Source organism: Streptomyces yongxingensis (assembly GCF_055597465.1).
Genome location: NZ_CM145717.1, coordinates 1594797 through 1825482, shown reverse-complemented (window position 1 = coordinate 1825482; position 230686 = coordinate 1594797). Strand labels below are relative to the sequence as shown.

The following is a 230686-nucleotide window of genomic DNA, read 5'->3' as shown; positions in this document are numbered from 1 at the left end:
GACTACGTCTTCACCGACCGGGCGTTGCTGGCGGCGGACCCGGTCCTGGGCCCGTGGCAGGACATGACGGAACTCGACCTCGTACAGACCGGGGCGTGGATCCTGCCGGACGAACGTCCGCTCCCCGATGAGCTGGAGGCGTTCCTGGACGCCGGTGAACCGCCGGTGTACGTGGGCTTCGGCAGCATGGCCATGCGCACCTCGACCGACCTCGCCCGGGTGGTCATCGAGGCGGTCCGCGCCCAGGGCCGCCGCGTGCTCCTCGCCCGCGGCTGGGCCGAACTGGCCCCGATCGACGACCGGGACGACTGCTTCGCCGTCGGCGAGGTCAACCATCAGGCGCTGTTCGGCCGGGTGGCCGCCGTCGTCCATCACGGTGGCGCGGGCACCACGACGACGGCCGCCCGGGCCGGCGCGCCTCAGGTGGTGGTGCCCCAGATCGCGGACCAGCCGCACTGGGCCGCCCGGGTGGCCGAGCTGGGCATCGGCGCGGCACACGACGGTCCGGCCCCGACCCTCGACTCCCTGTCGGCCGCGCTGAAGGTGGCCCTGACGCCCGGGACCCGGGCACGGGCGAGGGCCGTGGCGGGCACGATGCGCACCGACGGGACGACGGTGGCCGCCGAACTGCTCCTCGACGCCGGGGCATCGGGCGGTCAGGCGCGCAGGTAGGTGAGCACCGCGAGGACGCGCCGGTGTCCGTGGCCGTCCAGGCGGAGGTCGAGTTTCTGGAGGATGGAGCTGACATGCTTGTTGACCGCGGCCTCGGTGACATAGAGGTCGCGGGCGATCTCGGCGTTGGAGCGGCCCTCGGCCATGAGGGAGAGGACCTCGCGCTCCCGGGGCGTGAGCCGCCGCAGGGGGTCCTGCCGCCGCCGCAGGAGCTGGCGCACCACCTCGGGGTCCATGACCGTAGCCCCGGCGGCCACCTGCTCGACCGCGCTCGCGAAGTGGGTGACGGCGCTGACCCGGTCCTTGAGCAGATAGCCGATGCCGCTCTCGCTGCCCAGGTCGAGCAGGTGGGTGGCGTAGGACTGCTCGATGTACTGGCTGAGCACCAGAATGGGCAGATCGGCGCGGTGGTCGCGCAGCGCCACCGCGGCGCGGAGGCCGTCGTCGGCGTTGCCCGGGGGCATCCGCACATCGGTGATGACGATGTCGGGGTCGTGCTCATGGGCCGCGGCGATCAGGGCGTCGGCGTCGCCGACGGCCGCCGACACGTGGTGGCCGAAGCGGGTGAGCACGCTGACCAGGCCGTCCCGCAGCAGCGGTGAGTCTTCGGCGAGCACGATGTTCAGCGGCACGGGAGCTCCACGCGCAGCAGTGTAGGGCCGCCCGCCGGGCTGGATATCCGCAGTCTGCCGTCCGCCGCGGCGACACGGTCGGCCAGACCGACAAGACCGGTGCCCGCGGCCGGGTCCGCCCCGCCGACGCCGTTGTCCCGGACCGTCAGCGTCAGGACATCCGCGTCCAGCCGGGCGTGGACCTCGGCCCGGGTGGCCCGGCTGTGCTTGGTGGCGTTGGCCAGGGCCTCGGCGACGACGAAGTACCCCGTGCTCTCCACGGTCGCGGGCAGGCGGTACGGAAGCCGGATATCGACGGTGACCGGCAGGGCGGAGCGGGTGGTGAGGTTGTCCACGGCCGCGGCGAGGCCGTGGTCGGTGAGGGCCTTGGGGTGCACACCCCGGCTGAGCTCACGCAACTCGTTGACCGCGAGGGTGACTTCGCCCTGGGCCAGCGCGAGCTGCCGGGCCACCGGGGAGCCCGGTTCCGCGTCCAGACCGGCCAGGCCGAGCAGGACGTTGATGGAGACCAGCCGCTGCTGGGCGCCGTCGTGCAGGTCCCGCTCGATCCGTCGGCGCTCCGCGTCGAAGGCGTCCACCAGACGCGCCCGGGAGGCCCGGACCTCGGTGAGCTCCCGGCCCAGTTCGCCGTCGCGCGGCGCCAGGATCAGACGGGTCAGCGCGGCACGGGCACCGGCCCAGGCGGTGATGGTGTACGGCGCCGCGGGCAGCAGACACAGGCCGATGACCAGCCACGGCCAGGCGCCGGGGTCATCCATCGGCGACGTCATGAGCAGGACGGGCAGGGCGAGGGCGAAGGCCAGGACGAGCAGATCCATCCACCACAGGGCGGTCATCGACACCGCGGTGAAGCTCAGCTCCCGCCAGGTGGCGGGCTCCCGCAGCCGGGTGTCCAGCCACCCGCGCAGCCCGGGGCGCTCAGGGGCCCGGTGCGGATCCGGCGCCGGGTCCGGGTCCACCAGCCGCAGCCGCCGGCGTTCGATCCGGGTGACGACGATGCCGGACAGCGCCACGGCGAGGAGGAGAACGGCGCCCACCCCCACGATCAGCGACACCAGTCCGGCCAGGGCCAGGGTCAGCAGCGTGACCATGGCGATGGCGCCGAAGACGACCCCGGACAGCAGATAGGCCAACGCCCGCCAGGGCCAGGCCGAGGCCAGGAACCCCAACGGATGCTGAGCGAGAGCCTGCCAGGCTGTTCGAGAAGACACCCGCAGAAGATATGCGAGCCGTCCGTCCCCGGTCGGTAGTGCGCGCACTACCTCTGATCTCGTACGCACACCAATGCGGTGCCCGCCCCGCCCCCGGTGGGATGAGCGCCATGCCGATCCATGGATACAGACGTCTCTTCCGCCTGGCGATTGCCCTGCTCATCGCCACGACGGCGTTGGGTTGCCCGGCGACTGCGCACGCCACCGCCCCGACCCGCCCCACGCTGAACGCCGCCTCGATCGACGCCTACGTCAACGCCTATATGGAGCGGACCGATCTGCCGGGCGCCGTGGTGGCGGTCACCAGGGGCCACAAGGTCGTCCACGCGGCCGGATACGGGCACACCGCGGCCGGGAAGGCCATGACCGCGCGGACACCGGTGCCCGTGGCCTCGCTCTCCAAGTCCATGACCGCGCTGGCCGTCATGCGGCTGGTCGAGGAGGGCCGAGTCGACCTGGACACACCGGCCCATCGCTATCTGCCCGAGTTCACGATGGCCGACCGGAGGGCCGAGAAGATCACCGTACGGCAGCTGCTGAACCAGACATCGGGCATGGCCGACTCCGCCTACCCCGACCTCACCCGGCCCCAGGCACATACGCTTTCCGAGGCGGTCGCGGACATGCGCGGCGCCCGGCTCGCCGCGCGGCCGGGCACCGAGTGGAACTACCACAACCCCAACTACTTCGTCGCCGCCCGGCTGGTCGAGGTCGTCAGCGGGCGGCCCTTCGCGGACTACCTGGCCACCCAGGTGTTCCGGCCCCTGGGCATGACCCACACCGAGTCGGTCGACACCACCGATGAGATGCCCGATCACGCCCGGGGCTACGTCCGCGCCTACGGCATGCTGTTCCCGCGCTCCCACCCCCGCTGGTTCGCGGCCGGCGGCCACGGCGTCGTCACCACGGCGGACGACCTCTCCCAGTGGCTGATCGCCCAGAACAACCAGGGCGTGTCCGCGGCGGGGCGGCGCGTCGTCTCCGCACGGAGCGTCGACGTCATGCACACCCCGCCGAAGGGCCGCGAGTACGCCATGGGCTGGTCCGTGAGCCCCGCCGGGGAGGGCCCCCGGCAGATCCGGCACACCGGGGAACTCCTGACCCACAACGCCATCCAGACGCTGCTGCCCGACAGCCGGACCGGCATCGCGATCGTGGCCAACACCGGCATGATCTCCGGGGACGACGCCGCCGTCATGCTCGACGGACTGGTCGACCTGGCCCAGGGCAAGCCGCCGACGGTGCGCACTCCGTTCACGATGAAGGCCGACTACGTCCTCGCGGCGCTGACCCTGCTGGCGATCGCCCTGGGCGTGCTCGGTGCCGTTCGAGCGCGCCGCTGGGCACGGCGCACCGCGGACCGGCCGCTGTGGCGAGTGGGCTTGCGCACGCTGCCCTGCGCCGTCCCGATCGTCTTGTTCGCCCAACTCACCGCCGTGATCGGCCTGTTCATGAACCGTGAGGGAACCCTGGCCCAGCTTCTGTACATCTGGCCCGCCCTCGTCATCTGGTCGGCCGCGGCCGCCCTGGCCTCCACGGTGGTGATCAGCGCGCGGTCGCTCGCCGTGCTCCTGACCCGGAGGGCCCGTGTTCTGGCGGCGCCCGGTGCCCAGGACGAGCGGGTGGACGCAGAGCAGGTATTCGTCGGTGAGGCCCGCCGGGGAAAGTGACTGAATCAACGCGCCCGGACCTCTTTCCGGACGCACCGCTCTGGTTCCGATGCGGTTTCGGCTGGCCATCACCGCCTGACGGCTCGGTGGCGCTGCGAGGCGTGCAGCCGGGGGGTCGGGAACGGCGACGAAGTCGGGCGACCTACGCGGCCACCGGGGGGTCCTCGCCGTCTGCCGAGGGCGGCTGTTCGTCGGGCTGGGGCTTCTCCGGCACTTTGAAACGCCGCCACGCGTCGCGTGCGCGCCCGGCGGAGTCGATCACGTCCGGGACCTGGTCGAGCAACCCCTTCACGGAGAAGAGGAAGATCGCTGCCACGCCAGCGATGGCGAGAATAAGGAGGACTGCGCCGTCCACCGATCCCTACCTTCCCTGTCATGGGTCGGATCGGGCGCGCAGGCAACCTCGATCCAAACCCTTTCGGTTTGGGTCGAGACACCCGCGCTGACGCACAAAAGCGCAAATGTTCTCAGGCAGACTGACAAGCATCAGCCTGTTGGAGCGGGTAGAGCAGTGCTAACGTCGTCTCGTTTCAGGCTTGGCGTGCGTCTGGCCGTGAGCTGGCCCCGCAAGCACAACGAGTGCGTCAGCAGAGGGGCCAGCGTTGCGCAGGACATCCTCTGGGGATCCAACAGAGGTCTTTCCACCTCTGAATACGTCCACTTTAGCGCACCACGCTAAGGAGGGTGTCAAGGCACAACTGAGCCCCACCCCAATTGTGACCGGGGTGGGGCTCAGGCGCTGGTCAGGCGGAGTCCGGTTTTCCCAGGAGGAGTTCGTCACCGGCGGGGAAGCGCGCCGCGCCCCCTTCCTCCCAGATGACCACGACGGCTAACCCGCCCATCGGCCCCTGGGCGGTCGACGCCTCCTTGACCGTGCGCCACTCGCCGTCGTAGCCGATCACGTCACCCGGGCCGATCAGGGCAGCGCACTTGGTGGGCAGGCTTAACCGTTCTTGTCGGCGGGCCTGATGCGGTCCAAAGGGGCTTCCCACTCAAGGCCACCTCCCCTCGGCCGCATGTACGCCGTTTGGCTGAATAGCTTTCCGGTGCCCTTGACTCGCTCCTCGATCACGCCTCGCAGTTCGCCCGTCTGACCGGTCTCGGCGTCTTCGACGAGTGTGCCTTTTGGATACGGCAGATCGCCGTGGCTGAGCACCGTCGGCGGCTTCTGTTCTGTCTGTGTCATGATCCCTCGTCCCACTTGGGCATATGTAGCTCACACAAGAGAACTGCCGCTGTGCAAAGGGAACTTGCACACCTCTTGCACAAGGCGCAAGCGCGTGAGCGCTGAGAGTGAGACGATGGATCAGAGCTAACGCCAGTCGAGTGGGGAAGACGCACACCATGAGCGTGACCAAGATTCCCGGACCAGGTGCGAATGTGGCCGTTTGCCGCAAGGCGCGGGGCTTCAGTCAGGTTGCCCTTGCCCGACGTGCGGGCGTGTCGGTTTCGCTGCTCAGCAAGATTGAGGTGGGCGACCGCGCGCTGACCCAGGGCATTGCCGCCGCTCTCGCTCAGGCAATGGGGCTGACGCTGGATGAGCTGCTGGGCACGGCCCCCGTCGAGCGCACCGATGAGAACAGCCTTGCTGCCCTCAATTACGCCATTCGGCGGTTCGACATTCCCGATACGCCGCCGTCACACCCTGAGGACCTTCCGCGCGAGCTTGCCGAGCTGAACGAGCACCGGTACCGGACCGAGCTGTCGGCGGTGTTGCGGAAGCTCCCGGGCGTGCTGGCAGACGCGACGAACTACGCGCACGCCACCCAGTCGCCCGATGCCTGGACCCGTGTCGCCGACACGTACTCGGTGGTCTACTGGCTGGCCGCCCGACACCGCTGGATGCACCTCGCCGAGCTGGCCGTCATGAAGCAGCGGCTGGCCGCCGAGCGTGCGCACCCCATCGCGGCCACGGTGGCCTCCCGGGACGAGGCCGGAGCCTTCCTGAACTCCGGGGACTTCGCGGGCGGGTTGGCGATTGTGGACCGTGCCGTTGTTGAGGCCGAGTCGACCTTGCGAGGCCATGACCGCGCCTATGGCCTGGGCATCCTGCACCTGCGGGGGCTGACGCTGGCTGGTCGGATCAAGGACAAGGCAACCGCCCAACGGCATATCGCGGCGGCGTGGCAGGTGGCCGAGGAGTTCCCTGAGGACGTCGAGGACCATGGCATCCACTTCGGGCCCGAGAACACAGCTGTGCATGTCATTTCGACGGCCTCTGACATGGAGGACTACCGCGAGTCTCTCAACACGGCGGACGACCTGATCCGGGGCGGGGTGACGCTTCCGGCCACGCGCGTTGGCCCGCTGCACATGAACATAAGCCGGTCAAAGCTCGCCCTGGGGGACCGTGACGGGGCTCTCGAATCGCTCGAAGCGGCTTGGGACGTCGCCCCGGAGATGGCCCGTGTCCATCCGACCAGCCAAGAGCTGATGCGTGTGCTCACGTCGCTGCACCGACGCGGCAACCCGAGGCTTACGCGGCTGGCCAAGCGCGCTGGCGTGCCCTTCTGAGGTCAGCCGTCATCGAGAGCAGGGACCCACTCCGGTACTCCCGTTAAGCTGGCGTTGAGTTGGCTTTACGTCAGTTGCTGTGAACCCGGGGGGCTGAAGATGGCGGACACCACAGACGACGATGACGGCATCCCTGAGTCCGGGATCTCTGGTGGGATGGTGCACGGTTCGGTGGTGCAGTCGGGCGTCATCAGCAACATCCACATCAATGGAAGTGTCAATAGCGGGCGTGTTTATCAGGCTTCTCGCGGTCTAAGCCTTCCCGAACGGCGACAGAAGTTCCACTTCGACTTCCTGAACCACACGCTGAAGCAGGCAGAGTGGACGTTCCGCCTGAGCGTGTTGTTCATGACCGGCGGCTCCCTAATCATCCTTGCGGGGGGAGTGCTGGCGCTGGTTCACGCCGGTAACCCTGACCTCAGCTACCTGCCGTTGGTGACGAGCCTGACGGGTGCATTGATCACGATCGGCGGTGGTGCGCTGGCGCTCCACTCGAAGCGGACCATGGCCAATCTGACGAAGGCGGCCGAGGACAACGAGAAGAAGATCGACATCGATCACAAGCTCGAAATCGCGACGACGTTCATCGACCGGGTTGCAGACTCGAAGCAAAGGGACGATCTCAACTCTGCTGCCGCCATGAAAGCACTCGGCATGGACGCGGCCCCGGAAATGATGGTCAACCGGCTGCTTCCGGAGCAGCCGAAGAAGGAGATAGAGCCGGGCGGCTCGACGAGCTGAAGGCCCAGGACGGCGTCTTCGGGGGCTTGTGCTGGCGGGACCCGGGCCCAGGCCAGGGCCGTGGCGGGCAGGATGCGCACCGACGGGACGACGGTGGCAGCGAAGCTGCTGCTCGCCGCCGGGGCGTCGGATGGTCAGGCGTGGTCTCCGAGGGGCCGATAGGTGGCGATGATGACGCCGCTGTCCGTCGGGGTCGCGTCGGCGAGACGGAACGAGAGGGGGCCGAAGCCGTCGGCGAACAGGCGGTGCCCGGCGCCCAGGACGAGCGGGTGGACGCAGAGCAGGTATTCGTCGATGAGGCCCAGCGGGGCAAGTGACCGGATCAACGCGCCGCTGCCCATGATGTGCAGGTCGTCGCCCGGGGTCTTCTTGAGCTCGGCGACCGCCGCGGGGATGTCGCCGCTGAGTAGTGTGGAATGGGGCCACGGCAGGGGCTCGGCCAGGGTGTTGGACGCGACGTACTTGGGGGCGTTGTTGAGGGCGTCGCGGAACGGGCTGTCCTGGGTGTTCCAGTGGGCCAGAACGTCCTGGTAGGTGCGGCGCCCCAGGAGATACCCACTGCTCGCCGCCAGCCGCCGCCCCCACTCCCTCCCGACGGCCTCGTCCCCACCCCGCTCGGCGGCCCAGCCGCCGTGCGCGAACCCGCCGCGAGTGTCCTCATCGGCCCGGCCGGGCCCTTGCATGACACCGTCCAGGGTGACGTGGTTGATAACGACGATCCTCATGGCACTCCCGTCCCGCGGTCTCGCGATCTCGCTTCTTCGCTCGGTGCCTATGACTCCGGATCTCGGTGAAACTCATCGCCCGGCCCGCACCCCCCACCCTGGCGGGCCAGGGTCTCGCGGGCCGTGGCCGCCATCGCCTCGTCCACCATCCGGCCCTCGAAGCGCACCGCCCCCGCCCCCTCCGCCTGCGCCCGCTCCACCGCCGCGATCAGCCGACGGCAGCGGGCCAGCTCCTCCGCGTCCGGCGAGAACACCTCGTTGACCACCGGCACATGGGACGGGTGGATCACCGCCATCCCCTCGTACCCCAGCGCGCGGTTCTGCTCCGCGAAGCGCCGTAGCCCCGCGAGGTCCGCCACGTCCGCCCACAGCCCGGCCACCGGATGGGGGCGGTCCGCGGCGCGGGCGTCGAGCAGTACTCGGGCCCGCAGCTCGCGGGTCTCCTCGCCCTCGGGGCTCCAGCGGTAGCCCACCGCCCGTTCCACATCCCCGCCCGGGGCGGCCACCGCGCCCAGGTGGGCGATCCGGGCGGCGGCCCGGCCGATGGCGTACGCCTCGCGCAGCCCGCGCGCCGTCTCCAGCAGCGGCAGCAGGGCGAAATGGCCCTCGGGTAGGCCGTGTTCGCGCTCGCACCAGGCCAGCAGCCGGTCGGCGGTGGTCACGTCCTCGGGGCCGCTCACCTTGGGCAGCACGATGCCGTAGAGCCCGGGACGGGCCACCGCCCGCAGCTCGTCGGCGCCCTGCCAGCCCGTCGCGCGGTCCAGGGCGTTGATCCGTACGAGCAGTCGCATCGGACCGGGCGTTCCGGCGGCCCGGTCGACGGCCCCGGCCACGGCCTCCCGCGCCGCCGCCTTGCCGTCCTCGGGGACGGCGTCCTCCAGGTCGAGGATGGCCGCGTCGGCGCCCGCCGCCTCCGCCTTGGGCAGCCAGCCGGTGCGGCTGCCGGGCACGAAGAGCAGGGAGCGCAGGGGGACGCGGTGCGCGGTCACCCCGGCCGCGCCGGTCACGCCGTCAGATGACACCCTCGGCCTCCAGCTTCGCCAGCCGCCCGCCGTCGATGCCCAGCCACTCCCCGTAGACCAGCGCGTTGTCCGCGCCGAGCGCGGGACCGGTCCGCCACACCGCGCCGGGGGAGCGGTGGAAGCGCGGGATCACCGCCTGCATCCGCACCGGGCCGAGGTCGGGGTCGTCCACCGTGATGATGTCCTCGCGTTCGGCGTAGACCGGGTCGGCGACGATATCGGCGGCGGTGAACACCCGCGAGGCCACCACCTCGGCCCGCTCGAACGCCGCGAGGCACTCGGCCGCCGGACGCGCCGCCACCCACTCCCGCAGTGCCGTATCGAGCCGCTCGCGCCCCGCGTGCTGCTGCTCCACGGTGGCGAACTCCTCGTCGGGCAGGCCCAGCAGCCGCACCACATTGCGCACCGAGCGGGTGGTGGCGGAGGTGACGGTGAGCCAGTCGCCGTCGGCGCTGCGGTAGGTGTTGATGACGGCGGCCGGGGCGACGGCCAGCTGGTTGCCCGCCCGCTCGGGGGCCGTACCGAGCTGGTCGTACGCGATGATCTGCCACTCCACCAGGCGGTACAGCGGCTCGAACAGCGCCAGGTCGATCCACTCGCCGTCGAAGGAGTCCGGATCGGTGTCACGGCGGTGCAGGGCGGCCAGGACCGCGAACGCGCCCATCAGCCCGGTGACCGCGTCGCCGTGCGAGAAGCCGGTGTGCACGGGCGGGCCTTCGGGGAAGCCGGTCAGATGGACCACTCCGCTGCGGGCCTCGCCCATCTTCCCGAAGCCGGGGGCGTCGGCCCGCGAGGAAGTGGCGCCGAAACCGGAGATCTGCAGCAGGATCGCGGTGGGGTTGAGCGCGTGGACGGCCTCCCAGTCCAGGCCCCAGGCGCGCAGCCGGCCCGCCCGGAGTGTCACGATCACCACATCGGCCCAGGCGATCAGCTCCCGGGCGACCTCCCGGCCCTCCTCGTGGTGCAGATCCAGGGTCACCGAACGCTTGTTGCGGCCCGCCACCTTGAACCACAGCGGTACGCCGTCGCGCCGCGGGCCCATCGCCCGCGCCGCGTCACCGGAGCCCGGCGGCTCCACGTGGACGACGTCCGCGCCCTGGTCGGCGAGCATCCCCCCGGCGAGGGGGCCCGCCACCACGTGCGCGAACTCCACCACCTTCAGCCCTGTGAGCTGTCCCTGCCCTGTGCTGGTCTGGTCCTCCATGCGGCCAGGCTGCGGGGCGGGGCGTATGCGCGTCCAGCAATGAAGAGGGATCAATTCATGCGGATCTCGCAAGGATCGCCGGACCGGATCTCGCAAGGACCGCCGGACCCGGCAAAGGACGGCCGGACCAGACCCGGGCCGGGGGCGGGGCCCCCGGCCTCTCACCAGTCCTCGCCCGCCTCCTCCCACACCACCCCCGCCGGCAAGGCGTCCGCGGTGGAGCGGAACTCCTCCAACTGGTCCAGGAAGCGGCGCGCCCCCGGCGGAAGCGTGCGGCGCGTCGGCAGGACGACGTACAGCCGGCGCTCCACCACCGGCCCCACCAGCGGGCGCCGCACCAGCCGGCCCGGCACCATCAGCGGATGGACCAGGGCGGGCAGCGCGGAGACGCCGAGCCCGGCCGCCACAAGACCGCCCACCGTGGCCACGTTCGACGCCTCGGCCGTCGGGTTCGCCTCCATCCCGGCCTGGGCGAAGGCCGCGTCGGTCATCCGGCGCACGCTGGAGTCGGTGCCCACCGCGAGGAACGGCTCCCGACCCAGCTCCTCCCAGGTCACCTCCGCCCGCTCGGCCAGCGGATGGTGCTCCGGGAGCACCGCGTCGAAGCGGTCCCGCACCAGCGGCCGCAGCGTCACGCCCGGGGCGCGCCGGGCGACCGTGCTGACCGCGAAGTCGGCGTCCCCGTCGACCACCCGGTCCAGCACCGAGCGCTCCAGCCCGTCCAGCAGCCGTACGGTCATCTCCGGGCGGCGCGCGCGGAAGGCGGAGATCACCGGCGGCAGCAGCACGGCCGCGACCGAGGGCAGGGTCGCCAGGGCCACCGCACCGCGCTCACCGGCGCCGTACCGCCCCAGCTGGGCCAGGCCCGCGCGGTGCGCGGAGAGGATCTGGTCGGCGATGCGCAGCGCCTCGGCGCCCGCCGGGGTGAGCCGCACATTGCGGGTGTCCCGCTCCAGCAGCCGCATCCCCAGCGTCCGTTCCAGATCGGCGACCGCACGGCTCAGCGACGACTGGGACACATGCAGTTCGGCGGCGGCCGCGGTGAAGCTCACGGCACGCGCGACCGCCGCGTACGCGGTCAGCTGGCGCAGGGTGACGTCCATGGCCGTGAGCGTAGGCGCGGCGGCCGGACAGGGGAACTGTTGCGCGAAACGCATGGATAGATCTGTGTTCGATGCTGGACGCGGATCTTTCCCCGCTCGGAAACTCTTCGGCAGCACCCGACCGGACGAGGAAGCGAGCGACCATGCTGGCAGCACTGGGGTTCTGCACGATCGGCGGCTTCCTGCTGCTCACCATGACCAAACGGGTCTCGGTGCTGGTCGCCCTCGTCGTCACGCCCGTGGTCACCGCGGTCATCGGCGGATACGGCGACGAGCTGGGCCCGATGGCGCTCGACGGGCTGTCCAAGGTCGCCCCGACCGGCATCATGATCGCCTTCGCGGTGCTCTACTTCAGCCTGATGATCGACGCGGGCCTCTTCGAACCGCTGATCCGCGGCATTCTCCGCGCCACCAGGAACGACCCGGTACGGATCACGGTCGGCACCGCCGTTCTGACCGTGTGCGTCGGGCTCGACGGCGACGGCGCCTCCACCTTCCTCATCACCATCTCCGCGCTGCTCCCCGTCTATCAGCGGCTCGGGATGAGCCGGCTGGTGCTCGCCGGGGTGGTCGGCCTGGGCGCGGGCGTGATGAACATGATCCCGTGGGGCGGGCCGACGGCCCGCGCCGCCGCGGCCCTGAAGATCGACACCTCCGACATCATCACGCCACTGCTGCCCGCCCTCGCCGCCGGTATCGCCTGGGTGCTGCTCGCCGCGTACCTCATCGGGCGCCGTGAGCGGCGGCGGCTCGGCGCCCTCGAGTCGGCCCCGCGTGCCGAGGTGGCGGTCGGGGACGGCCCCGGCACCCCCCGGGTCGTCGCCCGCCCCGGTGTCGCGCTCACCGTCTTCAATCTGCTGCTCACCGTGGTCCTGCTGGTCTGCCTGGTGCTGGAGGCCATGCCGCTGCCCGTGCTCTTCGTGTTCGCCTTCGTCCTCGCGCTGCTGGTCAACCACCCCCGCTGGGAGGACCAGCAGGAGCTGCTGGAGAAGCACGGCAAGAGCGTGGTGCTCGTCATCACCATGATCTTCGCGGCCGGGGTGTTCACCGGCATCCTCGGCGGCACCGGGATGATCGGGAAGATGGCCGAGGCGCTGGTCGACATCATCCCCGACGGGCTCGGCGGACATCTGCCGGTGCTCGTGGCCGTCACCAGCATGCCGCTGAGCCTCGTCCTCACCCCGGACGCCTACTACTTCGGGGTGCTGCCGGTGCTCGCCGGGACCGCCGACGCCTTCGGCACCGACCACGCCGAGATCGCCCGCGCGGCCGTCCTCGGCCAGATGACCACCGGCTTCCCGCTGAGCCCGCTCACCGCCGCGACCTTCATCCTGCTGAGCATGAGCGGCGTACAGCTCGGGGAGCACCAGCGCTTCCTCTTCCGCTGGGCCTTCGGAACCACGCTGGTGATGACCGCCGCTGCCCTCGCGACGGGCGCCCTGCCGCTCTGACCCGCTCCGATCAGTGAGGACCCGTCCATGCCGTCCGCACCCCGGCTGTCCGCCCTGCCCCTGGCCATCGCCCTCACCGCGGCCCTCGCCACCCCGCTCGCACACGCCGCCGGCCCCGGGCCGTCCGCTCTCCCCTCCTTCATCAGCGAGCTGACGGCGCGGGCTTACGACGGGAGGAGCGACGATCTGCTCACCGCCGGACTCGGCTTCACCGGGCTGCGCGGTCCGATGCCGCGGGCCGCCGACCCCGACCGGCCCACCGCCGCCGAGCTGCGCCGCCAGGCCATCTGGGGTTCGGCCGGGCTGTCCGCGGGCTCCGGCGGCGGCCTCGGGCGGCTGTACGGGCCCGATGTCGACCGGGGCCGGCCGGTGCCCGGTGACGGCAAGGTCGCCGGCGTCGAGTACCGGGCCGTGGCGGGCACCGGCGCCCACAGCGTGAGCTTCGTCGTCCAGGTCCCGGACGACATCGACCGCGCCCGGCCGTGCGTCGTCGCCGCGCCCGCGACCGGGCTCGGCGGCGTCTACAGCATGGTCGGCACCGCCGGGGCCTGGGGTCTGCACCACCGCTGCGCGGTCGCCTACACCGACAAGGGGATGGGCCCGGCCTTCGACGACCTTCACTCGGGCACCGTCATGGCCTACGACGGAACCACCGGCCCACGCGCGGAACTGCGCGGCCGTACCGCCTTCGACGCCGGGCTGAGCGAGGCCGAGCGGGCCCGGTTCGACGCGGACCGCCCCTACCGCGTCGCCTACAAGATGGCCCACTCGGGGACGAATCCGCAGGCCACCTGGGGACGCGATGTGCTGCGCTCGGTGCGGCTGGCCCTCGCCGTCCTCAGCCGCGACTGGCGCGACGGAGCGCCCCCGGCGGGCTACACCCCCGCCTCCACCACGGTCCTGGCCACCGGGGTCTCCAACGGCGGCGGCGCGGCCGTCGCCGCGGGCGAGGCCGACCGCACCGGGCTCATCGACGCGGTCGTGGCCTCCGAACCGCAGATGAACCTCGCCCCACTGGACGGGATCCGGGTCCGCCAGGGCGGACGGGCCGTACCCGCCGCCGGACTGCCCCTGATCCGGTACAACGCGCTGGCCTCACTCCTCCAGCCGTGTGCCGCGCTCACCGAGCCCACCGCGCCCGGCTATACGGGCCTGGACGTGTCCGCCGCGCGGCGCCGCTGCGCCGCCCTCGTCGGCGACGACCCTCGGCTGATCCCGCGCCGGGACGCCGAGCGGGCGGGTCCGGACGGGCTGCCGCGCCTCGCCCAGGACGCCCTGGTACGCGCCGGATTCCAGCCCCAGTCGGGGTATCTCCAGGTCTCGCACTACGACCCGCAGACCCCCGCCTCCTATGCGATGAGCTTCGCCCGCGCCTCGGTCGACGACGCGCTGTGCGGTTACGGCTGGGCCCGCACCGACTCCTCCGGGACCCCGGTGCCGTACCGCCGGGCGGAGCTGGCCGGAGCCTTCGGCACCAGCTCCGGCCGGGCGCCCGCCCCGGGCGTACTGATCGACGAGAACTCGCCCGGCGGGCCCGTGGCCGACGCCCGCTCCGTCGGACCCGGCGGCGAGCACGACTACAACCTGCGGGGAGAGGCTTGCGTCTACCGGCTCGCCTTCCCACGGACCGGGGCGCCGCGCGCCGAGCGGGACTGGGCGGCACGGCTCGCCGAGGGGCTGGACGCGACCCGGCGCGACGGCGATCTGCACGGCAAGCCCGCGCTGATCGTGCAGGGCCGCGATGACACCAGGGTGCCGGTCAACCACAGCTCACGGCCGTACCTCGGGCTCAACTCCCGAACTCGGGGCGGGCAGGGCACCGTCAGCTATGTCGAGGTCACCCACGCCCACCACAGCGACTCCCTGGCGGCCGGCTTCGACAACCGGTACGTACCGCTCGGCTACTACTACCAGCAGGGCCTGGATCTGATGTGGGAACGGCTGCGGGGGCGGGCCGAGCTACCGCCCAGCCAGGTCGTGCGCACGGTGCCGCGCGGCGGTGAGCCGGGACACGCCCCCGAGCTGACCCAGGCCAACGTCCCGCACATCGCCTCCGATCCGGCGGCGGGGGACCGCATCCGGGTGACCGGCGGGACGGTGTGGGTGCCGTAGGAACCGCGCCGGGACGGTCCGTCAGCCCTCCCTGCCAGGGCCGGGACGGTTCGTCAGCCCCCGGCCAGGGGCGGGCGGTGCGGTTCGATGACCGTGACTCCGCCCCTGCCGCCGGAGGCCATCGTGGACAGCGCCTCCGGGACCGCGTCCAGCCCGATGACATCGGTGACCAGCAGATCCGGCCGGAGCGAACCGGCCTCGACCATCTCCATCATCGGGCCGTAGTCGTGGGCGGCCATGCCATGGCTGCCCAGCAGCCGCAGCTCCAGCGCGATGACCCGGTCCATCGGGATCATCGGGGTCCCGGCGGCCGGGGGCAGCAGTCCGACCTGGACATGGCGGCCGTGGCGGCGCAGGCTCTTGATGGACGCCGCGCAGGTCCGCGGGGAGCCCAGCGCGTCGAGCGAGACATGGGCGCCGCCGCCCGTCGCGTCCGCGACCGCCTCCGCCACCGAGCCCAGCGTGGACGCCACGTCCACGCACACCGCCGCGCCGAACCGGGCGGCGAGGGCGAGCGCCTGCGGCGAGATGTCCACCGCCACCACCCGGGCCCCGGCCGCGGCGGCGATCATCACCGCGGACAGCCCCACCCCACCGCAGCCGTGCACCGCGACCCACTCGCCCGGGGCCACCCGGCCCTGGGCCACGACGGCGCGGAAGGCGGTCGCGAAACGGCAGCCCAGACCGGCGGCGGTGGTGAACGACAGCTCGTTGCGTATCCCGACCAGGTTCACATCGGCGTGTCCGATCGCCACGTACTCGGCGAACGAGCCCCAGTGGGTGAACCCCGGCTGTGTCTGCCGCTCGCACACCTGCTGGGCGCCCTCCGCACAGGCGGCGCACCGCCCGCAGGCGCACACGAACGGCACGGTGACCCGCTGCCCCGGGCGCCAGTTGAGGACGTCGGGGCCGACCTCCTCTATCACCCCCGCCAGCTCATGGCCGGGGACGTGCGGCAGCCGGATGTCCGGATCGTGCCCCATCCAGCCGTGCCAGTCGCTGCGGCACAGTCCGGTGGCCTCGACGCGGATCACCGCGCCGCGCGGGGAGGGAGCGGGGTCCTCGACGCTCCGGACCTCGGGCCGGCGCCCGAACTCGTCGAACACCACAGCACGCATGGACACCGCTCCCTCGCTCGACCACATCCCCCATGGCCCGTGTGTCCAGGCGGGCCATAGAACCTACACCACAACCGGCCGGTATCAGCCCTCGCGGGTGGCGCCCACCGACGGCGGCTCCGCGCCCCGGCCGGTGCCCCAGGACGACGGCTCGGTGGACAGCCGGTGGGTCAGCTTTCCGCCGTGGGCCACCTGGTCCCAGTCCAGCCACGTCCGCGCCACGTTCCGGCCGTTCAGGGACACGCTCCGGACATACCGCTTGGCGTCGCTCGCGCCCGGCGCGGTGACCGTGAGCGTGCCGCCCTGCCGGGTGCCGTAGTGCCCGATACGGACCACCGCCGAGGAGAACTGCGGGCTGGACAGGGCGAGGAAGTCCCCGCCGCTCATCGTCGGGTACAGGCCCAGCGAGGAGAAGACGTACCAGGCCGACATGGTGCCGAGGTCGTCATTGCCGGTCATCCCGTCCGGCCCGGTGGTGAACAGGGTCATCGCCGCCCGCACCACCGTCGCCGCCTTCGCGGGCGCGCCCGCCCACAGATACATGTACGGGGCGTGCAGATCGGGCTCGTTGTTGGGGTTGTAGGTGGGCTTGCCGTAGTAGTCGTACGGGGCGGAGATCCAGTCCTTACGGGCGGTGCCCGCCGGGTCGGTGAGCAGCTTGCCGTAGGCGAAGAAGTCGTCCAGCCGCTTCTCGGTCGCGCTCCTGCCGCCCATCAGCCCCACGAGCCCGGCCGGGTCCTGCGGCACCAGCCACTGGTACTGGTAGGCACCGCCCTCGTGGAACTGCCGGCCCGCCTCCACCGGGTCGTACGGGGTCACCCACGCGCCGTCGGCCGTGCGCGGCCGGAACTGCCCGATCGAGGCGTCCCACAGCGTGCGGTACCTCTGGCCGCGCTCGGCGAACGTCCGGGCGTCGGCGCGGTGTCCGAGCCCGCGCGCCATCAGGGCGAGCGCGGCGTCCGCGGCGGAGTACTCCAGGGTGGCCGAGGCCGGGTGGACGCAGTCGTTGTCACCGCCCTTGTCGGCGCAGTCGGTGCCGAGTTTCAGCCCGGAGGGGACGTAGCCCAGCTCGCGGTAATAGTCCACTCCGGAGCGGCCGTTGTAGGGGGAGTCGGCGGGCGGGGTGCTGGTGGCGTTCTTCTTCAGCAGCGCGTACGCCTCGTCCTCGTGCCCGGCCAGCAGGCCCTTGGACCACGCCTCGACGAGGAAGGGGGTCACCGGGTCACCCGTCATGATGTTGGTCTCGCTGTTGGCCAGTGCCCAGCGCGGCAGCCAGCCGCCGTCCCGGCCGATGGCGACCACCGACAGCGCGACATCGCGGGCCACCCCCGGCTCCACCAACTCCAGCAGCTGGTTCTGCGGCCGGTAGGTGTCCCACAGCGAGAAGTTCTGGTACGGGGTGTAGCCGGAGGCGGTGTGGGTCGCGCCGTCGAAGCCGGTGTAGCGGCCGTCCACGTCGCCCGCCACATTGGGGTGCAACTGGGCGTGGTACAGCGCGGTGTAGAAGGCGCGCTGCCGCTCCTCGGTGCCGCCGCCGACCCGGATCGCGTCGAGCTTCTTCCGCCAGGTGTCGTGCAGTGCGGCGCGGGTGGCGTCGAAGTCGTAGGAGTCCCCGGTCTCCGCCGTGAGGTTCTTCCGGGCCCCCTCGGGACCGGTGTAGGACAGCCCGACCTTGACCACCACGTCCCGGTCCTGGGTCGCGTCGAAGGTGGCCCAGGCGCCGTTGCCGCCCTCGCCCGCCGCCTCGCGGGAGCCGGGGGTGGGGGTGGTGCCGCGCCAGGTGCCGTAGGAGGCGAAGGGGCGGTCGAAGGTGGCGGTGAAGTAGACGGTGTGCCGGTCCTTCCCGGCGCAGAAGTTCCCGGCCTCCACCCGGCCCTCGACGGTCCGGTCGCCGACCACGCGGATCTCGGAGCCGAAGACCTTCTGATTGGCCTTGCCGGTGTTGAACAGCACATTGGCCGCGCCGGTGGCCGGGAAGGTGTAGCGCTGCCAGCCGGTGCGCTGGGTCGCGGTCAGCTCGGCGTCGATGCCGTAGGACTTCAGGCCCACCCGGTAGTAGCCCGGGGTGGCCTCCTCGTCGTCGTGGCTGTAGGTGGAGCGGTAGTGGTCCGGGTCGACGTCGTTGACCGCGCCGGTCGTCGGCATGATGGGCAGCTCGCCCGCCACCCCGCAGCCGACCCCGGACAGATGGGTCTGGCTGAAGCCGTGGATCGCGTTCTGGTCGTAGTCGTAGCCGCCCTGGCCGCCGGTGTCCGGGCTGACCTGGACCATGCCGAACGGGGCGCTCGCCCCGGGGAAGGTGTTGCCGAAGTTCTCGGTGCCCACGAACGGATGGACCAGCGAGGTGGGGTCGGCCGGAGGGGACGCGGCCGAGGGGGCGGCCGCCGCGCCCGGCGGTCCCAGCAGACCGCCGCCCAGCAGCGCCGCCGTCATCACGCCCGCGACCGTGCCCGCAGCGCGCGCACGGATTCCACCGATCAGCGACCGCATGGGACGCACCTCCGTCTGACAACGTTGTCGACCAGGGTCGCGAAACTTTGGCACGGGGGCTGGGCGGTGTCAATGACCCGTGCGCGGGCGGGTCATTGACGGACAGGCCGATGACACCGCCCGCGCACCGGGCCGTGGCGTCCGGGCGTGCGGGGCGCTATCGCTTGTCGCGCTGCCCGTCGGCGAGCTGACGGGATGTCTCACCGGCGCCGGCGCCCCGCTGGGCCCGCTCGGCGATGCTCGGGAACAGCCCGCCGATGGCGCTGCCCAGGCGCAGCTCCAGCGGGGCCACGTTCACCTCGGCCCGGTTCCGCTCGATCGCCCGGATGGTCGCGGCCGCCACCCGCCGGGTGGAGATCGTGCGGACCCCGGGGGGCAGGGTCGTTCCCGCGTCGGCGAACATCCCGGCGTCGCCCACGAATCCGGGCTGCACCAGCGAGACCCCGACCCCCGTGCCGTGCAGGTCCTGCCGCAGCCCGAGGGTGAAGCCGCGCAGCCCGAACTTGGCCGCGTTGTAGAGCGCCGCGCCGGGGGAGGCCGTACGGCCCGACAGCGAGCCGATCATCACCAGGTGGCCGGAGCCCGCCTCCACCATGCGCGGGGCCATCAGCCGGGACAGCAGTATCGGCGCGCGCAGATTGACGTCGAGGGCGCGGTCCAGCTCCTCGGGCCGGTAGTCCAGGACCGGGCCGCTGGAGGGCAGCGCGGCGTTGGCGATCAGGATCCGGGCCTCCGCCGCCTCCTCGACGAGCCGCTCCACATCGGACCGTTCGGCCAGATCGGCGACGATCGCCCGGCCGCCCAGCCGCTCGGCCAGCGGCCGCAGCACCTCCTCGCGGCGCCCGGTGAGCAGCAGCTTGGCGCCCTTGGCCGCGAACGCGCGGGCCAGTGTCTGGCCGATGCCGCCGGTGGCCCCGGTGAGCAGGACGGTCGTGCCGGCGATCCGCATGCGATCTCCTCCGGTTACGGTCGAGTACGTTCCGGGCACGGTACTGCGTATGCGCTGCGCGCCGGGCATGGGCCCCGCCCCCGTGCGCGCGCGGCGGCCCGCGACGGCGTGTCCCCGGCCCTCCCATAGGCCCGTACGCGTCGGCCGCCGTGGGTCTCCGGGCCCCCGGGGGTGGGGCGTTCCGGTGAGGCGCCGCATCGGGGTGGCTGGGGTGCCGGACGGGTCTTTCCCCTCCCCGCCCCTTCCCGCTGCCAGGGGCTCCGCCCCTGGACCCCGGTGGCCGACGGGCCGACCGTCGCCGCGATCAGCTCACCGGCCGGGGCGCCGACCGCACCACCCGCGACGCGGTGATCGAGCGGCCGACCGGTGGGCGGGGGCCGGGGCGTCTGCGGGGCGGGCACTGTTCGCGGCGGACGGTGAGGGCGTGAATGCCCGCACCGGCGGGCTGATCGCGGTCGGCGCGCCGGCGCGGCGGATGACCGGGCGGACGTCCGCGCGTCTCCGGGTCCCCGGCCGGGGTCCGGGGCGGAGCCCTGCTACGCGGTGGGCCGCGTATCGATGCCGCGGGAAGGGGCGGGGAGGGGAACAGCCCGCCGCGGACGTCACGATCCGTCGGCCCCCTACCCCTCGCGGGGGGCCGGGGTGCCCAGGCCGTAGACGCGGCGGGCGTTGTCCGCGCCCAGCAGCGCCGCCACCCGGCGGGCGTCGCGGCGCGACCAGGCGCCCTCCGCCACCCAGTGGGTCAGCAGCCCGGTCAGCGCCTCCCGGAAGAGCCGCGCCCCCACCACATACAGTTCGGGCAGCCCATAGGCGTCGGTCGAGAAGAGCACCTTGCCGAACGGGGCGAGCTCCAGCATCTCGGCGAGCACGGCCCCGGCCCGCGCTCCGGTGTGCGACAGGGCCAGCCCCACATCGGCGTACACATGCGGGAAGACAGCGGCCAGATAGGCGGCGCCGCGGTGGTACGGATAGCCGTGCAGCAGGATCAGCGTGCAGCCCGTGGGGCGCACGGCGCGGATGAAGTCGGTGAGGGCGAGCGGATCGCAGCGGTCCAGCCGCAGATCGGGATCGCCGAACCCGGTGTGCAGTTGCAGCGGCAGCCCGGTGTACGCCGCCGACCACAGCAGATGGCGCAGCAGCACGGGGTCGGTGACCCGGGCGGCGGCGGTGCCGCCCTGGGCGCGCCGGGACAGCCAGTGCTCGGCGGCGGTGTGGACGGCGCCGGGGCCCGGCGGATCGGCCTCGAAGTCCAGGCCGTAGCGGTAGGCGGCCACCGACTTGAAACCGGCCGCCGTACGGGCCGCCTCCCGGATCCCGTCCGCCACCCCGGTCAGGAAGTCGTCGGCGGTCAGCGAGGTGTCGGCGATCCGCTCCGCCAGCAGCTCCAGCCGGACGATCTCGTGCGCGGTGGCACCCGCCGCGAGGGCCAGCTCCTGAGGGGTGGTCAGATTGCCCGGCAGCCCGGTGTCCACCAGGAACTCGCTGATCCCGGCGGCGCTCAGCAGCCGCCGGGTCACCTCCCGCGCGCCCAGCTCGCGCCGCCGGGCGAGGTACGGGGCGGGCGGGCAGTGCGGTTCGAGGTCCAGCAGCGGCGGACACCAGCGGCGCACCGCGAACCCCAGCTGGCTGTCGAAGAAGGTGGTGCCGAGCGCGGCGGGCGCGTCGGATTCGGTCAGGAACGCCTCGAATTCGGCCGAGCCCAGCTCGGAGCGGGCCACCCCATGGCAGTGGTGGTCCACCAGGGGCGGCAGCGGCGGCTCGGTCGGATCCGTCTGCTCGGCGGCCTCCATCGGTCAGTACCGCCTCCGGGTCGCGACGGCGATCTCGCGCGGGGACGACTTCTCGAACAGGGCGGACTCCGCCCGGCGCACCGCGGCGATGGACTCGAAGAGCGGATCGCCCAGCGCCTCGCGCAGCACGGTCGAGTCCTCGAAGTGCTCCAGCGCCGTCAGCAGCGAGGTGGGCAGCCGCCGCTCGCGTCCCTCGGCGGCCGGGTCCCCGGAGACGGGCGGGGGCAGGGAGAGCCCGGAGTCCATCCCGCCGAGGCCCGCGGCGATGACCGCGCCCGCCACCACGTAGGGGTTGGCCGCCGGGTCGAAGGACTTGATCTCGGCGTTGGAGGCGCCCGGGTCGTCCGGTGCGCCGGTGATGAAGCGCACCGCGGCCTCCCGGTTCTCCAGGCCCCAGCACTGGTACGCCCCGGCCCAGCGGGAGGGCTCGAGCCGGAGGTAGCTCGCGGGGGAGGGGGCGCCGATGGCGAGCAGGGCGGGCAGCTCGCGCAGCACCCCGGCGAGGAACGCCTCGGCCGTCGCGGTCATGCCGTGCGGCCCGTCGCCGTCCCGGCACAGATTGCGGTCCCCCTGCCACAGGCTCAGATGGAGATGGGCGCCGTTGCCGACCCCGCCCGGGTCCACCACCGGGCCGAACATCGGGTTGAGCCCGGCGCGTCCGGAGCACGCCCGGATCGTCTCCCGTACCAGTACGGCGAGATCGGCGGCGCCGACCGGATCGGTGGGCGCCAGGGACACCTCGAACTGCCCGGGGGAGTACTCGGGATGGAGCTGGTGCACCTCGGTGTGCTGCGCGTCCAGCGCGCCCAGCAGATCGGCGAGGTAGTCGGCGAGGTCGACCACCCGCGCCATGCCGTAGGCCGGACCGGCGGTGGGGTAGTGCGGCGGGTCCTGGTCCGGGTCGCCCGTGGTGACGACCCACTCGGTCTCGAACCCCATGCGCACGGTCAGCCCCCGCTCCCGCGCCCGCTCGGCCATCCGCCGGGCGAACAGCCGCTGGCAGACGGGGTGCGCCCGGCCCCGCTGGTCGTACCGGTCGACCGGGGCCCAGGCCCAGCCGGGCTGCGCGGCCAGTGGGGTGAGCCGGTCCAGATCGGGAAGGAGCCGCAGATCCCCGTCCGGGCCGCCGACATGGCGGCTGGTGGTCATGGAGTCGTCCACGAGATAGACGTCGAAGACGGGGGACATCCCGACCCCGCGCCGCGCGGCATGGGGCAGCCGCGCGGTGGGCACGGACTTCACCCGGGTCAGACCCGCGTTGTCCACCCAGGTCAGCGCGATGGCCTGGATGCCGTTCGCGGTGAGCCGCTCGGCCTCCTGCCGAGCCCGTGCGTATGCCTGCTCGCGATCCCCGGTCCCCATGGGCGCCTCCTCAGCCACGTCCTGTACGCCGAGACTATTGCCTGCGGACGGTCTTGTGGTGACGCATTGTCCCGATCGCATACGGGGTGTGACGGTGGCTTATGCCGGTCGGAGGTTGACACGACCGGCCGGGGCGTCGAGGGGGTCGGCCCGCCCGCCGAGGCGTCCGGTTTCGGCCACGTAACGGAGACCGCCTACGTCACCCGGCCCCCTCCCGGAGGATGTCGGCGAGGGAGGCGAGATACATCTCGATGGCCTGGCCGGGCTCGCGCACCCGGCGGCCCGACAACTTCCCGATCTTCTCCAGCCGGTACAGCAGGGTGTTCCGGTGGATGTGCAGCCGCTCGGCGACCCGGACCAGCGACAGGCCGCCCTCCGCCCAGCCGATCAGCGTCTCCCGCAGCGTCGGCCAGTCCGGCTGCTCGCGCAGCCGCCCCAGCACCGCCTCGGTGAACCGGGCCCGGTCGTGGGGCGGTATCGAGCCCAGCAGATGCGGCACCCGCAGCTCCGAGGCGAGGAAGACCCGCTCGCCGGGGAAGACCGCCGGCCCGGTGCGCAGTGCCGTCGCCGCGTCGCGGTAGGAGCCGTGCATCCCGGCCGCCCCGGCCCCCGGCTCGCCGACGGCCATCCGGCCGTCCAGGCCATGGCGCTCCGCGAGCAGCGCCAGCAGGTGCTCGCAGCGTTCGGGAAGCCGCTCCGGGGCCGCGCGCCCCTCGTACGCCGCGGCCAGCACCGCGTACCGCCCCGCGGTCTGCTCGCCCGCCACGTCCTGGCGGTCGCGGAACACCTCCCGCACCGTCCGCAGCACTGTCAGCCGGGACACCGCCGCGGGGTCCTCGTCCGCCCGGTCCGGCGCGCCCGCCGAGCGCACCTCCAGCAGCACCGAGCTCCGGGCCACCCCGGGCGCGAGCCCCAGCTCGACCGCGCGGGTGGCCACCGCCTCCGGGCCGACCACCTCGGGGTCGTAGAGCGCGATGTCCCGGACGAAGTCGTCGACCGCCCGCTCATGGAGCATCCGCGAGCGCAGCAGCGCCGCCTCCTCCAGCAGGATCTCGGTCTGCCGCCGCACCACCAGGCCGAAGCGGTGCACCTCCTCGGGCACCCCGGTCAGACAGACGGTGCCGATCACCTCCTCCCCGACGGTGATCGGCAGGCTCATCCCCGGCCGTACGCCCCGCATCCGGCCCGCCTGCTCGGCGGTGTGGGTGGCGGGGCGCCCGGTGCGCACCACCTCCAGGGACGCCTCGTGGACGGTGCCGACGCGCGCGAGGTCGCCACAGCCGATGACCACCGCCTCGGGGTCGGTGATCAGCACATTGAAACCGGTGATCCGCCCGATGTCGCGGGCGATCTCCTGCGCCAGCTCCGGCGTCAGTACGGGAGGGCCGCCGAGCGGGCCGCCAAGGGGATCCATGGGCGGATCGTACAGACGCACTCGCCCAGAGGTCGATGTCTTCATACGCTTCGAACGATGACCGGGGACCCGTCGCTGCCTACCGTCTTCCGTCAACACCACCGGGCGCCCCGCACCGCCCGGCCATCCGTCCCCTCCTCCCCAGGAGCCCTCCTCAGGAGACGGCCATGAGCACAGCATCCCTGGAGAAGTCCCGTCCCACCCGCACTCACTGGCTCATCACGCTGTACGCCGGCGGCGGCGAGTTCTGCGACGGCTACATTCTCAGCATCATCGGCGTCGCGCTTCCGCTCCTCACCGCCGACTACCACCTCAACTCCTTCGACGCCGGAGTGGTCGGCTCCGCCTCCCTGGTCGGCATGTTCGCCGGGGGGCTGGTCTTCGGCTATGTGACCGACCGGGTCGGGCGGCAGAAGGTCTATCTCTTCGACATCGCCGCCTTCATCCTGCTCTCCGCGGCCCAGTTCTTCGTCACCGATCCCTGGCAGCTCACCGTATTGCGCTTCCTCATGGGCATCGCCATCGGTGCCGACTTCGCGATCGCGGGCACCATCGCGTCCGAGTTCGCGCCGCGAAACTCCCGGGGACCGCTGCTGGTCATCATGGTCACCATGTGGTCGGTCGGCGCCGCCGTCGCGTACGTCGTCGGCTGGGCGATGTTGTCCTCCGGCCACGACGACTGGCGCTGGATGCTCGCGAGCAGTGCGATACCCGCCGTCCTCATCCTCCTGCTGCGCTTCGGCACCCCCGAGTCCCCGCGCTGGCTGCTCAGCAAGGGCCGCGGCAAGGAAGCGGAGGCCGTGCTCAAGCAGATGCTCGGCCCGGACGCGACCCTGGACGACCTGGAGGCCGACACCGCCTCGCGCACCCGCTACGGCGATATCTTCCGCGCGCCTATCTGCGGCGGACCGTTTTCGTCAGCGTCTTCTGGGCCTGTCAGCTGCTGCCGATCTACGCCATCACCACCTACGAACCCACCATCCTGTCCTCCTTCGGACTGGCCGACGGCAACGACTCCTACCTCGGCTCGGTCGTGGTGCAGATCTTCTTCGTGCTCGGCTCGCTCTCGGGGATCCTGGTCATCAACAAGGGGCGGCGCACCCTGCTCCTGTGGAGCTTCGGTCTCTCCGCGATCCCCCTGCTCTGCCTCGCCGCCCTCGCCCACCCCTCACCGGCCGTCGTGGTCGTCCTCTTCGCGGCCTTCGGCGTGGCGTGCTTCTCCAGCCAGTGTCTCCAGGCCATCTACCCCTCCGAGCTGTTCCCGACCGGGGTCCGGGCCACCGCCAACGGCTTCGCCACCGGCATCAGCCGTGTCGGCGCCGCCATCGGCACCTGGGGAGCGCCCGTCGTCCTCGACCACAGCACCCGGCTGGCCATGCTCCTCGGCGCGGTGATCTGCGCCATCGGCTGGGGAACGTCGTACGTCCTCGCCCCGGAGACCAGCGGGCTCACCCTCGCCGACGCCAGTGCGGCGGACGCGGACCACAGCCCCCGCGGGCGACCGCGTGCCGGCCGTGACACCTCTTCGACCACACCGTCCCCCGCGGTGAAGGAGCCCTCATGACCTTTCCGGACACCCCGCCCTCCACGGTCACCATCGTCGGCGGCGGAGTCGTCGGCCTGGCCTGTGCCCACTACCTCAGTGGCGCCGGGCTGCGGGTCACCGTCCTCGAACGCGACCGGCTGGGCAGCGGCGCGTCCCGCGGCAACGCCGGGGAGGTCTGCCCCGACCTGGTCGAACCGCTGGCCGCGCCCGGTGTCATCGGCACGGCGCTGCGCGGGCTGCACCGCCAGGACAGCGCACTGGCGATCCACCCCCCGGCCGGTGCCGAACTGCTGCGGTTCCTGGTCCGGTTCGGGATGCGGGCCACCTCGCGCCACTACGCGCGGGGGGCCGCCGCCCTCGGCGCGCTCGCGAGGGGCACCTTCGGGCTCTTCGAGGAGCTGGAGGCGGCCGGTGTGGACGGGGAGGCGCACAAGGACGGCTTCCTGTTCGCCTTCCCCTCCCGCGCGTACGCCGCCGAGGCGCTCGCCGCCTTCCGCCGCCTGGACGCCCCCATCGCGCCCGGGGGTGTGCTGGAGGGGGCCCGGCTGGCGGAGGCGGAGCCCTCGCTCACCGAGGGCGCGCGGGCGGGGTTCGTGGTGGAGCGTCAGTGGTCCCTGGATCCCTCGCTCTTCGTGGACCGGCTCGCCGAGCGGCTGCGGAGCGACGGGGTGGAGCTGGTCGAAGGGGCGCGTGTCTCATCGATCGTCGACCGGTCCGGCCGGACCGAGGTCCGGACCTCGGCGGGCACCTTCCGCGCCGACACGGTCGTCATCGCCGCGGGCATCGGATCGCGGGAGCTGGTGCGGGGGCTCGGCAAGGACATCGACCTGGTGGCGGGCAAGGGCTACAGCTTCTCGGTGGCGGCCGAGCCGCCGCCCTCCCGCCTGGTCCACCTCGGCGCGGCCAAGGTGGTGCTCACGCCGATGGGCAAGCGGGTCCGGGTCGCCGGGACGATGGAGTTCGAGCGCGACGCCGACCGGTTCCGGCAGCGGCGCGTCGAGGCCATCGTCGCGGCCGCGCGCCCGTATCTGCGCCATGCCGACTGGGACGACCGCCAGGAGGAGTGGGTGGGGCCGCGGCCGATGACCCCCGACGGGCTGCCGCTGATCGGCCCGGTGCCGGGCCATCCCCGGGTGCTGCTGGCCACCGGACACAACATGCTGGGGCTGATGCTCGCGCCCGCCACCGGCCGGCTGGTGGCCGGACTGCTGACGGGGGCGGCGGATTCCCGGCTTTCCTCCGCTTTTGATCCGGTACGGACCGTTCGCCGCTATCCTTGGCGTGTACATGGCGTCCAGTGAGGCGCCCTGACATCCAAGGAGACTCCAGTGGTCAGTCGCAGAACCCTGCTCGCGAGCACACTGGGCATCACCGGCGGCCTTCTCCTCCCGACCGCGGGCGCCGGAGCGGCGCCCGCCGACTGGTCCCGGGCGGTGGTGGACTCCACCATCGCCCGCTACCCCGACCCCGCGTCGCTCGGCGGCTGGGGCTACACCCGGGGGCTGTTCCTGCTCGGCGCCTACCGCGTCTACCAGCGGGTCAAGGAGCCCTCGTACCTGGCGTACATCAAGCGCTGGGTGGACGCCTTCGTCGACGCCGACGGCCATATGGACCGGACCTTCGACAACCTCGACGCGATGCAGTCCGGCAATCTGCTGCTGATCCTCCACCAGGAGACCGGCGACCCCCGCTATCGGACCGCCGCCGACCAGATCCGGGACCGGATCACCACCTATCCGCGCACCGCCGACGGCGGGATGTGGCACGCCACCGGCAAGACCAACGAACTGTGGGGCGACGGTGTCTTCATGGCCCAGCCCTTCCTGCTGCGCCACGGCATCGCCTACGGGGACCAGGCGTACGCGTTCGACGAGGTCACCAGGAACCTCTCGGTGTACTTCCGCCACCTCAAGGCGTCCAACGGGCTGATCTACCACGCCTACGACGCCGACGGCGACGCCCCCTGGAAGCCCGACCCCACCACCGGCACCTCCGCCCACTTCTGGGCACGGGCCATCGGCTGGACCGCGATGACCCACGTCGAGGTGCTGGAGCTGCTCCCCGCGGACCACCCGCGCCGCGCCGAACTGCTCGGCAACGTACGGCACCTGGCGAAGGGCTTCGTGCGCTACCAGGACCCGGCCACCGGCCGCTGGTTCCAGGTCGTCGACAAGGCGAGCGAGCCCGGCAACTGGACCGAGACCTCCGCCTCCAGCATGTACACCCTGATGCTGCACGCCGCCCTGGGACACGGCTGGATCAGCGGCGGCGGCTACGCCTCGGCAGCCCGCAGGGGCTATCAGGGCGTGCTGAAGAAGGTGTCGGTCGGCTCCGACGGGCTGACGAACATCACCGACATCAGCGAGGGCACCAACGTCGGGGACCTGGCCTACTACCTCGGCCGCAAGCGCAATACGAACGACCTCCACGGTCTGGGCGCCTTCCTGCTGATGAACGAGCGGCTCGCGCACTGACGCACGCGTACGGTCGCGCCCCTGGGGGCGCGACCGTACGCATGGCGGCCGCTACTTCAGTCCCACCTCGAAGACCTTGTCCGCGCCGTCCGGCTCCCCGCCGTTGTTGTCCGCGTTCGTCGTGGACAGCCACAGCGTGTTCTTGCCCGGCACGGTCTCCACGGTGCGCAGCCGCCCGTAGGAGCTGGTGTAGTACGCCTTCGGGGTGCCCGCGCTCGTCCCGTCCACCGGGATCCGCCACAGCCGCTCACCGCGCAGCGCCGCCATGTACATCGCGCCGTCGGCGTAGGTGACCCCGCTGGGCGAGGCGTCGCCGACCGACCACTGGCGCTTGGGGTTGGTCATCCCGGAGGTGGAGCAGTTGCCCTCGCAGGTCGGCCAGCCGTAGTTCTTGCCCGGTTCGATGAGGTTGAGCTCGTCGTACTTGCTGTTGCCGAGCTCGGCCTCCCACAGCCGGCCCTGCGGGTCCCAGGTGATGCCCTGCGGATTGCGGTGGCCCAAGGAGTAGACGAGGGTGCCGAACGGATTGCCCGGGGCGGGTTTGCCGTCCGTGGTCATCCGCAGGATCTTCCCGTTGAGGGAGTTCTTGTCCTGGGCGAGATCGGGTGTCTGCGCCTCCCCGGTGGTGGCGTAGAGATAGCCGTCCGGGCCGAACTTGAGGCGTCCGCCGTTGTGGTACTTGTTCTTCTTGATGCCGGTGACGAGCGCCTTGTAGCCGCCGAGCGAGGAGCCGTCGTAGGTCATCCGGGCGATCCGGTTGCCGTCGGACGCCGTGTGCATGAGGTAGATGTAGTGGTCGGTGCTCCAGTCCGGGGAGACGGCGAGGCCCATCAGCCCGCCCTCACCACCCGTGGTCACCACATTGGGCACCGTGCCGACCTGCGTCCTGGTGCCCGACTGGGTGAGTTTGTAGACCTTGAAGGAATCGCGTTCGGTGATCAGTGCCGAGCCGTCGGGCAGCCAGCTGAGCCCCCAGGGGATCGTCCAGCCGGACGAGACGGTCTTGATGTCCGACGGGGCGGAGTCGTCCCGCGCCGGTGCCGCGTTGCCCGCGCCCGTCTGGGTGAGCAGCAGGCCGGCCACGAGTGCGGTGGTCGCTGCCGCGGCCACGAGGGTGTTCCGGTGACTCTTCATCGCGTGCCCTCCTACTGGAGCTTGTACGCCTTGAAGTTTCGGGTGAGCAGATACGTGGTCTGGAGGCCGCCGCTGTTCAGGCTCCGGTAGATGCCCCACTTGGGCCGCAGGTAGTTCTTGCCGCGCCATAGGTCCAGGCCGGTGCGCTTGTACGAGGCGACTCGTCTGCCGTCGGTGGTCACCGACCAGTCGGCGTACGCACCCGAGTCGGCCGCCTTGACCTCGACCGACACATTGCTCCACTTGCCCTGGATCGGCGCCATGTCCGCAGCGCCGGCCTCGGTGAGATTGTCGTCGTCGTCCGACGTCCGTATCTCGACCTTCGGGCCGTCGCTGTGCTGGTGCAGCGACATCGTGAACAGCGGGGCGGCCACGTCCCCCACCTTGATCTGCATGATGTGGGTGAAGCCGGTGGTCGCGTCGAGGGTGTCCGGCACATACATCTGGTACTGGATCCGCCAGGTCTCGTTCTTGAGGATCTTGACGGCGGATCCGTCCTGCTTCATGCCCCTGACCTCTTGGCGCTGGCGGTCGGTACTGGTGTCGACGTCCTTGGGGTAATGGATGTCGGTGCGGAAACCGCCCTGGTACGGGTAGATGTGGGTGACGCCGGGATGGGAGTCGGCGCGGTCGTCCTCGGCGCCCTCGAACGCGGAAGCGACGCTCGCCCCCGACGTGGGGTTCCACTTGAGGCTCCAGGACGCGGCCGGCGCCTGCGGGGACCGCTCGGCGCCGTAGGCGACCGCGGCCGGGGCGATCAGCGCGGCCGTGGCCGCGAGGGCCAGGGCGGTGCGCGGTAAGAGCGGCGGGCGCTCCATCAAGGATTCTCCTGTCTGATCCTTGTTCACATCGAGGGACTGTAAGGAAGGGTTCCTAACGCGTCAACAGTTCAGCCGCGCGTCACCCGGAAGACGACCGTGCCATGTGCGGGCACCGAGGCGCTGATCGAGCCGCTCGTGGTGGAGGTGGCCTTCGACCACAGGTCCTTGAGGCGGTACGAGGAGGAGCCGCCGAGACCGATCGCGCTTGCCGTCGTCGAGATCGTCTTGCTGGACGAGTTCTCGTTGAGCAGTGCCACGGCGCGGTCGCCGTTCGCCAACTGCTTGGTGTACACGGTCTTTCCGCCACTGGAGGAAACGATGGTGGCCTGCTTGCCCAGGGTGTCCTGGTCGAGCGCGATGATGTCGGTGTTCTTCAGGATCGACTGGGTGGTCGCGGAGGCGTTGCGGATGTCGCTGCCGATCAGCAGCGGCGCCGCCATCATCGCCCACATGCTGAAGTGGGTGCGGTACTCGGTGGCCGTCATCCCACCGTTGCCGACCTCCAGCATGTCCGGGTCGTTCCAGTGGCCGGGGCCGGCGTACTGCGCCAGGTCGTCGTTGATGTGCAGCTTGTCGATCATGCTGGACCACTTGTCGCTGATGTCGCCGGTGGTCCGCCAGGAATTGCCGACCGGCTCGCCCCAGGTCCACACCTTGGGGGTGGTCTGGCCCCATTCGCAGAGCGAGTAGACGATCGGCCGGCCGGTGGCGGCGAGCGCGTCGCGCATGGCCTTGTAGCGCTGCTGGGCGTCGACGCCCTGGTTGTTGCAGTTGTCGTACTTGAGGTAGTCCACGCCCCAGGAGGCGAACAGCTTGGCGTCCTGCTTCTCGTGGTTCAGTCCGCCCGGGAAGCCGTTCGCCGCGTTGCAGGTCTTGGTGCCGGCGCTGGTGTAGATCCCGAACTTCAGCCCCTTGGCGTGCACATAGTCCGCCACGGCCTTGATGCCGTTCGGGAAGCGGGTGCGGTTGGGCACCAGATTGCCGCTCGCGTCCCGGCTGGGCTCGGCCCAGCAGTCGTCGATGTTGACGTAGGTGTAGCCGGCGTCCTTGAGGCCGAGTGAGATGAACGCGTCGGCGACGCCCTTGATCATGGATTCATTGAACGAGGCGTCGCAGTGCGTGGCGTTCCAGTTGTTGAAGCCCATCGGGGGCGTTCGGGCCACGCCGTTGTCCAGGGCCGCGGCCTTTGGCGCCGCGGTGGTGAGGCTGACGGTGAGGGCGCCGGCGGCGACCGTGGTGGCCGCGGTGACGGCCGCGAGACAGGAGCGAAGTCTGCGCGATCGGGTGGACCTCTGCATGATCATCTCCTTTGGGCGCGGACAGTGCATCGCGGAAGGTAGGAGGTATGGCGTGATGAGTCAAGGAATGGTGTGGACCAAGAAGGCGGCCTGTAAGCGACTTTCGGCCGATAACCGTCAACTACCTGCGTGTTGGGCGTGGTTCTCGCCACCCTGCATCGGGTATCCAGCCAAAGAGGTCGGAGGATTTTAGGCGCACGCTTATTGACCGGACATCACCAACCGGTGACGCTGCAACGGAACGGCACAGGACCGATACGCCCCGAGAAGGAGCCCCCCATGGGCCGCAGATCGTGCCGCCGACTCGGCGCCTGGCTGGCCGCCGTGCTGCTGGCCGTCGCCACTCTCGCCCTGACCAGTCCCACCCCGGCGCAGGCCGAGGTCACCAACCCCCGGCAGCAGTGGCTGCGCCAGTCCCAGGCGGGGCTCTTCCTGCACTGGGGCATGCGCACCTCGCCCGGCTACACCAGCTGCTCCGCCTGGGAGAAGGCGGTCACCGACGGCGGCTGGGACGCCGGCTACTGGGTCGCCGAGGCCAAGAAGCTGCACGCCTCCTACCTGGTGCTCGCCTCCTTCCACAGCCGTCTGGGCTATGCGCGGGCCTGGCCGTCCGCCATCCCCGGAAGCTGCTCCACCCAGCGGGACTTCCTCGGCGAGCTGATCGACGCGGCGAGCGCCCAGGGGCTGAAGGTCATGCTCTACATGACCGACGACCCGCAGTGGCACGCCGAGGGCGGCCACGAGTGGCTGGACTCGGCGGCCTACTCGGCTTACAAGGGCCATGACGTCGACCTGACCACGCGCGACGGCTTCGGCGAGTACTCCTACGACAACTTCGTGGAAGTGATGCGGAAGTACCCGAAGCTGTCCGGGTTCTGGATCGACAACGACAACGACTACTGGATCGACCACGGGCTCTACGAGAAGATCCGCGCCGACCGTCCCAACTGGCTGCTGAGCAACAACAACGAAGACACCCCGATCATGGACACGGTCAGCAATGAGCAGAAGACCGGGATGACCCCGGCCTATGACTACCCCCAGGCCATCTGGGCCCCGCAGCCCCGGCTCACCGAAGCCTGCTTCAAGCTGCCCAGCAGCGGGGCCTGGTGGTACAGCGGCACCGATTCGGCGGTGGACCAAGGACTCACCCTCGGCCGGCTGATCAGCGACTCCGGATCCTCCGTCAAATCCCTCATGGCCGAGACCGCCCAGGTCAACGGGCGCTTCCCGAGTAAACAGGAAGCGTTCAACAACTACGCCAAGACCTATCTCGACAAAATCTGGGGATCGCTGGGCGGCACCGAGGGCGGTGGCTACTCCTACGGCGGGCTCCAGCCCGGCGCCTGGAACGACGGCGCCCACGGGGTGACCACGGTGAGCACGGCCGACCCCGACCGCCACTTCGTCCACGTCCTCACCCGGCCCTCGGGCTCCACGCTGACGTTAAGGGACAACGGCTACACGGTGACCGGCGTCACCGACTACCGCACCGGGAAGAAGCTGACCTTCCGCCAGGGCGACGGCCGGATCACCATCTCGGGCATCACCGACTGGGATCCGTACGACACCGTCCTCGCCGTCCGCACCGACGGCCGCCAGGGCATCGTTCCGCCGGATTCCCTCACCGCGAGCGCCAGTGTCTCCGCGAGCGGCCACCCGGCCTCCGCCGTGCTCGACGGCGATCCGCGGACCTACTGGGACAACGACACCACCCTGCCCGCCTCGATCACCTTCGACCTGCGGTCCGCCAAGAGCATCCGCTACCTGGCCGTGAACCAGCGGGAGTGGTCGGTCTCCTACGCCCGCTCCGACACCGAGCAGTCCGCCCGCATCCGCGACTACCAGGTGCACGTCTCCGGCAACGGCCGTGACTGGGGCAGCCCGGTGGCGTCCGGAACGCTGCCCAGCGCCCGCGGTGTGCGGTTCATCGACATCCCCGCCACCACCAAGCGCTACGTCCGGCTCACGGTGAACAGCACCTGGGCCGCGTCCACCGATACCAAGCACTATCGCAAGCTGCTGCTGGACGAGGTGCGCATCGGATCCGCCTACCCCGGGAGCGGCCGCACCACCACCGACGGCGGGGCACCGCGGATCCGGACCGGTAGCTGACGGCCCGTCCGACCCGCCCCGTTGATGCATCCCCCACCCAGATGGAAGGCAGGTCGAAGCGATGAACGACACCACACCGCGCACGGCGCCCGAGGCGGCGGACCGCACCCTCAACGACGCCGGCGAGACCGCCTGGCAGACGCCCGACTACGTGGTCGTGGAGACCGCGCTGGAGGTCACCGCCTACTCGCTGAACGCCCGCTGAGCCCCCCGCCATGCGCGTGCGCGTGCTCGGCACGGCGGCGGGTGGCGGCGTACCCCAGTGGAACTGCGCGTGCCCCGGATGCTCCGGGGCACGCGCCCACCCGGGGTGGCGCCGCCGCCACGCCTCGCTCGCCGTCCAGGCCGACGAAGGCCGCTGGTACCTGGTCAACGCCACCCCCGACCTCGGCGACCAGGTCGAGGACTGCCCCGAACTGCACCCCGGGCCCGAACCGCGCCGGACCCCGCTGGCCGGGGTGATCCTCACCGACGCCGAACTCGACCACACCCTCGGCATCGCCCGGCTGCGCGAGGCGGACGGCATCGAGATCGTGGCCACCGCCCCGGTGCGGCACGCCCTGCTGACCGGGCTCCACCTGGGCGAGGTCCTCACCCCCTACGCCCGGCTGGACTGGCGCCCTCTCGGCCCCGGGGACCGGCCGCTCGCCGAGGGCTCGCCCCTCGCCGTCGGCGCCGTCCCCGTCTCCGCCAAACGCCCCCGCTACGCGGCCGGACTCGATGCCCCGGACGACGACGCCTGGGTGGTCGCCCTGCGGCTGACCGACCGCGCCACCGGCCGCTCCCTCCTCTACGCCCCCGCGCTCGCCGCCTGGCCCGACGCCTTCCAGCGCGCCGCGGAACAGGCCGACTGCGTGCTGGTCGACGGCACCTTCTGGTCCGATGACGAACCCCTCACCAGCGGCTTCGGCTCGCGTACCGCCACCGCCATGGGTCATCTGCCGATCGACGGACCCCACGGCACGGCGCACCGGCTGGCCGCACTCGGAGCACGCACCCTGTACACCCACCTCAACAACACCAACCCCCTCAACGACCCGGCCGCGCCCCAGCACTCGGGCTTGGCGAGGCTGGGCGTCGAGGTGGCCGCCGACGGGATGGTGATCGACCTGTGAGCACCCCACGGACCCGGCTCGAGGAGCGGTTGCGCGCGGTCGCGCAGGAGCGCTACCACGACCGCCACCCCTTCAACGTACGGATGCACGCGGGCGAACTCACCCCCGCCGAACTGCGCCGCTGGATCCTCAACCGCTTCCACTACCAGCGCCACATCCCGGTCAAGGACGCGCTGATCACCGCCAAGCTCGACACCCCACGGCTGCGCCGGATGTGGCTGCGGCGCATCCAGGACCACGACGGCGCCACCGACGGCGAGGGCGGTATCGAACGGTGGCTGCGGCTCGGCGAGGCCGCCGGCCTGGACCGGGACCGGCTGCTGTCGGGTGATGAGGTGGTGCCCGGGGTGCGGCTCGCGGTCGACGGCTACGTCAACTTCTGCCGGCTGCGCGACCCGCTGGAAGCCGTCGCGGCCTCGCTCACCGAGCTGTCCGCGCCCGGCATCATGCTCACCCGGATCGACGCCTTCGAGCGGTACTACCCCTGGATCGAGCGCGAGGGCCTGGCCTACTTCCGCAACCGGGTCGGCCAGGGACGCCGGGACAGCACCGAGGCGCTCGACCTCGTCCTGACCTGGGCGCGGACCCCCGAGGACGAGGACCGCGCGGTGGCGGCGCTCGCCTTCAAATGCGATGTGCTGTGGTCGCTGCTGGACGCGGTCGACCACGCCGACACCAAGGACGGCCCGGGGGAGGGCACATGACCGGCCCCGGCACCGGGCCCGCCCCGGCCGGATGGCGGCCCGCGCTGTCCCCGGCCGTGAGCCTGCGCCACGACCGGGTGCGGGACGCCGATCTGCTGGTGCTGCCCGAGCGGGTGGTGGTGCTGCGCGGCAGCGCCGCGAAGATCCTGCGGCTGTGCGACGGCGACCGCGACCTCGACGCCATCGTGGCGGAACTTCGCAGCCGCTTCCCCGGCGCGCCCGTCGCCGAGGACGTGCCCGCCTTCCTCGACCGGATGCGTGCGCAAGGCTGGGTCCGATGACGGCCGCGACGAGGCTGGGTCCGGTGACCGCCGCGCCCCGCCCCTGGGCCCTGCTCGCCGAGCTCACCCACGGCTGCCCGCTGCACTGCCCCTACTGCTCCAACCCGCTGGAGCTGGTCCGCCGCTCCCGTGAGCTGACCACCGCCGAGTGGGCGGAGGTGATGCGGCAGGCCGGGGAGCTGGGCGTAGTACACACCCATCTCTCCGGCGGGGAACCGCTGTTGCGCGGAGATCTCGCCGAGATCGTCACCGCCGCCGAATCCGCCGGAATCTACACCCAGCTCGTCACCAGCGGCGTGGGCCTGGACGGCGCCCGGCTGGCCACGCTGACCGCCGCCGGGCTGCGCAGTGTCCAGCTGTCCGTGCAGCACGCCGACCCGGCCGCCTCCGACCGCATCGCCGGCCACCGCTCGTACGCCGCCAAGGAACGGGCCGCCGCCCTGGTGCGCGCGGCCGGCCTGCCGCTCGGGATCAACGTCGTCCTGCACCGCGACAACCTCGACGCGCTCGACGCCATCATCCAGCGCGGCCTGGACTGGGGCGCCGACCGGATCGAGCTGGCCAACACCCAGTTCTACGGCTGGGCGCTGCGCAACCGCGACGCCCTGCTGCCCACCCGCGACCAGCTCGCCCGGGCGCGGGACACGGTCCAGCGGTGGCGGGAGCGACTGGGCGGGGCCACCGACCTGGTGTGGGTCGTGCCCGACTACTTCGACGGCGTGGCCAAGCCCTGTATGGGCGGCTGGGGCGCGGTCTCGCTGACCGTCGCCCCCGACGGCACCGTGCTGCCCTGCCCCGCCGCCGCGAGCCTGCCGGACCTGGACCCGCCCACCGTCCGCGACCATTCCCTGGAGTGGATCTGGGACCACTCGGGCGCCTTCAACCGCTACCGGGGCGAGGAGTGGATGCGCGAGCCGTGCCGCACCTGCTCCCGCCGCGCGGAGGACTTCGGCGGCTGCCGCTGCCAGGCGTACGCCCTGACCGGCGACGCCGCCCGCACCGACCCGGCCTGCGCGCTCTCCCCGGACCACGGTGTGATCCGCGCGCTGACAACGGACACCGGGCACCCGGCCGGAGCGGGCACTCCGGGGCCGACCGGCGGCTATGCGTACCGCAAGCCCGGAGGGTGAGGCCGGGCACGGTTTGGCGCATACGCCCCCGCTTCCGTAAAGTTTCGCCGTTGTCCAGGGGAACAGGCGATCCAAGAAAGCGGCAGCGGCGATGACGGTGACTGACGAAGGCCGGGCCGAGCGTGCCCCGGCCGAGGAGCCGGGCATCGACCCGGAGCGGCTGGCGACCTGTCTGAGCGTCCTCGCGGAACTCGACCGGCTGCCGGTCGACCACCCCGACGCGATCACGGTCCGCCGGGCCACCTCCGGGATCTACCGCAGCGTGAAGCAGCGCAGGCGCCAGGAGCGGCGGGCCGCGAAGACCGCGAACGACAAGGCCGTGACCGAGGCCACCGCCACCGGCGCCGCCGACCGGGTCGACGACGAGACACTGGGCCTCGCGCTCACCAGCTCGGTCACCACGGAGATCGCGGGCATCCTGGAGCGCCCCCGCTCCTGCTACGTCTGCAAGACCCGGTATGTCGAGGTCGACGCCTTCTACCACCAGCTGTGCCGCGACTGCGCCGCCGAGAACCGGGCCCGCCGCGACGCCCGCACCGATCTCACCGGGCGCCGTGCCCTGCTCACCGGCGGCCGGGCGAAGATCGGCATGTACATCGCGCTGCGGCTGCTGCGCGACGGCGCGCACACCACCATCACCACCCGCTTCCCGGTCGACGCCATCCGCCGCTTCAAGGCCATGCCGGACAGCGGGGAGTGGCTGCACCGGCTCAAGGTCGTCGGCATCGATCTGCGCGACCCGGCCCAGGTGATCGCGCTGGCCGACGCGGTGAGCGCCGCGGGCCCGCTGGACATACTGATCAACAACGCCGCCCAGACCGTCCGCCGCACCCCGCAGGCGTACGCGGAGCTGATAGCGGGCGAGTCGGCGCCGCTCCCCGCCGGGGAGCTCCCCGAGTCCGCGGTCCTCGGCGCCTTCGGCAGTGGCGCCCAGGCGGCCCTGCCGGCACCCCGCGCGCCCCGGGACGGCGCCCTCACCCCGCAGGACCTCACCGCCCTCGCCCTTCACCGCGGCTCGGCCTCACCGGCCCGGATCGAGGCCGGGACCGCGATCGACGCGGGCGGGCTGGTGCCGGACCTGGACCCGAGCAACACCTGGGTGCAGCGGGTCCACGAGGTGGACCCGGTCGAGATGCTCGAGGTCCAGCTGTGCAATGAGACGGCGCCGTTCATCCTGGTGAGCCGGTTGCGCCCGGCGATGGCGGCCTCGCCCGCCCGGCGCAAGTACGTGGTCAACGTCTCCGCGATGGAGGGCAAGTTCGGCCGGGGCTACAAGGGCGCGGGCCATCCGCACACCAATATGGCCAAGGCCGCGCTGAACATGCTGACCCGCACCAGCGCACGCGAGATGTTCGAGTCCGACGCCATCCTGATGACGAGCGTCGACACCGGATGGATCACCGACGAGCGCCCGCACCCGGACAAGATGCGGCTGGCGGCCGAGGGCTTCCACGCCCCCCTCGACCTGGTGGACGGCGCGGCGCGGGTCTACGACCCGATCGTCCGGGGCGAGCGCGGCGAGGACCTCTTCGGCTGCTTCCTGAAGGACTACGCCCCGACGTCCTGGTGACGACTACGCCCCGACGTCCTGGTGACGACGGGGCACCGCCGGACGGAGGGGCGCGCACACCCGCGCCCCGCTCGCCGCGGCCGGGCCTGGGGTCACGCGCTCGCCTTGCGGCCCGCCGCCGGGGTGCGGCGGCCGGGGGAGAGGCCGAAGCGCCGGGCCAGCCGCCGCAGGCGGGCGCGGGCGGCGGTCCGGTAGCGCTCCCAGAGGCGGGCGAACCGGCTCGCGCGCAGCTCCTCGAAGAGCTGGTCGTAGCGCCGGGCGATCGGCTCCGGGTCATAGACCCGGGAGCTCTCCAGGGCGGCCGCGCCCATCGCCCGCCGGGCCGGGGCGTCACCCATCAGCTCCATCAGGGCGCTCGCCAGCGCGTGCTTGTCCCCGGTGGGGACGAGCCGTCCGGTGACCCCGTCCTTGATGATCTCGGCGGGGCCGAGCGGGCAGTCGGTGCTCACCACCGGCACCCCGCAGCGCATGGCCTCCACGATCGTCATCCCGAACGACTCGGCGTCCGAGGCGACCGCGACCAGCGACGCCTTGGCGAACTCCGCCTCGATGGGGGAGCGGGACCCCATCAGCTCCGCGCTCCCGGACAGGCCCAGCCGCTCGATCCGCTCCGCGAGCCGTTCCTTCTCCGCGCCGCCGCCGTAGATCCGCAGCCGCCAGGCCGGGAACTTCGCCGAGATCTCCGCGAAGGCGTCGATCAGCAGGTCGAAGCGCTTGCCGCGGACCAGCCGCCCGGCCGCCGCGATCACCGGCTCGGTGCCCTCGGAGGGGGCGACATCGGGCTCCGGGACGCTGTTGGGTATCGCCAGGGTCCGTACCCCCGGCATCGGCATCTTCTTGCGGTAGACCGCGGCGTCCGCCTCCGTCGTGGTGACCACGGCGTCCAGCGTCCGGTAGAACGGGGCCAGCTCCGCCCGCAGCTTCTTGCTGTGCGCCTCGTACCGCAGGTGCTCCTGGGCGATGCGCAGCGCGCGGCGCGGGGCGAAGCGCGATACGTAGACGTTCACCCCCGGCCGGGTGCCGACGATCACATCGGCGTCGCAGCCGCGCAGATACTCCGCGGCCCGCGTGTCGATCAGGCGGTTGTACTGGTGGTTCCGCTTCTCGGCGGCCGGAAAGTCCCGGCTGGGCTCGAAGAACAGCGGGTCCTTGGCGTCCGCGCTCTCCGGACGCGAGTCCACCAGGGGGACCAGCCGCACCCGCGGGTCGAGGGCGAAACGCGGCGTCTCGCGGTGCCGCATCATCGAGACGATCTCGACCTCGTGGCGGTCGGCGAGCGCCGTCGCGAGGTTCATCGTCGTCCGGATCGTTCCGCCGATCCCGTAGGCGTTGTGCAGCAGGAATGCGATCTTCATGCGGTATTTTCTCCGGCCGGGTGCGTCCCCGGGGCGAGTTTCCCCCGGAAGCTGGTCGACACCTTGTCGAGGCCCGGTAAGTCCACCGCGTGAAGAAGGTGAGAGCGGGGTAAGAAGGCCCGCTCAGCACCCCCGCCACCCCGAGCACCGCTGTGGCCTTGGCAGACTCGGGGTGTGACCAACACCGTGCTGCTCGCCGAGGACGACCGTGCCATCCGCCAGGCCCTGGAACGCGCCCTGACCCTGGAGGGGTACCGCGTCACCGCCGTACCCGACGGGATAGAGGCGCTGGCGGCCATCCACCGCGAGCGCCCGGACGTGGTCGTGCTGGACGTGATGATGCCGGGCGTGGACGGGCTCCAGGTCTGCCGGGTGCTGCGCGCCGAGGGGGACCGCACCCCCGTTCTCATGCTCACCGCGCGGGTCGAGACCGCCGACCGGATCGAGGGGCTGGACGCCGGCGCGGACGACTATGTGGCCAAGCCCTTCGAGGTCGAGGAGGTCTTCGCGCGGCTGCGGGCGCTGCTGCGCCGCGCCGCCCCCGCCGAACCGGCCGCGCCGGAGGACACCGCCATCGACGGGGTGCTGGAGGTCGCCGATCTGCGCCTGGACTCCTCGGCCCGGCGGGTCTGGCGCGGCGGTACGGAGCTGGAGCTGACCCGCACCGAATTCGACCTGCTGGAGCTGCTGGCCCGCAACGCGGGCATCGTCCTGGACCACGCCACCATCTACGCCCGCATCTGGGGCTACGACTTCGGCCCCGGCTCGAAGAACCTCGCCGTCTACATCGGCTATCTGCGCCGCAAGGTCGATCCGGAGGGGCGCGCCCCACTGATCCACACGGTGCGCGGGGTCGGATACTCCCTGCGGGAGGAGTGATGGTGCGGCTCCCCCCGCTCCGGCGGCTCCCCGCGCTCCGCCGTGGCCGGCCCAGCCTGCGGACCACCTTCGCGCTGTCGTTCTCGGCGGTGGCCTCCGTGGTCACCCTCCTGGTCGGCGGGCTCAGCTATGACGCGGCGGCGGGGCTGGTGCGGGTGGACCAGCAGTCGGCGTTCGACGACGTCGTCCGCGATCTGCGCAGCCAGGTCCGCGGCGAGAAGGTGATCCTGCGGCAGTACCCCACCGAGTCCGCCGTGCCCGTTCCGTACGACCTGCGGGACGATCTGCGCCGGATCAGCCGGATGGACGTCCAGGTGATCAACGGCCGGGGCACGGTCTACGACGCGGGCAAGCCCCCGCTGCCGGTGGTCGACGACGACCGGATGGCCGCCGCCTCCCGCACCCCGGGCACCGTCGTACGGCGCGAGATCGACATCGGCGGGGAGCAGTACCGCATGGCCACGGTGGCCGTGGGCGACGCCACCGGCGCGGTCCAGGTGGCCCAGCAGATCAGCGACACCGAGGACCTGCTGCAAGAGCTCCAGAAGCGCACCGCGCTGTTCGTGATCGCCGTCATCATGGCCGCCGGGCTGGCCGGCTGGTGGCTGGCCGGGCGGATCACCCGGCGGCTGGTGCGGCTGACCCGGGTCGCCGAGAGCGTGGCGGCCACCGGCCGGATGGAGGTGGCGGTGCCGGTCGCCGGGGACGACGAGGTGGGCCGCCTCGGGCGGGCCTTCGACGGCATGCTCGGACAGCTCGCGCGCTCCAAGGACGACCAGCGGCGGCTGGTCCAGGACGCCGGGCACGAGCTGCGCACCCCGCTCACCTCGCTGCGCACCAACATCTCCCTGCTGCGCCGCTTCGAGGAGCTGCCGGGGCCCGCGCGCGAGGACCTGCTGGCGGATCTGGCGGGGGAGACCCGGGAGCTGACCGATCTCGTCAACGAGCTGGTGGACCTGGCGGCCGGGCAGCGGGACGACGAACCCCGTACCGAGGTCTCGCTGGAGGATGTGGCCACCACCGCCGTGACCCTCGCCCGGCGCCGGACCGGCCGGGAGATCACCGTACGGGCCGTGGGCGACACCCGGCTGACGGGCCACCCGGCCACCCTGCAGCGCGCGGTCTCCAATCTGGTGGAGAACGCCGCCAAGTTCGACCAGGGCGGTACCGAGCCCGTCGAGGTGGTGATCAGCGGCCGCCGGGTGGAGGTCCTCGACCGGGGCCCGGGCATCGCCGAGGAGGACCGCGAGCGGGTCTTCGACCGCTTCTACCGCGCGCCCGGCGCCCGCAGCCTGCCCGGTTCGGGGCTGGGCCTGGCCATCGTGCGCGAGGTCGCCCTCGCACACGGCGGCACCGTCTTCGCCCGGCCGCGCCCGGGCGGGGGCGCGATACTGGGCTTCACGGTCGGCGACGGCACCGGGGCATCGTGACACCGCGCCGCGAAGCCCCCGGCCATCCCGCGTGCCGATGCTACGGGGTGGTCCGCCGCAGGCGCCAAGACCCGCCGGACACTTCCTAGGGCTTGCGGGCCACTCCCGCCCACATGTTGATGTCCGCGCTGCGGATGTCCTCCGGACGGTCCTCGGGGTCCGGATTCCAGTGGTGGGGCTCCGACACACCCGGGTCGACCAGCTCCAGACCGTCGAAGAAGGCCCCGACCTCGCTCCGGGAGCGGGTGGTGAAGGAGATCCCGCTCTCCTTGTAGACCTGGATGACGTTCCGCCAGGTCTCCTCGGAGAAGTCGTGCGTGGAGTGGGTCAGCATCAGATAGCTGCCCGGGACCAGCGGCGCCATCAGCTCGCGGATGATCTCGTACGGCTTGTCCTCCTCCGGAATGAAGTGGAAGAGGGCGTTCACGGAGACCGCCACCGGCTGGTCCAGGTCCAGCGTCTCATGCAGCTCGGGGGCGCTCATGATCCGCTGGGGATCGCGCACATCCGACTGCACATAGGCCGTACGGCCCTCGGGGGTGCCGACGAGCAGCGCCTGGGCGTAGGCCAGCACGATGGGGTCGTAGTCGGTGTAGACCACCCGGGCCTCCGGGACGACGGCCTGCGCCACCTGGTGGAGGTTGGGCTCGGTGGGTATGCCGGTGCCTATGTCGAGGAACTGCCGGACCCCGGCCTCCCGGGCCAGCCAGCGGGTGGCGCGGTGGATGAAGGCCCGGTTGACGGTGGCGTTGAGCCGGACGGTGGGATAGACCTCCAGCACCCGCCCGGCGGCCTCCGCGTCGACCTCGTAGTGGTCCTTGCCGTTGAGGTAGAAGTCGTACATCCGAGCCGGGTGCGGCTTGGTGGTGTCGATCTGGTCGGGGGCGAGTCCGTAGTCGGTCACGCGGCCCTCCGTTCCGGTGCGGTACCCGCCGAGGTGGTCAGGTTTTCTGGACGTGTGAGCAGGAAGTCCGCGGCGCCGGCCTTGGCGCCCTGGATGAACTTCTCGATTTCGTGGTGGGTGTAGATCAGGGCGGGGCCGTCCGGATCGGTCGACTGACGCAGGGCCACCCGCCCGTCGTTCAGCCGCAAGACCTCCACGCACGCACCGCCGTTGGGGCCGCTCCAGGGCTTGGCCCAGCCCTCGGTTCCCAGATGTTTGGCGGGCATGCCGTTGTACACATGTACCTGATCCACAGTCAGAGCTCCTTGCGAATCCCACGGAGAAAGTTCTCCGTCCGCCGCGCCGGTGTGGCCTGGGTGCCCATGCGGTCCAGGGCCTCCAGATAGGCGACCACATCGGAACGTTGGTCGAGATAGCCGGCGCCGGTCAGGCCCTCGGCATAGACGATGTCCGGCAGTTCCGGGATCTGGAACCGGAAGAGCTGGAAGGGTCCGCCCATGCCCGGGTGAGGGCCGGCGGAGAACGGCACCACCTGAAGGGTGATGTTCGGTCTTTGCACCGCCTCGATCAGACGGTCGACCTGGGCGCGCATCACCGCGGGACCGCCGATGGACAGACGGAGCACCGTCTCGTCCATCACGACCCACAGATGGGGTGCGTCCGGGCGGGTGAGCAGCTCCTGGCGCTCCATCCGCAGCGCCACACGGCGCTCGAGCTCCCGGTCGGACCCGTGCGGGAAGCCGATGGAGAGCAGCGCGCGGGCGTAGTCCTCGGTCTGCAGCAGCCCGGGTATGAAGTGCGGCTCATAGGCGCGGATCCGGCTGGCCGCGCCCTCGAGGCTCACATAGAGGCTGAACCAGTCCGGCAGCACATCGCGGAACCGGTGCCACCAGCCGGGCCGGTTGGCCTCCTCGGCGAGTGCGAGGAAGGCGTCGATCTCCTGCTGCTCGGCGCCGTAGGTCTGCAGCAGCTTCTCGACGTAGGGGAGTTTCAGGCCGACTTCGGCCTTCTCCATCCTGCGCACCGTGGTCTGGTTGACGTGCAGCGCCCTGGCAGCCTGGTCGTAACTGACGCCGGCTTTTTCGCGAAGGTCCCGCAGCCGCATGCCGAGGACCATCTGCCCGACGGTCGGGGCAGACCGCGCTTCACCCACGTCGTACCTCCTGGGACGGTCTTGTCAGGATCAGTGTGCCATGAGCGAGGTGAGGGCAACAGAGTGCGCTAGCTATTCTGCATTTTGCAGATCGCGCCTTGCCAACTGATGCTCGCAGCAACGATAGTGACGGGTGTGACCGGTCCAACGTGACTGCTGTGTCGCGCACTTGCGGCATTCACGTACGGCATTCACGCCCCCACAGGTAGGACGGACGGAAGGCACATGGCCGTGGCATTGCGTCAGCGCTCGACGATGGCCCACCACCCGAGCTCCGGGAGCGTTGACTCCGCCCTCCGTCAGGAGAGGTTCCAGCTGCCCGCCAGAGGCGCCTCGGTCGCGGTCGCCCGGCACCGGGTGCGGTCCCGGGCGCCGGAGTGGGGCTTTGCGGAGGATCTCTGCGAGGCCGCCGAACTGGTGATGTCCGAGCTGTTCACCAATGCCCTGGTGCACACCGGGAGCGAGCAGATCCTCTGTGTACTGCGCGCCCATGAGCGGCGCATGCTCTATGTGGAGGTCGCCGACCAGGGCGGCGGACCGGCCGTCCCCACGCCGCGGGAGGCCGGTCTGGAGGACGAGTGCGGACGCGGACTCGCGCTGGTCCGCGCCCTGGCCGACGCGTGGGGGGACCGGCCGGGCGTGAACGGCGGACGGGTGGTCTGGGCGCAGATGAGCGTGACCGCCGGCCGCTGACGCCGGGACCGGCCCCTCAGCCCGTCACACCGCCGTCGTCCGCTGCTTCCCCGGGGCGGCCGGGTCGTCGGCGCGGCCCCGGGAGAGGGCGGCGTCGCGGGTCTCCCGCATGGTGAGGTAGACGACGAGCGAGACCGCGGCACACGCCGAGACGTACCAGTAGTACCCGGACTCCACACCGCCCTTCTTGAACCACAGCGCCACATACTCGGCCGTGCCGCCGAACAGTGCGTTGGCCAGCGCGTACGGCAGGGCCACCCCGAGCGCCCGGACGTGGGTGGGGAACAGCTCGGCCTTCACCACGGCGTTGATCGAGGTGTAGCCGGTGACGATGACCAGCGCCGCGAGCGAGAGCAGCAGCGCCCCGGCGAAACTGTCGGCGTGCGAGAGCGCGGTCATGATCGGGACGGTGCAGAGCATCGAGCCGATGCCGAAGGTGATCAGCAGCGGACGGCGCCCGATCCGGTCCGAGAGCGATCCGGCCAGCGGCTGCAACAGCATGAACAGGAACAGGGCACAGAAGCTCACCAGCGAGGCGTCGGACTTGCTCATCCCGGCCGTGTTCGACAGGTACTTGGTGAGATAGGTGGTGTACGTGTAGTACGCGACCGTGCCGCCCATGGTCAGCGCGATGACCAGTGCCGCCTCCTTGCGGTGGCGCAGCAGCTCGGCGATCGTCCCCCGCTCGTCCTGGTGGGCGTCCTCCTCGGTATAGACCTCGGTCTCCAGCAGATTGCGCCGGAGCCAGAAGACCACGGCCGCGGCCGCGGCGCCGACGACGAACGGAATGCGCCAGCCGTAGGAGTGCAGCGCGTCATCGGACATGGTGTGCTGCAGCAGGATCTGCAGACCGAGACCGATGAGCTGACCCATCGTCATCGACACGTACTGGAAGCTGGAGACGAAGCCGCGGCCGCCGGGCCGGGACGCCTCGGTGAGATAGGTGGCGCTGGCCGCGTACTCACCGCCCACCGACAGGCCCTGCAGCAGCCGCGCCACCAGCAGCACGACCGCGCCGAAGTAGCCGACCTGGTCATAGGTCGGGGCGATGGCGATGAGCAGCGCGCTGGCCGACATCAGCGTCACCGTCAGGGTGAGCGCCGCCTTGCGGCCGCGCCGGTCGGCGAACCGGCCCAGCAGCCAGCCGCCGACGGGACGCATGAAGAAGCCCACCGCGAAGATCCCGGCGGTGTTGAGGAGCTGCGCCGTGTCGTTGCCCTTGGGGAAGAAGGCTCCGGCGAAGTAGGTGGCGAAACTGGCGTAGACGAACCAGTCGTACCACTCGACGAGATTTCCGATCGAGCCGCCGAACACGGCTCGCCAGGGAGTGCGTGGTTGGCTCCGGGGAGCGCTGTCGGTCACGGGGCCTCCAAGTGAGCGGGGTGATCTCCACACCCCTACCCCGCGGAGGGCCGGTTGGAAAAGAGTTTCCGCGGTGGGGTCGCGACCCCGGCGGAGCCGCCGCCCCGGCCGGACGGCGTACGGCCCGTCGCCGGACGGCATACGGCCTGCCCAACCGGCCCGGAGGTCAGCCCTGCCCCGCCTCCTCCAGCGCCGCCATCCATCGCTTGCCCCACGCGCCCAGCGGGCCCAGCGCCGTGTTCAGCTCGTCGCCCAGCTCGGTCAGCGAATACTCCACCTTCGGCGGCTTCACGTCGTAGATCTCCCGGTGGACGATTCCGTCCGCCTCCAACTCCCTCAGCTGCTGCGTCAGCACCTTCTCGGTCACGCCCGGAACCAGCCGCCGCAACTCCCCGAAACGGCACCGCTGGTGATTGAGCGCCCAGATGATCAGGACTTTCCACTTCCCGTCGATCACGTCCACGGCCGCGTCCAGACCGCAGACATAAGGCTTCTCTCCCACTGGCCCCGCCCGCCCCCACTGACCCGAAGGTAAGTACGCACTATTTAGTGCGTACTTGCCCACACTACCGCCGGGGAACGAGCCTGTGATCGGCGCGCCCGACCCCTACGACCAAGCCGTATCGAAACCCCTGGAGCAACCGAAATGAGCGAAACCCCCGTGACGGTGCTGGGCCTCGGCGACATGGGCACCGCCCTGGCCCGCGCCCTTCTGCGGGCCGGGCACCGGACGACGGTGTGGAACCGTACGGCCGTCAAGGCCGAGGCGCTCGCCGCCGAGGGCGCGCCGACCGCCGCCACGGCCGGTGAGGCCGTCGCCGCGAGCCCCCTGGTGGTGGTCTGCCTGCTCGACTACGACTCCGTACGGCAGGTGCTGGCCCCCCTCGGGGACGCCCTGTCCGGCAAGGCCGTCGTCAACCTCACCAACGGCACTCCGCGGCAGGCCCGTGAGCTGGCCGCGTGGGCGGCCGGACACGGTGCCCAGTACCTCGACGGCGGCATCATGGCCGTCCCGCCGATGATCGCGACACCCGCCGCCTTCCTCCTCTACAGCGGCTCGCCCGCCGCCTTCGCGGACCACCGGCCCGTGCTGGACGTCTTCGGCGAGAGCCACCACCTCGGCGAGGACCCCGGCCGTGCCCCGCTGTACGACATCGCCCTGCTCAGCGCGATGTACGGGATGTTCTCCGGCGTGCTGCACGCCTACGCCCTCGTACGGTCGGACGGTGTGGCGGCGGCCGATGTCGCCCCGCTGATGGGGCGCTGGCTGACCGCCATGTCCGGGGCGGTGGACGGCTACGCGCGGCAGATCGACTCCGGTGACCACGCCACCGGGGTGGTCTCCAACCTGGCCATGCAGTCGGCCGCGTATGCCAACTTCACCGGTTCCGCACGGGACCAGGGCATCAGCCCCGAACTCATCGCCCCGATCGGCCACCTCATGGCCCGCCGGGTCGCCGACGGCCATGGCCACGAGGGCCTCTCGGGGCTGGTGGAGCTGCTGAATTCCGGTGCGGTTCGGGTGCGCCCCGAAGGGGCGCGGGGAACTGCGCGACCAGCCACGACGGTGCCGCAGCCGACCGACGACGCGTCGTGACACTTCCAGCGGAGCGCTCAGGCGTGGTGCTGAAGGACCGCCTCGCCACAGTCGGGTAGACGCGGGTCAGGCAGACGCGGGTGCGACAGGTGGGGGTCGGGCTCCTCGTCGCCGGTGGGCTGGCGGGGAATCGGGTGCGGGAGACGGAGCGAGGGGCCGGGCTCGGCGGGCACGTCGGGGCCGGCCGGCACCTCGTGCGGGCCGGGTCCGCCGGGCTCCTCGGGAACCTCCGGCCCGCCGGCTCCGCCGGCGGTGCCGCGCCCGTCGTGTCGGGGGGCGTCCGGCTCCTCGATGGCCGCGGCCTCGGCGTCCTTGGCAGCCGCTTCCGCTTCGGCCTCCGCCTCGGCGTTGTGCACCGTCAGCATCACCAGACCGGTGCTCGCGACGAGGGCCGCCACCAGCGCGAGCAGCGTGCCGGGCGCGCCGTGCCGGAAGTGCTCGCCCAGCGCGGCGAGGCCGACGGCGGTGGCGACCACGGGGTTGACCACGGTCGCCGTCGCCAGCGGCGAGGCCAGCCCGGCGCCCCGGTACGACGCCTGGGACAGCAGCACCCCGCCCGAGGCCAGCAGCCCGATCGTGACCAGGCCGGGCAGGGCGTCCTCCCACGCGTCCCAGGTCCACTCCACGGCCACGTTCTTGGTGACCACCGACGAGACGCCGAAGGCCGTGCCCGCGGCCGCCGCCAGCAGCACACCGCGGATCCCGGGCGACCGCATCAGACGAGCCGCCCCGGTCAGTACGGCGATGGCGGAGACCGTGATCACGATCAGCCAGAAGCCGTCCCGCTCGGCCAGCGCCTGGGCCCGCGAGGAGCCGGTCAGCGAGAGCAGCCCGGCGAGCCCCACGGTGGCCAGCAGCGCGCCCCGCCAGCCGGCCGCGCCGACCCGGCGGCGGACGAACAGGGCCGCCATCGGCAGGGCGAAGACGATCGTGAGAGCCCCTAGGGGTTGCACCACGCTCAGCGGCCCGTAGGCCAGGGCGATCACATGGAGGACCGCGCCCGCTCCGTTGAGGGTCACCGCGGTCCACCAACTCCCGCGCCGCAGCGGAGCGGACGCGAGGCGCGGCGTCGTGGCCGCGACGTGCTCCTGGAGTATGGCTCCGGCGGCGTAGCAGACCGCCGAGGCCAGGGCCAGCAGCACAGACAGCGCGAGGGAGGTCACGTCGCGGCCCCCTGGGCCGACCGGTCTTCGTCCATGCCCTCATCCTTGACGGTGAGGTGTGCCCCCGTCGTCGTCCTTGAGCACAGACTTGCGCGTACTACTTGCGTAGTAGGGCCCTCCACCGATGGGGTGCCTTCGCGGCCGCCGTACGGGCCCTTTGGAGCAGCTCGTTCTGCGGCTCGGCGGGGCGGTAGACGGTGAGCGCCCCCGGCCACTTGTCGATGAGCAGCTTCTCCGCGGGGTCGGCGGCCACCTCTCCGTCGTAGGCACGGCTGTCCACGTCGTGGAGGCCCGACAGGCGCAGTTGGCGCATGCGCCGCGTCGTATAGACGTGTGACCGCCCGAGCGTGCCGGTGAGCGCCGCGATCAGCAGCCGGGTGCGGGCCAGCCGCTCCTCGCCGTCGATCGCCCGCACATCGAGCAGCCCGTCGTCGAGCTGCTGACGGTAGGCGGGCGCGAAACCCTCCGGGGAGTAGACGCCGTTGCCGGCGAACAGCATCCACAGCCGCCGCGGCCGCCCGTTGACCTCGACCTCCATGGGGCTCGCGGTGCGCAGCACCCGGGTGAGCGCGACGGCGGCCGCGGGCCACTTGCCGAGCCGGCCCTGGAGGCTCTCCCGGATCCGCACCAGCTCCGGGTAGAAGCCGAGGGTGAAGGTGTTGACGAAGTGGCTGGTCTCGCCGCCTCCGGCGAGGGGCGTGGCGCGGCCGAGGTCCACGGCCACCGCGTCGCCCTCGGTCACGGCGTGCGCGGTGTCCTCGAAGGCCGGTACGCCGAGGTCCAGCGCGAAGTGGTCGAGGGTGCCGCCGGGGAACACGGCGAGCGGCAGCCCGCGTTCGGCCGCGATCGTGGCGGCCGCGTTGACGCTGCCGTCCCCGCCGCAGATGCCCAGCGCCCCGGCCCGCTCGGCGGCGCGCTGGGCGGCCCGCCGGAGCAGGCCCATGAAGTCGTCGTCGGGCCCGCACTCCACGATGTCCGCGGCGGGCAGCAGCACCCGCAGCTGCTCGGCGACCGTGAACCCGCCGGTGGGGGTTCCGGTACCGGCCCGCTGGTTGACCATGACCACCAGACCGTCGCCCTTGGGCAGGGCGGGCGCCGAGATCCGCGGCCGGGCCTGCGCCGGGACCTGGGGGCGCGGCGGCCAGTAGCGGCAGGTCAGCGCGGCGGCCCCGGCGCCGAGGGCGATACCGGCCAGCACATCGCTGGGGTAGTGGACGCCCACGTACACCCGGGAGGCGGCGACGGCGGCGGCGAGCGGGGCGACCAGCAGGCCGTACCGCGGGGACTCCAGGGCCACCCCGGTGGCGAAGGCGGCGGCGGAGGCCGAGTGCCCGGAGGGGAAAGAGCTGGTCCACGGCTGCCGGCGCAGCCGGCGCACCAGGGGCACCGCGTCCAGGACCGGACGCTTGCGTTCCACGGTCCACTTGACCACGACGTTCGACACGAGCGAGGCGGCGGCGAGCGAGCCCACCCCGCGCAGCGCGGCCCGCCGCGCGGTGCGGCCGCCGACCGTGGCGAGCACTCCGGCCGTGCCGAACCACAGCCGGCCGTGGTCGGCGGCCCGGCTGAGCCGGGGCAGCAGCGGATGGGCACCGCGGAGCCGGCTGTCCGCGACCCGCGCGAACAGCCGGCGGTCGAAGTCACTGATGCGTCTCATATCTGATGGGTATCCCGGAACGGCGGTCGCACGCGTCCTTCGAGCCCCTCGGCGGCCGGAGCGCACGGCGGGGCGCCGGAGACGGAATACGAAAGGCCGGGGAATTTCCGTGCCGAGCTCTTCAATTCGCCATGTTCGCACGGCTATTGTGAGGCGCTGGGGATTTCCCGACGAGTCGATCCGGGGGAGAATTTATGCCGCAGGTATCGGAAAATGGCACCGACCACGCTCGGACGGCGTTGCTCCACGCCTGCTTCGATGCGCTCAACCGGGGTGCCGTCGAGCCGTGGGTGGCCTGTTTCGCCGAGGACGCGTCCTCCGAGGACATGCCGCTCGGCACCGTGTGGAAGGGGCGTGACCAGTTGGAAGCGGGGTTTCGGCAGTGGGTCGCCGCGATCCCGGACACCCATATGGAGGTGGCGGGGATCTTCGCCCACGACCACTTCGCGGCGGCGCGCTGGACCCTGTCCGGCACACTCAAGGGTCCGCTGGACGGAATTCCTCCGGAACTCGCCGCGGCGGCGGAGGGAAAACGCTTTTCGGTGCGCGGGGCGACTCTCTATGAATTCTCGGCGGACGGCCTGATCCAGCGGGAGAGCCTTTACTGGAACCTGGCCGATGCTCTTTCCCAGTTCGGCCTGCTGTGAATGTATGAACGCGGACGATTCGAACGCGGACCGCTGTTGCGCCACGGCCGCTCGTGAACGCGGATCGCCGCGGAACGCGGCCCGGGGAGGGCGGGCTTCAGCGGCGGAAGGCGGAGGAGAGCGTACGGTCGAGGACATCGGGGGCGGACGCCGCCTTGAGGCGTCGGCCCTCGACCTCGGCCGCCGCCGAGTGCAGCAGGCTGTAGAAGGTGGTCACCAGCCAGGACAGCGGGAGATCGGTGCGGAAGACGCCCTCCTGCTGTCCGCGCGCCACCAGCCGCTCGACGCGCGCGAGGACCTTCTCGTGGTGCTTGCGGCGCCGGGCCGGGGTGATGACCCCCTCCGACGCGGTGAGCAGGAAGGCATGCCGGTCCAGAATCCGCCAGCAGGAGCGGACCAGCCGGGAGAACGCCTCGTCCGCGGGCCCCTCGTCGAGGTGCTGGGCCTGCAGTGCGGCGTCCGCCTGGTCGAGGGAGTGCGCCAGCACCGCGTCCAACAGGGCCTCGCGGGAGGGGAAGTGGGCGTACAGCGTGACCCGGCTGACCTTCGCCGCCTTGGCCACCGCCGTCATACTCACCCCGGGGTCCTGGCGGAAGCAGTCGAGTCCGGCGGTGACGATCGCGGTGATGCTGCGCTCGGCATCGGCGCGGCGCCGGGGCTCGGCGCGGTCGGTGGCCGGGGTGCGGCGGGCTCGTGAGGGCGTGGCCATGAGGGGAGCGTATGCCACCTGCTTCACCCATGCGGTATCCGGAGCCGACGCGGCGCGCGCCACCGGCCGGGGGGCCGGTGGCGCACCGGGCGCCGTGCGACGGCTGCGGGGGTCAGCGCCGGACACGGGACTGTGGCTCCTCGGCCGCGGTGTCCCCGGCGGGCTCCCGCCCGGCCCCGGGGGACCGCTGGACGCTGCCGCGCGGGAAGAACACCAGCGCCACGACGATGCCGACGGCGGCCACCGCCGCTCCGGTGAACATGGACGGCCCCATACCGGACACATACGCCGAGCGGGCCGCGGAGGCGAGGGCTCCGCCCGCCCGGACGGGCAGCTCCGCCGCGACGGCGAGGGCGGCCCCCACCGAGTCGTCCGCGTGGTGCATCACCGCGGGTGGCAGCCGTACCCCGTCCGCCGCCACACCGTCCCGGAGCTCGGCGCGGTAGGTGCTCGACAGCAGGCTGCCGAGGACGGCGACCCCGAGGGCGGCCCCGAGCTGGACGGCGGCGCTGTTGGTGGCCGACCCGACGCCCAGGTCGTCCTCGGGGAGCGAGCCGACGATGGCGTCGCTGGTGGGGCCGATGATGAACCCGGCGCCGAAGCCGAGGAAGAGCATGGCGGCCAGCAGCCGCCCGTAGCCGTCCCCGTCCTCGGTCGTCGCGAGCAGGATCAGGGAGACGGCGGCGAAGGTGAGGCCCATCGCGGCCAGCCAGCGGGTGCCCAGCCGCCCGCCGAGGAACGAGGCGAGCGGGGCGGCGATCAGGATGACCAGGGCGGTGGGGGCGATCCGCAGTCCGGTCTCACTCGCGTCGTAACCGAGGACGAACTGTAGATACTGGACGAGCACGAAGAGCGCTCCGAGCAGGGAGAACAGTCCGAGCAGCACCAGGACATTGCCGACGGCCAGGCGGCGGTGGGCGAAGATGGCAAGCGGCAGCATGGGTTCGCGCGCGGTGCGCTCCCGGGCGAGGAACGCCGACAGCAGCACGGCGGCCACCGCGAAGCCGGCCAGGACGGGGACGGACGACCACCCCTTGACGGGTCCTTCGATGATCGCCCACAGCAGTGTGCCGATGCCCAGCACGGACAACAGCGCCCCGGCGAGGTCGAGGGCGCGGGTGGTCGCGGCGCGCGGATTCGGCACGATCTTGAGCGCGATGAGCAGGGCGAGGCCACCGATCGGCACATTGATCAGGAAGATCGAGCCCCACCAGAACCGGCCCAGCATCCAGCCGCCGACGAGCGGGCCGATGGCCAGCCCCACGCCGATCATGGCGGACCACAGTCCGATGGCCTTCATCCGCTCGGCGGGGTCGGCGAAGACGCTGCCGATGATGGAGAGCGTGGCGGGCATGATGAGGGCTTCCCCGACGCCCATCACACCCCGGGCGGCCATCAGGCTCGTGGTGCTGTCGGCGTAGGCGGCGGTGGCGGAGGCGCCGGAGAAGAGCACCAGACCGGACAGGAAGACGAGCTTGCGGCCGAACCGGTCGGCGAGGCTGCCCGCGAAGAGCATCAGTCCTGCCGCCATCAGACTGTAGATGTCCACCAGCCACTGCAGTTCGCTGGTGGACGCGCCGAGCTCGCTCACCAGGGTGGGCAGGGCCACGTTCAGCACGGTGACGTCCAGCCCGACGATCAGCAGGCTCAGGCACAGCACCGCCAGGATCAGCCAGCGCAGTGGGTGCCCCGCCGCGTCGGACGGCGCCGCGCCGGCGGCGGGCGGGGGTGGGGAGGACGACGACGGCACGACGGACCACTCCTTAAGTTGAACAGTGGTGTTAGATTTTCAGGGTAGCCCGAAGCCTCGGTCAAGTCGAACAGGGCTGTTAGGAATAAAAGGCGGACCTGTCCGGTCGGTCCCCCGGCACGGCCGCGGGCACCAGCGACCGGGACACGCTGCGCAGCTTCTCGCAGGTCTCCTCGAACTCCCGCTCGGGCCGCGACTGCGCCACCACTCCGGCCCCCGCTCGCAGCCAGGTGCGGCCACGGCTGCGGAAGACCGTGCGCAGCACCAGCGCCGCGTCCATGGCCCCCTCGCTGTCGACGGTGAGCACCGCGCCGCTGTACAGGCCGCGCGGCTCCCGCTCCAGACGGCGGATCGCCCGGTACGCGGCCGCCTTCGGCACACCGGAGGCGGTCACGGCGGGGAAGACGGCGGCGAGCGCGGACCACGGACCGCCGGCGTCGCCGCGCAGCAGCCCGGTCACCCGGGAGGCGATGTGCTGGACGCTGCCGCGCTCCTTGACCGCCATGAACTCCTCGGCGCGCACCGAGCCGTCCTGGCAGACGGCCGTCATCTCCTCCCACGCGACCTGGACCGATATCGCGTGCTCATAGATCTCCTTCGCGTCGGTGAGCAGTTCGGCGCGGCGCTCGGCGTCGACGGCCGGATCGCCGGTGAGCGCCCGGGTGCCGGCCAGCGGCTGAGTGGACACCCGTCCGTCGGGGGTCACCTCCACGACGGTCTCCGGGCTGAAGCCCGCGGCCTCGATGCCCCCCAGCCGCAGCAGGAAGGAGCGCGCGGGGGAGTTGACGGCGCGTCCGGCGAGGTAGGTCGCCGCCAGGTCCACATCCAGGGGGACCGGGACGGTGCGCGAGAGGATCACCTTCTGCAGCCGACCGTCGCGGATGGCGGAGACGGCCCGTGCGATGGCGTCGTGATAGGCGCCGGGGGCGGTGTCGCCGAGGTCGAGCGCGAGCGCCGCCGGCGCCCCGTTCCCGGACGGCTCCGGGAACCCGGCCGGATCGGGCCCCGCGAGCGCGCCGCGGACGGTGTCCGCGTCCTCGGCGCCGGTACATCGCACCTCGGCACCGTCCCGGGAGAAACACACCTCGACCGCCGGGACGACAAGGTGCAGCAGCGGCTCATCGGCCGCCGCGGCGAGAGCCTCCTGTGGTGCGTCCGCCTCCCCGCCGAGCGCGTACGACAGCTCGAACGCGGCCCAGCCGTAGGCGCGCCAGCGGTCGAAGGGCAGGGCGGCGAGCAGTCGGGAAACGGCCGTGAGCGGCTCTGTGTCCCAGTGCTCGTGGAACAGCGTGTCCCCGTGGCGGAGTGTCACCCGGGAGCGGTCCACGGACAGCGTCGCCCGCGAACCGCCCGCGTACCACCAGGTGTTGTCGCGTTCGTAGACCACGTACTGGTCGTGGAGACCGGACCGGGCGAGCCGCGCCGCGGCGTGTGCGGGGCTTCCGGAGTAGGGGACGAGGCGCGCGGAGCGCGGGAGGCGGGGCCGGACGGCGTTCATGCGATCTCCTTCTGGGCGGGTCGTCGTCGGGATCGTCGGCGGGGTCAGGCGGGCGATGATGGGGCGGCGTCCGCCACGAGCCGGGCCAGGGCGCGTTTGTCGACCTTGCCGACCCCGGTCAGCGGCAGGGCGTCGACGAGGCGGACCAGATCGGGGTACTTGTACCGGGCGAGACCGCGCCGTTCGAGGAAGGCGGCGAGGCCGGGCTCGCCGACCTCGGAGCGCCCCTCGCGCAGCACCAGGCAGGCGCAGGTGCGCTCGCCGAGGAAACGGTCCGGTACGGGGACCACGGCCGCGTCGAGCACCGCCGGATGGGCGCGCAAATGGCCCTCGACCTCGTCCGCGGACACCTTGTCACCGCCACGGTTGACGAGGTCCTTGCTGCGCCCTTCCACGACGAGTGCGCCGTCGGGCAGCAGCCGTACCAGATCCCCGGTGCGGTAGAAGCCGTCCGCGGTGAAGGCCGTGCGGTTGTGCTCGGGCGCGCGGTAGTAGCCGCGCAGGGTGTACGGGCCGCGGGTGAGCAGTTCGCCGACCTCCCCCGGTGGCAGGTCGTGGCCGTCCGGGCCGACGACCCGGATCTCGTCGTCCGGGCAGAGCGGGCGGCCCTGGGTGGTCGCGATGTGCTCCTCGTCGTCACCGGGCCGGGTCATGCTCAGCAGCCCCTCGGCCATGCCGAACACCTGCTGCGGCGCACAGCCGAGCACCGGGCGGATGCGCCGGGCCACCTCCGGGGCGAGCCGGGCCCCGCCCACCTGGAGCAGCCTCAGGCTGCCGAGGTCGGCCGGGGTCCAGTCGACGGCCTGCAGCCACAGGGCGGCCAGCGGTGGCACGACGGCCGTGATGGTCACCCGGTGCCGCTCGATCAGCGGGAAGACGGTCTCCGGGCTGGGGGAGGGACTGAGCACCACGGTGCCTCCCGCCGCGAGGGTGCCGAGGGCGCCCGGACAGGCGAGAGCGAAGTTGTGGGCCACGGGGAGCGCGGCCAGATACACGCTGTCGCGTCCGAGTCCGCAGACCTCCGCGCTCGCCCGCACGTTGTAGGCGTAGTCGTCATGGGTCCGCGGGATGAGCTTGGGCAGTCCCGTGGTGCCGCCGGAGACCAGCAGCAGCGCGGGGCCGGCCGGGTCCGGCGCGGGAAACGGAGCGGCGGGGGACGCCCCGGCCCCGGCCCTCTCGACCTCGGCGAGTGCGGTATAGGGGCCGGGGGAGCCCGCGACCAGTACATGGCGCAAGGCGGGCGCCTCGGCCCGAACCTCCCGGGCCAGCGACCGGTAGTCGAAGCCGGTGCCCGTCGCGGTGCCGGTGCCGGGGGCGGTGCCCGGGTCGGGGTCGGTGTCCGGGATGACGTAGGCGACGGCACCGGTGTGCCGGCACAGGTGCACGGCCTCGCTCCGGCGGTAGGCGGGCAGGCCCAGCACCGGCACCGCGCCGATGCGCAGCGTGGCGAAGAGCAGGACGAAGAACTCCGGGGTGTTGGGCAGTTGGACCAGGATCCGGTCGCCGGTCCGGATGCCGATGCCCGCCAGGCCCGCGGCCAGATGCTCGGCGCGGCGGTCCAGCTCCGCGTAGGTCAGTCGCCGTTCGCCCGCCACCACGGCGGTGGCCTGCGGATCCGTACGGGCGTGCTCGGGCAGGAAGGCGCCCAGCGCCCGCCCCTCCCAATATCCGGCACGGCGATACCGCTCGGCGAACTCTTCGGGCCATCCAGCCAGGTCCACGGGAAATCGCACTCCTCGCGCACAAGGAAATCTGAGGGGTATTTGCGAACGCTTCAACAGGATTGACGACGCTGTAAAGGCTGACATATTCGACGCGTATTGTGTCAATAACGGAATGGTTAACTTCCGATAAATCAATGGCAACATTCGCTCGGGAGTTGGGGCGCTATATCCGTATTCAGTGGCGTTACTGGGACATGGGTCGGGCGGGTATTGGCCTTTCGGTTACCTCTCTTTGTTTCGGTGATGCGGTGTCGTAGGTTGGCGAAGCGTTCAAATCTCCGGATGGCCCCACTCGATGCCGCGGATAAATCGGGTGGGGCGGAATTTCGAAATGGCTTCGAAAGGAACTGCCATGACGCAGGACGCCCCGTCCGTCGACCACCGGGTGCGCGAAGCGGTGGCCGACGTTCTCGGTCTGCCGCCCGCCTCCCTCGCCGCCGGGGACAACCTGATCAGCCGCGGTCTGGACTCGATCCGCACCATGGCCCTGGTAGGACGCTGGCGGGCGGCCGGCGCGGAGGTGGACTTCGCCGCGCTGGCCCGCCGCCCCACCCTGGCCGCCTGGTCCAAGCTGCTCTCCGGGCAGCTCACAGCGGCCCCCGGGGACCGATGTACCACCCGGCGCCCGGCGCCCCGCGCCACCGTGGCCGAGGACGACGAGCCGTTCCCCCTCACCTCCGTGCAGCAGGCGTACTGGATCGGACGCCAGGACGGCCGGCCGCTGGGTGGCAACGGCTGCCACGCCTACATCGAGTTCGACGGGCGCGATGTGGACCCCGGGCGGCTCGAGGCCGCCGTCCGGGAACTGATCGTCCACCACGACATGCTCAGGGCCGTCTTTTTGGACGACGGCACCCAGCGGGTCCAGCCCGATTCACCGTGGCCCGGACTCACCGTCCTCGACCTCGGCGATCAGGCGCCCGAGCGGGTCGAGGAGGAGCTGCGCAGGGTGCGCGAGACCCTCTCGCACCGCCGCTTCGACGTCGCCGAGGGCCCCCTGTTCGACGTGCGGCTCTCCCGGCTCCCCGGCGGCGCCACCCGCATCCACTTCGACATCGACCTGCTCATCGCCGACGTCCTCAGCGTCCAGATCCTCCTCACCGACCTGGCCCGCGCCTACAACGACCCCGGCACGGTGGCGGACCGGCAGCGCGACTACTCCTTCCGGCGCTATCTCACCGACCTCGACGCCGACCGCGCCGCACGCCGCGACAAGGACCGCGCGTACTGGCGCGCCCGCCTCGAGGACCTGCCCGGCGGCCCTCGGCTTCCCCTCGCCGCCGACCCCGCCGAGGTCGAGGGCGGCCGTTTCACCCGGCGCGTCCACCGGCTCGGCCCCGCCGCGTGGCGGGCCTTCGCCGACCACGCCCGTGCCCACGGCGTGACCCCCGCGGTGGGGCTCGCCGCCGCGTACGCCGCCGTGCTGGGCGCCTGGAGCACCCGGCAGCGATTCGTGCTCAACCTCCCGCTCTTCGACCGCAGGTCGTTCCACCCCGACGCCGATCAGCTCGTCGCCGACTTCACCAATCTGGTGCTGGTCGAGGTCGACACCTCCGACCGGGCCCCCTTCGCACGCCTGGCCGAACGGGTCCAGAACCGGCTGGGCGAGGACGTCGCGCACGCCGGGTACTCCGCCGTCGAGGTGCTCCGCGACCTCGTCCGGGCCCGCCCGGACGAACCGGCCACCGCCCCCATCGTCTTCGCCTGCAACCTCGGCGGCCCGTTCGGCGGTGAGTTCGTCGGCGAGGAGTTCCGCACCACCCTGGGCCGATTCGGCTGGATGCTCTCGCAGACCCCGCAGGTGTGGCTCGACCACCAGGTCTACGAGGACGATGGCGGGCTGCTGCTGGCCTGGGACGCGGTCGACGAACTCTTTCCGGACGGGGTGCTCGACGCGATGTTCGAGGTCTACGGGACGCTGGTGCGGCGGCTCGCCGAGGACGCCGGCGCCTGGGACGGCCCCGTGCCGTCCCTCGTCCCCGGCCGTCAGCTGGAGGTCCACCGCCGCGTCAACGCCACCGCGGCCCCCGAGTCCGGCCGGCTTCTCCATCAGGCCGCCGTCGAGGCCGCCCTGCGGGACCCCGGACGGGAAGCGTTGCGCTGGGAGGAGGGCACCACCCCACGGAGCATGAGCCACGGCGAACTGCTGCGCCGGGCCACCGCCGTGGCCGACGCCCTGCGTGCGGACGGCTGCGCACCCGGCCGGCCCGTCGCCGTGGTCATGGACAAGGGATGGGAACAGATCGCCGCCGTCCTGGGCGTCCTGCTGGCGGGCTGCGCCTATCTGCCCGTCGACACCAACCAGCCCCCGGCACGGCGGGCGACCGTGTTCGAGGACGCCACGGTGCGCCATGTGCTCACCCAGTCCTGGCTGCTGTCCGGCGCATGGCCACCGGGGGTGCGCACCATCGCCGTGGACACCCTTGAGCCCGCGGCGCACCAGGGCCCGCCGCCACAGCCGCCCACCGGCCCCGAGGATCTGGCGTATGTCATCTACACCTCGGGCTCCACCGGCCGCCCCAAGGGCGTGATGATCAGCCACCGCGCCGCCGTGAACACCGTCGAGGACATCAACCGGCGCTATGAGGTGGGGTCCGGCGACCGCGTCCTGGCACTCGCCGCCCTGGGCTTCGATCTGTCCGTCTATGACATCTTCGGGATGCTCGGCGCGGGCGGCACTCTGGTGCTGCCCGCCGCCGCACGCCGCGGCGATCCGTCCCACTGGGCGGATCTGATCCGGCGCCACGAGATCACGCTGTGGAACTCGGTGCCCGCCCAGCTCCAGATGCTCCTGCACTACCTGGACGGCGATCCCTCGCTGCGGCTGCCGACGCTGCGGCTGGCACTGCTGTCGGGCGACTGGATTCCGGTCACCCTGCCCGACGCGGTCCGCGCCCGGGTGCCCGGCCTTCGGCTCATCGGTCTCGGCGGCGCGACCGAGGCCGCCATCTGGTCCATTCACCACCCCATCGAGCAGGTGCCGCCCCACTGGCGGAGCATCCCGTACGGCACCCCGCTCGCCAACCAGACCTTCCATGTGCTCGACGCCGCCATGCGCCCCCGCCCGGACCTCGTCCCCGGTGAGCTGTGGATCGGAGGCACCGGGCTGGCCCTGGGCTATCTCGGCGACCCCGAGCGCACGGCCGAGCGCTTCGTCCGCCACCCCGACACCGGTGAACGGCTCTACCGCACCGGCGATCTGGGCAGGCGGCTGCCCGACGGCGCCATCGAATTCCTCGGCCGCGAGGACTTCCAGGTCAAGGTGCGCGGTCATCGCATCGAACTCGCCGAGATCGAGACGGCGTTGCTCGCCCACCCCCAGGTGGGTGGGGCCGTGGCCACCGTCGTGGGCGAGCGGGCCGCGGACCGGCGCATCGCCGCCGTCGTCACCGGAACACCGGCCGAGCTCGGTGCCCGCTCCAGCTCCACCGCGGTGGAGCTGGAGCGGGCCGGGGCCGCCGCCGGGCGTCGCGTCGTACCACCGGGGCGCCGCGGCGAGCTGGACCGGTCCGGGCGGCTGCTGAGCCAGGCCGCGCTCACCGCGATGGCCGCCGCCCTGCACCGGCTCGGCGCCTTCACCCCCGGCGCCGCACCGCCCACCGCCGAGGAGGTGCTGCGCAGGACCGGCACCGTGCCCCGCCACCAGCGGGTGGTGCGCCGCTGGCTCACCGCGCTGGAAGCGGCGGGCATGGTCACCCGCGAACCCGGCACCGGCCGCCTCCTCGATCCGGCCCCGGCCGATCGAGAAGCACTCGACCGGGCCTGGGCGGCCATCGACGAGCACGAGCGGCACGGCGGCGGACTGTGGCCCGCACCGGTGCTCACCCTCTTCCGCACCAGCATGGAGCGGCTGCCTGAGCTGCTGCGCGGCGACCTCGACCAGGTGCGGCTGCTCTTCCCCGACGGACAGTTGGAGACGGCGCAGGCGGCCTTCGCCGACAACCTGATCGTGCGCTACCTCAACCGCGCCGCCGCGGCCGTCGCCGCTCGGCTCGCCGCCGGCACACCGCCCCACCGCCCGCTGCGGGTGCTGGAGATCGGCGCCGGGGTCGGGGCCACCACCCAGGAGCTGGTGCCCGCGCTGGCCGCCGCCGAACCCGACTACCTCTTCACCGATGTGTCCCGCTTCTTCCTCAACGCCGCCCAGGCGCGCTTCGGCGATCGACCGTGGATGCGCTACGGGCTGTTCGACATCAACGCCGACCACCGCGCGCAGGGATACCGCCCGCAGTCCTTCGACCTCATCGTCGCCGCCAACGTGCTGCACAACGCGCGGCACATCGGGCATACCCTGGACCGGCTGCGCGAACTGCTGACCCCCGGTGGCTGGCTCGTCTTCACCGAACTCACCGCGGACCGCCACGAGCTGATGACCTCGATGGAGTTCCTGGTCCGCCTCGACCAGGGCCAGGCGCACCCCGACGAGGGCGACTTCGAGGACCTGCGCCGGGGCCTCGACCAGACCTTCTTCGACCTCCCGCAGTGGCGGCAACTGCTCACCGCGGCCGGCGCCCAGGCGGTCTTCGCGCTCCCCGGCGACAGCGATGAGGCGCTGTCCGGACTCGGCCAGCACCTGATCGCCGCGACCTTCAAGGGCGACCGTGCGGAGGTCGTCACCGCCGACGTCCTGGACCACCTCGCCGAGCGCCTCCCGGACTACATGATCCCGGCCCACCTCGAAGCGGTCGACACCATCCCGCTCGGCGCCAACGGCAAGGTCGACCGGAAGACCGTGCGCTCCTGGCTCTCCGGCTCCGGCGAGGCCGCCCGGCGCACCGGGGAGGCACCCCGCGACGACCTGGAACGACGGCTCGCCGCCCAGTGGGAGGCCGTGCTGGGCGACGGCCCCGTCGCACGCGACGGCGACTTCTTCGCCCTCGGCGGCGACTCGCTGCTCGCCGCCCAACTCGTCGGCCGGCTCCGGCGGGAGCTGCCGGAGGCGCGGACCGTCCCCTTCGACGCTCTGCTGCGGGATCTGCTGCGCCGGCCCACGGTGGCCGGGATCGCGACCGCCCTGCGCGGAGGCGGGGAGGGGCGATGAGCGACGGCCACACCACCCGGGCCCCGCGGTCGCGGACCGCCTGGCTGCGCATACCGCAGCCGCGCCGCCGGCCCCGGCTGCGCCTGGTGTGCTTTCCGCACGCGGGAGGCGCCGCGCGCTTCTTCTACCCCTGGCTGCGCTCCCTGCCCCCGGACGTCGAACTCGTCGCGGCCCAGTACCCCGGCCGAGACGACCGCATCGACGAATCCCCGGTGGACCGCATGGACGAACTGGCGGAGCCGCTCGCCGAGGCGATGGCCGAGGCCGCGCGGGACGGCGCCGAGGAGGTGCCCACCGTGCTCTTCGGGCACAGCATGGGCGCCGCGGTGGCCTTCGAGACCGCCCGCAGGCTGACCGCACGCGACCCCGGCGCGGTACACGGCCTGTTCGTCTCCGCGCACCCCGCCCCCGCCGACACCCGCCGCGGCGACATCCACCGGCGCGAGGAGGCCGAACTCGTCGCCGAACTGCGCAGACTCGGCGGCACCGACCCCGCCCTCTTCGACGACGCCGCCACCCGCGATCTGCTCCTGCCCGCCGTCCGGGCCGACTTCCGCCTCATCGAGTGCTACCGCTACCGGCCGGGCCCGCCGCTCGACTGCCCGGTCACCGCCGTGGTGGGCACCGAGGACACCGGAGTCACCACACGGCACGCCGAGGGCTGGCGCTCGTACACCACCGGCCCGTTCACCCTGCGCGCCATGCGCGGTGACCACTTCTACCTCATACCGCGCCGCGGCGAACTGGTCGCCTACCTGCTCACCAGCCTCGGCGTGCGCGGAGGATCGGCCCCCGCCGGCGCCTGGCCCTCCACCCCCTGACCCGCCCACTCTCCCAGGAGGTCCGCATATGGCGGCTCCCGCCACGGAGCGCACATCCGGCCACCGGGTGCACTCCGACGTCCTGACCGAGATCCTCACCGAGGTCCCGTACAACAGCGCCGCCCAGTTCCACGCCCACTACGGCGCGGGGCCCGCGCCGGAGAGCTTCGGCACGGCCTGCGCCTGGCAGACCTTCGAGGCCGGCGACCGGGTGGCGAAGCGGACCGGCACCGAAGCGGAGTACCGCGTCGGCGGCCGGCACGTCTGCGCGCTGTACGACGACGGGGAGGCCCTCACCGTCCTCGACCCCTATCTGCTGCACCGCACCCCGCTGCGGCTGGTCCGGTCCGAGGCGGTGGACGGCACCGTACGCGCGGAATCGGACGCCTATCCGCTGCGCCACCGCCCCGACGGGACACCCGCGCCCTCCACCCTGCGGGCCCTGTGGCGGCCCGCCGACGGCACCCTGCGGCTGCGGTACCTGCGCTACAGCCCGCGCCTGGACGAGACCGTCACCCACCGGGCCTACACCATGCGTCCCGGACAGACCGTCACCGAACTCCCCGTCCCCGCACCGCTGGTGCGCCGGCTGCTGCTCCACCCCGAGCAGAACAATCTCTCCCTGCGCGCCGTACACCCCGGGGACGACGAGCTCACCGAGGTCGTTCTGCCCTTCTCCGGGCGGCCGCGCGGCTCCCTCGCCGACCGCACCGCACTGATCGCCCGGGACAACCAGGGCGTCATCAGCGCCTGGGGCAGCGCCGCCTTCGACCGCGAGGCCGAACGGGTGGCCGAGGCCGTGCGCACCGACCCCGGCGAGGTCATCAGCCACCTCCTCGAGGCCGCCGCCCTGTACGACACCCATGCCCCGGCCACCACCGTGGTCCCCCTCTACTCGCTGGAGGACGCATGACCGGCGCACGCCCGCCCGGGGCGCGCTCGTACTTCCTCGCCGGGCTCATGCAAGGCGGCCGCACCGGTGCCGGACTGGCCGACCAGAGCTACCGCGAGCGGCTTCGGACCCTCATCCTCGCCCACCACCCGGACGCCACCGTGCACGATCCGATCGTGCTGATGCGCCAGTGGCTGGGCGCCGAAGAGGACATCATCAGAAAGGCTCACGCGGCCCTCGCCGACACCCCCGAGGTGCACCGCGACCGGCTCGCCCCCGAACTCCTCCCGCTCATCGAGACCTTCCACCGCCTCACCTTCCTGGCCGCCGACAGCGATGTGTGCGTGGCCTGGCTGCCGGGCCACGAGCCGAGCATGGGCACCGCCGCCGAGATGCTCACCGCCCACCGCGCCGGCACCACCGTCGTCGCCATCACCCCCATGCGGCAGAACCTCGCGGTCCTGGCCTGCTCCACCGCGGTGCTGCCCGATCTCGCCTCGTTCGAGCGCTGGCTGGTGGCGGACGAGGACGGCGCGCCGTGAGCGACCCGGACGGAAAGCCCCGCGAGGCGTGCGGAGTCGCCGGGGCCTGGGGAGCGGAGGGCGACGCCGCGCCGCTGGTGCGCGCCCTGCTGACCGCGCTCCAGCACCGCGGTCAGCAGGGCGCGGGCATCGCCGGCTGCCGGGACGGACGGATCGTACGGCGCGCGGGGGCCGGCCGTGTCGCGGATGTCTTCCCCGATCCCCACGGGCTGCCCGCGGGGCCCGGAGCCGTGGGCCACGTCCGCTACGCCACCTCCGGCACCGGAGCGGACGACGCCACGCTCGCCCAGCCCGTCGTAGTGGGACCTTCCGGCCGCGGCGCCCTCGCCGTCGCGCACAACGGCACGCTCATCGGCATCGAGGAGACCGCCCGCGCCCACGAGGTCGTGGCCGAGCCCGGTGAGCAGGACACCGCGCTGCTCGCCCGGATGCTGCACACGACGATGACCCGGCGCGCCCTCACCCTGGCCGCTGCCCTGCACACGGTGCTGCCCGCCGTCACCGGCGCGTACTCGCTCGTCCTCAGCGACGGCCACCGGCTGTACGGCGTGCGCGATCCGCATGCCTTCCGGCCGCTGTGCCTGGGCCGGCGGGGCGGCACCTGGCTGCTGGCCTCGGAGTCCGCCGCGCTCACCGCCGTGGGGGCACGGCTGGTGCGCGAACTGGAGCCGGGCGAGGTGCTGGAGGCCGACGCCACGGGAATCCGCAGCAACCGGCTCACCGCCCCCGGGGCGCGGCGCGCCTCCTGCCTCTTCGAGTACGTGTACTTCGCCCGCCCCGACTCGCGTATCGGCGGCCGCAGCGTCCACACCACGCGCTACGCGGCCGGCCAGGCCCTCGCCGCGTACGCCCCGCCGCCGTCCGGTGCGGTGGACCCGGTGGTGGTCGCCGTTCCCGACACCGCACGGGTGGCGGCCGACGGCTACGCCTGGCGGGCCGGACTGCCCACCGTGCAGGGGCTGTTGCGCCACCACGGCGTCGGCAGGTCCTTCATCAGCGGCACCGGGAGGGAACGCGAGGCGGCGGTGCGCGCCAAGCTGTCCGCGGTCCCCGCAGCGGTGGCGGGCCGATCCGTGGTGCTGGTGGACGACTCGCTGGTCCGCGGCACCACCGTGTCCGTCGTCGCCGACCTGGTCCGGGAGGCCGGGGCGCGGGAGATCCACCTGCGGATCGCCTCGCCCCCGCACCGCTGGCCCTGCTTCTACGGCATCGACACCGGGCGTGGCGACACCCTGCTCGCCACGGGCGAGCCCGACGGGCGGCTCGCGGACCGGCTCGGCTGCGACAGCGCCGCGTTCCTGCCACTGGACGCGCTGCTGCGGGCGGTGGGCGCGGACGCCGCTCAGACCTGCACCGCCTGCCTGGACGGGCACTTCCCCACCCCCGTGCCCGCCGGAGCGCCGATCGACATCACGCACAGGAGGTTTCCGTCATGACCGCCACCGGCACCCCTCGGCAACTGGAGAGCCGCAGCGGGCGGCTCTTCGCCCGTGCCTACGACGCGATGACGCGGCGAGCCGAGGAGAAATGGGGCCGGCCGCTGCGCACCGCGATGTTCAGCGGGCTGACGGGCAGCGTCCTGGAAGTGGGCGCCGGGTCCGGGGCCAACCTCCCGTACTACACCAGCGCGGACGAAGTGGTCGCGGTGGAGCCCGCGAGCGAGATGCGCAGGCGGCTGGCCGAGCGGGCCCGGACCGCCCCGTCGGCCGTGGAGGTGGTGGACGCCTGGGCGGAGCGGCTGCCCCTGCCCGACGACACCTTCGACCACGTGGTGTGCACCCTCGTGCTGTGCACGGTCCTCGACCCGGACGCCGCGCTGGCGGAGATCCGGCGGGTCCTCAAACCCGGTGGGCGGCTGCTCTTCTTCGAGCACGTCAGATCGCCCGGCGCGGTCGGCCTGACCCAGGACCTCCTGGCCCCGCTGTGGCGCCGGGTCGCCGGGGGATGCCATGCCAACCGCCGCCTGCTGACCATCCTCGACAAGAACGGCTTCCAGGTGCGGGTCGAGCAGATCCTCCGGCCCTGGCCCCGCTACCCCACCAACACCCCTTATGTGCGGGGCACCGCCGTGCCGCGACCCCTCCCCGCCAACCGCCCCTGAACGGCGACCCGACCACCGAACACGGAGGAGACCGTGACCCCTGCCGCTCCGCCCGACTCCACCCCAGGACTGGCCGAGGCCGTGCGTGACGCCGCGCTGCGGCGACCGGACACCATGGTGATGACCTTTGTCGACTACGCGGCCGACCGCTCGGGCACCACCACCGAACTCACCTACGGCGGCCTCGACCGGCGCGCCCGCGCGATCGCCGCTGCGCTCGGCTCCCTCGCCGCGCCCGGCGAACGGGCCGCGATCCTGTGCCCGCACGGCGCGGACTACGTGGCGGCCCTGCTCGGCTGCCTGTACGCCGGGGTGCTGGCCGTACCGTTGTACGCGCCCGAGTCGCTGCGCCCGGACGAGCGGCCGCTGCTGGCCATGGCCGACTGCGCCCCACGCGTCGCGCTGACCACCCGCCCGTACCAGGAGTCCGTACGGGGGCTGCTGGCCGGTGACGCCGGGGCGGCGGCCGGGCGGCCCGAGGTGCTGTGCGTGGACGCGGTCGAGGCGTCCGGGGCCGACGGGGCGGCGCCGCCCCTCCCCGCGCGGCCGGACGACACCGCGTACCTCCAGTACACCTCCGGCTCGACCCGCGCCCCGGCCGGCGTCCGGGTGACCCACCGCAACCTGGCCGTCGGGGTCACCCAGCTCGCCCGCGGCCTGGACATCGGCGACGACGCGCGGATCGTGGGATGGCTGCCGTTCTTCCATGACATGGGGCTGCTGTTCACCGTCGCCGTGCCGCTGATCACCGGCACTCCGGCGGTGCTGATGGCCCCGTTCGCGTTCATCCAGCAGCCCGTCCGCTGGCTGCGCGCGCTGACCGCGCACCGGGCCACCCACACCGTCTCCCCGAACTTCGGGCTCGACCTGTGCGTCAACCGCGTCGCCGGGCGGCACCGCGAGGGGCTTGATCTGTCATCGCTGCGCTGCCTGGTCAACGGCTCGGAGCCGGTACGCGCCACCACTTTGGAGCGTTTCACCGAGGCGTTCGCCCCCTACGGCTTCCGGGCGCGCGCCCACAGCCCCGGCTATGGACTCGCCGAGGCGACTCTCGCGGTCACCCTCAGCGGGCCCGAATCGACCCGGGTCCTCACCGTGGACCGCGAGGAGCTGGCCGCCGACCGGGTGCGCCCGCTGCCCGAGGGGGACACCGGCGGATACCGCGTGGTGGGCTGCGGCACCCCGGCCGGCCAGGAGCTGAGGATCGTCGACCCCCGCACCGGCGAGCCCGTGGCGGAGGACGGGGTCGGCGAGGTGTGGGTGCGCGGCGCCAATGTGTGCGCCGGGTACTGGAACCGGCCCGAGCGCACCGCCGCGGTGTTCGGGGCCCGGCCGCACCCGGACGGGGACGACGGCCGGCCCTGGCTGCGCACCGGGGACCTGGGCTTCCTGCACGACGGCGAGCTGTATCCCACCGGCCGCCTGAAGGACCTGATCGTGGTGGACGGGCGCAATCACCACCCCGTGGACCTGGAGATGACCGTCGAGGAGGCGGCGCCCGCCGTCCGCCGCGGCCGTGTCGCGGCCTTTCCGGTCGGTCTGCTGGACGACGCGGGGGAGCGGGCCGTGGTCGTCGCCGAGCTGGACCGCGAACGGGAGGCGGGGGACCAGGAGGCGGTGCGCACGGCCATCCGGGCCGCCGTCCTCGCCCGGCACTCCCTGGAACTGGCGGACGTGGTGCTCATCCGCCGCGGCTGTCTTCCCAGGACCACCAGCGGCAAGGTGCGCCGCACCGCCTGCCGCGACCGGTACGAGGACGGGTCGCTCAAACGCGCCGGTACGCCCACCGCACCGGCCGCGCGGGCGGCGGCCGGGAAGGGGACGACGGCGCCGTGAGCGATGAGCTGCTCGACCTGATCGTCCGGCATATCGCGCTCCACAGCGGACTGCCCGAGGGGCGGATCGACCCGGACCTGCCCTTCGAGGCGTACGGCTACACCTCGCGTGACGCGGTCGCGCTCTCCGGCGAGCTGGAGGAGGAGCTCGGCCGGACGCTGTCGCCCACCGTGCTGTGGGAGCACCCCACCGCCCGGCGTCTCGCCCGCCACCTGGCCGGGGACACGGGGCCGGAGCACACCGCGGGGCCCGCGGCGGCCGCCCCCGGTGCGGAAGGGGACGTAGCGGACGTCGCCCTCGTCGGCCTCGGCTGCCGGCTGCCCGGCACGGTGGACTCCGCGGCACGGCTGTGGGCTCTGCTGTGCCGCGGCGGCGATGTGGTCGGCGAGATCCCCGAAGGGCGCTGGGACGGATACCGGGCACTGTCGCCCGGACACGCCGCCGCGGTCGACCGAGCCGTCCGGCACGGCGCGTTCCTCGACTCCGTGGACGGCTTCGACGCCGGATTCTTCTCCATCTCCCCGGCGGAGGCCGCCGAGATGGACCCGCAGCAGCGCCTGCTGCTGGAGGTCGCCTGGGAGGCGCTGGAACACGCCGGGCTGCCGCCCGGCCGGCTCGCCGGGAGCCGCACCGGTGTGTACGTCGGCGCCTGCGGCGACGACCACGGGCGGCACACTCTGGAGGATCTGCCGTCGATCACCGCGCGCACCGGCACCGGGGCCGCCCTGAGCGTGATCGCGGGCCGGCTGTCCTACGTCCTCGATCTGCGGGGACCGAGCCTGACCGTGGACACCGCCTGTTCCTCGTCCCTGGTCGCCCTGCACCTGGCCGTGCGCGGACTGCTCGCCGGGGACTGTGACACCGCGCTGGTCGGCGGAGTCAATCTGCTGCTGTCGCCCGGCGTGACGGTGAACTTCACCGAAGCGGGAGTGCTGTCGGCGGACGGCCGGTGCAAACCCTTCGCCGCCGCGGCCGACGGCTATGTGCGGGGCGAGGGGTGTGTGGTGGCGGTCCTCCGGCGCCTGGAGGACGCGCTGCGCGACGGCGACCGGGTGCTGGCGGTGGTGCGCGCCACCGGAGTCAACCAGGACGGCCGATCCAACGGCCTGATGGCGCCCAGCGCCGCCGCACAGGAAGCGCTGATCCGTGAGGTGTGGGAGCGCTCCGGAGTGGACCCCGCGGCGGCCGGATACGTGGAGGCACACGGAACCGGCACCCCGCTCGGCGACCCCATCGAGGCGGGCGCCCTCGGCGCCGCCCTCGGCCGGCACCGTACCGCCGGCGATCCGCTGCGGATCGGCTCGGTCAAGTCGAACCTGGGACATCTCGAGGCGGCGGCCGGGCTCGCCGGGCTCGCCAAATGCGCCCTGGCACTGCATCACCAGCGTATCCCGGCCACCCTCCACCACGCCCGGCCCAACCCCCGGATCCCCCTGGCGGACCTCGGGCTCACGGTGGTGGACCGGGGCGTGGCGTGGCCGCGTGGCGAGCGGCTGCGCACCGCCGGGGTGAGCTCCTTCGGATTCAGCGGGACCAACGCCCACGCGGTGCTCGTGGAGGCGCCCGCCACGGACACCGGCGGCACGGGCACCGCGGCCGGCCGATCAGCGGCTCCTCGCCGCGAGAGGGTGAGCGATCGATGACACACCGGGACCTGCTCTTCCCGCTCTCCGCGCGCTCCCCGGCGGCCCTGCGGCAGATGGCCGCCCGGCTCGCCGACTGGCTCACCGGCGACGGCGCCGACACACCGCTCACAGATGTCGCGCACACCCTCGCGCTGCGCCGCGAGCATCTCCCCGAGCGACTCGCGCTGCGTGCCGCGGACCGCGCGACGCTCACCGGGCTGCTGCGCGAGGCGGCGGAGGACCCCGGGCCCGGACCGCGTCGCGCCCGGGGCGTGGCGAGGGACGCCGAGGGGGAGCGGCCGGTCTTCGTCTACTCCGGGCACGGCTCGCAGTGGGACGGCATGGGCGCCCGGCTCCTGGCGGACGAGCCCGCGTTCGCCTCGGTGATCGATGCCCTCGAACCGGTCGTACGGGCCGAGAACGGCCGCTCGCTGCGCGCCCTGATCACCGAACCGGGCCTGGCGGAGGCGGGCATGGACCAGGTCCAGCCCGCCGTCTACGCCCTGCAGGTGGGCCTGACCGCACTCTGGCGCGCCCGGGGTGTCACCCCCGGCGCCGTCATCGGCCACTCCATGGGCGAGATCGCCGCGGCCGTGGCCGCCGGGGCGCTCACCGCGGAGGTGGGGGCCCGGGTGGTCTGCCGCCGCTCCCGGTTGATGGAGGAGCGGCTGGCCGGAGCCGGCGAGACCGCGCTGGTGGAACTGGACGCCGACGCGGTGCGCCGTCGGCTCGCCGGGCGTGCCGGCATCTCGGTCGCCGTGCACGCCTCGACCCGGGCCTGCGCGGTGGCCGGCGACCCGGCGGCGGTACGGGAGTTCGTGGCGGCCTGCCGGGAAGAGGGGCTGCTCGCCCGGCTCGTACCGGGCGTACGGATCGCCGCGCACAGCCCGCTCGTCGACCCGGTGCTGGGCGAGTTGACCCGACTGCTGGACGGATTGGCGCCCGGTGAGCCCCGGCTCCCCTTCTACGGCACCGCGTTGGACGACCCCAGGGCACGGCCCGGCCTGGACGCGGCGTACTGGGCCGTCAATCTGCGGCGTCCCGTGCAGCTGGTCGAGGCGGTGCGGGCGGCCGCGCAGGACGGACGGCGGATCTTCCTGGAGGTCTCCCCGCATCCGGTGGTCGCCCAGTCGCTGCTGGAGACGCTCGCCGACGACACGGACGGCGGGATCGTCGTGCACGGCACGCTCCGTCGCGACACACCGGAGCGGACCGCGCTGCTGGACGCCGCCGCGGCCCTGCACTGCGGCGGGGCCGGGCTGGACTGGGAAACCGTGCAGCCCCCCGGGCGGCCGGCCGAACTCCCCTCCTACCCCTGGCAGCACCAGACCTTCGCCCGCCCCCGCCGCGCACCGGTGGACTCCCCGGCGCATCCGCTGCTCGGCCCGCGCATCACCCTCCCGGGCACCCCCGTCCGCCATGTGTGGCAGAGCCGGATCGGGCCTGACCGGTTGCCGTGGCTCCTGGACCACCGCGTGCACGGCGCCGCGGTGCTGCCGGGGACCGGCTACGCGGAGATGGCGCTGGCCGCCGCCTGCGAGGCGTTCGACGCGCCGCCCGGGGCGGTTGAGGTGGCCGATCTGGTCTTCGCGCGGCTGCTGCCGCTTTCCGGGACGGCCACGGTCACCACCAGCCTTCAGGAGTGCGCCGACGGGCCCGCCGGCACCGTGGAGATCGTGACGGGCAGCGCGGGCACCGCCGTAACGCTGGCCACCGCCCGGGTGTCCGCCGCCAAGAGCCGGGACGGGGCGGGCGCCGCCCGGCGAGTGGCAAGCGGGAGCGATCCCGCCCGGTGGGCGATGGCCGGGCAGCCGCCCGGCCGTCCCCGCGTCACCCACACCCCCGAGGAGGTCTACGCGGGCCTGCGCGCCCTCGGCCAGTGGCACGGCCCGGCCTTCGCTTCCCTGGCGGACGTCCGTTCGGACGGCACCGAGGCGATCAGCGAGCTGCGGGCCGCCGCCGACCTGCCGTCCGACACACGGTTCCGCTTCCACCCCGCCGTACTCGACGCCTGCCTGCACGGGCTGGGCGCGCTGCTGCCGCCGGGGGCCGGGGGCACCGTCGTGCCCACCGGGATGGAGCGGCTGCGCGTCCTGGGAGACCCGCGGACGACGGGCGGCTCCCGGGTCCGGCTGCGGCCGGCCGGCCCGGCCGGGCCAGGACTGCTCGCCGACGTGGACGTCCTGGACCGGGACGGCGGGCCCGTCGCCGAGCTGAGGGGGGTGCGGCTGACCCCGGTGAGCGAGGAGGACCTCCCCGTCGATGTGGAGGCGCTGCTGCTGGCCCCGCGCTGGGAGCTCGCGCCACCGCCCGTGCCGGTGGAGAACACCGGGCGCTTGCTGCTCTTCGCCGACACCAACGTCCACGACCCCCGGCGTGAGGCCCTCGTCGCCGCCCTGGCCTCCGCCGGGGCGCCCTGTGATGTCGTCGACTGGGACGAACCCTGGACGGACGCGGCCGGGACCGGCGGACAGCCGCCGGCCGGGGTGCTGCTGGCCGCCTGGGGCGGCTCACTGGACCCGGAGGCCACCCCCGCGTCGGCCCGGGAACGGGCGGGGGTGCTGACCACTCTGGTTCGCGGTCTGCTGAGGGCCCATGAGGCGGCCGGGACGGCCCCGCCCCCGCTCACCGTCCTCACCGAGGAGGCGCTCCTGGTGGCGTCCGGCGACCGCCCCGACCCGGTCCAGGCGGCGCTGTGCGGGCTGGTCCGCACCCTGCGTCTGGAACGGGCCGAACTCCGGGCCCGCGTCGTCGACCTGGACGGCTCCGGGCTTCCGCCCGCCGCGGAGTTCCTGGCGCCGGCCGGCCCGGAGGAGGTGGCCTGGCGGCGCGGGGTCCGCCACGCCGCCAGGCTCGTCTCCCAGGCCCCGGCGGCTCCGGCCGGCCGGGCCCCGTCCCTCGTCCGCCCCGGCGGCGGCTATCTGATCAGCGGCGGGACCCGGGGCCTGGGCCTGGCCACCGCACGGCTGCTCGCCGAGCGCGGCGCCGGCCTGGTCGTGCTGGGCGGCCGCCGGGCACCGGCCCCCGACGCCGAGCGGGAGCTGGACCGGATCCGGGCGCTCGGCACCCGAGTGGTCGTCATCAACGGCGACGTGGCCGAGGCCGGGACCGCCGAGCGGATGACGGCGGCGGTGGCCGCCCACGGGGCGCGGCTGCGCGGTGTGGTGCACGCCGCGGCGGTGCTGGAGGACGCCATGGTGACCGACGCCGACGGCGCCCGGTCGCGCCGGGTCTGGGCGCCGAAGGCGGACGGGGCATGGTGGCTGCACCGGGCCACGGCCGACCTGGACCTGGACTGGTGGATCGGCTACTCCTCGCTCGCCTCGCTCACGGGTTCGCCCGGCCAGGCCGACTACGCGGCCGCCAACGCCTTCCTGGACGCCGTCGTCGCGCTGCGCCGCGCGGAGGGAAGGCCCGCCCTCGCCGTCAACTGGGGCCCGTGGGGCGGGATCGGCATGGTGCGCGACCGGGATGTGCCCGGGTTCGGCAAGCTCACCGCCCGCGAGGGGTTCGCCGCGCTGGAGGAACTGCTCGCACGCGGCGCCGGGCAGGCCGGGGTGGCCCGGTTCTCCTCCGGCGGATTCGCCGCGGCCCATCCGCGGGCGGCCCGGTCGTTCCTCCTCTCGGCGCTGACGACGCCGGAGGCCGCCGAGGGCGAGGCGTTCGACCGGACGGCCCTTGACACCATGTCCGCCGACGCGCGCCGGGAGGCCGTGCGTACCAGGGTGCTGCGCCGGATCGGCCAGGTCCTGGGCTTCACCGACCCGGAGCAGGTCGCGCACCGCCCGCTGGTGCGCCTGGGACTGGACTCGCTCGCCGCCGTGCGGATCAAGAACGCGCTGCGTGAGGACTTCGCCGTGGATCTCCCCGTCGCCCGGCTGTTGCAGGGCGCCGACGGGGCCGCGCTGGCGGACGCGGTGCGGGCGGCGCTCGACGACGAGGATCACGCCGACGAGGGCCGGGGGACCGGGGGAACCACCGGCCCCGTCCAGGAGGGAACCGGCCCTGTCAAGGAGATGGGGGACGCGGCACACCGTGGCCGCTCCCGCACCACCCGCACCATCCGCACCGCTCGTGGCAGAAGGCAGGACCGACGGGGAGGACGACATGACGACCGGAGCACCTGAAGACCTGGGAGCGGACCCGGAGGCGGTGGCAGTCATCGGGATGGCCGGACGGTTTCCCATGGCCCGTGACATCGCCGGCTTCTGGGACAACCTGTGCGCCGGACGCGACTGCCTGGAGGACCTCGACGAGGACGAGCTGTGGGCCGCCGGGGTGCCCGAGCCGGTGCTGGAGCAGCCCGGCTATGTGCGCCGGGCCGCGGTGCTCGACGGCTACGCCGAGTTCGACGCGGAGTACTTCGGACTGCCGCCCGGCACCGCGGCGGCCATGGACCCTCAGCAGCGGCTCTTCCTCGAGACATGCGTCCACGGCCTGGAGGACGCCGGATACGACCCGGCCCGGCTGGACGGCGCGGTGGGCGTCTTCGGCGCACCCTCGTTCAGCGGCTATCTCGCCTACCACCTGCTCTCCCACCGGGACCCGGCCGACTTCCTGGGCGCGGGCACCTCGACCGAGTTGATCCACGCCCTCACCCTCACCGACCCCAACTTCTTCGCCACCCGGGTCGCGCACGCCCTGGATCTGCACGGTCCCGCGCTGACCGTGCAGACCGCCTGTTCGGGTTCCCTGGTGGCAGTGCACCTGGCCTGCCAGAGCCTGTTGTGCGGGGAGAGCGATACGGCCCTGGCCGGCGGTATGGCGGTGAAGGTGCCGCACCGGGTGGGCTATCTCCACGAGCCCGGCTCGATGATGTCCGCGGACGGCTACTGCCGGCCCTTCGACGCGGCCGCCTCCGGCACGGTGTTCGGCAGCGGCGGGGGAGTGGTCGTGCTCAAACGGCTCTCCGACGCGCTCGCCGACCAGGACCGCGTCCGAGCCGTGATCCGCGGGACGGCCGTCAACAACGACGGCTCGCTGAAGATGGGTTTCACCGCCCCCAGCGTGACGATGCAGGCGGCCGTGGTCGCCGAGGCGCTCGCGGTGGCCGGAGCCGCCCCGGAACGGGTGGGCTATGTCGAGGCCCACGGCACCGGCACCCCGCTCGGCGATCCGGTGGAATTCGAGGCGCTGCGGCGGGCCCTGGACCCCGGCGGCGATCGCGACACGCCCTGCCTCATCGGATCCGTCAAGGGCAATATCGGGCATCTGGAGGCGGCGTCCGGGATCGTCGGTCTGATCAAGACCGTCCTCGCCCTGGAGACCCGCACCCTCCCCGGCACCGCGCACTTCCGTGAGCCCAACCCCGAACTCGCCCTGGGCCGGAGCCCCTTCGAGATCACCGCGAAGACGGGCGCCTGGTCCGGCGCCCTGCCGCCGCTGGCCGGGGTGAGCTCGCTCGGGGTCGGCGGCACCAACGCCCACGTGGTACTGGAGGCGGCACCGGTCCCGGTGCGGCCGCCCGAGGACGGGCGGCCGAGGGTGCTGCTGCTGAGCGCCCGTGCCCCCGAGGCGCTGCGTGATGCCCGCGAGGCACTGGCCGACGCCCTGGGGCCGGGGACAGACCTGGCGGACGCGGCGTACACCCTCGCCGAGGGGCGCGGGGTCTTCGCCCATCGGGCGGCGGTCGTCGCGGACCGTCCGGACCGCGCCGCCGAGGCGCTGCGCACCCACCGGGCGGGGGCCCGCGCACCGGAGGAGCCGCCCGCGGTCGCGCTGCTCTTCCCGGGGCAGGGTGCGCAGTACCCGGGGATGGGCGCGGGGCTCTACGCGGGTGGGGGAGCGTTCCGCCGCCATCTGGACCACTGCGCCGGGCTGTTCGCGGGCGAGGCGGAGCTGGATGTGCGGGAGGCGATGCTCGGCGGCGGTGGCCAGGAGCGGCTGCGCCGCACCGATGTGGCGCAGCCCGTGCTCTTCGCGGTGGAGTACGCGCTGGCGCGCACCCTGGAGGAGTTCGGCATCCGGCCTGCGGCGCTCGGTGGCCACAGCGTGGGGGAGTTCACCGCGGCGTGCCTCGCGGGGGTGATGGAACTCGGCGACGCGGTCCGGCTGGTGGCCGTCCGGGGCGGGCTGATGCGCTCCGCGCCGCCGGGCGCGATGCTCTCGGTGCGCCTGCCGGAGGATACGACGGCCGAGATGATCGACGGCACCGGGCTGGAGATCGTGGCGGTGAACGAGCCTCGGGCGACCGTGGTGGCCGGCCCGGAGCCGGCGGTGGCACGGCTGGCGGACCGGCTGCACGGGCGCGGTGTGGAGGTGACCGCGCTGCGCACCGCGCACGCGTTCCACTCCTCGGCCATGGACGAGGCGGCCGAGCGGTTCGCCGAACACGCGGCCCGCGTCCCGCTGCACGCCCCCTCGGTGCCCCTGGTGTCGAACCTCACCGGGGAGTGGATGACGGCCGCCGAGGCCATGGACCCGGGGCGGTGGGGGCGCCAACTGCGGTGCGCGGTGCGGTGGTCGGCATGCGCGGCCACCCTGCTCCACACCACGGGAGTGGTGGTGGAGACGGGGCCGGGGCGTGCGCTCGGCTCGGCGGCCCGGCAGTCGGCCGCGTGGACCGGCGGGCACCGGGCGGTGTGCGCGATGCGGCACGCTCGGGAGGAGACGGGGGACCAGGAGGCACTGCTGCGGGCCGTGGGCGCGCTGTGGGAGTCGGGGGCGGAGGTCGACTGGTCGGCGCTGCGCACCGGCCACGAGCGTCCCGTCTCGCTGCCGGGGTATCCCTTCCGCCGGGTGCGGCACTGGACGGAGTCGGCGTACCCGGACCGCCCGGCCGCGGCGGGACCGGGCGCCACGACGGCGGTCGCGGCCGGCCCGGAACCGCCGGCGGCGGCCGGTGCCGGGCGTGACGGCCTGGAGGGCGCGCTGGCCGAAATCTGGGCCGAGGTGCTCGGGGTCGATCCGATGGCGGCCGGGGGCGACTTCTTCGACCTCGGAGGCGATTCGGTGCTGGCCACCCGGATCGCCCGGCGGGCTCGGGCGCGCGGTATCGGCCTGCAGCCGAGCGACCTCTTCGAGAACCCGACGGTGGCGCGGCTGGCGGCCCGGCTCGGAACGCGCGAGAGCTGACGCGTGAACCGTCCGCGTCCGGCTCCGCGGACAAACACCTAACTCGAACAGCGGTGTTCAGGTTACGAGGCGTCGCGGCTATGGTAAGTCTGACAACACTGTTCGAGATGAGGAGTCGTCGGTGAACGACAGCCATGCGCCCACCGAGGCCCCCGAGGCGGGGCAGCACCACGGCGGGCATCCCCCGGGCCCTCCGCATCCGCGTCGATGGCTCATGCTGGCGCTGCTGTGCATGGCGCAGTTCATGCTGATCGTCGATGTGACCGTGATCAACGTGGCCCTCCCCGTCATCGAGGAGGAGCTCTCGTTGAGCCCGGCCGCCCTCACCTGGATCGTCACCGCGTACACCCTGTGCTTCGGCAGTCTGCTGCTGCTCGGCGGCCGCGTCGGCGATCTCCTCGGGCGGCGGCGCATGTTCCTGGTGGGCCTGGTGGTGTTCACGGCCGCCTCCCTGATGTCCGGGTTGGCCGGGAGTGGTGGCACGCTGATCGCCGCACGCGCCGCTCAGGGGGTCGGCGCCGCGCTGCTGTCGCCGGCCGCGATGGCCCTGGTCACCTCGCTGTTCCACGGACCGGAGCGCAATCGCGCGCTCGGAGTGTGGGCGGCGATCGGCGGCACCGGCGCGGCCTTCGGTGTGCTGCTCGGCGGGCTGCTGGTGTCCGGGCCCGGCTGGGAGTGGGTGTTCTTCATCAACGTTCCCATAGGGTCGGCGGTGCTCATCGCCGTCCCCCTGCTGCTGAAGGGGCACACCGCCGCGGACGGCCACGGGCGGGGTGCCGGCCACGGGGGAGCGTCCGCCGGTGTCGATCCGCTCGGCGCGCTGACCATGACCGCGGCCCCGGCGCTGCTCATCTACGGGCTCGTCCAGGCGCGGAGCCACGGCTTCGGCGCCCCCGCCGGCTGGATACCGCTGGCCGCCGCGCTGGTCTGCGCCGCGCTGTTCATCCTGGTGGAACGACGGGTGGCGGCGCCCCTGGTGAGGCTGTCGGTGCTCGCCCGGCGCCCTCTGATCGGTGGCAGTCTGGTGATGCTCGCCGCCTCCGGAGTGCTGATCTCCGGCTTCTTCCTGTGCTCGCTCTACCTCCAGCATGTGCTCGAGCTCAGTGCCCTGCGCACCGGGCTGGCCTTCCTGCCCGTGGCGCTGGCCACCGCCGTCGGCGCGCATCTGGGGTCGCAGGCGGTGGGGCGGCTCGGCTGGCGGGCCACGGCGGCGACCGGTTTCGTCGTGGCCGGTATCGGTGCGGTACTGCTCAGCGGAGTGCGGCGGGACGGCGACGTGTGGACCGACGTACTGCCCGGATTCTTCCTGCTGGCCCTCGGCTTGGGCGCGGGCTTCGTCTGCGCCACGACCAGCGCCATGAACGGCATCGGACACCAGGACGCGGGCCTGGCCTCGGGGCTGGTGAGCACCTTCCACGAGCTGGGTTCCGCCCTGGGCATCGCGGTGGTGGCCGCCATCGCGGGCGGAAGTCTGGAGGGCGAGGGCGGCGGTGCCACGCCCTCGGTGGACGGCTTCTCCCACGCGTTCACCGCATGCGCGGTCATCTCCGCGGCGGCGGCGCTGGTCGGCGTGACGCTGCTGCCGCGCGGACGCCCCGACCCCTCCCAAGGGCCCGTCCTCGCCCACTGAACGCCCCCGTGCGGCGGCCTCGGCGCGGGGGTGTCGCGGCCGCCCACAGGGCCCCGGGCACATGCCACAGGACCCTTGACATGGCAACTACGGTGATCAATAGTAGTTTCCGCTGACGCGGCCGGGGGTCGCCGCGCAGACGGGGAGGACATGTGCAAGGGCATCCTTGTAGTGAATTAACGGACAGTCGGCGGATCCTTCTGGTGGATCCCGAACCCGCCTCCCGGGCCCTGCTCAGACGGCTGCTGGAGGCCGACGGCCGCGCCGGTTCGGTCACCTCCACGGCATCCGTGGCCCATGTGCCCGCCGATCAGCTGACGCGGCCGCTCACGCTGGTTCTGTCCTCGGCGGTCGACCTGCCGGAGCTGTCCTTGCTGGCTCCGCTGCTGGCCGATCCGACGACCCATGTCGTCCTCGTGCTCAACTCCTTGGCGCAAGGGCGGCTCGGCGCGGTCGACGGTGTGCTCGCCGACGCGGTGGTCCGGGTCGAGGACCTGAGCGGCCCCGCGGCGCCCGAGGTGCTGACCGCGCGCGGGCGCGGCACGGTGGCCGTCTCCCCGGAGACCATGCGCCACATCCTCCACCTCGCCTCCGGCTCGACGGGCGGCGAGGTGCGCAGGCCCCGGCTCACCGAACGTGAGACGCAGACGCTGTGCGCCCTGGCCCAGGGGCTGAGCAACCGTCAGATCGCCCGCGACATGGGCATCACCGAGCATGGTGTCAAGCGCCATGTGGCCAGTATCCTGGCCAAGCTCAACTGCCAGAACCGCACCACGGCCGTCGCGATCGCCCTGCGCAGCGGACTGCTGCGCACCCAGGCCGTCCGGGCCGGCTGAGGGGCCCTATGAGCGCTGCCCGGCTTCGCGGGCCCGCGACGTCTGGCGCGGCGCCCCCGGCCACCGCTGAGGAGGCGCCCCCGCACCAGGCGCCGCGGGCCCCGCGGCGCGCCGGCCGCTGATGTCACCGGCGCGAGGAGCCACCTGATCGGGCCCGGGGACGTCCTCGGGCCCGCCCGGAGCGGGGCGCGGCGTCAGCAACACAGCGTCCAGAGACCGGCCGTGAGCGCCACGGGACCGATGGCCGTCATCGCGAGCCCGGCCGTCAGGGCCACCCACTGCCACGGGCCCGTGGCGGGGTGGCGGCCGCTCAGACGGTTGATCCGCAGCGCCACGTCCCGGGCCGCCGCCTGCAGCCGGACCGAGCGCACCGACGCCGCGACGAGGTTCGCCAGCCCCTGGGCCACCGCGCCCCGTCCATAGCGGCGCGCTGCGGCGTCGTCCGCGGCCATCTCCACCACACGCGCCACGGCAGGCCGCGCCGCCGCCAGCGGCACCCAGCGCGGCAGGCGCTCCAGAGCGGCCAACCCGACCAGCATCTGCTGGTGACGCGCGCGCAGATGCGAGAGTTCATGCTCGACCACGGCCGCGAGCGAGACCGCCGAGAGCACCCGCACCGCGCCGCTGGTCACCACAATCCGGCCGCCGCGCCCGGGCAGGCAGTACGCCGCCGGCCGCGGATCGTCCACCACAACGGTGCGCACCCGGCGCGCAGCGCCGCGCACCGGGGGCCTCGGCGGCGACTCACCGGCGGCCCGGTTCAGTTCGCCCAGGTGCACACGGCGGCCGTGCGCGTCCCGCACCAGCGCCAGCGCGACCGAGCAGACGGCGCCCGGCAGCGCCAACACCCCCACCACGGCCACGATCGCCATGGGCACGACGGCCCAGGACCCGGGCCGCCCCCACACCAGGGTCCAGCATTCGGGTCCCACCCCCAGGAAGGTGTCGTACCCCACCAGACGGGCCGCCGCGGTGAGACCGAGGGCCGTGACCCCGGACAGGGCCGTGCACACCAGGGCCAGCCAGGCCCCCACGGCCAGCCGGGGCCAGCGCTCGGGCCAGCGGGCGTCCCGCAGGGCCAGTGGCGCCAGGACCCCCGACACCAGGACGAACCCGGCGAACAGAGCGGCGCCGATCATTCCTCGGTGGCCAGTACCCTGCGCACGGCCGCCTGCAGCTCGGCCGAGCCGCTGGCCTCCAACTGCCCCACGAAATGCATCAGCACCGCCTCAGGGCTTCCGCTGTCGTTCAGGACACGGGTGATGATGCGGGCCGCGCACGCCTCACGGCTCGCGCTCGGCTCGTACACATAGCGGCGTCCGTCACGGGTACGGGTGAGCCACCGCTTGCGGTGCAGCTTGTCCATCGTGGTCATCACGGTGGTGTACGCGAGGGGCCGGGATCGCTGCCCGTTGAGCGCGCTCGCGATCTGGCGCACGGACACCGGCCCGTCCGCCGCCCATACGCTCTCCATCACCTCGGTCTCGAGGCTCCCCAGCTGCCACACGCCATCCTCCCCCGGCAGTTCGCCTTGATCGTACCGCCGGGGGCGATGGTGGTCAGGACGCGGGGAGTCCCCAGCGCGGCGCGGACTCGCCCGCTTCGACCGGGCGGACCGTCAGGTCCGGGCGGTCGCCGCGGGCGGTGATGATCGCCTCCTGGCCCCTGGTGAGCGCGATCCGGATCGCGCCCGCGCCCACGGCCTCGTACGGCAGCCGCCGCCCGCGCCCGTCCCGCACCTCGATGGGCCCGTCGAGGGAGTGCCGTACGACACAGGGCGCGCCCGCCTCGCTGCGCAGCCGCACCCAGCGGGTCCGGCCGCTCTCGCGGGCGGCGCTCAGCAGGAAGGCGCCCTGGGTGCGGAAGTCGTGGACCATCAGCTCGCCCCAGGCGGCGGGCAGCGCGGGGAAGACCCGGATCACCCCGCCCCAGCTCTGGCACACCATGTCGTGCAGCGACTGCGCGGCGGACAGCGGCGTCTCGATGACCGGGCCGGACTCCTTGTACATGGTGTTCGGCTGGATGAAGCGGCGCATCAGCTCACCGAGGTACTTGAGCGCGTCCTCACCACGCCCCATCTGCGCGGACATCGAGGCGGCGCCGGTGAAGGTGTAGCCCTGGAGCGCGCCCTCGAAGCCGACCCAGTGGTTGAGGGAGGTCTCGATCAGCTCGCGCTTGGCGGGGTCCTCCCAGGTGACCTCGTACAGCGGATAGACGGCGAGCATATGGGAGTAGTGGCGGTGGGACTTGGCGAAGGGCACGCCCGCGCCGATCATGAAGCCGTTCTCGTCGACGGGGTACGGGGTGAGCTTGGCCAGCACCTCCCGCCAGCGCGGCGCGGAGGGGTCCTTGATGCCGAGGATCCGGGCCGAGTCCAGGAGGGTGGCGCAGCCCCAGCGCAGCAGCATCAGGTCGTAGTTGCAGTCGGGCGCGTTGACGCCGTACTCGGGCGAGAAGGTGGCGGGCAGGTGCAGCTTGCCGTCGCTGCCGGGGGTGAGGAAGTGGAGGTAGTAGGCGACGGCTTTGCGCAGCAGCGGATGGACCACATCGCGCAGCACCGACTCGTCCATGGTGTGGCGGTAGGTCAGCCACACGTTGTGCAGCGCCCAGGTGAGGTTGCCGACCTCGGGGGTGGGCGGGTCCTGGCCGGGGATGCCGACCGCGTAGCCGCCACCTCCCACGGCGCCGCCGTTGACCAGGTGGATGTCGGTGGTGCGGGGGATGCCCGCCGAGTCCTTGCGGTACGGGGCGTCGAGCTGGTTGGAGAGGTTGTCGCGGAATTCGCTCAGCGCCCGGGTCACCGCGTCGAGTTCGAGGTGGTTGGAGCCGTGGATCAGCCAGTACTCCAGCTGCACATTGAGGTTCCACCAGGTGGCGGGCCACGGGGTGGACTCCAGCCAGGGCCCCGAGGTGGCCATCACGGGGGCGTCGGCGCGCGCGGCCGCGGCCACCTTGTAGAGCTGGATCCAGTAGAAGCGCTGCAGCCGGGCGTCGGGGAGGGAGAGGAAGCTCTTCCGGTAGTAGGCGTGCCACCAGGCGCGATGGGAGGGCGCGAGGGCGTCGTAGGAGAGCGCCGAGGCGGACCCGATGTCCTTCAGCGCGCGGTCGCGCGCGGTGCGCTTGGGGTGGGAGTGGGCCACGGTGACGTACAGCGTCCGCCGCCCGGCGCGGGTCCGCTCCCGCCAGGCCGTCACATGCTGTCCGCCGGCGAGCAGCGGCTGCACGGCGGCCTGGACGCCGTGGTGGTCCTCGACGACGGCCGGGGGGTTGCCGGTGTAGCCCTCGGGGACGGGTTTGAAGTCCACCCGCGGGCTGATGGCCTCGGCGGGGTGGAACACCCAGCGGAACGCGGCCTCACCGGAGGTCGGGGTCACCTCGATGGCCATGACGGAGCGTGCGTTGTGGACCAGGGCGCGGAGGGTGAGCGTGCCCTGGTCGGTGGTGATGGTCCCGGTCAGCTCGGCGTCGCGCAGCCGCAGCCGCCAGTCGACGGCGGTGATGGCACCGACCGGCTCCAGGGTGAAGTACCCGATGGGCAGCCGCGCGAGCCCGAAGAGGGAGCCGAACTCCGGCCGGTGGTCCTGGACCTCGCTGTGCTGCACATTGAAGCGCACCGCGTGTCCGTCGCCCGGCTCGGCGTAGATGCCCGAGCCGAGCAGGGCGTTCCCGAGGAAGGGGCCCTCGTACCAGGTCTGCGGCATCTTCTGCCACACCAGGTCGGCGTCGGCGAGGACCGTGGCCCAGGGGTCCCCCGCAGGGCGGACGGCCGCGGTGGGGGCCTGCGGCTCGGCGGCGTACGCGGTGGCCGGGCCGGCGAGTCCGGCGGCGGCGCCCGCGGCCATGGCGGTGCCGACGACGGTCCTTCTGGTGGGTGCGGATGACATGACGCTCCAGGGGTGTGAACCGGGGTGCGGGCGTTCTTCAGCGGGGGCGGCGGGGCGCGTGCGGCGGTCACGTACATGCCTGAGGTTCCTCGATCTGAACCCCTCGGGCATGATGCAGCCCTCATCGCGGAACCGGAACCCCTCGGGCGTCATAAACATCGGATGGACAGCAGGGGCGGCAGGCGGAAAAGGCGCCCACGCGAGGGTGGGCGCGGCAAGACCTCGGATCTCCTGACCCGGAAGCGGGCGGGTTACGCGCTCGCTTCCCTCCCCCCGACGATCAGCCCGACGCCATGCCGGAAGCGGTGCTCGAAGTCGCCGAAGTGTTCCGTGACCGCGGCGAGGGAGGGGAAGCGCTCGGCGGTGGCCGCCCGCAGCAGTGGCTCCATGCCGCGGATGCCCTGGGCGGCCTGCTCCTCCTGGGTCAGACCGAGGGTGAAGTACACCAGCGACCAGGTCCGCCAGCCCGCTTCCGCGGGGCCGTGGCCACCGCTGAGGAACGCGCCCGTCATGGCGTCCGCGAAGCGCAGGGTGTGCTCCTCGGCGACATACCTCCCGGCCACGACCCGGGCGCCGTCGCGGCGGGAGAGCAGCGCGGCGCGATAGCGGTGGGCGAGCGTCCGCGCCCGTTCGTCCCAGGGCTCCGGGAGAGGTGCGTCGGCGCATCCCTCGAGCATCGCGTCGGCCATCAGCTCCAGCAGCCGGGGCTTGCTGGAGGCGTGCCAGTAGACGGTGTTGAGCTGCACTCCGAGCCGCTCGGCGACCTTGCGCATCGTGAGCTTGTCCAGCCCCGCCTCGTCCAGCAGTTCCAGTGCCGCCGTCACCACGGCCGTGCGGTCCAGGCCCATGCCGTCGCTCTCCCTCCGCTTGCGTCTTGATCCAGGATCAACTCTACGTGGGGCTGCTGCTCGCCGCCGAGCTGCGGCTGGTGGGCGTGGACGTCACCGTGATCGAGCGCGCGGCCGCCCGCAGCCCGCGCTCCAAGGCGCTGACCCCGCATCCGCGCGGCCTGGAGGTACTGGCGATGCGCGGTCTCGCCGAGCCGTTCGTCCGCGAGGGCGTGCCCGTGCCCACCGGGCACTACGGCGGGCTGCCGGTCCGGCTGGACTTCTCCGTACTGGACACCCGCTTCCCGTACACGCTGGTCCTGCCGCAGCTCCGCACCGAGCAGCTGCTGGAGGAGCGGCTGCGGGCGCTGGGCGGGGAGATCCGCCGGCGGCACCGGGCGCTGGCGGTGCGCCAGGACGCGGACGGCGCCGAGGTGGACGTGGCGTTCCGCCCGGCAGGCCGCCCGCTACCGCGACGGCCGCGTCCTGCTCGCCGGGGACGCGGCGCATATGCACATGCCCATGGGTGGCCAGGGCCTCAATGTGGGGCTCCAGGACGCCTTCACCTCGGCGCGGACGGCGATACGGGACGAGGGCCGGGCGACGCCCGCGCCGCCGCCGAGGCGATCGCCGGGAGCCCGGACCGGATACGGGCCGTGACCGCGCGCCCGACCACCACCCATGACGGCTGGGCGGGGCGACGGACGGTCCTGGCGCGCCCCGACGGCCATGTCGCCCGGGATGCCGCGCTGTCCACCACGTGAGACGCGTTCGGTGGGACTCGTACGTACCAGCTCACCACGGATGGCTCCCCGCGGCCACCGGGTGCGGAACGCGGTCCCGACGGCGGCTCGTTGTCCACTCCCTGAGAATCGACGCGCGGAGCGTTCAGGCGCTGGTTAATCTGACGACAGATCCGGTTCGGCCGACACGAGGGAGTGTGCGGTGACCCCCGAACACACACAGAGCGACGACGCGCGCGCCGATAACAGCGGGCGGTTCGTGCAGGCCGCCGAGGTGGGCAGTCTGGAGGTATGGGCGCGTTCCGCGCCGATCCGACTCGCCGGTTACGAGGACGACCTCGCCGAGCCGCACATCCTCCAGAGCGTGGACTGATGGCCCGGCGCATGCGCTGAGAGCGAGGGAGGACACCGGTCCCCCGGCCGCGGCCGCTGGCAACAAGCGGACATCCCGGCCGTCGACCGGTCGCCTCCCTCGCCTGACGGATCACCCTTCTGGCTCAGCTACCAACTGGTAGTTAAGTCCTCCACCCCCGTGATGCGGGACCGGGCTGGTGTACCGCGCGTGGCACATGGCAGGATGCATCGCGCGGCGTCGTCCGCCTTAACCAACCGTGAGGGTGTGCGAGCCCGGGAGCAGCCGTGAGGGGGCGCAGATGGCAGCGGGTGCCGACAGGTCACCGGACGCCGACGGCAGCCCGCTGGCGGACCGGCTCAACTACCTGTTCACCACCATGCACCCGCCGGGCGCGCCGTACACCAACGCGCATGTCGCCGAGGAGATCAGCGGCGGCGAGGAGTACGGCGGGGTGAGCCTGACCGAGCAGTATCTGTCGATGCTGCGCAACGGCAGGCGCACCAACCCCAGCCCGGATGTGCTGCGGGCGCTGGCCAAGTTCTTCGCCGTGCCCGTCGGTTATCTGCTGGGCGATCTGTCGCCTTCGCAGGCGGAGCGGGTCGAGGAGGAGGTACGGTTCCTCGTCGCGATGCGCGACAAGCGGGTCCGAAGCATCGCGCTGCGCTCCGTGGGCCTCCCGCCAGAGGTCCAGGACAGTCTCACCACGATCATCTCCCAGTTCCGGCAGCAGATGAACCTTCCGCCCGAGCCGCCCGGTACGAACGGCGCCGGAGGGGCGGACGGTCCGGGCGGTCCGGACGGCGAGGCGACGAATGGCCGTCGATGACCCGGAACTGTTCTCCTCCTGGCGGCGCACCGGAAACGAGGGTGGTACAGGCATGCGAGTGGGCCGGATGCGGCGGCGGTGCAAGCAGCTCATCAAGGAGCTCGGGCTGCCCGCCTCGACCGACTTGCCCGGTCTGTGCGACCTCGTGGCCCGCCGCGTCGGACGCCCCGTCCATCTGGTGCCGATGAGCCTGGGCGGTGTGGTCTCGGGCATGACCGCCTCCACCGACGAGGGCTACTGGATCTTCTACGAGCTCCGGACGTCCCCCTGGCACCAGATCCATATCGTGCTGCATGAAATCGGCCATCTGCTGCTCGGACACGAGCAGGACCCGGCGGTCACCGAGGACGCGCTGCGGATGTGGACGCCGTCGGTCGACGTGACCACCGCGATGCGCCGGCTGGGGATGACCCCGGACTTCGCCCGCCACCACGCTTACGACAACCTCACCGAGCGCGAGACCGAGGTGCTGGGCACCCTCCTGATGGAGCGTGTGGTGCCGACCTCGCCGGACCCCGGGCTGCCGCTCCGGGGCCGGGCGGCCGAACTCGCCGCGGCGCTGGGCCCGGCGCTGCGCCATGTGCGCACCGACGGGGCTGACCGTACCGGTGGCGTACGCGGTGAACCGGGCGGTGACACCGGTGTTTGACCTCGTCTATCTGTGCTTCGGCGCCGCCGCCTGGGCGATGGCCGGCTACAAGGCCCGAGCCTGGTTCCGTGACCGGGCCAACGCCGATCTCGGCCTGGCGTGTGTGATGACCGCGGCCGTGGCGAATGTGTTCCTGCTCTCCGCGCCCAGCGTCTACCGCTGGTTCGACGGGCTGGTGGGCGTCGCCAATCTCGCCATGGTCTTCCTCTACTCCTCCGTCGTGGTGTTCGCCACCGGCGCCCTGGTGCTGCTGCTGCGCTGGACGGGCTCCGCGGTGCCGCCCCGCGCGGTGGTCGCCGCCGTGGCCGTGGCGTGGACCGTGGCCGTCGTCGGCTTCGCGGTGGGCCGTCCGGATGCCGTGGAGCACCCCCGCGACTTCAGCACCGCCTACGCCGACGCCCCCGGAGTGGTCCTCTTCCTGGTGCTGTATCTGGCCATTTTCGGGGCCGGTCTGGCGGGGCTCGGCATCCTGTGCCCGCGCTATGCCGCCAGCCTGCGCGGCTCATGGCTGGCCCGGGGGCTGCGGGTGCTGGCCGCCGGATGCTGGCTGGGACTGGCGTACTGTGCCTGCAAGCTGATCGGTTTCGTCTTCTCCTGGGCGGGCCATGAGCTGTACTGGCTCTCCAACGGAGTGGCCCCGCTGACCGCCTCGGTCGCGGCGCTCCTGGTGCTGGCCGGTTTCGCCATCCCCGCCGTGGGGCCGCGGGCCTCCGCGTGGCGTCGCTTCCGGAGGCTGCGGCCGCTGTGGCGGGAGGTCACCGCGCAGGCCCCCGAGGTGTCCATGGGGCACTCCCGCTGGACCGGCTGGTGGCCGTTCGCGGACCTGGAGTGGCGGGCCAACCGTCAGATGGCGGAGATCCGGGACGTCCAGCGCGGCGTACGGCGTCATGTGGAAGCCCGCGCGCTGGAGATCGCGCATGTCAAGGGCGGCGCGGCGCGACTCGACGATTGGCAACTTGCTGCCGTAGTGGAGGCAGCGGCGCTCAGACGCGGTTTGCTGAATCAAGCAGAAGGACATGTGCCGGCGTCCGCGGCGGACAGCGTGGTGGTGACGACAGGGGCCGAACTGGTGGAGGAGCACGAGCATCTGGCCCGCGTCGCCGACGTCTACCACCTGCCGCTGGTGGACGAGGTGCTCGAGGAACTGAGAGAGGAGACCGCCGCCCAGCGGCGGTGAACGGGGGGATCACAGACGAGGTGGCCCTGGACGGGGGTCGGGGCCGCCCGTGGCACAGGCGGCGCCGGGGAGATTCAGCCCCGGCGCCGCCTCCCGGCCACCACCATTCATCACCGGCGTGCACATCGCCTGGACGGGCTGGAATGGCCCACCCGTCCAGGCACCGGAGACGCCACGGCCTAGAGTCGGGATCCATGCAGAACACCGCGAACGCCGCCGGAACGGACGGCCCGGAGCTCGTTGACACCGCCCCGCTGATCGAGGACCTCTACCCGGCCCTGGCCAAGCTGCGCGAGGCCGGCCCGGTCCATCGGATCCCCGGCACCGACGGGCGCCCCGCCTGGCTGGTGACCCGTTACGAGGATGTGCGGCGGCTGTTCGCCGACCCGCGCCTCGCCCTGGACAAGCGCCATGCCGCGCCGGGCAGCTTCAGCGGCTTCTCCCTGCCGCCCGCCCTCGACGCCAATCTGCTCAACATGGACCCGCCGGACCACACCCGGGTGCGCCGGCTGGTGGTCAAGGCGTTCACCCCCGGCCGCGTGGAGAAGATGCGCGAACCGGTCCGGCGGGTCGCCGAGGAGCTGCTCGACGCCATCGAGCCCCACGGCCGCGCGGACCTCCTGGCCGCCTACGCCGGGCAGTTGCCCATCATCGTCATCTGCGATCTGCTCGGCGTCCCGCAGCGCGACCGGCGCGACTTCCGGGCCTGGAGCGACGCCCTGATCACCCCCGATCCGGCGCGGCCGCGGGCGGCGAAGGAAGCGGTCGGCAGCATGCTGCGCTTCTACACCGAGCTGATCGCGAAGAAGCGCGCCGAGCCCGCGGACGATCTGCTCTCGGATCTGATCCGGGTCCGTGACGACGAGGCCGGGGACGGGGGCGGCGACGGCAGGCTCAGCGAGGACGAACTGACCTCGCTCGCCTTCCTCATCCTCCTCGCGGGCTACGAGAACACCGTCCACCTCATCGCCAATGCGGTGCTCACCCTGCTCGACCACCCCACGGTCCTCCAGGAGCTGCGCGAGGATCCGAGCGGTCTCGCGGCCGCCTTCGACGAGCTGGCGCGGTACGAGGGCCCGGCGTCGCTGGGGATCCGCCGCTTCCCGCTGGAGGACATCGAGATCGGCGGAGTGACCATCCCCGCCGGGGAGACGGTGCTGCTGTCGGCGGCCTCGGCCCACCGTGACCCGGCCCACTTCAAGGATCCGGACGAGTTCAATCCACATCTTGGCCGGTCCGGTCACCTTGCGCTCGGCCATGGCATCCACTACTGCCTCGGCGCGCCGCTGGCCCGAATGGAGACGGAAACCGCTCTGGCCGCGCTCCTTCACCGTTTCCCAGGGCTGCGGCTGGACGTCCCGAGGGACCAGCTCCGGTGGCGGCCGTCGATCCGCGCACGTGGCCTGATCTCGCTGCCTGTCGCATGGTGATCGGGGGAAGCGAACAGGTTTTTGATGCATAACCCCCCGCCGATGCGGTAAAAAGGTCTTCGAGCCCGCCCGGTGTGCATCCCCCGTCGCACCGGGCGGGCCTCTGTGTGTCCGGGTCGGGTACGAGTCGTCATGCCCCAGTCGTCGGCAACGGACCGGGTACACGTCCCGCACCCCGGCCGTGGGCGGCCGCTACCCCTGAAATCCCTAGGGCTCACCCCTGAGATCACTAGAGAGTAAGCTCACAGCCCTCATCACTGCTCCGGCTTTAGCGGACCCCATTAGCCTCCTCCTATGACGGTCCTGCCCGACGGGCTTCCCCTAGCCGACGATTTCCCGGAAGTGACGCGAGACCAGTGGCGCCACCTCGTCGAAGGCGTGCTGCGTAAAACCGGCACCTCGGACGCCGTGGGCGCCGAGGCCGAAGAGGCCCTCGCGACCGCGCTCGAGGACGGAATCACCGTCCAGCCCCTCTACACCGCCGACGACGCCCCCGAGGACGCCGGATTCCCCGGCTTCGCGCCCTTCGTGCGCGGCGGCCGGGCCGAGGGCTCCGCCGTGTCCGGCTGGGACGTACGACAGCGCCACGCCCACCCCGATCCGGCGCGCACCAACCAGGCGATCCTCGCCGACCTGGAGAACGGCGCCGGTTCGGTGTGGCTCGCCGTCGGCGCGGCCGGGGTGCCCGTGGACGCCCTGCCCGAGGCGCTCAAGGGGGTCTATCTCGACCTCGCCACCGTCGCCCTCGACGCGGGCGCCGACTTCGAGGACGCCGCCCGCGCCCTGCTGCGGCTCTACGCCGGCCGCGAGGTGCCCCCCGGCGCCGCGCTCGGCAACCTCGGCGCGGACCCGCTGGGGCTCGCGGCCCGCACCGGGCGCGACGAGGGCCTCGCCGGGCAGCTGGCCGCCGCCGCCGACCTCGCGCTGACCTGCGACCGCGACCACCCGGGGGTGCGCGCCTTCGCCGTGGACGCGCTGCCGTACCACGAGGCGGGCGCCGGGGCCGCCCAGGAGCTCGGCTGCTCCCTCGCCGCCGCCGTGGCGTATCTGCGCACCCTCACCGCGGAGGGGCTGAGCATCGAAGCCGCCTGCGCGCAGCTGGAGTTCCGCTACGCGGCCACCGCCGACCAGTTCCTCACCATCGCCAAGTTCCGGGCCGCACGGCGCCTGTGGGCGCGCGTGGCGCAGGCGTGCGGCGCGCCCTCCCAGGCGCGCGCCCAGCGCCAGCACGCGGTGACCTCGACGGTGATGATGACCCGGCGCGACCCCTGGGTGAACATGCTGCGCACCACCGTGGCCGCCCTCGCCGCCGGCGTCGGCGGCGCGGACGCGGTCACCGTGCTGCCCTTCGACAGCGCCATCGGCCTCCCCGACGACTTCTCCCGGCGCATCGCCCGCAACACCTCCACGATCCTGCTGGAGGAGTCGCATCTGGCCCGGGTGATCGACCCGGCCGGCGGCTCCTGGTACGTCGAGAAGCTCACCGACGACGTCGCCCGCGCCGCCTGGGCCTGGTTCCAGGAGATCGAGCGCGCCGGGGGCATGGCCGCGGCCCTCGCCTCCGGGCTGGTGCGCGACCGGCTCGCCGAGACCTGGGCCCGCCGCGGCCGCGCCCTCGCCCGCCGCAAGGAGCCGATCACCGGCGTCAGCGAGTTCCCGAACCTCGCCGAGCGGCCCGTCGAGCGCGAGCCCGCGCCCGAGCCGCCCGGCGGCGGACTGCCGAGGGTGCGCCGCGACGAGGCGTACGAGGCGCTGCGCACCCGCTCCGACGCCCATCTGGCGGCCGAGGGCGGCCGGCCCCGGATCTTCCTGGCCGCGCTGGGCCCCGCCGCCGCGCACACCGCCCGCGCCTCCTTCGCCTCCAACCTCTTCCAGGCGGGCGGGATCGAGGCGGTCCACGAGCCGGTCACGGTGACCGCGGAGACGGTCGCCGAGGCGTTCACCGCCAGCGGCGCCCGCGTGGCCTGCCTGTGCTCCAGCGACAAGCTGTACGCGGAGGAGGCGGCCGCCGTGGCCGAGCGGCTGAAGGCGGCCGGGGCGACCCGGGTCTACCTGGCCGGACGGCCGGGGACACAACAAGAAGAGTACGAGCGGGCCGGAGTGGACGGATACGTCTTCGCGGGCTGCGACGCGGTCGAGGTGCTCTCCTCGGCTCTGGACACCATGGGGGTGGCGTGATGACGGGCTCTCCGGCCGAGCCCGGGAAGATCCCGGACTTCTCGGCGGTCGATCTGGACGGACCGGCCGAAGGCCCGGTGCCCAGCTCCGGTGACTGGGCCGCCGCGTTCCAGAACGGCGTGGGCAAGGGCGTGGAGGACCTGGTGTGGGACACCCCCGAGGGCATCGGGGTCAAACCGCTCTACACCGCCGAGGACCTCGAGGGCGTCGACTTCCTGGGCACCTACCCCGGCGCCGCGCCCTATCTGCGCGGCCCGTACCCGACGATGTACGTCAACCAGCCCTGGACCATCCGGCAGTACGCGGGCTTCTCCACCGCCGAGGAGTCCAACGCCTTCTACCGCCGCAACCTCGCGGCCGGCCAGAAGGGCCTGTCGGTCGCCTTCGACCTGCCCACCCACCGGGGCTACGACAGCGACCACCCCCGGGTCACCGGTGACGTCGGCATGGCGGGCGTGGCCATCGACTCCATCTACGACATGCGGCAGCTCTTCGACGGCATCCCGCTGGACCGGATGAGCGTGTCGATGACGATGAACGGCGCGGTGCTGCCCGTGCTCGCGCTCTACATCGTGGCCGCCGAGGAGCAGGGCGTACCGCCCGAGAAGCTGGCCGGGACCATTCAGAACGACATCCTCAAGGAGTTCATGGTCCGCAACACCTACATCTATCCGCCGCAGCCGTCGATGCGGATCATCTCCGACATCTTCGCCTTCACCTCGCAGCGGATGCCGCGCTACAACTCCATCTCCATCTCCGGCTACCACATCCAGGAGGCCGGAGCCACGGCCGATCTGGAGCTGGCGTACACCCTCGCCGACGGTGTGGAGTACCTGCGGGCCGGTCTGGACGCCGGGATGGACGTGGACGCCTTCGCGCCCCGGCTGTCGTTCTTCTGGGCCATCGGCATGAACTTCTTCATGGAGATCGCCAAGCTGCGGGCGGCGCGGCTGCTGTGGGCCAAGCTGGTCAAGCAGTTCGACCCGAAGAACCCCAAGTCGCTCAGCCTGCGCACCCATTCGCAGACCTCCGGCTGGTCGCTGACCGCCCAGGACGTCTACAACAACGTGGCGCGCACCTGTGTGGAGGCCATGGCCGCCACCCAGGGCCACACCCAGTCGCTGCACACCAACGCCCTGGACGAGGCGCTCGCGCTGCCCACCGACTTCTCCGCGCGCATCGCCCGCAACACCCAGATCCTGCTCCAGCAGGAGTCGGGCACCACCCGGGTCATCGACCCCTGGGGCGGCAGCGCGTACGTCGAGAAGCTGACGTACGACCTGGCGCGGCGGGCCTGGCAGCACATCGAGGAGGTCGAGGCGGCCGGCGGCATGGCCAAGGCCATCGACGCGGGCATCCCCAAGCTGCGCGTCGAGGAGGCCGCGGCCCGCACCCAGGCGCGGATCGACTCCGGGCGCCAGCCGGTGATCGGCGTCAACAAGTACCGGGTCGACAGCGATGAGGCGATCGAGGTCCGCGCGGTCGACAACTCCGTGGTGCGCGCCCAGCAGATCGAGAAGCTGCGGCGGCTGCGCGCCGAGCGCGACGAGGCCGTCTGCCAGGACGCGCTGCGCGCCCTGACCGCGGCCGCCGAGTCCGGCCCTGGCGCGGGCCTGGAGGGCAATCTGCTGGCGCTGGCCGTGGACGCCGCCCGCGCCAAGGCCACCGTCGGCGAGATCTCCGACGCGCTGGAGAAGGTCTATGGCCGCCACTCCGGCCAGATCCGTACGATCTCCGGTGTGTACCGAGACGAGGCCGGACCGTCGTCCGGCGTGGACCGCACCCGCACGCTGGTCGAGGCGTTCGAGCGCGAGGAGGGCCGCCGCCCCCGCATCCTGGTCGCCAAGATGGGCCAGGACGGACATGACCGCGGCCAGAAGGTGATCGCCACCGCCTTCGCCGACCTGGGCTTCGACGTCGACGTCGGCCCGCTGTTCCAGACCCCCGAGGAGGTCGCGCGGCAGGCGGTGGAGGCCGATGTGCACATCGTCGGCGTGTCGTCGCTCGCGGCCGGCCACCTCACCCTGGTGCCCGCGCTGCGCGAGCAGCTGGCCGAGGCGGGGCGCGAGGACATCACCATCGTGGTCGGCGGGGTCATCCCGCCGCAGGACGTCCAGACCCTGCACGAGGCGGGCGCCGCCGCCGTCTTCCTGCCGGGCACGGTCATCCCGGACGCCGCCCACGACCTGGTACGGAAGCTGGCCGCCGATCTCGGCCACGAGCTGTAATGCCGCGGACGATCGACATCGAGGAGTATGCCAAGGGCGTGCTCGACGGCAAGCGCGCGTACATCGCGCGTGCGATCACGCTCGTCGAGTCCACCCGCCCCGACCACCACGACCTCGCCCAGCGGCTGCTGGTGGAGCTGCTCCCGCACACCGGCGGGGCCCGGCGGATCGGCATCAGCGGGGTGCCAGGGGTGGGCAAGTCCACCTTCATCGACGCCCTGGGCACCATGCTCACCGGGGTCGGCCACAAGGTCGCGGTCCTGGCCGTCGACCCCTCGTCGACCCGCACCGGCGGCTCCATCCTGGGCGACAAGACCCGGATGGAGCGGCTGGCGGTCGACCCAGGCGCCTTCGTACGGCCCTCGCCCAGCGCCGGGACGCTGGGCGGGGTCGCCCGCGCCACCCGCGAGTCCATGGTCGTCATGGAGGCCGCGGGCTATGACGTGGTGCTGGTGGAGACCGTGGGCGTGGGCCAGTCCGAGACCGCGGTGGCCAATATGGTCGACTCCTTCCTGCTGCTCTCCCTGGCCCGCACTGGCGATCAGCTCCAGGGCATCAAGAAGGGCGTCCTGGAGCTGGCCGACGTGGTCACCATCAACAAGGCCGACGGACCGCACGCGCGGGACGCGAAGTCGGCGGCCCGTGAACTGGCGGGCGCGCTACGGCTGTTGCAGCCGCCGGACGCGCCCTGGAACCCGCCGGTGCTCACCTGCAGCGCCCGCGAGTCCACCGGGCTCGACGTGGTGTGGGAGCGCCTTGAGCAGCACCGCCGGGTGCTGGAGGCCACGGGCGCGCTGCGCACCAAGCGGCGCGACCAGCAGGTGGACTGGACCTGGTCGATGGTGCGCGACCAACTGCTCGCGCGGCTGCACGCCCACCCCGAGGTGCGGCGGCTCGGGCCCGAGCTGGAACAGCGGGTCCGCGAGGGCGCGCTGACGGCCACGCTGGCGGCGGACCGGCTGCTGGCGGCGTTCCAGGGCCCGGCGGACGGTGGAGTGTTCCAGGCCCCGGCCGACGGTGGATGAGGCGCCGCTGCCGGACGCGGCGCGGGTCGGGCCGTTCTTCGCGCTCCGCACCGGCGGCGGCGATCCCGGTGCGGAGGGGTACGCGCGGATCGGCGAGGCGTACCGGCTGACCGGCACGGGCGCCGCCGGGCCGGTGTTGCGCGCCCGTGTCGAGGCGGTCGCCGCTTCCTTGCGCACCGATGAGACGAGGGTCGCGGCCTCGCTGGTCTTCCAGGGGCTCGCCGCCCGGGTGTGGTCGCTCGCGCTCGGCCCGGCGGCCCTCTCCGGCGAGGTGTCCCTTCTCCGGCCCGACCGGCTGTGGTGGAACCCCGGGCGTGTCGCCCCCGACGATCTGTGGTGGCCCGGCGCGCCGTCGGTGATGGGCGAACCAGGAGGACTCGCCGGTCACGTGGGCACCGCGGCGTTCGCCCATCTGATGCCGCTGCACCACGCCGTCGAGCGGGCATACCGGGTCTCGGGGCGGCTGCTGTGGGGCAACGCGGCCTCGGCGCTGGCCGGTTCGCTGCGGGTGCTGCACGACTGGTGCCGGGCGCACGGCCGCGCCGGGGCGGCGGACCGGGCCGTCGAGCTGGCGCGCGCCCAGCTCGACCACCCGCCGCTGCGTGACGCCGGCACCCTGAGCACCGCGCCGCTCGGCTACCGGCGCCGCACCTGCTGCCTCTACTACCGGGTGCCGGGCGGCGGGTTGTGCGGCGACTGCGTCCTGCGCGAGGCGCCGGGGCGGGGGAGTGGGCCCGGGACGCCGAGGTGAGGCGGACGCTCTCCCGAGGGGACGGTCTCCGGTGGAGACGGTCTCCCGATGGGCCGATACGGTGGGCGAATGCCGAAGAACGAGAACGTGTTCTCATCCTGGCGGGGCTGGTGCGGACGTGTCACTTCCCGTCTGGTCCACCGTGGATGGCGCGCCGTGCAGCGGGCCGGCGCGGTGACCGCCGAGCGCCCCGGCCCGTACCGCTTCGGCCGCATCGGCGTCGGCACCCGGCTGGCGTTCCCCCAGGGCACCCTCTTCGGCGAACCGTGGATCGAGCTCGGAGAGCACTGCGTCATCGGCGAGCAGGTGACCCTCACCGCCGGCATGATGCCCGGTGTGGACCTCGGCCCCGAGCCGGTGCTGCGCATCGGCAACGGTGTGGTGCTGGGCCGGGGCAGCCATGTGATCGCCTCCGTGCGCGTGGAGTTCGGCGACGATGTCTTCTGCGGCCCGTACGTCTATGTGACCAGCGACAACCACTCCTACGACGATCCGGACCAGCCCATCGGCCGCCAGTGGCCACGCTCCGCGCCCGTCCACATCGGCCCCGGCAGCTGGCTGGGCGCGGGCGCGGTGATCCTTCCGGGGGCGCGGCTGGGCCGCAATGTGGTGGTCGCGGCGGGCGCGGTCGTACGGGGCGAGGTGCCCGACCACGCCGTGGTGGCCGGGGCGCCGGCCCGGATCATACGGCGCTGGGCCCCGGACGAGGGCTGGCAGCCGCCGCTGCGCACCCCGGCGCCGGTGCCGATCCCCGAGGACATGACCGTCGAGCAACTGCTCGCGCTGGCGGAGCTGGAGCGCGAGCGGGAGCGGGACGGCGTGGAGTTGGAGGGGGAACAGACGGGGGAGCGGGGCCGCGAGGTGGAGCGGCACGGGCTGGAGCGGGAGCCGGGGGCCGGGGCGTCGTAGCAGGTCAGTAGAGTTTCGTGGACCGTCCCCGACCCGCGAAGGTGACCACCGTGAGCCCGCCGCCTCCCCCCGTGACCGTCATCGGCATCGGCGCCGACGGCTGGGAGGGGCTCGGCCCCGCCGCCCGCGAGGCGCTGCGCACGGCCGAGGTGGTCGTCGGCGGACGGCGCCATCTGGGCCTGCTGCCGCCGGAGTGCCCCGGCGAACGGGTGCCCTGGCCGTCCCCGCTGCGCCCCGCCGTCCCCGGGCTGTTCGCCGCCCACACCGGGCGGCGGATCTCCGTGCTGGCCAGCGGCGACCCCATGTTCTTCGGCATCGGCCGCACCCTGGCCGAGCTGCTGGGCGCCGAGCGGCTGCGGGTGCTGCCCCATCCGTCGTCCGTCTCCCTGGCCTGTGCGCGGCTCGGCTGGGCGCTGGAGGAGACCGAGGTGGTCAGCCTCGTCGGCCGCCCCCTGGCCACGCTGAACCGTGAGCTGTACGCCGGCCGGCGGCTGCTCGTGCTCAGCGCGGGTGCCCACACCCCCGCCGAGGTGGCCGGGTTGCTCGGGGAGCGCGGTTTCGGCCCGAGCCGGATGCGGGTGCTGGAGCAACTGGGGAGCGCGGGGGAGCGGTGTGTGGCGGGCACGGCCGAGGAGTGGCCCCATCCGCCCGGCGACCCCCTCAACGTCATCGCCGTCGACTGCGCCCCGGCGGACGGCGTCCGGCCGCTGTCGCTCGTTCCGGGGCTGCCCGACGGGGCGTACGACCACGACGGCCAGCTGACCAAGCGCCATGTGCGGGCCGCCACCCTCGCCGCGCTCGCTCCGGCCCCCGGCGAGCTGCTGTGGGACGTCGGCGGTGGCTCGGGTTCGATCGCCGTGGAGTGGATGCGCGCCCACCGCACCTGCCGGGCGGTCTCGGTCGAACGCGATCCGGTGCGCGCCGAGCGCATCGGCCGCAACGCCGCCGCGCTCGGTGTGCCCGGGCTGACCGTCGTCACCGGCGCCGCCCCGGACGCGCTGGCCGGACTGCCCACCCCCGACGCGGTGTTCATCGGCGGCGGCCTGACCGCGCCCGGGGTGCTGGAGGCGTGCTGGGCGGCCCTGCCGCCGGGTGGCAGGATCGTGGCCAACACCGTGACCCTGGAGTCCGAGGCGCTGCTCGCCGACTGGTACCGCCGCCGCGGCGGCGACCTCCTCCGCCTCGCCGTCTCCCACGCCACCCCGGTCGGGGGGTTCACCGGCTGGCGGCAGGCGATGCCGGTCACCCAGTGGTCCGCCACCAAACCGCTCGCTTCCCGAGGCCCTGGCGGGGACGCCGCCGATCCCGGGGGATCCGTCGAAGCCGCTCAAGGAGAAACACGATGACGGTGTACTTCATCGGCGCGGGCCCCGGCGCCGCCGATCTGATCACGGTGCGCGGCGCCCGGACCCTGGCCCGCTGCCAGGTGTGCCTGTACGCGGGCAGCCTGGTGCCCCGGGAACTCCTCGCCGAATGCCCGCCGGACGCGCGCCTGGTCGACACCGCCCGGCTCGACCTGGACCAGATCACCGCCGAGCTGGTCGCCGCCCACGAGGCGGGCCACGACGTGGCCCGCCTCCACTCCGGCGATCCGTCGGTCTTCAGCGCCGTCGCCGAGCAGATGCGCCGCCTCGACGCGGTCGGCGTCCCGTACGACGTGGTCCCGGGCGTCCCCGCCTTCGCCGCCGCGGCCGCCGCGCTGAAGCGCGAACTGACGATCCCGACCGTCGGCCAGACCGTCATCCTCACCCGCATCGCCCAGCAGGCCACCCCCATGCCGGACGGCGAGGACCTGGCCACCCTGGGCCGCAGCGGAGCCCTGCTCGTCCTGCACCTGGCCGCCCGCTACGTGGACCGTGTCGTCGCCGAACTCCTCCCGCACTACGGCGCCGACTGCCCGGCCGCCGTGGTCGCCATGGCCGGCCGCCCCGACGAACTGGTCCTGCGCGGCACCCTGGACGACATCGCGCCCCAGGTGAAGGCGGCAGGCGTGGTGCGAACGGCGGTCATCATCGTCGGCCGCACCCTCGCCGCCCAGCAGTTCCCCGACAGCCACCTCTACTCCCCGACCCGCGAACGCCCCCACGTCCCGTGAGCGGAAAGTCGCCCGTGCGGGCCTTCAAGAGCCGTCACGGGGCGGGAGCGAGAGCGGGTCCCGGAACCGGTCCGGGCTCCGGCACCAGTACCACCTTCCCCATCGTCCTCCGTCCCTCGAGCGCCGCGTGCGCCGCACCGGCCTCCGCCAGCGCGAACCGCTGCACCGGCGGCACGACCCGGCCCGCGGCGGCCTCCGCCAGGGCCCGCGACTCCAGCGTCCGCACCGGATCGTCACCGAGGCCCAGCCGATCCAGCCATCCCGGCCCCAGCACCATCCGCGACGTGATGCCCCGCTCGACCAGCTCGGCCTCTTCGAAGGTCAGTGGTTCGTCCCCCGACCACCCGTACACCAGGTGCCGCCCACCCCTGCCGAGCAGCCCGGTCGCCGCCAGACCCGCCGCTCCGCCGACCGCGTCGAACACCACCGTGGCCGCGCGCCCACCCAGGGCCGTACGCACCCGCTCCACCCACTCACCGGTCTCGGCCGTGTAGTCGGCGGCGACGTCCGCGCCCAGCTCCCGCACCCGTGAGACCTTCGCCGCACCGCCCGCGAGCCCGACGACGAACGCGCCGAGGTTCTTCGCGTACTGGACGATCAGCGATCCGATGCCGCCCGCCGCCGCGGTGACCACCACCACGTCCTCGGCCCTTACTTGGGCGAGGTGCAGGATCGCCATCGTGGTCCGGCCGGTGCCGATCATCGCGACGGCCTGCGTCTCGTCGAGACCGTCCGGCACCTCGTGGAGCTTCTCCTGGCCGACGACGGCGAGTTCCGCGTACCCACCCGGCACCATCCCCAGGTGCGCCACCACCCGCTTTCCGCGCCACGCCGGGTCGACGCCCTCGCCGAGCGCGTCGACCGTGCCCGCCACCTCGCGGCCGGGGATCGTCGGCAGCTCGGGCTCCGGGTGGACCGGGGAGGACGCGCCCGCGCGCAGGGCCGTGTCGAGCAGATGGACTCCGGCCGCGGCGACGGCGACGCGCACCTGGCCGGGCCCCGGCAAGGGATCGTCGGTTCTCTCGTAGCGAAGGTTCTCGGCGGGGCCGAAGGCGTGCAGTCGGATGGCATACATGACGTTCTCCATGAAGGCCGGGCGGTCCGCGCGAGGAGCGAGCCGCGTGGTGCCCTCACCCTCCAACCTCAACCGAGGTTGAGGTCAAGCGAGTACCCTCCCGGTGCGTTCGCGCGCGGGCGACAACGACCGGCAGGCGCATCACGGACGTCAGGTCCGCAGTGGGCCGCGCGGCTCGGCGCGGCCCACGATCGTGCCGGCGCGGTCGACGCAGATCACGTCCACCGCCACCGGCGCCCCGCGCAGTACCCCCAGCGCCGTGTCGCGGGTCGCCGCCGCGACCAGGTCGCCGAGGGGGACGCCACGGGCGGAGCACAACTGCAGCGTCTCCAGCCCGGTGTTGGCCGTGGCCACCGCCTCCGCCAGTTCCTCGTCGGCCCCTCCCCGGCGGGCCAGTTCCGCGAGGAAGCCCTTGTCCACCTGGGACCGCGAGGAGTGCAGGTCCAGATGGCCCGCGGCCAGTTTGGAGAGCTTGGCGAAGCCGCCGGCGACCGTCAGCCGGTCCACCGGGTGGCGGCGCAGATACTTCAGGACCGCCCCCGCGAAGTCGCCCATGTCCAGCAGCGCGTCCTGCGGCAGCCCGTGCACGGCCACCGCCACCTTCTCGGACGTCGAGCCCGTACAGCCCGCGACATGCGTGCGCCCCGCCGCGCGGGCGACATCCACCCCGCGCCGGATGCTGTCGATCCAGGCCGAGCAGGAGTAGGGCACCACGATGCCCGTCGTGCCGAGGATGGACAGCCCGCCGAGGATGCCCAGACGCGGATTCCAGGTGGAGCGGGCGATCTCCTCGCCGTGGTCCACCGAGACCTCGATCTCGACGTCACCGGTTCCGCCGTACCGGGCCGCGACCGAGGCGATGTGGTCGCGCATCATCCGGCGCGGCACGGGGTTGATGGCCGGTTCGCCCACCGCGAGCGGCAGTCCGGGCCGGGTGACCGTGCCGACGCCCGGACCGGCCCGGAAGACCACTCCGCTGCCGGGCGGCAGAACCCGTACCGTGGCCCTGACCAGCGCGCCATGCGTCACATCCGGATCGTCCCCCGCGTCCTTGACGACCGCTGCCATGGCCCGGCCCGCCGTCAGCTCCTCGGCCGCGAGCGCGAACGCGGGCCGCTGCCCCTTGGGCAGTTCGATGGTCACCGGATCGGGGAACTCCGCGCCCAGCAGCGCGGTGTACGCGGCCGTGGTCGCGGCGGTGGCACACGCCCCGGTGGTCCAGCCGTGCCGCAGCCCCGACCGCTCCAGCTGCGCGTCCCGCCCCCCGGTCGCCTTGGCCGTCGTCTCCGCCTCAGCCATGGGCGGGCCGCCGCGCATACGATGACGGGCGCACGGACGACGAAAGGCACCCGATCCCGATGAACAGCGCACCGGCGCGCCATGTGCTCATCCTCGGCGGCACCACCGAGGCGCGCCGCCTCGCCGAGGAGCTCGCCGACGACCCCGCGCTGCGCGTCACCAGCTCCCTCGCGGGCCGGGTCGCCGCGCCGCGGCTGCCCGTGGGGCAGGTGCGGATCGGCGGGTTCGGCGGCGCCGAGGGCATGGCCCGCTGGCTCCGCGAGCACCAGGTGGACGCGCTCATCGACGCCACCCATCCTTTCGCCGACACGATCAGTTCCCATGCGGCCCGGGCGGCCGCAGACGTCCATGTTCCCCTGCTCGCCCTGCGCCGCCCCGGCTGGGTCCCCGGTCCGGGCGACCGCTGGCACTCGGCCGGCTCGCTGGCCGAGGCCGCGCGGCTGCTGCCGGACCTGGGGGAGCGGATCTTCCTCACCACGGGACGGATGGGCCTGGCCGCCTTCGCCCATCTCACCGGGCAGTGGTTCCTGGTCCGCTCGGTCGACGCGCCCGAGCCGCCGGTACCGCCCCGGATGGAGGTGATCCTCGACCGCGGCCCGTTCACCCTCGAGGGCGAGGCGGAGCTGCTGCGCCGCCATCGCGTCGAGGTCCTGGTCACCAAGGACAGCGGCGCCCACGCCACCGCCCCCAAGCTCGCCGCGGCCCGCGCCGCCGCCCTCCCGGTCGTCGTCATCCGCCGCCCACCCGCCCCCCAGGGCATCCAGGTGGCGGAAACCCCGGCCGAAGCCGCCGCCTGGCTGCGGACGACCGTGGCCTGAGCCCGGGCGCCGCACGCCAGGAGCCTTCCGGGCGCTACGCCTCCGGGTAGCGGCGCGGGGTCCAGACGATGTCGGTGCCGTCGCCCCGGCGGACCGTGCGGGTCTGGGAGGAGCCGACGAGGAGGACCGTGCGCATGTCGACCTGGGCCGGGTCGAGGTCGGCCAGGCGGACGATTCGTACCCGTTCCCCGGGGCCGCCGATGTCGCGGCCCAGCACCACGGGCGTGTCGGGGGCGCGGTGCTCCAGCAGGAGTTCGCGGGCCTTGCCCACCTGCCAGACGCGGCTGCGGGAGCCGGGGTTGTAGAGGGCGAGCACCAGGTCGGCAGCCGCGGCGGCGCGCAGTCGCCCGGCGATGACCTCCCAGGGCTTGAGCCGGTCGGAGAGGGAGATCACCGCGTAGTCGTGGCCGAGCGGGGCGCCGGCCCGGGCGGCGGCCGCGTGGGCCGCCGTCATACCGGGGACGATCCGCACCGGGACCTCGCGGTAGGGGTCCTCGCAGGCGGCCTCCAGGACGGCGGTGGCCATGGCGAACACGCCCGGGTCGCCCGAGGAGACCACGGCGACACGCCGGCCCCGCCGGGCCAGGTCGAGCGCGAACTCGGCGCGTACGGCCTCGACCTTGTTGTCGGAGGCGTGGCGCCGCTGGCCCGGCCGTACCGGCACCCGGTCCAGGTAGGTGGTGTAGCCGACGAGGTCCTCGGCGGCGGCCAGCTCGCCGCGCGCCTCGGGGGTGAGCCACAGCGGACCGGCCGGGCCGAGGCCGACGACCACGACCTCGCCGGGGCGGCCGGACGCACCGCCCGGCGCGTCCACGCGGTCGCCGTGCGGCGCGTCCACACTGACACCGTGCGGCGCGTCACCGCCGTCACCGCGGTCGCCGTGCGGCGCGTCCACGCGGCTGGGCAGCACCGCCATCGAGAAGTACGGCACCGACTCCGGGTCGACCTCCGCCAGCGGGGCGGTCCGCTCCGCGTCCATCGTGGCGCGCTCCACATAGCGCGCGTCCGCGAGCCGTCCCGACCGCTCCAGCGCCCGGCGCACCGTCGGGAAGGTCCGGCCGAGCTTCATCACGGCCGCCGCGTCCGCCGTGGCCAGCCGGGCCGTCAACTCCTCCTCCGGCAGGGTGCCGGGGAGGACCGTCAGTACCTCCTCGCCCTCCACCAGCGGTGTGCCGAGCCGGGCGGCCGCGGCGCTGACCGAGGTGACACCGGGGATGACCTCGGTGGGGTAGCGGTGGGCGAGCCGCTTGTGCATGTGCATGTACGAGCCGTAGAAGAGCGGATCGCCCTCCGCGAGCACCGCGACCGTGCGCCCCGCGTCCAGATGCGCGGCGAGCCGTGCGGCCGCGTCCGCGTAGAACTCCTCCATCGCGCCGCGATAGCCGCCCGGATGGTCGGTGGTCTCCGTGGTGACCGGGTAGACCAGCCGCTCCTCGATGTGGTCGGGCCGCAGGTGGCGCGCGGCGATGGAGCGCGCGATGCTGCGCCCGTGCCGGGCGCTGTGGTACGCGATGACATCGGCCGCGGCGATGACCTCCACGGCGCGTACGGTCATCAGGGAGGGGTCGCCGGGACCGAGCCCCACACCGTAGAGCCGGCCCGTCTGCTGCTCGCTCACTCTTCCTCGCTCGCTATCGCGTTGATCGCGGCCGCGGCGATGGCGCTGCCGCCGCGCCGGCCGTGCACCACCAGGTGGTCGAGCGCCGCCGGATGCCCGGCCAGCGCCTCCTTGGACTCGGCCGCGCCGATGAAGCCCACCGGCACGCCGATCACGGCGGCCGGGCGCGGCGCGCCCGCCCCTCCCTCTTCGATCATCTCCAGCAGCCGGAACAGCGCCGTGGGCGCGTTGCCGACCGCCACCACCGCCCCCTCGAGCCGGTCCCGCCACAGCTCCAGCGCGGCGGCGCTGCGCGTGGTGCCCATGCGCCGCGCCAGCTCCGGTACGGCCGGGTCCGAGAGGGTGCAGATCACCTCGTTGTCGGCGGGCAGCCGCTTGCGGGTGACCCCGCTGGCCACCATGCGCGCGTCGCAGAGCACGGGCGCGCCGGACCGCAGCGCGGCGCGGGCCCGGGAGACCACCTCGGGGGTGTACGCGAGGTCCTTGACCAGGTCGACCATGCCGCAGGCGTGGATCATCCGCACCGCCACCTGGCTGATGTCGGCGGGGAGCCCGCCGAGGTCGGCCTCGGCGCGGATGGTGGCAAAGGACGCGCGGTAGATGGCCGCCCCGTCCTTCTCGTAGTCGAACACGGTGTCCTCGATCATGTCGTTCCGCGGGCCGCCGCAACGGCGCCGGCCAACTGCTCTGCTGTCACTTCCACGCCGTCCTCCGCCTCTGGCGTGTCTCCCCTCGCGCCGCCCCGCACGGTGACCCGATAGCGCGTGTCGCCGGTCGCCAGCGCGTCCACCCAGCGGCCTCCGGGGTGACCGCAGCGCCGTTCACAGCCGGAGACGTACACCGGCAGCGGATCGGGCGCGCCCTGGCGGCCGCCGCCGGGCGCCGTGCCGCTCATCGGCCGCGGCTCCGAACCGCCCGCGACCCCTCGTCCGGTGTCCGTTACCACTTCCGCCGTGTCCGCGACCGTGCGCGTCGTGTCCGCGTCCGTGCGCGTCGTGCCCGCGACCATGCGCGTCGCGTGGGCCCGCACATCCGCCAGGGACTTGGCGCAGCCGGGCCGTCCCGTGCATGCGCCGACCCCGAGCCACGGCGAATCCGGCGTGGTCACCAGCCCCGCGTCGGACAGTTCCGACAGGGCGCCGCGCGCGTCGTCCGGGGTGAACCCGGGGAGCACCACGCCGCGCCAGGGTGTCATACGCAGCTCATCCGCCCCGCTCCGGGAGGCGAGCCCGCCGAGCAACCGCCACTGCGCGGCGCTCACCCGGCCCAGGGGAAGGGCGACGGACAGCGCGTGGCGCCCGTCCGGGCCGGGGACCAGCCCGGGGGCGGGGGGTGCGGCAGAGGCCGTTGGTCGGTGCTTCGTCCGTACGGCCTCGACGCCCGCGTCGGCGAGTCGCGCGGCCAAGCCGTCGGCTGTCACGGCGTGTTGTGCGGGCAGTTCGCGTACCCGCCACGCCCGGGTGCCGCTCTCGCGCGCCCTCGCCAGGAACTCCACTGCGGCCAGCGCGGCCGCCCGCGCCGCGTCCTCGCTCCGCACCCAGAGGTCGCCCCCTACGGCCGCCCCGCCCGCGGTGGCGCTCACCACGCCCGCACCCGCCCGCGGCTCCCCGGCCCGCAGCACCGCTCCACCGTCAGGCGTTGCGATCAATGTCACATCCGCACCCGACGCGGCCACATCGCCACGCCCATCGTCCAGGGCGAACAGAAACCTGCCCGACAAGCCCGACAATTCCCCGCGCCCCACCGATGTGTCGGCGCGCGTGTCGTCGCACAGCATGGCGTCCAACTCCCGCACCCACGCCACCACATCGGCGTGCCCGCCACGGTCCAGGCCGGACAGCGGCGACGCCACGATGTTGCGCACCCGGTCATGGTCGTCCGAGGGAAGCAGTCCGGCCGCCCGCAGCCGGGCCGCCAGCTCCGCGCCGCACCCCGCCGCCAGGCCGCGCACCTGCGCATTGCCCCGTGAGGTGATGTCCAGCCGCCCGTCGCCCAGCTCCTCGGCCACCCGCCCCAGCGCCTGCGCCTGACGGGCCGTCAACAGCCCGCCCGGCACCCGGATCCGGGCCAGCGAACCGTCGTCCGCCGGGTGCAGCCGCAGCGCGCCCGGACAGGCGTCATCGCGCCCGCGCACGGGGGTTTCATCCCCGGATGGGGTGGTTGTCGGGGGGAGGGGCATGGCGGCGAGCATACCGACGATCCGCTCCGGCCCACCGCCCCGGCCAGACCGGAACTCACCGCCCCGTGGCAGGTCAGCAACGCTTACTATGCTCAGCGGCGGGTCGGTCCCGGCCCGCGACACGCACAAGACGGCACTCACGGTAGGAAGCCGGTGGAAATCCGGCGCGGTCCCGCCACTGTGAGCGCGGCGGCTGCCGAACGGCAGCGGACGCGCGAGCCAGGAACTGCCGCCGTCTTCAACCCGCCCGGGGCGCGGACCCCGAGGAAGGCATGCCGTCGCATGATTCTGCTGCTGTCGACGTCCGACACCGACCTGCTCAGCGCCCGTGCCGCCACGGGCCCGGTGCCGTACCGCCTCGCCAACCCGGCCCGCCTCGCCCTCGAGGACCTCCCCGGCCTGCTCGACGGCGTCGAACTCGTCGTCGTACGGCTCCTCGGTGGCATCCGCGCCTGGCAGGAGGGGCTCGACACGCTGCTCGCGGGCGACCTGCCCGTCGTGGTGCTCAGCGGTGAACAGGCCCCGGACGCCCAGCTCATGGAGGCGTCCACGGTCCCGGTCGGCATCGCCGCCGAGGCCCACGCCTACCTCGCCCACGGCGGGCCCGCCAACCTGGGCCAACTGGCCCGGTTCCTCTCCGACACCGTGCTGCTCACCGGCCATGGCTTCGAACCGCCCGCGCCCGCGCCCACCTGGGGGCCGCTGGAGCGCACCGCCCGCGCGGCCGACACCGGCGACGCCACCGGCCCGACCGTCGCGGTGCTCTACTACCGCGCCCACCACATGAGCGGCAACACCGCCTTCGTGGAGGCCCTGTGCCGGGCCGTGGAGGACGCCGGGGGCCGCCCGCTGCCCCTGTTCGTCGCCTCGCTGCGCGCCCCCGAACCCGAGCTGATCGAGGCCCTCGGCGCGGCCGACGCCATCGTCACCACCGTCCTCGCGGCCGGTGGCACCCGCCCCGCCGAGGCGTCCGCGGGCGGCGACGACGAGGCGTGGGACGCGGGCGCGCTCGCCGCGCTCGACGTGCCCGTGCTCCAGGCGCTGTGCCTGACCTCGCCGCGCGCCGCGTGGGAGGCGAACGACGAGGGGCTCTCGCCGCTGGACGCCGCGACCCAGGTGGCCGTCCCCGAGTTCGACGGGCGGCTCATCACCGTGCCGTTCTCGTTCAAGGAGGTGGACGAGGACGGTCTGCCGGTCTATGTCGCCGACGCCGAGCGCGCCGCGCGTGTCGCCGGAATCGCGGTACGACACGCCCGGCTCCGCCACATCCCCGCCGCCGACAAGCGCCTCGCGCTCGTCCTCTCCGCCTACCCCACCAAGCACTCCCGGATCGGCAACGCCGTCGGCCTCGACACCCCCGCGAGCGCCGTCGCCCTGCTGCGCCGGCTGCGCGCCGACGGCTACGACCTCGGCCCCGAGGACGGGCCGGACGCGCTCCCGGGCCTGGTCTCCGGCGACGGCGACGAGCTGATCTACGCCCTCATCGAGGCGGGCGGCCATGATCAGGAGTGGCTCACCGAGGAGCAGCTCGCCCGCAACCCCGTCCGCATCCCGGCCGCCGACTACCGCCGCTGGTACGCCACGCTGCCGCAGGAGCTCCGGGACGCGGTCGAGGAGCACTGGGGCCCGCCGCCCGGTGAGATGTTCGTGGACACCAGCCGTGACCCCGAGGGCGAGATCGTGCTGGCCGCGCTGCGCCGCGGCAACCTCCTGGTCGTCATCCAGCCGCCGCGCGGCTTCGGCGAGAACCCCATCGCCATCTACCACGACCCCGATCTGCCGCCCTCGCACCACTACCTGGCCGCCTACCGCTGGATGGCCACCCCGCGGGCCGACGGCGGCTTCGGCGCCGACGCCATGGTCCACCTGGGCAAGCACGGCAACCTGGAGTGGCTGCCGGGCAAGAACGCCGGGCTGTCCGCCGCCTGCGGCCCCGACGCCGCGCTCGGCGATCTGCCGCTGATCTACCCCTTCCTGGTCAATGACCCGGGCGAGGGCACCCAGGCCAAGCGCCGCGTCCACGCCACCCTGGTCGACCACCTCGTGCCGCCGATGGCCCGCGCCGACTCCTACGGTGACATCGCGCGGCTGGAGCAGCTGCTGGACGAGTACGCGGCCATCTCCGCGATGGACCCGGCCAAGCTCCCCGCCATCCGCGCCCAGATCTGGACCCTCATCCAGGCCGCCCGGCTCGACCACGACCTGGGCCTGGAGGAGCGGCCGGACGACGACGGCTTCGACGACTTCCTGCTGCACGTCGACGGCTGGCTGTGCGAGGTCAAGGACGCCCAGATCCGCGACGGCCTGCATGTCCTGGGCGCGGCCCCGACCGGGCCCGAGCGCGTCAACCTCGTGCTGGCCATCCTCCGCGCCCGCCAGATCTGGGGCGGCACGTCCGCACTCCCCGGTCTGCGCGAGGCGCTCGGCCTGGACGAGTCGGCCGCCACCCGCACCGGCGCCGACGAGGCCGAGGAGCGGGCCCGTGCGCTGGTCCAGGCGATGGAGGACGCCGCATGGGCTCCGGAGGCCGTCGAGAAGACCGTCCTCGCCCTGCCCGACGAGCAGCGCCCCGCGGTCTCCGCGGTCCTCGACTTCGCCGCCCGCGAGGTCGTACCCCGGCTGGCCGCCACGACGGACGAGATCGACCACGCCGTGCACGCGCTGAACGGCGGCTTCGTTCCTGCCGGGCCGTCCGGCTCGCCGCTGCGCGGACTGGTCAACGTCCTGCCGACCGGCCGCAACTTCTACTCCGTCGACCCCAAGGCCGTGCCCAGCAGGCTGGCCTGGGAGACCGGCCAGGCCCTCGCCGATTCGCTCCTGGAACGCTACCGCGCCGACAACGACGGTCAGTGGCCGAAGTCCGTCGGCCTCTCGCTGTGGGGGACGAGCGCGATGCGCACCTCCGGCGACGATGTGGCCGAGGCGCTGGCGCTGCTGGGCGTCCGCCCGGTGTGGGACGACGCCTCGCGCCGGGTGACGGGGCTCGAACCCGTGCCCCTCGGCCAACTGGGCCGTCCGCGTGTCGATGTCACGCTGCGCATCAGCGGGTTCTTTCGGGACGCCTTCCCGCATGTCGTCGGGCTGCTGGACGACGCCGTACGGCTCGCCGCCTCCCTCGACGAGAGCGACGAGGACAACTACGTACGGGCGCACACCCGCGCCGACCTCGCCGCACACGGTGACGAGCGCCGCGCCACCACCCGGATCTTCGGCTCCCGCCCCGGCACCTACGGCGCCGGACTGCTCCAGCTCATCGACAGCCGCGACTGGCGCACCGACGCCGACCTCGCCGAGGTCTACACGGTCTGGGGCGGCTACGCCTACGGCCGCGGTCTCGAGGGGCGGCCGGCGCGTGAGGAGATGGAGAGTGCCTACCGCCGGATCGCGGTCGCGGCCAAGAACACCGACACGCGCGAGCACGACATCGCCGACTCCGACGACTACTTCCAGTACCACGGCGGCATGGTGGCCACCGTGCGCGCCCTGAAGGGCACCGCGCCCGCCGCGTACATCGGCGACTCCACCCGCCCCGAGACGGTCCGCACCCGCACCCTGCACGAGGAGACCTCACGGGTCTTCCGGGCCCGGGTGGTCAATCCGCGCTGGATCGAGGCGATGCGCCGGCACGGCTACAAGGGCGCCTTCGAGCTCGCCGCGACGGTCGACTACCTCTTCGGTTACGACGCGACCACGGGCGTGGTCGCCGACTGGATGTACGACAAGCTCGCCCAGACCTATCTGCTCGACCCGGAGAACCGCGCCTTCCTGGAGGAGGCCAACCCCTGGGCGCTGCACGGCATGGCCGAGCGGCTGCTGGAGGCCGAGAGCCGCGGGCTGTGGGACGAGCCCGACCCGGAGGTGCTGGAGCGGGTACGGGAGCTGTACCTGGAGACGGAGGGCGGCCTGGAGGGCGGGGACGAGGAGTAGGCGCGTCCGCCGCTTCCCCGGTCCGGCGGTGGCTCAGTCGGCGGACGACCGCGCCGCCGGGCGGGTCGCCGCCCGGATCCGGTCCGGCCAGGGGGGACAGTTGACCAGTTCGGTCCACTCGCGGTCGTAAGCCCCGGGCACCGCGCGCCCCGCGGAGGCCCAGCGCTCGACCAGCGCCGCGTAGATCGGTACGGATGTGGATGTGTGAACGGTCTGATGAACCGTTCCGTCGCCTTCGGTGCTCCGGTCCAGCGCTCTGCTCGGCTGCGAGAGAGAACGGCGTCGCATCGTCGTCGTCATATTCGGACAACGCGCCGTGCCCCGCCGGGTCACCTTCCGCACGCCGGTCTCACCCGCATCGGCGTGCTGTCGCACATGTCAGCGACTGCCTGGTGGCATGCCCCGGTGACCGGGCCCTTCCCCCTTTTCGCAGTGTGAAATGAAAAGCATTGCCGCATTCATAAAGCGCATTCGCCGCCGGGGCAAGAGTTTATTGATAACCGTGTCCATTGCAGCCTTTGGTGAATTCCCCTCGGGCCTGTTTCAATTGCGCTGTCCCGAAGACGATCCGAGGAGGAGCCGGTGGGAGCTCATGCGCACGGACCCGACGAGGGGCACGGCGGGCCTGGCCACGGCGGCCACACACACGGGGTGGCGGAGAACGCCGACCGCCGGTGGCTGACCCTCGCCCTCGCGCTGATCAGCGGCTTCATGGCGGTGGAGGTCATCGTCGGGATCGTCGCCCGCTCGGTGGCGCTGCTGTCCGACGCGGCCCATATGCTCACCGACGCCGCCTCGATCGTTCTCGCGCTCATCGCGATCCGGCTCTCGGCGCGCCCCGCACGTGGCGGATACACCTACGGCCTCAAGCGGTCGGAAATCCTTTCCGCCCAGGCCAATGGGCTTTCCCTGCTGCTGCTCGGCGCTTATCTCGGCTATGAGAGTGTGGGGCGGCTGATCGACCCGCCCGAGGTGACCGGCGGTCTGGTGCTGATCACCGCGCTGGCCGGTGTGGCGGTGAATCTCGCGGCCGCGTGGTGCATGTCGAAGGCGAACCGCTCCTCGCTCAATGTCGAGGGCGCCTTCCAGCATGTGCTCAACGATCTCTACGCCTTCATCGCCACCGCCGTCGCGGGACTGGTGGTGGTGACGACGGGCTTCGCCCGGGCCGACGCGATCGCCGGTCTGCTGGTGGTGCTCCTCATGATCAAGGCGGGCGTGGAGCTGCTGCGGGCCTCCGGCCGGGTGCTGCTGGAGGCCGCCCCCACCGGCGTCGAGCCCGATGAGGTGGGCGGCCGGCTGGTCGCCCATGGGCAGGTGGCCGAGGTGCACGATCTGCATGTCTGGCAGATCACCTCGGGCGAGGTCTCGCTCTCCGCCCATGTCCTGGTGGCGGCGGGCGGCGACTGCCACGCCGTCCGGGAGGACCTGGAAGCGGTGTTGAGCGGTGAGTACGGGATCACCCACACCACGCTGCAGGTGGACCATCTGGACGAGCCCGCCGCGCGGGGACGTTCGGGCGGGGAGCACTGTCCGACCGCCCACGGCCCGGTGCACCGGGCCGCGTCGTACGGCCACTGAGCCGTACGGCCACTGAGCAGGGGCCCGGGAGCGGCCGCCGCCCCGGCCGTGTCAGGCCGCGGCCGGGGCGGCGGTCGGCCTGAAGGCGGCGGTCAGAAGCGTCTTCGCGAGCTGGGCGACCAACGCCTCCAGCGCGATCCGGGCCAGCTTGACCAGGACGGTCGTGACAATGTCGGCCATGAGTACCTCACTGGATGGAACACGAGCGGAAGCGAGGCATCCGCTTCCAGTTCCATAGCCTGACCGGGGTCGGGAAGCGGGCGGCGTACATGGGGTGAGCGTCCGGTTAACGGACGGAAAGATCTGGGTGAGAAACGCCCGCGTTGCCGCCGACCAGGACTCCGTCCTGGTAATGCCCGATCGCGCCGGGCGTCGGCGCCGGCTACGCCGTGCTGCCGCCTCAGCCTCGTCCCGGCCTGGCGTCACGCCCGCGACGAGCCGTGATCCTCCAGCCTGACCGGCGGCAGGAACTCGCTCAGCAGGGTGCGGTGCCACCAGGCCCCGGTGGCCCGCCGTTCCGCCCGGGTGGTGAAGCGGTAGAGATACAGCCGCGCCCGCAGATGGGTGGGCGGCGTTCCCGGGAAGGGATTGGCCCGCAGCAGCTTCACCGTCGCCCGGTCGTTGACCAGCAGCTTGCCGATCAGCGGGGCGAACCAGGACCCGGCGTAGCCCGGCGAGAGCCCCGCGAACCACATCATCCAGTCCAGCCGCAGATGGTACGGGGCGTACTGGCGCGGCAACCGGCGCACATCGCCCGGCTTGCCCCGGAACTCGTAGTCCTGCCAGACCGTGTCCGGGGTGAGGACCGTGTCGGCGGTGCCCTGGATCACCACCTCCTGCCGGCTGCGGTTGACGCTGCCGAACGCCCCGTAGGTGTTGACCAGGTGCAGCGGATTGAACGAGAAGTTCATCAGCTGACGGCCCGACAGCAGATTGCGGGCCGGCCAGTAGCTGAGCACCAGCACCAGGGCGGTGGCGGCCAGCACCACCACCTCGTACCAGACCGGGGGAGCGGCGAGGTCCGGCGGCCCGGGCAGCCCCAGCACCTCTGCGGCCCGGCGACCGTCGACCGCGGGGAGCGCCAGCAGGATCGTCAGCCAGTTGAGCCAGGAGAAGTTCCCCGAGGCCACCAGCCACAACTGGGTGACCACCACGATCCCCGCGGCCACGCTCGCGACCGGCTGCGGGGTGAACAGCACCACGGGCACGATCAGCTGCGCCACATGGTTGGCCGCCACCTCCACCCGGTGCAGCGGCTTCGGCAGATGGTGGAAGTACCAGCTCAGCGGCCCCGGCATCGGCTGGGTCTCATGGTGGTAGTACAGACAGGTCAGATCCCGCCAGCAGCGGTCCCCACGGATCTTGATCAGCCCGGCGCCGAACTCCACCCGGAACAGCAGCCAGCGCGCCAGCCACAGGATGAGCACGGGCGGCGCGGTGCGCTCATTGCCCAGGAAGACGGCGAGGAACCCCGACTCCAGCAGCAGGGACTCCCAGCCGAAGCCGTACCACACCTGTCCCACGTTGACGATCGACAGATACAGCAGCCACAGCACCAGCCACGCCACCATCGCGACCGCCAGCGGTGCCCGGTCCGCCGCCCCCACCAGCAGCGCGGCCGACAGCGCGGCCCCCAGCCAGGAGCAGCAGGCGAAGAACCGGTCGGAGTAGTGCAGATGGAACAGGCTGGGCGAGCGGCGGAACGGCACCCGGTCCAGGAAGCGCGGCACCGGTGTCAGCCCCCGCTCGCCGAGCAGCGCCCGCCCCTGCCGGGCCGCCACCAGAAAGGCGATCAGGTAGACGGCCGCCAGCCCCCGTTGGAAGACCAGCCGGCTCAGCCAGTAGTCGGATGAGGTGAACCACTCCATGGGGACCGCTCCCTGGGCCGGTGTGCCTTCGGCCTGCATGTATCCGGTACCACCTCCGACGGGTGCCCGTCATGCGCCGGGTCATACGGCGGACCGGGTTCATCCGGTAGGGGGCCTAGGGGGGTGATGGGTTAGGGGTTATCCGTGCCGTGCCCGGTCCGTAGCGTCGAAGCCCGGCATGGATCCGGAGGGAACCACCCAATGCTTCTTCTCGAGCACCGCCGCACCCCGCGAACAGCGACCACAGCGATGGCACCGGCGACGGCGGCGGTGGCCGCGCGGGCCGGGAGACCCGGATGAACGGGCAGCCGGTCCGGACATCCGGCGGGCGGCCCATCGGGATCCTCGGCACCGGCTCGTATCTGCCCGCCGAGACCGTGTCCAACGAGCTGGTGGCCGAGCGCGCGGGGGTGACCCCGGAGTGGATCTCGGCGAAGACCGGGATCCACCGCCGCCGTTACGCGGCCGACCACGAGGCCACCTCCGATCTGGCCGTGGAGGCCGCCCGCGCCGCCCTCGCGGACGCCGGGATCGGGGCCGATGAGCTGGGCTGGATCGTGGTGGCCACCTCGACCCCCGATCACCCCCAGCCCGCCACCGCCTGTCTGGTGCAGCACCGGATCGGCGCGACCGGCGCCGCCGCCTTCGACCTCAACGCGGTCTGCAGCGGCTTCGTCTTCGCACTGGTGACGGCGGCCGGGCTGCTGTCCACAGGGTCCGGCGCCCCCGCCCGGTACGCCCTGGTGATCGGCGCCGATGTCTACTCGCGCATCATCGACCGCACCGACCGGCGCACCGCCGTGCTCTTCGGCGACGGAGCCGGGGCGGTGGTGCTGGGGCCCGTGCGCCCCGGCTACGGCCTCAGCGGATCGCTGCTCACCAGCGACGGCGCGCTCCACGAGCTGATCCAGGTGACGGCGGGCGGCAGCCGCGCCCCGGCGTCGGAGAAGACCCTCGCCGACGGGGGCCACTTCTTCCGGATGCGGGGCCGCGCGGTCAGCGAATACGTCCTGGCCGAGCTGCCGCGCGCGATAGGGCGCCTGCTGGCCGCGCACCGCACGGACCCCGCGAGCGTGGACCACTTCATTCCCCATCAGGCCAATGGCGTGCTGCTGGCCAAGGCGCTTGGCGACCTCGGGCTGCCGCGGGCGCGCACTCATCTGACGGTGGCCGAGCACGGCAACACCAGCGCCGCCTCCATCCCGCTGGCGCTCGACGACGCCCGGCGGCAGGGCGTGTTCGGCGACGGGGAGTTGCTGCTGCTGGCCGGTTTCGGCGGCGGGATGTCGCTCGGCGCCGCGCTGGTCACGTGGCAGGACGGCCACCGCGGTCCGTGACCAACCCAAGGTCCCAGCCAGCGAAAGGACTCATCGGCATGGCACAGCGCTTCCCCACCGTCGCGGTGTTCGGGCTCGGTACCACCGGCCGCCACCTCGTGGACGCCCTGGTCCGCGGTGGCCGGCGGGTGATCGCCGTGGAGCGGGACGAACCGGCCCTTCGGCGCGGCCGGGCGGGGGTGGCCGCGCCGGAATCCGCCGTCGCGTTCACCACCGACCCGGCGGCGGCCGCCCGGGCCGATCTGGTGGTCGAGGCGGTCCCCGAACGGCTGGAGACCAAGCGCCGGCTGCTCGCCCGCGCCCACGCCGACTGCCCGCCGGAGACGGTGTTCGCCACCACGACCACCGGCCTCCCGGTGACCGAGATCGCCGTAGGCTCCGGGCGGACCGACCGCACCGTGGGGCTGCACCTCTTCCCGCTGGGCCCCGACCGCGAGCAGCCGGCGGTGGAGGTGGTGGGCACCCCGCTCACCGCGGACGCGGTCCTGGCCGACGTCCGGGAGCTGGTCCGCGACCTGGGCCGGATCCCGGTGCGGGTGGCCGACCGGCCGGGCTTCGTCGGGGGCGCGCTCACCATGGCGTACCTCAACAACGCGGTGGCCATGTACGAGCGGCGCTACGCCTCGCGCGACAGCATCGACACCGCCATGACCCTGGGCTGCGGACTGCCGATGGGGCCGCTGGCCCAACTGGACGCCATGGGTCTGGACACCGCGCGGGACTCCCTGGAGGCGCTGTACGAGCGCACCGGCGACCCGCGGTACGCGCCCGCGCCCACCCTGGCCCATATGGTGACCGCCGGTCTGCTCGGGGTGAAGGCGGGCCGCGGCTTCTACGAGTACGGGGCGGGCGGCGCGGCGCGGGGCGGGACGGCGGACGGCCTCGGCGAGCCGGTACCGGCCCGTGCGGTGCGGCGGATCGGGGTGGTGGGCTCGGGCACGATGGCCGTCGGGATCGCGGAGGTGTGTGCGCGCTCCGGCTATCCGACGGTGCTGGTGGCCCGGAGCGGGATGCGCGCGAAGGAGGCCACGGCCGCCGTGGAGCGCTCGCTGGAGCGCGGGGTGCGGCGTGGCAAGCTGGCGCCCGAGCTGCTCACCGAGGCGATGGACCGGCTGACCGCGGGCTGTGCACTCCAGGCGCTCGGCGCCTGCGATCTGGTGGTCGAGGCGGTGGCGGAGGACATCGACGTCAAGCGGGCCGTCTTCGCCGATCTGGACCGGGTGTGCGCACCGGGCGCGGTGCTCGCCACCTCCACCTCCAGCCTGCCCGTCATCGAGTGCGCGATGGCGACGCGGCGGCCCGAGGACGTCATCGGGATGCACTTCTTCAACCCCGCCCCGGTGATGCGGCTGGTCGAGGTGGTGCACACCGTGCTGACCTCCAAGGAGGCGCTCGGCACGGCACACGCGGTGGCCGCGGCACTCGGCAAGCGGGCGGTGGACTGCCCGGACCGGGCCGGTTTCATCGTCAACGCCCTGCTCTTCCCCTACCTGAACAGCGCGGTGGCGATGCTCGAGGAGGGCTGGGCCACCGCCGATGACATCGACACGGTGATGGCGGCCGGGCAGGGCTATCCGATGGGCCCGCTGCGGTTGCTGGATGTGATCGGCCTGGATGTCTCGCTCGCCATCCAGCGCACCCTGCACGGCACCTTCCGGGATCCGGCCCTGACCCCGGCCCGCCATCTTCGGCGGCTGGTCGAGGCGGGTCACCTGGGCCGCAAGGGCGGAAGGGGGCTGCACCTCCACGAGCGATGACAATGGGTGTGCGGATGCAGATGCCGTTGGAATAGTCCAACGGCGGGTGGGTGGCTTCGGAATTCATCGGCGCGGGAATAGTTATGCCATCTCGCTGTCCGCTTTATGGCATGAGAATTCCTGGCGAATCGCTTGCGGTTACCAACGGCAACAGACATAAGAATCGCATTAGCGATCAAAACGGGCAAATAAATGTTCGAAACGGATCCCGGTGCGCCGCTATCGATGACCACTTGGTGTCGCGGGCAAGGATGTCACGGATTACCCCGGGTGCGGCAAGGGGGTCTCGTGTATGCTGGCCCTTCCGAACAAATGCCCACGTGAACGGGGGTGGCGCAGGGTTGTCAGGGTGTCGGTGCGCTTCGGCTTCACGGTCTTGTCCCACGTAGGGGCGTCCCGCTCGCATCGCTTTTGTTGATCGTCGGGAAGTCCGCTCAGAATTGGTAATTCGTTAACGATGATTTTACGTGCGGCGATGGTGGCGCGACCGGTGGGCGTATAGCTTACTCGGAGGCGTTCGGACTGCCGTGAGCAGTGCTTCGCGTCGCATTCGGGGGTGCGAGCAATGGTGTTTTCATCGGCCAGAGCCAGACAATTCGACGCGCAATTCGAGAGACTTCGGCGGACATTTTCCCGATGCCTGTCCGGGGAGGCGGGCATCGTGCTCGTCGAGGGCGCGGTCGGTTGCGGCAAGACCCATACGCTCGAAGCCGTCACGGCCCATGCGGCGAAGGCCGGAGCCCTCGTCCTCAAGGCATACGGAACCTCGGCCGACCGGGCTCCGCTCGGCACACTGCGCCAGCTCCTGGACTCGCCCCGGCTGCCCAAGGCGACCGCCGACCATCTGCGCCGGGCACTCGACCACGGCGCCCTCGACGCCGCACCGCCCCGGGAAGCCCCAGGTGGCGACCCCGCCGGCGCGAACCCCACCCATGTCCAGGGAGCCCGCGAGTTCCGCGCCGCGCTCCATGAACTCGCCTCCCGCGAACCGGTGGTGATCTGCGTCGACGAACTCCAGCTCGTCGACGCGGCGTCACTTCAGTACCTGCTGTACCTGGCGACCCGTTCGCGGTCCGCCAAGCTCCTCATGGTGTTCGCACAGGCGACGGACAGCGAACAGAAAGACGCCGTCTTCAATACCGAACTGCTGCGCCAGCCCAATTTCCAGCGGCTGCGGCTGGAGCGGCTGTCCTGGGAGGAGACGGCACATCTGCTCACCACTCGTCTGGGACTTCCGGATTCCACCGATGTGGCCTACACCTGGTATGAGGTCAGCGGCGGTAATCCGTTGTTGCTACGCGCGGTGATAGACGATTACCGCACCGCGGGGGCGCCCCCACGGCGCAGCCGCGCAGTGGAGCCCGTGGTGGGCGACATGTTTGTGCAGGCCGTACTCACCTGTGTCTACCGCAGCGGGCGCACCGTCTCCCGGCTGGCCGAGGGCATCGCGGTGCTCGGGGCGTCCGCCTCCCCCGAACTCCTCGGCCGGCTGCTGCGCATCGGCCCCGCCGGAACCCACCGCGGAGTCGCCGCGCTGGACGCGGCGGGCCTCGTCGACGGTCTCGCCTTCCGCCACCCGTATGTCGAGGCCGCGGTGCTGGAGGACATGGACCCCGAGGTCCGGCTGGACATGAACCGCCGCGCCGCCGTCCTGCTGCACCAGGGCGGTGGGGGGACCCTCGCCGTGGCCCGCCATCTGCTCGCCGCCCAAGCCGCCGACGAGCCCTGGGCGGTGCCGCTGCTGCGGGACGCCGCGCAGCAGGCGCTCGCCGAGGACGACGCCAAGCTGGCGGTGGCCTGCCTGGAGCTGGCGTACGCGGCCTGCGCGGACGAGGAGCTGCGGGCCGGGATCAGGATCGGCACCGCCGGGATCATGTGGCGGCTCAACCCCTCGGCGTCCGAGCGGATGCTGGAGGAGCCGCTGGCCGCGCTGTGTGCCGACCGGCTGCCCGCCTCCCACATCGGGCGGCTGATCGAGCTGTTGCTCGCCCACGGCCGGATCGAGGAGGCGCGCGGCGCCATCGGCCGGCTCAACGCCGTCATGAGCAACGCGGGACCCACCTCGATGTCCCAGTTCCGGCTGACCGCCCGCTGGGCCCAGGAGTCCGGTGCGCAGGACCGGCCCTCCGGGGCCGCGGCGCGCCAGGGCGAGGACGGCGGCGCCTCCCGCACGCAGCTCAGATCCCGCAGACCCTCCTCGCTGTCGACCATCACGGCGGCGTTCAGCGGCTTCTTCGGCCGCGGGGGGAGCGAGGAGTCGCCGGTCGCCGCGGCGGAGAAGGTGCTCGAGGTCTCGCCGCTCACCGACGCCACCTTCGAACCCATCGTCAACTCGGTGAACGCGCTGGTGTACGCGGGCCGCCCGGACAAGGCGGCGCCGTGGTGCGACGCGCTGATGGACGAGGCCGAGCGGCGCCGGGCGCCGGGCTGGCGGGCCATCTTCGCCTCGATCCGCGCCGAAATCGCCCTGCGGCAGGGCAATCTCGTGGAGTCGGCGGCCTATGCGACCACCGCCTTGGAGATCGTGCCCGGCCGTGATGGAAGCGTCTTCATCGGCGGCCCCCTGGCCAGCCAGATCCTGGCGTACACGGAGATGGGCAAGCACGACGCGGCGGCGCGGCATCTGAGCCGCCCGGTCCCCGAGGCGCTGTTCAAGAGCATCTACGGACTGGGCTACACCCGCGCCCGCGGCCGCTACTACCTGGCCACCAACCGCATCAACGCGGCGCTCGGCGAATTCCTCATGGCCGGCCGGCTCGCCCAGTTGTGGGAGCTCGACCAGCCGGCGCTGCTGCCCTGGCGGTCGGACGCCGCCGAGGCATGGCTGGAGCTCGGCGACCGGGAGAAGGCCGCCAACCTGGTCTCCGAGCAGCTCGCCAGGAACGGCGCCGGGGACTCCCGGGTCCGGGGCGTCTCCCTGCGGTTACTGGCCGCCGCGGGCGACGTCGAGAACCGGTCCCGGCTGCTCGGCCAGGCCGTGGAGGAGCTGCAGTGCTCCGGCGACCGGTTGGAGCTGGCCCGGGCGCTGGACGATCTGGGACGTACGCTGCGCGGATCCGGGGAGCTGGGGCGGGCCGACGCCATCATGGGCCGGGCCTGGCGGATGGCCAAGGAGTGCGGCGCCGAGGAGCTGTGCGCCCGGATCCGCCTCGACTCCGGTCTGGAGGCCCGGGATCCACGGCCGGTGGTGCGGCCGGTGTCCGGACCGCTCGGCCCGAAACCGGCGGTGCCGCCGTCCCTGGGCACCAAGCTCAGCGAATCCGAGGCGCGGGTCGCCGCCCTGGCGGTGGACGGTTATACGAACCGGGAAATAGCCGCCAGCCTGTTCATCACCATCAGCACGGTGGAACAGCATTTGACGCGGGTGTACCGCAAGTTGAATATCAGGAGTCGGCAGCAGCTGCCGACCGCGCTCCGGGCCCAGGTGGACGAAATCGCCTGAGCGATGACGGGGGCGATGTCCCGCGGAAGGGGTGGCCGCACGCAGCCACCCCTGTTCCATGCCCACCCCTGATTACCCCCCTATCGCCGCGGCAGACCTGGAGCGCGGGCCGACCGCGTTGATAGCTTCTGGCCGTATGAAGGGCATAGTCCTCGCCGGAGGAAGCGGTACCCGACTGCACCCTTTGACACATGCGGTGTCGAAGCAGATCCTTCCCGTCTACAACAAACCGATGATCTATTACCCGCTCTCGGTGCTCATGCTCGGCGGCGTCAGGGAAATCCAGATCATCTCGACCCCGCTCCATGTGGAGCTGTTCCGCGCGCTTCTCGGCGACGGCGGCCGGCTGGGTCTTTCGATCGAGTACGCCGAGCAGTCCGAGGCCAATGGAATCGCCGAGGCATTCATCATCGGAGCCGAGTTCATCGGCGATGACCAGGTGGCGCTGGTCCTCGGCGACAATATCTTCCACGGGCCCGGGTTTTCGAAGATGCTGCACCATGAGGCAAGCCATGTCGACGGCTGTGTGCTCTTCGGCTACGGAGTCAAGGACCCCGAGCGCTACGGCGTCGGGGAAATGGATGAGCAGGGCCGGCTGATCTCCCTCGAGGAGAAGCCGGCCGCCCCCAAATCCAATCTCGCGATCACCGGTCTGTATCTCTACGACAACGACGTCGTGGACATCGCCAAGAACGTACGGCCCTCCGCACGTGGCGAACTGGAGATCACGGACGTCAACCGCGTCTATCTGGAACGCGGAAAGGCCAGACTGGTGGGGCTCGGCCGCGGATTCGCCTGGCTGGACACCGGAACCCATGACTCGCTGCTCCAGGCGGGCCAGTATGTGCAGCTTCTGGAGCAGCGCCAGGGCGTGCGGATCGCCTGTCTCGAGGAGATAGCCTTCCGCATGGGGTTCATCGACGCCGCCGCCTGCTATGAGCTCGGTGCGGATCTCAGCAAGACGGACTACGGACAATATCTGATGGATATCGCGGCCAATAACCGCTGAAGGGTTGTCTCCAGTGCGCATAGTTGTGACCGGCGGCGCGGGCTTCATCGGCTCCCACTTCGTCCGGCAGACCTTGACAGGGGCGTACGCGGCCTGGGCGGACGCCCAGGTCGTGGTGGTCGACAAGCTCACCTACGCGGGCAACGAGGCCAACCTGGCCGAGGTCGCCGACAGCCCCCGGCTGCGCTTCGTCCGCGGTGACATCTGTGACGGCGAGCTCGTCGGCGAGCTGCTGCGCGACACCGATCTGGTGGTCCACTTCGCCGCCGAATCGCATGTCGACCGTTCGATATCCGGCGCCGAGGAATTCGTGCGCACCAATGTCCTGGGCACCCACACCCTCCTCAACGCGGCCGCGAACGCGGAGGTCGGAAAGTTCGTCCACATCTCCACGGACGAGGTCTACGGCTCCATCGAGAGCGGCTCCTGGAGCGAGGAGGAACCGCTCGAACCCAACTCGCCGTATTCCGCCTCCAAGGCGTCCTCCGATCTGCTGGCCCGGGCCTTCCACCGCACCCATGGACTGCCCGTCTGCGTGACCCGCTGCTCCAACAACTACGGCCCGTACCAGCACCCCGAGAAGGTCATTCCGCTCTTCGTCACCAACCTCATGGAGGGCACACCGGTGCCGCTCTACGGCGACGGCGGGAACGTCCGGGACTGGCTGCACGTGGACGACCACTGCCGCGGTATCGCGCTGGTCGCCGAGAACGGCCGCCCGGGAGAGGTCTACAACATCGGCGGCGGCACCGAGCTGACCAATCTGGAACTCACGGAACGGCTGCTCGAACTGCTCGGTGCCGACCGGTCCCTGATCGAGCGGGTGCCCGACCGCAAGGGCCATGACCGCCGTTACTCGGTGGACATCGCGAAAATCTCCGCCGAACTCGGCTACCGCCCCGAGATGTCGTTCGGACACGGCCTCGCGGAAACCGCCAAGTGGTACATGACACACCGCGGTTGGTGGGAACCGCTCAAGAAGGTGTGACCACCCCTACACCCAGGTTAGGGGTGGATGCGGTTAGGGGTGGTTGAGTCGACCCCCACCCCATACCGTCGACTTCCGGATCATGGTCATTCCAGTCGCGTCGTAATCTCAACTGAGAGAAGAGTCTGAGGTCGTGATGTCGGAGAACTCCCTGGTGCGTGACGGGCACATCGCGGTCGTCGGTATGGCATGTCGCGTGCCGGGCGCATCGACTCCGGATCAGTTCCGGCAGTTGCTGCGCAATGGAGAGAGCGCCATCACGGAGATCCCGGCGGACCGGTATGCCGATGAGCTCCGGGACGCCGGTATTCGATTCGGCGGGTTCGTCGAAACGGCAGCCGAGTTCGATCCGGAGTTCTTCGGGATTTCACCCCGAGAAGCACGGGCGATGGACCCCCAGCAGCGACTCGCGCTGGAACTGTGCTGGGAGGCCCTGGAAAACGCCGGACTCGTCCCCGCACAACTCGAGGGCAGCCGCACCGGCGTCTTCATCGGCGCCATCGCCGACGACTACGCGACCCTGGTCCACCGCCGCGAACCGGCCGCCATCACCCAGCACACCCTCACCGGCCTGAACCGCGGCATCATCGCCAACCGGGTCTCCTACGCCCTGGGGCTGCGCGGCCCGAGCGTGGCCGTGGACACCGGGCAGTCCTCGTCCCTGGCCGCCGTGCACCTGGCCTGCGAGAGCCTGCGGCGCGGCGAGACCGAGACCGCCGTCGCGGGCGGCGTCCAGCTCAACCTCGCCCCCGACGGCTTCATCGCCGCCTCCCGGTTCGGCGCGCTCTCCCCGGACGGCCGCTCCTTCACCTTCGACGCCCGCGCCAACGGCTATGTGCGCGGCGAGGGCGGCGGCCTCGTCGTACTCAAGCGGCTCCCGGACGCACTCCGCGACGGCGACCCCGTGCTGTGCGTGATCCGCGGCTCCGAGGCCAACAACGACGGCGGCGGCGACAGCCTCACCACCCCCGCGGCCCACGGGCAGGAGGCCATGCTGCGCGCCGCCTACGAGCGCGCCGGGGTCGACCCCGCCCGGGTCCAGTACGTCGAACTGCACGGCACCGGCACCAAGGTCGGCGACCCGGTCGAGGCCGCGGCGCTGGGCGCGGTGCTGGGCGCCGGCCGGGCGGACGGCGCGCCCCTGCGGGTCGGCTCCGCCAAGACGAACGTGGGCCACCTCGAGGGCGCGGCCGGCGTCACCGGCCTCATCAAGACGGTGCTCTCGCTCGCCCACCGCGAGCTGTTCCCGAGCCTCAACCACGAGACACCGAACCCCGCGATCCCCCTGGATGCCCTGGGCCTGACGGTCCAGACCGCCCTCGACGCCTGGGCCCCGGAGGCGGACACCCCACGGCTCGCGGGCGTCAGCTCGTTCGGCATGGGCGGCACCAATGTGCACATGGTGCTGGAGGAGGCACCCGCCGACGACCCGGCCGCGGAACGCCGGACGGGCCTCGACACGGTGCCGTGGGTGCTCTCGGCCCGCGGCGAGGCGGCGCTGCGGGCCCAGGCGAGGCGGCTGCGGTCGTATGTGGCGGCGCGGCCGGAGCTGGATCCGGTGGACGTGGGCTATGCGCTGGCGCTGACCCGGTCCGCCTTCGGCCACCGGGCGGCGGTCGTCGGCCGCGACCGTGAGGAACTGCTGAGCGGACTGGAGCAACTCGCCGCGGGCGTGGTCCCGGGCGCGGTGGCGGCCAGTGGCGGTACGGCGTTCCTGTTCACCGGTCAGGGCGCGCAACGGCTGGGCATGGGGCGGGAGTTGTGTGCCGCGTTCCCGGTGTTCGCGGCGGTGTTCGACGAGGTGTGCGCGGAGCTGGACCGTCATCTGGACGGTTCGGTGCGGGGGGTGGTGTTCGGCGAGGACGGCGAGGCGCTGGATCGGACGGTGTTCACTCAGACGGGGCTGTTCGCTTTGGAGGTGGCGCTGTTCCGGCTGGTGGAGTCCTGGGGTCTGGCGCCGGACTTCCTGGTGGGGCACTCGGTGGGGGAGCTGGCGGCCGCCCATGTGGCGGGGGTGTTCTCGCTGGAGGACGCCTGTGCGCTGGTGGCGGCCCGTGGTCGGCTGATGCAGGCGCTGCCCGGCGGCGGTGCGATGGTGTCGCTGAAGGTCCCGGAGGCCGAGGTGCTGCCGCATCTGGCCGGTTACGAGGACCGGGTGAGCGTTGCGGCGGTCAATGGCCCGGCGGCGACCGTCGTCTCCGGTGAGGAGTCCGCGGTGCTCGCTGTGGCGGAGGCGGTGGGGGGCAAGAGCAAGCGGCTGAGCGTCTCGCATGCGTTCCACTCGCCGTTGATGGAGGGGATGCTGGCCGAGTTCGCCGAGGTGGCGGGCCGGATCGGCTACTGCGCACCGCGTCTGGCGATCGTCTCCAACGTCACGGGTGAGTTGGCGGGTGAGGAGGTGTGCTCGCCGGAGTACTGGGTGCGCCATGTGCGGCAGGCGGTCCGCTTCGGGGACGGCATGCGGTTCCTCGAGACTCAGGGTGTCACCCGCTATGTGGAGCTCGGCCCGGCCGGTGTGCTCTCCGCCATGGGCCGCGAGTGCGTCTCCGGTGCGGCCGCCTTCGTACCGCTGCTGCGCAAGGACCGCGACGAGACCGAGGCGCTGCTGTCCGGGGTCGCCCAGGTGCACGCTCACGGTGGCGAGGTCGACTGGGAGGCGGTGTTCGCCGGGCGCGGTGCGCATCGGGTGGAGCTGCCCACGTACGCCTTCCAGCGGCAGCGCTACTGGCTGGACACCGACCTCCCCGGCACCGAGGACGCCGCCACCGATGAACCCCTCTCCTGGCGTGCGGAGTTCGCGGCCCTGACCGACGCCGCCGAGCGCGAGCGCGTGGCGCTGGAGCTGGTCCGTACGCACACCGCCTGGGTGCTCGGCTCCCCGGGGCCCGACGCCGTCGACCCCGAGAAGATCTTCAAGGACCTCGGCTTCGACTCGCTGATGTCCGTCGAGCTGTGCAACCTCCTCAGCACCGCGACCGGAACACGGCTCGCCGGGACCGTGCTCTTCGACCACCCCACCCCGCTGGCCCTCTCCCACCACCTCCAGGACGTGGTGGTGGGCTCCCCGGCGTCCGTGGCCCCGCGCCCGGCCGCCACTCGGACCGTCACCACCGACCACGACGACCCGGTCGCGATCGTGGCGATGAGCTGCCGCCTCCCCGGCGGGGTGCGCACCCCCGAGCAACTGTGGCAACTGGTCAGCGAGGGCCGCGACGCCATCGCGGGCTTCCCCGCCAACCGGGGCTGGGACCTGGAGGGGCTCTACGACCCGGACCCGGCCCGCCACGGCACCAGCTATGTGCGCGAGGGCGGATTCCTCTACGAGGCCGACCAGTTCGACCCGGCCTTCTTCGGCATCAGCCCGCGCGAGGCCCAGGCGATGGACCCCCAGCAGCGGCTGCTGATGGAGACCGCGTGGGAGGCGTTCGAGCGCGCCGGGATCGACCCCACCACGCTCAAGGGCAGCGACGCCGGTGTCTTCGTCGGCGCCATGCCGCAGGACTACGGGCCGCGGATGGACGAGGCGTCGGAAGGGTTCGAGGGCTATCTGCTGACCGGTGGCACCACCAGTGTCGCCTCCGGCCGGATCGCCTACACCTGGGGTCTCGAGGGCCCGGCGGTCACCGTCGACACGGCCTGCTCGTCCTCGCTGGTGGCCCTGCACATGGCCGTCCGGTCGCTGCGCCAGGGCGAGTGCTCGCTGGCGCTGGCCGGCGGCGCCACCGTGATGTCCAGCCCCGGGATCTTCGTGGAGCTGAGCCGCCAGAAGGCGCTGTCGCCCGACGGCCGTTGCAAGGCGTTCTCGTCCGACGCCGACGGCACCGGCTGGGGCGAGGGTGTGGGCATGGTGCTGCTTGAGCGGCTGTCGGACGCGCGGCGCAACGGCCACCAGGTGCTGGCGCTGGTCCGGGGCTCCGCCACCAACCAGGACGGCGCGAGCAACGGCCTCACCGCCCCGAGCGGCCCGGCCCAGCAGCGGGTCATCCGGCAGGCGCTGGCCGACGCCGGACTCACCGCGGCCGATGTGGACGCGGTCGAGGCACACGGCACCGGCACCTCGCTCGGAGATCCCATCGAGGCCGGGGCGCTGCTGGCCACCTACGGCCAGGGCCGCGCCGAGGACCGGCCGCTGTGGCTCGGCTCGCTGAAGTCCAACGTCGGCCACCCCCAGGCCGCCGCGGGCGTGGCCGGGGTCATCAAGATGGTGATGGCGCTGCGCCACGGCGTCCTGCCCCGGACCCTGCATGTACACGAGCCCTCGCCGCACGTCGACTGGTCGTCCGGGGCCGTGGAGCTGCTGACCGAGGCGAGGCCGTGGCCGGAGCCGGAAGCCCAGCGGCCGCGCCGCGCGGGCGTGTCGTCCTTCGGCATCAGCGGCACCAACGCACACGCCATCCTGGAGCAGGCGCCGGCCGAACCGGTCGAACCGGCCGCCGGCCACGACGAGCCGCGCCCGGCGGCCCCGGTGCTGCCCGTGCTGCCCTGGGTGCTGTCCGGACGCACCGAACAGGCCCTGCGCACCCGGGCCGAGCAGTTGCGGGACCACCTGGCCGACCACCCCGGCACCGACCTCGCCGCACTAGGCCACGCCCTCGCCACCACCCGTACGGCCTTCGGCCACCGTGCGGTGATCCTCGGCCGGGACCGGGAGCGGCTCCTGGACGGGCTCGGCGCGCTCGCACAGGGCGCCCCGGCGCCCCACGTGGTCCAGGGCGCGGCGGGCGGGCGGCGGAAGACCGTGTTCGTCTTCCCCGGGCAGGGCTCGCAGTGGATCGGGATGGCGCTCCCGCTGTGGGACGCCTCGCCCGTCTTCGCGGAGCGGCTTGAGGAGTGCGCCGACGCCCTGGAGCCGTTCCTGGACTGGTCGTTGCGCGATGTGCTGCGCGGTGAGCCGGGCGCGCCGTCGCTGTCCCGCATCGACGTGGTGCAGCCCGCGCTGTTCGCGGTGATGGTGTCGCTGGCGGCGCTGTGGCGCGGTCACGGCGTCGAACCGGCCGCGGTGGTCGGCCATTCGCAGGGCGAGATCGCCGCCGCGTACGTGGCCGGAGGGCTCTCGCTCCAGGACGCCGCCAAGGTGGTGGCCCGGCGCAGCCAGGCGTGGGCCGAGCTGAGCGGCAAGGGCGGCATGCTCTCGGTGCTCTCCTCGGCCGGGACGGTCGCCGAGCGGCTGCGGCCGTGGAGCGAACGGCTCGGCATCGCCGCCGTCAACGGCCCCGGCACGGTGACCGTCTCCGGCGACCCGGAGGCCCTGGACGCCTTCATGGCCGAGCTCGCCGCCGACGGGGTGAAGTCCCGCCGGGTGCCGGGCGTGGACACCGCCGGGCACTCCCCGCAGGTCGACGGGTTGCGCGAGCGGCTGCTGCGCGAGGTGGCGGGGGTGCGGCCACGCGCCTCACGGATCGCGTACTACTCCACGGTGACCGGCGGGCCGCTGGACACCACGGAACTGGACACCGACTACTGGTACCGGAACATGCGCGAGCCGGTGGACTTCGAGCGGGCCACCCGGGCGCTGCTGGCCGACGGTCACACGGCGTTCATCGAGTGCGCCCCGCACCCCATGCTCGCCATGTCGCTCCAGCAGACCGTCGAGGACGCGGGCGGAAACGCCGCCGTCGTCGTCGGCACGCTGCGCCGGGACGAGGGCGGCCCGGAGCGCTTCGCGGGCTCGTTCGCCGAGGCGTACGTCCAGGGTGTCGAGCCGTCGTGGGACGCCGTGTTCGGGGGCGCGCCGGGGCGCGGTGAGGTTGCCGTGGAGCTGCCGACGTATCCGTTCCAGCGGCAGCGGTACTGGCTGGACAAGCCGGTCGCGGCGAGCGATGTGGCGGCGGCCGGGCTCGACGCGGCCGGGCATCCGCTGCTCGGCGCTGCGGTCCCGCTGGCGGGCGCGGACGACCACCTGTTCACCGGCCGGATCTCCGCGCAGGACCACCCCTGGCTGACCGAGCGCACCGGCCCGGACGCGGCCGTGCTCCCCGGCAGCGCCCTCGCCGAACTGGCGGTCCGGGCGGGCGACCAGGTCGGCTGCGGCCGGATCGAGGAACTGTCCCTGGACGCGCCGCTGGTGCTGCCCGAGAAGGGCGCGGCGGTGATCCAGGTGCGTGTCGGCGTCCCGGACGGCGGGGGCTCGCGCGCCCTCAGCGTCCACGCGCGCGCCGAGGGGGCGGACTCCGACGAGCCGTGGACGCGGTACGCCACGGCGGTCCTGGGCACCGGTGCTCCGGCCGCCGATATCGGCCTGGCCGCGTGGCCTCCGGCCGATGCCGTCCCGGTGGAGGTGGCCGGAGGCGCCGTCGCCGCCTGGCGGCTCGGTGCGGACCTCTACGTCGAGGTCGGGCTGACCGAGGCCGAGGAGGCCGACGCCGGGCGCTACGGACTGCACCCGGTGCTGCTGGAGTCGGCGCTCGACGCGGTGGAAACCCCGGGCGACGGCGGCGGGTCGCGGCTGGCCGCCGCATGGAGCGGTGTCGCCCTGCACGCCACGGGCGCGACGGCGCTGCGGGTGCGGCTGACGCCGACGGGTCCCGATACGTACGCGGTCGTCGCGGCCGACCTGAGCGGCGCCCCGGTGGCCTCGGTGGACCGGCTCGTGCTGCGCGCGGTGGACACGCCCGAACCGATCGGCGGCCGCTCCGCCCTCCACCCGTCGCTGTTCCGCCTGGAGTGGCCCGTGGTGTCCGCCGCGGACACCCCCGCGACCGTGTCCCCGGCGAGCTGGGCGGTGCTCGGCGACGATCCGTTCGGGCTCTCCGCGGCCGTGGACGCGGTGCCCTACGACGAGATGGCGGACGTGCCGGACGCGGTCCTGGTGCCGTGCGTCGCCGAGGGCGACGGCGAGGGCGGTGTGGCGGAGGCGGCCCACGCGGCCACCCACCGAGCGCTGGCGCTGATCCAGCGCTGGATCTCCGATGAGCGCCTCGCCTCCTCCCGGCTGGTGTTCCTCACCCGCGGCGCGGTCGCGGCCGCCCCCGGCGAAGAGGTCCCGGATGTCGCCCACGGCGCCGTATGGGGCCTGGTGCGCTCGGCCCAGTCGGAACACCCCGGCCGCTTCCTCTTGGTGGACGTCGACGCCGAGCCGGATTCGCCGGCCGCCCTCCCGGGCGCGGTCGCCTCCGGCGAACCCCAGTGCGCGGTCCGCGAGGGCCGGGTGAGGGTGCCCCGGCTGGGGCGGGTGCCGAGGGGGACAGGGGCCGCCGAGTCCCCCGCCACCGGAGCTGATGGGGCCACCACCAGGATTGCCTCGGCTACCGAGACCACAGCCACCGGGTTTACCGGGGCCCCCGCCGCCGGGGTTGCCGGGGCCACTGGCCCCGGGGCTGCCGATACCCGGGCTGCCGGGGCTGCCGCCGCCAAGGGGGCCGGTGCCACGGGCACTGCGGCCACCGCCGGAGTTGCTGAGGTTGCCGCCAGCGGAGCTGCTGGGGCCACTGACCCCGGGGCTGCCGGGGCTGACGAGAACGCCGACACCCGGGCTGCCGCCACCAAGGGGGCGGGTGCCACCGGCACTGCGGCCGCCGCCACCGGGACCGCCGTGGCCGACACCGGGGCCACCAGGGTCGCCCCCAAGGCCGCCGGGGCCACCGCCACCCGGGCCACCGGGCCCGCCGACAGCCACCGACCGCTGGACCCCGAAGGCACCGTTCTCATCACCGGCGCCACCGGGACCCTGGGCGGGCTCGTCGCCCGCCATCTCGTGGGCGAGCACGGCGTACGGCATCTGCTGCTGGTCAGTCGGCGTGGGCCCGCGGCCGACGGCATGGACGAACTCCGCTCCGAGCTGGCCGGGTTGGGGGCCAGCGTCGCCGTCGCCGCCTGCGATGCGGCCGACCGGGAGGCGCTCACCGGGCTTCTCGGTGCGATACCCGCCGCGCATCCGCTGACCGCCGTGATCCACGCGGCGGGTGTGCTCGACGACGGCGTCGTGGACGCGCTGAACCCCGAGCGGCTCGACCGGGTGCTGCGGCCCAAGGTGGACGCCGCGTGGAATCTGCACGAGCTGACCGCGGACGGCGACCTGGCCGCGTTCGTGCTCTACTCCTCCGTCGTCGCCACCATCGGCAACGCCGGGCAGGCCAACTACGCCGCCGCCAACGCCTTCCTGGACTCCCTCGCCCAGCACCGCAGGGCCCGCGGCCTGGCCGCCCAGTCCCTCGCCTGGGGCCTGTGGGAGCAGCGCAGCGGCATGAGCGGGCATCTGGACGACGCCGACGTGCGGCGCATGGCGCGCTCCGGCATCCGTCCGCTGCCCAGCGCGGAGGGCATGGAACTCTTCGACGCCGCTCGGGCGGTGGGCGACGCCACGCTCGTGCCCGTCCGGCTCGACCTGGCCGACCTGCGCAAGCGCGCCGCGAGCGCCGCCACCCCCGGCCAGGACGCCGTACCCGCCTATCTGCGCGGCCTGGTCAGGACGCCGGTCCGCCGCGTCGTACGGGCCGGTGGCGGAGGCGGGGCCGCGGAGAGCGACGAGAGCTCCTTCGGGCGGCGGCTGGCCGCCCTGCCGGTGGCGGACCGGGACCCGTTCCTGCTGGACCTGGTGCGGGAACACGCGGCGGGCGTGCTGGGGCTCGCCGCCCCCGACGACATCGAGGCCACCCGCGCCTTCCGGGAGGTCGGCTTCGACTCCCTGACCGCCGTGGAGTTGCGCAACCGGCTGGGCGCCGCCACCGGGCTGCGGCTGCCGACCACCCTCCTCTTCGACTACCCGACCCCCGCCGTGCTGGTGGACCACTTGCGGCGCGAGGCACTGGGCGAGCGGGAGGAAGCGGCGGCCGTGGTCGCCGCCGGCCGCCCCGCCGACGACGATCCGATCGCCATCGTGGCCATGAGCTGCCGGCTGCCCGGCGGGGTCCGCGGCCCCGAGGACCTGTGGGAGCTGGTGGCGGACGGCCGCGATGTGATCTCGACGTTCCCGACCGACCGCGGCTGGAACGTCGAGGAGCTGTACGACCCCAACCCCGATGCGCCGGGCAGGAGTTACGCCAAGGAAGGCGGCTTCCTCTACGATGCCTACGACTTCGACCCCGAGTTCTTCGGGATCTCCCCGCGCGAGGCGCTCGCCATGGACCCGCAGCAGCGGCTGCTGCTGGAGACCTCCTGGGAGGCGCTGGAGCGCGCCGGGATCGACCCGCGGTCCACGAAGGGCAGCACGGCGGGTGTGTTCATCGGCTCCACCGGCCAGGACTACGCCTCGCGGCTGGGCGAGATCCCCGAGGACATGGAGGGGTATCTGCTGACCGGCAAGGCCGCCAGTGTGGTCTCCGGCCGCATCGCCTACTCCCTCGGCTGGGAGGGCCCGGCGCTCACCATCGACACCGCGTGCTCCTCGTCCCTGGTCGCCATCCATCAGGCGGCGCAGGCGCTGCGCCAGGGCGAATGCTCGATGGCACTGGCGGGCGGCACGACGATGATGTCGACGCCGAGTCTGTTCATCGAGTTCAGCCGGCAGCGCGGGCTCGCCCCCGACGGCAGGTCGAAGGCGTTCTCCTCCGACACCGACGGCACCAGCTGGGGCGAGGGCGTCAGCATGGTGCTCCTGGAGCGGCTGTCCGACGCGCGGAGATACGGCCACGAGGTGCTGGCGCTGGTGCGCGGCTCGGCCGTCAACCAGGACGGCGCCAGCAACGGCCTCACCGCCCCCAACGGCCCCTCCCAGCAGCGGGTGATCCGCCAGGCGCTGGCGAACGCCGGGCTGTCGGCCGCTGAGGTGGACGCCGTCGAGGCCCATGGCACCGGCACCACGCTCGGCGACCCGATCGAGGCCCAGGCCATCCTCGCCACCTACGGCCAGGGCCGGGAGGCCGAACGGCCGCTGAGGCTGGGCGCGTTGAAGTCCAACATCGGCCACACCCAGGGCGCGGCCGGTGGCGCCGGAGTCATCAAGATGGTCATGGCGATGCGGCACGGCCTGCTGCCCAGGACGCTCCACGTCAAGGAGCCCACCCCGCACGTGGACTGGACGGCCGGGGCCGTCGAGCTGCTGACCGAGGCCAGGGAGTGGCCCGCGGGCGAGCGGGTGCGGCGCGCCGGGGTGTCCGCCTTCGGCATCAGCGGCACCAACGCCCACCTCATCCTGGAGGAGCCGCCCGCCGACCCGGCCACCGAACCGGAGCCGGAGCCGTCGGTGCGCACCGACGTTGTCCCGTGGGTGGTGTCCGGCCGTACCGAGGGCGCGTTGCGCGCCCAGGCGGAGCGCCTGCGGTCGTATGTGGCGGCGCGGCCGGAGCTGGATCCGGTGGATGTGGGCTATGCGCTGGCGCTGACCCGGTCCGCCTTCGGCCACCGGGCGGCGGTCGTCGGCCGCGACCGTGAGGAACTGCTGAGCGGACTGGAGCAACTCGCCGCGGGCGTGGTCCCGGGCACGGTGGCCGACGACGAGGGCAGGACGGCGTTCTTGTTCACCGGTCAGGGCGCGCAACGGCTGGGCATGGGGCGGGAGTTGTGTGCCGCGTTCCCGGTGTTCGCGGCGGCGTTCGACGGGGTGTGCGCGGAGCTGGACCGTCATCTGGACGGTTCGGTGCGGGAGGTGGTGTTCGGCGAGGACGGCGAGGCGCTGGATCGGACGGTGTTCACTCAGACGGGGCTGTTCGCTTTGGAGGTGGCGCTGTTCCGGCTGGTGGAGTCCTGGGGTCTGGCGCCGGATTTCGTGGTGGGGCACTCGGTGGGGGAGCTGGCGGCCGCCCATGTGGCGGGGGTGTTCTCGCTGGAGGACGCGGCCGCTCTCGTCGCAGCGCGTGGTCGGCTGATGCAGGCGTTGCCCGGCGGCGGTGCGATGGTCTCCCTCCAGACCCCGGAGGCTGAGGTGCTGCCGCATCTGGCCGGTTACGAGGACCGGGTGAGCGTTGCGGCGGTCAATGGCCCGGCGGCGACCGTCGTCTCCGGTGAGGAGTCCGCGGTGCTCGCTGTGGCGGAGGCGGTGGGGGGCAAGAGCAAGCGGCTGAGCGTCTCGCATGCGTTTCACTCGCCGTTGATGGAGGGGATGCTGGCCGAGTTCGCCGAGGTGGCGGGCCGGATCGGCTACTGCGCACCGCGTCTGGCGATCGTCTCCAACGTCACGGGCGAGTTGGCGGGTGAGGAGGTGTGCTCGCCGGAGTACTGGGTGCGCCATGTGCGGCAGGCGGTCCGCTTCGGGGACGGCATGCGGTTCCTCGAGACTCAGGGTGTCATCCGCTATGTGGAGCTCGGCCCGGCCGGTGTGCTCTCCGCCATGGGCCGCGAGTGCGTCTCCGGTGCGGCCGCCTTCGTACCGCTGCTGCGCAAGGACCGCGACGAGACCGAGGCGCTGCTGTCCGGGGTCGCCCAGGTGCACGCTCACGGTGGCGAGGTCGACTGGGAGGCGGTGTTCGCCGGGCGCGGTGCGCATCGGGTGGAGCTGCCCACGTACGCCTTCCAGCGGCAGCGCTACTGGTTCGACCCCGCCACGCCGGGAACGCCGACCGCCGCCGCCACGGACGCGTCCTCCGTGGAGGCCCGCTTCTGGGAGGCGGTCGAGCGCGAGGACCTGGAGGCGCTGACCACCACCCTGGAGATCGACCGGCAGGCGCGGCTCGGCGAACTGCTGCCCGCGCTCTCCTCCTGGCGTCGGGGCCAGAGCGACCGCGCCACCGTGGACTCCTGGCGCTACCGGATCACCTGGTCCCCGGTGGCCGTGGAGGAGCGTACGGCGCCGCTGTCCGGCACCTGGTGGGTGGCCGTGCCCGACGGCCGGGCGGACGGCGCGCAGGTCGCCGCCGTGGCGGCCGCCCTCGACCGGCGCGGGGCGCGCGTCGTGCCCCTCACCGTGGCCACGAGCGGCCGTGACGCGCTCGCCGGGCGGCTGCGTCACGAGGCGGACACCGGTGGCACACCGGCCGGTGTGCTCTCGCTGCTCGCCCTCGACGACGGCCCGCACCCCGAACACACCGCGCTCAGCACCGGTCTGGCCCTCAACGTCGGGCTGATCCAGGCGCTGGGCGACGCGGGCATCGCCGCCCCGCTGTGGCTCGCCACCGCCGGCGCCGTGTCGGTGAGCGGATCCGATCCGCTCGGCAGCCCCGCACAGGCCGCCACCTGGGGCCTCGGCCGGGTCGTGGCCCTGGAGCACCCCCAGCGGTGGGGCGGTCTGGTCGACCTCCCCGGGCACCTCGACGAGCGGACGGCGGACCGGCTGTGCGCCGCGCTCTCCGGCATCGCCGGTGACAGCGGTCCGGAGGACCAACTCGCCCTCCGCGGCGCCGGGGCGTTCGTCCGGCGGCTGGTCCGGGCGCCGCTGCGCACACCGGGCCGGGAGAGCTGGAAGCCGCATGGCACCGTGCTGATCACCGGGGGCACCGGCGGGCTCGGCGCCCAGGTGGCCCGCTGGCTGGCCCGCTCCGGTGCCGAACACCTCGTGCTCACCAGCCGCCGTGGCATGGCGGCGCCCGGCGCCGCCGAACTGCGCGACGAGCTGATCGCGCTGGGCGAGGGCGGTGTCCGGGTGACGGTGGCGGCGTGCGACGTCCGCGACCGCGACGAGGTGGCGGCGCTGCTGCGCCGGATCACCACCGGGGGCGACCCGGTGCACGCCGTCTTCCACGCCGCGGGCGTCGTGGAGTTCTCCCAGCTCGCCGACAGTACGGTGGCCGACTTCGCGGAGATGGCCGACGGCAAGGTGCTGGGCGCCGCCCATCTGGACGCGTTGCTGGACCAGGACCACCTCAAGGCGTTCGTGCTCTTCTCGTCGATCGCCGCCACCTGGGGGAGCGGCGGACAGAGCGCTTACGCGGCCGCCAACGCCTGCCTGGACGCGCTCGCCGAGCACCGCGAGGCACGCGGTCTCCCGGCCACCTCGGTGGCCTGGGGCCCCTGGGCCGACCACGGCATGATCGAGCACGGCGAGGTGGCGGAACACCTCAGCCGCCGTGGCCTGCCCGCGATGGCACCGGAGCTGGCGGTGGCCGCGCTGAGCGAGGCGCTGCACACCGGCGAGACCTCCCTCGTCCTCGCCGATGTGCGCTGGGACCGCTTCGTCCCCGGATTCACCGCCGCACGCCCCCGGCCGCTGATCGGCGAGCTGCCGGAGGTGCGCGACGCCCTCGCCACCGCGGCGGCTCCCGACACCACCGGGCCGGACGACGTGGCGGACACCTTCCTGGCGAGCCTCGCGGGCCTGACGGGCGAGGACCTGGACCGCGCCCTGCGGGACCTGGTGCACGCCCAGGCGGCGGCCGTGCTCGGCCACTCCTCGTCCGACGCGGTCGCCGGCGGCCGCCCGTTCAAGGAGCTGGGCTTCGACTCGCTCACCGCCGTCGAGCTGCGCAACCGGCTGGCCGCGGTCACCGGACTCGACCTGCCCGCCACCCTCGTCTTCGACTACCCGGCGCCCGCGTCACTGGCCGAGTACCTCCGCGGCGAGCTGCCGTCGGCCCGCCCGGCGGACGCGCGCACCCTCTTCGACGACCTGGACCGGTGGGAGTCCGCGCTGCCCGAGCTGATGGCCGACGACGGGGTGCGGGAGCGGCTGACGGGGCGTCTGAACGACCTCATGGCGAAGTTGGGCGGCACGCCCGGGGACCACACCGGCGGGCCGTCCCCCGACACCGGCCTCCTCTCCGCTACCGCCGACGAGGTCTTCGACTTCATCGACAACGAATTCGGGGCTTCCTGATGGCGAACGAGAACGAAGAGAAACTCCTCACCTACCTCAAGCGGGTCTCCTCCGACCTCAAGCAGGCCCGTGACCGGCTGGAGCGGATCGAGGCCGACGAGCGGGAGCCGATCGCCATCGTCGCGATGGGCTGCCGCTTCCCCGGCGGCGTCCGCTCGCCGGAGGACCTGTGGCGGCTGGTGGCCGAGGGCCGGGACGCGATCTCGGAGTTCCCCGCCAACCGGGGCTGGGACGTCGAGGGACTCTACGACCCCGACCCGGGCCGGTCCGGCACCTGCAACACCCGCGAAGGCGGATTCGTCCACGACGCCGACCAGTTCGACCCGGCCTTCTTCGGCATCTCCCCTCGCGAGGCGCTGGCCATGGACCCGCAGCAGCGGCTGCTGCTGGAGGTGTCCTGGGAGGCGATCGAACGCGCGGGCATCGACCCGCTCTCGCTGAAGGGCACCAGGGCCGGAGTCTATGTGGGGCTCGCCTCGTTCCAGTACGGCGGAGACCCGCAGTACGCCCCGCGGAGCGTCGAGGGCCACCTGCTGATCGGCAACGTCTCCAGCGTGGCCTCCGGCCGGATCTCCTACACCCTCGGCCTCGAGGGACCGGCCATCACCCTGGACACCGCGTGCTCGTCCTCGCTGGTGACCATGCATCTGGCGGCCCAGGCGCTGCGCCGCGGCGAATGCTCGCTGGCGCTCGCCGGAGGGGTGGCGGTCATGGCCACCCCGGGTGTCTTCGTCGAGTTCAGCCATCAGCGCGGGCTGGCCGCCAACGGCCGCTGCAAGTCCTTCGCCGCGGGCGCCGACGGCACCGGCTGGGGCGAGGGCGCGGGCATGGTGCTGCTGGAACGGCTGTCCGACGCCCGCCGCAACGGCCACCCGGTCCTCGCCGTGCTGCGCTCCAGCGCCATGAACCAGGACGGCGCCAGCAACGGCCTCGCCGCGCCCAACGGCCCCGCCCAGCGCCGGGTCATCGAGGCGGCGCTGACCGCCGCCGGGCTCACGGTGGACGACGTCGACGCCGTCGAGGCCCACGGCACGGGCACCGCGCTCGGCGATCCCATCGAGGCGGGCGCGCTGCTCGCCACGTACGGCAAGGGCCGCACCTCCGGCCATCCGCTGTGGCTGGGCTCGCTCAAGTCCAACATCGGCCACACCCAGGCGGCGGCCGGGGTCGGCGGCGTCATCAAGACGGTGATGGCGCTGCGCCACGGGACGCTGCCCAAGACACTCCACGTCGAGCAGGCGTCCCCGGCCGTCAACTGGTCCTCCGGCGCGGTCGAGCTGCTGACCGAGGCCCGGGAGTGGCCCGAGCGTGGCCGTCCGCGCCGCGCCGGGGTGTCCGCGTTCGGCGTGAGCGGCACCAACGCCCATGTGATCCTCGAACAGGCCCCGCCGGTCGGGGAGGACCAGGGAGACGACGCGCCCGCGCTCGATGCCCCCGCCCTCGACGGGACCGCGCTCGGCGGCTCGGCCGTCCCCTGGGTGCTCTCCGGCAGGAGCGAAGCGGCCCTGCGGGCGCAGGCGGAGCGGCTGCTGGCGCATCTGAACGAGCGCCCCGAGGTGTCCCCGGCAGACGTCGGCCACTCGCTCGCCACCGGACGGTCGGCCTTCGAATACCGCGCCGCGGTGGTGGGCACGGACCGCTCCCGACTGCTGGGCCACCTGGAGGCGTTGGCCTCCGGAGCGGTGTCCGTAGGCGTGGTGCGTGGCGAGGGCGCGGCGGTGCCGGAGGCCCGTCCGGTGTTCGTGTTTTCGGGGCAGGGGTCGCAGTGGGTGGGGATGGCGGTGGGGTTGCTGGATGCTTCGCCGGTGTTCGCGGGTCGGTTGGCGGAGTGTGAGGTGGCGCTGTCGGGGTTTGTGGACTGGTCGTTGGCTGAGGTGTTGCGGGGTGGGGGTCCGGGGTTGGGGCGGGTGGATGTGGTGCAGCCGGCGTTGTGGGCGGTGATGGTGTCGTTGGCGGAGGTGTGGCGGGCGTGTGGTGTGGTGCCTGCCGCGGTGGTGGGGCATTCGCAGGGGGAGATCGCGGCGGCGGTGGTGGCGGGTGCGCTGTCGCTGGAGGACGGGGCCCGGGTGGTGGCGCTGCGCTCGCAGGCCATCGGGCGTGGGCTGGCCGGACACGGCGGAATGATGTCCGTGTCCCTGCCGGTCGAGGAGGTGCGGGAGCGGATCGCCGCCTGGGACGGCCGTATCTCCGTGGCGGCCGTCAACGGCCCCGGCGCGGTGGTGGTGTCCGGTGACCCGGAGGCGCTGCGTGAACTCCGGGCGGAGTGCGAGGCGGAGGAGGTCCGGGCGAAGCTGATCCCGGTGGACTATGCCTCGCACTCGGCCCAGGTGGAGAAGATCCACGGCGAGCTGCTGCGGATCCTCGCCCCCATCCGGCCGCGCACCTCACGGATCGTCTTCCACTCCACCGTCACCGGTGAACCCCTCGACACCGCCGGGCTCGACGCCGCCTACTGGGCGCGCAACCTGCGGGAGACCGTACAGCTCGAAGCGGCCACCCGGGCGCTGCTCAGCAGCGGTCACCGGCTGTTCGTGGAGGTGAGTCCGCACCCCGTGCTGGCCGCCGCCATGGAGGCCACCGTCGAGGCCGCCGAGGGCTCGGCCGCCGTCATCGGCACCCTGCGCCGCGAGGAGGGCGGCCCCGAGCGGATGCTGCTCTCGCTCGCCCAGGGCTATGTCCACGGCGCGGAGGTGGACTGGCGGGGGCTGTTCGCCGGGCGGGGAGCCAGGCGCGTCGACCTTCCCACGTACGCGTTCCAGCGCGCCCGTTACTGGGTCGAGCCCCGGACCGGGCCCGTCGCCGAGGCGGCCACCGGCCCGGCGGAGGCGGAGTTCTGGACCGCGGTCGAGAAGGCCGACCTGGACACGCTGACGGCCACACTGGGCGCGGACGCCGACGCGCCGCTCAGCGAGGTGCTTCCGCTGCTCTCGTCGTGGCGGTCCCGGCTGAGCAACCAGGCGGTGCTCGACTCCTGGCGCTACCGCATCGGCTGGCAACCGCTCGACAGCCAGCGGACCCCCGCACTCCCCGGCCGCCTGCTGGTGGCGGTGCCCGCCGAGGCTTGCGCCACTGATACCGAGGGTGCCGGGGCCGGGGCCACCACCACCGGGGCCGCCTACGCCGGGCCCGCCACCGCCGGAGCCGTCGACAACGGGGCTGCCGAGGCCAGGCCCGCCTCCGCCGGGCCCGCCTCCGCCGGGCCTACCGCCACCAAGACCGCCACCACCGGCCCCGCCGTCACCGGACCCACCAACACCAGCCCCGACACCACCGAGGCCATCACCGCCGGGCTCGCCGCGCTCGGCGTCGAGATCGTGCCCATACGCATCGGCCCGGACGACACCGACCGCGCCCGGCTCGCCGCCCGTATCACCGAAGCCCTGGGGGATGCCGGGGCGCCCGGCGGTGTGGTGTCCCTCCTCGCTCTCGACGAGACACCGCACCCGGAACACCCCGACGTCACCACCGGATTCGCCACCACGCTCGACCTGGTGCGGGCGCTGGGCGAGGCGGGCGTCGACGCGCCCCTGTGGTGTGTCACCCGTGGCGCGGTCTCCACCGGTGGCGCCGACCGGCTGGAAGCCCCCGCGCAAGCCCTGGTCTGGGGCCTGGGCGGTGCGGTCGCCCTGGAGCATCCGCAGCGCTGGGGCGGGCTGGTCGATCTGCCCGGGACGCTCGACGAGGGTTCCCTCCGGGCCCTCGCCCGCGCCCTGACCGGTCAGGACGGCGAGGACCAGCTGGCCATCCGCGCCTCGGGCACCCTCGCCCGGCGGCTCAGGCGGGCCGGGGCCAGCCGCTCCGGTGAGCGCTGGCAGCCCCGCGGCACCGTCCTGATCACCGGCGGCACCGGTGGCGTCGGCGCCCAGATCGCCCGCGGGCTGGTCGACGAGGGCGCCGACCACGTGGTGCTGGTCAGCCGCCGCGGGCCCCGGGCCCCGGGCGCGGCCGAGCTGGAGGCCGAACTGGCCGAGCGCGGCGCCCGGGTGACCGTCGCCGCGTGCGATGTGGCCGACCGCGAGGCGCTGGCACACCTGCTGGACCAGGTCATGGGCGACAGCGCGGACCACCCGCTCACCGCCGTGGTGCACGCCGCGGGCGCGCTGGACGACGCCACCGTGGACGCGCTCACTCCCGAGCGGATCGAGGCCGTACTGCGCCCCAAGGTGGCGGGCGCGCGCCATCTGCACGAGCTCACCCGGGACCGGGAGCTGGACCTCGACGCGTTCGTCCTGATCTCCTCGATCGCCGGCACCGTGGGCGCCGCAGGACAGGGCAACTACGCGGCGGCCAGCGCGTACCTCGACGCGCTCGGCCAGCTGCGCCGCGCGGGCGGCCTGCCCGCCACCTCGGTGGCCTGGAGCGCCTGGGCGGGCGGCGGAATGATCGACGGCGAAGTGGCGGACCAGTTGCGACGCCGTGGCGCGCCGCCCATCGACGGCGCACGGGCGCTGGAGCTGCTGCGGCAGACGGTCGCGCACGACGACGGTTTCCTCGTCGCGGCCGACATCGACTGGGGCCGTTTCGCACCCGCCCTGTCCGCCACCCGCCCGCTGCGGCTGCTCGCCGACCTCCCCGAGGCGGGCGGCACTGGGCAGGACCCGGCCGGAGCGGAGCGGGAGGAGGCCGGTGGCGCCGCCGTGCTGCGCACGCGGCTCGCGGAGCTCAGCCCGGCGGACCGCCACACCGCCCTGGTGGAGCTGGTGAGCGAGCAGGCGGCCGCGGCCCTCGGCTACGCCGACGCGGGCGCGGTCGAGACCGGACGGGCCTTCAAGGAGCTGGGCTTCGACTCGCTCACCGCCGTCGACTTGCGCAACCGGCTGAACGCCGCCACCGGGCTGCGGCTGCCGGTCACCCTCGTCTTCGACTACCCCACCGCCGACGACCTCGCCGTGCTGCTGCGGGAGGAACTCCTGCCGTCGGGCGGGGAGTCCGTGGACACCGCGGCGCTCGCCGAGCTCGACCGCGTCCAGTCCACCCTCGCCGCCCTGGAGCTGGACGACATCGAATCGGCCACGGACGACGAGATGTTCGAGCTGCTCGACGGAATGTTCGAGCTGCTGGGCCGGGATCTGACGGCCTCATGAACCGCCGCGCCACCGCCCCGGCCGCCACCGACGTTCCGGCCCTCTTGAGGAGCTGACGACCATGGACAACGAGAAGAAGCTGCGCGACTACCTCAAGCGGGCCACCGGCCACCTCCGCGCCGCACACCGCCGGATCCAGGAGCTGCAGGCCCCCGAGCCCATCGCCATCGTGGCGATGAACTGCCGCTACGCGGGCGACATCCGATCCCCCGAGGACCTGTGGCAGGCCGTGGCCGAAGGCCGGGACGGCATGGGCGACTTCCCGGCCGACCGGGGCTGGGACCTGCCGAACCTCTTCGACCCGGACCCCGACCGCGAGGGCCGCACCTACGCCCGCCAGGGCGGGTTCCTCCAGGACGTGGACCAGTTCGACCCGGCGTTCTTCGGTATCTCGCCGCGCGAGGCCCTCACCATGGACCCACAGCAGCGGCTGCTGCTGGAAGTGGTGTGGGAGACCTTCGAACGGGCCGGAATCGACCCGGGCACCCTGCGCGGCAGCGACACCGGCATCTTCATGGGCGCCACCGACTTCGACTACGCCCGCGATCTGACCGAGCTCCCCGAGGGGCTCGAAGGCCAGATGTCCATGGGCGCCTCCGGCGCCATCCTCTCGGGCCGGGTCGCCTACACCCTGGGCCTGGAGGGACCGGCCGTCACGGTCGACACCATGTGCTCGTCCTCGCTGGTGGCACTGCACATGGCCTGCCAGGCGCTGCGCCAGGGCGACTGCTCGATGGCGCTCACCGGCGGCACCACCGTGATGTCCACGCCGAGCGGCTTCATCGAGTTCAGCCGCCAGCGGGCGCTGTCCGCCTCCTCCCGCTGCCAGGCGTTCTCCTCGACGGCCGACGGCACCGCCTGGGGCGAGGGCGTCGGGGTGCTGCTGCTGGAGCGGCTCTCGGACGCCCGCCGCAACGGCCACACCGTGCTCGCGGTGGTCCGCGGCAGCGCCGTCAACCAGGACGGCGCCAGCAACGGCCTCACCGCGCCCAACGGCCGTGCCCAGCAGCGGGTGATCCGCCAGGCGCTGGCCAACGCCACCCTGTCCGGCACCGACGTGGACGTGGTCGAGGCACACGGCACGGGAACGTCGCTGGGCGACCCCATCGAGGCGAACGCCCTGCTGGCCACGTACGGCAGGAACCGCCCGGCCGACCGGCCGCTGTGGCTCGGCTCGCTGAAGTCCAACATCGGCCACACGGCCGCCGCCGCGGGAGTCGGCGGTGTGATCAAGATGGTGCAGGCGATCCGCCACGGCGTGCTGCCCAGGACCCTGCACATCCAGGAGCCGTCGCCCAATGTGGACTGGTCCTCGGGCGCCGTCGAACTGCTCACCGAGGCCCGGCCGTGGCCGGAGACCGGGCGGGTCCGCCGCGCCGGGGTGTCCGCCTTCGGCGCCAGCGGCACCAATGCCCACGCCATCATCGAGCAGGCCCCCGAGGCCACCGGGCCCGCGGACACGTCAACCGAGGGCGTGCCACCGGTGGGCGACGCGGCGGTGCCGTGGGTGCTGTCGGCCAAGACCGAGTCCGGTCTGCGCGGGCAGGCGGAGCGGCTGCTGGCACGCCTCGCGGAGGGTCCGGAGCCGTCCCCGGCGGATGTGGGCTTCTCGCTGGCCACCACCCGCGCCCGCTTCGACCACCGCGCGGTGGTGGTCGGTGGCGGCGTCGAGGACTTCCGCGCCGGGCTGACGGCGCTCACCCGGGCCGAGCCCGGTGGCCTCGTGGCCCAGGGCGTGGCGGGCCATGCCGGGAAGCCGGTGTTCGTGTTTCCGGGGCAGGGGTCGCAGTGGGTGGGGATGGCGGTGGGGTTGCTGGATGCTTCGCCGGTGTTCGCGGGTCGGTTGGCGGAGTGTGAGGTGGCGCTGTCGGGGTTTGTGGACTGGTCGTTGGCTGAGGTGTTGCGGGGTGGGGGTCCGGGGTTGGGGCGGGTGGATGTGGTGCAGCCGGCGTTGTGGGCGGTGATGGTGTCGTTGGCGGAGGTGTGGCGGGCGTGTGGTGTGGTGCCTGCCGCGGTGGTGGGGCATTCGCAGGGGGAGATCGCGGCGGCGGTGGTGGCGGGTGCGCTGTCGCTGGAGGACGGCGCGCGGGTGGTGGCGCTGCGGTCGCAGGCCATCGGGCGTGGGCTGGCGGGGCGTGGCGGGATGATGTCCGTCTCGGAGAGCGCTGAACGGGTGCGGGAGCGGATTACCGCCTGGGACGGTCGGATATCGGTGGCGGCGGTCAATGGCCCCGGCTCGATCGTGGTGTCCGGTGACCCGGAGGCGCTGCGTGAACTCCAGGCGGAGTGCGAGGCCGAGGAGGTACGGGCGAAGCTGATCCCGGTGGACTACGCGTCCCACTCGGCCCAGGTGGAAGCGCTCCGCGAGGAACTGCTCGACCTGCTCGCCCCGATCCGCCCACGCACCTCGGACATCACCTTCCACTCCACCGTCACGGGCACACCCCTGGACACCGCGGGTCTGGACGCCGGGTACTGGTACAGCAATCTGCGGGAGACGGTCGAGCTGGAGTCTGCGGTGCGGGCCCTGTCCGCCGCCGGGTTCGGCACGTTCCTCGAGATGTCCCCGCATCCGGTGCTGACCATGCCGCTCCAGGCGACCGCCGAGGACGCCGTGGTGGTGGGGTCGCTGCGCCGCGACGAGGGCGGTCCGGAGCGGTTCCTGGCCTCGCTGGGCGAGGCGTTCGTGCGGGGCGTGGCCGTCGACTGGGCCGCGGTGTTCGCCGGGCTGGGGGCGTCCGTGGTGGAACTGCCCACCTACGCCTTCCAGCGGCAGCGCTACTGGCTGGAGCGGCCCCCGGCGCAGGCGGCCGCCACCGGGGGCGACCCGGTGGACGCCGAGTTCTGGGACGCCGTGGAGCGCGAGGACCTGGCCGCGCTGACCGCCGCGCTGGAGGTGGACGCCGACGAGGAGCGGTCGTCGCTGCGGACCGTGCTCCCGGCGCTGTCCTCCTGGCGGCGCGGCCGCCGCGAGCGGTCCGTGCTCGACTCCTGGCGCTACCACGTCACCTGGAACCGGGTGCCGGACCCGGCCTCCGCGGCCCTGACCGGCACCTGGCTGCTCGCGGTCCCGGCCCGGCACCTCGTCGGAGACCCCGCCGGACACCCCGGCACCGCGCTCATCGACGCGGTACGCGGCGGCCTGGAGACCCACGGCGCCACGGTCGTCACCGTCGAGGTGGCCGAGGCGGACCGCGCCGCGGTCGCCGCGCGGCTCGCCGAGGCCACCGCCGGGGCCACCCCGGCCGGGGTGCTCTCACTGCTCGGGCTCCCCGACGCACCGCACCCCGCACACGCGGGCGTGCCCATGGGACTCGCGCTCACCCTCGCCCTCGTCCAGGCCCTCGGCGACACCGGGGTGGACGCTCCGCTGTGGCTGGCCACCCGTGGCGGCGTGTCCGTCGGCGGCACCGATGCCCTCGACAGCCCCGCCCAGGCGGCCGTATGGGGACTGGGCCGCGTCGCCGCCCTCGAACACCCCCAGCGCTGGGGCGGCATGGTCGACCTGCCGGACACCGTGGACGGCCGGGTGACCACGCGGCTGTGCGGCGCGCTCGCGGGCCGCCTCGACGACGAGGACCAGCTGGCCCTGCGACCCTCCGGGGTGTTCGTCCGGCGACTGGTACGGGCGGCGGAGCACCGGGGGAGCGGCCCGGCGTGGGCCCCCGAAGGCACCGTGCTGCTCACCGGCGGCACCGGTGGCGTCGGAGCCCAGATCGCCCGCCGGCTGGCCCAGGCCGGTGCCGAACACCTGGTGCTCACCAGCCGCCGTGGCCCCGAGGCGCCCGGCGCGGACAAGCTCAAGGCCGAACTGACCGAGCTCGGCGCCAAGGTCACCGTGGCCGCGTGCGATGTGGCCGACCGCACCGCGCTGGAGGCGCTCGTACGGCAGGTGGAGGCCGAGGGCCCGCCCATCCGTTCCGTACTGCACATCGCCGGTGCCGGTGTGCTCGTCCCGCTCGCCGACACCGATCTGGCCGAGTTCGCGGACACGGCGGAGGCCAAGGTCGCGGGCGCGGCGAACCTGGACGCCCTCTTCGACCGGGACACACTCGACTCCTTCGTGCTCTTCTCCTCCATCTCCGCCGTCTGGGGCAGTGGCGAACACGGCGCGTACGCCGCCGCCAACGCCTATCTCGACGGGCTGGCCGAGCACCGCCGGGCCCGCGGGCTCACCGCCACCTCGGTGGTGTGGGGCATCTGGAGCCCCGAGGAGGGCGGGATGGCCGCCAACCTCGCCGAGGAGCAACTGCGCGGCCGGGGCATCCCCTTCATGTCCCCCCGGCTCGCCATCGACGCCTTCTGGCAGGTGATGGAGCGGGACGAGACCGTGGTCGTGGTCGCCGACGTGGACTGGGAGCGGTTCGTCCCCGTCTTCACCTCGGCCCGGCCCAGCCCGCTCATCGGCCAGGTGCCCGACGTGGCGCGGATCCTCGCCGTCGACGCCGACACCCGGGCGGACGCGACCGGCGAGTCCTCCTCGCTGCGCGACCGGCTGGCCGGGATGGCACCGGCGGACCGGCAGGTGGCCGTGCTGTCGCTGGTGCGCTCGCAGATCGCCACCGTCCTCGGCTACTCCGGCCCCGAGGCCGTCGACGCCACGCGCGCCTTCCGCGAGCTGGGCTTCGACTCCCTGAGCGCCGTCGATCTGCGCAACCGCCTGGGCACCGCCACCGGGCTCCGCTTCCCCGTCACCGTCGTCTTCGACTACCCGAGCGCGGAGGAACTCGCCGGACACATCGGCGCCGAACTCTTCCCCGACGACACCGCCGCCACCGCCCTCGACCCCGAAGAGGCCGATGTCCGCCGGGCGTTGACCTCCATCCCCCTGCTCCGGCTCCGCGAATCCGGACTGCTGGACGAGCTGCTGCGGCTGGCCGGTTCCCACGACCCCGCCACCGCACCGGCGGACGAGGAGCCCACCGAGTCCATCGACGACCTGGACGTGGATGACCTCGTGCGCATGGCCTACGACAAGAACGACCTCTGACGAGACTCGACTGCGGAGCTGACAATGGCAAACCCAACCGACAAGATCGTTGGCGCGCTGCGGGAGTCTCTGAAGGAGACCGAACGGCTGCGCCGGGTCAATCAGCAACTCACCGCCGCCTCCCGGGAACCCATCGCCATCGTCGCGATGAGCTGCCGCTACCCCGGCGATGTGCGCGGCCCCGAGGACCTGTGGGAGCTGGTCACCGGCGGGCGCGACGCCATCTCCGGATTCCCCGGCAACCGCGGTTGGGACCTGGAGAACCTCTACGATCCGGACCCCGACCGGCAGGGCACCGTCTACGCCACCGAGGGTGGATTCCTCCACGACGCCGACCAGTTCGACCCCGCGTTCTTCGGTATCTCGCCCCGCGAGGCCACCGTGATGGACCCCCAGCAGCGGCTGCTGCTGGAGACCTCCTGGGAGGCGTTCGAGCGCGCCGGAATCGATCCGGCGGCGCTGCGCGGCAGCAAGACCGGCACCTTCGTGGGTGCCGCCTACCAGGGCTACGTCCCCGACTGGCCCCATATGCCCGAGGGTCTTGAGGGCCATCTGGTCACGGGCATCTCGGCGAGCATCATGTCCGGCCGCATCGCCTACACCCTGGGCCTGGAGGGCCCGGCCGTCACCATCGACACCGCCTGCTCGTCCTCGCTGGTCGCCCTCCACCTGGCCTGCCAGTCGCTGCGCCAGGGCGACTGCTCGCTCGCCCTCGCGGGCGGCGCCGCCGTGATGGGCGCCCCGATGGGGCTCATCGGCTTCGCCCGGCAGCGCGGGCTGGCGCAGGACGGCCGCTGCAAGGCGTTCGCCGAGGGGGCCGACGGCATGGGCCTCGGCGAGGGCGTCGGCATGCTGCTGCTGGAGCGCCTTTCGGACGCCCGGCGCAACGGCCACAAAGTGCTGGCCGTCGTGCGCGGCTCGGCCGTCAACCAGGACGGCGCCAGCAACGGCCTCACCGCCCCCAACGGCCGTTCCCAGCAGCGGGTGATCCACCAGGCGCTCGCCAACGCCGCGCTGACGGCGGAGCAGATCGACGCGGTCGAGGCCCATGGCACCGGCACCCCGCTGGGCGACCCGATCGAGGCGGGCGCGCTGCTCGCCACGTACGGGAAGGACCGCGCGGCGGACCGCCCCGTGCTGATCGGCTCGCTGAAGTCCAACATCGGCCACCCGCAGGCCGCCGGTGGTGTCGGCGGTGTGATCAAGATGGTGCAGGCCATGCGCCACGGCCTGCTGCCCAGAACACTCCACGCCGAGGAGCGCTCCTCGCGGATCGACTGGTCGGCGGGGGCGGTGGAGCTGCTGACCGAGGCCAGGGAGTGGCCGCGCGGCGAGGAGCCCCGCCGGGCCGCCATCTCGGCCTTCGGGGCCAGTGGCACCAATGTGCACACCATCCTCGAGGAGGCTCCCGAGGAGGAGCCTTCGGAGGCCGTGGCCGAGGGGGACGCCCCGGTGGGCGGGGGAGTGGTGCCGTGGGTGCTGTCGGCGAAGAGCGCGGCGGGCCTGCGGGCGCAGGCCGAGCGGCTGCTGACGCATGTGACCGCGCGCCCCGGGCTGTCGCCGGCCGACATCGGCCACTCGCTCGCCACCACTCGCGGCCGCTTCGACCACCGCGCGCTGGTCCTGGGCGGCGACCGCGACGAGCTGATCGACGCGCTGGGCGCACTGGCGTCGGGCGGCGAGTCCCCGCGCGTGGTGCGCGGTGAGGGAGTGACGGCGACCGACGCCCGTCCGGTGTTCGTGTTTCCGGGGCAGGGGTCGCAGTGGGTGGGGATGGCGGTGGGGTTGCTGGATGCTTCGCCGGTGTTCGCGGGTCGGTTGGCGGAGTGTGAGGTGGCGCTGTCGGAGTTTGTGGACTGGTCGTTGGCTGAGGTGTTGCGGGGTGGGGGTCCGGGGTTGGGGCGGGTGGATGTGGTGCAGCCGGCGTTGTGGGCGGTGATGGTGTCGTTGGCGGAGGTGTGGCGGGCGTGTGGTGTGGTGCCTGCCGCGGTGGTGGGGCATTCGCAGGGGGAGATCGCGGCGGCGGTGGTGGCGGGTGCGCTGTCGCTGGAGGACGGCGCCCGGGTGGTGGCGCTGCGCTCGCAGGCCATCGGGCGTGGGCTGGCGGGGCGTGGCGGGATGATGTCCGTCTCGGAGAGCGCTGAACGGGTGCGGGAGCGGATCGCCGCCTGGGACGGTCGGATATCGGTGGCGGCGGTCAATGGCCCCGGCTCGATCGTGGTGTCCGGTGACCCGGAGGCGCTGCGTGAACTCCGGGCGGAGTGCGAGGCCGAGGAGGTACGGGCGAAGCTGATCCCGGTGGACTACGCGTCCCACTCGGCCCATGTCGAGGAGTTGCGCGACGAACTCCTCGACGTCCTGGCCCCGATCGCCCCGCGCCGCGCCGAGGTGCCGTTCTGCTCGACGGTCACCGGCGACACCATCGACACCACCGGGCTCGACGCCGGGTACTGGTACACCAATCTGCGGGAGACGGTCGAGCTGGAGTCTGCGGTGCGGGCCCTGTCCGCCGCCGGGTTCGGCACGTTCCTCGAGATGTCCCCGCATCCGGTGCTGACCATGCCGCTCCAGGCGACCGCCGAGGACGCCGTGGTGGTGGGGTCGCTGCGCCGCGACGAGGGCGGTCCGGAGCGGTTCCTGGCCTCGCTGGGCGAGGCGTTCGTGCGGGGCGTGGCCGTCGACTGGGCGGCGGTGTTCGCCGGGGCCGCGGTCGTGGAACTGCCCACCTACGCCTTCCAGCGGCAGCGCTACTGGCTCGAAGGCTCCTCAGCACCCGCAGAAGGCGAGGCGGAGGACGCGGACTTCTGGAAAGCCGTGGAGCGCGAGGACCTGGCCGCGCTGGCCGCCGCGCTGGAGGTGGACGCCGAGGAGTCGTCCCTGGCCATGGTGGTTCCGGCGCTGGCCGCATGGCGCCGGGCGCGCCGCGAGCGGTCCGTGCTCGACTCCTGGCGCTACCACGTCACCTGGAAGCCCCTGGGCGACGCCCTCACCTCCGCACACGACCGGTCGTCGGCCGGTGCCACCTGGCTGATCGCCGCGCCCGCCGGAGCGCCGGAAGGCCCGCGCGTCGCGGAGGCGCTGCGGGAACGCGGCGCCCAGGTACGGCTGGTGGAGCTGACCGAGGCCGACGCCGTACGCGAGACGCTCGTCCGCAGGCTCGGCGAGGCCACGGCGGACGCGCCACCGACCGCGGCGCTCTCGCTCCTCGCGCTCGTCGAGGACCCGTACCGCGCGGGCACGGCGCAGCCGCTCGGCCTGGCCCTCAACCTCGCCCTGCTGCAGGCGCTCGGCGACACCGGTGCCGACATCCCGTTGTGGTACGCCACGCGCGGGGCGGTGTCCGTGGGCCGCGCGGACGCGCTGGACCATCCGCTCCAGGCGCTGAGCTGGGGCCTGGGCCGGATCGCGGCCGTGGAGTACCCGCGGCGCCGGGGCGGTCTGGTGGATCTGCCCGGCACCCTCGACGACCGCGCCGTCGCGCGGCTGTGCGGTGTGCTCGCGGGCCTGCTGACCGACGAGGACCAGGTCGCGGTGCGCGCCTCCGGCGTCCACGGGCGCAGGCTGGTCAGGGCCTCGGCGGCGCCGGCCGACGCCACCGCGCCGTGGCGGCCGCGCGGCACCGTACTGGTGACCGGCGGCACCGGCGGCCTGGGCGCCCATGTAGCGCGCTGGCTGGCCCGGGGCGGCGCCGAACACCTGGTGCTCACCAGCCGTCGGGGACCGGACGCCCCTGGAGCGGCCGAACTCGCAGCAGAGCTCCGGGAGTCGGGGGCCCGGGTGACCGTGGCCGCGTGCGACGCCGCCGACCGCGACGCGCTGGCCGGCCTCCTCGCCACGCTGGACGCGGACGAGGCCCCGCTCGACGCGGTCGTCCACACCGCGGGCGTCCTGGACGACGGGGTGCTCGACACCCTCACCCCCGAGCGCGCCGACGGGGTGCTGCGCCCGAAGGTGGACGCGGCGCTCCATCTGCACGAGCTCACCCGTGACCGCGAGCTGTCCGCCTTCGTGCTCTTCTCCTCCTTCGCGGGCACGCTCGGCGGCCCCGGCCAGGGCAGCTACGCGGCCGCCAACGCCTTCCTCGACGCGCTCGCACACGCCCGCCGCGCCCAGGGCCTCCCCGCCACCTCCGTGGCCTGGGGCGCGTGGTCCGGCGGCGGACTGGTGGACGAGGCGGTCGAGGCGCGGCTGCGCGCCACCGGCATGCCCGCGATGGCGCCCGACCTGGCGATCGCCGCCCTCCAGCGCGCCCTGGACGTGGCCGACACCCAGGTGGCGGTGGCCGATGTCGAGTGGGACCGGCTCATCGCCGCCACCCCCTCCCTGGACGGGGCCGCCGTGCTCGGCGAACTCCCCGACGCGCGGCGGGCGGAGGCGGCGGCCGCCACCACGGGCGAGGCGGACACCCCGCTGGCCCAGCGGCTGGCCGGGCTGTCGCCGCAGGAGGCCGAGGACGCGCTGGCCGACCTCGTCAGCACCGAAGCGGCCGCCGCCCTCGGCTACTCCGACACCGCGGCGGTCGAGGCCGGGCGCGCCTTCCGCGAGTTGGGCTTCGACTCGCTGACCGCCGTCGACCTGCGCAACCGGCTGAACGCGGCCACCGGACTGCGGCTGCCGGTCACCCTCGTCTTCGACTACCCGACCGTCACCGCGCTGGCCCGCTTCCTGCTGGCCGAGAGCGGCGCCGGTGAAACCGGGGCCACCGCCCCGGCGGGCCCGGTGCCCGCCGCCGTCGCGGTGGACGACGACCCGATCGCCATCGTGGCCATGAGCTGCCGCCTCCCGGGCGGGGTGACCACCCCCGAGGAGCTGTGGCGGCTGCTGATGGACGGCCGGGACGCGGTCTCGGACTTCCCCACCGACCGCGGCTGGGACATCGAGGGCCACTACGACCCGGACCCCGACAAGCCGGGCACCTTCTACGCCACCGGCGGTGGCTTCCTCCACCAGGCCGACCACTTCGACCCCGAGTTCTTCGGGATCTCACCGCGCGAGGCGCTCGCCATCGACCCGCAGCAGCGGCTGCTGCTGGAGACCAGCTGGGAGGCGTTCGAACGGGCCGGGATCGACCCGGCCTCGGTGAAGGGCACCCAGGCCGGAGTCTTCATCGGCGCCAGCTACAACGACTACGGATCGCGCTTCACCCGCGCGCCCGAGGAGTTCGAGGGCTATCTGGCCACCGGCAGCGCGAGCAGCGTGGCGTCCGGGCGCATCTCGTACACCTTCGGCCTCGAAGGGCCCGCGGTCACTGTGGACACCGCCTGCTCCTCCTCGCTGGTCGCCCTCCACCAGGCGGCCCAGGCGCTGCGTCAGGGGGAGTGCTCGCTGGCGCTCGCGGGCGGCGTCGTGGTGATGTCCACGCTGGACACCTTCATCGAGTTCAGCCGGCAGCGGGCCATGGCCCCCGACGGCCGCTGCAAGGCGTTCTCGGCGGACGCCGACGGCGCCGGGTGGGCCGAGGGCGTCGGCATGCTGCTGCTGGAGCGGCTGTCCGACGCGCGGAGACACGGCCACGAGGTGCTGGCGCTGGTGCGTGGCTCGGCCGTCAACCAGGACGGCGCCAGCAACGGCCTCACCGCCCCCAACGGCCCCTCCCAGCAGCGGGTGATCCGCCAGGCGCTGGCCGGTGCGGGCCTGTCGGCCGCCGATGTGGACGCGGTCGAGGCCCATGGCACCGGCACCCGGCTCGGCGACCCCATCGAGGCACAGGCCCTGATGGCCACCTACGGCCAGGGGCGGGACACCGGCCGGCCGCTGTGGCTGGGCGCGCTGAAGTCCAACATCGGCCACACCCAGGCGGCTTCGGGCGTCGCGGGGGTCATCAAGACGGTCCTGGCGCTGCGCCACGGCGTACTGCCGAAGACCCTCCACGCCGATGAGCTCTCGCCCGACGTGGACTGGTCGGCCGGTGCGGTGGAGCTGCTGACCGAGGCCCGCGAGTGGCCCGAGACGGGACGGCCGCGGCGCGCGGGCGTGTCCGCCTTCGGCGTCAGCGGCACGAACGTCCATGTGGTGCTGGAGCAGGGCCCCGAGCACCCCGCGCCGGTGGCCGAGCGGTCGGTCGACTCCGATGTGGTGCCGTGGGTGCTCTCCGCGCGCGGCGAGACGGCGCTGCGGGCGCAGGCCGGGCGGCTGCGGGCCCATCTGGAGGAGCGGCCGGAGCTGCGCCCGGTCGATGTCGGCTACGCGCTGGCGACGGGCCGCTCGGCCTTCGGCCACCGCGCCGTGGTCGTCGGCACCGAGCGGGAGGAACTGCTGCGGGGCCTGGCGGAACTGGCCTCGGGCACGGCGCGGGAGACGGTGGCAGACGCCGGGAAGACGGCCTTCCTGTTCACCGGGCAGGGCGCTCAACGGCTCGGCATGGGACGAGAGTTGTACGACGCCTATCCGGTGTTCGCGGCGGCGTTCGACGCCGTGTGCGCGGAGCTGGACCGCCATCTGGACGGTTCGGTGCGGGAGGTGGTGTTCGGCGAGGACGCGGAGCCGCTGAACCGGACCGTGTTCACCCAGACCGCGCTGTTCGCCCTCGAAGTGGCGCTGTACCGGCTGGTCGAGTCCTGGGGCTTGGCGCCGGACTTCCTGGTCGGCCACTCGGTGGGGGAGCTGGCGGCCGCCCATGTGGCCGGGGTGTTCTCGCTGCCGGACGCCTGTGCGCTGGTGGCGGCCCGGGGGCGGCTGATGCAGGCGCTGCCGGAGGGCGGTGCGATGGTGTCGCTCCAGGCGGCCGAGGCCGAGGTGGAGCCGCACCTCGAAGGCCACGAGGACCGGGTGAGCGTGGCGGCGGTCAACGGGCCGCGGGCGACCGTCATCTCCGGTGACGAGGACACCGTCCTGCGGATCGCGGAGGCGACCGGGGCCAAGAGCAAGCGGCTCACCGTGTCCCACGCCTTCCACTCGCCGCTGATGGACGCCATGCTCGCCGAGTTCGGCACGGTGGCCGCCGGAATCGGCTACTCCGCGCCGCGCATCGCGGTGGTGTCCAACGTCACGGGTGAGGCGGCGGGCGAGGAGCTGTGCTCGCCGGAGTACTGGGTGCGTCACGTGCGCCGGGCGGTGCGCTTCGGGGACGGCATCCGCTTCCTCGCCGAGCGGAATGTGACCCGCTTCGTCGAGATCGGCCCGGCCGGTGTGCTCTCCGCAATGGGCCAGGAGTGCCTGGCCGAGGCCGACGCCGAGACCGCGTTCGTCCCGCTGCTGCGCAAGGACCGTGGTGAGGCCGAGTCGCTGCTGGCGGGTGTGGGCCGGGTGCACGCCCACGGTGGCGCGGTGGACTGGGAGCAGGTGTTCGCGGGCCGTGGCGCCCGCCGGGTGGAGCTGCCCACGTACGCCTTCCAGCGGCAGCGCTACTGGCTCGACGCGCCCGCCACCGTGGGCGATGTGGGCTCGGCCGGTCTCGGCCCGGCCGGGCATCCGCTGCTGGGCGCCGCCGTCGAACTCGCCGACAGCGACGGCCTGGTGCTCACCGGGCGGCTGTCCACGCGCGGCCAGCCCTGGCTGGCCGACCACGCGGTCTCCGGCGTGGTCCTCTTCCCGGGCACCGCCTTCCTGGAGCTCGCGATCCAGGCCGGTGACCGGGTGGGCTGCGACCGGGTCGACGAGCTGACCCTCCAGGCGCCGCTCATCCTCCCCGAGCGCGGCGCCACCACCCTGCAACTGGTGGTGGACCCGCCCGAGGAGGACGGCCGGCGCGCCCTGAACGTCTACTCCCGCCCCGCGGACGCGGACCGTGAGGTGCCGTGGACCCGGCACGCCACGGGTGTGCTGGGGGCCGGCGCCGCCGAGGGCTCGTACGACCTGGGCGGGGCCTGGCCACCGCCGGGTGCCGAGCCGATCGAGGTCGAGGACCTGTACGAGCGGTTCGCCGCGGGCGGCTTCGGCTACGGACCGTCGTTCCAGGGGCTGCGCGCGGCCTGGCTGCGCGGTGACGAGGTGTTCGCCGAGGTGCGGCTGGCGCAGGAGCAGCAGTCCGCCGCCACCGCCTATGGCCTGCACCCCGCCCTGCTGGACGCCGCGCTGCACACCATCGCGCTCGGCCCGATGCTCCAGGCGGGCGAGGGCCGGTTGCCGTTCTCCTGGACCGGGGTGACGCTGCACGCCTCCGGGGCCGGTGAGGTACGGGTGCGGCTCACGCCGAGCGGCACCGACACGGTGGCCCTGACCGTGGCGGACACCATCGGACGGCCGGTGGCCACCGTCGAATCGCTCGTACTGCGCAAGCGGCCCGAACGGCTCGGCGACGCCGCCACCGGCGGCGACACGCTCTACCGGCTCGACTGGGTGGCCGCCGACACCTCCGCGGTGACGCCCGAACAACCCTCCGGGCACTGGGGCCTGCTCGGCGACGACGACTTCAAGCTGGTCGGACTCGATGTGCACACCTACCCGAACCTGGAGGCGCTGCCGGCCGACCCGGCCGCCGTGCCCGCCACCGTACTGGTGCCCTGCGCACCGGAGCCCCAGGGCGTGGCCGACGCGGTACGGGCCGCGACCCACCGGGCGCTGGCGCTGCTCCGGGCGTGGCTGACCGAGGAGCGGTTCGCCGACTCCCGCCTGGTCTTCATCACCCGGGGCGCGGTGGCCACCACGCCCGGCGTGGACGTACCCGATCTGGCGCACGCCGCCGTCTGGGGCCTGGTGCGCTCCGCGCAGTCGGAGAACCCCGACCGGTTCGTGCTCGTCGACCTCGACGAGCACGAGGAGTCGGCGCTCGCCCTGCCGACCGCGCTCGCCCTGGACGAGCCGCAACTCGCCGTCCGCCAGGGTGACATCGCGGTGGCCAGGCTCGCCACCGCCCCCGTCCCCGAGGCCACCCCGCCCGCCTGGGACCCCGAGGGCACGGTGCTGGTCACCGGGGCCACCGGCACCATCGGCGGCGTCATCGCCCGCCATCTGGTGGCCGAGGGCGGAGTGCGGCATCTGCTGCTCACGAGCCGCCGTGGCCCGGACGCCGAGGGCGCGGCCGAACTCCGTGCGGAATTGGCGGAGTTGGGCGCCCAGGTCGCCCTCGCCGCCTGCGATGTGGCCGACCGGGAGGCGCTGGCCGCGCTGCTGGCCACCGTCCCCGCCGCACATCCGCTGACCGCCGTCGTGCACACGGCGGGCGTCCTGGACGACGGTGTGGTCTCCTCGCTCACCCCCGAGCGGATCGACCGGGTGCTGCGGCCCAAGGTCGACGCCGCGCTCACCCTGCACGAGCTGACCCGCGACCTCGGCCTGTCCGCGCTCGTCCTGTTCTCCTCCATCGCCGGCACCTTCGGCGGGATGGGTCAGGGCAACTACGCGGCGGCCAACGCCTTCCTCGACGCCTTCGCCCAGCACTGCCGCGCCCAGGGCCGGCCCGTCCAGTCACACGCGTGGGGGCTGTGGGCCCAGCGCAGCGAGATGACCGGCAAGCTGGAGGGCGCCGATCTGGACCGGCTGGCGCGCGGTGGCATCGTGCCGTTCTCCTCGGAGGACGGCGCCGGGCTCTTCGACGCCGCACGCGCCGTGGACTCCGCCGTCGTGCTGCCGATGCGGCTCGACGCCGCGGCGCTCGGGGCGCGGTCCGGTGACGTACCGGCGCTGCTGCGCGGGCTGGTGAGGGCCGCGCCCGCCGCCAGGCCCGCCCGGCGGACAGCCGCCGGAGCCGGGGCCGCGTCCGCGCGGCCCGAGGGGCTCAAGCAGCATCTGACGAGCCTGCCGGAGGCCGAGCGCGGCCGGTTCCTGCTGGATCTGGTCCGCACCACCGTGGCCGGGGTGCTGGGCTTCGCATCGGTGGCGGCCGTCGAGGCGGAGCGCGGTCTGCTGGACCTCGGCTTCGACTCGCTCACCGCGGTGGAACTCCGCAACCAGCTCGGCAAGGCCACCGGCCGGCGCCTGCCGGTGACGCTGCTCTTCGACTACCCCACCTCCACGGCGATCGCCGCGTACCTGGAAGCGGAGATCGCCCCGGAGGCATTCACCACCGCGTCGATGACCTTCCCGGAACTCGACGCCCTGGAAAGCAACCTGGCCAGGGTCGCCGCCGACGACGAGGCGCGCACCACACTCGCCGCGCGCCTGCAGGACCTGCTGGTACGGCTCGGCCAGGGCCCGGAGGACGCGGAGGACGCGGTCGCCGGCCGCATCGACGTCGCCTCGGACGACGAGATCTTCGACTTCATCGAGAACGAACTCGGCCTGTAGTGCACGGAGTTGGAATTCACAGAGATGGGCGGTAAACGGTGAGCGAGGCAAAGCTCCGCGACTACCTCAAGCGAGTGACCACGGATCTGCACCGCACTCGCCAGCGCCTCCAGGAGGCCGAGGCAAAGGACCACGAGCCCATCGCCATCGTGGGGATGGCCTGCCGCTACCCCGGTGGCGTGGCCTCGCCGGAGGACCTGTGGGAGCTGGTGGCGAACGGCCGTGACGCGGTCACCGAGTTCCCCGCCGACCGGGGCTGGGACCTGGAGGCCCTCTACGACCCGGACCCGGACAAGCCGGGGACGAGCTATGCGCGCGAAGGCGGCTTCGTCACCGACGCCGACCACTTCGACCCCGCGTTCTTCGGCATCTCCCCGCGCGAGGCCCTCGCCATGGACCCACAGCAGCGGCTGCTGCTGGAGACCGCGTGGGAGGCCATGGAGCGCGCCGGGGTCGACCCGGCCACGCTGCGCGGCAGCCGCACCGGCGTCTTCGCGGGGGTGATGTACCAGGACTACGCGACCCGGCTGCGCCAGGTGCCCGACGATGTCGAGGGGTACGTGGGCAGCGGTGGCTCCGGCAGCATCGCCTCCGGCCGGATCGCCTACACCTTCGGCCTCGAAGGGCCCGCGGTCACCGTGGACACCGCCTGCTCGTCCTCGCTGGTGGCCCTGCACCTCGCCGCGCAGGCGCTGCGCCGGCGGGAGTGCTCCCTGGCCCTGGTCGGCGGGTCGATGGTGATGTCGACACCGGTGGCCTTCGTGGACTTCAGCCGCCAGCGCGGGCTCGCCTCCGACGGCCGCTGCAAGGCGTTCGCCGCGTCCGCCGACGGCACCGGCTGGGGCGAGGGCGTGGGCATGCTGCTCGTGGAGCGGCTGTCGGACGCGCGGCGCAACGGACACCAGGTACTCGCGGTCGTCACGGGCTCCGCCATCAACCAGGACGGCGCCAGCAGCGGGCTCACCGCTCCCAACGGCCCCTCCCAGCAGCGCGTCATCCGGCAGGCGCTGGCCGACGCCGGGCTGACCCCGGCCGATGTGGACGCGGTCGAGGCGCACGGCACCGGCACCCCGCTCGGCGACCCCATCGAGGCGGGCGCGCTGCTGGCCACCTACGGCCAGGACCGCCCCGAGGACCGGCCGCTGTGGCTCGGCTCGCTGAAGTCCAACATCGGCCACACCCAGGCCGCCGCGGGCGTCGGCGGAGTCATCAAGACGGTGCTGGCGCTGCGCCACGGCGTCCTGCCCAAGACCCTGCACGCCGAGGAGCCGACGCCCAACGTGGACTGGGAGTCGGGCGCGGTACGGCTGCTGGCCGAGGCCCGGCCGTGGCCCGAGCCGGAGGCGACACGGCCGCGCCGTGCCGCGGTGTCCGCCTTCGGCTTCAGCGGCACCAACGCCCATGTGATCCTGGAGCAGGCCCCCGCCGAGGAGACCGCGGAGGAGGCCGCCGACGAGACACCCGCCGACGAGCCAGCCGCGGACACCGCGCCCGCCGCCGTGTCGTCCGCCCTGGTGCCGTGGCCGCTGTCGGGGCGGACCGAGGAGGCCCTGCGGGCCCAGGCCGCGCGGCTGCGGTCCTACGTGGCGGGCGCGCCCGAGCCGTCCCCCGTGGACATCGGCTACTCGCTGGCGGTCACCCGCTCCGCCTTCGCCCACCGCGCGGTGGTCGTGGGCTCGAGCCGGGCCGAACTGCTCGGCGAGCTAGGCCAGTTGGCCTCCGGCGTCACCCCCGGCGCGGTGGCAGGTGCGGGCAGGACGGCGTTCCTGTTCACCGGGCAGGGCGCACAGCGGCTCGGCATGGGACGCGCCCTGCACACCGCCTTCCCGGTCTTCGCCGCCGCGTTCGACACCGTCTGTGCCGAGCTCGACCGCCACCTGGACGGCCATGTCGGGCACCCGGTGCGCGACGTGGTCTTCGGCGAGGACGCCGAGCTGCTCGACCGGACCCTCTACACCCAGACCGGCCTCTTCGCCGTCGAGGTGGCGCTGTACCGGCTGCTGGAGTCCTGGGGCGTGACCGCGGACTTCCTGGTCGGCCACTCGGTGGGCGAGCTGGCGGCCGCCCATGTGGCGGGCGTGTTCTCGCTGGAGGACGCGTGTGCGCTGGTCGCGGCCCGGGGCCGGCTGATGGACGCGCTGCCCGCCGGAGGCGCGATGGTCTCGCTGCAGACCGCCGAGGCCGAGGTACTGCCCCATCTGGAGGGCGAGGAAGACCAGGTGTCCTTGGGCGCGGTCAACGGCCCGGCGGCCACGGTGATCTCCGGCGAGGAGAAGGCCGTCCTGCGGATCGCGGACGCGGTCGGCGTCAAGAGCAAGCGGCTGCGGATCGGCGTCGCCTCCCACTCGCCGCTGATGGACCCCGTGCTGGAGGAGTTCGCCAAGGTCGCCGGTGAGCTGACCTACACCACCCCCCGGATCGCGGTGGTGTCCAATGTGACCGGCGAGGCGGTGGCCGAGGAGCTGTGCTCGCCCGAGTACTGGGTGCGCCATGTGCGGCAGCCGGTGCGGTTCCAGGACGGGATGCGGTTCCTCGAGGACCAGGGCGTGACCCGCTATGTGGAGGTCGGCCCGTCCGGTGTGCTGTCCGTGATGGGGCAGGAGTGCGTCGCCGACCCCGACGCCGCCGCGTTCGTCCCGCTGCTGCGCAAGGACCGCGACGAGGCCGAGTCGCTGCTGGCGGGTGTGGGCCGGGTGCACGCCCACGGTGGCGCGGTGGACTGGGAGCAGGTGTTCGCGGGCCGTGGCGCCCGCCGGGTGGAGCTGCCCACGTACGCCTTCCAGCGGCAGCGCTACTGGCTGGACGGCCCGGACCGGGCGGGCGATGTGACCTCGGCGGGGCTGGGCCCGGCCGGGCATCCGCTGCTGGGCGCCGCCGTCGAACTCGCCGACACCGACGGCCTGGTGCTCACCGGGCGGCTGTCTTTGGCCGCCCAGCCCTGGCTGGCCGACCACGCCGTCTCCGGCACGGTCCTCTTCCCCGGCACCGCGTTCCTCGAGCTCGCGATCCAGGCCGGTGACCAGGTCGGCTGCGACCAGGTCGAGGAGCTGACCCTCCAGGCGCCGCTGATCCTCCCCGCCCGTGGCGCGCTCACCCTCCGGGTGACCGTCGGCGAATCCGACGAGAGCGGACGGCGCCCGCTGAACGTCCACTCCCGCCCCGAGGGCGCCGGGTTCGGCGAGCCGTGGACCCCGCACGCCACCGGCACGCTCGCCACCGCCACTCCGGACGCCCCCGCGGAGCTGACCGCATGGCCCCCGGCGGACGCCACCGAACTCGACGTCAGCGACATGTACGAGCGGTACGCGGCGGGTGGCTTCGGCTACGGCCCGGCCTTCCGGGGCCTGCGCGCCGCCTGGCTGCGCGGTGACGAGGTGTTCGCCGAAGTGCGGCTGGCCCAGGAGCAGCGGTCGGCCGCCGCCGGGTACGGGATCCACCCGGCCCTGCTCGACGCCTCCCTGCACGGCATCGCGCTCGGCACCCTCTTCGCCGGGGAGAACCCCGAGACGGCCCAGGGACGGCTGCCGTTCTCCTGGACCGGGGTGTCGCTGCACGCCGCGGGGGCCGACGAGGTGCGGGTGCGGATCTCCCCGGCCGGGGAGGACACCGTGGCCCTCGCGGTGGCCGACCCCACCGGCCGCCCGGTGGCCACCATCGAGGGCCTGCGCTTGCGCAAGATGACCGGCGATCAGCTCAGCGGCGCCCGCGCCGCGAGCAGCGAGTCGCTGTTCCAGCTCGACTGGCCCGCGCTCACCAGCCCCGATCAGCCCACCCCGCTGACCCGGGCCGCGCTGGTCGGCGACGACGGGCTGGAGGTCACCGAGAGCCTCTTCGCGGCCGGGGTCCACCTGGAGTCGTATGTGGACCTGGAGTCGCTGGGCGCGGCCGTCGACGCCGGTACGGCCGCCCCCGCGGCGGTCCTGGTGTCCTGCGCCACCGGGCCCGGCGCACCGGCCGACGCGGTACGGGACTCCCTGCGCACCGCCCTGGAGCTGGCCCAGAACTGGTCGGCCGATGAGCGGTTCGCCGACTCCCGGCTGGTGTTCGTCACCCGTGGCGCGGTGGCCACCGCGCCCGGCGCGGAGGTCACCGATCTGCCGGGCGCCGCCGTCTGGGGCCTGGTGCGCTCGGCGCAGTCGGAGAACCCCGACCGGTTCACCCTCGTCGACCTCGACGAGCACGAGGAGTCCGTACGGGCCCTCCCGGCGGTCCTCCCCTCCGGGGAGCCGCAGCTCGCGCTGCGCGCCGGACAGGCACACACCCCGCGGCTCGCCCGCGCCCAGGGCGCCACCGGCGCCGCACGTGCGCTGGACCCCGGGGGCACCGTGCTGATCACCGGCGCCACCGGTACGCTCGGCGGGCTGCTCGCCCGCCACTTGGTGACCCGCCACGGCGTCCGCCATCTGCTGCTGACCAGCCGCCGGGGACCGGCCGCCGAGGGGGCCGGGCGGCTGCGCGACGAACTGACCGCGCTCGGCGCGACCGTGACCGTGGCCGCGTGCGACACCGCCGACCGCGACGCCGTGACCGCCCTGGTGGCCCAGGTGCCCGCCGACCACCCGCTCACCGGGGTGTTCCACACCGCCGGGGTGCTGGACGACGGGGTGATCTCCTCGCTCACCCCCGAGCGGCTGGACACGGTGCTGCGGCCCAAGGTCGACGCCGCGCTCCACCTCCACGAGGCCACCCGGGAGCTGGACCTGGCCGCGTTCGTGCTGTTCTCCTCGGCCGCCGGTGTGCTCGGCGGCGCGGGCCAGGGCAACTACGCGGCCGCCAACGGCTTCCTCGACGCCTTCGCCCAGGCCCGCCGGGCCCAGGGGCTGCCCGCCCACTCCCTCGCCTGGGGGCTGTGGGCGCGGACCAGCGCGATGACCGGTACGGCGGACACGGCCGGGGCCGCCCGCTCGGGCGTGGCCGCGCTCTCCTCCGAACAGGGCATGGAACTGCTCGACACCGCCCTCGCCCTGGACACCCCGCTGCTGATCCCGATGCGGATCGACCTCGCGGCGCTGCGCGCGGGCGCCGGATCCGGCTCGGTGCCGCTGCTGCTGCGCGGGCTGGTGCGGACACCGGCGCGCCGGGCGGGCGCGACCACCCGCGGTGGCTCGCCGGGCGGCGGCTCCGCGCTGCGGGAACGGCTCGCCGCGCTGTCCGAGCCCGAACAGGACGCCGTGCTGGTGGAGTTGGTGTGCACGCAGGTGGCCACCGTGCTCGGCCACCCGGACCCGTCCGCCATCGGCCCGGCCCATGAGTTCGTGGACTCCGGCTTCGACTCGCTCACCGCGGTCGAGCTGCGCAACCGGCTGAACGCGGCCACCGGGCTCAGGCTGCCCGCCACGCTCGTCTTCGACCACGAGACGCCCACCGATCTGGCCGCCCGGCTCCGCTCAGAACTGGCCGCGGCCCGGCAGTCGGGCCCGTCCGAGCGGACGCCTCAGGGCGCGGCGCCCGCCGCGGCGGGGGAGTCCACCACGCTGAGCACGCTGTACACCGAGGCGTTCGAGACCGGGAAGTGGAAGGAAATCTTCGATCTGCTGCACGCCACGGCGGCGCTGCGGCCCCGGTTCAGCGCCACCTCCGACCTGGAGAAGCTGCCGATGCCGGTCCGGCTCAGCAAGGGCCCGGCCGAGCAGCACATGTTCTGCTTCTCCTCGTGCCTGGCGGTCGCGGGCATCCACCAGTACGCGCGGTTCGCGGCCTCGCTGCGGGGCCGGCGCGATGTGTCGGCGCTCGCGCTGCCGGGCTTCGGCCGCGGTGAGCCCCTCCCGGAGACGGCGGACGCGGTGGTGGCCGCCCAGGCCGAGGCGGTGGCGAAGGCCGCCGACGGGCAGCCCATCGTGCTCCTGGGCTCCTCGGCGGGCGGCTGGTTCGCCCACGCGGCGGCGGGACACCTGGAGCGGATGGGCATCCGGCCGACCGCGGTGGTGCTGGTGGACACCTACGTGCCCAAGAGCAGCATCCTCAACCAGTTCGGGCTCTCGCTCATGGACGGGATGACCGAGCGCGAGGGCGTGTTCGTCACCATGGACGACGCCCGGCTGTCGGCCATGGGCTGGTATCTCAACCTCTTCGGCAGTTGGGACCCCGAGCCGATCGAGACCCCCACCCTCCTGGTGCGCGCGCTGGAACCGCTGTCCACCGGATCGTTGAAGCTGGAGGAACTGCCCGACTGGCGGTCCTTCTGGGAGCTGCCGCACGACATCGTCGATGTGCGCGGCAACCACTTCACCATGATGGAGGACCACTCCCTCCCCACCGCCCAGGCCATCGAGGACTGGCTGGAGCGACTGCCGCACGACGGCGCCTGACCTAAGCCCGGACACCCCGCTTCAGGCGCCCTCCCCGCATCAGATAAGGAACGACGACCATGCCGTTGCCCGTCACCGATGAGAGCCTGTGGTTCCGTAGGTTCCATCCGCGCCCGGAGGCCGAGGTCAGCCTGGTCTGCCTGCCGCACGCGGGAGGAGCCGCCAGCTTCTACTTCCCGATCTCCGAGCTGCTGCCGCCGACCGTGGAGGCGCTGGCCGTCCAGTACCCGGGGCGCCAGGACCGCCGCCATGACGCGCCCATCGAGGACATCCACGAGATGGCGCGCGAGATCTACGAGGCGCTGAAGCCGCTCACGGCACACCGGCCGATCGCGCTGTTCGGCCACAGCATGGGCGCGAGCGTCGGGTTCGAGCTGGCCAGACTGCTCGAAGGGGAGCTGGGGACCGTGCCCGTGGCGCTCTTCGCCTCGGGCCGACCCGCGCCCTCACACCACCGCAGCCTGGGCATCCACCGGCGCGACGACGCCGGGCTCATCGCCGAGCTCCAGCTCGTCAGCGGGACCGACTCCCGGATCCTCGGCGACACCGAACTGCTGCGGCTGGCCCTGCCCGCCATCCGCAGCGACTACAAGGCGGCCGAGACCTACGCATACCGGCCCGGCGCCCGGCTGGCCTGCGACATCGTGGGGCTCACCGGCGACAGCGACATCCGCGTCACCGCCCGGGACGTGGCGGGCTGGCGGGAGCACACCTCGGGCTCCTTCCGGCTGGAGGTCTTCTCCGGCGGCCACTTCTACCTGGGTGAGCAGAAGGCAGCGGTGGCCGGAGTCATCACGGACACCCTGCGGGCGGCCACCGCCCGCACCCGACGACCCATCGACTGAGAGAGAAACCGACGATGCGTATCCTTTTCGCGACGGTGTCCGAGAAATCGCACCTGTTCACCATGGTCCCGCTCGCCTGGTCGCTGGCCGCGGCCGGCCATGAGGTGCATGTCGCCAGCAACCCCGCGCTGACCGAGTCCATCAAGAGCACCGGTCTGACGGCCGTCTCCGTCGGCAAGGACCACAATCTCCACGAGATGCTGACGCAGAACCGCGAGTCGCTGGAGAACCCGCTCTCCGACTGGTCCACCCCCGAACTCGATCAGCACTCCTGGGAACAGGTGCTGATGAAGTTCAAGATCAGCGTGATGTTCGCGTACCAGACCTACAACGACTGCATGGTGCACGAGCTGGTGGACTACGCCCGCCACTTCCAGCCCGACCTGGTCATCTGGGACCCGGTCACCTACGCGGGCCCGGTGGCCGCCCGGGTGGTGGGCGCCGCCCACGCCCGGCTGCTGTGGTGCATCGACATCTACGCGAAGATGCGCGAGGTGTTCCTGGCCCGCCTCGCCGAGCAGCCCGAGGAGCGCCGCGAGGACCCGATGGCCGACTGGCTCGGTGGCATCCTCGCCCGCTACGACCGCACCTTCGACGAGGAGGTCGTGGTCGGCCAGTGGACCATCGACCAGATCCCCACCAGCCTCCAGCTCCCGCTGTCGGTCCAGCGGGTCCCGGTCCGCTATCTGCCCTACAACGGCCCGTCCGACATCCCGGACTGGCTGCGCGAGACCCCCCAGCGGCCGCGGGTCGTGCTGACCTCCGGGGTCTCCGCGCGGGCCGCCCTGGGCGGCACCTTCATGCCGGTGGCCGACATGATCGACACCCTGGGGAGCATGGACATCGACGTGGTGGCCGCACTGCCGCCCGAGGAGGTCGAGGCGCTGGAGGAGGTCCCCGCCAACACCCGCATCGTCGACTTCGTTCCGCTGCACGCCCTGCTGCCCGGCGCCTCGGTCCTCATCCACCACGGCGGATTCGGCTCCTGGGGCACCGCACTGGCGAGCGGCGTACCGCAGTTCATCCCCACCATCCGCTACGCCGACTGGTGGAACAAGGGGACCAGCCTGCACGAGGCCGGTGCCGGACTCGCCGTCCACGCTTCGGAGTTGACCGCCGAGGTGCTGCGGGAGAGCGTCGAACGGCTGCTGAAGGACGCGTCGTACAAGGAGGCCGCCGAGCGGCTGCGCGAGGAGAACCTGCGCACCCCCACCCCGCACGATGTGGTGCCGGTGCTGGAGAAGCTCACCGCGGAGCACGGCCGATGAAGGTGCGCGAGCTGGCGGTGTCCGGCGCCTACGAGTTCAGCCCGGACGTCCACCGCGACGAGCGCGGCGCGTTCGTCGCCCACTACACCGCATCGGCCTTCTCCGCGGCCGTCGGCCATCCGCTGCGCCTGGGCCAGAACCACCACAGCGTCTCCCGGCGCGGCACCGTCCGCGGGGTGCACTACGCGGACGTACCCCCGGGCCAGGCCAAGATGGTGACCTGCGTCAGCGGCGAACTCCTCGATGTGGTGGTGGACGTGCGGGTGGGCTCGCCCACCTTCGGCCGCTGGGACAGCGTGCGTCTTGACCCCGCCTCGTACCGGGCGGTGTATCTGGAGGAGGGCCTCGGCCACGCCTTCATCGCGCTGCGTGACGACACCGTGGCCGCCTACCTCAACTCGGAGGAGTACAACCCGGGCGCCGAACACGAGATCGACCCCTTCGACCGCGCGCTCGGCCTGCCCTGGCCCAAGGACCTGGAGTACCTGGTCTCCGAACGCGACCGGAACGCCCCCGGGCTGGCCGAGGCCGAACGGGCCGGTCTGCTGCCGTCCTACGAGGTCTGCCGGGCGCTGCACCCCCGGTGACCCGGCCCGGCGTACCCCCATCCACCGATCGGTTGATGCGGCCGATCGGCCGGTCGGTGGAGGGAGGATCAGCCCGGTGGGCAGCCGATGGGCCGATCCCCCGGGGATATCCGCTTCCTACGGTGGAAGAGTGAAGGAACAAAAGCGAGGAGGACCCGGGCCGATGCCGCTGATCGAGGTCAGTAACCTGCGCAAGGAATACCGCAATCACGTGGCGGTACAGGACGTGTCCTTCTCCGTGGAGGAGGGCGAGATCTTCGGCATCCTCGGCCCCAACGGCGCGGGCAAGACCACCGCCGTGGAGTGCATCGAAGGCATGCGCAAACGCGACGGCGGCGAGATCTCCGTGATGGGTCTTGACCCGTTGAAGGACAAGGACCTCGCCGAGCTGCGCGAGTCCATCGGCATCCAGCTCCAGCAGAGCGAACTGCCCCCCAAGATGAAGGTGTGGGAGGCGCTGGAGCTCTACAGCACCTTCTACCGCGACCCCGTCGACTGGCGCGAGCTCATCAAGGACTGGGGCCTGTCCGGCAAGGCCGACACGGCCTACGGATCGCTGTCCGGCGGCCAGCAGCAGCGGCTGTCCATCGCGCTCGCCCTCGTCGGCAAGCCCAGGATCGCCGTCTTCGACGAGCTGACCACCGCGCTCGACCCGCACGCCCGGCGCGAGACCTGGAAGCTGATCGAGAAGGTGCGGGAGCAGGACGTGACCGTGCTGCTGGTCACCCACTTCATGGAGGAGGCCGAGCGGCTCTGCGACCGGATCGCCATCATCGAATCCGGCCGGGTCGTCGCTCTCGACACCCCCTCCGGACTGGTGTCCCGGGTCGATGAGCAGCAGATCATCCGCTTCAAGCCGTCCGTCCCGATGGACGACGAACTGCTCACCTCGCTCCCCGAGGTGAGCAGTGTGACCCGGTCCAAGTCCCAGGTGACGGTGGTCGGCAAGGGCAATGTCGTCTACGCCGTGATCTCCGTCCTGGCCCGCAACCAGATCGTGGCGAACGAACTCCGCCTGGAGCAGGCGAGTCTCGATGACGCCTTCGTCGCCCTGACCGGCTCCAAGCCCGCCACCTAAAGCCGCCGAGGAGACTTCTGCCATGTCCGGGCGCACCAAGCTCACCTACGTCGAGAGCAAGCTGTTCCTGCGCGATCCCACCGCGGTGTTCTTCGTCATCGCGCTGCCGATCATGCTGCTGGCCATCTTCCACTTCGTCACCACCAAGTCCGACGACGACGCCGCCACCAAGGCGTCGATGGCCGCGTTCGTCCCCGCGATGGCCATGTCGCTGTGTCTGACGATGCTGGCCCTCAACCTGCTGCCCACGACCCTCGCGACCTACCGGGAGAAGGGCATCCTGCGGCGCATGGCCGCGAGCCCCATCCACCCGGGGAACCTGCTGCTCGCCCAGCTCTTCATCAACCTGGTCACCGCGGCGGTCTCCGCGGTGCTGGTGCTCATCGTCGGCAAGACCGCCTTCGACACCAAACTCCCCGGTGACGTCCCCGCCTTCCTGGTGAGCTTCGTCCTGGGCACCTGGGCGCTGTTCTCCATCGGCCTGGTGATCGCGGCCGTGGCGCCGAGCAGCAAGTCGGCCACCGCGATGGGCCTGTCCCTGCTCTTCCCCAGCCTCTTCTTCGGCGGCGCGTTCCTCCCCAAGGAGGACCTGCCGGAGACGGTGTCCACCATCGGCGACTACACCCCGCTGGGCGCCGCGCTCCAGGCGCTGCGCGACTCCTGGGAGAACCAGTGGCCGCAGACGCTGCACCTGACCGTCCTCGGAGTGATCGCGGTGGCCGCCACCGCGGCCGCGGCCAAGCTGTTCCGCTGGGAGTGAGGTGAGCGCGTCCAAGGACGACGGCGGACGGTGGGAGCGGCACTCCGACATCCTGTTCGGAGGGCTGCCCTACCTTCTGCTGTTTCTGTCCACGGCCCTGAGCGTGGTCCACGGCCCGCCACCGGCCCGGCGGCTGCTCACCACGCTCGGCCTCGCGGCCGTGGCCGCCGTCTGGATCCTGGGCACCTACACCCTCCCCACCGGCCGTCGCAGCAGACAGCCGTACGGCACGGCGCGCACGGCCGTCTACTTCGCCGGGCTGCTCGCCCTCTCCGCCGCGCTGATGGCGCGGGACCAGGTGTTCATGCTCTTCGCCGCCACCGGGTTCCTCCAGACGCTGGTGCTGCTGCCGACCGTCTGGGCGGTGGTGTCCGTGGCGGCCACCTCGTTCGTCGTCAACACCGTGCCGGACGGCTTCCCTCGGCCCGCGACCGGCGCGGTGGTCGGCTACATCGCCGCCATCGTCTTCCAGACCGTGGTGATCGGCTGGATCAACCTGCTGTCGAGCCGGCTCAACGAACAGCATCAGCGGCGCAAACGCACCGTGGCCGAACTCCGCTCCGCGCTCACCGAGAACGCCGGACTCCACGCACAGCTGATCACCCAGGCGCGCGAGGCCGGGGTGCTCGACGAGCGCCAGCGGATGGCGGGGGAGATCCACGACACCCTCGCCCAGGGACTGGCCGGCATCATCCGGCAGCTCGAAGCCGCCGAACACGCCGAAGGCGACCGCGAGGTGTGGCGCCGCCATCTCATGGCGGCCAAGGACCTGGCCCGGGACAGCCTGGCCGAGGCGCGCCGTTCGGTCCAGGCGCTCCGCCCCGAGCAACTGGAGTCCCGGACCCTGCCGGACGCCCTGGAGTCGCTGGTCGAGGGCTGGTCACAGGCGCGGGGGCCGAAGGTCGCGTTCGCGACGACCGGGACCGCCATCCCGCTCCACGCCGAACTGGAGGCCACGCTCTACCGGGTGGCGCAGGAGGCCCTCGCCAACATCGCCAAGCACGCCCGGGCGTCGAAGGTGGGCATCACCCTGTCGTACATGGAGGACGTGGTGGTCCTCGACGTCCTCGACGACGGCGTCGGATTCGACCCCGCGGCCGCGGACGCCGAGGCCGGGACCTCCGGCGGCCATGGCCTGGGGCTGTTGGCGATGCGGCGCCGACTGGGCCGGGTCGCCGGTACGTTGGACATCGAAAGCGCCCGTGGCGAGGGCACCGCCATCAGCGCGGCCGTCCCCGTGATCCCCCAGGAAGCCGGTGCATGAGCGGAAACACCCCCAGCGGAAACACCTCCGGCGGCGACACCCCCAGCCCCATCCGCATCCTCATCGTCGACGACCACCCGGTGGTCCGCGACGGGCTGCGCGGGGTGCTGGAGCGGGACCCCGACTTCACGGTGATCGGCGAGGCCGGTGACGGTGCCGAGGCCGTGGAGCTGTACGAGCGGCAGCCGGCCGATGTGGTCCTGATGGATCTGCGCATGCCCCGGATGGGCGGCGTCGAGGCCATCAAACGGCTGCTGCGCGGCGACCCGGAAGCCCGGATCCTGGTGCTGACCACCTATGACACCGACAGCGACGTCATGGGCGCCCTGGCCGCCGGGGCGACCGGCTATCTCCTCAAGGACACCCCGCGCGAGGAGCTGACGCGCGCCGTGCGGTCCGCCTCCTCGGGCCAGTCCGTCCTCTCCCCCGCGGTCACCGGACGCGTTCTCGGTCAGGTCCGCAAACCCACCCAGGGCCCGCTGAGCGACCGTGAACTCCAAGTGCTCCGGCTTATCGCGGACGGGGCCACGAATCGACAGGCCGCGACGGCATTGTTCATCAGCCAGGCGACCGTGAAGACGCATCTTCTGCATGTCTACGAGAAACTCGGGGTGAAGGATCGCGCGGCAGCGGTCAGCGAGGCTCATAAACGACATCTATTCGAATGACATCGCAGGTCGGGGCCGTGATAGGGGTGGCCGATAGGGGTGGACGAGGGTAGGGGTTGTTCCGCTCGAAGCGGCGCCAATACGGTGGCGATATGGGCCACATCCGAGATCGGCAGGCCGTTGTCATCGGCGGCACCGGATTCATCGGGCGACATATCTGCAGAGCTCTCGCCAAGCGCGGATATGAAGTCCTGGCAATGGCGAGAAAACCCGCAGAACCCATTCCCGGAGTCGCATTTCTGGCACGTGACGCGGTATCCGCGCCGGTCGAGGACATCGTCCGGGCCGCACAGTCCGCCGATCTCGTCGTCAACGCCGCGGGCGACAGCTGGGAGGGCGACGAGGCGAGCATGACGGCCTCGCACATCCCGCTCGTCGACCGGCTGGTGGACGCCGTGGCGGCCCTCCCCAGGCGGCCGCGCCTGGTCCATCTGGGCTCGGTGCACGAGTACGGCCCCGTCCCCGACGGCACGGCCATCGCCGAGGACCACCCCACCGCCCCCCGTACCCCCTACGCCCGCACCAAGCTCGTCGGCAGCCGGATCGTCCTGGGCGCCGCGGACGCGGGCCGCATCGACGGCTGCGTCCTGCGCGTCACCAACGTCTGCGGACCGGGCACCCCCCGGGGCAGCTTCCTCGGCGGGCTCGCCCACCGGCTGCGCCACACCACCGAGGACGCTCCGCTGGCCGTCACCCTCGTCGACGACCGGCGCGACTTCATCGACGTCCGCGATGTCGCCGAGGCCGTGGTGCTGGCCGCGAGCAGCCCGGTGACCGGCCGGGTGGTCAACATCGGGCAGGGCGACGCCTTCAGCATGCGCGAACTGGCCTGGCTGCTGATCTCCGCCTCCCAGGTCCCCGCCCATCTGGTGCGCGAGGAGAGCGGCACCGTGCACAGCAAGGGCGGCGGCTGGACCCAGGCCGACATCCGCCTCGCCGGGCGGCTCATGGGCTGGTCCCCGAAGGTGGCCCTCAAGGAATCCCTCCACGACCTGTGGGCCGCCTCCGCCACCCCGAGCCGACCGGCTGCCGTGTCGGCCCGTACCGAAGGACAGTGATGCAGTACACCTATCTCGGCCGCACCGCCCTCAAAGTGAGCAGACTGTGCCTGGGCACCTTGAACCTCGGGGTCAGGGCGAGCGACGAGGAGAGCCACGCGATCCTGGACACCGCCCTGGACCGCGGGGTCAACTTCATCGACACCGCCAACCAGTACGGCTGGCAGAAGCACAAGGGCTACACCGAGGAGTTCCTCGGCGGCTGGTTCGCGCGAGGCGGCGGCCGGCGCGAGAAGGTCGTGCTGGGCACCAAGGTCTGCAACCCGATGACCGACTGGCCCAATGACTCGGGGCTGTCCGCCCGGCACATCATCGCCTCCTGCGAGGACTCGCTGCGCCGGATGGGCACCGACTGGATCGACCTGTTCCAGATGCACCACATCGACCGCCACGCCCCCTGGGAGGAGGTGTGGCAGGCGATGGAGACGCTGACCCGGCAGGGCAAGGTGCGCTACGTCGGCTCGTCCAACTTCGCCGGCTGGCACATCGCCGAGGCCCAGGAGGCCGCGGCCCGCCGCCACTTCCTCGGCATCGTCTCCGAGCAGAGCGTGTACAACCTCGTCACCCGCCATGTCGAACTGGAGCTGATCCCCGCGGCCCAGCGGTACGGCGTCGGGGTGCTCGCCTGGTCGCCGCTGCACGGCGGGCTGCTCAGCGGGGCGCTGCGCAAGCTGGCCGAGGGCACCGCGATGAAGACCGCCCAGGGCCGGGCCGCCCAGGCGCTGGAGGTCCACCGGGACGCCGTCGCCGCGTACGAGAAGCTGTGCGACGGGCTCGGCGCCGACCCGGCCGAGGTGGGTCTTGCCTGGGTGATGGGACGCCCCGGCGTCACCGCGCCGGTCATCGGGCCGCGCAGCCTGGACCAGCTGACAGGCGCCTTCAAGGCCATGGAGCTGACGCTGTCCGACGAGGTGCTGGCCGAACTGGACCGGCTGTTCCCGCCGATCGGCAACGGCGGCCCCGGACCGGAGGCGTGGGCGTGGTGAGCACGCTCCAGGAGCGGCTGGTCCGCTCCGCAGCCACCGTCGACAGCTCGGTGACCCTGCTCGCCGACTTCCAGCGCTGGTTCCGCGAGCGCGTCGACGCCGACGAGTCCCGGATCGAGATCATCCCGTTCGAGGCGATGCGCGGCTGGGACTTCGCGCCGGACACCCACAACCTCGTCCATGAGACCGGCCGGTTCTTCACCGTCGAGGGCATCCGGGTGCGGATGCCCGGGGCGCCGGTGGAGGAGTGGCGCCAGCCGATCCTCCACCAGCCGGAGATCGGCATCCTCGGCATCCTGGTCAAGGACTTCGACGGCGTACCGCACTTCCTGATGCAGGCCAAGATGGAGCCGGGCAACCACGGCGGGCTCCAGCTGTCGCCCACCGTCCAGGCCACCCGCAGCAACTACACCCGGGTGCACAGGGGCCGGGCCGTGCCGTATCTGGAGTACTTCCAGCGGATGGAGCGGCACCGGGTGCTCGCCGACGTCCGCCAGTCGGAGCAGGGAAGCTGGTTCTTCCACAAGCGCAACCGCAACATGCTGGTCGAGGTGGCACCGGAGACGGACGTCGAGGTGCGCGACGGCTTCCGCTGGCTGACGCTGGGCCAGCTGCACCATCTGCTGGCCGTGGAGGACCTGGTGAACATGGACGCGCGCAGCGTCCTGGCCTGTCTGCCGTACTCCCCGCTGGACCCGGAGGAGACCTTCCCGGCCGCCGGATCACACGGGACCGCGGAGCCGGAACGGCAGGGGCGGCACCCCCTCCACCGCGACGCCGACATCCTGAGCTGGATCACCGGACTGCGCACCGAGCGCGAGGTGTTCACCGAGCGGATACCGCTGCGGGAGACCACCGGCTGGCACCGCAACGCCCACCGCATCTCCCATGAGAGCGGGCGCTTCTTCAGCGTGATGGCCGTGGACGTGACGGCGGGTGGCCGTGAGGTGGGCGGCTGGACCCAGCCCATGATCGAGCCCCATGGACCGGGCGTGGCGGCCTTTCTGCTGGCCTACGCCGACAAGGTGCCGCATGTGCTGGTGCAGGCCCGCGCCGAACCCGGCTACACGGACGTGGTGGAGCTGGCCCCCACCGTGCAGTGCACCCCGCGCAACTACACCCATCTGCCCGAGGGGGCCACCCCGCCGTTCCTCAAGGAGGTGGTGGAGGCACCGGCCGACCGGGTGCGGTTCGACACCGTGCTCTCCGAGGAGGGCGGCCGCTTCTTCCACGCCTTCAACCGCTATCTCGTCGTGGAGACGGAGCTGAGCGCCGTCCCCGAGGAGCCGCCGCACTACCGCTGGATGGCCGTGCGTCAGTTGCTCGACCTGATGCGCCACAGCCATTACGTCAACGTCGAGGCCCGCACGCTCATCGCCTGTCTGCACTCCCTGGCCGTATAGGGGGGCGCCTAGGGGGCGCGACCTGGGCGGAGCTAGGGGTTATTCGGATCGTGGCCGCTGCCATAGCCTCCGGGACACACAGGTGCCCGGAGCGGTACATCGGAGGACATGTCATGCAGGACATCATCAGCGCCGTGCTGGCAGAGGATGCGGTGGCCGCGGACTTCGCCGCCTTGGACCTCCCCGAGTCCTATCGGGGCGCGGTGATCCTCAAAGAGGAATCCGAGATGTTCGAGGGCATGGCCACCAAGGACAAGGACCCCCAGAAGTCGCTCCACATCCGCGAGGTGCCCACCCCCGAACCGGGACCGGGCGAGGCGGTGATCGCCGTCATGGCCAGCGCGATCAACTACAACACCGTCTGGAGCGCCATCTTCGAGCCACTGCCGACCTTCGGCTTCCTGGAGCGCTACGCACGCACCGACGACCCCGGAGCCGCCCGCCACGACCAGCCCTATCACGTGCTCGGCTCCGACCTGGCCGGTGTGGTGCTGCGCACCGGGCCGGGGGTACGCCACTGGAAGCCGGGTGACCGGGTGGTGGCCCACTGTCTGTCCATCGAACTGCGCTCACCGGACGGCCACGACGACTCCATGCTCGACCCCGAGCAGCGCATCTGGGGCTTCGAGACCAACTACGGTGGGCTCGCCGAGCTCTCGCTGGTCAAGGCCAACCAGCTGATGCCGATGCCCGCCCACCTCACCTGGGAGGAGGCCGCGTCCTCCGGCCTGGTCAACTCCACCGCGTACCGGCAGCTCGTCTCCCGCAACGGCGCCCAGATGAAACAGGGCGATGTGACCCTCGTCTGGGGCGCGGCCGGTGGCCTCGGCTCGTACGCGACCCAGCTGGCCGTCAACGGCGGGGCGATCCCGGTGTGCGTGGTCTCCGGGCGGCGCAAGGCCGAACTCGTCCGCTCCATGGGGGCCGAGCTGGTCATCGACCGGGCCGAGGAGGGCTATCGCTTCTGGAAGGACGCGACCACGCCCGACCCCAGGGAGTGGAAGCGCTTCGGGTCCCGGATCCGCGAACTGACCGGCGGCGACGACCCGGACATCGTCGTGGAGCACCCCGGCCGGGAGACCTTCGGCGCCAGTGTGTACGTGGCGCGGCGCGGCGGAACGGTCGTCACCTGCGCCTCGACGTCCGGCTACCGCCATGAGTACGACAACCGCTATCTGTGGATGGCGCTCAAGCGGATCATCGGCACCCACTTCGCCAACTACCGGGAGGCATGGGCGGCCAACCGGCTGATCGAGAAAGGGATGGTGCACCCCACGCTCTCCAAGGTCCATCCGCTCGAGGCGGTCGGCACGGCCACCCAGGACGTCCACCGCAACCGCCACTCCGGGAAGGTCGGCGTGCTGTGCCTGGCCCCGGAGGAGGGGCTGGGGGTGCGCGATCCGGAGCTGCGCGAGCGCCATCTGCCGGCCATCAACCGCTTCCGGCAGGGCTGAACCGGTTCAACGGCGCGGCACCCAGCCCGCGGTTCATGGCCGCGGCCAACGGGCGTGCGGCGCTCCGAAAGCTCGGGTGCGGCGGTCAGGACGGGGACGGCGCCACCGGCCGCCAGGGCGCGAACGGACTCGCCCCGCGCGGCAGCACCCCGGCCAGCTCCGGGCAGTGCCGCAGGATCACCGAGGTCATGCTGGACTTCGCCACCCAGTCCAGCCCCAGCCGGGTATACACCTCGGGCCGGAAGTCCACGGTCAGGAGGCGGTCGTCCTGGATCCGCCGGGTGGCCATGAGCAGCAGCACACGGAACGCCGTCTCACTGAAGCCCCACCCCTCGGGCGGGTTCTCCGCGTAGAGCCCCACCACGGTGTCGATCTGGTTGACCGAGCCGTAGACCGCTTCGAGCCGGGCGACCGTGTCCGGATCGGGGGACAGCTCCTCGAAGGAGCGGATCCGGGGGGTGCCCAGCCGGGCCCGGAAGTCGTTGTACCGCGGCACGCCCCGCCGCCGGGCCCGTGCCAGCTCCACCACCGGCAGATCCACGATCTCGCCGTCCCGCTCGAGATGCCGCAGTGCGCGCGGGTGGTTGTTGAGGGTGATCGCGCCCGGATGGGCGATGCCGAAGGAGTACAGGGTGTCGGCGAGCCCCGTCTTGCGCATCACCGCCTCGGCCGCGGGGCCCCGCACCTCGTCGAAGCCGAGCGCCCGCGTCCGCCGCCCGAAGCGGTGGTCGCACAGCTCGACGTCGTCCGGGACCAGCGGATGCGACCGGTAGACCGTCATGAACTCCTCGGCGAGCGCGAACGGCATCCCGGGATGGTCCGGTACGCCACGGGGGAGGCCCGTGGACGCGCTCGCCTCGAACAGCCACAGGCCGAGCCGCGACAGCCAATGGGCGGGCGGGCCCTGCCAGTTGGTCTTCGCGCCGATGTCGCTCATCTCGGTGGCGAGGATCGCCGGGATCCACTCCACCGTATGGATCTTGGCGATGAGCGCGGAGACCACCAGCCGGGCCGTGTGGCGCGCCGACTCCTCGCTCATCGACGGATGGGTACGGCGCAGCGCCTCGCGGACCGCGTCGTGCTCCCGGGCGAAGAGCGTGTGCATCGCGCTGGGCCCCAGCCACCAGGTGTCGGTGGGGCCGATCGGCGGCACCCCGCCCGGCCCCAGCGGCAGATGGCCGTCCTCCAGGCGCATACCGGCACCGCCGTACAGCCGCGAGCCGTCCCACCGGTGGCGGGCGCCGTCCACCCAGTCGGGGCACTGGAAGTGGAGCCAGGCGGCGGACAGGACATTGAGCGAGGTGGCGGGCTGGAAGCGCTCCCGGTGCAGGAGCTGTCCGGCGACCGTGGCGGGGTGGGGCACATGGATCAGATCGGGCCGGTGGAGCGGTGAGGGATGACGGCCGGCGGCGGACCCGGCCATGCCCCACCGCGCCGCCGATGGACGGGCGGGGGCAGGGCGCTGCGGTGCCTCGGGTGCGTCGTCCCCCTCGACGAGGCCGAGCCGGCGCAGCGTCCGGCCCAGCGCGGCCGGGTTGAGCAGCCCCAGCGGGGCCGGTAGCCGATGCCAGGGCACACAGCGGTCGACCAGGTCGACGGCCGCCCGCACCGGCAGGTCGAAGGCGGCGCGCACCGGGACGGGCAGCGGCGTGGTGGGCCGCTGCTCGGCGGTGGGGAAGCGCAGGCCGAGCCGGTGCGCCGCGGCGGCCTCGTACGCGGCCTTGCGGGCCCGGTTGAGATTGCCGAGCGGACGGAACTCCTCGGTGGTGTGCCAGGGGTTGAACGCCAGTTGCTCGACCCGGCGGGCCGCGGACCGGGCCCGGGCGCCGTCCAGGTCCTGGCACGGCACGGTGAGCACCGCGACCGGGACGACCGGCGCGTCGCTCTCCCGCCACTCCACCGAGCCGTCCTCGACCGGGGTGCGGCGGTCGTCCAGATAGCGCTGTACGCACAGCTCGAAGGCGATGTCGCCGGTGGACAGTCGCATCGCCAGCTCCCGGTGGAGATAGTCGGGGTCGCCGCCGTCGGGCGGGGGAGCGGGGGTGCCGCCGGGCGCCGGACGCAGTTGGTAGCGCACCGGACCGGCCGGGCCCCACAGGATCGCGCCCCGGCTCCAGAAGGTCTCGCGGGCCAGCGAGCCCACCGTGTGGCGGGTGGCGATCCGCACGTTGCGGCGCATTCGGTCGGCGGTGGTCCAGCCGACGGCCAGCGGCAGCCGGACGAAGAGCCCGAACGCCTTCTCCACGGTGCTCCCCGCCCCCGCCGTGGCCTTGGCGAAGGCGACGAACTCGTGCGCGGAGGCGGCATGGGACACCGGGAAGCCGGTGGCCAGCAGATCGTGGGTCTCCTCAGGACCGGCCTGGACCCGCACCGCCAGCCGGCGCAGATCGGGCGTGGCGGCGTACCCCTCGGAGCCGCTCGCGCTGGACAGCCGCACCACGGCCGGGTACTCGGCGCCCGGCCGGGCGTATCCCACGCACAGCTCCGGCGGAAGGTCGTCACGGAACCGCAGCCGGGCGTTCTCCACACCCAGCACCGCCTCGCCGCGGAAGGCGCGCAGCGGCCGCGGGGCGCCCGAGCCGTCCGTGCCGTCGGAGTACCGCTGCATCCGCATCAGCTCGTGCGTCAGCTTCTGGAAGCGCAGCCGCTCGGCCTCGGGGCTGCCGCCCTCGTACGCCTCATAGCCCTCGTACGCCTCATAGCCCTCGTACGCCGCGCCTGCCGTCCCGCCCGCCACCTCGTGCCGTGCCGCCTCGCCCCCGCGCGCCGCCTCGCTGCGTACGGACTGCTGTCCGGTGTCGACCATGGGGAACGCTCCGTACGGGGCAGGCAGGGACGATAGGAAACAAATGAGACGCTAAGGGAGGGTGTGCGGGGCCGCAGCCCGGAGCGGTGCGCCGGGGGGAATCGGTCACCCGGGCCGCCCCGGGTGGTTCCGCTCCGGCCTGCGGCACACTGGTGGCATGCCGGAGCTGCCCGAGGTGGAGGCCCTCACCGCGATCCTGGCCGAGCGCGCCGCCGGCCGGGAGATCGCCCGCGTCCTCCCCGTGGCGGTGAGCGTCCTGAAGACCTACGACCCGCCGCTGAGCGCGCTCGAAGGCCGGACCGTCACGGCGGCGGCCCGCCACGGCAAGTTCCTCGACCTGGCCACCGACGGCCCCCATCTGGTGGTCCACCTCGCCAAGGCGGGCTGGCTGCGCTGGCGGGATGGGCTCCCCGAGGCCCCGCCCCGGCCCGGCAAGGGCCCGCTCGCGCTGCGGCTGCTCCTGGCCGGTCCGGAGCGCTCCGGCTTCGACCTCACCGAGGCCGGGACGCGCAAGGGGCTCGCGGTGTACGTGGTCCGCGACCCGCGGGAAGTCCCGGGGATCGCCCGGCTGGGCCCGGACCCGCTGGACGACTCCTTCACCCTGGAGGCGTTCGCCGGGCTGCTGCGCGGCGTACGCCACCGGATCAAGGGGGTGCTGCGCGACCAGAGCGTCATCGCCGGGATCGGCAACGCCTACTCCGACGAGATCCTGCACGCCGCCCGGATGTCGCCGTACCGGCTCGCCTCGGACCTCACCGAAGCGGAGATCGCCGGGGTGTACGAGGCGATGGGCGCCACGCTGCGCTCCGCCGTCGAGCGCTCCCGCGGCCTGGCCGCCACCGACCTCAAGGGGGAGAAGCGCGGCGGCATGCGGGTGCACGGCCGCACCGGGCAGCCGTGCCCGGTGTGCGGGGACACCGTCCGCGAGGTGTCCTTCCGCGACTCCTCGCTGCAGTACTGCCCCACCTGCCAGACCGGCGGCAAGCCGCTCGCCGACCGGCGGCTGTCCCGGCTGCTCAAGTAGCGTACCCGCCGGGTTCCGCCCCAAATGCCGCCCGGCGCCCGTTAGTTGAAGTCCCGCTCTTGACCCGGGGAGCTCCGGGCCGCCATATGGTGCTGTCGCAATCCCACGACACGACACCCCACGCCACGTCACGGAGCACCATGACCACAGCCCTGATCATCGGTGGCGGCATCGCCGGCACGGTGACCGCGATGGCCCTGCGGAAAGCCGGCATCGACGCGGTCGTCTACGAGACGTACTCCACGGACGCCGTCGACGCCGGTGCGTTCCTCGTCGTCGCCGCCAACGGCCTGGAGGCACTGCGCACCATCGACGCCCATGAACCCGTGCTGAAGAACTCCTTCCCGGCCGGCCGCGTCGACTTCATCAGCAACACGGGCAAGCGGCTCGGCAACCGCCCCATGTCCGGATCGCAGGACGGTGGCCTCGGCTCCGTGACACTCAAGCGCGCCACTCTCGCCCGGGTGCTGCGCGAGGAGGCGGTGCGCCGCGGAGTGCGCGTCGAGGGCGGCAAGCGGCTGCTCGCCGCCCACACCAGCCCCGACGGCCGGATCGTCGGCTCCTTCGCCGACGGCGGCCGCGCCGTGGGCGATGTGCTGATCGGTGCCGACGGCATCCACTCGCTCGTCCGCAGGACCATCGACGCGGGCGCGCCCCGGCCCCGCTACACCGGACAGCACACCGTCTGCGGCTACACCCGCGACGCCGACTCGCCCCCGGCCCCCGACGCCTACACGATGATCTTCGGCAAGCAGGCGTTCTTCGGCTGCACCACCGCCCCGGACGGCGAGGTCTGGTGGTTCTGCAACGCCCCGGCCGAGGAGATGTCCAAGGCCGAGCTCGCCGCCGTCACCTCCGAGCAGTGGCGGGAGCGGCTGCTGACGCTCTTCGCCGAGGACAACACCCCCGCCGCCGACCTGGTCCGCGCCACCGGCGACACCATCGTGGCCACCGCCGCCTACGACATCGTCTCCACCCCCACCTGGTCCGAGGAGGCCATGGTCATCGTCGGCGACGCCGCGCACGCCTGCGCGCCCAACGCCGCACAGGGCGCCTCGATGGCCATCGAGGACGGTGTCGTGCTCGCCAAATGCCTACGCGATCTGCGCACGCCCCAGTCGGCCTTCGCCGCGTACGAGGCGCTGCGCCGGGAGCGGGTCGAGAAGGTCGCCGCGGCCAGCGCGGGCATGGCCCGCCGCACGGCACCGGGGCCCGTGGCACGCGCCCTCCGCGATGTCACCATGCCGCGCAAGCTGGACCGGGCGGGCGACGGCTCCTCGGACTGGCTGACCGGCTACCGCATCGACTGGGACGAGCGGATCGACGCGCAGACGGCCCGCCGACGCCGCTGACGTCCGCGCGCCTCTGGCGTCCGCGCGCCTCTGGCGTCCGCGCGCCGCTGACGCACCCGTGCCCCTGACGTACGCGAGCCCCCTGACGCGCCCCGGCCCCGCCCCCAGGACCGCGACCCGGGACCGCCCCCGGAGCACGGCCCCGGGGGCGGGGCCGACCGGGCCCCACGTTTGGTCCGGGCTCTCACGGGCACTTGGAGCTCCCTGGCCCCGTATGCCCGGGAGATTCGCGTGAGCCCAGTACGCATAGTGATCGTCGGTGCCGGATTCGCCGGTTATCAGGCCGCCCGCACGCTCTCCCGCCGTCTGCGCGGCGCGGCGGACATCGTCCTGATCAATCCCAACGACTACTTCCTGTATCTGCCCCTGCTGCCCCAAGTGTCGGCCGGGGTGCTGGAGCCCCGGCGTGTCTCGGTCTCCCTCACCGGCACCCTGCCGCACGTCCGGCTGGTGCTGGGCGAGGTCCACGGCGTCGACCTGGACGCCCGCAAGATCTCCTGGCGGGACCCGGACGGACGGCCCGGCGAGATGGACTACGACCGGCTCGTCCTCTCCGTGGGCAGCGTCAACAAGCTGCTGCCGATCCCCGGTGTGGCCGAGCACGCCCACGGCTTCCGCGGCATGCCCGAGGCGCTCTACCTGCGCGACCACATCACCCGGCAGATAGAGATGGCCGACACTGCCACCGACCCCCGGGAACGGGAGGCCCGCCGCACCTTCGTGGTGGTCGGCGCCGGCTACACCGGCACCGAGGTGGCCGCCCACGGGGTGCGCTTCACCGACTCGCTCGCGCGGAAGAACACCTCGCTGCGCGACGCGCCACGGCCCCGCTGGATGCTGCTCGACATCGCCCCCCGGGTCCTCCCCGAGCTGGACAAGAAGCTGTCCCGCACGGCCGACCGGGTACTGCGCAAACGGGGTGTCGAGGTCCGCACCGGCACCACGGTCAAGGAGGCCACCTCGGAGGGCGTGCTGCTGGACGACGGCGAGTGCGTCGACACCCGGTCGCTGATCTGGTGCGTCGGGGTGCGCCCCGACCCGCTGGTGGAGCAGCTCGGGCTGCCGACCGAACGCGGCCGGCTGCGGGTCGACCAGTATCTGGCCGTACCCGGCTATCCGGACGTGCTGGCCTGCGGGGACGCCGCCGCGGTGCCCGATCTGACCCGGCCGGGCCAGTTCACTCCGATGACCGCGCAGCACGCCCAGCGGCAGGGGAAGGTCGCGGGCCACAACGTGCTGGCCTCCCTCGGGCGCGGCACCGCCAAGCCGTACAAACACCACGACCTCGGGTTCACCGTCGACCTCGGCGGGGCGCAGGCCGCCGCGGACCCGCTGCACATCCCGCTGTCCGGGCCGATCGCCAACGCGGTCACCCGCGGCTACCACCTGATGGCGATGCCGGGGAACCGGGTCCGGGTCGCCGCCGACTGGCTGCTCGACGCGGTGCTGCCACGCCAGGGGGTGCAGCTCGGGATGATCCCGCCGTGGGCGGTGCCGCTGGACACCGAGTCGCCCGAGGTCGCGCAGACGGCGCGGGCGCGGCCGGGCGGCGGCTGACCGCCGGCGAAACCTGGAAGGAGAACAATGCGACACGAACAGCTCAGCGAGCTCGGGCAGCAGCTCCGTGTGGACTCGGTGCGTGCCGCCGCGGCCGCCGGGTCCGGCCATCCCACGTCGTCGATGTCGGCGGCGGACCTGATGGCCGTCCTGATGGGAAACCATCTGCGCTATGACTTCGAGCAGCCCGACCACCCGGGCAATGACCACCTGATCTTCTCCAAGGGCCATGCCTCCCCGCTGCTCTACTCGGTGTACAAGGCGGCCGGGGCCCTCCGCGACGAGGAGTTCATCACCTTCCGCAAGCGCGGCAGCAGGCTGGAGGGCCACCCCACCCCCCGGCTGCCGTGGGTGGACGTGGCCACCGGATCGCTCGGGCAGGGCCTGCCGTACGGCGTGGGCATGGCGCTGAGCGGCAAGCGGCTGGACCATGTGCCCTACCGCGTCTGGGTGCTGTGCGGCGACAGCGAGATGGCCGAGGGGTCGATGTGGGAGGCGTTCGAGCACGCGGGCTACGAGCGGCTGGACAACCTCACCGCCATCATCGATGTGAACCGGCTCGGCCAGCGCGGGCCCACCCGCCACGAATGGGACCTGGACGCCTACGCCCGGCGCATCCGCGCCTTCGACTGGCACACCGTCGAGATCGACGGCCATGACATCGAGGCCATCGACCGCGCCTACGGCGAGGCGCTGTCCACCGTGGGCCGCCCCACCGCCATCATCGCCCGCACCATGAAGGGACGTGGCGTGGCCTCGGTGGAGAACCGCGAGGGCATGCACGGCAAGCCGCTGAAGAACGCGGACGAGGCCATCGAAGAGCTCGGCGGCGTACGCAACATGGCCGTACCGGTGCTCGGTCCGCCCTCGGTGACCCCCACCCGGCCCCCGTCCGAGGGCCCGCCGACGCTGCCGCGCTACAACACCGGCGAATCGGTCCCCACGCGTGACGCGTTCGGCGAGGCGCTGGCCGCCGTGGGCACCGCCCGCGGCGATGTGGTGGCGCTCGACGGCGAGGTCGGCGACTCCACCCGCCTGGAGTACTTCCACAAGGAGCACCCCGAGCGGTACTTCGAGTTCTTCATCGCCGAGCAGCAGTTGGTGGCCGCGGCCGTCGGCATGCAGACCCGCGGCTGGAACCCGTACGTCTCCACCTTCGCGGCCTTCTTCACCCGGGCCTACGACTTCGTCCGGATGGCCTCCATCAGCGACGCCGACCTCAACCTCATCGGCTCCCACGCCGGGGTGGCCATCGGTGAGGACGGCCCCTCGCAGATGGGCCTGGAGGACCTGGCCGCCATGCGGGCGGTGCACGGCAGCACGGTGCTCTACCCGTGCGACGCCAACCAGACCGCCCAGCTGACGGCGGCCATGGCGGAGGAGTCCGGCATCCGCTATCTGCGCACCACCCGCGGCGGAACGCCGGTCATCTACCCGCCCACCGAGAGCTTCCCCATCGGCGGCTCCAAGGTCGTGCGCGCCACCGATGACGACCGGGTCACCCTGATCGGCGCGGGGGTCACCCTGCACGAGGCCGTCGAGGCCGCCGACCGGCTCGCCCAGGAGGGCATCCCGGCCCGCGTCATCGACCTGTACTCGCTCAAGCCGGTGGACGCCGAGACGCTGCGCACCGCCGCCGAGGTGACGGGACGGCTGATCACCGTGGAGGACCACCACCCCGAGGGCGGACTGGGCGACGCGGTGCTCGAGGCGTTCGGCGACGGCCGTCCGGTGCCCCGGATGATCCGGCTCGCGGTGCGCATGATGCCGGCCTCCTCGACCCCCGCCCAGCAGCTCGGCGACGCGGGAATCGACGCGGACGCGATCGTCACGGCCGCGCGGCAACTGGTCGGCAAGGGCTGAGACCAGGGCCGGAAACAGGGCTGGAACCAGGCCCGAGACCGGGACGGCTGAGGACAAGACGCTGCCGGAAGGAGCGGACACATGGGTGTCAAGCACGGAATGCGCGTGGTGGTGGTCGGGGCCACCGGCAACGCCGGAACGAGCGTCGTCCGCGCGCTCGGCGAGGCCCCGGACGTCGAGTCGATCGTGGGCGTCGCCCGCAGGGTGCCCAGCTGGTCGCCGCCGAAGACCACCTGGGTACGGGCGGACATCGGGCGGGACGCCGGTGAGGAGGCCGGCCTCGTACGGCACTTCGAGGGCGCCGACGCGGTCATCCACCTCGCCTGGCTGATCCAGCCCAGCCACCGGCCCGCCGTCACCTGGGCCACCAATGTCCTCGGCAGCAAGCGGGTCTTCCAGGCGGTGGCACGGGCCGAGGTGCCGGTGCTGGTGTACGCCTCCTCGGTGGGCGCCTACTCGCCCGGCCCCGAGGACGGCCGCCCGGTGGACGAGTCCTGGCCCACCGACGGCTGGCCGGAGGCCGCGTACTGCCGGGAGAAGGCATATGTGGAGCGGATGCTGGACGCCTTCGAACGGGAGCATCCGCAGGTCCGGGTGGTGCGGATGCGGCCCGGCTTCCTCTTCAAGGAGGAGGCGGCGGCCGAGCAGCGCCGGCTGTTCATGGGCCCGTTCCTGCCCCGGCGGCTGGTCCGCTCCACCTTCCTGCCCGCCGTCTTCGACCTGCCCGGACTGCGGCTCCAGATCCTGCACACCGACGACGCCGCCGAGGCGTACCGGCTGGCGCTCGGCCGGCAGGTGCGCGGCGCGTTCAACCTCGCGGCCGAACCGCCGGTGGACGGCGGGACGCTGGCCGGTCTGCTGGAGGCGCGGACGATGCGGATCCCGCGCTTCGCCGCCCGCTCGGCCATGGCCGCGGCCTGGCATCTGCATCTGCTGCCTCCCTCGCCGCACCTGTTCGACGCCGCCCTGCGGCTCCCGCTGATGGACACCACCCGCGCCCAGGAGGAACTGGGCTGGCGGCCCCGGCACACCGCCGTCGAGACGCTCCAGGAATTCCTCACCGGGCTGCGGCGCGGCACCGGGATGGACCAGACCGCGCCGCTGGCCCCCAAGCTGCCCGGCGGACGGGTGCGCGAGGCCGCGACGACCGGTGTGGGGGAGCGGCCCTGACGGGGGCCCGCCCCTGAACCACCCCCAGCCGTGTGAGACGCGGCACATGAGACGGGCTCAGCGGCAGTACGCCGCCGGGCCCGTACCGCTGTGACCCATGACCCCTCGTAACCCGTGACGCGACTCCCGTACCCTTCTGCCCAGTTGGTCGGGACATCGACGAGGGTGGGGACACATGGGCAGGGTGGGGAGTCCGGCGCGCGGTCATGCCCGGCGCACGGGAACGGTGGCGGTCGCCGCGGCGGCCGCCGCACTGTGTCTGACGGCACCGGCGGAGGCCCGGCCCGCCACCGCGGACGACCCGTCCTACTCCGCCACCACCTCGGTGGGGGTGCACAACGCCTACGAGAAGGCCAAGTACCCCTATTTCGCCGACGCGCTGGACTCCGGAGCCTCGCTCCTGGAACTCGATGTGTGGACCAACGCCTTCGGCGCCGGCTGGCGGGTCTCGCACGCCAACCCGCTCGGCAACGACAACAACTGCGAGAACGCCGCGAACCCGGGCGAGCTGCGCACCAAGCCCCGCGACCAGAGCCTGGCCGGCTGCCTCGCCGACATGCGGGCCTGGCACCAGGCCCATCCGGGGCACCGTCCCATCCTCGTCAAGGTGGAGATGAAGGACGGCTTCAACGGCAAGAAGGGACGCGGCCCGGCCGACCTCGACGCCCTCCTCGGCGCCACCCTGGGCGACGCGGTGCTGCGCCCGGCGGACGTGGTGGGCGGCCGTGCCACCCTCGACGAGGCGGTTCGGGCGGGCGGCTGGCCGTCCCGCTCGGCGCTCGCGGGCAAGTTCGTCGTCGAGCTGATACCGGGCACGGTCGAGGAGAACAACCCCCTGGACACGCTGTGGACCGACCGTGAGTACGCCACCCATCTGCGGGACCTGTCGGCGGCCGGGAAGCTCGGCCAGGCCGCCGCCTTCCCCGCCGTCCACGGCGCCGCCTCGGGCGACCCGCGCACCCGCTACACCGACGCCGCCCTCCGGCCGTGGTTCGTGCTCTTCGACGGGGACGCGTCCACGTATGTCACCAGCGGTATCGACACCGCCTGGTACGACGACCGCCACTACCTGCTGATCATGACGGACGCGCACAACGTGGCACCCCCGATCGACGGCACCAACCCCACCGAGACCCAGGCGCGGGACCGGGTGTCCGAACTCGCCGCCCGGCACGCCAGCTTCGCGACCGCCGACTGGTATCCGCTGCCGTCCGTGCTGTCCACCGTCGTGCCCCGTGGCTGAGCCGGAGTCAGCCGGCCCGGTCCCCGGAGCCGGCGTCGGGGTCCTCGAGCCGGAATCCGACCTTCAGCCCCACCTGGTAGTGCGCGATCCGGCCGTTCTCGATGTGCCCGCGCACTTGGCCGACCTCGAACCAATCAAGATTCCGGAGCGTCTTCGAGGCACGGCCGATGGCGGAGCGGATCGCGTCGTCGACGCTCTCGCTGGACGAGCCGACGATCTCGGTCACCCGGTAGGTGTGGGCCATGGCAGTCTCCCCGGTCGGTGGGGTGGTCCGGTCGCTTCTCCCACGGTGCCTCACCGTGCCGGGCTCCGCGAGCCGGACGGGCGGCCCCTACGGCACCACGGTGACCGGCCAGCGCCCGGCCTTGACCAGTCGTACGGCCACCGAGCCGATGAAGCGGTGCCCGGCCTGCTCGGACGCGCCCACCACCACGGCGTCGGCCTTCAGCTCATCGGCCGCCTGGGCCAGGCCGTTGTACGGATCGCCCCGGAAAGTGTGGAACTCCCAGCGCACCTCGAAGACCCCGCGCAGCCGCTCGGTGGCCTCCCGCATCTCCCGCATCAGCTCCTCGGCCACCTCACCCGTGGTGTCGGCCACCGAGGCACCGAGCGCCGCCCCCGCGGCCAGCACCGGCTGGATGTAGACCACGACCAGCAGCGCGTTCTGGCGTCTGGCCAGCCCGGCGGCGTAGGCCGTGGCGCGCCAGGAGGATTCGGAACCGTCCAGTCCGGCCACGATGACCTTCGGTCCGTCGGTTCCCCGTTCAAAAGACGGAGGGAGTTTGTCCACCACATCTGCGAGGCTAGCGCCAGGGACGGTCCGGTGATCACCCGGCCCGTACCGCGGTGCCCGCGCACCGCGACCGCGTCATGAGCGCCACCGTACGACAGGAGAGACAATGAGCGGCACCCACGGGGGCGAACTCCTCGCCATCAGCGACCTTCATGTGGCCTATCCGGAGAACCGGGCGATCGTGGAGCGGCTGCGCCCCGGCTCCGACGACGACTGGCTGATCGTCGCGGGGGACGTCGGCGAGGTGTTCTCCGAGATCGAGGAGGTCCTCGGCCTGCTGAGCGAGCGCTTCGCCAAGGTCATCTGGTCACCCGGGAACCACGAGCTGTGGACCCATCCCAAGGACCCCTTGGAAGTCCGGGGGGTGGCGCGCTACGAGGCGCTGGTGGAGATGTGCCGGGCGAAGGGCATCGTCACGCCCGAGGACCCCTACCCGCTCTGGGAGGGCATCGGCGGGCCGCTGGTCATCGCCCCGCTGTTCCTGCTCTACGACTACACCTTCCGCCTCGACGGCCTGGCCACCAAGGAGGCCGCGCTGGCCCACGCCCACGAGGCGGGGGTGGTCTGCACCGACGAGCACTTCCTGCACCCCGACCCCTACCCCACCCGCGACGCGTGGTGCCGGGCCCGGGTCGCCGAGACCGAGGCGCGGCTGGCGGCCGTCGACCCGGAGCTGCGGACCGTGCTCATCAACCACTGGCCGATGACCCGGCTGCCCACCAGGGTGCTGCGCTACCCCGACTTCGCGCTGTGGTGCGGCACCGAGCTGACCGCCGACTGGCATGTGCGGTTCCGGGCCGAGACGGTCGTCTACGGTCATCTGCACATCCCCCGGACCACGGTGGAGGACGGGGTGAAGTTCCAGGAGGTCTCGGTCGGCTACCCCCGGGAGTGGAAGGCCCACGGCCGGTTGCCGGAGGACCCGCTGCGCCGGATCCTGCCGGTGCCGGTGCCGTAGGGGGCCGCGCGGTGACCGGCGGGCTCGGGGGTCCGGTGGCTCGGGGTCCCGTGGCGAGCGGGGCTTCGTGACGAGCGGGGTGTCTGGACGGGCAGGGCCTTGTGACGAGTGGGGCCTCCTGACGGGCAGGGCGTCTTGACGGGCCCGGAGGGCGGCGCCGTACGGTCTCGGCTGTGAACCCTGTCGAGGCGTTCCTCCCCGAGACCTACGCCGCCGGTGTCCCGTACGCCCTGTTCGGCGAACTGCGGGCCACCCGCCCCGTCTGCCGGATCGACGAGCCCGCGGTCGGGGCCTGGCCGGCCGGCCCCGGCTTCTGGGCGGTGTTCCGGCACGCCGACGTCAAACACGTCCTGCGCACCCCCGAGGTCTTCTCCTCCCACCTCGGGGCCACCCAGATCCGCGACCCCGACACGCCCGCCGACCTGGAGTTCGTACGGGCGATGATGCTCAACCAGGACCCGCCCGACCACTCCCGCAGCCGCCGCATCGTCGCCGCGGCCTTCACCCCGCGCGCCGTACGGGAGCTGGAGGCGGTCATCGAGGAGCGCGCGGTGGCGCTCGTGGACTCCGTGGCCGGGCGCGGCGAGGCCGACTTCGTGGAGCTCGCCGCCGATCTGCCGGTCTGGACCCTCGCCCAGGTGATGGGCGTCCCCGAGGGCGACCGGCGGCTGCTGTTCGACTGGGCCGGCCGGGTCATCGGCTACCAGGACGCCGACTACGCCGGGCTGTCCACCGCGGCCCGCGAGGAGCTGAGCCCTATCGGGCGCGCCGCCCTCGCCCACCGGCCGGCCCCGGCGCCGCGCCGCCCCGACGGCAGGCCGATGAACCCGCGCTCCCGCGAGGCCCTGGCCGATATGTTCGCCTACGCCCACGCACTCGCCGAGCGGCCGCGGCCGGGCAGTGTGATGGCGCGGATGCGGGAGGGCGGGCTGAGCCGGGACGAGTTCGAGAACATGTTCTTCCTCTTCGCCGTGGCGGGCAACGAAACGCTGCGCAACGGCATCCCCGGTGGGCTGCTCACCCTGCTCGACCACCCCGAGAGCCTGGCCCTGCTGCGCGACCGGCCCGAGCTGACCGGCTCCGCGGTGGAGGAGATGCTGCGCTACTGGCCGCCCGTCATCGACTTCCGGCGCACCGCCACCCGCGATGTGGAGCTGGGCGGACAGCTCATCCGGCGCGGTGAGAAGGTCGTCGTCTTCCACGCCTCGGCCAACCGCGACGAGACGGTCTTCACCGACCCCGACCGGTTCGACATCACCCGCGCCCCCAACGACCATCTGAGCTTCGGCTTCGGACCGCACGTCTGCCTGGGCGCGCATCTGGCCCGGGTCCAGATGCGGGCCATGCTGCGCGCCGCCCTGGACCGGCTGCCGGGGCTGCGCCGGGCGGGTGAGCCGGTGCGCCTCACTTCCAACTTCCAGAACGGGCTCAAGACCCTCCCCGTGCGCTGGGGAACAGATCGGTGAAGGCCGCGGTCGAGTCGCCGACCGACCGTCCGAAGGGCTCGTCGAAGTCCCACACCAGGAAGAGCAGGAAGACGATGAGCGCGGTGAACATCACCGCGAGCATCAGCTCCCGGGGCGAGCGGCGGATCTGCAGGGTGAAGACCAGCCCGATCACCAGCGCCGCGCCCAGCACCAGGCCGAACCAGACCAGCGGGGGCATCGTGGACCCCGCGCTCTGCTGCCGGGCGTTGCGCGCGTCGTCCACGGCGGCCACCTGATCCACCATCGGCTGGTACGCCTGCGACTGGAGGTCGTTGTGCGGGGCCGCGCGGGTGACATCGCGGCGCAGGGTGGTCAGCAGCTCGGTGCCGCGGTCGGTGAGCTCGCCCTTGTCGAGCATCACCTTCCACTCGGTGTGCACCACATGGTCCACGTACGCGTCCACGTCGGCGCGGACGCGATCGCGCACCGGGCCGGGGTAGACGCTCGCCCGCTCGGTCACCTCGTGCAGCGCCTGCGCCTCCGTACGGACTCCGTCCTGCGCGGCGGAGCGCGCCTCCCAGACACCGGCGATGGCCAGGCCCAGCACGATCGCGTAGACCACGCCGATCATCATGATCATGTAGTCGAGGACATCGGGGGTCTCTTCCGGATCGTCATCCTCCCCGAGTCTGCGGGAGTTGAGGACCGCCCCGGTGACCACGACCGCGCAGGTCCCGGCCATCACCAGGGTCATAATCAGCCATTCGGGCATGGATGAACCTCCCAAGCGGTTCGGCGGTGGGCCGTCAGCCGCGCCGCCCGCCGCGCGCGCCGGAGCGCGAACGCGGACGCAGAGCGGCGGCCGCGAGGACCGCGGGCGCGGTGAGCAGCAGGGTGAAGGTGACCAAGGAGGTCCCGTTGTCGGGCTTCTTGTGCGCGGGTTTCTCGTACGCGTGCATCTCGACGGCACGGGTCCTGGTCGGTGCGGGAGCCGGCGCGGGGGGTGATGCCGGAGGCTGGGTGCGCGAGGGCGAGGGCGAGGGCGGCGGCAGCGGAAGCGCGGGCGCCCGTGTGGGCCAGGGCCCGGAGAGCCGCGGAGCGGGCGTGGGGGAGGGGGCCCGCGGCGTCGGGGTGGGGGTGGGTGTACGGCTCGGCGTGGCGGACGGGCTGGGGGTGGGCGTCGAGGACGGCGTCGGCGTCGGGGTGGGTGTAGGAGTCGGCGTGGGCGTGGGCGTGGGCGTGGGCGTCGGTGTCGGCGTGGGCGTAGGGGTCGGTGTCGGTTTAGGCGGTTTGGGCGGTTTGGGGCACCAGCCGTATCGGGCGACGAGGCCGACCGGGCCCGCCGAGACGGCGACGCACACACACAGGCCCGGGCCGATCCGGATGCGCACCGAGGCGAGCGGTCCGTCGTCCGGGCCCCCGGCCCAGGACCGGGTATCGGCCGTCGGCCGAGAGGTGGCGGACGCGGTCGCCGGGCCGTCACCGTCCTCCTCGGCCAGGGCTGTCGCCCCCGCCGAGGTGAGGACAAGGGCAGTGGCCAGGACCCCCGCACGCCATACGCGCTGCCATCGCTTCACGAGAAGATGTTCGGCCGAACGGGCGCCCGCCAGCCGTGTGACCACCGGAATTCCCCCGAATAGGGGAATGGGCAGTGCTGACATTGGCGCATCGAGGTTCAGCGGAGGATATTCCCCTCATGCGCGCTCGGCTGACCGGGGGCGGCCCGGCCCCTGGGCGATGTCCCTGGCCCCGCCCCCGGTCCCAGCCGGTCCGCCGGTCACGGCTCGCCGAAGCTCCCATGCCGTCCCGCGCCCGCCGCGAACCGCGCCGCGCCGTCCAGCCCCTCGGCCAGCGCCGCCTGACCGTGGCGCAGCTCCCGCGCCATGGCCTCGTCCTCCGGCAGCCCCTCCTGCTCCAGCAGCGAGGCCCGGTCCGAGCGCAGACACGTCTGCGGAAAGCGGGCGATCTCGGCCGCCAGCCGCTCGGCCTCGGCCCGCGCCCGCCCCGGCGGTACGACGCGGTTGGCGAGCCCGATGGCATACGCCTCGTCGGCCGGCACCGGCCGTCCCGTCAGCACCAGGTCCATCGCCCGGCTCGCGCCGATCAGCCGTGGCAGCCTCACCGTTCCGCCGTCGATCAGCGGGACGCCCCAGCGGCGGCAGAACACCCCGAAGACCGCGTCCTCCTCGGCGACGCGCAGATCGCACCAGAGCGCCAGCTCCAGCCCGCCCGCCACCGCGTGCCCGCTGACCGCCGCGATCACCGGCTTGGACAGCCGTAGCCGGGTGGGCCCCATGGGGCCGTCGCCGTCCTCGGCCACCCGGTTGCCGCGCGGTGTGCCGACCGCCTTCAGATCGGCGCCGGAGCAGAAGCTGCCGCCCTCGCCCCACAGCACCGCGACCCGTGCCTCGGGGTCGGCGTCGAAGGCGCGGAAGGCGTCGGCCAGCGCCGTGGCGGTCGCGCCGTCGACGGCGTTGCGCACCTCGGGGCGGGAGAGCACGACCGTGGTGACCGGGCCCTCCCGCTCCGTGCGAACCGTAAGGCGCGCACCGGCCGCGGCTTCCGCTGTTTCCCGTGGATCCGCCGGGCCGTCCGTGGGCGTCACCGCGCGTCCTTCGGGCGGGCCCGCTCCAGGATCGGGCCGGTGTCCGTACCGGGCGGCAGGGTGCCGAAGGCGTGCCCCCAGTCCCCGTCGAGCCGCGAGGCGCAGAACGCGTCGGCGACCGCCGGATGGCTGTACCGCACCAGCAGGCTGCCCTGGAGCACCAGCGTCATCTGCTCGGCCAGCCGGCGCGCCAGCAACTGCGCCCGCTCGGGGTCGGTGAGCCGCGGCAGCAGCCCGCGCAGCCGGTCCACGGCCGCGTCCAGCCGGGCGTCGGCCCCGGCCGCGGCGTCGACCTCGGCCAGGAACGCCTCCAGAGCGCCGTTCTCCCGGCCCAGCGCGCGCAGTACGTCGAGCGCGGCGACGTTCCCCGAGCCCTCCCAGATCGACAGCAGGGGAGCCTCGCGATACAGGCGAGGCATCCCGGACTCCTCCACATAGCCGTTGCCACCCAGGCACTCCAGGGCCTCGGCGGCGTGGGTGGCGCCGCGCTTGCACACCCAGTACTTGCTCACCGCGAGCCCCAGCCTGCGCAGCGCCGCCTCGCCCTCGTCCCCGGCCTCCGCGCGGTCCAGGGCGGACGCGAGCCGCATCGCGAGCGTGGTGGCCGCCTCCGACTCGACCGCCAGATCGGCGAGCACATTGCGCATCAGCGGCTGGTCGACCAGCTCGGCGCCGAACGCCCGGCGGTGCTCGGCGTGGTGCAGCGCCTGCCGCAGCCCGGCCCGCATGCCCGCCGCCGAGCCGATGACGCAGTCCAGCCGGGTGACGTTGACCATCTCCACGATGGTCCGCACCCCGCGGCCCGGTTCGCCGACCCGCCAGGCCAGGGCGGACTCGTACTCGATCTCGGCCGACGCGTTGGAGCGGTTGCCCAGCTTGTTCTTGAGCCGCATCAGCCGCAGTGGATTGCGGCTGCCGTCCGGCAGCACCCGGGGCACCAGGAAGCAGGTGACCCCCTCCTCCGTCTGGGCCAGCGTGAGGAAGACATCGCTCATCGGCGCGGAGGTGAACCACTTGTGGCCGGTGAGGACGTAGCGGCCCGCACCGTCCGGTACGGCCCGGGTGGTGTTGGCGCGGACGTCCGAGCCGCCCTGCTTCTCCGTCATCGACATGCCCGCGATCAGGCCCCGCTTGCCGAGCGGCGGCCGCAGCCCGAAGTCGTAGGTGCGGGCGGCCAGCAGCGGCTCGTACACGGCGGCGAGCTCCGGCTCGGCGCGCAGCGCCGGGACCGCGGCGTACGTCATGGAGATCGGGCAGCCATGGCCGGGCTCGGCCTGTGCGAAGGCGTAGAACTTGGCCGCGCGCACCAGGTGGGCGCCGGGGCGGGTCTCGCTCCACGCGGCCGCGTGCTGGCCGCTCTCCACGGCGACGCCCATCAGCTCGTGGTAGGCGGGGTGGTACTCGACTTCGTCGACGCGGTGGCCGTAGCGATCGTGGGTGTGCAGCACCGGGGGGTGCTCCTCGGCCATCCGCGCCCAGTCCTGCACCTCGGCGGAACCGGCCCGCGCGCCGAGGTCCCGCACCTCCTGTTCGCCCCAGCCGCCGCCGTGCCGCCGCAGGGCCTCCAGCAGGGCGGGGTCGTCCGCGGTGCTGAAGCCGATGAGCGGCGGGGCCTGGTTGAGGACCTCGTGCGTAGCGCTCATGGCAGACATCTCCTCGTTCGCGGTGGTCTCCCGGGTCCGGCCGGGTCTTACACTTCCAGTATGCGCGACGAAGAACTGTAATGGATAGGGTTTCGCGTAACCATGGACGACACCGGAACGCTCACCCTGCGGCCGCTGACCGCGCGCTCGGTCGTGCTCAGCACCCTGCTGGGCCTGCACCCGCCCCAGCTGCCCGCCCGCGCCCTGGTGCGCGTCGGCGCACTCTTCGGCACCGCCGAGGGCACCATCCGGGTCGCGCTCACCCGCATGGTCGCGGCCGGTGACCTGGAGCAGAGCGATGGCACCTACCGGCTCACCGACCGGCTGCTGGCCCGCCAGGCACGGCAGGACGAGAGCCGCGCCCCCCGCACCCGCCGCTGGGACGGCGACTGGGAGATCGCGATCGTCACCTCCGACCGGCGTGAGGCGGCCGAGCGCGCCGCCCTCCGCCAGGCCATGGCCACCCTGCGCCTGGCCGAACTGCGCGAGGGCACCTGGATGCGCCCCGCCAATCTCGTCCACCCACGCCCGGACGTCGCCGCCGAGCAGTGCGGCTGGTTCACCGGCGCGCCGGAGGGCGATCCGGCCGAGCTCGCCGCGCGCCTGTGGGACCTGGGCGGCTGGGCCCACCAGGCCCGGCTGCTCGGCGCGGCACTGGACGACGCGAAGGAACCGGCCGACCGCTTCACCGTCGCGGCCGCCGCCCTCCGCCACCTCCTCGCCGACCCCGTCCTCCCCGCCCGGCTCCTGCCGGAGGACTGGCCGGGCGCCGAGCTACGCCGCCGCTACGACGCGTTCGAACGCGACTTCCGGGCGTGGCTGCCGCGGTACGCGGGCGGCTGACCACGAGGGTGCCCCCGGCTACGCCGATTCGCGGATCACCAGTTCCGTGGGGAGGACCAGCGCCGGTTCGATGGTCTCTCCGGCGGTCAGGCGCAGCAGTTGGCGGGCCAGGCGGCGGCCGATGCCGCCTATCGGCTGGCGCACGGTGGTCAGCGGGGGCTCGGTGTAGCGCGCGGGCTCTATGTCGTCGAAGCCGACCACCGCCACGTCGTCCGGCACCCGCCGGCCCGCCCGGCGCAGCGCCCGCAGCACCCCGATCGCCATCAGGTCGGAGGCCACGAACACCCCGTCCAGTCGCGGCTCCCGGTCCAGCAGCTCCCGCATCGCGGCGGCCCCGGACTCCTGGGTGAAGTCCCCGACCGCGACATGCGCCGCCAGCCGCGCCCCGTCCAGCACCGCCCGGTAGCCCGAGAGCCGGTCCATCCCGGCCACCATGTCCTGCGGGCCCGCGACCGTGGCGACGCGGGTGCGCCCGGAGCGGATCAGATGCTCCACGGCCAGCGCCGCGCCCGCCGCGTTGTCCACCCCCACGTACGGCGGCGACGCCGGGCCCGGCACCCGCTCGTTGCAGACCACCGGGATGCCCATCCGGGCCAGCGCGGCCGGCAGCGGATCGGCGCCGTGCATCGACGCGACCATGACCCCGTCCACATGGCGGGCCAGCGCGAAGCGCTCGATGCGGTCGCGGCTGGCGGGGGAGCGGGCCATCATCAGCACCAGCTGCTTGTCCGCGCCCTCCAGCTCCTGGCTCACCCCGCGCACCACGCCCGGGAAGAACCGGTCGTCGGAGAAGACCCGGCCCGGCTCCTCGGGAAGCACCAGCGCGAAGGAGTCGGTGCGCTGGGTGACCAGGCTGCGGGCCGCCTGGTTGGGGATGTAGCCCAGCTCCTGGATGGCGCTCAGGACCGCCTCACGACTGTCCTCGCCGACCTTGGTCGAGCCGTTGACGACACGGGAGACGGTGGCGCGCGAGACACCCGCGCGCCGTGCCACGCTCTCGAGGGTGGGCCGGGGCCGGTGCATCCGCGCATACCTCGCTGTTCGCTCAACCATGGGTCGATACAGCATGGATCAAGACCGGTCAGGGCGCGAGGACGCGTGCGCGCCAAACCGACGGGGAGCCCAGGCGAGAATGAGAACGTGCCGAATTCCACCGGGAACCGCGCTTCCACCGGAAACAGCGCGAAGAACAGCGAGAAGAAGACGACCGTGACCCCGTCCCCCGAGCGTCGGCGGGAACTGCTCTCGACCGCGGCGGAGGTCTTCGCCGCCCAGGGCTACAACGCGACCACGGTCCGCCGGATCGCGGACGAGGCGGGGATGCTCGCGGGCAGCCTCTACTACCACTTCGACTCCAAGGAGTCGATGGTCGACGAGATCCTCTCCACCTTCCTGAACGAGCTCTGGGCCGGGTACGACGCGGTGCTCGGCGCCGGCCTCGGCCCCCGGGAGACCGTCGAGGCGCTCGTCACCGAGTCCTTCCGGGAGATCGACCGGCACCGCGCCGCCGTCGCGATCTACCAGAAGGAGTCCAAGCACCTGTCCACGCGGCCGCGCTTCCGCTACCTCACCGAATCGCAGGGGAGGTTCGAGCGGGCGTGGCTGGGCGCGCTGGAGCGCGGAGTGGCCGAGGGGGTCTTCCGCGCCGACCTCGACATCCGGCTGGCGTACCGCTTCCTGCGCGACACGGTGTGGGTCGCCGCCTCCTGGTACCGGCCGGGCGGCCGGCACAGCCCCGAGGAGATCGCCCGCCAGTATCTGTCGATGGTCCTGGACGGCATCACTCCGCGAGAAGAACGTCGAGAGCGGACACGTCGGGACCGGGCACGTCGAGACCGGGCACAACGACCGTAAGACCGTCATGACCCGAGGGACCTCAAGGAGCTGTCATGCCCGAGGCATACATCGTGGAAGCGGTGAGGACGCCGGTGGGGCGGAGGAAGGGCGGGTTCGCCTCCGTCCATCCCGCCGACCTCGGCGCCCACGTCCTGCGCACGCTGATGGAGCGCTCGGGCGCCGATCCGGCCGCCGTCGAGGACGTCGTCTTCGGCTGTCTGGACACCGTGGGCCCGCAGGCCGGGGACATCGCACGCACCTGCTGGCTGGCCGCCGGGCTCCCGGAGGAGGTCCCGGGCGTGACCGTCGACCGGCAGTGCGGCTCCTCGCAGCAGGCCCTGCACTTCGCCGCCCAGGCGGTGCTCTCCGGCACCCAGGACCTGGTGGTCGCGGGCGGGGTGCAGAACATGTCGATGGTGCCCATCGGCTTCGCCGGCGGCAGGGCCGGCGAGCCCCTGGGACTGACCGAAGGCCCCTTCGCGGGCTCGGAGGGGTGGCGGGCGCGCTACGGCGACCGGCCGGTCAGCCAGTTCTACGGAGCCGAGCTGATCGCCGAGAAGTGGGGCATCACCCGCGAGGCCATGGAGGAGTTCGCCCTCGGCTCGCACCAGCGGGCGCTGCGCGCCATCGACGAGGGCCGCTTCGACCGCGAGACCGTCCCGTTCCGGGACGTCTCGGTGGACGAGGGGCCGCGCCGGGACACCAGCCTGGAGAAGATGGCCGCCCTCGAGCCGCTCATCGAGGGCGGGCGGCTCACCGCGGCGCTCTCCTCCCAGGTCTCCGACGGCGCCGCGGCCCTGCTGCTCGCCTCCGAACGGGCCGTACGGGAGCACGGCTTGACCCCGCGCGCCCGGGTGCACCATCTGTCGGTGCGCGGCGAGGACCCGATCCGGATGCTGTCCGCGCCCATCCCGGCGACCGCGCACGCGCTGAAGAAGACCGGGCTGACCATCGGCGACATCGACCTGGTCGAGATCAACGAGGCGTTCGCCCCCGTCGTCCTGGCCTGGCTGGAGGAGACCGGCGCCGACCCCGAGCGGGTCAACGTCAACGGCGGCGCCATCGCCCTGGGCCACCCGCTCGGCGCCACCGGCGCCAAGCTGATGACGACCCTCCTGCACGAACTGGAGCGCACCGGCGGCCGCTACGGACTGCAGACGATGTGTGAGGGCGGCGGCCAGGCGAACGTGACGATCGTCGAGCGGTTGTGAGGACCGCGACCACCGACTCGACGGACGGAGTCCGGCGCATCGCCGAGTGGTTGTGAGGACTCCGACCGGACGCCTTCCCGTGGCGACCGCGCCCGGCCCCGCAGATGATGGTGCTGCTCCGAGGGCGGGACCGAGGCCGGGAGGACGGTGCCATGGCGTGCGGATCGACCAAGCTCTGGAACGGCGAGGCCACCTGGTTCTGTTGTGGCAGCGCCTGGGGTCCGTGCGCCTCCGCGGGCGGCGGGGCGTGCGGCACCTGCCGGTCCAGCGCGCTGCAGGCCGCATGGCCCCACGCCTCCAAGGCGTGCTGGGACATCACCCGGCCGGACCTGTGCGGCGAGGACATACCCCGGCGCGGCTGCGGCTCGGTGATGAAGGTGCGCCATGACTGCTCGGGCGCGAGCGTCTGTGTCACCGTCAGCGACTGCGGCCCGCGTACCCGCAGCTTCTGCTCCGAGTCCACCTGCTGCGACGGGGTCTGCCGCACCAACCGGGTCATCGACCTCACCCCCGCCGCCTTCTCCGCCATCGGCAGCCTGAGCTCCGGCACCCTGCCGGTCTCCATCTTCGAATGAGGCGGGCCCGGCCATGAGCGCGTACCGAACCGGCGACCCCCTCGATCGCCGTCGCTTCCTCACCACCGCCGCCCTCCACGGCGCCACCGTCATCGGGGCGACCGCCCTGGGCGCCGTGGACGCCGACGCCGCCTTCGCCGCCCCGATACACCCCCTGGACCCCGCGGTCGCCGAGAGCGCCTTCGCCGAGGGGCGGATCACCGCGATCAACGACGACGTCCTGGAGGTCGCGGGCTCCTACGGCGACCACTCCCGGGTGCGGGTCACGGGCGCCACCAGCGTCTGGAAGGCACGGGCCACCACCGCGGCCGACATCGAGACCGGCGACGGACTCTACGCCCGCGGCGTCCCGCTGCCCGACGGCACCATCGCGGCCGACGCGGTGTGGGTCAACATCGTGAACCTCCACGCCACCATCCGCGGCATCGAGAAGACCCGGCTGCACCTCGCCCACGGGCAGCACGAGATCGTCGGCAACCTCATGGCGGAGACCACCAGCGCCGCGTACGGCACCGCCTCGCCCACCGCCGATCTGTCCCGGCTCACCATCGGGCAGAGCGCCCAGGTCCTGGGCGCGTGGCGGCCGTCCGACGGCTCCGTGGACCTCGTCCGGGTCGCGGTCGCCCCCGGCGCGGGGAGGCGGCGGTGAGCACCCTGGTCCGCGACCTCGCCCCGCTGGTGCTCGCCGGGGTGCTCGGGCCGGCCGGTGCGGGCAAGCTGTTCGGCCGGGGCACCGCCCGGCAGGCGCCGCGTACCGCGCTCGCGCGGCTGCTGCGCGACGGCGGCCGGGCCGCGCTCGCCCTCCGCGTCCTCGGCGCGGTCGAACTCCTCCTCGCCGCCGCGCTGCTGGCACCGCCCGTCACCCCGCTCCCGGGAGCGGCGGCCGCCCTCCTCGGCGCGGGCTTCATCGGCTATCTCGGATACGCCCGCGCCGCCGCGCCCGGCTCCTCCTGCGGCTGTACGGCCCGGCCGGACACCCCCCTCACCTGGCGCGCCTTCGCCCGCGCCGCCACGGTTCTCGCGGGCGGGGTCGCGGCGGCCCTGGCCCAACAGCCCTGGTGGACCGCGGCGGGCCGCCGTCCGGCCGCGGCGCTGTGCCTGGTCCTGGCCGCGGCGACGGCCCTGACGGCCCTCTCCGCCGATCCGGAGCGCCGCTGGCGGATGCCGCTGCGCCGACTGCGGCTGCGGATCACCGGGCATCCGCTCGCCGCGACCGGAGCGCGGACGGCGGTCCCGGTCGCCGCGACCGTCGAACTGCTGGAGCGCTCGCGCGCCTGGCAGAGCGTCTCCCGCGTGGTGCGCTCCGCGCTGCTGGACCACTGGGACGACGGCGGCTGGCGCATCCTCCAGTTCGCCGGGGTGTACGGGGGCGGCCCGGCCGCGAGGCCCGTGCTGGTGCTCTTCGCGGTGGACGCCGGGGCCAGCCTGGACACGGTGCGCGAGCCCGCCGTCCGGGTCAGCGTCATCGACGCGGACAGCGGGGCCCCGGTCATGGCCACGGCGTGAGGCCCGCCGAGCGGGCACCGACGGCCGCCCGGACACCGCACGCGTGTTCCGGCGGCATGCACGGCGGAGCTCCCGGCGGAACGTCACCACCCCGCGTAGCCTGGACGGCACTGCCCAGGTCGAGCCGGTGGCGTGGGTAGGGGAGTGGCTATGTCCGAGAATCGGTCCGCGTTCGGCTCCCGGGGGCCCAGGTCCTGGTCCTGGTGGCGGCGGCTGGAGGACACGTTCCACCGGTCCGCGATGGGACGCGGATGGCGCCGGGGCAGCGAATTCGAGCTGCTGCACCGTGCGATGGGCTTCGCCGCCCTGGGCTTCCTCACCCTGGTGCCCCTGCTGATCGTGGTCGCCGCGGCCGATCCGGTGAACCGGCTCGGCTTCGCCCAGTGGCTGGCCGAGGGCCTCGGGCTCACCTCGACCTCGCGGGACGAGGTGCAGCGGCTGTTCGCCCCGCCCAAGCAGGCGCTGGAGTCCACCACCGCCTTCGGTCTCGCCATGCTGGCCATCTTCGGAGTGCGCTTCGGCACGGTGCTCCAGGTCGGCTACGAGAAGGTGTGGGAGCTGCCGGCCGGCCGCTGGCACACGGTCTGGCGCCATCTGGTGTGGCTCGTGGTGCTGATCTGCTATCTGCTGCTCTCCGCCCATCTGGCGCCCGGTGTCTCCCGGGTGCTGGTGGCGGTGGTGGGCACGGTGCTGTTCTTCTGGTGGTCGCAGCGGCTGCTGCTGGGCGGGCGGATCAGCTGGGGCGCCCTGCTGCCCGGCGCGCTGGCCACCAGCGTCGGGCTGCTGGGGCTGCGGGTCTTCTCCCAGCTGGTGTTCTCCCCGCTGATCGCCTCCAGCACGGTCTCCTACGGCCCGGTCGGCACCGTCCTGGTCGTCCAGTCCTGGCTGGTCGGCGTCGGCTACGTGGTCTTCGGCGGTGCGCTCGTCGGGCGGGTGCTGCACGAGGACTACCTGCGGATGGTGGCATGGCGCCGCAAGCGGCGCCGCGACCGGGCCAAGGCGGCCGCGCCGCCGGAGTGACGCCCCGGCCCGCTCGAAGTGGCCCGCGAACAGCGGCTGCTCCGGTCTGCGTAGCCGCCACGCGGGTGTACGTCCACGACGCGCGGGACGGCGGGCCTGCTCGAATACACGGACACGCGGGTGCTCTGGTCCCGAAACGCCGTCGCCCCGGGTCGGGGGCGCCTGGCATGCTGGCGGTGTGAATGGACCCGAGATCCACGTCAGCCTCGCCCCTGAGCTGCGCTTCTTCGCCGTTCCCGAGCGGCGCCGCCCCTGGACGGCCGTCGTCACCGACGGCGTCTCCACCCTCGGCCATGTGGTCGAGTCGCTCGGGGTCCCGCTCACCGAGGTCGGCGGGCTGCTGGTGAACGGCGAGGAGACCGCCGTCTCGCATGTGCCGGGCGCCGGGGAGACCGTGGAGGTCCACCCGGTCGTCCGCCCGCAGCGGGTGCCGGGCGCGCCGCTGCGCTTCCTGCTCGATGTGCACCTGGGCACGCTCGCGCGGCGGCTGCGGCTGCTGGGCGTGGACGCCGCGTACGAGAGCGAGGACATCGGCGACCCCGAGCTGGCCGCGCGCTCCGCCGCCCAGCGGCGGGTGCTGCTCTCCCGCGACCGGGGGCTGCTGCGCCGCCGCGAGCTGTGGGCCGGGGCCTATGTCTACAGCGACCGGCCCGATGAGCAACTGCGCGACGTCCTCGGACGGTTCACCCCGAGCCTGGCGCCCTGGACCCGCTGTACCGCCTGCAACGGGCCGCTGGAGGACGCCGACAAGGAGACGGTCCGGGAGCAGCTCCAGCACGGCACCCGGCGCACGTACGACGTCTTCGCGCGCTGCACGGTCTGTGAGCGGGTCTACTGGCGCGGTGCCCACCACGCCCGTCTGGAGGCCATCGTGGCCGGGGCGATGGGCGAGTTCGGCGACGCCCGGGCCGCGCTGTCCTGAGCGCCGGGCCGTTCGCCGCGACGCCGAGCGGCGCTGACGGACGCGGCGCGGGCACTGGAAGTCGTGTCCGCCCGCGGCGAGTCCCATGATCGACCCGCGCCGGCCTCTCAGGACACCTCGTCCTGGGCGGCCTCCGGAAGCGTGGTGTGGAAGGCCGGGTGGGCGTGCAGCCGCCGCACATAGGCGCGCAGATGCCCATGGCGGGAGACCCGGTCGGCCGCGTCGGCGTCCAGGAGAGGCCGGTGCTCGGTGTCCAACTGGACGAGGGCCACCCACAGGTCCACATCGGCGGCGGTCAGCTCCTCGCCCAGGGCGTACGGCGCGGCCGTCAGCCCGCGGTCGAGCCGGCCGAGGGCGGTCAGCAGCCGCTCCAGCGCCGCGTCCCGGCACTCCGCCTCGGATGCCGTCCCGGCCTGCCGGGCGGCGTGGGTGACGTCCGCGTCGAGAAGGTCCCGGAGGGCGTCGATGTCCGGGGCGAGGGCCGCCGGGCGCAGCCGGGGGCGTCCGGTTCCGCCGTCGTCGCTCAGATGGCCGGCGAGGTCACGCAGGATGTCGGGCGTGTGATTGCTGACGACACGTCCGGTCCAGCCGTCGCACAGCGCGGGCGCGTCCACCGGTCCGTTGTAGCGGTGCCAGGTGGCCTCGTACGCCCCGCGCAGTGCGGCGTACGCCTCGGGGGTGTCGTCCGGGAGCCCGACGAGGGTGGTGGCCACGGTGTCCCGCAGCCCGAGCAGATCGAGGGTGATGGAGACGCGCAGTGAGAGCGGACAGCTCGCGGAGAGATAGAGCCGATAGCGATGCGGCACCGGATAGAAACCACCGGCGAGGTCGACGCCGATGCGGCTGCGGAAGCGGTGCGGTGGCGCGGGCGGGGCGATCCGGGGGCGGGGTGAGCAGGGGTCGGGGTCGAGAAGAGCGGCAGGACCTGAACTGACCGGAAACGTCTCGGACATGGCTCTCCAAGGCAGTGACGAAAAGCCCCGGCCCCGCCGGTTGAGGGCGGCGCCGATGGCGCGACGGAAGGGAAGCCCGCGCGGGGCACCCGCCGGGACGGGGCCGGGACACACCCGACCCCCGGCGCGCGGGCCGCGCTCGGTGACCGTGTCGACTCGGGCCGACTCAGACGGCTGGACTGGAGGCGCTGCAGATGCGCAGCAGATCGATGTGCAGCCGCCTGGTCAGGAGGCGGAGCCGGCGGAGCGGGGACCACGGCCGGGGACGCCGACGGACGCCGTCCCCGTGGCTGTCGGTCCTGGGCATCTCCACCGATCCCATCATCCGGGGCTCGCGGGGCAGCGAGACCGCGCTTGTCCCGTCCACGCCGACGGAACCTGGTCGTCACCCGGGGGCACCCCGTCGCGGGAGAAGGGTTGCCTGTCAACGAGCCGGGGCCGATGACCCACCTGAGCGGGGAGTTCCGCACGGTGGGCGCTGACAATCGTGACCGTCCCTGACAGTGTCGTCGCGCTCCGCGAGGGCGTCAACCCATGCCGGAGTGGCCAACGTCGGCCGACGGTACGTACGGCGCCCTGGCACAACCGGCTCGGAGGGGGCGCGACCGGGTCAGCGGAACGGCCGGTCCGCGCCGTCGACGGCCCGCTCGACGAGGACCATGGCCGCGTCGTCCGTCAGCCGTCCCTCGGTGTGCCGGACCAGGGCGTGGCGCAGCCGGTCCAGGTACTCGGACGGGGTGGCGCAGTCCAGCGTCTCCATGGTCCGGTGCAGCGGAAAGAACTCGTCGCAGTTGTTGCGGGCCTCGACCACCCCGTCGGTGTGCAGCAACAGCCGGTCACCGGGCAGGAACGGAAAGGTCTCGACGCCGATCGCGGGAGGGCCGAGGAACTCCTCGAGGCCGAGCGGTGGCAGCGGGCGGGCCGGGTCCAGGGAGCGCACCTTGCGCTCGCGCATCACCAGGGGCGGCGGATGGCCGCGGTTGATCAGCTGGACCAGCGACTCGTCGGTCACCTGGGCGAGGAGCACGGTGACGAACTGCTCCTCCAGCTCCCGCGGATCCTGTAGCTGGGAGCGGTCCAGCAGCTCGTACTCGCGCGCCAGCGCGGCCGCACAGCGGTGCATCACCTCGGCGAGGTCCTGCTCGTAGTGCACCGCCTCCCGGAAGGCGCCCACGACGGCCGCGGCGGACCGCACCGCGGCCAGCCCCTTTCCCCGTACATCGCCGACGATCAGCCGCACTCCGTAGCGGGTGCACATCGCCTCGTAGAGGTCCCCGCCGATCTGCGCGCCGCGCTCGGCCGCCAGATAGACGCTGGCGGTGTTCACCACGCCCATCCGGGCGGGCAGCGGCCGCAGCACCACGTTCTGGGACACCTCGGCGATCCGGCGGATATGGGCCAGCTCGCGGTCCCGGCGCAGCCGCACCGCGCTGGTCGCCACGCTCGCCACCGCCACCACCAGCAGGGCCAGCAGATTCGTGTACACCTGCGGGGCGCCCCAGGCGTCGTTGTGGATGGCGGTGATCGCGCTGACCACGCCCGCCAGCACCGCCACCCCGACGGTGCCGACCGGCCCCATGGTCACCGCCGCCAGCGCCGGCGCCGGGGAGAGCAGGGGGCCGGTGTAGAGGGTGTGCGCGGGGGAGAGCTCGATGCCGAGCACCGCCGCCAGGACCAGGAACGGCAGACACCGTGTGATCGCGAACAGCGTCTGGCTGCGACCGCTCACCCCAGGGGCGGCGCGCATGAATCGCATAATTCGGACTTTATCCGATGAAGACCCACGAACGGGGGTGCTCTCCGCAACGCGCGACGGAAGCCCCGGGCGTAGCCTGACGCTATGCCCGAGCTTCCGGACGTCGAGGGGTTCCGGCGGACGCTGGCCTCCTGCGCCCAGGGCCGCCGCGTCGAGCGGGCGGAGGTGGCCGATCCGGGGGTGCTCCACGGGGTGACCGCGCAGCGGCTGAAGCGCGACCTCAAGGGCCGCCGCTTCGCGGCGCCGCGCCGCCACGGCAAGTGGCTGATCGCCCCCACCGACGGACCCACGGTCGTGCTGCACTTCGGCATGACCGGGCGGCTGGTCTGCGGGGCGGACTCCGAACCGGCCGGCCGGTTCCAGCGCGTCGCCTTCGACCTCGACGACGGCCACCGCCTCGGCTACGAGGACCAGCGCAAACTCCAGGGCATCTGGCTCGCGGCCACCGACGACGACATCGACCGGATCATCGGCGATCAGGGCCCGGACGCGCTCTCGCTGGGCCGGGTCGAGCTGGACCGGCTGCTGGAGGGGCGGCGCGGACGCGTCAAGGCCACGCTGACCGACCAGGCCGTGATCGCCGGACTCGGCAACCTGCTCGGCGACGAGATCCTGTGGCACGCCCGGATCCATCCGCGGCGGCCGGCGAACGCGCTGACCGACGACGAGCGCGATCGGCTCCACACCGCGCTGCGCGAGGTGCTGCGCGCCTCGGTACGGGCGGGGCGGGTGCCGGACGACCCGGACTGGCTCACCGGGCGGCGCGACGATCCGGATCCGCACTGCCCCCGCTGCGGCAATCCGCTGCGCCGCGGCCGGATCGCGGGGCGGACCAGCCTGTGGTGCCCCCACTGCCAGCGGGAGGACGCCTGACGGCCGACCGGGCCACCCGTACCCCCTCCGCGTCCCGCCCGCCTCTCCCGACGTGGCCGGTGGTCAGGAGATGTAGGCCGTGTAGGACATCACATCGCCCGCCTTCACCCGGTACTCGGGAGCGTCCTGGGTGAAGGTCTCCTCGATGTCCAGCACCCCGCCGTCGTCCGGGTCGAGGACGATCAGGTAACGGCTCCCGGGGGTGCCGGTGAACCGGAATCCCTGCCCCTCCCGGCCGAGCCGGTCGGTGACCTTGCCCGCCGGGCGAAGCCCCTCGAGTCCGGAGAGCAGCGTGACGATGTCCGCCCGCTGGCGCGGTCCCGGGGTCCACACCATGCGGAAGGACCCGATGGCCGAGAGCAGCTCCGCCGGGTCGCGGTCGGCGCCCGGGGACCAGACGGCGAGATACGCGCGCAGCGCCGAGGCACCGGCCGGGGGGTCCTCGAAGTAGCTCTGGTTGGCGCCGTAGATCCCGGGCGGATAGTGCTCCTCGCTCAGCACCTTGCCGTCGTGGACCGTGCGCGGCGGGGGACCGTCCTCGATCACCGGGCGGCCCGGATGGCGCGGATCGGTGGCCACCTCCAGCGTGGAACCGCTGCCGTCCGCGTTCCAGCGGGTCAGCGACTCCCGGGGCAGCATCACCGCGTCCTCGCCCGACTTCATGCTCAGCGCCCAGCTCTGGAAATGGCTGCCCCGCTCGCTCTTCCCCGGGGACTCCTCGGCCGCCGCCCGCGTCCGCCGGGCGATCTCGCCGAGCGATACGTCCGCCCGGGATGCGTGCGCCACCAGCGGCAGTGGCCTGGGCGCGGCCACGGCGGAGGGGGAGCCGGTGCCCGAGACGGTCAGCGCGAGGGCGAGGATCGTCGCGGCCGCCGCGGCCTCCAGGCTCCAGACCACGCGTCGGACGGTACGGCGCCCCCGGTCCCGGGACGGCAGCCGCCGCAGCAGCAGCTCGGCCCGCGCGTCCAGCGGCCGGTCCCGCCAGGGGCCGGTGTCGGCGGACACGGGGTTGGCCTCGCGGAGCAGATCCAGTTCGTCGGTCATGCCTGTCCATCCTTGTCGGCCCTGTCAGCCCTCTGGGCCCTGTCGCCCATGCCACTCGTGCACCCCAGCGAGACCCGGTCGTCCCGGCGCAGGGTCTCTATCTGCTCCCGCAGCCGCCGCCGCGCCCGGTGCAGCCGCATCGCCGCGGCGGACCGGCCGCACCCCAGCACGGTGCTGAGCTCCTCGACGGTCAGCTCCTCCCACGCCGTCAGCCGCAGCACCTCCTGGTCGGCCTCGGCGAGCCGGGACAGCGCCTCCAGCACCCAGGAGCCCGGCCGCTCCGCGTCCGGGCTCGCCACGGTGTGACCGCCGCGCGTCACCTCGTGGTGGCCCAGCTTGAGCAGCAGTCTGCGGTAACGGCCCTTGCCGCGCACCGTGTTGGCCAGACAGTGCCGGGCCACTCCGTACAGCCACGGCAGTGGTGACTCGGGCAGTTCGACCCGGCGCCGCCAGGCCACCGCGAAGACCTCGGCGACCACTTCCTCGACGTCCCATGCCTGGTCGTCCAGCCGCCGTGCCACGAAACGGCTGACCGCCCAGTAATGCTCACGGTAGGCGGCGTCGAAGGCGTCGTCGGTGCTCATGATCCGAAGGTGTCCGGCACACCGCGGATCATCACACCTCGCGGCGGGCAATTCCGGCCGGCCGTCGGAGTGACGGTCCACGGGGTGCCGGACACCTAGCGGTCATGAGGAACAACACCGTTGTCGCGGCGGCGCCGGCCGCCCCGCCGTCGCGCCGCCCCGGGCCGGGGGCCACGGCCGTGAAATGGCTGACCACCACCGATCACAAGACGATCGGCACGCTCTACCTGATCACCTCGTTCGCCTTCTTCTGCATCGGCGGGGTGATGGCGCTGCTGATGCGCGCCGAGCTGGCCCGTCCGGGTACCCAGATCATGTCGAACGAGCAGTTCAACCAGGCGTTCACCATGCACGGCACGATCATGCTGCTGATGTTCGCCACCCCGCTGTTCGCGGGCTTCGCCAACTGGATCATGCCGCTGCAGATCGGTGCGCCCGATGTGGCGTTCCCGCGGCTGAACATGCTGGCGTACTGGCTGTACCTCTTCGGCTCGCTGATCGCGGTGGGCGGGTTCCTGACCCCGCAGGGCGCGGCCGACTTCGGCTGGTTCGCCTACTCCCCGCTGTCGGACGCGGTGCGGTCGCCGGGTGTGGGCGCGGACATGTGGATCATGGGTCTGGCCCTCTCCGGCTTCGGCACCATCCTCGGCTCGGTCAACTTCATCACCACGATCATCTGCATGCGCGCCCCCGGCATGACGATGTTCCGCATGCCGATCTTCACCTGGAACGTGCTGCTGACCGGTGTGCTGGTGCTGCTGGCCTTTCCGGTGCTCGCGGCGGCGCTGTCCGCCCTGGAGGCGGACCGCCAATTCGGGGCGCACATCTTCGACGCGGCCAACGGCGGGGCGCTGCTCTGGCAGCATCTCTTCTGGTTCTTCGGCCATCCGGAGGTCTATATCATCGCGCTGCCGTTCTTCGGCATCATCTCCGAGGTCATTCCGGTGTTCTCCCGGAAGCCGATGTTCGGCTATATCTCGCTCATCGCGGCGACGATTTCCATCGCGGGCCTTTCGGTCACCGTCTGGGCGCACCACATGTATGTCACCGGCGGAGTGCTGCTGCCGTTCTTCTCCTTCATGACGTTCCTGATCGCCGTGCCCACCGGTATCAAGTTCTTCAACTGGATCGGCACGATGTGGAAGGGTTCGCTGAGCTTCGAGACCCCCATGCTCTGGGCGATCGGGTTCCTGATCACCTTTGTCTTCGGCGGTCTGACCGGCGTGATCCTGGCCTCGCCGCCCATGGACTTCCACGTCTCGGACACCTACTTCGTGGTCGCCCACTTCCACTACGTCATCTTCGGCACCGTGGTCTTCGCTATGTTCGCCGGATTCCACTTCTGGTGGCCCAAGTTCACCGGCAAGATGCTGGACGAGCGGCTGGGGAAGATCACCTTCTGGACCCTCTTCCTCGGCTTCCACGGCACGTTCCTGGTGCAGCACTGGCTCGGCGCCGAGGGAATGCTCCGCAGAATTCCCGACTACCTGGCGGCCGACGGCTTCACCACGCTGAACACCATCTCGACCATCAGCTCCTTCGTCCTCGGCCTGTCGTTCCTGCCGTTCCTCTACAACGTCTGGAAGACTGCCAAGTACGGCGAGAAGGTCGTCACCGACGATCCCTGGGGCTATGGACGTTCGCTGGAATGGGCGACCTCCTGCCCGCCGCCGCGCCATAACTTCGTCAGCCTGCCGAAGATCCGTTCCGAATCCCCCGCGTTCGATCTGCACCATCCCGATGTCGGCCAGAAGGAGAGTGTGGCGTGAGTATGGCCAGAGCCGCCGAGTCCCCCGGTGTCGCCGCCGGAATCAACCAGATCGAGGGCTATCTGCTGCTGCAGAGCGAGCGGGACGCGGCCCGGGAGCGGGCCCGCCGCCTCACCGGCCGGCTCGACTGGCTGACCTCCGTCCAGCGGGCGGAGGTCGAGCGGGTCTACGTCCAGGACCAGTTGGCCGTCACCGAGCAGACCCTGCGCACGGTGGTGCGGCGCTGCGAGGAGCTGCGGGCGGAGTACCAGGAGGTCTACCGCACGCTGCGCCGCCGGCTGCTGCTGGCCTGCCTGCTCGGGGCCGCGGCCCTCGCCGGCGGCCTCGCGGCCGGTCTCACCGTGCGGTAGGCCCCGTCTCGGCCGGGGCCTTCCCGGCGGGGGCCTTCCCGGCCGGGACCGTCTCGGTCGGAACCGGAACCACCCCCGGCCCGGAGCCGAAGTCGAACCAGGCCGGGGGCGCGTCGCGCAGCGCCTGGCCGGTGTAGGCGTTCCAGAGATCGGCGACCCGCTGAACACCGGCGTTCTTCAGGGGGATCTGCTTCCGCTTCTTGGCGTCCTCGCCGAAGAGGGTGACCGCGGTGACCAGGTCCGGGGTGTAACCGACGTACCAGGCCGCCCTCTTGTCGTCGGAGACCCCGCCCTTGCCCGCCGCGGGCCGTTTGACGGCGCTTACCGCGGTCGCTCCGCCGTCCTCGATGAGACTCCGGGTGATGAGCTGGGCGGCCGCGGGGGCGATCGCCTGGTCGCCCACCGCCTTCGGCGGCGCGGCCGTCTCGTCGCCGCGCCGCGCGGACTTCACGATGCTCGGGGTGACCCGCTTGCCCTGGTGGTCGAACGAGGCGTAGACACCGGCCATCCTCAGCGGGCTCGAGCCCATCAGCCCCAGCCCGACCGACTCCTTGGTGCCGAAGCCGCCGCCGTCGGTGTCCATGCCCAGCGCCCCTGCGGTGCGCTTGACCTCTGCCAGCCCGCCGGCGGTGGCCCCGTCGCGCATCTTGGCGTCCAGGGACGCGGCGACGGTGACCGGTTCGAAGGCGGGGCCCACCTGGTAGTCGCCGCGGGTCGCGTTGGACAGGTAGTGCTTGGTGTAGTCCCGGCCGCCGTAGAGCGCGACGATCCGCCCGTTCTTCGGGTCCACCGAGACCGCGCCGCCCTGGGTGGCGGCGGCGTCCGCGCGGGCCCGCTCGCCCTTGGCGGAGCCGTCGAGGCCCTGGTGCATCGTCTTCTCCAGCGCCCGCTGTTTGGCCGGATCGACGTTGAGGGTGATGGTCCAGCCGCCGGCGGCGAGTTCCTGCTCGCTGACGCCCGAGGCGATCAGCTCGTTGCGGGCCGCGTCCACGAGATAGCCGGCCTGGCCGCCGAGGCCGGGGGCGGGCTCGGGGGCCACCGGCACGGGGAAGCGCATCCCCTTCCGCTGCGCGGGGTCCAGCCAGCGCATGTCCACCATGTTGTCCAGTACGTAGTTCCAGCGCCGGGTGACCAGGCGCTTCGCCTTCGGGCTCGCGACGGCCCAGTCGTACTGGCTGGGGGCCTGCACCAGCGCCGCAAGGTACGCGCCCTGCTCGACGGTGAGGTCGTCCACGTCCTTGTCGTAGTACGCGCGGGCGGCGGCCTGGACGCCGTAGGCGACGCGCCCGAAGTAGCTGGTGTTCAGATACCCCGCGAGGATGTCCTCCTTGGAGTTGCGCTGGTCGACCTTGAGGGAGATCACCAGCTCCTTGATCTTGCGGGTGGCGGTCTGCTCCTGGCTCAGGTAGTAGTTCTTGACGTACTGCTGGGTGATGGTCGAGCCGCCTTGAGTGCCCTTGCCGGCCACGGTGTTGACCAGTCCGCGCAGGATGCCCATCGGGTCCACGCCGGAGTCCTTGTAGAAGGACTTGTTCTCGGCCGCCACGAACGCGTGCTGGACGCCCGTGGGCACCCGGTCGAGGGTGACCATCTCGCGGTTGATCTCACCGGTGCGGGCGAGGATGGTGCCGTCGCTGAACTTGTAGACGTTGCTCTGCGCCTTCGCCTGGGCGTTGGCCTTGGGGATGTCGATCGAGTAGTAGAGCACCGTGAACGCCCCGATCAGCAGCGCGCACAGGCCGGCCACATAGGCGAGCAGCTTCCGCCAGGTGAAGAACCGCCGGATGCCGGTGCGCTTCCGCTTGCCGCGCCCTCTCGCGCCGCGCCGGGGGCCCGGGGGTCTGGTGTCCCGCGGCGTCTGCTCCGAGTCCGGTGTGAACCGTACGCGTAGTGCCGTCAGGGGACCTGCCATGCCGATTGCTCCTCCGTCGATCCCGGCCGCGAGGTTTCGCGCGGGTCGGCGCCATCCTCCTCAGCGAAGATCTTCGGAACCGCAACGGGCGGTCTCGGCGGGGGCTCGGCCAGGTCTCGACTTCCGCTCGACGATGTATCAGCCGTGTATCGGTCCGGGCTCCGGCGATGCGGGCCGCTCGGGCAGGCGCAGCGTGGCGACCGCGCCGCCGTCCGGTGCGTTGCCGAACTCCAGCGTGGCGCCGATGACCTGAGCCTGGCCGACCGCGATGGTCAGCCCGAGGCCATGGCCCCGGCCGCGCTCCCGGACCCCGGTGCGGAACCGCTGCGGGCCCTTCTCCAGCAGATCGTCCGGAAAGCCGGTGCCGTGGTCGCGTACCGTCACGGTCCGGCCGTCCGCCGTCACCGTCACCTCGACCGGTTCGCGGCCGTGGCGATGGGCGTTGACCACGAGGTTGGCGACGATACGGGTCAGCCGGCGGGGATCCGTCCACACCTTCGGGCCGTCGGCGACGTCCCGCTGGCCGGTGTCCGCGACGTCCTGCTGCCCGGTGTTCTCGCCGTCCTGTTGCCCGGTGTCCTCCGCCGCGCCGGTCCGCAGCCGCGCCGACAGCCCGGTGCCCGCGATGGCCTCCTCGAGCACCGGCCCCAGGGGGCAGGGGGACAGATCGGCCTCCTCCGCCCCCGCGTCCAGCCGGGAGATCTCCAGCAGATCCTCGACCAGCGTGCTCAGCACCCGCACCCGGTCGCGCACATACCCGGCCGCCTCGCCCGGCGGGAGCAGCTCGGCGGCGGTGACCAGGCCCATCAGCGGAGTGCGCAGCTCATGCGCCACATCGGCGGTGAACCGCTGCTCGTCGAGCAGCCGCTCCTGCAGCGCGGCGGCCATCGAGTCCACGGCCCCGGAGATCTCGGCGATCTCGTCGTGCGGGCGGGTGGCGGGGGAGATCCGGGCGTCCAGGTCCCCGGCCGCGATCCGCCGCGCGGTGGCCGCCGCCAGCCGCAGCCGACGGCTCATCCGCTCGGCGGTCAGCACGCCCAGCGGCAGCACCACGGCCGTGGTCATCAGCCCGGCCAGGATGATGTTGGTGTCCAGCGCGCCGATGTCGCGCATCGTGGTGCTCATGTCGATGCGTACGGACAGGACTCGGTCATCGGCGGGCCGGGCCGCCCACATCGCGGGTCCGTCCGGGCCGGTGGTGAACTCGGTGCCCTGATGGCCCTTTTCCACCAGGCGCCGCAGATCCCGGGGGAGCCCGGGCGCGTCCAGCACCGCGCCGGAGCCCTGGACGCCGCCGGTGCGGGCGTAGCCGACCGCGGCGCGGTCGAGTGTGGTCCGCGCCCCGTCGCGCGCCTGGGACAGTTCGCGGTCGCGCGAGGCGTGGTGCACCAGGACGCCCACCGCGGCCGCGGCGGCACAGGTCGCCGCCGCCACCAGGGCGACGATCCGCCATCTCAGCGTCATCGTCAGCGCCGCAGCTTGTAGCCGAAGCCGCGGACCGTCTCGATCCGTTCGGCGCCTATCTTGGCCCGCAGCCGCTGCACATGGAGGTCGACCACACGGGTGTCGCCCTGCCACGCGTGGTCCCAGACCCGGCTGAGCAGCGTACGGCGCTCCAGCACCACACCGGGCGAGCCGGCGAACTCCAGCAGCATCCGCAGTTCGGTGGGGGTGAGGGCCAGCGGCTCTCCCGCGCGGCGCACCTCCATGCCGCGGGTGTCGATGGTCAGATCGCCGAAGGCGAGGGTGTCAGGACCGGCCACGCCGTCCGCCTCCGGAGCCCCGCCGCGCGGGGCGCGGGCCACGGGGGTGAAGGAGGCGCGGCGCAGCAGCGAGCGGATACGGGCCACCAGGACGGCGCTCTCGCACGGCTTGACCACGTAGTCGTCGGCGCCCGCCTCGAGACCGGAGACCACGTCCAGGGAGTCACCGCGCGCGGACATCATCAGGATCGGGGCCAGGCTGAACTCGCGGACGCGGCGGCACAGTCCGATGCCGTCCAGCTCGGGCAGCATCACATCCAGCAGCAGCAGATCGGGCTGTCTCTCCCGGAAGATCTCCAGCCCGGTGAGGCCGTCGCCCGCGGTGGACACGGTGAAGCCGTACCGCTCCAGGGCCATCCGCACCGTATTGCGGATCACCTCGTCGTCCTCGACGAGCAGCAGATGCGCCTCGGTCGGGGAGCCGGGGCCGGGCGGGGTGAAGGCGGTGGTCATCGCGTCGTCCTCGTCTCCGTACGGGTGCCCGTGTCCGCCGCTGTGCCGGTGCTGCTCGGCACGGCCTCCGGCACGACCTCCGGCACGGGGGCCTCCGGCACGACCTCCGGTGCGGCGGTCCGGGTGGCCGCGCCCTCCTCCGTGGCGGGTGGCCGGACGGCCGCGCCGTCCTCGGGTGTCACGGCCGCCATGACGGTGCCGTTCCAGCGGAAGCGGGTGGTGACCCGGCCGTCCTGGCCGATCGCGGAGATCAGCAGATCGCGGCCGAACGTTTCGCCGGTGAGCCCGGGCGGGCCCCAGTAGATCAGCACGGGGCGGACCGTGCGGCCCGAGGCCGTGTAGACCTGAAGCAGCGTCCGCTCGAACCCCGGCAGATCGGCCGCCACCACCAGTTCGTCCCGGCCGTCGCCGGTCAGATCGCGGTGGACGGTGTCCCGCAGCGGGCACTGGACGCCGTCCGGGCACAGCAAGACCTCCTTCTGCACCACCGCCGGCACATTGGGGTCGTGGAGCAGCAGGTTCTTCGCGGACAGGGCGGCCAGTCCGCCCGAGGGCACCTTGACCTTGTCCACCGGCAGATAGCGGGCGAAGTCGGGTTTCTCACGGGGCGGGGTCACGGCCGAGGGGGTGTACCGGGGCCACAGCGGAACCGCGCTGGCCGGGGCCGACAGCGAGGGCGCCGCGCCGTCGTCCCGCACTCCGGCCTGGGCCGCGCACCCCGCGGCGGTCACGGCGGCGCACGCGGCCGCCACGGCGGGCAGGAGGCCGCGGGGCAGCCTGGGGCGGGGACGTGGTCGCGCGGTGCGCGACGCGGTGGGGAGTGAACGCATGGCCGTCTCAGCCTACTGAGCGACGTCAGGCGTGCCACGCGGGACCCGTGACGTATCGGCCGGGCCGCGGGGCTCTGTGACGGATCGGGCGGACCGCGGAAGACGACAGGCCCGGGGCGCTGCCGCCCCGGGCCTGTTCCGTGTGACGCGACGTCACACAACGTGCGTCATTTGATGAATTCCGGGCGAACGCGGGCCGGCCAGGTGCCGACGGTCAGCATGCCCGCCGCGTAGGCACGCGAGACCAAGGCCGCCCGGTTCGGTGCCTTCATCTTCCGCAACATGGATCCCACGTGGTATTCGACGCCCTGTCTGCTGAGATAGAGCTTGGCGGCCATCTGCACGGTCGAGGCGCCGGTGGCCACGCCCTCGAGTATCCGGGCCTCCAGCGGCGACAGCAGCTTCTGGCTGGTGGGAGTCGGTTCCTCCACTGGTCGTTCGTCATCCGGTTTGACCATCACGACGATGGCCGCGAGCCGGTCGGACCGGCCCTGGATGGCCGTGCCGGTCAGTTTGCCCGAGAACACCCGGCCCCGTGAGTGGTAGCCGAGGACGCGCTCGGTGAAGCGGGTGCGCCGTCCGTCGTGCAGCCGCGAGAAGTGTTCCCGCAGGACGGAGGGGGCGCTGGGGTGCAGCAGGTCGAACAGGCTGCGGCCGCACAACTCGGCGGACGAGGCGCCGAAGTGTCGGAAGAAGTCCTCGTCCCCGGCCACCACATGGAGGTCGGGGGCGAGCGTGGCCATTCCGGTGGCGTGCCGCGAGGCGGCGGACACTGCCTGTCCGGGCACTCGAGGGGCACTCTGAGCGCTGTGGGGGAGGGCCAAGAGGAGTCACCGCTTTCGGTCGGTTCGTGACGGAGTGGTCAGTCCGTCTCGGGTGAACCCCCAGGTGACGGAGGGTCGGCGCATCGCGACCACGCAATGCGCCGGACCCCAGGGGGAATTCAGTGACGGGTGTTAGGTCCGCTTCCTGGTGTATACCAACGCTACGGCGACTGTGGCGTGCCCGTTTCCAACAGAGTTCTGCCCGTTTCGTGACCGCTTGGCGGACGAAATCGACGTGGCGCGAAGCCGCTGGTCGAAACGTTACGCCGCGGCCTTGGCGGACCTACGCGTTTGCGAACGGCTCCCGGAACGGGCGCTCCTCGAACTCGAGCGACCCGCGGTGCGGCCCTCGCCGCGGCCCGCGCCGCGCTCCTCGGACGGCTCGGCCATGATGCCGCCCTTGCGCAGCACCGCGTAACCGACCCCGATGCCGACGGCCACCGGCCATTCGATGACCTCCACGGCACCCAGCGCGCCGAGCCCCACGTACAGCGGGAGTCCGCCCTTGGCGGGCAGCACCCGGCGGGCCACCTCGAGCGGCTTCATCGCCACCCTCGCCGCACCACCGGTCGCACGGGTGGTCGCGTGGCCGACCGTCCCGAAGGTCTCCTTCGTGGCGTGGCCCATGGTGTCGAGGGTTTCCCTGGTGGCGTGGCCGACGGTGTCGAACCCCTCCTTCGTGGCGTGGCCCATGGCGTCGAGCGTGGGCACCGTGACGGTCAGACGGCGCCGGCCGTCGCTGCGCGATGTCTCCATGGGGCCCTTGGCGGCCTTCGCCGTCCGCTGCCGCTGTGTGGTCTTCGACGGCCTGGTGGCCTTCGTCGGCCTCTTCGCCTGCGAAGGCTTCGACGTGGCCGACGTGGTCTGGGACTTCGTCGTCGACTTGCCGCCGCGCGCCGGTGTTGCCGCCTTCTTCGCGGCGGTCGAGGAACTGCGCTTGCGTGAAGTAGCGGGAGTGGTCACTGGTCTCACGTCCACACGGTGATGGCGGATGGAATCTTCTTCCCTTTTCAGGGTAATAGGGATGAACCGGGCAGGCCGCCCGGAGAGCGGAGGTTCCCTCGATGTCACCGCTGTCAGCGCTGCGCCTGCCCCTGCCGCCCTCGCTGCTGCTCGCGCCCATCAAGAGCGGTGTGGCCGCGGGGGTGCGGGATGCCGCCGGAGCCGTCGGGTGGCTGGTCCGGCCCTCCCGGCGCGGGGTCTGGTCCTACCCGGGGCGGTACTACATCGAGGTCCGCGGGGTGCACGGCATCGGCGGCGAGCGGGTGGCCCGCCGGGTGGAACGTGCCCTCGAGGAGCATCCGCGGGTGCACTGGGCACGGGTGAACTCGCCCTCCGAACGGGTCGTGGTGGCCGTGGGCAAGCCGCCCCCGGCCGAGCAGGACCTGATCGCCCGCATCGAGCGCGCGGAGGTCCAGGAGCCCGTCGGGCCCACCGAGGAGTTCGACGAATGGGCCCCGGAGCCCCGCCACCCCTCCGGCGGTGGCAGGGAGGCCCAGTCGCTGACCGTCGTGGCCGCGGACGTCGTGGGCCTGAGCGTGGCCACCGCGCTGCGCCTGGTCCCCTGGCTCAAGCTGCCCGCCGAGGTGGCCGCGACCGTGTCCGTCATCCAGAACCACCCCCGCCTGCGGCGCCTCGCCCTGGCGATCACCCGCGGCCGGCCGACCGAGTCGACGCTGCCGGTGCTGAGCGCGCTGACCCAGGGCGTGGCCACCCGGGGCGGTGGGCTCGTGCTTGACCTCGTCCAGCGGATGTCCCTGTGGTGGGAGGCGGAGGCGGAGGGCCGGGCCTGGGCCGCGATGGAGCCGCAGCTGGTGCACGGCCCCCAGGACGTGGTGGCCGAGCCCATCGTGGTCGAGCGGCCCGGACCGTCCCCCAAGGACACCGTGGAGCGCTTCGCGGAGCGCTCCATGGCCGTCGGGGCGGCGGCCGGCGCCCTGGCCGTCCCCTTCGCCGGACCGCGCCGCGGGTTCGCCGTCGGGTTCTCCTCCGTGCCCAAGGCGCCGGGGGCCGGCCGGGAGGGGTTCGCGACCAGCCTCGGCCGGTTCCTTGCGCTGCGCGGCGTCCTGGCGATGGACCGCAGCTCGCTGCGGCGGCTGGGCCAGGTCGACACCGTGGTGCTGGACGAGGCGGCGCTGCGCGGCGACCGTTACGAGCCCATCGACCTGGAACTCCTCGGCGGCGCCCACCCCGAGCGGACCGCCGAGCGGCTCTTCGAGCTCTTCGACTCCGATGAGCCCCTGGAGACCCGCCGTGACAACGGATGGGTGCTCGGCGCCCTGGACACGCTGGAGCTGACGGGCCGCACCGGGCAGCAGACCGCGGCGAAGCTCCGCAGCAGGGGCAGCGAGCGGGTGCTCGGCCTGGCCCGGGGGCAGAAGCTCCAGGCGGTGGTGGGCCTCGCCCCGCAGACCGTGCCCGGCGCCGAGGCCGTGGCCGCCGCCGCCCGCCGGGCGGGGTCCCGCATCGTCCTGGCCACCGACCGGCCGCACCCCACGGCCATCACCTTCGCCGACGCGGTGGTGCCCTCCGGCGGCCGCCTCGTGGCCTCCGTACGCTCCCTCCAGGCCGACGGCGCCGTGGTGCTGCTGCTCTCCGGCAACCGCCGGGCCCTGGGAGCCGCCGACTGCGGCATCGGGGTGCACCGCGACGGCGAGCCCCCGGCCTGGGGCGCCCATCTGCTCGTCGGCGCCGACCTGGAGTCGGCCGGGCTCATCGTGGACGCCGTCGGCGTGGCCGCGCGGGTCGACCGCGAGAGCGCCCTGCTGTCCGCCGGCGGCAGCGCCATCGGCGCGGTGGCCGCCCTCCAGGCGCCCCCGGACCAGGCCACCGCGCGCGGCGCGGCGGCCGGTACCACCGCGGGGACCCTGGCCTTCGCCCTGGGCAACTGGCGGGCGCGCCAGCTCCTGGCCCGTCCCATGGACCCGCCGGTGACCACCACCCCCTGGTATCTGATGCCCGTCCCCCGGGTGCTGGAGCGGCTGCGGACCGGGCTCGACGGGCTGACCCCGGAGGAGGCGGCGTCCCGCACCGCGCAGGGGCCGCGCCGGGGCGAGCCCACCGGCACCAGCCTGCCCGCCGCGTTCATCGAGGAGCTCGCCAACCCGCTGACCCCGGTCCTGGCCGCCGGGGCCGCCCTGGCCGCCGCCGTGGGCTCGCGCACCGACGCCGCGCTGGTGGCCACCATCACCGGCATCTCCGCGCTCGTCGGCGGATTCCAGCGGGTCAGGACCGAGCGGGCGCTGTCCGAGCTGTTCGCCCGGTCGGCGATCGGCGCCCGGGTCCGCAGGGGCGGTACGGAACGCCTGGTGACCGCCGGGGACCTGGTCCCCGGCGACATCGTCGTGCTGGGCCCGGAGGACGTGGTGCCCGCCGACTGCCGGGTCCTGGAGGCCGAGGGGCTCGAGGTCGACGAGTCCTCGCTGACCGGCGAGTCCCTCCCCGTGCACAAGTCCCCGGCGCCGGTCGTCGGCGCCCACATCACCCAGCGGCGGTCGATGCTCTACGAGGGCACCACGGTCTCCGCGGGGCGGGCGGAGGCCGTCGTCGTGGCCACCGGACCGGCCACCGAGGTCGGCCGCAGCCTGGCCACCGCCCGCCAGGCCGCCCCGGTCACCGGTGTCGAGGCGCGGCTGACCGCGCTCACCCGGTCCAGCGTGCCCATCGCGGTCGGGTCCGCCGCCGCGGTCGCCGGCGCCGGACTGCTGCACGGCCTCCCGCTCACCGAGAACCTCGCCTCCGCCGTCAACCTCGCCGTGGCGTCCGTCCCCGAAGGGCTCCCGTTCCTGGTCAACGCCGCCCAGCTGGCCGCCGCCCGGCGGCTGGCCGACCTCGGCGCCCTGGTCCGCAACCCCCGCACCATCGAGGCACTCGGCCGCGCCGACGTGCTGTGCTTCGACAAGACAGGGACCCTTACCGAGGGCAACCTGCAGCTCGCCGCCGTCAGCGACGGCGGCGGTCCGCTCCCCGCCGACCGGCTTGACGCGCCCCGTAAGGCGGTGCTCGCCGCCGCCCTGCGCGCGACCCCGCCGGCCCGCCAGGCCGAGCCCATGGCGCACCAGACCGACCGCGCGGTGAGCGTCGGGGCGCGCCGGGCCGGGGTCGGGGTGCGGCGCGGAGCGCCCCGCTGGCGCCGTACCGACTCGCTGCCCTTCGAACCCTCCCGCGCCTACCACGCCACCGCCGGGCGCACCGCGCACGGTCCGCTGCTCAGCGTCAAGGGCGCGCCCGAGGGCGTCCTGGAGCGGGTCGCCCGGCGGCGCACACCGGGCACCGGACGGGCCACCCCACTGGACGCGGAGGACATCAAGAAGCTGGCCGACGCGGCCGAGGAGCTGGCCGGAGCGGGTCGGCGGGTGCTGGCGGTGGCCGAGCGGCGGATGGGGGAGGGCGAGGAGCTGACCGACGAGGCCGTACGGGACCTCGACTTCCTCGGCTTCATCGCCATCGCCGACCCCGTCCGCACCAGTGCCGCCCCCGCCCTCGCGCGGCTGCGCGAGTCGGGTGTGCAGACCATGATGCTCACCGGCGACCACCCCGCCACCGCGGACGCCATCGCGGCCCCCATCATGGACGTCGCCGAGCCGAAGGTGTGCACCGGTCCCGAGCTGGACGAGATGGACGACGAACGGCTGGACGAGCTGCTGCCCACGGTGGACGTGATCGCCCGGTGCAGCCCGCACCACAAGGTCCGTATCGTCCAGGCGTATCAGCGCCTGGGCCGGGTGGTGGCCATGACCGGAGACGGCGCCAACGACGCCCCCGCGATCCGGCTCGCGGACGTCGGGATCGCCCTGGGGCGGCGCGGCACCCCCGCCGCGACCGCCGCGGCGGACCTGGTCGTCACCGACGACCGCCTGGAGACCATCGTCTCGGCGCTGATGGAGGGGCGCGCCATGTGGGCCTCGGTCCGGGCCGCCCTCGCCATCCTCATCGGCGGCAACTTCGGCGAGGTCACCTTCAGCGTGGCGATCTCCGCCCTGACCGGTACCACGCCCCTGAGCGCGCGTCAGATCATGCTGGTCAACCTGCTGACCGACCTCGCGCCCGCGCTCGCCATCGCGGTGCGCGAGCCCACCGGGCACACCGGCGAACGGCTGCTCAAGGAGGGCCCCAGCCGCTCGCTGGGCGTGGCGCTCACCAAGGAGATGCTGCTACGGGGCGTCATCACGGCCGCCGGGGCAGGACTGGCGTGGGCCGGTGCCCGGGTCACCGGCCGGGGCCGCCGGGCCAGTACGGTGGCGCTCGCCGCCCTGGTCGGCACCCAGCTGGCGCAGACCCTGACGACGGGCGGCCTGGACCGGCACGTCCTGATCGCCGGCCTGGGATCCGCCGCGGTGCTCGCCGCCATCATCCAGACCCCGGGCGTCAGCCAGTTCTTCGGCTGCACCCCGCTCGGCCCGTTCGCCTGGGCCATCACCCTGGGCTCCATCACCGTGGCCACCCTGTTCGGCCCCGTCCTCGCGCCGGTGCTGCACCTCGAAGGGGCACCGATCGAGGAGGAGGCGGAGGAGCGCACGGACGCCGCGGACGGACCGGAGGCCGCCGCACCGCGGTGAGCGCCGAACCTCTTGCGCCGCCCGGCCCGAGCGATAGTGTTGAATGTCCCGGTTTGAGATGACGGGGGCGGGTCGGTGCGGAGGAGGGCGTGATGCGGAGCCAAGAGAGGTATGAGCTGGTCTTCGTGGATACGACCGCCCCGGACCCGGGGGCCGAGGACGTCGTGGTGGTGCACCGCACGGAGAGCAGCGGTCCGGGCGGCCACCCCGTGTACGCGGACGACACCGGCATCGTGCGGGCGGAGATCAGCGACCGTGCGGAGGTACGGATGATCGCAAGCGGCGGTCATCAGGTGCACGCCGCCGCGGTCAGCGCTCGCCCGGTGTCCTGAGTCACCCGTCCGGAGCCCCGAGCCGTCTGTCGTTTCCGCAGGTCGGCGCCGTTGTCAGTGGGGCCCGTTAGGTTTGGCCCCCATGGGAGTCCGAAGAGCGGTCGAAACGATCGAGGTGCGGCGATGAGTGATGTGGCGGCGGTGGACGGCGCGACCGGTGTCGAGCTCCAGTTGGAGCCGTACCGCACGCAGCTGACCGGTTACTGCTATCGGATGCTGGGCTCGGCCTTCGAGGCCGAGGACGCGGTGCAGGAGACGATGGTGCGCGCCTGGCGGGGGCTGGACCGCTTCGAGGGCCGGTCCGCGCTGCGGTCGTGGCTCTACCGCATCGCCACCAATGTGTGCCTGGACATGCTCAGCGGGAGCAAGCGGCGGGCCCGGCCCATGGATCTGACCTCCGCGGCCACCCCGTTCCCGGCCACGCTCGCCGAGCAGCCGGAGGCCACCTGGATCGGGCCGGTCCCGGACGGCCAGGTGCTGCCGGACGGGGGAGATCCCGCCGAGGTGGCGGCCCAGCGGGACGCGGTGCGGCTCGCGTTCATCGCCGCGCTCCAGCATCTGGCGCCCCGCCAGCGGGCGGTGCTGATCCTGCGCGAGGTGCTGGCGTGGAAGGCGAGCGAGGTCGCCGAGCTGCTGGGCACCACCGTCGCGTCGGTCAACAGCGCGCTGCAGCGCGCCCGGGCCACCCTCGCCGCGAGCCAGGTCAGCGACTCCGACCCGGTCAAGCCGCTGGACGAGGAGCAGCGCGCGCTGCTGGCCCGCTATGTGGACGCCTTCGAGCGCTACGACCTGGACTCCCTCACCGCCCTGCTGCACGAGGACGCCACGCTCTCCATGCCGCCGTACGAACTGTGGCTGCGCGGCCACGAGGACATCCGCCAGTGGCTACTGGGCCATGGCATCGGCTGCCGCGGCTCCCGTCTGGTCCCGACCGTGGCCAACGGCATGCCCGCCTTCGGCCAGTACCGCCCGGGCGGCGCCGACGGCCGCCATGAACCCTGGGCGCTTCAGGTCCTGGAGATATCAGGGGGCCGGATCACCGGGCTCAACTCCTTCCTGGACACCGAGCGCCTCTTCCCGCTGTTCGGCCTCCCCGCCTGGCTCGGGCCCGAGGGCGTGGCCTAACGCCGCGGGGGCCGTCAGGGCCTCGTCCAGCCCCGTCCAGGCGAGCAGCCGCCGCAGTTCGCCGCGGGCGTTGCGGAGCTGGATCCCGCGTCCCAGCCGGCCGGCGGTCAGCCGCAGCCGGGCCAGGGCCTCGACCACGGCCAGGTCCGGCCGACCCACCCCGCCCACATCCACGGTGACCGGCCCCGGACCGGCGCGGCGCGCCAGCGCGGACAGCCGTTCGCAGAGCCGTGCCACCTCGGCGCGGGTGACCGGCTGGGCCAGCACCAGCACGGCCGGGGCCGGCATGGGCGGGTTCTCGGGCTCGGGACCGGTCAACGTCCACCTCCTGTCGCGGCGTTCACCGGTGCAGACCGCCCGGCCCGGGAAAAGTCATCGGAGAACGTGCGACGGTGCCGCACGTTCTCCGATGATGGCGGGTCAGTTGTTCTGGACGAACTGCTTCGCCAGGCCGTCGCCGACCGACACGGCCTTGGCGTGGTTCTCGATGGGGGAGACGGAGGAGTTCTTGAAGAGGATGTACGTCACCCCGGACTCGGCGCCACCGGTCTCCGGGTCGGGGTCGATGCCGAGCGCGTTGGCCGTGGCGTAGGACGCCTCACCGATGATCTTGTTCGGCCCGGTGTCGCCCACCACCGCGTACTCGACCTTGTTGTTGTAGACGACCGCGACCACACCGCCGCCCTTGATGCCGGCCTGCCGGTAGTCCCAGGTGGAGCTCGGGCTCGGCACCACGACATACGGCAGCTTGTCGGCGATGAGGGGCTTGCCGTCCGACTGGTGGAAGGCGGTGTCGTCCTGGAACCACGGGTCGGTGTCCTCGTTGCACCGGGAGGTCACCTGGCCATCGCAGTCGACGTCCATGTCGGCCTTCCAGAAGACCGCCCCATTGGCACCGCAGACCGGGACGGTGGCCGATGTCTCCTCGTCGGTGCGGTACTTGCCACTGGATATCTGGGAACAGCTCTGCACCTTGGCGAGCAGCTGCGCCGCGGTGACCGTGCCCTCCTTGACGGACGCGGGGGCCGGCGCGGGGCCCCGGGTGTTGGCGTGGGCGCCGGCGGTGACGGAGCCGGCCAGCAGACCGGCCGTGGCGATCACGAACGCGAAACGCTTGCGCATAGGACACCCCTTTGTTAGGAACCTTTCCTAACCTCGACGGGGGCATCTTGGGCGAGTTGATAAGCTCATGTCAATACGGCGGGCGCCGCGGAAGCCGATGCGCATTGCCGCGTGTATCGGCGGCATTCGCAACAGCTTCCCGCAGGCCCCCCTCTCAGTGCATGGCTTACGGGTGCGTGCCCGCGTGGTCCTCAGTGCGTGGCCCGCACCAGCTTCAGCAGCCGTGTCACCTCGCGCGCCACCGCGTCCCGCGCGGCCGCGACATACCGGCGGGGGTCGACCACCTCGGGGTGGCCGGCCAGATGGTCGCGGATCGCCCGGGTGAAGGCCACGTTCAGATGGGTGGCGATGTTCACCTTCGTCAGCCCCGCCTCCACCGCCCGGGTCAGATCCGCCTCGGGCACCCCGGAGGAACCGTGCAGCACCAGCGGTACCGGCACGGCCGCGCGCAGCGCCGCCACCAGCGGCAGATCCACCACCGCGGCCTTGACGACCATGGCGTGCGAGGTGCCCACCGCGACCGCGAGCGCGTCCACATCCGTGGCCGCCACATAGGCGGCGGCCTCGGCCGGGTCGGTCCTGGCGCCCGGCGCGTGGACCCCGTCCTTGCCACCCACCTCGCCCAACTCGGCCTCCACCCACACCCCGTGGGCGTGGCAGTCGGCCGCCACCTCGGCGGTCGCCGCCACATTGCCGTCGTAGTCCAGGGCCGAGGCGTCGAACATCACCGAGCCGAAGCCGAGGTCCACCGCCTCCCGCACCAGCTCCGGCCCGGTGGCGTGGTCCAGATGCACGGCCACCGGCACCCGCGCCGCGCGGGCCACCTCCACGGTCGCCCGCCCGATGGCGGCGAGGGCACCGTGATACCGCACCGCGTTCTCGCTGATCTGGAGGATCACCGGCGCGCCCGCCGCCTCCGCCCCGGCCACGATGGCCTGGGCGTGCTCGATCTGAATGACATTGAACGCACCCGCGCCGAGCCCGGCCCGTGCGGCCGCCCCGACGATCTCTCCGGTGGCCACCAGCGGCATCTACCGGCTCCTTCCGCCCGTTCCCGTGTTCCGGCCCTGCCCGTATCCCGCGATCCGCCCGTACCCGCGCGGCCCCGCCGGTCCCCGCTCAGCTCTGCTCGGCCCCGCCAAGTCCCCGCCCACCTCCGCTCAGCCGAGGATCACCGAGCGGGTGAGATGGCGCGGCTCGTCGGGGTCGAGCCCGCGCGCCGCCGCGATCGCGACCGCGAGCCGCTGCACCACCACCAGTTCGGCCAACGGGTCGCGGCCGTAGCCGGCGACCCGGCCACCGGTACGGGTGATCTCCTCGTCCGCCACGTCCGACGTCCCCTCGCCCAGCCACCACACCACGCTCCGCGGGCCGGTCACGCTGATCGGGCCGTGCCGGTACTCCTTGGCCGGATACGCCTCGGTCCACGCCCCCGCCGCCTCGCGCATCTTGAGCGCGGCCTCCTGGGCGACCCCGTAGGTCCAGCCCCGTCCGAGGAAGGTGAACTGCCCGGCGTCCACGAGCGGCCCGGGCAGCGGCTCGGCGAGCGCCGCCTCCCCGTCCGCCTCCAGGTGGTCCAGGGGCGCGCCCAAGTGGGCACGGAGCAGGGCGAGTTCGGTGGTGGCCCAGCGGGTCTGCACCACCGACCGCTCATCGGCGAAGTCGAGCACCACCGCGGCGTCCGCGGCCCCCACTACGGGTGAGCCGGGGACCGCCGTGACGACGGTGGTGGGCACCCGGCCGCGCACCGCGCCGAGCAGCTCCAGCACCTCGGTCGTGGTGCCGGACCGGGACAGCGCGACCACCCGGTCGTAGGCGCGGCCGGACGGCATCTCCGACGCCGCGAACGCGTCCGTCTCGCCCTGACCCGCCGCCTCGCGCAGCGCCGCGTACGACTGGGCGATGAACCACGAGGTGCCGCAGCCGACGACGGCGACCCGCTCACCCGCCCGGGGCAGCGCCGCCCGTACGGGCCCTTCCGGCTCCCGGGCCAGGGCGATGGCACGCCGCCAGCAGTCGGGCTGGCTCGCGATCTCGGCCTCGGTGTGGCTCATGGGACTCCCCTCGTCGCACGGTGACCCGAGCAGTATGGATGCGCGGAGTTGTTTCGTATGGGCTGATAATGCGCAGATTCACGCACAGAAGTCCAGAGCCGATGTGTGCGGGGAGCGGGTAGGGTGATCGGCGTGAAACGGCCCGAGCGCTGGAACGCCCTGCTGGATCTGCTGGCCAGGGACGGCAGGATCGATGTCGAGGAGGCGGCCGCCGAGCTGGCGGTGTCCGCCGCGACCATCCGGCGCGACCTGGATGAACTCGCTGAGCAGCAGATGCTGACGCGCACCCGCGGCGGCGCGGTCGCGCACAACGTCTCCTACGACCTACCGCTGCGCTACAAGACCGCCCGGCGCGCCTCGGAGAAGCAGCGCATCGCCGCGGCTGCGGCCCGGATGGCCGAACCGGGCTCGATCGTGGGGCTCAACGGGGGGACGACCACCACCGAGGTCGCCCGCGCCATCTCCACGCGCGGCGACCTGTCCGCACCGAGCGGCGGCCCGGCCGTCACGGTCGTCACCAACGCCCTGAACATCGCCAATGAGCTGGCGGTGCGCCCCCAGGTGAAGATCGTGCTCACCGGTGGGGTCGCGCGTCCGCAGTCCTTCGAGCTGATGGGGCCGCTGGCCACCGGGGTGCTGGACCAGGTGTCGCTGGACCTGGCGATCCTCGGTGTGGACGCGCTGGACACGGTCCAGGGCGCGACCGCCCACCATGAGGGGGAGGCCAGCATCAACCACCTCATGGCCGGCCGGGCCGCCCGGGTGGTGGTCGTAGCCGACAGCTCCAAGCTGGGTCGCCGGGCGTTCGCCCGGATCTGCGCACTGGACGAGATCGATGTGCTGATCACGGACACCGGCGCCGATGAGGAGCTGGTCGCTCCGTACACCGAGGCCGGTGTCCGCGTGATCAGGGCCTGAGGTCTGATCGGGCCCTGAGGTGTCGCACGCCCACGCCTATGCCTTGGCGGCGGCCAGCAGGGCCGCCACCCGCTCGACGGCGAACGCGTAGCCCTGGACACCGCAACCGGCGATCACCCCGCTGGCCAGCGCGGAGACATAGGAGTGGTGCCGGAATGCCTCCCGCTGGTGGATGTTGGAGATGTGCACCTCCACGATCGGCAGACCGTCGCAGGTGGCCAGGGCGTCGCGCAGGGCGACGGAGGTGTGGGAGTACCCCGCAGGGTTGATGATGACCGCCGCGTGGCGCTCCCGGGCCTCATGGATCCAGTCGATCAGCTGGCCCTCGTGGTTGCTCTGCCGGCAGTCGGTCGTCAGACCGTGCGGCGCGGCCGTCTCGGAGACCAGCTTCTCGATGTCGGCCAGCGTGTCGGTGCCGTAGATCTCGGGTTGCCGGCGGCCCAGGAGGTTCAGGTTCGGTCCGTTGAGCACCATGATCGTGGAGCGGTCGCGCACGGGGGTGGTGGCCATGGCGTGGTGGTCCTTCCTGAGCGGTCGGCACTTCGAGGGGCGGTTCACCGGGGGCACCGACCCGCGAGGCATCGTAGATCAGGGATATGACACCACGGTGGACGGCACGGTGGAGGTGCCCGAGGTGGGAGATCCGGTGTCATTGATGACGCGCTCGTACTGGCCTTGGCCGCCGAGCGAGACGACCAGCAGATTGTGGAACTTCACCCCCGACGCGTTCGGCGCGGCGAAGCCGTGGTGCTGCACGATGCTCGGGTCGACGTTGTAGTAGCAGTAGCTGCCGAGCCCCCACCCCTCGTGCGTGGTCACCGAATCGGCCACCTTGTAGGCGGCGTACCCCTTGATGGAACCGTTCTGGATGGCCGCCTGGTTCGGGGCGTCGTACGCCTTCTCGTTCTGGAAGAAGATGGTCCGGCCGCGCTGCCCGGACCACTGCACGTCGTACTTGTTGAAGTGCTCCACGAACAGGCCCGTGGCCAGCACGTCGTCGCCGTTGACCCGGACGCCGTAGTCGGCGCGGTTGGTCTCCCAGCCGACCCCGTCGCCGTGGTCGGCGCGCCAGACCCAGGTGTGGTCGACGATGGTGTGCCGGCTGTTGATCACCATGCTGGTGGTGGCCTTGCCGGGGCCCGCGCCACCGATGCGGATGAACACGTCCTGGACGGTGGTGGGGTTGGCCGAGTGGTCGGCGGAGGCCCCTTGCGGGCCGACTTCCAGCAGCGTGGCGGAGTTGACCGGCCCGGCGTCGATGAGGAAACCGGCCAGCCGCACCCCGTCGACATCGGCGACCTTCAGCGCGGTGACGCCGTTGTCGGGGACGAGCGTGGCGTAGCCGAGCCCGAGGAGGACGGTGTTCGCGCGGTCCACCTGGACCGGCCGGTCGAGGTGGTAGATCCCCGGGGTGAGCAGCAGATGCAGCCCCTGGGTGAGCGCCTCGTTGAGGGTGGCCGCGGTGACGCCGGGCTTGGCCACGTAGAACTGCGACAGCGGCAGCGAGGTGCCTCTGGGAGTGCCGTTGCCCCAGGTGACACCGCGTGCGTTGGTGCGCTTCTCGGGCAGGAAGACCCGGTACTCGCTGCCGTTGAGGTACAGGAAGGGCTTCTCCCTGGAGATGGGGGTGGTGTCGAGCGTGGTGTACGGCGGGTTGGGGAAGCTCTGCCCGGGCGCGCCCTCCACACCGGAGAACACCATGTTCCACACGCCGTTGAGCCAGCCGCCGATCGCGCTGTCGCGGGTGTACCACTGCTGCTGGGAGTACGGCCCGACCTGGCCGTCGACGCGGCTGTCCGCGATGTACCCGCCGCTCGCCCAGCCGTAGCCGTTGGGGGCGAGGTTGAGCCCGCCGCGGACGTGCATCCGCCGGAAGGGGGCCGCCTGCGCCACGGCCCAGCGGTTGGTGCCGTTGACCGGTACGACCGCGAGGTTCTCCGCAGAGCGCCAGAAGTTCTGGGTGGCATTGCCGTTGAACCACCCGGCGTCCACCGTGATATCGCCGTTGATGGTCGTGTCGTCGGGGGACAGCCCCAGCCCGGCGATGGAGGTGTAGAAGCCGATCTGGGCGTTGAGCCCGTGATAGCTGCCGGGCTTGAACAGCAGGGCGTAGCGCCCGGTGCCGAACTGCGCCGACTCCTGTTTCTTGAACACCTCGTCCAGCTTGGCCTGGATGCCGGGCGTGGACGGGTCGAAAACGATCACGTTCGGGCCGAGGTCGCCGCCGCCCGGCAGGGCCTTGGGGCTCCTGCCCCGGCCCGAGGGGGCGGCGGCCGCGGGAGTGGCCAGGGCGCCGAGGGCGGGAGCCGATGCGACGGCGGCCGCGGCGCCGAGCACCGCCCGGCGGCCGACCGCCGAGCGGCCGGAGGAGGAAGACGTGGGGGAAGGCGTCATGGGGGCGTCTCTCCTGGTTCAGTAAATGAACGGGATGGGGGGTGAGGGAGCGCTCTCTTGCCGTCGAATGCTTCATCCATGTGAACGACTCGTCAAGAGTTGTGACCGCGGTCCTCATATGTTGTTGCTTTTGAACGTCAACTGCCCTGGTGGATCCGCTGGTGCGGGCGAACTTGGGGAGATGCGTGGGCGGTCGCGGCCCTTGGCGTTGTGTTCAAGAGGGAAAGGTGAGCCGGTGCCCGTGGCACCGGCGCGCGCGGCCGGCCGGGGCCGGACTGCCCGCCGTGCTGTTCGCCCGGCCCGTGCGGCCGGTGGTGCTCAGCCACGTCGACCTGGCGCACTGGGACGGTGGCCGTCTCGCCGCCGAGCGCCTGCCGGCCCGGGGGCGCCGGAAGGTGGCCACCGTGTCGGGGCCACCTACGCGGTGGAGTGGCCACCCACCGGGATGCGCTTCCTCGTCGACGACCGGGTGGCCGACCGGATCGCGGCCGGGGGAGTGCAGGCGGAGGGGGACTGGGTGCGCGTCGAACAGAGAGGGGTGAGCGCTGCATCATGGATCGTTGACCGGCGGCCGCCGTGGCCGCCCGGCGACGGAAGCAGTGGAAGAAGGAGGAGCGCCGATGCGGGTGGCGTTGCACTCGGTTCTCAAGGAGGGCCAGGAGTCCGGTTATGAGCAGGTGCACGCCACGGTCCCGGAGGACCTGCTGGCGGCGCTGCGCCGCGCAGGGATCACCAACTGGCGGATCTGGCGCAGCGGGCGCCATCTCTTCCACCTCGTGGACTGCGAGGACTTCGCGGCCGCGATGGCGGCCCTGGACGAGGACCCGGCCAACCAGCGCTGGCAGGAGTTCATCGGCGCGTACGTCGACCACTTCGAGGACACCGGCGGTTCCCCCGCCGAGGCGGAGCGGATGGCGCTCGGCGAGGTGTGGGAGCTGCGCGCCCAGGCCGAGGCCGCCGAGCGCGGCTAGGACCTGTCCGACGGACACCCCGTAGGCCGGGACGATCGGCCGAATCGGCGGAGCTTACCGATCCGGATCGTTCGGCGCAGCCATTCATCAGACCTTGAGTACGGGTGAGAACGGGGCGAACGCGTCCACGTACGTCGTGGTGGCCCCGCGCGGGGGCGTGGCGGAACGCGGCAAGCGCTCCGCGTACGCCTGCCGCGCATCCCCGACTGGAGGTCAGTGAGTTGAGCCACCGACGTGTGAACAAGCGGACCCTCGCCATTTCCGGAGCCGCCATCACCGCGCTCGGGGCAGCCGCCATTCTGCTGCCCAACGCGAACGCGAACCCGGACGAGACGTCGGGCGCCAAGACCTTCTCGTCCCCGGCCGCCGTGAAGCTCGCGAGGAGTCTCGCCTCGGACCTCGGTGACAACGGCGCGGGCTGGTACTACGACAACGGCAACCGCCAGTTGGTCATGAACGTGGTGGACGAGGACTCCGCCGAGTCCGTCCGGGCCAAGGGCGCCGTGGCGAAGGTCGTCCAGAACAGCATGGCCGATCTGAAAGCCGCCACCCAGACGCTGAGCAGCGATGCGTCGGTACCCGGCACCGCCTGGTCGATCGACCCGGTCACCAACAAGGTCCAGGTGACCGCCGACCGGACGGTGACCGGCACGAAGTGGGACACGCTGACCAAGGCCACGGACCAGATGGAGGGCACGGTCAGCGTCAAGCGCAGCAAGGGCGAGTTCAAGAAGTTCGACGGCGAGGAGGCGGCCCAGCCAGGCGACAACGGCGGCGCGGGCGCCGGGGACGCGGCAGGTGACGCGGGTGACGCGGGCGCCGGGGACGCCGCCGGTGCGGCGGGCGGTGCGGGTGACGCGGGTGCCGGTACCGCAGGTGGTGCGGGCGACGCGGGGACCGCCGGTGGTGCGGGTGACGCCGGTACCGGTGGCGCCGGAGACGCCGGGGGTGCCGGTGACGCCGGGGGTGCCGGTGACGCCGGGGGTGGTGGGGACGCCGGGGGTGGCGGGGACGCCGCGGCCGGTGGGCTCGACGGTGGCGATGCCATCTTCGGCGGTGGCGCCCGCTGTTCGCTGGGCTTCAACGTCAGCGTCGACGGCGCGCCGGGCTTCCTGACCGCGGGCCACTGCGGCAACGAATCCCAGACCTGGACCTCGGACGAGGCCGGCGCCCAGCAGGTGGGCACGGTGCAGGACTCCAAGTTCCCCGAGAACGACTTCGCGCTGGTGATGTACGACGACACCACCACCCAGCCGTCCAGCACGGTCGACCTCCAGGACGGCAGCACCCAGGAGATCGGGCGTGCCGTCGAGGCGAGCGTGGGCCTGAAGGTGCAGCGCTCCGGCTCCACGACCGGGGTCACCGACGGCACGGTCACCGGCCTCAACGCCACGGTGAACTACGGCAACGGCGACATCGTCAACGGCCTCATCCAGACCGATGTGTGCGCCGAGCCCGGCGACAGCGGTGGCGCGATGTTCGCCGAGGACGCGGCGGTCGGGCTGACGTCCGGCGGCAGCGGTGACTGCACCCAGGGCGGCGAGACGTTCTTCCAGCCGGTGACCGCCGCGCTGGAGGCCACCGGCGCGGTCATCGGCGCGGACGGCGGCGGCGCCGGTGGCGGTGACGCGGCCGGTGGCGCTGGTGATGCGGCGGGCGGCGCTGGTGACGCGGCCGGTGGCGCTGGTGATGCGGCCGGTGGTGCCGGTGACGCCGCAGGTGCGGGCAATGCCGGAGCCGGTGACGCGGGCGCCGGTGACGCGGGCTCTGGCGACGCGGGCGCGGCCGCCGGGGCCGGTGACACCGGCAGCGTCGCGGGCCAGGGTCTCAACTGACCCGGCCCACCCCATGAACGAGGTCCCGGGCGCCCTCCTGCCCCAGTGCCCGGGGCCTCCCCTTTCCCTACGACCTACGAGATCTACGAGATCTACGAGATCTACGACCCTCCGGCCCTAGCCGGAGACCGGAAGCCCCGCCGCCTCCGCCGCCGCGCCGAGCACCTCGCGCAGCATGGCCGGGGTGAGCCGCCCGGTGAAGGTGTTCTGCTGGCTCACGTGGTAGCAGCCGAAGAGCGTGAGCGGCGGCCCGTCGTCGGCCGCCCGCAGCGTGGCCCGCGCGCCGTGCCCGAACACCGGCCGGGGCCGGGGCACTGCCCATCCGGCCGCCTCCAGGGCGGGCATCACGGCCTGCCAGCCGAACGCGCCGAGCACCACCGCGGTCCGCAGTGTCGGCCGCAGCAGCCGCAGCTCCCGGGCCAGCCACGAGCGGCAGGTGTCCCGCTCCTCGGGGGTGGGGCGGTTGGCGGGCGGGGCACAGTGCACCGGCGAGGTGATCCTGACCCCGTACAGCTCCAGGCCGTCACCGCGGTGGGTGGCGGTCGGCCGGCTGGCCAGCCCCAGGTCGTACAGCGCGGCGTACAGGAAGTCGCCGGCGCGGTCGCCGGTGAACATCCGGCCCGTGCGGTTTCCACCGTGGGCGGCCGGTGCGAGCCCCACGATCGCCACCCCGGCGTCCGGCGGCCCGAAACCGGGCACCGGCCGCCCCCAGTACTCCCAGTCGGCGTAGGCCCGGCGCTTGGTGCGGGCGGCTTCCTCCCGCCACTGGACCAGCCGGGGGCAGGCACGGCAGTCGATGACCCGTGCGTCCAGCTCGGCGAGGGTTTCGGCGCCGGGGGCCTGACGGGCGGGGTACGAGCGGTCGGATTCGGAGGTGGTCATGTAGGGGGCTGGTGCCCCGTGTCCTTGCGAAGAAAACGCCGCAGCCGGGTGAGCGACCAGGTGTTGATGACATCGTCGGGGGTCAGCCAGCCCCGCTGGGCCATGCCCACCCCGTACCGCATGTTGTCCAGATCCCGGGTCGAGTGGGCGTCGCTGTCCAGGGCGAACACCACGCCGTGCGACTTGGCCCGCAGGATGTTCTCGTCCGACAGATCGAGCCGGTCCGGATGCGCGTTGATCTCCAGTGCGGTGCCGGTGCGGGCGCAGGCGGCGAACACCTCGTCCAAGTCGGCGTCGATACCGGGCCGTTTGCCGATCAGCCGGGTGGTCGGATGGCCGATGACATGCACGTGCGGGTTCTCGCAGGCCCTCACCAGCCGCCGGGTCATGGCCTTGCGGTCCAGGCCGAACTGGGTGTGCACCGAGGCCACGCACAGATCGAAGTCCTCGAGGAACTCGGGCGGCCAGTCCACGTCCCCGTCGACGTCGATGTTCAGCTCCACACCGTGCAGCAGCCGGGTGTCCCCGCGTCCGCGACCCCGGTCGAGTGCGCGCACCCGCTCCCGCTGGGCCAGCATCTTCTCCTCGGTCATCTGCTGCATGTACAGCTTGGGCGCGTGATCGGTGATGGCGTAGTACGCGTAGCCGCGCCGCTCCGCCTTGGTGATCATGTCCTCCAGCGACTCCAGCCCGTCGGTGAGGTTGGTGTGGGTGTGCAGATCGCCCCGCAGATCGGACTCCTTGACCAGCCGGGGGAGTTGACCTTCGAGGGCCGCCTTGACCTCGCCCCGGTCCTCGCGCAGCGTCGGCGGGATCCAGTCCATGCCGAGCCGGGCGTAGACGTCCTCCTCGCTCCGCGAGGCGATCGTCTTGCCGCTCTTGGTCTCGAAGAGGCCGTACTCGGAGAGCTTGAGGCCATGGCGCACCGCGATCGCGCGGACGCGGATGTTGTGGGCCTTCGAGCCGGTGAAGTAGAGCAGTCCCGCGCCCCAGGAGTCCAGCGGCAGGACCCGCAGATCCACCTGGAGTCCCTTCGTGGTGCGGATCGACGTCTTCTTCTGGCCGTGGGCGATCACCTCGGAGGTGAGCGGCAGCCGGGTGAACGCCTCCATGAACGGGCCGGATTCCTCCGCCGCCACCAGGATGTCCACATCGCCCACGGTCTCCCTCATCCGGCGCAGCGACCCGGCGTAGGCGCACCGCCGGCAGCCGGGCACCTTGGACAGGGCG

Annotated in this window: 163 protein-coding genes, 5 pseudogenes and 2 riboswitches (2 of these 170 only partly in view); of the genes and pseudogenes, 99 read left to right on the top strand and 69 right to left on the bottom strand. The window is 72.9% G+C overall.

Annotated elements, in window-relative coordinates:
* Positions 1 to 672: the 3' portion of a glycosyltransferase gene (locus ACZ6TD_RS07180; RefSeq protein WP_471351696.1), read on the top strand. The gene continues 561 nt to the left of window position 1, outside the view; the window shows 672 of its 1233 coding nt (coding positions 562-1233); the start codon falls outside the window, past its left edge; it ends in the stop codon at positions 670 to 672.
* Here ACZ6TD_RS07180 and ACZ6TD_RS07175 read toward each other — a convergent pair.
* Both ACZ6TD_RS07175 and ACZ6TD_RS07170 read right to left on the bottom strand, forming a co-directional pair.
* Positions 657 to 1304, bottom strand: a complete 648-nt coding sequence (locus ACZ6TD_RS07175) for a response regulator (RefSeq protein WP_471351695.1) — start codon at positions 1302 to 1304, stop codon at positions 657 to 659. The two genes, ACZ6TD_RS07180 and ACZ6TD_RS07175, sit on opposite strands and share 16 nt — an antisense overlap.
* On the bottom strand, positions 1295 to 2515 hold the full coding sequence (locus ACZ6TD_RS07170) for a sensor histidine kinase (protein ID WP_471351693.1): 1221 nt from the start codon (positions 2513 to 2515) through the stop codon (positions 1295 to 1297). The genes ACZ6TD_RS07175 and ACZ6TD_RS07170 overlap by 10 nt, the downstream gene beginning before the upstream one ends.
* 110 nt (positions 2516 to 2625) lie before the next feature.
* Between ACZ6TD_RS07170 and ACZ6TD_RS07165 the strand changes: the two genes are divergently transcribed.
* Entirely contained in the window at positions 2626 to 4185 is a 1560-nt protein-coding gene (locus ACZ6TD_RS07165) for a serine hydrolase domain-containing protein (protein ID WP_471351691.1), read from the top strand.
* Positions 4186 to 4327: 142 nt separating this feature from the next.
* On the opposite strand, the gene ACZ6TD_RS07160 is transcribed toward ACZ6TD_RS07165, so the two are convergent.
* The 3 genes from ACZ6TD_RS07160 to ACZ6TD_RS07150 form a co-directional block, all read right to left on the bottom strand.
* Positions 4328 to 4501 (bottom strand): hypothetical protein, encoded by a 174-nt coding sequence (locus ACZ6TD_RS07160; RefSeq protein ID WP_471351689.1) that lies wholly within the window; start codon positions 4499 to 4501, stop codon positions 4328 to 4330.
* A 427-nt stretch (positions 4502 to 4928) separates the two neighbouring features.
* Positions 4929 to 5087 carry a hypothetical protein gene (locus ACZ6TD_RS07155; RefSeq protein WP_020866399.1) on the bottom strand — a complete coding sequence of 53 codons (159 nt, stop codon included), beginning with the start codon at positions 5085 to 5087 and terminating at the stop codon, positions 4929 to 4931.
* A 41-nt stretch (positions 5088 to 5128) separates the two neighbouring features.
* Positions 5129 to 5371, bottom strand: coding sequence for a hypothetical protein (locus ACZ6TD_RS07150; protein WP_471351688.1), 243 nt, complete (start codon positions 5369 to 5371; stop codon positions 5129 to 5131).
* A gap of 158 nt (positions 5372 to 5529) precedes the next feature.
* Here ACZ6TD_RS07150 and ACZ6TD_RS07145 point away from each other — a divergent pair, with 158 nt between their 5' ends.
* A complete protein-coding gene (locus ACZ6TD_RS07145) occupies positions 5530 to 6699 on the top strand; it encodes a helix-turn-helix domain-containing protein (protein WP_471351686.1) in 1170 nt (389 codons plus the stop codon).
* Positions 6700 to 6798: 99 nt separating this feature from the next.
* Positions 6799 to 7440, top strand: a complete 642-nt coding sequence (locus ACZ6TD_RS07140) for a TRADD-N-associated membrane domain-containing protein (RefSeq protein WP_471351684.1) — start codon at positions 6799 to 6801, stop codon at positions 7438 to 7440.
* 134 nt (positions 7441 to 7574) lie between these two features.
* Here ACZ6TD_RS07140 and ACZ6TD_RS07135 read toward each other — a convergent pair whose 3' ends face one another.
* The 4 genes from ACZ6TD_RS07135 to ACZ6TD_RS07120 form a co-directional block, all read right to left on the bottom strand.
* Positions 7575 to 8165 (bottom strand): dihydrofolate reductase family protein, encoded by a 591-nt coding sequence (locus ACZ6TD_RS07135; protein ID WP_471351683.1) that lies wholly within the window; start codon positions 8163 to 8165, stop codon positions 7575 to 7577.
* A 47-nt stretch (positions 8166 to 8212) separates the two neighbouring features.
* The gene (locus tag ACZ6TD_RS07130; RefSeq protein WP_471351681.1) at positions 8213 to 9187 is read right to left on the bottom strand and encodes an HpcH/HpaI aldolase/citrate lyase family protein; all 975 of its coding nucleotides are present in this window, start codon (positions 9185 to 9187) and stop codon (positions 8213 to 8215) included.
* Positions 9177 to 10391 carry a CaiB/BaiF CoA transferase family protein gene (locus tag ACZ6TD_RS07125; RefSeq protein ID WP_471351679.1) on the bottom strand — a complete coding sequence of 405 codons (1215 nt, stop codon included), beginning with the start codon at positions 10389 to 10391 and terminating at the stop codon, positions 9177 to 9179. The genes ACZ6TD_RS07130 and ACZ6TD_RS07125 overlap by 11 nt, the downstream gene beginning before the upstream one ends.
* Positions 10392 to 10552: 161 nt before the next feature.
* On the bottom strand, positions 10553 to 11494 hold the full coding sequence (locus tag ACZ6TD_RS07120) for a LysR family transcriptional regulator (protein WP_471351678.1): 942 nt from the start codon (positions 11492 to 11494) through the stop codon (positions 10553 to 10555).
* A 143-nt stretch (positions 11495 to 11637) separates the two neighbouring features.
* Here ACZ6TD_RS07120 and ACZ6TD_RS07115 point away from each other — a divergent pair, with 143 nt between their 5' ends.
* Together ACZ6TD_RS07115 and ACZ6TD_RS07110 are read left to right on the top strand one after the other, a co-directional pair.
* Entirely contained in the window at positions 11638 to 12945 is a 1308-nt protein-coding gene (locus ACZ6TD_RS07115; RefSeq protein ID WP_471351676.1) for a CitMHS family transporter, read from the top strand.
* A 27-nt stretch (positions 12946 to 12972) separates the two neighbouring features.
* A complete protein-coding gene (locus tag ACZ6TD_RS07110) occupies positions 12973 to 15057 on the top strand; it encodes a 3-hydroxybutyrate oligomer hydrolase family protein (RefSeq protein ID WP_471351673.1) in 2085 nt (694 codons plus the stop codon).
* A 53-nt stretch (positions 15058 to 15110) separates the two neighbouring features.
* Here the strand turns inward: ACZ6TD_RS07110 and ACZ6TD_RS07105 are convergent, their stop codons facing one another.
* From ACZ6TD_RS07105 to ACZ6TD_RS07080, 6 genes are all read right to left on the bottom strand, one after another.
* A complete protein-coding gene (locus ACZ6TD_RS07105; protein ID WP_471351671.1) occupies positions 15111 to 16175 on the bottom strand; it encodes a zinc-dependent alcohol dehydrogenase family protein in 1065 nt (354 codons plus the stop codon).
* 84 nt (positions 16176 to 16259) lie between these two features.
* Positions 16260 to 18665: a GH92 family glycosyl hydrolase gene (locus ACZ6TD_RS07100; protein ID WP_471351670.1), complete on the bottom strand. Its 2406-nt coding sequence runs from the start codon at positions 18663 to 18665 to the stop codon at positions 16260 to 16262.
* A gap of 157 nt (positions 18666 to 18822) precedes the next feature.
* Positions 18823 to 19614, bottom strand: coding sequence for an SDR family NAD(P)-dependent oxidoreductase (locus ACZ6TD_RS07095; RefSeq protein ID WP_471351669.1), 792 nt, complete (start codon positions 19612 to 19614; stop codon positions 18823 to 18825).
* Positions 19615 to 20234: 620 nt separating this feature from the next.
* A complete protein-coding gene (locus ACZ6TD_RS07090; RefSeq protein WP_471351668.1) occupies positions 20235 to 21404 on the bottom strand; it encodes an amidohydrolase family protein in 1170 nt (389 codons plus the stop codon).
* A 3-nt stretch (positions 21405 to 21407) separates the two neighbouring features.
* Positions 21408 to 22766: a glutamine synthetase gene (locus tag ACZ6TD_RS07085; protein WP_471351667.1), complete on the bottom strand. Its 1359-nt coding sequence runs from the start codon at positions 22764 to 22766 to the stop codon at positions 21408 to 21410.
* Positions 22767 to 22965: 199 nt separating this feature from the next.
* A complete protein-coding gene (locus ACZ6TD_RS07080; protein WP_471351665.1) occupies positions 22966 to 24180 on the bottom strand; it encodes a CdaR family transcriptional regulator in 1215 nt (404 codons plus the stop codon).
* 35 nt (positions 24181 to 24215) lie between these two features.
* Here ACZ6TD_RS07080 and ACZ6TD_RS07075 point away from each other — a divergent pair.
* The 4 genes and pseudogenes from ACZ6TD_RS07075 to ACZ6TD_RS07060 all read left to right on the top strand — a co-directional run.
* A pseudogene (locus ACZ6TD_RS07075) lies at positions 24216 to 24947 on the top strand (MFS transporter); the annotation flags it as partial.
* Complete coding sequence (locus ACZ6TD_RS07070) at positions 24830 to 25744, top strand: MFS transporter (RefSeq protein WP_471357526.1); 915 nt, start codon at positions 24830 to 24832, stop codon at positions 25742 to 25744. The pseudogene ACZ6TD_RS07075 and the gene ACZ6TD_RS07070, both read left to right, overlap by 118 nt.
* Positions 25741 to 27027: an NAD(P)/FAD-dependent oxidoreductase gene (locus tag ACZ6TD_RS07065; protein ID WP_471351663.1), complete on the top strand. Its 1287-nt coding sequence runs from the start codon at positions 25741 to 25743 to the stop codon at positions 27025 to 27027. Before ACZ6TD_RS07070 ends, ACZ6TD_RS07065 begins: the two co-directional genes overlap by 4 nt.
* A 27-nt stretch (positions 27028 to 27054) precedes the next feature.
* Positions 27055 to 28200, top strand: coding sequence for a glycoside hydrolase family 88/105 protein (locus ACZ6TD_RS07060; protein WP_471351661.1), 1146 nt, complete (start codon positions 27055 to 27057; stop codon positions 28198 to 28200).
* Positions 28201 to 28251: 51 nt separating this feature from the next.
* Here ACZ6TD_RS07060 and ACZ6TD_RS07055 read toward each other — a convergent pair whose 3' ends face one another.
* From ACZ6TD_RS07055 to ACZ6TD_RS07045, 3 genes and pseudogenes are all read right to left on the bottom strand, one after another.
* Positions 28252 to 29334 carry a PQQ-dependent sugar dehydrogenase gene (locus ACZ6TD_RS07055; RefSeq protein ID WP_471351659.1) on the bottom strand — a complete coding sequence of 361 codons (1083 nt, stop codon included), beginning with the start codon at positions 29332 to 29334 and terminating at the stop codon, positions 28252 to 28254.
* Between the two features lie 11 nt (positions 29335 to 29345).
* Positions 29346 to 30152, bottom strand: a complete 807-nt coding sequence (locus ACZ6TD_RS07050) for a hypothetical protein (RefSeq protein WP_471351658.1) — start codon at positions 30150 to 30152, stop codon at positions 29346 to 29348.
* Positions 30153 to 30232: 80 nt separating this feature from the next.
* Positions 30233 to 31453 (bottom strand): annotated as a pseudogene (locus tag ACZ6TD_RS07045) (glycoside hydrolase family 27 protein); the annotation flags it as partial.
* Between the two features lie 279 nt (positions 31454 to 31732).
* Here ACZ6TD_RS07045 and ACZ6TD_RS07040 point away from each other — a divergent pair.
* The 7 genes from ACZ6TD_RS07040 (at position 31733) to ACZ6TD_RS07010 (ending at position 38368) form a co-directional block, all read left to right on the top strand.
* Complete coding sequence (locus ACZ6TD_RS07040) at positions 31733 to 33568, top strand: discoidin domain-containing protein (protein WP_471351656.1); 1836 nt, start codon at positions 31733 to 31735, stop codon at positions 33566 to 33568.
* Between the two features lie 61 nt (positions 33569 to 33629).
* Positions 33630 to 33773, top strand: coding sequence for a pyrroloquinoline quinone precursor peptide PqqA (pqqA, locus tag ACZ6TD_RS07035; protein WP_470007186.1), 144 nt, complete (start codon positions 33630 to 33632; stop codon positions 33771 to 33773).
* 10 nt (positions 33774 to 33783) lie between these two features.
* Positions 33784 to 34683 carry a pyrroloquinoline quinone biosynthesis protein PqqB gene (gene pqqB / locus ACZ6TD_RS07030; RefSeq protein WP_471351655.1) on the top strand — a complete coding sequence of 300 codons (900 nt, stop codon included), beginning with the start codon at positions 33784 to 33786 and terminating at the stop codon, positions 34681 to 34683.
* On the top strand, positions 34680 to 35387 hold the full coding sequence (gene pqqC / locus ACZ6TD_RS07025) for a pyrroloquinoline-quinone synthase PqqC (protein WP_471351654.1): 708 nt from the start codon (positions 34680 to 34682) through the stop codon (positions 35385 to 35387). The genes pqqB and pqqC overlap by 4 nt, the downstream gene beginning before the upstream one ends.
* Positions 35384 to 35668 (top strand): pyrroloquinoline quinone biosynthesis peptide chaperone PqqD, encoded by a 285-nt coding sequence (gene pqqD, locus ACZ6TD_RS07020; protein ID WP_471351653.1) that lies wholly within the window; start codon positions 35384 to 35386, stop codon positions 35666 to 35668. The genes pqqC and pqqD overlap by 4 nt, the downstream gene beginning before the upstream one ends.
* Complete coding sequence (gene pqqE, locus ACZ6TD_RS07015) at positions 35665 to 36798, top strand: pyrroloquinoline quinone biosynthesis protein PqqE (RefSeq protein ID WP_471351652.1); 1134 nt, start codon at positions 35665 to 35667, stop codon at positions 36796 to 36798. Before pqqD ends, pqqE begins: the two co-directional genes overlap by 4 nt.
* Before the next feature lie 91 nt (positions 36799 to 36889).
* Positions 36890 to 38368 (top strand): SDR family oxidoreductase, encoded by a 1479-nt coding sequence (locus ACZ6TD_RS07010; protein WP_471351650.1) that lies wholly within the window; start codon positions 36890 to 36892, stop codon positions 38366 to 38368.
* Between the two features lie 92 nt (positions 38369 to 38460).
* On the opposite strand, the gene ACZ6TD_RS07005 is transcribed toward ACZ6TD_RS07010, so the two are convergent.
* Positions 38461 to 39723, bottom strand: a complete 1263-nt coding sequence (locus tag ACZ6TD_RS07005) for a glycosyltransferase family 4 protein (protein ID WP_471351649.1) — start codon at positions 39721 to 39723, stop codon at positions 38461 to 38463.
* Positions 39724 to 39897: 174 nt separating this feature from the next.
* Between ACZ6TD_RS07005 and ACZ6TD_RS07000 the strand changes: the two genes are divergently transcribed.
* Positions 39898 to 40602: a response regulator transcription factor gene (locus tag ACZ6TD_RS07000; RefSeq protein WP_471351647.1), complete on the top strand. Its 705-nt coding sequence runs from the start codon at positions 39898 to 39900 to the stop codon at positions 40600 to 40602.
* Positions 40602 to 42032: a sensor histidine kinase gene (locus tag ACZ6TD_RS06995; protein WP_471351645.1), complete on the top strand. Its 1431-nt coding sequence runs from the start codon at positions 40602 to 40604 to the stop codon at positions 42030 to 42032. Before ACZ6TD_RS07000 ends, ACZ6TD_RS06995 begins: the two co-directional genes overlap by 1 nt.
* Before the next feature lie 85 nt (positions 42033 to 42117).
* Here the strand turns inward: ACZ6TD_RS06995 and ACZ6TD_RS06990 are convergent, their stop codons facing one another.
* From ACZ6TD_RS06990 to ACZ6TD_RS06980, 3 genes are read right to left on the bottom strand one after another with little or no spacing between them, the layout of a single operon-like run.
* Positions 42118 to 42936: an SAM-dependent methyltransferase gene (locus ACZ6TD_RS06990; RefSeq protein WP_471351644.1), complete on the bottom strand. Its 819-nt coding sequence runs from the start codon at positions 42934 to 42936 to the stop codon at positions 42118 to 42120.
* Positions 42933 to 43229 carry a DUF397 domain-containing protein gene (locus ACZ6TD_RS06985; protein ID WP_198268908.1) on the bottom strand — a complete coding sequence of 99 codons (297 nt, stop codon included), beginning with the start codon at positions 43227 to 43229 and terminating at the stop codon, positions 42933 to 42935. Before ACZ6TD_RS06985 ends, ACZ6TD_RS06990 begins: the two co-directional genes overlap by 4 nt.
* A 2-nt stretch (positions 43230 to 43231) precedes the next feature.
* Positions 43232 to 44089: a helix-turn-helix domain-containing protein gene (locus tag ACZ6TD_RS06980; protein WP_471351643.1), complete on the bottom strand. Its 858-nt coding sequence runs from the start codon at positions 44087 to 44089 to the stop codon at positions 43232 to 43234.
* A gap of 225 nt (positions 44090 to 44314) precedes the next feature.
* Between ACZ6TD_RS06980 and ACZ6TD_RS06975 the strand changes: the two genes are divergently transcribed.
* Positions 44315 to 44782, top strand: a complete 468-nt coding sequence (locus ACZ6TD_RS06975) for an ATP-binding protein (RefSeq protein ID WP_471351642.1) — start codon at positions 44315 to 44317, stop codon at positions 44780 to 44782.
* A 24-nt stretch (positions 44783 to 44806) separates the two neighbouring features.
* Here ACZ6TD_RS06975 and ACZ6TD_RS06970 read toward each other — a convergent pair whose 3' ends face one another.
* Complete coding sequence (locus ACZ6TD_RS06970; protein WP_471351641.1) at positions 44807 to 46144, bottom strand: MFS transporter; 1338 nt, start codon at positions 46142 to 46144, stop codon at positions 44807 to 44809.
* 166 nt (positions 46145 to 46310) lie between these two features.
* Positions 46311 to 46646: a winged helix-turn-helix transcriptional regulator gene (locus tag ACZ6TD_RS06965; RefSeq protein WP_471351640.1), complete on the bottom strand. Its 336-nt coding sequence runs from the start codon at positions 46644 to 46646 to the stop codon at positions 46311 to 46313.
* Positions 46647 to 46790: 144 nt separating this feature from the next.
* Here ACZ6TD_RS06965 and ACZ6TD_RS06960 point away from each other — a divergent pair, with 144 nt between their 5' ends.
* On the top strand, positions 46791 to 47741 hold the full coding sequence (locus tag ACZ6TD_RS06960; RefSeq protein ID WP_471351639.1) for an NAD(P)-dependent oxidoreductase: 951 nt from the start codon (positions 46791 to 46793) through the stop codon (positions 47739 to 47741).
* Between the two features lie 17 nt (positions 47742 to 47758).
* On the opposite strand, the gene ACZ6TD_RS06955 is transcribed toward ACZ6TD_RS06960, so the two are convergent.
* Entirely contained in the window at positions 47759 to 48904 is a 1146-nt protein-coding gene (locus tag ACZ6TD_RS06955; RefSeq protein ID WP_471351638.1) for a DMT family transporter, read from the bottom strand.
* Between the two features lie 97 nt (positions 48905 to 49001).
* On the bottom strand, positions 49002 to 50561 hold the full coding sequence (locus tag ACZ6TD_RS06950; protein WP_471351637.1) for a phosphatase PAP2 family protein: 1560 nt from the start codon (positions 50559 to 50561) through the stop codon (positions 49002 to 49004).
* Between the two features lie 194 nt (positions 50562 to 50755).
* Between ACZ6TD_RS06950 and ACZ6TD_RS06945 the strand changes: the two genes are divergently transcribed.
* Positions 50756 to 51208, top strand: coding sequence for a nuclear transport factor 2 family protein (locus tag ACZ6TD_RS06945; protein ID WP_471351635.1), 453 nt, complete (start codon positions 50756 to 50758; stop codon positions 51206 to 51208).
* 97 nt (positions 51209 to 51305) lie between these two features.
* On the opposite strand, the gene ACZ6TD_RS06940 is transcribed toward ACZ6TD_RS06945, so the two are convergent.
* The 4 genes from ACZ6TD_RS06940 to ACZ6TD_RS06925 all read right to left on the bottom strand — a co-directional run bounded on the left by ACZ6TD_RS06940 (position 51306) and on the right by ACZ6TD_RS06925 (position 56886).
* Positions 51306 to 51917, bottom strand: coding sequence for a TetR/AcrR family transcriptional regulator (locus tag ACZ6TD_RS06940; RefSeq protein WP_471351634.1), 612 nt, complete (start codon positions 51915 to 51917; stop codon positions 51306 to 51308).
* A 112-nt stretch (positions 51918 to 52029) separates the two neighbouring features.
* Entirely contained in the window at positions 52030 to 53667 is a 1638-nt protein-coding gene (locus tag ACZ6TD_RS06935) for a DHA2 family efflux MFS transporter permease subunit (RefSeq protein WP_471351633.1), read from the bottom strand.
* Between the two features lie 79 nt (positions 53668 to 53746).
* A complete protein-coding gene (locus ACZ6TD_RS06930) occupies positions 53747 to 55165 on the bottom strand; it encodes a salicylate synthase (protein ID WP_471351632.1) in 1419 nt (472 codons plus the stop codon).
* 44 nt (positions 55166 to 55209) lie between these two features.
* Complete coding sequence (locus ACZ6TD_RS06925) at positions 55210 to 56886, bottom strand: (2,3-dihydroxybenzoyl)adenylate synthase (protein ID WP_471351630.1); 1677 nt, start codon at positions 56884 to 56886, stop codon at positions 55210 to 55212.
* Between the two features lie 355 nt (positions 56887 to 57241).
* Here ACZ6TD_RS06925 and ACZ6TD_RS06920 point away from each other — a divergent pair, with 355 nt between their 5' ends.
* From ACZ6TD_RS06920 to ACZ6TD_RS06865, 12 genes are all read left to right on the top strand, one after another.
* Positions 57242 to 61930 carry a non-ribosomal peptide synthetase gene (locus ACZ6TD_RS06920; RefSeq protein WP_471351629.1) on the top strand — a complete coding sequence of 1563 codons (4689 nt, stop codon included), beginning with the start codon at positions 57242 to 57244 and terminating at the stop codon, positions 61928 to 61930.
* Complete coding sequence (locus ACZ6TD_RS06915) at positions 61927 to 62751, top strand: thioesterase II family protein (protein WP_471351628.1); 825 nt, start codon at positions 61927 to 61929, stop codon at positions 62749 to 62751. The genes ACZ6TD_RS06920 and ACZ6TD_RS06915 overlap by 4 nt, the downstream gene beginning before the upstream one ends.
* Before the next feature lie 28 nt (positions 62752 to 62779).
* On the top strand, positions 62780 to 63664 hold the full coding sequence (locus tag ACZ6TD_RS06910; RefSeq protein ID WP_471351626.1) for a hypothetical protein: 885 nt from the start codon (positions 62780 to 62782) through the stop codon (positions 63662 to 63664).
* The gene (locus ACZ6TD_RS06905) at positions 63661 to 64185 is read left to right on the top strand and encodes a hypothetical protein (RefSeq protein WP_471351624.1); all 525 of its coding nucleotides are present in this window, start codon (positions 63661 to 63663) and stop codon (positions 64183 to 64185) included. Before ACZ6TD_RS06910 ends, ACZ6TD_RS06905 begins: the two co-directional genes overlap by 4 nt.
* Positions 64182 to 65621, top strand: a complete 1440-nt coding sequence (gene purF, locus ACZ6TD_RS06900; protein WP_471351623.1) for an amidophosphoribosyltransferase — start codon at positions 64182 to 64184, stop codon at positions 65619 to 65621. The genes ACZ6TD_RS06905 and purF overlap by 4 nt, the downstream gene beginning before the upstream one ends.
* Entirely contained in the window at positions 65618 to 66286 is a 669-nt protein-coding gene (locus ACZ6TD_RS06895; protein ID WP_471351621.1) for a class I SAM-dependent methyltransferase, read from the top strand. The genes purF and ACZ6TD_RS06895 overlap by 4 nt, the downstream gene beginning before the upstream one ends.
* A gap of 33 nt (positions 66287 to 66319) precedes the next feature.
* The gene (locus tag ACZ6TD_RS06890; protein ID WP_471351620.1) at positions 66320 to 68122 is read left to right on the top strand and encodes a fatty acyl-AMP ligase; all 1803 of its coding nucleotides are present in this window, start codon (positions 66320 to 66322) and stop codon (positions 68120 to 68122) included.
* On the top strand, positions 68119 to 69765 hold the full coding sequence (locus ACZ6TD_RS06885) for a type I polyketide synthase (RefSeq protein ID WP_471351619.1): 1647 nt from the start codon (positions 68119 to 68121) through the stop codon (positions 69763 to 69765). Before ACZ6TD_RS06890 ends, ACZ6TD_RS06885 begins: the two co-directional genes overlap by 4 nt.
* Complete coding sequence (locus ACZ6TD_RS06880; protein WP_471351617.1) at positions 69762 to 73874, top strand: SDR family NAD(P)-dependent oxidoreductase; 4113 nt, start codon at positions 69762 to 69764, stop codon at positions 73872 to 73874. The genes ACZ6TD_RS06885 and ACZ6TD_RS06880 overlap by 4 nt, the downstream gene beginning before the upstream one ends.
* Positions 73855 to 76821, top strand: a complete 2967-nt coding sequence (locus ACZ6TD_RS06875) for a type I polyketide synthase (RefSeq protein ID WP_471351616.1) — start codon at positions 73855 to 73857, stop codon at positions 76819 to 76821. Before ACZ6TD_RS06880 ends, ACZ6TD_RS06875 begins: the two co-directional genes overlap by 20 nt.
* Before the next feature lie 121 nt (positions 76822 to 76942).
* Positions 76943 to 78451: an MFS transporter gene (locus tag ACZ6TD_RS06870; protein WP_471351615.1), complete on the top strand. Its 1509-nt coding sequence runs from the start codon at positions 76943 to 76945 to the stop codon at positions 78449 to 78451.
* A 203-nt stretch (positions 78452 to 78654) separates the two neighbouring features.
* Positions 78655 to 79287 carry a helix-turn-helix transcriptional regulator gene (locus tag ACZ6TD_RS06865; RefSeq protein WP_471351613.1) on the top strand — a complete coding sequence of 211 codons (633 nt, stop codon included), beginning with the start codon at positions 78655 to 78657 and terminating at the stop codon, positions 79285 to 79287.
* Positions 79288 to 79481: 194 nt separating this feature from the next.
* Here ACZ6TD_RS06865 and ACZ6TD_RS06860 read toward each other — a convergent pair whose 3' ends face one another.
* The 4 genes from ACZ6TD_RS06860 to ACZ6TD_RS06845 form a co-directional block, all read right to left on the bottom strand.
* Entirely contained in the window at positions 79482 to 80426 is a 945-nt protein-coding gene (locus tag ACZ6TD_RS06860) for a M48 family metalloprotease (RefSeq protein WP_471351612.1), read from the bottom strand.
* Positions 80423 to 80794 (bottom strand): BlaI/MecI/CopY family transcriptional regulator, encoded by a 372-nt coding sequence (locus ACZ6TD_RS06855; protein WP_471351610.1) that lies wholly within the window; start codon positions 80792 to 80794, stop codon positions 80423 to 80425. The genes ACZ6TD_RS06860 and ACZ6TD_RS06855 overlap by 4 nt, the downstream gene beginning before the upstream one ends.
* A 52-nt stretch (positions 80795 to 80846) precedes the next feature.
* A complete protein-coding gene (locus ACZ6TD_RS06850; RefSeq protein WP_471351609.1) occupies positions 80847 to 83171 on the bottom strand; it encodes a glycosyl hydrolase family 95 catalytic domain-containing protein in 2325 nt (774 codons plus the stop codon).
* A gap of 251 nt (positions 83172 to 83422) precedes the next feature.
* Entirely contained in the window at positions 83423 to 84019 is a 597-nt protein-coding gene (locus tag ACZ6TD_RS06845; RefSeq protein WP_471351608.1) for a TetR/AcrR family transcriptional regulator C-terminal domain-containing protein, read from the bottom strand.
* Here ACZ6TD_RS06845 and ACZ6TD_RS06840 point away from each other — a divergent pair.
* The 14 genes and pseudogenes from ACZ6TD_RS06840 to cobM form a co-directional block, all read left to right on the top strand.
* Positions 83983 to 84399: pseudogene (locus ACZ6TD_RS06840) on the top strand (FAD-dependent monooxygenase); the annotation flags it as partial. The gene ACZ6TD_RS06845 and the pseudogene ACZ6TD_RS06840 overlap by 37 nt on opposite strands.
* A 28-nt stretch (positions 84400 to 84427) precedes the next feature.
* A pseudogene (locus ACZ6TD_RS06835) lies at positions 84428 to 84562 on the top strand (FAD-dependent monooxygenase); the annotation flags it as partial.
* Between the two features lie 381 nt (positions 84563 to 84943).
* Entirely contained in the window at positions 84944 to 85114 is a 171-nt protein-coding gene (locus tag ACZ6TD_RS06830) for a hypothetical protein (protein ID WP_191066641.1), read from the top strand.
* A 280-nt stretch (positions 85115 to 85394) separates the two neighbouring features.
* Positions 85395 to 85922, top strand: coding sequence for a helix-turn-helix domain-containing protein (locus ACZ6TD_RS06825; RefSeq protein WP_471351605.1), 528 nt, complete (start codon positions 85395 to 85397; stop codon positions 85920 to 85922).
* Positions 85909 to 86571, top strand: a complete 663-nt coding sequence (locus tag ACZ6TD_RS06820; protein ID WP_471351604.1) for an ImmA/IrrE family metallo-endopeptidase — start codon at positions 85909 to 85911, stop codon at positions 86569 to 86571. The genes ACZ6TD_RS06825 and ACZ6TD_RS06820 overlap by 14 nt, the downstream gene beginning before the upstream one ends.
* On the top strand, positions 86564 to 87748 hold the full coding sequence (locus ACZ6TD_RS06815; RefSeq protein ID WP_471357524.1) for an MAB_1171c family putative transporter: 1185 nt from the start codon (positions 86564 to 86566) through the stop codon (positions 87746 to 87748). Before ACZ6TD_RS06820 ends, ACZ6TD_RS06815 begins: the two co-directional genes overlap by 8 nt.
* 194 nt (positions 87749 to 87942) lie before the next feature.
* Complete coding sequence (locus tag ACZ6TD_RS06810) at positions 87943 to 89178, top strand: cytochrome P450 family protein (RefSeq protein ID WP_471351603.1); 1236 nt, start codon at positions 87943 to 87945, stop codon at positions 89176 to 89178.
* 294 nt (positions 89179 to 89472) lie between these two features.
* Positions 89473 to 91356 carry a methylmalonyl-CoA mutase small subunit gene (gene mutA / locus ACZ6TD_RS06805; protein ID WP_471351602.1) on the top strand — a complete coding sequence of 628 codons (1884 nt, stop codon included), beginning with the start codon at positions 89473 to 89475 and terminating at the stop codon, positions 91354 to 91356.
* The gene (scpA, locus tag ACZ6TD_RS06800) at positions 91356 to 93584 is read left to right on the top strand and encodes a methylmalonyl-CoA mutase (RefSeq protein ID WP_471351601.1); all 2229 of its coding nucleotides are present in this window, start codon (positions 91356 to 91358) and stop codon (positions 93582 to 93584) included. The genes mutA and scpA overlap by 1 nt, the downstream gene beginning before the upstream one ends.
* Positions 93584 to 94609 carry a methylmalonyl Co-A mutase-associated GTPase MeaB gene (meaB, locus tag ACZ6TD_RS06795; RefSeq protein ID WP_471351600.1) on the top strand — a complete coding sequence of 342 codons (1026 nt, stop codon included), beginning with the start codon at positions 93584 to 93586 and terminating at the stop codon, positions 94607 to 94609. Before scpA ends, meaB begins: the two co-directional genes overlap by 1 nt.
* The gene (locus ACZ6TD_RS06790) at positions 94602 to 95360 is read left to right on the top strand and encodes a (2Fe-2S)-binding protein (protein ID WP_471351599.1); all 759 of its coding nucleotides are present in this window, start codon (positions 94602 to 94604) and stop codon (positions 95358 to 95360) included. Before meaB ends, ACZ6TD_RS06790 begins: the two co-directional genes overlap by 8 nt.
* A 69-nt stretch (positions 95361 to 95429) precedes the next feature.
* A complete protein-coding gene (locus tag ACZ6TD_RS06785; RefSeq protein WP_471351597.1) occupies positions 95430 to 96269 on the top strand; it encodes an acyltransferase in 840 nt (279 codons plus the stop codon).
* A 50-nt stretch (positions 96270 to 96319) separates the two neighbouring features.
* Positions 96320 to 97615, top strand: coding sequence for a precorrin-6y C5,15-methyltransferase (decarboxylating) subunit CbiE (gene cbiE, locus ACZ6TD_RS06780; RefSeq protein WP_471351596.1), 1296 nt, complete (start codon positions 96320 to 96322; stop codon positions 97613 to 97615).
* Positions 97612 to 98364, top strand: a complete 753-nt coding sequence (gene cobM, locus ACZ6TD_RS06775; protein WP_471351594.1) for a precorrin-4 C(11)-methyltransferase — start codon at positions 97612 to 97614, stop codon at positions 98362 to 98364. The genes cbiE and cobM overlap by 4 nt, the downstream gene beginning before the upstream one ends.
* A gap of 34 nt (positions 98365 to 98398) precedes the next feature.
* Here the strand turns inward: cobM and ACZ6TD_RS06770 are convergent, their stop codons facing one another.
* Together ACZ6TD_RS06770 and ACZ6TD_RS06765 are read right to left on the bottom strand one after the other, a co-directional pair.
* Complete coding sequence (locus ACZ6TD_RS06770; protein ID WP_471351593.1) at positions 98399 to 99439, bottom strand: zinc-binding dehydrogenase; 1041 nt, start codon at positions 99437 to 99439, stop codon at positions 98399 to 98401.
* 150 nt (positions 99440 to 99589) lie between these two features.
* Positions 99590 to 100738, bottom strand: a complete 1149-nt coding sequence (locus tag ACZ6TD_RS06765; protein WP_471351592.1) for a cobalt-precorrin-5B (C(1))-methyltransferase — start codon at positions 100736 to 100738, stop codon at positions 99590 to 99592.
* A 59-nt stretch (positions 100739 to 100797) separates the two neighbouring features.
* Here ACZ6TD_RS06765 and ACZ6TD_RS06760 point away from each other — a divergent pair, with 59 nt between their 5' ends.
* The gene (locus ACZ6TD_RS06760) at positions 100798 to 101556 is read left to right on the top strand and encodes a cobalt-precorrin-6A reductase (RefSeq protein ID WP_471351590.1); all 759 of its coding nucleotides are present in this window, start codon (positions 100798 to 100800) and stop codon (positions 101554 to 101556) included.
* Positions 101557 to 101590: 34 nt separating this feature from the next.
* On the opposite strand, the gene ACZ6TD_RS06755 is transcribed toward ACZ6TD_RS06760, so the two are convergent.
* The 3 genes from ACZ6TD_RS06755 to ACZ6TD_RS06745 are packed head-to-tail and all read right to left on the bottom strand — an operon-like array spanning position 101591 to position 105365.
* The gene (locus ACZ6TD_RS06755) at positions 101591 to 103174 is read right to left on the bottom strand and encodes a precorrin-2 C(20)-methyltransferase (RefSeq protein ID WP_471351589.1); all 1584 of its coding nucleotides are present in this window, start codon (positions 103172 to 103174) and stop codon (positions 101591 to 101593) included.
* On the bottom strand, positions 103171 to 103821 hold the full coding sequence (locus ACZ6TD_RS06750) for a precorrin-8X methylmutase (protein WP_360067355.1): 651 nt from the start codon (positions 103819 to 103821) through the stop codon (positions 103171 to 103173). The genes ACZ6TD_RS06755 and ACZ6TD_RS06750 overlap by 4 nt, the downstream gene beginning before the upstream one ends.
* Positions 103818 to 105365: a nitrite reductase gene (locus tag ACZ6TD_RS06745; protein WP_471351588.1), complete on the bottom strand. Its 1548-nt coding sequence runs from the start codon at positions 105363 to 105365 to the stop codon at positions 103818 to 103820. Before ACZ6TD_RS06745 ends, ACZ6TD_RS06750 begins: the two co-directional genes overlap by 4 nt.
* A gap of 131 nt (positions 105366 to 105496) precedes the next feature.
* Positions 105497 to 105582: riboswitch (cobalamin riboswitch) on the top strand.
* 53 nt (positions 105583 to 105635) lie between these two features.
* On the opposite strand from ACZ6TD_RS06745, the gene cobN reads away from it, so the two are divergent.
* Positions 105636 to 109280 (top strand): cobaltochelatase subunit CobN, encoded by a 3645-nt coding sequence (gene cobN / locus ACZ6TD_RS06740; protein ID WP_471351586.1) that lies wholly within the window; start codon positions 105636 to 105638, stop codon positions 109278 to 109280.
* Between the two features lie 33 nt (positions 109281 to 109313).
* On the opposite strand, the gene ACZ6TD_RS06735 is transcribed toward cobN, so the two are convergent.
* Positions 109314 to 109568 carry a hypothetical protein gene (locus ACZ6TD_RS06735; protein WP_471351585.1) on the bottom strand — a complete coding sequence of 85 codons (255 nt, stop codon included), beginning with the start codon at positions 109566 to 109568 and terminating at the stop codon, positions 109314 to 109316.
* A gap of 294 nt (positions 109569 to 109862) precedes the next feature.
* Here ACZ6TD_RS06735 and ACZ6TD_RS06730 point away from each other — a divergent pair, with 294 nt between their 5' ends.
* Positions 109863 to 110861, top strand: a complete 999-nt coding sequence (locus ACZ6TD_RS06730) for a cation diffusion facilitator family transporter (RefSeq protein ID WP_471351584.1) — start codon at positions 109863 to 109865, stop codon at positions 110859 to 110861.
* A gap of 51 nt (positions 110862 to 110912) precedes the next feature.
* Here the strand turns inward: ACZ6TD_RS06730 and ACZ6TD_RS06725 are convergent, their stop codons facing one another.
* Both ACZ6TD_RS06725 and ACZ6TD_RS06720 read right to left on the bottom strand, forming a co-directional pair.
* Positions 110913 to 111041: a hypothetical protein gene (locus ACZ6TD_RS06725; RefSeq protein WP_471351582.1), complete on the bottom strand. Its 129-nt coding sequence runs from the start codon at positions 111039 to 111041 to the stop codon at positions 110913 to 110915.
* 242 nt (positions 111042 to 111283) lie between these two features.
* Positions 111284 to 112729 carry a lipase maturation factor family protein gene (locus ACZ6TD_RS06720; protein WP_471351581.1) on the bottom strand — a complete coding sequence of 482 codons (1446 nt, stop codon included), beginning with the start codon at positions 112727 to 112729 and terminating at the stop codon, positions 111284 to 111286.
* A gap of 296 nt (positions 112730 to 113025) precedes the next feature.
* Here ACZ6TD_RS06720 and ACZ6TD_RS06715 point away from each other — a divergent pair, with 296 nt between their 5' ends.
* The 21 genes from ACZ6TD_RS06715 (at position 113026) to ccrA (ending at position 172800) form a co-directional block, all read left to right on the top strand.
* Complete coding sequence (locus ACZ6TD_RS06715) at positions 113026 to 114066, top strand: 3-oxoacyl-ACP synthase III family protein (protein ID WP_471351579.1); 1041 nt, start codon at positions 113026 to 113028, stop codon at positions 114064 to 114066.
* A 38-nt stretch (positions 114067 to 114104) separates the two neighbouring features.
* Positions 114105 to 115823, top strand: coding sequence for a 3-hydroxyacyl-CoA dehydrogenase family protein (locus ACZ6TD_RS06710; protein WP_471351577.1), 1719 nt, complete (start codon positions 114105 to 114107; stop codon positions 115821 to 115823).
* 565 nt (positions 115824 to 116388) lie between these two features.
* Positions 116389 to 119265 (top strand): helix-turn-helix transcriptional regulator, encoded by a 2877-nt coding sequence (locus tag ACZ6TD_RS06705; protein WP_471351575.1) that lies wholly within the window; start codon positions 116389 to 116391, stop codon positions 119263 to 119265.
* A 136-nt stretch (positions 119266 to 119401) separates the two neighbouring features.
* Positions 119402 to 120274, top strand: coding sequence for a glucose-1-phosphate thymidylyltransferase RfbA (gene rfbA / locus ACZ6TD_RS06700; RefSeq protein WP_471351574.1), 873 nt, complete (start codon positions 119402 to 119404; stop codon positions 120272 to 120274).
* Between the two features lie 13 nt (positions 120275 to 120287).
* A complete protein-coding gene (rfbB, locus tag ACZ6TD_RS06695) occupies positions 120288 to 121262 on the top strand; it encodes a dTDP-glucose 4,6-dehydratase (protein ID WP_471351572.1) in 975 nt (324 codons plus the stop codon).
* Positions 121263 to 121398: 136 nt separating this feature from the next.
* A complete protein-coding gene (locus ACZ6TD_RS06690) occupies positions 121399 to 134883 on the top strand; it encodes a type I polyketide synthase (RefSeq protein ID WP_471351570.1) in 13485 nt (4494 codons plus the stop codon).
* Positions 134883 to 139967: a type I polyketide synthase gene (locus tag ACZ6TD_RS06685; RefSeq protein WP_471351568.1), complete on the top strand. Its 5085-nt coding sequence runs from the start codon at positions 134883 to 134885 to the stop codon at positions 139965 to 139967. The genes ACZ6TD_RS06690 and ACZ6TD_RS06685 overlap by 1 nt, the downstream gene beginning before the upstream one ends.
* Before the next feature lie 61 nt (positions 139968 to 140028).
* Positions 140029 to 144957, top strand: a complete 4929-nt coding sequence (locus tag ACZ6TD_RS06680) for a type I polyketide synthase (protein ID WP_471351567.1) — start codon at positions 140029 to 140031, stop codon at positions 144955 to 144957.
* 57 nt (positions 144958 to 145014) lie between these two features.
* On the top strand, positions 145015 to 155121 hold the full coding sequence (locus ACZ6TD_RS06675; protein ID WP_471357521.1) for a type I polyketide synthase: 10107 nt from the start codon (positions 145015 to 145017) through the stop codon (positions 155119 to 155121).
* A 38-nt stretch (positions 155122 to 155159) separates the two neighbouring features.
* Positions 155160 to 161429 carry a type I polyketide synthase gene (locus ACZ6TD_RS06670; protein WP_471351566.1) on the top strand — a complete coding sequence of 2090 codons (6270 nt, stop codon included), beginning with the start codon at positions 155160 to 155162 and terminating at the stop codon, positions 161427 to 161429.
* Positions 161430 to 161488: 59 nt separating this feature from the next.
* Positions 161489 to 162274, top strand: coding sequence for a thioesterase II family protein (locus tag ACZ6TD_RS06665; RefSeq protein WP_471351564.1), 786 nt, complete (start codon positions 161489 to 161491; stop codon positions 162272 to 162274).
* A 35-nt stretch (positions 162275 to 162309) separates the two neighbouring features.
* Positions 162310 to 163542: an activator-dependent family glycosyltransferase gene (locus tag ACZ6TD_RS06660; protein ID WP_471351562.1), complete on the top strand. Its 1233-nt coding sequence runs from the start codon at positions 162310 to 162312 to the stop codon at positions 163540 to 163542.
* Positions 163539 to 164129 (top strand): dTDP-4-dehydrorhamnose 3,5-epimerase family protein, encoded by a 591-nt coding sequence (locus ACZ6TD_RS06655; RefSeq protein ID WP_471351561.1) that lies wholly within the window; start codon positions 163539 to 163541, stop codon positions 164127 to 164129. Before ACZ6TD_RS06660 ends, ACZ6TD_RS06655 begins: the two co-directional genes overlap by 4 nt.
* A 163-nt stretch (positions 164130 to 164292) precedes the next feature.
* Complete coding sequence (locus ACZ6TD_RS06650) at positions 164293 to 165207, top strand: ABC transporter ATP-binding protein (protein WP_471351559.1); 915 nt, start codon at positions 164293 to 164295, stop codon at positions 165205 to 165207.
* Between the two features lie 22 nt (positions 165208 to 165229).
* Entirely contained in the window at positions 165230 to 165967 is a 738-nt protein-coding gene (locus ACZ6TD_RS06645) for an ABC transporter permease (protein ID WP_037962594.1), read from the top strand.
* Between the two features lies 1 nt (position 165968).
* The gene (locus ACZ6TD_RS06640) at positions 165969 to 167231 is read left to right on the top strand and encodes a sensor histidine kinase (RefSeq protein WP_471351558.1); all 1263 of its coding nucleotides are present in this window, start codon (positions 165969 to 165971) and stop codon (positions 167229 to 167231) included.
* Positions 167228 to 167899 carry a response regulator gene (locus ACZ6TD_RS06635; RefSeq protein ID WP_471351556.1) on the top strand — a complete coding sequence of 224 codons (672 nt, stop codon included), beginning with the start codon at positions 167228 to 167230 and terminating at the stop codon, positions 167897 to 167899. Before ACZ6TD_RS06640 ends, ACZ6TD_RS06635 begins: the two co-directional genes overlap by 4 nt.
* A gap of 92 nt (positions 167900 to 167991) precedes the next feature.
* The gene (locus ACZ6TD_RS06630) at positions 167992 to 168957 is read left to right on the top strand and encodes an NAD-dependent epimerase/dehydratase family protein (RefSeq protein WP_471351554.1); all 966 of its coding nucleotides are present in this window, start codon (positions 167992 to 167994) and stop codon (positions 168955 to 168957) included.
* A complete protein-coding gene (locus ACZ6TD_RS06625) occupies positions 168957 to 169943 on the top strand; it encodes an aldo/keto reductase (RefSeq protein ID WP_471351552.1) in 987 nt (328 codons plus the stop codon). Before ACZ6TD_RS06630 ends, ACZ6TD_RS06625 begins: the two co-directional genes overlap by 1 nt.
* On the top strand, positions 169937 to 171346 hold the full coding sequence (locus ACZ6TD_RS06620) for an NDP-hexose 2,3-dehydratase family protein (protein ID WP_471351551.1): 1410 nt from the start codon (positions 169937 to 169939) through the stop codon (positions 171344 to 171346). The genes ACZ6TD_RS06625 and ACZ6TD_RS06620 overlap by 7 nt, the downstream gene beginning before the upstream one ends.
* 113 nt (positions 171347 to 171459) lie before the next feature.
* Positions 171460 to 172800 (top strand): crotonyl-CoA carboxylase/reductase, encoded by a 1341-nt coding sequence (gene ccrA / locus ACZ6TD_RS06615; RefSeq protein WP_471351549.1) that lies wholly within the window; start codon positions 171460 to 171462, stop codon positions 172798 to 172800.
* 85 nt (positions 172801 to 172885) lie between these two features.
* Here the strand turns inward: ccrA and ACZ6TD_RS06610 are convergent, their stop codons facing one another.
* The gene (locus ACZ6TD_RS06610) at positions 172886 to 175606 is read right to left on the bottom strand and encodes a peroxidase family protein (protein ID WP_471351548.1); all 2721 of its coding nucleotides are present in this window, start codon (positions 175604 to 175606) and stop codon (positions 172886 to 172888) included.
* A gap of 157 nt (positions 175607 to 175763) precedes the next feature.
* On the opposite strand from ACZ6TD_RS06610, the gene ACZ6TD_RS06605 reads away from it, so the two are divergent.
* The 6 genes from ACZ6TD_RS06605 to ACZ6TD_RS06580 all read left to right on the top strand — a co-directional run bounded on the left by ACZ6TD_RS06605 (position 175764) and on the right by ACZ6TD_RS06580 (position 183815).
* Complete coding sequence (locus ACZ6TD_RS06605) at positions 175764 to 176630, top strand: Fpg/Nei family DNA glycosylase (protein WP_471351546.1); 867 nt, start codon at positions 175764 to 175766, stop codon at positions 176628 to 176630.
* Positions 176631 to 176770: 140 nt separating this feature from the next.
* Complete coding sequence (locus ACZ6TD_RS06600) at positions 176771 to 177982, top strand: FAD-dependent monooxygenase (protein WP_471351545.1); 1212 nt, start codon at positions 176771 to 176773, stop codon at positions 177980 to 177982.
* A 231-nt stretch (positions 177983 to 178213) separates the two neighbouring features.
* The gene (locus ACZ6TD_RS06595) at positions 178214 to 179539 is read left to right on the top strand and encodes an NAD(P)/FAD-dependent oxidoreductase (RefSeq protein WP_471351543.1); all 1326 of its coding nucleotides are present in this window, start codon (positions 178214 to 178216) and stop codon (positions 179537 to 179539) included.
* Positions 179540 to 179566: 27 nt separating this feature from the next.
* Positions 179567 to 181402: a transketolase gene (locus tag ACZ6TD_RS06590; protein ID WP_471351542.1), complete on the top strand. Its 1836-nt coding sequence runs from the start codon at positions 179567 to 179569 to the stop codon at positions 181400 to 181402.
* 81 nt (positions 181403 to 181483) lie between these two features.
* Positions 181484 to 182572 carry an NAD-dependent epimerase/dehydratase family protein gene (locus ACZ6TD_RS06585; protein WP_471351541.1) on the top strand — a complete coding sequence of 363 codons (1089 nt, stop codon included), beginning with the start codon at positions 181484 to 181486 and terminating at the stop codon, positions 182570 to 182572.
* Positions 182573 to 182747: 175 nt separating this feature from the next.
* On the top strand, positions 182748 to 183815 hold the full coding sequence (locus ACZ6TD_RS06580) for a phosphatidylinositol-specific phospholipase C domain-containing protein (RefSeq protein ID WP_471351539.1): 1068 nt from the start codon (positions 182748 to 182750) through the stop codon (positions 183813 to 183815).
* Positions 183816 to 183822: 7 nt separating this feature from the next.
* Here the strand turns inward: ACZ6TD_RS06580 and ACZ6TD_RS06575 are convergent, their stop codons facing one another.
* Together ACZ6TD_RS06575 and ACZ6TD_RS06570 are read right to left on the bottom strand one after the other, a co-directional pair.
* Positions 183823 to 184059: a dodecin gene (locus ACZ6TD_RS06575; RefSeq protein ID WP_191066600.1), complete on the bottom strand. Its 237-nt coding sequence runs from the start codon at positions 184057 to 184059 to the stop codon at positions 183823 to 183825.
* Positions 184060 to 184146: 87 nt separating this feature from the next.
* Entirely contained in the window at positions 184147 to 184608 is a 462-nt protein-coding gene (locus tag ACZ6TD_RS06570) for a universal stress protein (protein WP_198273078.1), read from the bottom strand.
* A gap of 106 nt (positions 184609 to 184714) precedes the next feature.
* Between ACZ6TD_RS06570 and ACZ6TD_RS06565 the strand changes: the two genes are divergently transcribed.
* Both ACZ6TD_RS06565 and ACZ6TD_RS06560 read left to right on the top strand, forming a co-directional pair.
* Positions 184715 to 185566: a metallophosphoesterase family protein gene (locus tag ACZ6TD_RS06565; RefSeq protein WP_037962634.1), complete on the top strand. Its 852-nt coding sequence runs from the start codon at positions 184715 to 184717 to the stop codon at positions 185564 to 185566.
* Positions 185567 to 185739: 173 nt separating this feature from the next.
* Entirely contained in the window at positions 185740 to 187032 is a 1293-nt protein-coding gene (locus tag ACZ6TD_RS06560; RefSeq protein WP_471351537.1) for a cytochrome P450, read from the top strand.
* On the opposite strand, the gene ACZ6TD_RS06555 is transcribed toward ACZ6TD_RS06560, so the two are convergent.
* The 4 genes from ACZ6TD_RS06555 to ACZ6TD_RS06540 form a co-directional block, all read right to left on the bottom strand.
* The gene (locus ACZ6TD_RS06555; RefSeq protein WP_471351535.1) at positions 186995 to 187765 is read right to left on the bottom strand and encodes a bestrophin-like domain; all 771 of its coding nucleotides are present in this window, start codon (positions 187763 to 187765) and stop codon (positions 186995 to 186997) included. The two genes, ACZ6TD_RS06560 and ACZ6TD_RS06555, sit on opposite strands and share 38 nt — an antisense overlap.
* A gap of 34 nt (positions 187766 to 187799) precedes the next feature.
* Positions 187800 to 187952 carry a hypothetical protein gene (locus tag ACZ6TD_RS06550; protein ID WP_198281190.1) on the bottom strand — a complete coding sequence of 51 codons (153 nt, stop codon included), beginning with the start codon at positions 187950 to 187952 and terminating at the stop codon, positions 187800 to 187802.
* Positions 187953 to 188770: 818 nt separating this feature from the next.
* Positions 188771 to 189493: a crotonase/enoyl-CoA hydratase family protein gene (locus ACZ6TD_RS06545; protein WP_471357518.1), complete on the bottom strand. Its 723-nt coding sequence runs from the start codon at positions 189491 to 189493 to the stop codon at positions 188771 to 188773.
* Positions 189494 to 189594: 101 nt separating this feature from the next.
* Positions 189595 to 191241 carry an acyl-CoA dehydrogenase family protein gene (locus ACZ6TD_RS06540; RefSeq protein WP_471351534.1) on the bottom strand — a complete coding sequence of 549 codons (1647 nt, stop codon included), beginning with the start codon at positions 191239 to 191241 and terminating at the stop codon, positions 189595 to 189597.
* 102 nt (positions 191242 to 191343) lie between these two features.
* Here ACZ6TD_RS06540 and ACZ6TD_RS06535 point away from each other — a divergent pair, with 102 nt between their 5' ends.
* Entirely contained in the window at positions 191344 to 192084 is a 741-nt protein-coding gene (locus tag ACZ6TD_RS06535; protein WP_471351533.1) for a PaaX family transcriptional regulator C-terminal domain-containing protein, read from the top strand.
* Between the two features lie 18 nt (positions 192085 to 192102).
* On the opposite strand, the gene ACZ6TD_RS06530 is transcribed toward ACZ6TD_RS06535, so the two are convergent.
* The gene (locus ACZ6TD_RS06530; protein WP_471351531.1) at positions 192103 to 193107 is read right to left on the bottom strand and encodes a LacI family DNA-binding transcriptional regulator; all 1005 of its coding nucleotides are present in this window, start codon (positions 193105 to 193107) and stop codon (positions 192103 to 192105) included.
* A 186-nt stretch (positions 193108 to 193293) separates the two neighbouring features.
* Here ACZ6TD_RS06530 and ACZ6TD_RS06525 point away from each other — a divergent pair, with 186 nt between their 5' ends.
* From ACZ6TD_RS06525 to ACZ6TD_RS06495, 7 genes are all read left to right on the top strand, one after another.
* Positions 193294 to 193938 carry a TetR/AcrR family transcriptional regulator gene (locus tag ACZ6TD_RS06525; RefSeq protein ID WP_471357515.1) on the top strand — a complete coding sequence of 215 codons (645 nt, stop codon included), beginning with the start codon at positions 193294 to 193296 and terminating at the stop codon, positions 193936 to 193938.
* Between the two features lie 35 nt (positions 193939 to 193973).
* The gene (locus ACZ6TD_RS06520) at positions 193974 to 195131 is read left to right on the top strand and encodes an acetyl-CoA C-acetyltransferase (protein WP_471351530.1); all 1158 of its coding nucleotides are present in this window, start codon (positions 193974 to 193976) and stop codon (positions 195129 to 195131) included.
* A gap of 152 nt (positions 195132 to 195283) precedes the next feature.
* On the top strand, positions 195284 to 195706 hold the full coding sequence (locus ACZ6TD_RS06515; RefSeq protein ID WP_470007046.1) for a septal ring lytic transglycosylase RlpA family protein: 423 nt from the start codon (positions 195284 to 195286) through the stop codon (positions 195704 to 195706).
* 13 nt (positions 195707 to 195719) lie between these two features.
* On the top strand, positions 195720 to 196355 hold the full coding sequence (locus ACZ6TD_RS06510; RefSeq protein WP_471351527.1) for a cell wall protein: 636 nt from the start codon (positions 195720 to 195722) through the stop codon (positions 196353 to 196355).
* A complete protein-coding gene (locus ACZ6TD_RS06505) occupies positions 196352 to 197212 on the top strand; it encodes a MauE/DoxX family redox-associated membrane protein (protein WP_471351524.1) in 861 nt (286 codons plus the stop codon). Before ACZ6TD_RS06510 ends, ACZ6TD_RS06505 begins: the two co-directional genes overlap by 4 nt.
* 150 nt (positions 197213 to 197362) lie before the next feature.
* Positions 197363 to 198232, top strand: coding sequence for a ribonuclease BN (locus tag ACZ6TD_RS06500; RefSeq protein ID WP_471351523.1), 870 nt, complete (start codon positions 197363 to 197365; stop codon positions 198230 to 198232).
* A gap of 178 nt (positions 198233 to 198410) precedes the next feature.
* Positions 198411 to 199154, top strand: coding sequence for a Mut7-C RNAse domain-containing protein (locus ACZ6TD_RS06495; protein ID WP_471351521.1), 744 nt, complete (start codon positions 198411 to 198413; stop codon positions 199152 to 199154).
* A 107-nt stretch (positions 199155 to 199261) separates the two neighbouring features.
* Here the strand turns inward: ACZ6TD_RS06495 and ACZ6TD_RS06490 are convergent, their stop codons facing one another.
* The 3 genes from ACZ6TD_RS06490 to ACZ6TD_RS06480 all read right to left on the bottom strand — a co-directional run bounded on the left by ACZ6TD_RS06490 (position 199262) and on the right by ACZ6TD_RS06480 (position 201863).
* Entirely contained in the window at positions 199262 to 200107 is an 846-nt protein-coding gene (locus ACZ6TD_RS06490) for a glutathione S-transferase C-terminal domain-containing protein (RefSeq protein ID WP_471351519.1), read from the bottom strand.
* A gap of 166 nt (positions 200108 to 200273) precedes the next feature.
* Positions 200274 to 200474: a hypothetical protein gene (locus ACZ6TD_RS06485; protein ID WP_471351517.1), complete on the bottom strand. Its 201-nt coding sequence runs from the start codon at positions 200472 to 200474 to the stop codon at positions 200274 to 200276.
* A riboswitch (SAM riboswitch) is annotated at positions 200453 to 200600 on the bottom strand. (Overlaps the previous gene by 22 nt.)
* A 117-nt stretch (positions 200601 to 200717) precedes the next feature.
* Entirely contained in the window at positions 200718 to 201863 is a 1146-nt protein-coding gene (locus ACZ6TD_RS06480) for a PP2C family protein-serine/threonine phosphatase (RefSeq protein ID WP_471351515.1), read from the bottom strand.
* A gap of 84 nt (positions 201864 to 201947) precedes the next feature.
* Between ACZ6TD_RS06480 and ACZ6TD_RS06475 the strand changes: the two genes are divergently transcribed.
* Positions 201948 to 202736, top strand: a complete 789-nt coding sequence (locus ACZ6TD_RS06475; protein ID WP_471351513.1) for an Fpg/Nei family DNA glycosylase — start codon at positions 201948 to 201950, stop codon at positions 202734 to 202736.
* Positions 202737 to 202799: 63 nt separating this feature from the next.
* Here the strand turns inward: ACZ6TD_RS06475 and ACZ6TD_RS06470 are convergent, their stop codons facing one another.
* Together ACZ6TD_RS06470 and ACZ6TD_RS06465 are read right to left on the bottom strand one after the other, a co-directional pair.
* Positions 202800 to 203780, bottom strand: a complete 981-nt coding sequence (locus ACZ6TD_RS06470; protein ID WP_471351511.1) for a CU044_5270 family protein — start codon at positions 203778 to 203780, stop codon at positions 202800 to 202802.
* Positions 203777 to 204364, bottom strand: coding sequence for an RNA polymerase sigma factor (locus ACZ6TD_RS06465; RefSeq protein WP_471351509.1), 588 nt, complete (start codon positions 204362 to 204364; stop codon positions 203777 to 203779). The genes ACZ6TD_RS06470 and ACZ6TD_RS06465 overlap by 4 nt, the downstream gene beginning before the upstream one ends.
* A gap of 104 nt (positions 204365 to 204468) precedes the next feature.
* Between ACZ6TD_RS06465 and ctaD the strand changes: the two genes are divergently transcribed.
* Together ctaD and ACZ6TD_RS06455 are read left to right on the top strand one after the other, a co-directional pair.
* Positions 204469 to 206133, top strand: coding sequence for an aa3-type cytochrome oxidase subunit I (ctaD, locus tag ACZ6TD_RS06460; RefSeq protein WP_471351507.1), 1665 nt, complete (start codon positions 204469 to 204471; stop codon positions 206131 to 206133).
* Positions 206134 to 206135: 2 nt separating this feature from the next.
* Complete coding sequence (locus ACZ6TD_RS06455) at positions 206136 to 206483, top strand: hypothetical protein (RefSeq protein ID WP_471358855.1); 348 nt, start codon at positions 206136 to 206138, stop codon at positions 206481 to 206483.
* Here ACZ6TD_RS06455 and ACZ6TD_RS06450 read toward each other — a convergent pair.
* The 6 genes from ACZ6TD_RS06450 to ACZ6TD_RS06425 form a co-directional block, all read right to left on the bottom strand.
* A complete protein-coding gene (locus ACZ6TD_RS06450) occupies positions 206470 to 208395 on the bottom strand; it encodes a transglycosylase domain-containing protein (protein ID WP_471351506.1) in 1926 nt (641 codons plus the stop codon). The genes ACZ6TD_RS06455 and ACZ6TD_RS06450 overlap by 14 nt on opposite strands.
* Before the next feature lie 138 nt (positions 208396 to 208533).
* Positions 208534 to 209859 (bottom strand): sensor histidine kinase, encoded by a 1326-nt coding sequence (locus ACZ6TD_RS06445; RefSeq protein ID WP_471351504.1) that lies wholly within the window; start codon positions 209857 to 209859, stop codon positions 208534 to 208536.
* A 2-nt stretch (positions 209860 to 209861) separates the two neighbouring features.
* On the bottom strand, positions 209862 to 210611 hold the full coding sequence (gene cseB / locus ACZ6TD_RS06440) for a two-component system response regulator CseB (protein WP_471351503.1): 750 nt from the start codon (positions 210609 to 210611) through the stop codon (positions 209862 to 209864).
* Positions 210608 to 211441 carry a hypothetical protein gene (locus ACZ6TD_RS06435; protein ID WP_471351501.1) on the bottom strand — a complete coding sequence of 278 codons (834 nt, stop codon included), beginning with the start codon at positions 211439 to 211441 and terminating at the stop codon, positions 210608 to 210610. The genes cseB and ACZ6TD_RS06435 overlap by 4 nt, the downstream gene beginning before the upstream one ends.
* Before the next feature lie 167 nt (positions 211442 to 211608).
* Entirely contained in the window at positions 211609 to 212229 is a 621-nt protein-coding gene (locus ACZ6TD_RS06430; protein WP_471351499.1) for a helix-turn-helix transcriptional regulator, read from the bottom strand.
* A 297-nt stretch (positions 212230 to 212526) separates the two neighbouring features.
* A complete protein-coding gene (locus tag ACZ6TD_RS06425) occupies positions 212527 to 212958 on the bottom strand; it encodes a hypothetical protein (protein WP_471351498.1) in 432 nt (143 codons plus the stop codon).
* 10 nt (positions 212959 to 212968) lie between these two features.
* Here ACZ6TD_RS06425 and ACZ6TD_RS06420 point away from each other — a divergent pair, with 10 nt between their 5' ends.
* The 4 genes from ACZ6TD_RS06420 (at position 212969) to ACZ6TD_RS06405 (ending at position 219280) form a co-directional block, all read left to right on the top strand.
* Entirely contained in the window at positions 212969 to 213250 is a 282-nt protein-coding gene (locus tag ACZ6TD_RS06420) for a hypothetical protein (RefSeq protein ID WP_471351496.1), read from the top strand.
* A gap of 79 nt (positions 213251 to 213329) precedes the next feature.
* Positions 213330 to 217823 carry an HAD-IC family P-type ATPase gene (locus ACZ6TD_RS06415; protein ID WP_471351495.1) on the top strand — a complete coding sequence of 1498 codons (4494 nt, stop codon included), beginning with the start codon at positions 213330 to 213332 and terminating at the stop codon, positions 217821 to 217823.
* 92 nt (positions 217824 to 217915) lie between these two features.
* On the top strand, positions 217916 to 218155 hold the full coding sequence (locus ACZ6TD_RS06410) for a DUF6296 family protein (RefSeq protein ID WP_471351494.1): 240 nt from the start codon (positions 217916 to 217918) through the stop codon (positions 218153 to 218155).
* A 123-nt stretch (positions 218156 to 218278) separates the two neighbouring features.
* Entirely contained in the window at positions 218279 to 219280 is a 1002-nt protein-coding gene (locus ACZ6TD_RS06405) for a sigma-70 family RNA polymerase sigma factor (protein ID WP_471351492.1), read from the top strand.
* Here ACZ6TD_RS06405 and ACZ6TD_RS06400 read toward each other — a convergent pair.
* The 4 genes from ACZ6TD_RS06400 to ACZ6TD_RS06385 form a co-directional block, all read right to left on the bottom strand.
* On the bottom strand, positions 219179 to 219598 hold the full coding sequence (locus tag ACZ6TD_RS06400; RefSeq protein ID WP_471351491.1) for an STAS domain-containing protein: 420 nt from the start codon (positions 219596 to 219598) through the stop codon (positions 219179 to 219181). The two genes, ACZ6TD_RS06405 and ACZ6TD_RS06400, sit on opposite strands and share 102 nt — an antisense overlap.
* A gap of 102 nt (positions 219599 to 219700) precedes the next feature.
* A complete protein-coding gene (locus ACZ6TD_RS06395; protein ID WP_471351489.1) occupies positions 219701 to 220402 on the bottom strand; it encodes a glycoside hydrolase family 75 protein in 702 nt (233 codons plus the stop codon).
* A 191-nt stretch (positions 220403 to 220593) separates the two neighbouring features.
* Positions 220594 to 221433 (bottom strand): class II fructose-bisphosphate aldolase, encoded by an 840-nt coding sequence (locus ACZ6TD_RS06390; RefSeq protein ID WP_471351488.1) that lies wholly within the window; start codon positions 221431 to 221433, stop codon positions 220594 to 220596.
* 129 nt (positions 221434 to 221562) lie between these two features.
* On the bottom strand, positions 221563 to 222456 hold the full coding sequence (locus ACZ6TD_RS06385; RefSeq protein ID WP_471351486.1) for an SIS domain-containing protein: 894 nt from the start codon (positions 222454 to 222456) through the stop codon (positions 221563 to 221565).
* Positions 222457 to 222588: 132 nt separating this feature from the next.
* Between ACZ6TD_RS06385 and ACZ6TD_RS06380 the strand changes: the two genes are divergently transcribed.
* Positions 222589 to 223374, top strand: coding sequence for a DeoR/GlpR family DNA-binding transcription regulator (locus ACZ6TD_RS06380; RefSeq protein ID WP_471351485.1), 786 nt, complete (start codon positions 222589 to 222591; stop codon positions 223372 to 223374).
* Between the two features lie 36 nt (positions 223375 to 223410).
* On the opposite strand, the gene aroQ is transcribed toward ACZ6TD_RS06380, so the two are convergent.
* Together aroQ and ACZ6TD_RS06370 are read right to left on the bottom strand one after the other, a co-directional pair.
* Complete coding sequence (gene aroQ, locus ACZ6TD_RS06375) at positions 223411 to 223884, bottom strand: type II 3-dehydroquinate dehydratase (protein WP_471351484.1); 474 nt, start codon at positions 223882 to 223884, stop codon at positions 223411 to 223413.
* A gap of 78 nt (positions 223885 to 223962) precedes the next feature.
* The gene (locus ACZ6TD_RS06370; protein ID WP_471351483.1) at positions 223963 to 225768 is read right to left on the bottom strand and encodes a coagulation factor 5/8 type domain-containing protein; all 1806 of its coding nucleotides are present in this window, start codon (positions 225766 to 225768) and stop codon (positions 223963 to 223965) included.
* 263 nt (positions 225769 to 226031) lie between these two features.
* Between ACZ6TD_RS06370 and ACZ6TD_RS06365 the strand changes: the two are divergent.
* The 3 genes and pseudogenes from ACZ6TD_RS06365 to ACZ6TD_RS06355 form a co-directional block, all read left to right on the top strand.
* Positions 226032 to 226184 (top strand): annotated as a pseudogene (locus ACZ6TD_RS06365) (LacI family transcriptional regulator); the annotation flags it as partial.
* Between the two features lie 204 nt (positions 226185 to 226388).
* Complete coding sequence (locus ACZ6TD_RS06360) at positions 226389 to 226739, top strand: L-rhamnose mutarotase (protein WP_137981484.1); 351 nt, start codon at positions 226389 to 226391, stop codon at positions 226737 to 226739.
* Between the two features lie 236 nt (positions 226740 to 226975).
* Entirely contained in the window at positions 226976 to 228574 is a 1599-nt protein-coding gene (locus ACZ6TD_RS06355; protein WP_471351481.1) for a S1 family peptidase, read from the top strand.
* A gap of 117 nt (positions 228575 to 228691) precedes the next feature.
* On the opposite strand, the gene ACZ6TD_RS06350 is transcribed toward ACZ6TD_RS06355, so the two are convergent.
* Entirely contained in the window at positions 228692 to 229456 is a 765-nt protein-coding gene (locus ACZ6TD_RS06350; RefSeq protein ID WP_471351480.1) for a uracil-DNA glycosylase, read from the bottom strand.
* Positions 229453 to 230686 carry the 3' portion of a DNA polymerase/3'-5' exonuclease PolX gene (polX, locus tag ACZ6TD_RS06345; protein WP_471351479.1) on the bottom strand. Its footprint extends 512 nt past the window's final position, so the window shows 1234 of its 1746 coding nt (coding positions 513-1746); the start codon falls outside the window, past its right edge; the stop codon is at positions 229453 to 229455. The genes ACZ6TD_RS06350 and polX overlap by 4 nt, the downstream gene beginning before the upstream one ends.

What these genes read in the sequence shown, in the direction of transcription:
- pqqB (WP_471351655.1), top strand. Translation starts at nt 33,784, where the DNA reads ATGCGCGTGCGCGTGCTCGGCACGGCGGCGGGTGGCGGCGTACCCCAG.
- ACZ6TD_RS06550 (WP_198281190.1), bottom strand. Translation starts at nt 187,952, where the DNA reads ATGCACGCGTACGAGAAACCCGCGCACAAGAAGCCCGACAACGGGACC.
- ACZ6TD_RS06765 (WP_471351592.1), bottom strand. Translation starts at nt 100,738, where the DNA reads ATGGCTGAGGCGGAGACGACGGCCAAGGCGACCGGGGGGCGGGACGCG.
- ACZ6TD_RS06995 (WP_471351645.1), top strand. Translation starts at nt 40,602, where the DNA reads ATGGTGCGGCTCCCCCCGCTCCGGCGGCTCCCCGCGCTCCGCCGTGGC.
- ACZ6TD_RS06920 (WP_471351629.1), top strand. Translation starts at nt 57,242, where the DNA reads ATGACGCAGGACGCCCCGTCCGTCGACCACCGGGTGCGCGAAGCGGTG.
- ACZ6TD_RS06655 (WP_471351561.1), top strand. Translation starts at nt 163,539, where the DNA reads ATGAAGGTGCGCGAGCTGGCGGTGTCCGGCGCCTACGAGTTCAGCCCG.
- ACZ6TD_RS07095 (WP_471351669.1), bottom strand. Translation starts at nt 19,614, where the DNA reads ATGCGGATCGCCGGCACGACCGTCCTGCTCACCGGGGCCACCGGCGGC.
- pqqA (WP_470007186.1), top strand. Translation starts at nt 33,630, where the DNA reads ATGAACGACACCACACCGCGCACGGCGCCCGAGGCGGCGGACCGCACC.
- ACZ6TD_RS06950 (WP_471351637.1), bottom strand. Translation starts at nt 50,561, where the DNA reads ATGAGACGCATCAGTGACTTCGACCGCCGGCTGTTCGCGCGGGTCGCG.
- ACZ6TD_RS06360 (WP_137981484.1), top strand. Translation starts at nt 226,389, where the DNA reads ATGCGGGTGGCGTTGCACTCGGTTCTCAAGGAGGGCCAGGAGTCCGGT.
- ACZ6TD_RS06820 (WP_471351604.1), top strand. Translation starts at nt 85,909, where the DNA reads ATGGCCGTCGATGACCCGGAACTGTTCTCCTCCTGGCGGCGCACCGGA.
- ACZ6TD_RS06940 (WP_471351634.1), bottom strand. Translation starts at nt 51,917, where the DNA reads ATGGCCACGCCCTCACGAGCCCGCCGCACCCCGGCCACCGACCGCGCC.
- ACZ6TD_RS06385 (WP_471351486.1), bottom strand. Translation starts at nt 222,456, where the DNA reads ATGAGCCACACCGAGGCCGAGATCGCGAGCCAGCCCGACTGCTGGCGG.
- ACZ6TD_RS07055 (WP_471351659.1), bottom strand. Translation starts at nt 29,334, where the DNA reads ATGAAGAGTCACCGGAACACCCTCGTGGCCGCGGCAGCGACCACCGCA.
- ACZ6TD_RS06465 (WP_471351509.1), bottom strand. Translation starts at nt 204,364, where the DNA reads ATGAGCACCGACGACGCCTTCGACGCCGCCTACCGTGAGCATTACTGG.
- ACZ6TD_RS06565 (WP_037962634.1), top strand. Translation starts at nt 184,715, where the DNA reads ATGAGCGGCACCCACGGGGGCGAACTCCTCGCCATCAGCGACCTTCAT.
- ACZ6TD_RS06600 (WP_471351545.1), top strand. Translation starts at nt 176,771, where the DNA reads ATGACCACAGCCCTGATCATCGGTGGCGGCATCGCCGGCACGGTGACC.
- ACZ6TD_RS06405 (WP_471351492.1), top strand. Translation starts at nt 218,279, where the DNA reads ATGAGTGATGTGGCGGCGGTGGACGGCGCGACCGGTGTCGAGCTCCAG.
- ACZ6TD_RS06685 (WP_471351568.1), top strand. Translation starts at nt 134,883, where the DNA reads ATGGCGAACGAGAACGAAGAGAAACTCCTCACCTACCTCAAGCGGGTC.
- cobM (WP_471351594.1), top strand. Translation starts at nt 97,612, where the DNA reads ATGACGGTGTACTTCATCGGCGCGGGCCCCGGCGCCGCCGATCTGATC.
- ACZ6TD_RS07050 (WP_471351658.1), bottom strand. Translation starts at nt 30,152, where the DNA reads ATGGAGCGCCCGCCGCTCTTACCGCGCACCGCCCTGGCCCTCGCGGCC.
- ACZ6TD_RS07150 (WP_471351688.1), bottom strand. Translation starts at nt 5,371, where the DNA reads ATGACACAGACAGAACAGAAGCCGCCGACGGTGCTCAGCCACGGCGAT.
- ACZ6TD_RS06810 (WP_471351603.1), top strand. Translation starts at nt 87,943, where the DNA reads ATGCAGAACACCGCGAACGCCGCCGGAACGGACGGCCCGGAGCTCGTT.
- ACZ6TD_RS07080 (WP_471351665.1), bottom strand. Translation starts at nt 24,180, where the DNA reads ATGGATCCCCTTGGCGGCCCGCTCGGCGGCCCTCCCGTACTGACGCCG.
- ACZ6TD_RS07145 (WP_471351686.1), top strand. Translation starts at nt 5,530, where the DNA reads ATGAGCGTGACCAAGATTCCCGGACCAGGTGCGAATGTGGCCGTTTGC.
- ACZ6TD_RS06735 (WP_471351585.1), bottom strand. Translation starts at nt 109,568, where the DNA reads ATGCGACGCCGTTCTCTCTCGCAGCCGAGCAGAGCGCTGGACCGGAGC.
- ACZ6TD_RS06725 (WP_471351582.1), bottom strand. Translation starts at nt 111,041, where the DNA reads ATGGCCGACATTGTCACGACCGTCCTGGTCAAGCTGGCCCGGATCGCG.
- ACZ6TD_RS06450 (WP_471351506.1), bottom strand. Translation starts at nt 208,395, where the DNA reads ATGGCAGGTCCCCTGACGGCACTACGCGTACGGTTCACACCGGACTCG.
- ACZ6TD_RS07040 (WP_471351656.1), top strand. Translation starts at nt 31,733, where the DNA reads ATGGGCCGCAGATCGTGCCGCCGACTCGGCGCCTGGCTGGCCGCCGTG.
- ACZ6TD_RS06630 (WP_471351554.1), top strand. Translation starts at nt 167,992, where the DNA reads ATGGGCCACATCCGAGATCGGCAGGCCGTTGTCATCGGCGGCACCGGA.
- ACZ6TD_RS06425 (WP_471351498.1), bottom strand. Translation starts at nt 212,958, where the DNA reads ATGGGCCACGCCACGAAGGAGGGGTTCGACACCGTCGGCCACGCCACC.
- ACZ6TD_RS06555 (WP_471351535.1), bottom strand. Translation starts at nt 187,765, where the DNA reads ATGCCCGAATGGCTGATTATGACCCTGGTGATGGCCGGGACCTGCGCG.
- ACZ6TD_RS06645 (WP_037962594.1), top strand. Translation starts at nt 165,230, where the DNA reads ATGTCCGGGCGCACCAAGCTCACCTACGTCGAGAGCAAGCTGTTCCTG.
- ACZ6TD_RS06455 (WP_471358855.1), top strand. Translation starts at nt 206,136, where the DNA reads ATGGCCAGAGCCGCCGAGTCCCCCGGTGTCGCCGCCGGAATCAACCAG.
- ACZ6TD_RS07090 (WP_471351668.1), bottom strand. Translation starts at nt 21,404, where the DNA reads ATGGAGGCCGCCGAGCAGACGGATCCGACCGAGCCGCCGCTGCCGCCC.
- meaB (WP_471351600.1), top strand. Translation starts at nt 93,584, where the DNA reads ATGCCGCGGACGATCGACATCGAGGAGTATGCCAAGGGCGTGCTCGAC.
- ACZ6TD_RS06905 (WP_471351624.1), top strand. Translation starts at nt 63,661, where the DNA reads ATGACCGGCGCACGCCCGCCCGGGGCGCGCTCGTACTTCCTCGCCGGG.
- ACZ6TD_RS06610 (WP_471351548.1), bottom strand. Translation starts at nt 175,606, where the DNA reads ATGGTCGACACCGGACAGCAGTCCGTACGCAGCGAGGCGGCGCGCGGG.
- ACZ6TD_RS06945 (WP_471351635.1), top strand. Translation starts at nt 50,756, where the DNA reads ATGCCGCAGGTATCGGAAAATGGCACCGACCACGCTCGGACGGCGTTG.
- ACZ6TD_RS06910 (WP_471351626.1), top strand. Translation starts at nt 62,780, where the DNA reads ATGGCGGCTCCCGCCACGGAGCGCACATCCGGCCACCGGGTGCACTCC.
- mutA (WP_471351602.1), top strand. Translation starts at nt 89,473, where the DNA reads ATGACGGTCCTGCCCGACGGGCTTCCCCTAGCCGACGATTTCCCGGAA.
- ACZ6TD_RS06500 (WP_471351523.1), top strand. Translation starts at nt 197,363, where the DNA reads ATGTCCGAGAATCGGTCCGCGTTCGGCTCCCGGGGGCCCAGGTCCTGG.
- ACZ6TD_RS06635 (WP_471351556.1), top strand. Translation starts at nt 167,228, where the DNA reads ATGAGCGGAAACACCCCCAGCGGAAACACCTCCGGCGGCGACACCCCC.
- ACZ6TD_RS06605 (WP_471351546.1), top strand. Translation starts at nt 175,764, where the DNA reads ATGCCGGAGCTGCCCGAGGTGGAGGCCCTCACCGCGATCCTGGCCGAG.
- ACZ6TD_RS06745 (WP_471351588.1), bottom strand. Translation starts at nt 105,365, where the DNA reads ATGCTCGCCGCCATGCCCCTCCCCCCGACAACCACCCCATCCGGGGAT.
- ACZ6TD_RS06770 (WP_471351593.1), bottom strand. Translation starts at nt 99,439, where the DNA reads ATGTATGCCATCCGACTGCACGCCTTCGGCCCCGCCGAGAACCTTCGC.
- aroQ (WP_471351484.1), bottom strand. Translation starts at nt 223,884, where the DNA reads ATGGCCACCACCCCCGTGCGCGACCGCTCCACGATCATGGTGCTCAAC.
- ACZ6TD_RS07140 (WP_471351684.1), top strand. Translation starts at nt 6,799, where the DNA reads ATGGCGGACACCACAGACGACGATGACGGCATCCCTGAGTCCGGGATC.
- pqqE (WP_471351652.1), top strand. Translation starts at nt 35,665, where the DNA reads ATGACGGCCGCGACGAGGCTGGGTCCGGTGACCGCCGCGCCCCGCCCC.
- scpA (WP_471351601.1), top strand. Translation starts at nt 91,356, where the DNA reads ATGACGGGCTCTCCGGCCGAGCCCGGGAAGATCCCGGACTTCTCGGCG.
- ACZ6TD_RS06625 (WP_471351552.1), top strand. Translation starts at nt 168,957, where the DNA reads ATGCAGTACACCTATCTCGGCCGCACCGCCCTCAAAGTGAGCAGACTG.
- ACZ6TD_RS07085 (WP_471351667.1), bottom strand. Translation starts at nt 22,766, where the DNA reads ATGGGGACCGGGGATCGCGAGCAGGCATACGCACGGGCTCGGCAGGAG.
- ACZ6TD_RS07010 (WP_471351650.1), top strand. Translation starts at nt 36,890, where the DNA reads ATGACGGTGACTGACGAAGGCCGGGCCGAGCGTGCCCCGGCCGAGGAG.
- ACZ6TD_RS06370 (WP_471351483.1), bottom strand. Translation starts at nt 225,768, where the DNA reads ATGACGCCTTCCCCCACGTCTTCCTCCTCCGGCCGCTCGGCGGTCGGC.
- cobN (WP_471351586.1), top strand. Translation starts at nt 105,636, where the DNA reads ATGATTCTGCTGCTGTCGACGTCCGACACCGACCTGCTCAGCGCCCGT.
- ACZ6TD_RS06350 (WP_471351480.1), bottom strand. Translation starts at nt 229,456, where the DNA reads ATGACCACCTCCGAATCCGACCGCTCGTACCCCGCCCGTCAGGCCCCC.
- ACZ6TD_RS06540 (WP_471351534.1), bottom strand. Translation starts at nt 191,241, where the DNA reads ATGAGCGCTACGCACGAGGTCCTCAACCAGGCCCCGCCGCTCATCGGC.
- ACZ6TD_RS06875 (WP_471351616.1), top strand. Translation starts at nt 73,855, where the DNA reads ATGACGACCGGAGCACCTGAAGACCTGGGAGCGGACCCGGAGGCGGTG.
- cseB (WP_471351503.1), bottom strand. Translation starts at nt 210,611, where the DNA reads ATGACCACCGCCTTCACCCCGCCCGGCCCCGGCTCCCCGACCGAGGCG.
- ACZ6TD_RS06720 (WP_471351581.1), bottom strand. Translation starts at nt 112,729, where the DNA reads ATGGAGTGGTTCACCTCATCCGACTACTGGCTGAGCCGGCTGGTCTTC.
- ACZ6TD_RS06415 (WP_471351495.1), top strand. Translation starts at nt 213,330, where the DNA reads ATGTCACCGCTGTCAGCGCTGCGCCTGCCCCTGCCGCCCTCGCTGCTG.
- ACZ6TD_RS06960 (WP_471351639.1), top strand. Translation starts at nt 46,791, where the DNA reads ATGAGCGAAACCCCCGTGACGGTGCTGGGCCTCGGCGACATGGGCACC.
- ACZ6TD_RS07110 (WP_471351673.1), top strand. Translation starts at nt 12,973, where the DNA reads ATGCCGTCCGCACCCCGGCTGTCCGCCCTGCCCCTGGCCATCGCCCTC.
- ACZ6TD_RS06510 (WP_471351527.1), top strand. Translation starts at nt 195,720, where the DNA reads ATGAGCGCGTACCGAACCGGCGACCCCCTCGATCGCCGTCGCTTCCTC.
- ACZ6TD_RS06575 (WP_191066600.1), bottom strand. Translation starts at nt 184,059, where the DNA reads ATGGCCCACACCTACCGGGTGACCGAGATCGTCGGCTCGTCCAGCGAG.
- ACZ6TD_RS06690 (WP_471351570.1), top strand. Translation starts at nt 121,399, where the DNA reads ATGTCGGAGAACTCCCTGGTGCGTGACGGGCACATCGCGGTCGTCGGT.
- ACZ6TD_RS06715 (WP_471351579.1), top strand. Translation starts at nt 113,026, where the DNA reads ATGAACGGGCAGCCGGTCCGGACATCCGGCGGGCGGCCCATCGGGATC.
- ACZ6TD_RS06860 (WP_471351612.1), bottom strand. Translation starts at nt 80,426, where the DNA reads ATGATCGGCGCCGCTCTGTTCGCCGGGTTCGTCCTGGTGTCGGGGGTC.
- ACZ6TD_RS06850 (WP_471351609.1), bottom strand. Translation starts at nt 83,171, where the DNA reads ATGTCATCCGCACCCACCAGAAGGACCGTCGTCGGCACCGCCATGGCC.
- ACZ6TD_RS06750 (WP_360067355.1), bottom strand. Translation starts at nt 103,821, where the DNA reads ATGATCGAGGACACCGTGTTCGACTACGAGAAGGACGGGGCGGCCATC.
- ACZ6TD_RS06845 (WP_471351608.1), bottom strand. Translation starts at nt 84,019, where the DNA reads ATGGGCCTGGACCGCACGGCCGTGGTGACGGCGGCACTGGAACTGCTG.
- ACZ6TD_RS06705 (WP_471351575.1), top strand. Translation starts at nt 116,389, where the DNA reads ATGGTGTTTTCATCGGCCAGAGCCAGACAATTCGACGCGCAATTCGAG.
- ccrA (WP_471351549.1), top strand. Translation starts at nt 171,460, where the DNA reads ATGCAGGACATCATCAGCGCCGTGCTGGCAGAGGATGCGGTGGCCGCG.
- ACZ6TD_RS06895 (WP_471351621.1), top strand. Translation starts at nt 65,618, where the DNA reads ATGACCGCCACCGGCACCCCTCGGCAACTGGAGAGCCGCAGCGGGCGG.
- pqqD (WP_471351653.1), top strand. Translation starts at nt 35,384, where the DNA reads ATGACCGGCCCCGGCACCGGGCCCGCCCCGGCCGGATGGCGGCCCGCG.
- ACZ6TD_RS07125 (WP_471351679.1), bottom strand. Translation starts at nt 10,391, where the DNA reads ATGGAGGACCAGACCAGCACAGGGCAGGGACAGCTCACAGGGCTGAAG.
- ACZ6TD_RS07165 (WP_471351691.1), top strand. Translation starts at nt 2,626, where the DNA reads ATGCCGATCCATGGATACAGACGTCTCTTCCGCCTGGCGATTGCCCTG.
- ACZ6TD_RS07135 (WP_471351683.1), bottom strand. Translation starts at nt 8,165, where the DNA reads ATGAGGATCGTCGTTATCAACCACGTCACCCTGGACGGTGTCATGCAA.
- ACZ6TD_RS07005 (WP_471351649.1), bottom strand. Translation starts at nt 39,723, where the DNA reads ATGAAGATCGCATTCCTGCTGCACAACGCCTACGGGATCGGCGGAACG.
- ACZ6TD_RS06915 (WP_471351628.1), top strand. Translation starts at nt 61,927, where the DNA reads ATGAGCGACGGCCACACCACCCGGGCCCCGCGGTCGCGGACCGCCTGG.
- ACZ6TD_RS06445 (WP_471351504.1), bottom strand. Translation starts at nt 209,859, where the DNA reads ATGACGCTGAGATGGCGGATCGTCGCCCTGGTGGCGGCGGCGACCTGT.
- ACZ6TD_RS06410 (WP_471351494.1), top strand. Translation starts at nt 217,916, where the DNA reads ATGCGGAGCCAAGAGAGGTATGAGCTGGTCTTCGTGGATACGACCGCC.
- ACZ6TD_RS07115 (WP_471351676.1), top strand. Translation starts at nt 11,638, where the DNA reads ATGCTGGCAGCACTGGGGTTCTGCACGATCGGCGGCTTCCTGCTGCTC.
- ACZ6TD_RS06825 (WP_471351605.1), top strand. Translation starts at nt 85,395, where the DNA reads ATGGCAGCGGGTGCCGACAGGTCACCGGACGCCGACGGCAGCCCGCTG.
- ACZ6TD_RS07105 (WP_471351671.1), bottom strand. Translation starts at nt 16,175, where the DNA reads ATGCGTGCTGTGGTGTTCGACGAGTTCGGGCGCCGGCCCGAGGTCCGG.
- ctaD (WP_471351507.1), top strand. Translation starts at nt 204,469, where the DNA reads ATGAGGAACAACACCGTTGTCGCGGCGGCGCCGGCCGCCCCGCCGTCG.
- ACZ6TD_RS06680 (WP_471351567.1), top strand. Translation starts at nt 140,029, where the DNA reads ATGGACAACGAGAAGAAGCTGCGCGACTACCTCAAGCGGGCCACCGGC.
- ACZ6TD_RS06710 (WP_471351577.1), top strand. Translation starts at nt 114,105, where the DNA reads ATGGCACAGCGCTTCCCCACCGTCGCGGTGTTCGGGCTCGGTACCACC.
- rfbA (WP_471351574.1), top strand. Translation starts at nt 119,402, where the DNA reads ATGAAGGGCATAGTCCTCGCCGGAGGAAGCGGTACCCGACTGCACCCT.
- ACZ6TD_RS06580 (WP_471351539.1), top strand. Translation starts at nt 182,748, where the DNA reads ATGGGCAGGGTGGGGAGTCCGGCGCGCGGTCATGCCCGGCGCACGGGA.
- ACZ6TD_RS06590 (WP_471351542.1), top strand. Translation starts at nt 179,567, where the DNA reads ATGCGACACGAACAGCTCAGCGAGCTCGGGCAGCAGCTCCGTGTGGAC.
- ACZ6TD_RS06515 (WP_470007046.1), top strand. Translation starts at nt 195,284, where the DNA reads ATGGCGTGCGGATCGACCAAGCTCTGGAACGGCGAGGCCACCTGGTTC.
- ACZ6TD_RS06930 (WP_471351632.1), bottom strand. Translation starts at nt 55,165, where the DNA reads ATGAACGCCGTCCGGCCCCGCCTCCCGCGCTCCGCGCGCCTCGTCCCC.
- ACZ6TD_RS06490 (WP_471351519.1), bottom strand. Translation starts at nt 200,107, where the DNA reads ATGTCCGAGACGTTTCCGGTCAGTTCAGGTCCTGCCGCTCTTCTCGAC.
- ACZ6TD_RS07100 (WP_471351670.1), bottom strand. Translation starts at nt 18,665, where the DNA reads ATGCGGTCGCTGATCGGTGGAATCCGTGCGCGCGCTGCGGGCACGGTC.
- ACZ6TD_RS06520 (WP_471351530.1), top strand. Translation starts at nt 193,974, where the DNA reads ATGCCCGAGGCATACATCGTGGAAGCGGTGAGGACGCCGGTGGGGCGG.
- ACZ6TD_RS07065 (WP_471351663.1), top strand. Translation starts at nt 25,741, where the DNA reads ATGACCTTTCCGGACACCCCGCCCTCCACGGTCACCATCGTCGGCGGC.
- ACZ6TD_RS06395 (WP_471351489.1), bottom strand. Translation starts at nt 220,402, where the DNA reads ATGCGCAAGCGTTTCGCGTTCGTGATCGCCACGGCCGGTCTGCTGGCC.
- ACZ6TD_RS06530 (WP_471351531.1), bottom strand. Translation starts at nt 193,107, where the DNA reads ATGCACCGGCCCCGGCCCACCCTCGAGAGCGTGGCACGGCGCGCGGGT.
- ACZ6TD_RS06760 (WP_471351590.1), top strand. Translation starts at nt 100,798, where the DNA reads ATGAACAGCGCACCGGCGCGCCATGTGCTCATCCTCGGCGGCACCACC.
- ACZ6TD_RS06650 (WP_471351559.1), top strand. Translation starts at nt 164,293, where the DNA reads ATGCCGCTGATCGAGGTCAGTAACCTGCGCAAGGAATACCGCAATCAC.
- ACZ6TD_RS06880 (WP_471351617.1), top strand. Translation starts at nt 69,762, where the DNA reads ATGACACACCGGGACCTGCTCTTCCCGCTCTCCGCGCGCTCCCCGGCG.
- ACZ6TD_RS06785 (WP_471351597.1), top strand. Translation starts at nt 95,430, where the DNA reads ATGCCGAAGAACGAGAACGTGTTCTCATCCTGGCGGGGCTGGTGCGGA.
- ACZ6TD_RS07120 (WP_471351678.1), bottom strand. Translation starts at nt 11,494, where the DNA reads ATGGACGTCACCCTGCGCCAGCTGACCGCGTACGCGGCGGTCGCGCGT.
- ACZ6TD_RS06470 (WP_471351511.1), bottom strand. Translation starts at nt 203,780, where the DNA reads ATGACCGACGAACTGGATCTGCTCCGCGAGGCCAACCCCGTGTCCGCC.
- ACZ6TD_RS06535 (WP_471351533.1), top strand. Translation starts at nt 191,344, where the DNA reads ATGGACGACACCGGAACGCTCACCCTGCGGCCGCTGACCGCGCGCTCG.
- ACZ6TD_RS06475 (WP_471351513.1), top strand. Translation starts at nt 201,948, where the DNA reads ATGCCCGAGCTTCCGGACGTCGAGGGGTTCCGGCGGACGCTGGCCTCC.
- ACZ6TD_RS06390 (WP_471351488.1), bottom strand. Translation starts at nt 221,433, where the DNA reads ATGCCGCTGGTGGCCACCGGAGAGATCGTCGGGGCGGCCGCACGGGCC.
- ACZ6TD_RS06975 (WP_471351642.1), top strand. Translation starts at nt 44,315, where the DNA reads ATGGCCGTGGCATTGCGTCAGCGCTCGACGATGGCCCACCACCCGAGC.
- ACZ6TD_RS06480 (WP_471351515.1), bottom strand. Translation starts at nt 201,863, where the DNA reads ATGCGATTCATGCGCGCCGCCCCTGGGGTGAGCGGTCGCAGCCAGACG.
- ACZ6TD_RS06665 (WP_471351564.1), top strand. Translation starts at nt 161,489, where the DNA reads ATGCCGTTGCCCGTCACCGATGAGAGCCTGTGGTTCCGTAGGTTCCAT.
- ACZ6TD_RS06435 (WP_471351501.1), bottom strand. Translation starts at nt 211,441, where the DNA reads ATGCGTTCACTCCCCACCGCGTCGCGCACCGCGCGACCACGTCCCCGC.
- ACZ6TD_RS06585 (WP_471351541.1), top strand. Translation starts at nt 181,484, where the DNA reads ATGGGTGTCAAGCACGGAATGCGCGTGGTGGTGGTCGGGGCCACCGGC.